The organism is Ornithinicoccus sp. (assembly GCF_057176825.1).
Genome location: NZ_CM169976.1, coordinates 1,856,408 through 2,080,619 on the forward strand (window position 1 = coordinate 1,856,408; position 224,212 = coordinate 2,080,619).

Annotated in this window: 219 protein-coding genes, 2 tRNA genes, 1 other RNA gene and 8 pseudogenes (2 of these 230 cut by a window edge); 144 read left to right on the plus strand and 86 right to left on the minus strand. The window is 71.4% G+C overall.

Annotation, left to right across the window (positions count from 1 at the left end; genetic code table 11):
- The 4 genes from AC1QRC_RS09285 to AC1QRC_RS09300 all read left to right on the plus strand — a co-directional run.
- Positions 1-721 carry the 3' end of a serine/threonine-protein kinase gene (locus AC1QRC_RS09285; RefSeq protein ID WP_484206602.1) on the plus strand. 854 nt of this gene lie to the left of the window's left edge, so 721 of the gene's 1,575 nt are visible here — the last part of the coding sequence; the start codon falls outside the window, past its left edge; the stop codon is at positions 719-721.
- 148 nt (positions 722-869) lie between these two features.
- Positions 870-1,781: a 3-hydroxyisobutyrate dehydrogenase gene (mmsB, locus tag AC1QRC_RS09290; protein ID WP_484206482.1), complete on the plus strand. Its 912-nt coding sequence runs from the start codon at positions 870-872 to the stop codon at positions 1,779-1,781.
- A 77-nt stretch (positions 1,782-1,858) separates the two neighbouring features.
- Positions 1,859-3,208, plus strand: a complete 1,350-nt coding sequence (locus tag AC1QRC_RS09295; protein WP_484206603.1) for an MFS transporter — start codon at positions 1,859-1,861, stop codon at positions 3,206-3,208.
- A 13-nt stretch (positions 3,209-3,221) separates the two neighbouring features.
- Positions 3,222-4,646 (plus strand): L-lactate permease, encoded by a 1,425-nt coding sequence (locus AC1QRC_RS09300; RefSeq protein ID WP_484206604.1) that lies wholly within the window; start codon positions 3,222-3,224, stop codon positions 4,644-4,646.
- Positions 4,647-4,667: 21 nt separating this feature from the next.
- On the opposite strand, the gene AC1QRC_RS09305 is transcribed toward AC1QRC_RS09300, so the two are convergent.
- The 4 genes and pseudogenes from AC1QRC_RS09305 to lpdA all read right to left on the minus strand — a co-directional run bounded on the left by AC1QRC_RS09305 (position 4,668) and on the right by lpdA (position 9,566).
- Positions 4,668-5,153 carry a hypothetical protein gene (locus tag AC1QRC_RS09305; RefSeq protein WP_484206483.1) on the minus strand — a complete coding sequence of 162 codons (486 nt, stop codon included), beginning with the start codon at positions 5,151-5,153 and terminating at the stop codon, positions 4,668-4,670.
- Between the two features lie 43 nt (positions 5,154-5,196).
- Entirely contained in the window at positions 5,197-6,141 is a 945-nt protein-coding gene (locus AC1QRC_RS09310; RefSeq protein WP_484206484.1) for a TIGR01777 family oxidoreductase, read from the minus strand.
- Between the two features lie 27 nt (positions 6,142-6,168).
- Positions 6,169-8,106 (minus strand): annotated as a pseudogene (sucB, locus tag AC1QRC_RS09315) (2-oxoglutarate dehydrogenase, E2 component, dihydrolipoamide succinyltransferase).
- Positions 8,107-8,180: 74 nt separating this feature from the next.
- A complete protein-coding gene (gene lpdA / locus AC1QRC_RS09320) occupies positions 8,181-9,566 on the minus strand; it encodes a dihydrolipoyl dehydrogenase (RefSeq protein ID WP_484206485.1) in 1,386 nt (461 codons plus the stop codon).
- A gap of 148 nt (positions 9,567-9,714) precedes the next feature.
- On the opposite strand from lpdA, the gene AC1QRC_RS09325 reads away from it, so the two are divergent.
- A complete protein-coding gene (locus AC1QRC_RS09325) occupies positions 9,715-9,999 on the plus strand; it encodes a hypothetical protein (protein ID WP_484206486.1) in 285 nt (94 codons plus the stop codon).
- A 74-nt stretch (positions 10,000-10,073) separates the two neighbouring features.
- Complete coding sequence (locus AC1QRC_RS09330) at positions 10,074-10,283, plus strand: DUF5302 domain-containing protein (protein WP_484206487.1); 210 nt, start codon at positions 10,074-10,076, stop codon at positions 10,281-10,283.
- 92 nt (positions 10,284-10,375) lie between these two features.
- Here AC1QRC_RS09330 and AC1QRC_RS09335 read toward each other — a convergent pair whose 3' ends face one another.
- On the minus strand, positions 10,376-11,899 hold the full coding sequence (locus AC1QRC_RS09335; RefSeq protein WP_484206488.1) for a leucyl aminopeptidase: 1,524 nt from the start codon (positions 11,897-11,899) through the stop codon (positions 10,376-10,378).
- Between the two features lie 146 nt (positions 11,900-12,045).
- On the opposite strand from AC1QRC_RS09335, the gene gcvT reads away from it, so the two are divergent.
- On the plus strand, positions 12,046-13,152 hold the full coding sequence (gene gcvT / locus AC1QRC_RS09340; RefSeq protein ID WP_484206489.1) for a glycine cleavage system aminomethyltransferase GcvT: 1,107 nt from the start codon (positions 12,046-12,048) through the stop codon (positions 13,150-13,152).
- Between the two features lie 33 nt (positions 13,153-13,185).
- Here the strand turns inward: gcvT and AC1QRC_RS09345 are convergent, their stop codons facing one another.
- Positions 13,186-13,749, minus strand: a complete 564-nt coding sequence (locus AC1QRC_RS09345; protein ID WP_484206490.1) for a bifunctional adenosylcobinamide kinase/adenosylcobinamide-phosphate guanylyltransferase — start codon at positions 13,747-13,749, stop codon at positions 13,186-13,188.
- Positions 13,750-13,824: 75 nt separating this feature from the next.
- A complete protein-coding gene (locus tag AC1QRC_RS09350; protein ID WP_484206491.1) occupies positions 13,825-14,805 on the minus strand; it encodes an SCO2322 family protein in 981 nt (326 codons plus the stop codon).
- A 126-nt stretch (positions 14,806-14,931) separates the two neighbouring features.
- Here AC1QRC_RS09350 and AC1QRC_RS09355 point away from each other — a divergent pair, with 126 nt between their 5' ends.
- On the plus strand, positions 14,932-15,144 hold the full coding sequence (locus AC1QRC_RS09355) for a hypothetical protein (protein ID WP_484206492.1): 213 nt from the start codon (positions 14,932-14,934) through the stop codon (positions 15,142-15,144).
- A 16-nt stretch (positions 15,145-15,160) separates the two neighbouring features.
- Here AC1QRC_RS09355 and AC1QRC_RS09360 read toward each other — a convergent pair whose 3' ends face one another.
- Positions 15,161-15,745 carry a DUF3043 domain-containing protein gene (locus AC1QRC_RS09360; protein WP_484206493.1) on the minus strand — a complete coding sequence of 195 codons (585 nt, stop codon included), beginning with the start codon at positions 15,743-15,745 and terminating at the stop codon, positions 15,161-15,163.
- A 149-nt stretch (positions 15,746-15,894) separates the two neighbouring features.
- Here AC1QRC_RS09360 and AC1QRC_RS09365 point away from each other — a divergent pair, with 149 nt between their 5' ends.
- The 10 genes from AC1QRC_RS09365 (at position 15,895) to AC1QRC_RS09410 (ending at position 26,072) form a co-directional block, all read left to right on the plus strand.
- The gene (locus tag AC1QRC_RS09365) at positions 15,895-17,193 is read left to right on the plus strand and encodes a M20/M25/M40 family metallo-hydrolase (protein WP_484206605.1); all 1,299 of its coding nucleotides are present in this window, start codon (positions 15,895-15,897) and stop codon (positions 17,191-17,193) included.
- A complete protein-coding gene (locus AC1QRC_RS09370) occupies positions 17,193-18,206 on the plus strand; it encodes a glutathione S-transferase family protein (RefSeq protein WP_484206494.1) in 1,014 nt (337 codons plus the stop codon). The genes AC1QRC_RS09365 and AC1QRC_RS09370 overlap by 1 nt, the downstream gene beginning before the upstream one ends.
- A 126-nt stretch (positions 18,207-18,332) precedes the next feature.
- Positions 18,333-19,466: a tryptophan--tRNA ligase gene (gene trpS / locus AC1QRC_RS09375; protein WP_484206495.1), complete on the plus strand. Its 1,134-nt coding sequence runs from the start codon at positions 18,333-18,335 to the stop codon at positions 19,464-19,466.
- 13 nt (positions 19,467-19,479) lie between these two features.
- Positions 19,480-20,592, plus strand: a complete 1,113-nt coding sequence (locus AC1QRC_RS09380; protein WP_484206496.1) for a glycerate kinase — start codon at positions 19,480-19,482, stop codon at positions 20,590-20,592.
- 84 nt (positions 20,593-20,676) lie between these two features.
- Positions 20,677-21,057: a HesB/IscA family protein gene (locus AC1QRC_RS09385; protein ID WP_484206497.1), complete on the plus strand. Its 381-nt coding sequence runs from the start codon at positions 20,677-20,679 to the stop codon at positions 21,055-21,057.
- Positions 21,058-21,184: 127 nt separating this feature from the next.
- Entirely contained in the window at positions 21,185-22,168 is a 984-nt protein-coding gene (locus tag AC1QRC_RS09390; protein ID WP_484206498.1) for a carbohydrate kinase family protein, read from the plus strand.
- Positions 22,169-22,203: 35 nt separating this feature from the next.
- Entirely contained in the window at positions 22,204-22,881 is a 678-nt protein-coding gene (gene aat / locus AC1QRC_RS09395; RefSeq protein WP_484206499.1) for a leucyl/phenylalanyl-tRNA--protein transferase, read from the plus strand.
- Positions 22,882-22,963: 82 nt separating this feature from the next.
- On the plus strand, positions 22,964-23,863 hold the full coding sequence (ctaC, locus tag AC1QRC_RS09400) for an aa3-type cytochrome oxidase subunit II (protein ID WP_484206500.1): 900 nt from the start codon (positions 22,964-22,966) through the stop codon (positions 23,861-23,863).
- On the plus strand, positions 23,863-25,656 hold the full coding sequence (gene ctaD / locus AC1QRC_RS09405) for an aa3-type cytochrome oxidase subunit I (protein ID WP_484206501.1): 1,794 nt from the start codon (positions 23,863-23,865) through the stop codon (positions 25,654-25,656). Before ctaC ends, ctaD begins: the two co-directional genes overlap by 1 nt.
- The gene (locus AC1QRC_RS09410; RefSeq protein WP_484206502.1) at positions 25,653-26,072 is read left to right on the plus strand and encodes a cytochrome c oxidase subunit 4; all 420 of its coding nucleotides are present in this window, start codon (positions 25,653-25,655) and stop codon (positions 26,070-26,072) included. The genes ctaD and AC1QRC_RS09410 overlap by 4 nt, the downstream gene beginning before the upstream one ends.
- Positions 26,073-26,164: 92 nt before the next feature.
- Here the strand turns inward: AC1QRC_RS09410 and AC1QRC_RS09415 are convergent, their stop codons facing one another.
- Positions 26,165-27,130 carry a helix-turn-helix transcriptional regulator gene (locus tag AC1QRC_RS09415; RefSeq protein ID WP_484206503.1) on the minus strand — a complete coding sequence of 322 codons (966 nt, stop codon included), beginning with the start codon at positions 27,128-27,130 and terminating at the stop codon, positions 26,165-26,167.
- Between the two features lie 124 nt (positions 27,131-27,254).
- On the opposite strand from AC1QRC_RS09415, the gene AC1QRC_RS09420 reads away from it, so the two are divergent.
- On the plus strand, positions 27,255-27,650 hold the full coding sequence (locus AC1QRC_RS09420) for a RidA family protein (RefSeq protein WP_484206504.1): 396 nt from the start codon (positions 27,255-27,257) through the stop codon (positions 27,648-27,650).
- A gap of 157 nt (positions 27,651-27,807) precedes the next feature.
- On the opposite strand, the gene AC1QRC_RS09425 is transcribed toward AC1QRC_RS09420, so the two are convergent.
- From AC1QRC_RS09425 to ctaE, 5 genes are all read right to left on the minus strand, one after another.
- The gene (locus AC1QRC_RS09425; protein ID WP_484206606.1) at positions 27,808-28,149 is read right to left on the minus strand and encodes a metallopeptidase family protein; all 342 of its coding nucleotides are present in this window, start codon (positions 28,147-28,149) and stop codon (positions 27,808-27,810) included.
- A gap of 124 nt (positions 28,150-28,273) precedes the next feature.
- On the minus strand, positions 28,274-30,037 hold the full coding sequence (gene qcrB / locus AC1QRC_RS09430; protein WP_484206505.1) for a cytochrome bc1 complex cytochrome b subunit: 1,764 nt from the start codon (positions 30,035-30,037) through the stop codon (positions 28,274-28,276).
- Positions 30,037-31,095 (minus strand): cytochrome bc1 complex Rieske iron-sulfur subunit, encoded by a 1,059-nt coding sequence (qcrA, locus tag AC1QRC_RS09435; RefSeq protein WP_484206506.1) that lies wholly within the window; start codon positions 31,093-31,095, stop codon positions 30,037-30,039. The genes qcrB and qcrA overlap by 1 nt, the downstream gene beginning before the upstream one ends.
- Before the next feature lies 1 nt (position 31,096).
- Positions 31,097-31,894 (minus strand): cytochrome bc1 complex diheme cytochrome c subunit, encoded by a 798-nt coding sequence (gene qcrC / locus AC1QRC_RS09440; RefSeq protein WP_484206507.1) that lies wholly within the window; start codon positions 31,892-31,894, stop codon positions 31,097-31,099.
- Positions 31,895-31,905: 11 nt separating this feature from the next.
- Positions 31,906-32,574, minus strand: coding sequence for an aa3-type cytochrome oxidase subunit III (ctaE, locus tag AC1QRC_RS09445; RefSeq protein WP_484206508.1), 669 nt, complete (start codon positions 32,572-32,574; stop codon positions 31,906-31,908).
- Between the two features lie 79 nt (positions 32,575-32,653).
- On the opposite strand from ctaE, the gene AC1QRC_RS09450 reads away from it, so the two are divergent.
- On the plus strand, positions 32,654-33,070 hold the full coding sequence (locus AC1QRC_RS09450) for a response regulator (protein ID WP_484206509.1): 417 nt from the start codon (positions 32,654-32,656) through the stop codon (positions 33,068-33,070).
- Positions 33,067-34,134, plus strand: a complete 1,068-nt coding sequence (gene trpD, locus AC1QRC_RS09455) for an anthranilate phosphoribosyltransferase (protein WP_484206510.1) — start codon at positions 33,067-33,069, stop codon at positions 34,132-34,134. Before AC1QRC_RS09450 ends, trpD begins: the two co-directional genes overlap by 4 nt.
- 65 nt (positions 34,135-34,199) lie before the next feature.
- Here trpD and AC1QRC_RS09460 read toward each other — a convergent pair whose 3' ends face one another.
- Both AC1QRC_RS09460 and AC1QRC_RS09465 read right to left on the minus strand, forming a co-directional pair.
- Positions 34,200-34,487: an Lrp/AsnC family transcriptional regulator gene (locus tag AC1QRC_RS09460; protein ID WP_484206511.1), complete on the minus strand. Its 288-nt coding sequence runs from the start codon at positions 34,485-34,487 to the stop codon at positions 34,200-34,202.
- A complete protein-coding gene (locus AC1QRC_RS09465; protein WP_484206512.1) occupies positions 34,484-36,289 on the minus strand; it encodes a DEDD exonuclease domain-containing protein in 1,806 nt (601 codons plus the stop codon). Before AC1QRC_RS09465 ends, AC1QRC_RS09460 begins: the two co-directional genes overlap by 4 nt.
- 163 nt (positions 36,290-36,452) lie before the next feature.
- Between AC1QRC_RS09465 and AC1QRC_RS09470 the strand changes: the two genes are divergently transcribed.
- A complete protein-coding gene (locus AC1QRC_RS09470) occupies positions 36,453-36,731 on the plus strand; it encodes a hypothetical protein (RefSeq protein WP_484206513.1) in 279 nt (92 codons plus the stop codon).
- A 35-nt stretch (positions 36,732-36,766) separates the two neighbouring features.
- Positions 36,767-37,648 carry a peptidase MA family metallohydrolase gene (locus AC1QRC_RS09475; RefSeq protein ID WP_484206514.1) on the plus strand — a complete coding sequence of 294 codons (882 nt, stop codon included), beginning with the start codon at positions 36,767-36,769 and terminating at the stop codon, positions 37,646-37,648.
- Between the two features lie 45 nt (positions 37,649-37,693).
- Here AC1QRC_RS09475 and AC1QRC_RS09480 read toward each other — a convergent pair whose 3' ends face one another.
- Positions 37,694-39,496, minus strand: coding sequence for an AMP-dependent synthetase/ligase (locus tag AC1QRC_RS09480; protein ID WP_484206515.1), 1,803 nt, complete (start codon positions 39,494-39,496; stop codon positions 37,694-37,696).
- Between the two features lie 103 nt (positions 39,497-39,599).
- Here AC1QRC_RS09480 and AC1QRC_RS09485 point away from each other — a divergent pair, with 103 nt between their 5' ends.
- The 6 genes and pseudogenes from AC1QRC_RS09485 to AC1QRC_RS09510 all read left to right on the plus strand — a co-directional run bounded on the left by AC1QRC_RS09485 (position 39,600) and on the right by AC1QRC_RS09510 (position 43,915).
- Positions 39,600-40,205: a hypothetical protein gene (locus AC1QRC_RS09485; protein ID WP_484206516.1), complete on the plus strand. Its 606-nt coding sequence runs from the start codon at positions 39,600-39,602 to the stop codon at positions 40,203-40,205.
- 54 nt (positions 40,206-40,259) lie between these two features.
- A complete protein-coding gene (locus AC1QRC_RS09490; RefSeq protein WP_484206517.1) occupies positions 40,260-40,715 on the plus strand; it encodes an SRPBCC family protein in 456 nt (151 codons plus the stop codon).
- The gene (locus tag AC1QRC_RS09495) at positions 40,708-41,157 is read left to right on the plus strand and encodes a hypothetical protein (RefSeq protein ID WP_484206518.1); all 450 of its coding nucleotides are present in this window, start codon (positions 40,708-40,710) and stop codon (positions 41,155-41,157) included. The genes AC1QRC_RS09490 and AC1QRC_RS09495 overlap by 8 nt, the downstream gene beginning before the upstream one ends.
- Positions 41,154-42,119, plus strand: coding sequence for an ROK family glucokinase (locus AC1QRC_RS09500; protein ID WP_484206519.1), 966 nt, complete (start codon positions 41,154-41,156; stop codon positions 42,117-42,119). Before AC1QRC_RS09495 ends, AC1QRC_RS09500 begins: the two co-directional genes overlap by 4 nt.
- Positions 42,116-43,110: pseudogene (locus AC1QRC_RS09505) on the plus strand (ROK family glucokinase). The gene AC1QRC_RS09500 and the pseudogene AC1QRC_RS09505 overlap by 4 nt, the downstream one beginning before the upstream one ends.
- Before the next feature lies 1 nt (position 43,111).
- Positions 43,112-43,915, plus strand: a complete 804-nt coding sequence (locus AC1QRC_RS09510; protein WP_484206520.1) for an endonuclease/exonuclease/phosphatase family protein — start codon at positions 43,112-43,114, stop codon at positions 43,913-43,915.
- Between the two features lie 14 nt (positions 43,916-43,929).
- Here the strand turns inward: AC1QRC_RS09510 and AC1QRC_RS09515 are convergent, their stop codons facing one another.
- The 5 genes from AC1QRC_RS09515 to AC1QRC_RS09535 all read right to left on the minus strand — a co-directional run bounded on the left by AC1QRC_RS09515 (position 43,930) and on the right by AC1QRC_RS09535 (position 48,368).
- Positions 43,930-44,544: a hypothetical protein gene (locus AC1QRC_RS09515; protein ID WP_484206521.1), complete on the minus strand. Its 615-nt coding sequence runs from the start codon at positions 44,542-44,544 to the stop codon at positions 43,930-43,932.
- Positions 44,538-45,764, minus strand: a complete 1,227-nt coding sequence (locus AC1QRC_RS09520; RefSeq protein ID WP_484206522.1) for a hypothetical protein — start codon at positions 45,762-45,764, stop codon at positions 44,538-44,540. Before AC1QRC_RS09520 ends, AC1QRC_RS09515 begins: the two co-directional genes overlap by 7 nt.
- Entirely contained in the window at positions 45,754-46,458 is a 705-nt protein-coding gene (locus AC1QRC_RS09525) for an ATP-binding cassette domain-containing protein (RefSeq protein ID WP_484206523.1), read from the minus strand. The genes AC1QRC_RS09520 and AC1QRC_RS09525 overlap by 11 nt, the downstream gene beginning before the upstream one ends.
- Positions 46,459-46,935: 477 nt before the next feature.
- The gene (locus tag AC1QRC_RS09530; protein ID WP_484206524.1) at positions 46,936-47,604 is read right to left on the minus strand and encodes a hypothetical protein; all 669 of its coding nucleotides are present in this window, start codon (positions 47,602-47,604) and stop codon (positions 46,936-46,938) included.
- Complete coding sequence (locus tag AC1QRC_RS09535) at positions 47,601-48,368, minus strand: alpha/beta hydrolase (protein WP_484206607.1); 768 nt, start codon at positions 48,366-48,368, stop codon at positions 47,601-47,603. The genes AC1QRC_RS09530 and AC1QRC_RS09535 overlap by 4 nt, the downstream gene beginning before the upstream one ends.
- Before the next feature lie 74 nt (positions 48,369-48,442).
- Here AC1QRC_RS09535 and AC1QRC_RS09540 point away from each other — a divergent pair, with 74 nt between their 5' ends.
- From AC1QRC_RS09540 to ppk2, 5 genes are all read left to right on the plus strand, one after another.
- Positions 48,443-48,748 (plus strand): lysophospholipid acyltransferase family protein, encoded by a 306-nt coding sequence (locus tag AC1QRC_RS09540; protein ID WP_484206525.1) that lies wholly within the window; start codon positions 48,443-48,445, stop codon positions 48,746-48,748.
- A 15-nt stretch (positions 48,749-48,763) separates the two neighbouring features.
- Entirely contained in the window at positions 48,764-49,513 is a 750-nt protein-coding gene (locus tag AC1QRC_RS09545; RefSeq protein WP_484206526.1) for a lysophospholipid acyltransferase family protein, read from the plus strand.
- Positions 49,514-49,550: 37 nt separating this feature from the next.
- Positions 49,551-50,921 (plus strand): class II 3-deoxy-7-phosphoheptulonate synthase, encoded by a 1,371-nt coding sequence (locus AC1QRC_RS09550; protein WP_484206527.1) that lies wholly within the window; start codon positions 49,551-49,553, stop codon positions 50,919-50,921.
- Positions 50,918-51,982: a threonine aldolase family protein gene (locus tag AC1QRC_RS09555; protein ID WP_484206528.1), complete on the plus strand. Its 1,065-nt coding sequence runs from the start codon at positions 50,918-50,920 to the stop codon at positions 51,980-51,982. The genes AC1QRC_RS09550 and AC1QRC_RS09555 overlap by 4 nt, the downstream gene beginning before the upstream one ends.
- A gap of 64 nt (positions 51,983-52,046) precedes the next feature.
- The gene (gene ppk2 / locus AC1QRC_RS09560) at positions 52,047-52,907 is read left to right on the plus strand and encodes a polyphosphate kinase 2 (RefSeq protein ID WP_484206529.1); all 861 of its coding nucleotides are present in this window, start codon (positions 52,047-52,049) and stop codon (positions 52,905-52,907) included.
- A 12-nt stretch (positions 52,908-52,919) separates the two neighbouring features.
- Here ppk2 and AC1QRC_RS09565 read toward each other — a convergent pair whose 3' ends face one another.
- Together AC1QRC_RS09565 and AC1QRC_RS09570 are read right to left on the minus strand one after the other, a co-directional pair.
- Positions 52,920-53,138, minus strand: a complete 219-nt coding sequence (locus AC1QRC_RS09565; protein ID WP_484206608.1) for a helix-turn-helix domain-containing protein — start codon at positions 53,136-53,138, stop codon at positions 52,920-52,922.
- The gene (locus tag AC1QRC_RS09570) at positions 53,135-54,400 is read right to left on the minus strand and encodes an ATP-binding response regulator (RefSeq protein ID WP_484206530.1); all 1,266 of its coding nucleotides are present in this window, start codon (positions 54,398-54,400) and stop codon (positions 53,135-53,137) included. The genes AC1QRC_RS09565 and AC1QRC_RS09570 overlap by 4 nt, the downstream gene beginning before the upstream one ends.
- A gap of 518 nt (positions 54,401-54,918) precedes the next feature.
- On the opposite strand from AC1QRC_RS09570, the gene AC1QRC_RS09575 reads away from it, so the two are divergent.
- Positions 54,919-55,836 carry an ABC transporter ATP-binding protein gene (locus AC1QRC_RS09575; protein ID WP_484206531.1) on the plus strand — a complete coding sequence of 306 codons (918 nt, stop codon included), beginning with the start codon at positions 54,919-54,921 and terminating at the stop codon, positions 55,834-55,836.
- Positions 55,833-56,642, plus strand: coding sequence for an ABC transporter permease (locus tag AC1QRC_RS09580; protein WP_484206532.1), 810 nt, complete (start codon positions 55,833-55,835; stop codon positions 56,640-56,642). The genes AC1QRC_RS09575 and AC1QRC_RS09580 overlap by 4 nt, the downstream gene beginning before the upstream one ends.
- A gap of 481 nt (positions 56,643-57,123) precedes the next feature.
- Here the strand turns inward: AC1QRC_RS09580 and pknB are convergent, their stop codons facing one another.
- The 3 genes from pknB to AC1QRC_RS09595 form a co-directional block, all read right to left on the minus strand.
- Positions 57,124-59,094, minus strand: a complete 1,971-nt coding sequence (pknB, locus tag AC1QRC_RS09585) for a Stk1 family PASTA domain-containing Ser/Thr kinase (RefSeq protein ID WP_484206533.1) — start codon at positions 59,092-59,094, stop codon at positions 57,124-57,126.
- A gap of 71 nt (positions 59,095-59,165) precedes the next feature.
- Positions 59,166-59,612, minus strand: coding sequence for a hypothetical protein (locus AC1QRC_RS09590; RefSeq protein WP_484206534.1), 447 nt, complete (start codon positions 59,610-59,612; stop codon positions 59,166-59,168).
- 165 nt (positions 59,613-59,777) lie between these two features.
- Complete coding sequence (locus tag AC1QRC_RS09595) at positions 59,778-61,049, minus strand: LysM peptidoglycan-binding domain-containing protein (RefSeq protein WP_484206535.1); 1,272 nt, start codon at positions 61,047-61,049, stop codon at positions 59,778-59,780.
- Between the two features lie 168 nt (positions 61,050-61,217).
- On the opposite strand from AC1QRC_RS09595, the gene AC1QRC_RS09600 reads away from it, so the two are divergent.
- On the plus strand, positions 61,218-61,583 hold the full coding sequence (locus tag AC1QRC_RS09600) for an Rv2175c family DNA-binding protein (RefSeq protein WP_484206536.1): 366 nt from the start codon (positions 61,218-61,220) through the stop codon (positions 61,581-61,583).
- Between the two features lie 12 nt (positions 61,584-61,595).
- On the opposite strand, the gene AC1QRC_RS09605 is transcribed toward AC1QRC_RS09600, so the two are convergent.
- Complete coding sequence (locus tag AC1QRC_RS09605; RefSeq protein WP_484206537.1) at positions 61,596-62,732, minus strand: hypothetical protein; 1,137 nt, start codon at positions 62,730-62,732, stop codon at positions 61,596-61,598.
- A gap of 71 nt (positions 62,733-62,803) precedes the next feature.
- On the opposite strand from AC1QRC_RS09605, the gene AC1QRC_RS09610 reads away from it, so the two are divergent.
- The 3 genes from AC1QRC_RS09610 to AC1QRC_RS09620 are packed head-to-tail and all read left to right on the plus strand — an operon-like array spanning position 62,804 to position 65,403.
- Positions 62,804-63,745, plus strand: coding sequence for an ABC transporter ATP-binding protein (locus AC1QRC_RS09610; RefSeq protein WP_484206538.1), 942 nt, complete (start codon positions 62,804-62,806; stop codon positions 63,743-63,745).
- Positions 63,738-64,601 (plus strand): ABC transporter permease, encoded by an 864-nt coding sequence (locus AC1QRC_RS09615; protein WP_484206539.1) that lies wholly within the window; start codon positions 63,738-63,740, stop codon positions 64,599-64,601. The genes AC1QRC_RS09610 and AC1QRC_RS09615 overlap by 8 nt, the downstream gene beginning before the upstream one ends.
- A gap of 1 nt (position 64,602) precedes the next feature.
- Positions 64,603-65,403, plus strand: a complete 801-nt coding sequence (locus AC1QRC_RS09620) for an ABC transporter permease (RefSeq protein ID WP_484206540.1) — start codon at positions 64,603-64,605, stop codon at positions 65,401-65,403.
- Positions 65,404-65,437: 34 nt separating this feature from the next.
- On the opposite strand, the gene AC1QRC_RS09625 is transcribed toward AC1QRC_RS09620, so the two are convergent.
- A complete protein-coding gene (locus AC1QRC_RS09625) occupies positions 65,438-66,526 on the minus strand; it encodes a polyprenyl synthetase family protein (RefSeq protein ID WP_484206541.1) in 1,089 nt (362 codons plus the stop codon).
- 321 nt (positions 66,527-66,847) lie between these two features.
- Here AC1QRC_RS09625 and AC1QRC_RS09630 point away from each other — a divergent pair, with 321 nt between their 5' ends.
- The 5 genes from AC1QRC_RS09630 to AC1QRC_RS09650 all read left to right on the plus strand — a co-directional run bounded on the left by AC1QRC_RS09630 (position 66,848) and on the right by AC1QRC_RS09650 (position 73,526).
- The gene (locus AC1QRC_RS09630) at positions 66,848-67,192 is read left to right on the plus strand and encodes a DUF6504 family protein (protein ID WP_484206542.1); all 345 of its coding nucleotides are present in this window, start codon (positions 66,848-66,850) and stop codon (positions 67,190-67,192) included.
- A 31-nt stretch (positions 67,193-67,223) separates the two neighbouring features.
- Positions 67,224-67,748, plus strand: a complete 525-nt coding sequence (locus AC1QRC_RS09635) for an SAV_6107 family HEPN domain-containing protein (protein WP_484206543.1) — start codon at positions 67,224-67,226, stop codon at positions 67,746-67,748.
- A gap of 10 nt (positions 67,749-67,758) precedes the next feature.
- Positions 67,759-71,637 carry a DNA polymerase III subunit alpha gene (locus AC1QRC_RS09640; protein WP_484206544.1) on the plus strand — a complete coding sequence of 1,293 codons (3,879 nt, stop codon included), beginning with the start codon at positions 67,759-67,761 and terminating at the stop codon, positions 71,635-71,637.
- Entirely contained in the window at positions 71,631-72,941 is a 1,311-nt protein-coding gene (gene dinB / locus AC1QRC_RS09645; RefSeq protein WP_484206545.1) for a DNA polymerase IV, read from the plus strand. The genes AC1QRC_RS09640 and dinB overlap by 7 nt, the downstream gene beginning before the upstream one ends.
- 138 nt (positions 72,942-73,079) lie before the next feature.
- The gene (locus tag AC1QRC_RS09650) at positions 73,080-73,526 is read left to right on the plus strand and encodes a DUF3040 domain-containing protein (RefSeq protein WP_484206546.1); all 447 of its coding nucleotides are present in this window, start codon (positions 73,080-73,082) and stop codon (positions 73,524-73,526) included.
- Positions 73,527-73,586: 60 nt separating this feature from the next.
- On the opposite strand, the gene AC1QRC_RS09655 is transcribed toward AC1QRC_RS09650, so the two are convergent.
- Positions 73,587-74,327, minus strand: a complete 741-nt coding sequence (locus AC1QRC_RS09655; protein WP_484206547.1) for a MerR family transcriptional regulator — start codon at positions 74,325-74,327, stop codon at positions 73,587-73,589.
- A 243-nt stretch (positions 74,328-74,570) separates the two neighbouring features.
- On the opposite strand from AC1QRC_RS09655, the gene AC1QRC_RS09660 reads away from it, so the two are divergent.
- On the plus strand, positions 74,571-76,961 hold the full coding sequence (locus tag AC1QRC_RS09660) for a hypothetical protein (protein ID WP_484206548.1): 2,391 nt from the start codon (positions 74,571-74,573) through the stop codon (positions 76,959-76,961).
- A gap of 69 nt (positions 76,962-77,030) precedes the next feature.
- Here the strand turns inward: AC1QRC_RS09660 and AC1QRC_RS09665 are convergent, their stop codons facing one another.
- Genes AC1QRC_RS09665 through AC1QRC_RS09675 form a run of 3 tightly spaced genes read right to left on the minus strand, consistent with a single transcriptional unit; the run spans position 77,031 to position 81,060 of the window.
- A complete protein-coding gene (locus AC1QRC_RS09665; RefSeq protein WP_484206549.1) occupies positions 77,031-78,140 on the minus strand; it encodes an aspartate-semialdehyde dehydrogenase in 1,110 nt (369 codons plus the stop codon).
- Entirely contained in the window at positions 78,137-79,495 is a 1,359-nt protein-coding gene (locus tag AC1QRC_RS09670; protein ID WP_484206550.1) for an aspartate kinase, read from the minus strand. Before AC1QRC_RS09670 ends, AC1QRC_RS09665 begins: the two co-directional genes overlap by 4 nt.
- A gap of 56 nt (positions 79,496-79,551) precedes the next feature.
- Complete coding sequence (locus AC1QRC_RS09675) at positions 79,552-81,060, minus strand: sialidase family protein (RefSeq protein WP_484206551.1); 1,509 nt, start codon at positions 81,058-81,060, stop codon at positions 79,552-79,554.
- A gap of 15 nt (positions 81,061-81,075) precedes the next feature.
- Here AC1QRC_RS09675 and AC1QRC_RS09680 point away from each other — a divergent pair, with 15 nt between their 5' ends.
- The 3 genes from AC1QRC_RS09680 (at position 81,076) to AC1QRC_RS09690 (ending at position 83,388) form a co-directional block, all read left to right on the plus strand.
- Complete coding sequence (locus tag AC1QRC_RS09680; RefSeq protein ID WP_484206552.1) at positions 81,076-81,378, plus strand: hypothetical protein; 303 nt, start codon at positions 81,076-81,078, stop codon at positions 81,376-81,378.
- Between the two features lie 289 nt (positions 81,379-81,667).
- On the plus strand, positions 81,668-82,741 hold the full coding sequence (gene recA / locus AC1QRC_RS09685) for a recombinase RecA (protein ID WP_484206609.1): 1,074 nt from the start codon (positions 81,668-81,670) through the stop codon (positions 82,739-82,741).
- Positions 82,742-82,746: 5 nt separating this feature from the next.
- Complete coding sequence (locus AC1QRC_RS09690; RefSeq protein WP_484206553.1) at positions 82,747-83,388, plus strand: regulatory protein RecX; 642 nt, start codon at positions 82,747-82,749, stop codon at positions 83,386-83,388.
- An 18-nt stretch (positions 83,389-83,406) separates the two neighbouring features.
- Here AC1QRC_RS09690 and AC1QRC_RS09695 read toward each other — a convergent pair whose 3' ends face one another.
- From AC1QRC_RS09695 to AC1QRC_RS09705, 3 genes are all read right to left on the minus strand, one after another.
- The gene (locus AC1QRC_RS09695) at positions 83,407-83,910 is read right to left on the minus strand and encodes a DUF5709 domain-containing protein (RefSeq protein ID WP_484206554.1); all 504 of its coding nucleotides are present in this window, start codon (positions 83,908-83,910) and stop codon (positions 83,407-83,409) included.
- Positions 83,911-83,997: 87 nt separating this feature from the next.
- The gene (locus AC1QRC_RS09700; protein ID WP_484206555.1) at positions 83,998-85,608 is read right to left on the minus strand and encodes a polysaccharide deacetylase family protein; all 1,611 of its coding nucleotides are present in this window, start codon (positions 85,606-85,608) and stop codon (positions 83,998-84,000) included.
- Between the two features lie 85 nt (positions 85,609-85,693).
- Positions 85,694-87,136 (minus strand): glycosyltransferase family 2 protein, encoded by a 1,443-nt coding sequence (locus AC1QRC_RS09705; protein ID WP_484206556.1) that lies wholly within the window; start codon positions 87,134-87,136, stop codon positions 85,694-85,696.
- 158 nt (positions 87,137-87,294) lie between these two features.
- On the opposite strand from AC1QRC_RS09705, the gene miaB reads away from it, so the two are divergent.
- Positions 87,295-88,827 (plus strand): tRNA (N6-isopentenyl adenosine(37)-C2)-methylthiotransferase MiaB, encoded by a 1,533-nt coding sequence (gene miaB / locus AC1QRC_RS09710; protein ID WP_484206557.1) that lies wholly within the window; start codon positions 87,295-87,297, stop codon positions 88,825-88,827.
- Between the two features lie 44 nt (positions 88,828-88,871).
- Here miaB and AC1QRC_RS09715 read toward each other — a convergent pair whose 3' ends face one another.
- The 3 genes from AC1QRC_RS09715 to AC1QRC_RS09725 are packed head-to-tail and all read right to left on the minus strand — an operon-like array spanning position 88,872 to position 91,051.
- A complete protein-coding gene (locus tag AC1QRC_RS09715) occupies positions 88,872-89,672 on the minus strand; it encodes a DUF4111 domain-containing protein (protein ID WP_484203137.1) in 801 nt (266 codons plus the stop codon).
- A 27-nt stretch (positions 89,673-89,699) separates the two neighbouring features.
- On the minus strand, positions 89,700-89,990 hold the full coding sequence (locus tag AC1QRC_RS09720) for a hypothetical protein (protein ID WP_484203138.1): 291 nt from the start codon (positions 89,988-89,990) through the stop codon (positions 89,700-89,702).
- Positions 89,987-91,051 (minus strand): MerR family DNA-binding transcriptional regulator, encoded by a 1,065-nt coding sequence (locus AC1QRC_RS09725; protein WP_484203139.1) that lies wholly within the window; start codon positions 91,049-91,051, stop codon positions 89,987-89,989. The genes AC1QRC_RS09720 and AC1QRC_RS09725 overlap by 4 nt, the downstream gene beginning before the upstream one ends.
- Positions 91,052-91,114: 63 nt before the next feature.
- Here AC1QRC_RS09725 and AC1QRC_RS09730 point away from each other — a divergent pair, with 63 nt between their 5' ends.
- Positions 91,115-91,498: a hypothetical protein gene (locus AC1QRC_RS09730; protein WP_484203140.1), complete on the plus strand. Its 384-nt coding sequence runs from the start codon at positions 91,115-91,117 to the stop codon at positions 91,496-91,498.
- Positions 91,499-91,840: 342 nt separating this feature from the next.
- Entirely contained in the window at positions 91,841-92,602 is a 762-nt protein-coding gene (locus tag AC1QRC_RS09735) for an NgoMIV family type II restriction endonuclease (protein ID WP_484203141.1), read from the plus strand.
- A 4-nt stretch (positions 92,603-92,606) separates the two neighbouring features.
- Here the strand turns inward: AC1QRC_RS09735 and AC1QRC_RS09740 are convergent, their stop codons facing one another.
- Positions 92,607-93,746 carry a DNA cytosine methyltransferase gene (locus tag AC1QRC_RS09740; RefSeq protein ID WP_484203142.1) on the minus strand — a complete coding sequence of 380 codons (1,140 nt, stop codon included), beginning with the start codon at positions 93,744-93,746 and terminating at the stop codon, positions 92,607-92,609.
- Between the two features lie 112 nt (positions 93,747-93,858).
- On the opposite strand from AC1QRC_RS09740, the gene AC1QRC_RS09745 reads away from it, so the two are divergent.
- The 6 genes from AC1QRC_RS09745 (at position 93,859) to AC1QRC_RS09770 (ending at position 97,694) form a co-directional block, all read left to right on the plus strand.
- Positions 93,859-94,740, plus strand: a complete 882-nt coding sequence (locus tag AC1QRC_RS09745) for an NgoMIV family type II restriction endonuclease (RefSeq protein WP_484203143.1) — start codon at positions 93,859-93,861, stop codon at positions 94,738-94,740.
- 9 nt (positions 94,741-94,749) lie between these two features.
- Positions 94,750-95,178, plus strand: a complete 429-nt coding sequence (locus tag AC1QRC_RS09750; RefSeq protein ID WP_484203144.1) for a very short patch repair endonuclease — start codon at positions 94,750-94,752, stop codon at positions 95,176-95,178.
- Between the two features lie 363 nt (positions 95,179-95,541).
- Positions 95,542-95,685 (plus strand): hypothetical protein, encoded by a 144-nt coding sequence (locus AC1QRC_RS09755; RefSeq protein WP_484203145.1) that lies wholly within the window; start codon positions 95,542-95,544, stop codon positions 95,683-95,685.
- A 439-nt stretch (positions 95,686-96,124) separates the two neighbouring features.
- Positions 96,125-96,385 carry a hypothetical protein gene (locus AC1QRC_RS09760; RefSeq protein WP_484203146.1) on the plus strand — a complete coding sequence of 87 codons (261 nt, stop codon included), beginning with the start codon at positions 96,125-96,127 and terminating at the stop codon, positions 96,383-96,385.
- An 8-nt stretch (positions 96,386-96,393) separates the two neighbouring features.
- Complete coding sequence (locus AC1QRC_RS09765) at positions 96,394-96,630, plus strand: hypothetical protein (protein ID WP_484203147.1); 237 nt, start codon at positions 96,394-96,396, stop codon at positions 96,628-96,630.
- 122 nt (positions 96,631-96,752) lie between these two features.
- A complete protein-coding gene (locus AC1QRC_RS09770) occupies positions 96,753-97,694 on the plus strand; it encodes a hypothetical protein (protein WP_484203148.1) in 942 nt (313 codons plus the stop codon).
- Positions 97,695-98,916: 1,222 nt separating this feature from the next.
- Here AC1QRC_RS09770 and AC1QRC_RS09775 read toward each other — a convergent pair.
- Both AC1QRC_RS09775 and AC1QRC_RS09780 read right to left on the minus strand, forming a co-directional pair.
- A complete protein-coding gene (locus AC1QRC_RS09775; protein ID WP_484203149.1) occupies positions 98,917-101,100 on the minus strand; it encodes an AAA family ATPase in 2,184 nt (727 codons plus the stop codon).
- Between the two features lie 910 nt (positions 101,101-102,010).
- Positions 102,011-103,300 carry a TrpB-like pyridoxal phosphate-dependent enzyme gene (locus AC1QRC_RS09780; protein WP_484203150.1) on the minus strand — a complete coding sequence of 430 codons (1,290 nt, stop codon included), beginning with the start codon at positions 103,298-103,300 and terminating at the stop codon, positions 102,011-102,013.
- 147 nt (positions 103,301-103,447) lie between these two features.
- On the opposite strand from AC1QRC_RS09780, the gene AC1QRC_RS09785 reads away from it, so the two are divergent.
- Both AC1QRC_RS09785 and prfB read left to right on the plus strand, forming a co-directional pair.
- Complete coding sequence (locus tag AC1QRC_RS09785; protein WP_484203151.1) at positions 103,448-104,905, plus strand: nitronate monooxygenase; 1,458 nt, start codon at positions 103,448-103,450, stop codon at positions 104,903-104,905.
- 84 nt (positions 104,906-104,989) lie between these two features.
- Positions 104,990-106,111 (plus strand): peptide chain release factor 2, encoded by a 1,122-nt coding sequence (gene prfB / locus AC1QRC_RS09790; RefSeq protein ID WP_484203152.1) that lies wholly within the window; start codon positions 104,990-104,992, stop codon positions 106,109-106,111.
- 40 nt (positions 106,112-106,151) lie between these two features.
- Here the strand turns inward: prfB and AC1QRC_RS09795 are convergent, their stop codons facing one another.
- The gene (locus AC1QRC_RS09795; protein ID WP_484203153.1) at positions 106,152-106,937 is read right to left on the minus strand and encodes a L,D-transpeptidase family protein; all 786 of its coding nucleotides are present in this window, start codon (positions 106,935-106,937) and stop codon (positions 106,152-106,154) included.
- Between the two features lie 240 nt (positions 106,938-107,177).
- On the opposite strand from AC1QRC_RS09795, the gene ftsE reads away from it, so the two are divergent.
- From ftsE to smpB, 4 genes are all read left to right on the plus strand, one after another.
- A complete protein-coding gene (ftsE, locus tag AC1QRC_RS09800; protein WP_484203154.1) occupies positions 107,178-107,879 on the plus strand; it encodes a cell division ATP-binding protein FtsE in 702 nt (233 codons plus the stop codon).
- Positions 107,876-108,799 carry a permease-like cell division protein FtsX gene (gene ftsX, locus AC1QRC_RS09805; protein ID WP_484203155.1) on the plus strand — a complete coding sequence of 308 codons (924 nt, stop codon included), beginning with the start codon at positions 107,876-107,878 and terminating at the stop codon, positions 108,797-108,799. The genes ftsE and ftsX overlap by 4 nt, the downstream gene beginning before the upstream one ends.
- 15 nt (positions 108,800-108,814) lie before the next feature.
- Entirely contained in the window at positions 108,815-110,287 is a 1,473-nt protein-coding gene (locus tag AC1QRC_RS09810) for a peptidoglycan DD-metalloendopeptidase family protein (protein WP_484203156.1), read from the plus strand.
- 96 nt (positions 110,288-110,383) lie between these two features.
- Entirely contained in the window at positions 110,384-110,863 is a 480-nt protein-coding gene (gene smpB / locus AC1QRC_RS09815) for an SsrA-binding protein SmpB (protein ID WP_484203157.1), read from the plus strand.
- A gap of 37 nt (positions 110,864-110,900) precedes the next feature.
- Here the strand turns inward: smpB and AC1QRC_RS09820 are convergent, their stop codons facing one another.
- Positions 110,901-111,413, minus strand: a complete 513-nt coding sequence (locus AC1QRC_RS09820) for a hypothetical protein (RefSeq protein ID WP_484203158.1) — start codon at positions 111,411-111,413, stop codon at positions 110,901-110,903.
- Positions 111,414-111,567: 154 nt separating this feature from the next.
- On the opposite strand from AC1QRC_RS09820, the gene ssrA reads away from it, so the two are divergent.
- Positions 111,568-111,934, plus strand: a transfer-messenger RNA (tmRNA) gene (ssrA, locus tag AC1QRC_RS09825).
- 41 nt (positions 111,935-111,975) lie between these two features.
- On the opposite strand, the gene AC1QRC_RS09830 is transcribed toward ssrA, so the two are convergent.
- Together AC1QRC_RS09830 and trxA are read right to left on the minus strand one after the other, a co-directional pair.
- Positions 111,976-112,893 (minus strand): DMT family transporter, encoded by a 918-nt coding sequence (locus AC1QRC_RS09830; protein ID WP_484203159.1) that lies wholly within the window; start codon positions 112,891-112,893, stop codon positions 111,976-111,978.
- The gene (trxA, locus tag AC1QRC_RS09835) at positions 112,883-113,248 is read right to left on the minus strand and encodes a thioredoxin (protein WP_484203160.1); all 366 of its coding nucleotides are present in this window, start codon (positions 113,246-113,248) and stop codon (positions 112,883-112,885) included. The genes AC1QRC_RS09830 and trxA overlap by 11 nt, the downstream gene beginning before the upstream one ends.
- Positions 113,249-113,350: 102 nt before the next feature.
- Here trxA and AC1QRC_RS09840 point away from each other — a divergent pair, with 102 nt between their 5' ends.
- The 8 genes from AC1QRC_RS09840 to AC1QRC_RS09875 all read left to right on the plus strand — a co-directional run bounded on the left by AC1QRC_RS09840 (position 113,351) and on the right by AC1QRC_RS09875 (position 120,330).
- Entirely contained in the window at positions 113,351-114,874 is a 1,524-nt protein-coding gene (locus tag AC1QRC_RS09840; protein ID WP_484203161.1) for an NAD-dependent malic enzyme, read from the plus strand.
- Positions 114,858-115,304: a VanZ family protein gene (locus AC1QRC_RS09845; protein WP_484203162.1), complete on the plus strand. Its 447-nt coding sequence runs from the start codon at positions 114,858-114,860 to the stop codon at positions 115,302-115,304. The genes AC1QRC_RS09840 and AC1QRC_RS09845 overlap by 17 nt, the downstream gene beginning before the upstream one ends.
- Complete coding sequence (locus AC1QRC_RS09850; protein WP_484203163.1) at positions 115,301-115,864, plus strand: YqgE/AlgH family protein; 564 nt, start codon at positions 115,301-115,303, stop codon at positions 115,862-115,864. Before AC1QRC_RS09845 ends, AC1QRC_RS09850 begins: the two co-directional genes overlap by 4 nt.
- A gap of 92 nt (positions 115,865-115,956) precedes the next feature.
- Complete coding sequence (locus tag AC1QRC_RS09855; protein WP_484206610.1) at positions 115,957-116,262, plus strand: DUF3039 domain-containing protein; 306 nt, start codon at positions 115,957-115,959, stop codon at positions 116,260-116,262.
- Between the two features lie 83 nt (positions 116,263-116,345).
- Positions 116,346-118,100, plus strand: a complete 1,755-nt coding sequence (locus AC1QRC_RS09860) for a DEAD/DEAH box helicase (protein ID WP_484203164.1) — start codon at positions 116,346-116,348, stop codon at positions 118,098-118,100.
- A 63-nt stretch (positions 118,101-118,163) separates the two neighbouring features.
- Entirely contained in the window at positions 118,164-118,859 is a 696-nt protein-coding gene (locus AC1QRC_RS09865; RefSeq protein ID WP_484203165.1) for an IclR family transcriptional regulator, read from the plus strand.
- A 98-nt stretch (positions 118,860-118,957) separates the two neighbouring features.
- A complete protein-coding gene (locus AC1QRC_RS09870; RefSeq protein ID WP_484203166.1) occupies positions 118,958-119,896 on the plus strand; it encodes an RDD family protein in 939 nt (312 codons plus the stop codon).
- Positions 119,897-119,898: 2 nt separating this feature from the next.
- On the plus strand, positions 119,899-120,330 hold the full coding sequence (locus tag AC1QRC_RS09875) for a hypothetical protein (RefSeq protein WP_484203167.1): 432 nt from the start codon (positions 119,899-119,901) through the stop codon (positions 120,328-120,330).
- Between the two features lie 9 nt (positions 120,331-120,339).
- On the opposite strand, the pseudogene fahA reads toward AC1QRC_RS09875, so the two are convergent.
- Together fahA and AC1QRC_RS09885 are read right to left on the minus strand one after the other, a co-directional pair.
- Positions 120,340-121,561: pseudogene (fahA, locus tag AC1QRC_RS09880) on the minus strand (fumarylacetoacetase).
- 31 nt (positions 121,562-121,592) lie between these two features.
- The gene (locus AC1QRC_RS09885) at positions 121,593-122,474 is read right to left on the minus strand and encodes a hypothetical protein (protein ID WP_484203168.1); all 882 of its coding nucleotides are present in this window, start codon (positions 122,472-122,474) and stop codon (positions 121,593-121,595) included.
- A gap of 82 nt (positions 122,475-122,556) precedes the next feature.
- Here AC1QRC_RS09885 and AC1QRC_RS09890 point away from each other — a divergent pair, with 82 nt between their 5' ends.
- The gene (locus tag AC1QRC_RS09890; protein WP_484203169.1) at positions 122,557-123,861 is read left to right on the plus strand and encodes a homogentisate 1,2-dioxygenase domain-containing protein; all 1,305 of its coding nucleotides are present in this window, start codon (positions 122,557-122,559) and stop codon (positions 123,859-123,861) included.
- A gap of 26 nt (positions 123,862-123,887) precedes the next feature.
- Here AC1QRC_RS09890 and AC1QRC_RS09895 read toward each other — a convergent pair whose 3' ends face one another.
- Positions 123,888-124,463 (minus strand): isochorismatase family protein, encoded by a 576-nt coding sequence (locus tag AC1QRC_RS09895; RefSeq protein WP_484203170.1) that lies wholly within the window; start codon positions 124,461-124,463, stop codon positions 123,888-123,890.
- Between the two features lie 27 nt (positions 124,464-124,490).
- Positions 124,491-125,769, minus strand: a pseudogene (locus AC1QRC_RS09900) (nicotinate phosphoribosyltransferase).
- Between the two features lie 80 nt (positions 125,770-125,849).
- On the opposite strand from AC1QRC_RS09900, the gene AC1QRC_RS09905 reads away from it, so the two are divergent.
- The 7 genes from AC1QRC_RS09905 to AC1QRC_RS09935 all read left to right on the plus strand — a co-directional run bounded on the left by AC1QRC_RS09905 (position 125,850) and on the right by AC1QRC_RS09935 (position 129,981).
- Complete coding sequence (locus AC1QRC_RS09905) at positions 125,850-126,581, plus strand: sulfite exporter TauE/SafE family protein (RefSeq protein WP_484203171.1); 732 nt, start codon at positions 125,850-125,852, stop codon at positions 126,579-126,581.
- Between the two features lie 42 nt (positions 126,582-126,623).
- Positions 126,624-126,950 carry an ATP-dependent Clp protease adapter ClpS gene (gene clpS, locus AC1QRC_RS09910; RefSeq protein ID WP_484203172.1) on the plus strand — a complete coding sequence of 109 codons (327 nt, stop codon included), beginning with the start codon at positions 126,624-126,626 and terminating at the stop codon, positions 126,948-126,950.
- On the plus strand, positions 126,951-127,535 hold the full coding sequence (locus tag AC1QRC_RS09915; RefSeq protein WP_484203173.1) for a DUF2017 family protein: 585 nt from the start codon (positions 126,951-126,953) through the stop codon (positions 127,533-127,535). It begins immediately after the preceding gene.
- Positions 127,536-127,577: 42 nt separating this feature from the next.
- Positions 127,578-129,146, plus strand: a complete 1,569-nt coding sequence (gene gltX / locus AC1QRC_RS09920) for a glutamate--tRNA ligase (RefSeq protein ID WP_484203174.1) — start codon at positions 127,578-127,580, stop codon at positions 129,144-129,146.
- 78 nt (positions 129,147-129,224) lie between these two features.
- Positions 129,225-129,296 (plus strand) — tRNA-Gln (locus AC1QRC_RS09925).
- Between the two features lie 90 nt (positions 129,297-129,386).
- A tRNA-Glu gene (locus tag AC1QRC_RS09930) sits at positions 129,387-129,462 on the plus strand.
- A gap of 183 nt (positions 129,463-129,645) precedes the next feature.
- Complete coding sequence (locus AC1QRC_RS09935; RefSeq protein ID WP_484203175.1) at positions 129,646-129,981, plus strand: HU family DNA-binding protein; 336 nt, start codon at positions 129,646-129,648, stop codon at positions 129,979-129,981.
- Between the two features lie 29 nt (positions 129,982-130,010).
- Here the strand turns inward: AC1QRC_RS09935 and AC1QRC_RS09940 are convergent, their stop codons facing one another.
- Entirely contained in the window at positions 130,011-130,241 is a 231-nt protein-coding gene (locus AC1QRC_RS09940) for a hypothetical protein (RefSeq protein WP_484203176.1), read from the minus strand.
- 5 nt (positions 130,242-130,246) lie between these two features.
- Complete coding sequence (cofC, locus tag AC1QRC_RS09945; protein ID WP_484203177.1) at positions 130,247-130,897, minus strand: 2-phospho-L-lactate guanylyltransferase; 651 nt, start codon at positions 130,895-130,897, stop codon at positions 130,247-130,249.
- A 67-nt stretch (positions 130,898-130,964) separates the two neighbouring features.
- Here cofC and AC1QRC_RS09950 point away from each other — a divergent pair, with 67 nt between their 5' ends.
- The 3 genes from AC1QRC_RS09950 to AC1QRC_RS09960 all read left to right on the plus strand — a co-directional run bounded on the left by AC1QRC_RS09950 (position 130,965) and on the right by AC1QRC_RS09960 (position 133,912).
- On the plus strand, positions 130,965-131,702 hold the full coding sequence (locus tag AC1QRC_RS09950; RefSeq protein ID WP_484203178.1) for a lysophospholipid acyltransferase family protein: 738 nt from the start codon (positions 130,965-130,967) through the stop codon (positions 131,700-131,702).
- Positions 131,699-132,700 (plus strand): NAD(P)H-dependent glycerol-3-phosphate dehydrogenase, encoded by a 1,002-nt coding sequence (locus AC1QRC_RS09955; protein WP_484203179.1) that lies wholly within the window; start codon positions 131,699-131,701, stop codon positions 132,698-132,700. The genes AC1QRC_RS09950 and AC1QRC_RS09955 overlap by 4 nt, the downstream gene beginning before the upstream one ends.
- 69 nt (positions 132,701-132,769) lie before the next feature.
- Positions 132,770-133,912: a D-alanine--D-alanine ligase family protein gene (locus tag AC1QRC_RS09960; protein ID WP_484203180.1), complete on the plus strand. Its 1,143-nt coding sequence runs from the start codon at positions 132,770-132,772 to the stop codon at positions 133,910-133,912.
- 4 nt (positions 133,913-133,916) lie between these two features.
- Here AC1QRC_RS09960 and AC1QRC_RS09965 read toward each other — a convergent pair whose 3' ends face one another.
- Complete coding sequence (locus AC1QRC_RS09965) at positions 133,917-134,375, minus strand: DUF3515 family protein (protein ID WP_484203181.1); 459 nt, start codon at positions 134,373-134,375, stop codon at positions 133,917-133,919.
- On the minus strand, positions 134,351-134,587 hold the full coding sequence (locus AC1QRC_RS09970; RefSeq protein ID WP_484203182.1) for an Lrp/AsnC family transcriptional regulator: 237 nt from the start codon (positions 134,585-134,587) through the stop codon (positions 134,351-134,353). Before AC1QRC_RS09970 ends, AC1QRC_RS09965 begins: the two co-directional genes overlap by 25 nt.
- Before the next feature lie 75 nt (positions 134,588-134,662).
- On the opposite strand from AC1QRC_RS09970, the gene thiL reads away from it, so the two are divergent.
- A complete protein-coding gene (gene thiL, locus AC1QRC_RS09975; RefSeq protein WP_484203183.1) occupies positions 134,663-135,679 on the plus strand; it encodes a thiamine-phosphate kinase in 1,017 nt (338 codons plus the stop codon).
- 75 nt (positions 135,680-135,754) lie between these two features.
- On the opposite strand, the gene rpmB is transcribed toward thiL, so the two are convergent.
- A complete protein-coding gene (gene rpmB, locus AC1QRC_RS09980; protein WP_484203184.1) occupies positions 135,755-135,952 on the minus strand; it encodes a 50S ribosomal protein L28 in 198 nt (65 codons plus the stop codon).
- 238 nt (positions 135,953-136,190) lie between these two features.
- Here rpmB and AC1QRC_RS09985 point away from each other — a divergent pair, with 238 nt between their 5' ends.
- From AC1QRC_RS09985 to rsmD, 3 genes are read left to right on the plus strand one after another with little or no spacing between them, the layout of a single operon-like run.
- The gene (locus AC1QRC_RS09985; RefSeq protein WP_484203185.1) at positions 136,191-137,957 is read left to right on the plus strand and encodes a DAK2 domain-containing protein; all 1,767 of its coding nucleotides are present in this window, start codon (positions 136,191-136,193) and stop codon (positions 137,955-137,957) included.
- Positions 137,957-140,227: an ATP-dependent DNA helicase RecG gene (locus AC1QRC_RS09990; protein ID WP_484203186.1), complete on the plus strand. Its 2,271-nt coding sequence runs from the start codon at positions 137,957-137,959 to the stop codon at positions 140,225-140,227. The genes AC1QRC_RS09985 and AC1QRC_RS09990 overlap by 1 nt, the downstream gene beginning before the upstream one ends.
- A gap of 4 nt (positions 140,228-140,231) precedes the next feature.
- Positions 140,232-140,831: a 16S rRNA (guanine(966)-N(2))-methyltransferase RsmD gene (gene rsmD / locus AC1QRC_RS09995; protein ID WP_484203187.1), complete on the plus strand. Its 600-nt coding sequence runs from the start codon at positions 140,232-140,234 to the stop codon at positions 140,829-140,831.
- Positions 140,832-140,866: 35 nt separating this feature from the next.
- Here the strand turns inward: rsmD and AC1QRC_RS10000 are convergent, their stop codons facing one another.
- Complete coding sequence (locus AC1QRC_RS10000) at positions 140,867-141,544, minus strand: HAD family hydrolase (protein WP_484203188.1); 678 nt, start codon at positions 141,542-141,544, stop codon at positions 140,867-140,869.
- Positions 141,544-142,017: a pantetheine-phosphate adenylyltransferase gene (gene coaD, locus AC1QRC_RS10005; protein WP_484203189.1), complete on the minus strand. Its 474-nt coding sequence runs from the start codon at positions 142,015-142,017 to the stop codon at positions 141,544-141,546. The genes AC1QRC_RS10000 and coaD overlap by 1 nt, the downstream gene beginning before the upstream one ends.
- Positions 142,018-142,140: 123 nt before the next feature.
- Here coaD and AC1QRC_RS10010 point away from each other — a divergent pair, with 123 nt between their 5' ends.
- The 15 genes from AC1QRC_RS10010 to AC1QRC_RS10080 all read left to right on the plus strand — a co-directional run bounded on the left by AC1QRC_RS10010 (position 142,141) and on the right by AC1QRC_RS10080 (position 157,114).
- On the plus strand, positions 142,141-142,722 hold the full coding sequence (locus AC1QRC_RS10010) for a YceD family protein (protein WP_484203190.1): 582 nt from the start codon (positions 142,141-142,143) through the stop codon (positions 142,720-142,722).
- A gap of 1 nt (position 142,723) precedes the next feature.
- Positions 142,724-142,918, plus strand: a complete 195-nt coding sequence (gene rpmF / locus AC1QRC_RS10015; RefSeq protein ID WP_484203191.1) for a 50S ribosomal protein L32 — start codon at positions 142,724-142,726, stop codon at positions 142,916-142,918.
- A gap of 20 nt (positions 142,919-142,938) precedes the next feature.
- Positions 142,939-143,766 carry a ribonuclease III gene (gene rnc / locus AC1QRC_RS10020; RefSeq protein WP_484203192.1) on the plus strand — a complete coding sequence of 276 codons (828 nt, stop codon included), beginning with the start codon at positions 142,939-142,941 and terminating at the stop codon, positions 143,764-143,766.
- A 5-nt stretch (positions 143,767-143,771) separates the two neighbouring features.
- A complete protein-coding gene (gene mutM, locus AC1QRC_RS10025) occupies positions 143,772-144,677 on the plus strand; it encodes a bifunctional DNA-formamidopyrimidine glycosylase/DNA-(apurinic or apyrimidinic site) lyase (RefSeq protein ID WP_484203193.1) in 906 nt (301 codons plus the stop codon).
- 82 nt (positions 144,678-144,759) lie between these two features.
- The gene (locus AC1QRC_RS10030; protein WP_484203194.1) at positions 144,760-145,047 is read left to right on the plus strand and encodes a helix-turn-helix domain-containing protein; all 288 of its coding nucleotides are present in this window, start codon (positions 144,760-144,762) and stop codon (positions 145,045-145,047) included.
- A complete protein-coding gene (locus AC1QRC_RS10035) occupies positions 145,044-146,291 on the plus strand; it encodes a type II toxin-antitoxin system HipA family toxin (protein ID WP_484203195.1) in 1,248 nt (415 codons plus the stop codon). The genes AC1QRC_RS10030 and AC1QRC_RS10035 overlap by 4 nt, the downstream gene beginning before the upstream one ends.
- Before the next feature lie 63 nt (positions 146,292-146,354).
- Positions 146,355-146,663, plus strand: coding sequence for an acylphosphatase (locus AC1QRC_RS10040; protein WP_484203196.1), 309 nt, complete (start codon positions 146,355-146,357; stop codon positions 146,661-146,663).
- Positions 146,664-146,778: 115 nt separating this feature from the next.
- The gene (gene smc / locus AC1QRC_RS10045; protein WP_484203197.1) at positions 146,779-150,369 is read left to right on the plus strand and encodes a chromosome segregation protein SMC; all 3,591 of its coding nucleotides are present in this window, start codon (positions 146,779-146,781) and stop codon (positions 150,367-150,369) included.
- A 117-nt stretch (positions 150,370-150,486) separates the two neighbouring features.
- Complete coding sequence (locus tag AC1QRC_RS10050; protein WP_484203198.1) at positions 150,487-150,696, plus strand: hypothetical protein; 210 nt, start codon at positions 150,487-150,489, stop codon at positions 150,694-150,696.
- Positions 150,611-151,954 (plus strand): MFS transporter, encoded by a 1,344-nt coding sequence (locus AC1QRC_RS10055; protein ID WP_484203199.1) that lies wholly within the window; start codon positions 150,611-150,613, stop codon positions 151,952-151,954. The genes AC1QRC_RS10050 and AC1QRC_RS10055 overlap by 86 nt, the downstream gene beginning before the upstream one ends.
- Before the next feature lie 69 nt (positions 151,955-152,023).
- Positions 152,024-152,236, plus strand: a complete 213-nt coding sequence (locus AC1QRC_RS10060; protein ID WP_484203200.1) for a hypothetical protein — start codon at positions 152,024-152,026, stop codon at positions 152,234-152,236.
- Between the two features lie 89 nt (positions 152,237-152,325).
- Positions 152,326-153,537, plus strand: a complete 1,212-nt coding sequence (gene ftsY / locus AC1QRC_RS10065) for a signal recognition particle-docking protein FtsY (RefSeq protein ID WP_484203201.1) — start codon at positions 152,326-152,328, stop codon at positions 153,535-153,537.
- 21 nt (positions 153,538-153,558) lie between these two features.
- Positions 153,559-155,193, plus strand: coding sequence for a signal recognition particle protein (gene ffh / locus AC1QRC_RS10070; RefSeq protein ID WP_484203202.1), 1,635 nt, complete (start codon positions 153,559-153,561; stop codon positions 155,191-155,193).
- 56 nt (positions 155,194-155,249) lie between these two features.
- Positions 155,250-156,338, plus strand: a complete 1,089-nt coding sequence (locus AC1QRC_RS10075) for a tartrate dehydrogenase (protein ID WP_484203203.1) — start codon at positions 155,250-155,252, stop codon at positions 156,336-156,338.
- On the plus strand, positions 156,335-157,114 hold the full coding sequence (locus AC1QRC_RS10080; RefSeq protein WP_484203204.1) for a PIG-L family deacetylase: 780 nt from the start codon (positions 156,335-156,337) through the stop codon (positions 157,112-157,114). Before AC1QRC_RS10075 ends, AC1QRC_RS10080 begins: the two co-directional genes overlap by 4 nt.
- A 49-nt stretch (positions 157,115-157,163) precedes the next feature.
- Here the strand turns inward: AC1QRC_RS10080 and AC1QRC_RS10085 are convergent, their stop codons facing one another.
- Positions 157,164-158,675, minus strand: a complete 1,512-nt coding sequence (locus AC1QRC_RS10085; RefSeq protein ID WP_484203205.1) for a phytoene desaturase family protein — start codon at positions 158,673-158,675, stop codon at positions 157,164-157,166.
- A gap of 75 nt (positions 158,676-158,750) precedes the next feature.
- Here AC1QRC_RS10085 and AC1QRC_RS10090 point away from each other — a divergent pair, with 75 nt between their 5' ends.
- Entirely contained in the window at positions 158,751-159,869 is a 1,119-nt protein-coding gene (locus tag AC1QRC_RS10090; RefSeq protein ID WP_484203206.1) for an amidohydrolase family protein, read from the plus strand.
- Positions 159,870-159,876: 7 nt separating this feature from the next.
- On the opposite strand, the gene AC1QRC_RS10095 is transcribed toward AC1QRC_RS10090, so the two are convergent.
- Together AC1QRC_RS10095 and aceA are read right to left on the minus strand one after the other, a co-directional pair.
- Complete coding sequence (locus AC1QRC_RS10095) at positions 159,877-161,457, minus strand: malate synthase A (RefSeq protein ID WP_484203207.1); 1,581 nt, start codon at positions 161,455-161,457, stop codon at positions 159,877-159,879.
- A gap of 93 nt (positions 161,458-161,550) precedes the next feature.
- Positions 161,551-162,885, minus strand: a complete 1,335-nt coding sequence (aceA, locus tag AC1QRC_RS10100) for an isocitrate lyase (RefSeq protein WP_484203208.1) — start codon at positions 162,883-162,885, stop codon at positions 161,551-161,553.
- 137 nt (positions 162,886-163,022) lie between these two features.
- On the opposite strand from aceA, the gene AC1QRC_RS10105 reads away from it, so the two are divergent.
- From AC1QRC_RS10105 to trmD, 6 genes and pseudogenes are all read left to right on the plus strand, one after another.
- Positions 163,023-164,534: a helix-turn-helix domain-containing protein gene (locus tag AC1QRC_RS10105; RefSeq protein ID WP_484203209.1), complete on the plus strand. Its 1,512-nt coding sequence runs from the start codon at positions 163,023-163,025 to the stop codon at positions 164,532-164,534.
- Between the two features lie 161 nt (positions 164,535-164,695).
- Positions 164,696-165,214 (plus strand): annotated as a pseudogene (rpsP, locus tag AC1QRC_RS10110) (30S ribosomal protein S16); the annotation flags it as partial.
- 18 nt (positions 165,215-165,232) lie between these two features.
- On the plus strand, positions 165,233-165,544 hold the full coding sequence (locus tag AC1QRC_RS10115) for a sunset domain-containing protein (protein ID WP_484206611.1): 312 nt from the start codon (positions 165,233-165,235) through the stop codon (positions 165,542-165,544).
- Between the two features lie 3 nt (positions 165,545-165,547).
- Positions 165,548-165,790 (plus strand): RNA-binding protein, encoded by a 243-nt coding sequence (locus AC1QRC_RS10120; protein WP_484203210.1) that lies wholly within the window; start codon positions 165,548-165,550, stop codon positions 165,788-165,790.
- Positions 165,791-165,875: 85 nt separating this feature from the next.
- Complete coding sequence (gene rimM, locus AC1QRC_RS10125) at positions 165,876-166,409, plus strand: ribosome maturation factor RimM (RefSeq protein ID WP_484203211.1); 534 nt, start codon at positions 165,876-165,878, stop codon at positions 166,407-166,409.
- 2 nt (positions 166,410-166,411) lie between these two features.
- Positions 166,412-167,617 carry a tRNA (guanosine(37)-N1)-methyltransferase TrmD gene (gene trmD / locus AC1QRC_RS10130; RefSeq protein WP_484203212.1) on the plus strand — a complete coding sequence of 402 codons (1,206 nt, stop codon included), beginning with the start codon at positions 166,412-166,414 and terminating at the stop codon, positions 167,615-167,617.
- 23 nt (positions 167,618-167,640) lie between these two features.
- On the opposite strand, the gene AC1QRC_RS10135 is transcribed toward trmD, so the two are convergent.
- Positions 167,641-168,846, minus strand: coding sequence for a CapA family protein (locus tag AC1QRC_RS10135; RefSeq protein ID WP_484203213.1), 1,206 nt, complete (start codon positions 168,844-168,846; stop codon positions 167,641-167,643).
- 205 nt (positions 168,847-169,051) lie between these two features.
- Here AC1QRC_RS10135 and rplS point away from each other — a divergent pair, with 205 nt between their 5' ends.
- From rplS to AC1QRC_RS10180, 9 genes are all read left to right on the plus strand, one after another.
- Positions 169,052-169,408, plus strand: coding sequence for a 50S ribosomal protein L19 (gene rplS / locus AC1QRC_RS10140; protein WP_484203214.1), 357 nt, complete (start codon positions 169,052-169,054; stop codon positions 169,406-169,408).
- 209 nt (positions 169,409-169,617) lie between these two features.
- Positions 169,618-170,523, plus strand: coding sequence for a signal peptidase I (gene lepB / locus AC1QRC_RS10145; protein ID WP_484203215.1), 906 nt, complete (start codon positions 169,618-169,620; stop codon positions 170,521-170,523).
- Positions 170,520-171,257 carry a ribonuclease HII gene (locus AC1QRC_RS10150; RefSeq protein WP_484203216.1) on the plus strand — a complete coding sequence of 246 codons (738 nt, stop codon included), beginning with the start codon at positions 170,520-170,522 and terminating at the stop codon, positions 171,255-171,257. Before lepB ends, AC1QRC_RS10150 begins: the two co-directional genes overlap by 4 nt.
- Entirely contained in the window at positions 171,254-171,577 is a 324-nt protein-coding gene (locus tag AC1QRC_RS10155; protein WP_484203217.1) for a DUF2469 domain-containing protein, read from the plus strand. Before AC1QRC_RS10150 ends, AC1QRC_RS10155 begins: the two co-directional genes overlap by 4 nt.
- Positions 171,578-171,737: 160 nt before the next feature.
- Positions 171,738-172,088: a YraN family protein gene (locus AC1QRC_RS10160; protein WP_484203218.1), complete on the plus strand. Its 351-nt coding sequence runs from the start codon at positions 171,738-171,740 to the stop codon at positions 172,086-172,088.
- A 1-nt stretch (position 172,089) separates the two neighbouring features.
- Complete coding sequence (locus AC1QRC_RS10165) at positions 172,090-173,625, plus strand: YifB family Mg chelatase-like AAA ATPase (protein ID WP_484203219.1); 1,536 nt, start codon at positions 172,090-172,092, stop codon at positions 173,623-173,625.
- Positions 173,622-174,731, plus strand: a complete 1,110-nt coding sequence (gene dprA / locus AC1QRC_RS10170) for a DNA-processing protein DprA (RefSeq protein ID WP_484203220.1) — start codon at positions 173,622-173,624, stop codon at positions 174,729-174,731. Before AC1QRC_RS10165 ends, dprA begins: the two co-directional genes overlap by 4 nt.
- Positions 174,728-175,372: a peptidoglycan DD-metalloendopeptidase family protein gene (locus AC1QRC_RS10175; RefSeq protein WP_484203221.1), complete on the plus strand. Its 645-nt coding sequence runs from the start codon at positions 174,728-174,730 to the stop codon at positions 175,370-175,372. Before dprA ends, AC1QRC_RS10175 begins: the two co-directional genes overlap by 4 nt.
- Positions 175,373-175,423: 51 nt before the next feature.
- Complete coding sequence (locus AC1QRC_RS10180) at positions 175,424-176,389, plus strand: tyrosine recombinase XerC (RefSeq protein WP_484203222.1); 966 nt, start codon at positions 175,424-175,426, stop codon at positions 176,387-176,389.
- 21 nt (positions 176,390-176,410) lie between these two features.
- On the opposite strand, the gene AC1QRC_RS10185 is transcribed toward AC1QRC_RS10180, so the two are convergent.
- Positions 176,411-177,523: a pyridoxal phosphate-dependent aminotransferase gene (locus AC1QRC_RS10185; RefSeq protein WP_484206612.1), complete on the minus strand. Its 1,113-nt coding sequence runs from the start codon at positions 177,521-177,523 to the stop codon at positions 176,411-176,413.
- A gap of 334 nt (positions 177,524-177,857) precedes the next feature.
- Here AC1QRC_RS10185 and rpsB point away from each other — a divergent pair, with 334 nt between their 5' ends.
- Both rpsB and tsf read left to right on the plus strand, forming a co-directional pair.
- Positions 177,858-178,841, plus strand: coding sequence for a 30S ribosomal protein S2 (gene rpsB, locus AC1QRC_RS10190; protein ID WP_484203223.1), 984 nt, complete (start codon positions 177,858-177,860; stop codon positions 178,839-178,841).
- Positions 178,842-178,895: 54 nt separating this feature from the next.
- Complete coding sequence (gene tsf, locus AC1QRC_RS10195) at positions 178,896-179,723, plus strand: translation elongation factor Ts (protein ID WP_484203224.1); 828 nt, start codon at positions 178,896-178,898, stop codon at positions 179,721-179,723.
- 79 nt (positions 179,724-179,802) lie between these two features.
- Here the strand turns inward: tsf and nadC are convergent, their stop codons facing one another.
- From nadC to AC1QRC_RS10220, 5 genes and pseudogenes are all read right to left on the minus strand, one after another.
- On the minus strand, positions 179,803-180,660 hold the full coding sequence (gene nadC / locus AC1QRC_RS10200) for a carboxylating nicotinate-nucleotide diphosphorylase (RefSeq protein ID WP_484203225.1): 858 nt from the start codon (positions 180,658-180,660) through the stop codon (positions 179,803-179,805).
- Positions 180,660-181,808, minus strand: a complete 1,149-nt coding sequence (locus tag AC1QRC_RS10205) for an FAD-binding protein (protein ID WP_484203226.1) — start codon at positions 181,806-181,808, stop codon at positions 180,660-180,662. Before AC1QRC_RS10205 ends, nadC begins: the two co-directional genes overlap by 1 nt.
- A gap of 25 nt (positions 181,809-181,833) precedes the next feature.
- Positions 181,834-182,217, minus strand: a pseudogene (locus tag AC1QRC_RS10210) (FAD-binding protein); the annotation flags it as partial.
- Positions 182,214-183,224: a quinolinate synthase NadA gene (nadA, locus tag AC1QRC_RS10215; RefSeq protein WP_484203227.1), complete on the minus strand. Its 1,011-nt coding sequence runs from the start codon at positions 183,222-183,224 to the stop codon at positions 182,214-182,216. The gene nadA and the pseudogene AC1QRC_RS10210, both read right to left, overlap by 4 nt.
- A 129-nt stretch (positions 183,225-183,353) precedes the next feature.
- Positions 183,354-184,268, minus strand: a complete 915-nt coding sequence (locus AC1QRC_RS10220) for an NUDIX hydrolase (RefSeq protein WP_484203228.1) — start codon at positions 184,266-184,268, stop codon at positions 183,354-183,356.
- Between the two features lie 183 nt (positions 184,269-184,451).
- Here AC1QRC_RS10220 and pyrH point away from each other — a divergent pair, with 183 nt between their 5' ends.
- The 3 genes from pyrH (at position 184,452) to AC1QRC_RS10235 (ending at position 186,747) form a co-directional block, all read left to right on the plus strand.
- The gene (pyrH, locus tag AC1QRC_RS10225) at positions 184,452-185,192 is read left to right on the plus strand and encodes a UMP kinase (RefSeq protein ID WP_484206613.1); all 741 of its coding nucleotides are present in this window, start codon (positions 184,452-184,454) and stop codon (positions 185,190-185,192) included.
- A gap of 88 nt (positions 185,193-185,280) precedes the next feature.
- Positions 185,281-185,838 (plus strand): ribosome recycling factor, encoded by a 558-nt coding sequence (gene frr / locus AC1QRC_RS10230; RefSeq protein ID WP_484206614.1) that lies wholly within the window; start codon positions 185,281-185,283, stop codon positions 185,836-185,838.
- A 27-nt stretch (positions 185,839-185,865) separates the two neighbouring features.
- Positions 185,866-186,747, plus strand: a complete 882-nt coding sequence (locus AC1QRC_RS10235; protein ID WP_484203229.1) for a phosphatidate cytidylyltransferase — start codon at positions 185,866-185,868, stop codon at positions 186,745-186,747.
- A 22-nt stretch (positions 186,748-186,769) separates the two neighbouring features.
- Here the strand turns inward: AC1QRC_RS10235 and AC1QRC_RS10240 are convergent, their stop codons facing one another.
- Positions 186,770-187,153, minus strand: a complete 384-nt coding sequence (locus AC1QRC_RS10240; protein WP_484203230.1) for a hypothetical protein — start codon at positions 187,151-187,153, stop codon at positions 186,770-186,772.
- 44 nt (positions 187,154-187,197) lie between these two features.
- Positions 187,198-187,683, minus strand: coding sequence for a Dps family protein (locus AC1QRC_RS10245; protein WP_484203231.1), 486 nt, complete (start codon positions 187,681-187,683; stop codon positions 187,198-187,200).
- Positions 187,684-187,826: 143 nt separating this feature from the next.
- Between AC1QRC_RS10245 and AC1QRC_RS10250 the strand changes: the two genes are divergently transcribed.
- A complete protein-coding gene (locus AC1QRC_RS10250) occupies positions 187,827-189,218 on the plus strand; it encodes an MFS transporter (protein WP_484203232.1) in 1,392 nt (463 codons plus the stop codon).
- Between the two features lie 14 nt (positions 189,219-189,232).
- Positions 189,233-190,405 carry a dual-specificity RNA methyltransferase RlmN gene (gene rlmN, locus AC1QRC_RS10255; RefSeq protein WP_484203233.1) on the plus strand — a complete coding sequence of 391 codons (1,173 nt, stop codon included), beginning with the start codon at positions 189,233-189,235 and terminating at the stop codon, positions 190,403-190,405.
- A 2-nt stretch (positions 190,406-190,407) separates the two neighbouring features.
- On the opposite strand, the gene AC1QRC_RS10260 is transcribed toward rlmN, so the two are convergent.
- Entirely contained in the window at positions 190,408-191,580 is a 1,173-nt protein-coding gene (locus AC1QRC_RS10260) for an LOG family protein (RefSeq protein ID WP_484203234.1), read from the minus strand.
- A gap of 122 nt (positions 191,581-191,702) precedes the next feature.
- Here AC1QRC_RS10260 and AC1QRC_RS10265 point away from each other — a divergent pair, with 122 nt between their 5' ends.
- The 8 genes from AC1QRC_RS10265 (at position 191,703) to AC1QRC_RS10300 (ending at position 200,635) form a co-directional block, all read left to right on the plus strand.
- Complete coding sequence (locus AC1QRC_RS10265; RefSeq protein WP_484206615.1) at positions 191,703-193,613, plus strand: propionyl-CoA synthetase; 1,911 nt, start codon at positions 191,703-191,705, stop codon at positions 193,611-193,613.
- An 80-nt stretch (positions 193,614-193,693) separates the two neighbouring features.
- The gene (locus tag AC1QRC_RS10270; protein WP_484203235.1) at positions 193,694-194,002 is read left to right on the plus strand and encodes a hypothetical protein; all 309 of its coding nucleotides are present in this window, start codon (positions 193,694-193,696) and stop codon (positions 194,000-194,002) included.
- Positions 194,002-195,366 carry a hypothetical protein gene (locus tag AC1QRC_RS10275; protein WP_484203236.1) on the plus strand — a complete coding sequence of 455 codons (1,365 nt, stop codon included), beginning with the start codon at positions 194,002-194,004 and terminating at the stop codon, positions 195,364-195,366. The genes AC1QRC_RS10270 and AC1QRC_RS10275 overlap by 1 nt, the downstream gene beginning before the upstream one ends.
- Positions 195,363-196,130 carry a hypothetical protein gene (locus AC1QRC_RS10280; protein WP_484203237.1) on the plus strand — a complete coding sequence of 256 codons (768 nt, stop codon included), beginning with the start codon at positions 195,363-195,365 and terminating at the stop codon, positions 196,128-196,130. The genes AC1QRC_RS10275 and AC1QRC_RS10280 overlap by 4 nt, the downstream gene beginning before the upstream one ends.
- A gap of 10 nt (positions 196,131-196,140) precedes the next feature.
- Positions 196,141-197,355 (plus strand): 1-deoxy-D-xylulose-5-phosphate reductoisomerase, encoded by a 1,215-nt coding sequence (gene dxr, locus AC1QRC_RS10285; protein WP_484203238.1) that lies wholly within the window; start codon positions 196,141-196,143, stop codon positions 197,353-197,355.
- Entirely contained in the window at positions 197,352-198,677 is a 1,326-nt protein-coding gene (locus tag AC1QRC_RS10290) for a M50 family metallopeptidase (protein WP_484203239.1), read from the plus strand. Before dxr ends, AC1QRC_RS10290 begins: the two co-directional genes overlap by 4 nt.
- Positions 198,678-198,720: 43 nt before the next feature.
- Positions 198,721-199,893 (plus strand): flavodoxin-dependent (E)-4-hydroxy-3-methylbut-2-enyl-diphosphate synthase, encoded by a 1,173-nt coding sequence (gene ispG, locus AC1QRC_RS10295; RefSeq protein WP_484203240.1) that lies wholly within the window; start codon positions 198,721-198,723, stop codon positions 199,891-199,893.
- Between the two features lie 37 nt (positions 199,894-199,930).
- Positions 199,931-200,635 (plus strand): nucleoside/nucleotide kinase family protein, encoded by a 705-nt coding sequence (locus AC1QRC_RS10300; protein ID WP_484203241.1) that lies wholly within the window; start codon positions 199,931-199,933, stop codon positions 200,633-200,635.
- A gap of 33 nt (positions 200,636-200,668) precedes the next feature.
- Here the strand turns inward: AC1QRC_RS10300 and AC1QRC_RS10305 are convergent, their stop codons facing one another.
- The 7 genes and pseudogenes from AC1QRC_RS10305 to AC1QRC_RS10335 form a co-directional block, all read right to left on the minus strand.
- Entirely contained in the window at positions 200,669-201,088 is a 420-nt protein-coding gene (locus tag AC1QRC_RS10305) for an FGGY-family carbohydrate kinase (RefSeq protein WP_484206616.1), read from the minus strand.
- Positions 201,045-201,440: an FGGY-family carbohydrate kinase gene (locus AC1QRC_RS10310; protein ID WP_484203242.1), complete on the minus strand. Its 396-nt coding sequence runs from the start codon at positions 201,438-201,440 to the stop codon at positions 201,045-201,047. The genes AC1QRC_RS10305 and AC1QRC_RS10310 overlap by 44 nt, the downstream gene beginning before the upstream one ends.
- Before the next feature lie 200 nt (positions 201,441-201,640).
- Complete coding sequence (locus tag AC1QRC_RS10315) at positions 201,641-202,228, minus strand: FGGY family carbohydrate kinase (RefSeq protein ID WP_484203243.1); 588 nt, start codon at positions 202,226-202,228, stop codon at positions 201,641-201,643.
- Positions 202,229-202,322: 94 nt separating this feature from the next.
- Positions 202,323-203,072: pseudogene (locus AC1QRC_RS10320) on the minus strand (MIP/aquaporin family protein).
- A 77-nt stretch (positions 203,073-203,149) separates the two neighbouring features.
- The gene (locus AC1QRC_RS10325) at positions 203,150-203,506 is read right to left on the minus strand and encodes a hypothetical protein (protein ID WP_484206617.1); all 357 of its coding nucleotides are present in this window, start codon (positions 203,504-203,506) and stop codon (positions 203,150-203,152) included.
- A 48-nt stretch (positions 203,507-203,554) separates the two neighbouring features.
- A complete protein-coding gene (locus AC1QRC_RS10330; RefSeq protein ID WP_484203244.1) occupies positions 203,555-203,902 on the minus strand; it encodes a hypothetical protein in 348 nt (115 codons plus the stop codon).
- 11 nt (positions 203,903-203,913) lie between these two features.
- Entirely contained in the window at positions 203,914-204,918 is a 1,005-nt protein-coding gene (locus AC1QRC_RS10335; RefSeq protein ID WP_484203245.1) for an FAD-dependent oxidoreductase, read from the minus strand.
- A gap of 183 nt (positions 204,919-205,101) precedes the next feature.
- Here AC1QRC_RS10335 and AC1QRC_RS10340 point away from each other — a divergent pair, with 183 nt between their 5' ends.
- From AC1QRC_RS10340 to AC1QRC_RS10355, 4 genes are read left to right on the plus strand one after another with little or no spacing between them, the layout of a single operon-like run.
- Positions 205,102-205,782, plus strand: coding sequence for a DUF4081 domain-containing protein (locus AC1QRC_RS10340; RefSeq protein ID WP_484203246.1), 681 nt, complete (start codon positions 205,102-205,104; stop codon positions 205,780-205,782).
- A complete protein-coding gene (locus tag AC1QRC_RS10345) occupies positions 205,700-205,945 on the plus strand; it encodes a GNAT family N-acetyltransferase (protein ID WP_484203247.1) in 246 nt (81 codons plus the stop codon). The genes AC1QRC_RS10340 and AC1QRC_RS10345 overlap by 83 nt, the downstream gene beginning before the upstream one ends.
- A gap of 13 nt (positions 205,946-205,958) precedes the next feature.
- Positions 205,959-206,876 (plus strand): NYN domain-containing protein, encoded by a 918-nt coding sequence (locus AC1QRC_RS10350; protein ID WP_484203248.1) that lies wholly within the window; start codon positions 205,959-205,961, stop codon positions 206,874-206,876.
- A gap of 7 nt (positions 206,877-206,883) precedes the next feature.
- Positions 206,884-207,150, plus strand: coding sequence for an OST-HTH/LOTUS domain-containing protein (locus tag AC1QRC_RS10355; RefSeq protein ID WP_484203249.1), 267 nt, complete (start codon positions 206,884-206,886; stop codon positions 207,148-207,150).
- Here AC1QRC_RS10355 and AC1QRC_RS10360 read toward each other — a convergent pair.
- Together AC1QRC_RS10360 and AC1QRC_RS10365 are read right to left on the minus strand one after the other, a co-directional pair.
- Positions 207,120-208,607, minus strand: a complete 1,488-nt coding sequence (locus AC1QRC_RS10360; RefSeq protein WP_484203250.1) for a prolyl oligopeptidase family serine peptidase — start codon at positions 208,605-208,607, stop codon at positions 207,120-207,122. The genes AC1QRC_RS10355 and AC1QRC_RS10360 overlap by 31 nt on opposite strands.
- 151 nt (positions 208,608-208,758) lie before the next feature.
- Positions 208,759-209,226: pseudogene (locus tag AC1QRC_RS10365) on the minus strand (prolyl oligopeptidase family serine peptidase); the annotation flags it as partial.
- A gap of 154 nt (positions 209,227-209,380) precedes the next feature.
- Between AC1QRC_RS10365 and AC1QRC_RS10370 the strand changes: the two are divergent.
- From AC1QRC_RS10370 to AC1QRC_RS10380, 3 genes are read left to right on the plus strand one after another with little or no spacing between them, the layout of a single operon-like run.
- Positions 209,381-211,147, plus strand: a complete 1,767-nt coding sequence (locus AC1QRC_RS10370; RefSeq protein WP_484206618.1) for a proline--tRNA ligase — start codon at positions 209,381-209,383, stop codon at positions 211,145-211,147.
- Positions 211,144-211,911, plus strand: a complete 768-nt coding sequence (locus tag AC1QRC_RS10375) for an HAD family hydrolase (protein WP_484203251.1) — start codon at positions 211,144-211,146, stop codon at positions 211,909-211,911. The genes AC1QRC_RS10370 and AC1QRC_RS10375 overlap by 4 nt, the downstream gene beginning before the upstream one ends.
- 32 nt (positions 211,912-211,943) lie before the next feature.
- Positions 211,944-212,699 carry a TSUP family transporter gene (locus AC1QRC_RS10380; RefSeq protein ID WP_484206619.1) on the plus strand — a complete coding sequence of 252 codons (756 nt, stop codon included), beginning with the start codon at positions 211,944-211,946 and terminating at the stop codon, positions 212,697-212,699.
- A 90-nt stretch (positions 212,700-212,789) separates the two neighbouring features.
- On the opposite strand, the gene AC1QRC_RS10385 is transcribed toward AC1QRC_RS10380, so the two are convergent.
- From AC1QRC_RS10385 to AC1QRC_RS10395, 3 genes are read right to left on the minus strand one after another with little or no spacing between them, the layout of a single operon-like run.
- Positions 212,790-213,518 (minus strand): hypothetical protein, encoded by a 729-nt coding sequence (locus AC1QRC_RS10385; protein WP_484203252.1) that lies wholly within the window; start codon positions 213,516-213,518, stop codon positions 212,790-212,792.
- Positions 213,515-214,477: an ATP-binding cassette domain-containing protein gene (locus AC1QRC_RS10390; RefSeq protein WP_484203253.1), complete on the minus strand. Its 963-nt coding sequence runs from the start codon at positions 214,475-214,477 to the stop codon at positions 213,515-213,517. The genes AC1QRC_RS10385 and AC1QRC_RS10390 overlap by 4 nt, the downstream gene beginning before the upstream one ends.
- The gene (locus tag AC1QRC_RS10395) at positions 214,470-214,706 is read right to left on the minus strand and encodes a response regulator transcription factor (protein ID WP_484203254.1); all 237 of its coding nucleotides are present in this window, start codon (positions 214,704-214,706) and stop codon (positions 214,470-214,472) included. The genes AC1QRC_RS10390 and AC1QRC_RS10395 overlap by 8 nt, the downstream gene beginning before the upstream one ends.
- Before the next feature lie 219 nt (positions 214,707-214,925).
- Here AC1QRC_RS10395 and AC1QRC_RS10400 point away from each other — a divergent pair, with 219 nt between their 5' ends.
- The 3 genes from AC1QRC_RS10400 to AC1QRC_RS10410 all read left to right on the plus strand — a co-directional run bounded on the left by AC1QRC_RS10400 (position 214,926) and on the right by AC1QRC_RS10410 (position 219,664).
- A complete protein-coding gene (locus AC1QRC_RS10400) occupies positions 214,926-217,478 on the plus strand; it encodes a class III lanthionine synthetase LanKC N-terminal domain-containing protein (RefSeq protein WP_484203255.1) in 2,553 nt (850 codons plus the stop codon).
- Between the two features lie 369 nt (positions 217,479-217,847).
- Positions 217,848-219,059 (plus strand): sensor histidine kinase, encoded by a 1,212-nt coding sequence (locus AC1QRC_RS10405; protein ID WP_484203256.1) that lies wholly within the window; start codon positions 217,848-217,850, stop codon positions 219,057-219,059.
- Between the two features lie 2 nt (positions 219,060-219,061).
- Complete coding sequence (locus AC1QRC_RS10410) at positions 219,062-219,664, plus strand: response regulator transcription factor (RefSeq protein WP_484203257.1); 603 nt, start codon at positions 219,062-219,064, stop codon at positions 219,662-219,664.
- A gap of 43 nt (positions 219,665-219,707) precedes the next feature.
- Here the strand turns inward: AC1QRC_RS10410 and AC1QRC_RS10415 are convergent, their stop codons facing one another.
- The 4 genes in view from AC1QRC_RS10415 to AC1QRC_RS10430 are tightly spaced (at most 34 nt apart) and all read right to left on the minus strand, a layout consistent with a single transcriptional unit that may run on beyond the window.
- A complete protein-coding gene (locus AC1QRC_RS10415; RefSeq protein ID WP_484203258.1) occupies positions 219,708-219,881 on the minus strand; it encodes a hypothetical protein in 174 nt (57 codons plus the stop codon).
- Between the two features lie 34 nt (positions 219,882-219,915).
- Positions 219,916-220,089 (minus strand): hypothetical protein, encoded by a 174-nt coding sequence (locus AC1QRC_RS10420; protein WP_484203259.1) that lies wholly within the window; start codon positions 220,087-220,089, stop codon positions 219,916-219,918.
- Positions 220,086-222,527 (minus strand): peptidase domain-containing ABC transporter, encoded by a 2,442-nt coding sequence (locus AC1QRC_RS10425; RefSeq protein WP_484203260.1) that lies wholly within the window; start codon positions 222,525-222,527, stop codon positions 220,086-220,088. Before AC1QRC_RS10425 ends, AC1QRC_RS10420 begins: the two co-directional genes overlap by 4 nt.
- Positions 222,528-222,532: 5 nt before the next feature.
- Positions 222,533-224,212, minus strand: the 3' portion of a protein-coding gene (locus AC1QRC_RS10430) for a type 2 lanthipeptide synthetase LanM family protein (protein WP_484203261.1). It continues 1,323 nt past the right edge of the window; the window shows 1,680 of its 3,003 coding nt (coding positions 1,324-3,003); its start codon lies beyond the right edge, outside the window — the gene reads right to left on this strand; its stop codon occupies positions 222,533-222,535.

Genomic DNA, 224,212 nt, shown 5'->3' on the forward strand with positions numbered 1-224,212 from the left:
GTTCGCCCTCGGGGCCGGAGAGGGAGAGGAGGAGCCCGACGACTCCCGGGCGGCGCGGCGGGCACGCCGCAGGCCCGCCCGTTCGGCGGCCCGACGCAGGGTGCTGGTGGGCGGACTGGTAGCCCTCGTGCTGCTGCCGCTCCTGGTGCTCGGCGTCCGGTGGGCCACGGGCTGGGTGTTGGAGGCGCCCACCAGTGTCGCCGGGACCACCGCGACCCAGGACCCCGTGACGACACCCCACCCCGCAACGACAGGCACGCCCACGACAGGCACTGCGCCGACGGGCAGCACCCCGGGGAGCGCCGCCGCGCCGGAGGGCACCGGCAACCCCGGGTCGACGACCGGTCCCGAGGGCGAGGTGGCGGAGGACCTGCAGGACCTGCTCGACGCCCGCGCGGCGGCCTGGCATGCGGGCGACCCGGACCTGCTCGGCGCGGTGCACGTCCCGGACTCGGCCGCGTGGGAGGCCGACAGCAGCGACCTCGGCGAGGCGCAGGGTCGTGGTCTGGCCTACCGGGGCCTGACGTTCACCGCGACGGACGTCGACATCGTCGAGTCGGATGAGGACCACCGGGTGGTCACCACCCGGGTCCAGCGATCGGCATACACCGTCGTCGGGGAGGGTCAGGAGTGGGCGCACCCGGGCACCGAGGACGAGGTCACGTTCGAGCTCGGGCGCACCGACCAGGGGTGGCGCATCGTCTCCTGGACCCTCCCGTGACCCTCCCCTGACCCCGCGTTGACCCTCCGGTGGCGTGGGTGCCGACTCAGGCGTCGCGGACACGGCGGGATGGTTATAGTCGCCGGTGGTCCGACACCTTGCCGGAGCCAGCTTGAGTGAGTGCGGGCACGCACTAAGGAGGATTCCCATGGCCACCATCGCGTGGATCGGGCTCGGAAACATGGGGGCGCCGATGACGGCGAACCTGGTCCGGGCCGGCCACACCGTGCAGGGCTTCGACGTCTCCCCGCCCGCCCTCGAGGCGGCGCGGGAGGGCGGGGTCAGTACGTCCGACAGCATCGCCGAGGCCGTCGCCGGGGCGGACGCCGTGTTCACGATGCTGCCGAAGGGGGAGCATGCGCGGGAGGTGTTTGAGGGCCCGGGCGGCGTCCTGGCGCAGGCCGCACCCGGCACGTTGCTCGTGGACAGCTCCACCATCGACATCGAGTCCGCGCAGCACCTGCACGAGGCCGCGGGACGTGCCGGCTTCCGGTTCGTCGATGCGCCCGTCTCCGGCGGGATCAGCGGGGCGGCCGCCGGCACGCTGACCTTCATGGTGGGCGGATCCGAGGACGACGTCGCGGCCGCGGCGCAGCTGATCGAGCCGATGGCGGCCAACATCATCCCCACGGGCGGTCCCACCACGGGGCAGGCAGCGAAGATCTGCAACAACCTGATGCTGTTCATCAATCTGGTCTCCACCAGTGAGGGGGCCGTCCTGGCAGACCGCCTGGGCCTTGACCCGCAGGTGTTCTGGAACATCGCCTCGGTGTCCTCCGGCGACTCCTGGGCGCTGCGGACGTGGTACCCGGTGCCCGGAATCGTCGACACGGCAGCCTCCAACCAGGACTTCACCGCCACCTTCGCCGCCGAGCTCGCGGTCAAGGACATCGGTCTGGCGGTCTCGGCGGCCGACCAGACGGGCACCACGTTGGAACTGGGCAGGCACGCCGCCCGGATGTACCAGCGGTTGCGCGACGCAGGATTCGCCGACAAGGACTGCAGTGCGGTCATCAAGGTTGCCGACGGCACCATCGAGCAGGACGGAGAACACGCATGAGTGACACCCCCAACAATCCGGCCAGCCCGGACGCTCCGGACGGGAGCGTCGAGGAGCACCAGCAGGACCAGGTCCGGATGGAGCACGAGCACACGGCCGACAAGCCCTACCTCAAGAAGGTCGTCGGCGCCTCGATGGCCGGCACGGTCGTCGAGTGGTATGAGTTCTTCCTCTACGGCACCGCCGCGACCCTGGTGTTCGGTGAGCTCTTCTTCCCGGACAGCGACAACCCGCTGGACAACATCATCCTGGCCTTCGGCACCTACGCCGTCGGATTCGTGGCGCGCCCCCTGGGCGGCATCGTCTTCGGCCACATCGGTGACCGGATCGGCCGCAAGGCGTTGTTGCAGTTCAGTCTGATCCTGATCGGGACCTCGACCTTCCTGATGGGTTGTCTGCCCGGGTTCGACACGATCGGCTACTGGGCGCCGGCGCTGCTGGTGTCACTGCGGTTCATCCAGGGCTTCGCGCTGGGTGGCGAGTGGGGCGGGGCCGTCCTGTTGGTGACCGAGCACAGCCCGAACTCCAGCCGCGGATTCTGGGGATCCTTCCCGCAGGCGGGGGTGCCGCTGGGCAACCTGCTGGCCACCGTCGTGCTGCTGGTCCTGTCGGCCTCCCTGTCCGACGAGGCGTTCCTGTCCTGGGGCTGGCGCATCGGCTTCTGGCTGTCCGTGGTCATCGTCGCCATCGGCTACTACATCCGCACCCAGGTCAGCGACTCCCCGATCTTCAAGGCCGCCAAGGAGCAGGTCGAGAAGGAGGCCGCCGCCGGGTATGGCTTGGTCGAGGTGTTCAAGCGCTACCCGCGTGGCGTCTTCACCGCGATGGGTCTGCGGTTCGGGGAGAACATCCTCTACTACATGGTGGTGACGTTCTCGATCACCTACCTGAACCACATCGACGTCGGGACCTCACGCATCCTGACCCTGCTGATGTTCGCCCACATCCTGCACGCGTTCGTGGTCCCCGCCATCGGGCACCTGTCGGACCGGATGGGCCGCCGGCCCGTCTACCTGCTCGGCGCGGCCACCGCGATGGTCTGGCCGTTCGTCGCGTTCCCGATGTTCGACACGGAGTCCACCGGGATGATCCTGGCCGCCATCATGCTCGGGCTGGTCGTGCACGGTCTGATGTACTCGCCGCAGCCGGCGATCATGGCCGAGATGTTCCCCACCCGGATGCGCTACTCCGGGGTGTCCCTCGGCTACCAGGTCACCGCCATCGTGGCAGGCTCCTGGGCACCGCTGATCGGGACCTGGCTGCTGCGCGAGTTCGACAACTGGACGGCCATCGCCGGCTACATCGCGGTCGCCGCGGGCGTCAGCCTGGTCGCGGCCCTGGTGATGCGCGAGACCAAGGGCACCTCCCTGCTGGCCATCGACCAGGAGGACATGCGCCGGGTGGCCGAGGAGAAGGCATCCGCCTGACCACTGCACCGTGATGCAGGCTCTCCTCGCGGGTCTGCCGCTGCTCGTGGCGTGCGGGGCGCTCGCGCTCCGCACGCCCGCGCTGCGTGCCGCGGTGCTGGGGATCCTCACCGCCGTGGCGGTGGTGGCCCTCGCCTTCCGGGACCACCTGTCCGGGCTCGGCTCCGGGATGGTGGTCTGGCTGCCGACCCTCGTCGAGGTCCTGCTCATCATCGGGGGCGGCATCGCGCTGAGCCGCCTGATGGACCGCTCCGGGGCCCAGCAGGTCCTGGCCGGGTGGATCGGTGGCCTGGCGGGTGGGCCGGTGCCGACGGCCCTGCTCGTCGTGCACGGGGTCACTCCCTTCGCGGAGTCCGTCACCGGCTTCGGCGTCGGGGTCATGGTGGGGGTGCCGCTGCTGGTCGCGGCGGGGTTCACCCCGCACCGCGCCGCGGTCCTCGGCCTGCTCGGGCTGTGCGCCGTCCCGTGGGGATCGCTCGGGCCGGGCACGATCATCGCCGGGCGGCTCATCGGGGCCAGCGCGGACCAGGTCGGGGTGGCCACGGCCTGGCCCAACCTCGTGGTCTTCGTGGGCGTCGGGCTGGCCGCAGTCGTCCTGGCCTCGCCCGGCCGGCTCCGGGCAGCCCACCTCGCGGGCGGTGTCCTGTCCGGCCTGCTGGTGGGCGCCGGCGTGCTGCTCTCCAGCGTCTTCATCGGGATGGCGCCCTCCGGCGCCCTCGGGGCGCTCGGGGCCCTCGCCGGCCACGTGCTCTGGCGCCGCGTGCAGGGGGCGCGGGTGCGGATGTCGCGCCCGGTCCTGCGTGCCCTCGTGCCGTATGCCGTGCTCCTGCTCGGCATCCTGGGGTCGGCGTGGGTGGTGCCCACCTCCTCGGGCTGGCCCGCGGCGGTCCTCACCTCACCGGCGACCTGGCTCGTCGTGTCCTGCGCCGTGGCCCTCGTCTGGCTGCCCCTGGTGGCCGTGCAGCGGCCGGTCCTGGTGCGCGAGGTGGGCTCGATGTGGCGCGGCGTGGCGTTGCCGACCGCCGCGTTCCTGGCCCTGGGGGTGGTGATGGTGCTGGGTGGTCTCACCGAGCCGCTCGCGCAGGCGCTGGGGCGGACGGGACCGTTGGCACTGGTGCTGACCCCGGTGATCGGCGCGCTGGGCGGCTATGTCACCGGGTCGGGTGCCGGTGCCAACTCGATGTTCGCCGCCGGGACCGGGGCGGTTGCACCCGGACTGGGCGTCGCCCCGGTGGTGCTGGTGGGGGTGCAGAACGCCGCGGCCTGCCTCCTCACCATGGCCGCACCATCCCGGGTGCTGCTGGCGGTCGCCTCCTGCCCCCGCGAGGGCGTCCCCGAGGCGGATCGGGCGACACTGCCGCGGGTGACCCGGGCGGTGCTCGTGGTGGACCTCGTGCTGGTCGCGGCGCTGGCTGTGTGGAACCTCGTGGTCCTGTGAGCCGGCTCCGACCGGGACCCCTCAGCCTCGGGTGGTGCCGTACTCGGCCAACCGCTGCTCGGCGGCGCCGATGATCGACTCGGTCGCCCGGGACATCAGGTAGGCACCGAGGAGGGCGGGAACGGCCACCACCACGAGGCTGCGTACCGCCGACGGTGGGGGAGTCCCCAGGCTGGCGATCAACGGGTAACAAGCCATCGCGATCGCCAGCGTTGTCCAGAACGCCCGGCGCCGCGCCCGTGCCCGGTCCAACAGGCCACCGACGGTGAGCCCGGTGGCCGCGCCGGCCAGGAGGCCCAGGACGCCGCCGGCGAGCCCGCCGATAAATGCGCCGTACAGGGGGACGAGGATCAGGAACATGACCGTGTTGTAGACCCCGGCGCCGGAGCCGGACATGGCGTCCACTGCCAGCCACCCGCCGATCACCAGCCCGGTCAGCACGCCCATGGCGGTGCCCCCGAAGAGCCCGGCTGCGGCATACCGCCAGTCGAACCTCCAGCCGTCCACGGCGCGCTCCCTCCCGAAGGACTGATCTGCCCTCCTCCGCGCATTATGCCTCCGGTGCCGGCTCCTCCAACAGCCAGGACATGGCCTGCGCCAGTTCCGGGTGGTCGAACGTGAAACCGGCCTCCTGCAACACGGCGGGGAGCATCCGGATGCTGCCCAGGATGTCGGAGGCCATCTCACCGAGCGCCAGCCGCAGGGCGATGGTGGGCGCGGGCAGGCGCGCCGGCCGGTGCAACTGCCGACCCAGGGCCTGCACCACGTCGCGCTGGGTGTCGGGGTGCGGCCCGGACAGGTTGACGGGGCCGGTGATATCGGGACGGTCCAGCAGGAACTGCACGGCGCGGAGGTGGTCGTGCAGGGTGATCCACGACCAGTACTGCGTGCCGCTGCCCAACGGCCCCGCGAGCCCGAAGCGCGCCAGCGGGAGCAGCCGCCCCATGGCGCCGCCCTCGCGGGACAGCACGAGACCGGTGCGGATGTGCGCGACCGGCGCCCCGGCCTCCTCGGCGCTCCGGGTCGCTGCCTCCCAGTCCCGGCATACCTGAGCCAGGAAGTCCTCACCGAGCGCGGACTCCTCGGTGAGGACGTCGGCGCCGCGGTGACCGTAGATGCCCATGGCCGACGCGGAGACGAGGCGGGGGAGAGGGTCCAGGGACGCCACGGCCCGGGCGATGGTCGTCGTCCCGTCCACCCGGGAGGACCGGATGGTGCGCTTGTAGGAGTCGTTCCACCGACGGTCGCCCAGCCCGGCACCGGCCAGGTGGACCACCGCGTCCACTCCTGACAGCGAGGCCGGGTCCAGCCGTCCCTCCCCGGGCCACCACTGCACCTCGGTGACGCCGTCGGTGACGGGTGCGGGGTCGCGGCGGACCAGGTGGATCACCTGGTCACCACGACCCCGCAACGCCTGCGACAGCGCGGACCCGATCAGCCCGGACGCCCCCGTGATCGCCACCAGGCGTGGTGCTCGATCATCGGGCTGCGTCACGTGCGTCACCTCATCCTCGGGACCGGGTCAGACCTCGAACGAACCGTCCTCCAGCCGTGCCTTCATCGTGCCCAGGAAGCGGGCCGCGTCGGCGCCGTCGACGATCCGGTGGTCGTAGCTGAGGGCCAGGTAGACCATCGAGCGGATCGCGATCGTCTCGCCGCCGTCCTCGTCGATCACCACGACCGGCCGCTTGACGACCGAGCCGGTCCCCAGGATCGCCACCTGCGGCTGGTTGATGATCGGGGTGTCGAACAGCGCACCGCGGCTGCCGGTGTTGGTCAGCGTGAACGTGCCGCCCGCCGCGTCGTCCGGCAGCAGCTTGTTGGTGCGGGTGCGCTCGGCGAGGTCGGCGATCTTGCGGGCCAGCCCGGCGATGTTGAGGTCGCCGGCGTCCTTGATGACCGGGACGAACAGGCCCTTCTCGGTGTCGACCGCGATGCCGAGGTTCTCCTGGGCGTGGTAGACGACCTCCTCACCCTCGATGCTGGCGTTGACGTTGGGGTGCTGCTTGAGCGCCTCCACCGCGGCCAGGGCGAAGAAGGGCATGAAGGACAACTTGGTGCCCTCACGCTTCTCGAAGTCGGCCTTGGCCTTGTTGCGCAGCCGGGCGATCTTGGTGACGTCCACCTCGATGACCGTGGTCAGCTGGGCGCTGACCTGCAGGGACTCCACCATCCGGGTGGCGATGAGCTTGCGCAGCCGCGACATCTTCTCGCGGGACCCACGCTTGGCCTGGAGCGCCTGCGCGGCCTCGGGCGTGCGGCCCGCCGCGGGGGCGGCCGCCGGGGCCTTGCTCTCGGCGGCAGCGGCAGGCTGCTCGGCCGCGGGCGCCGCGGGCTGGGCCTTCGCCGCCTCCTCGGCCGCGCGGGCCGCCTCCAGCACGTCCTGCTTGCGGATCCGGCCACCGACGCCGGTGCCCTTCACCTCGGCCAGGTCGACGCCGTGCTGGGCGGCGATCTTGCGCACCAGCGGGGTCACGTAGGAGCTCACGTCTCCGGCGGCGGACTCGCTGCCGACACCGGTGGCCTGGCCGTCGCCCGCGGAGGCCTTCGCCGGCTCGGACTTCGGCTTGGCCTGCTGCGCGGACTCCTCGGCGGCGGCCTCCTGCCGCTCCTGCTCGTCGGCGAGGTCACCCTCGCCCTGCTTCTCCGGCTCCTCGGCCGGCTCGGGCTCGTCGGCCTTCGCGGTCTCGTCGGCCTCGGCGGTCTCGTCCGGCTCGTCAGCCTCCTCCGGCTCGTCGGCGGCCTCGGGCTCGGACTCCGCCGCGCCGTCGGCGTCACCCACCGGAGCCGCCGCCGATCACTGGCGAGCGCGCCGCCCACCTCGACGGTCTCGTCCTCGCCGGCCACGATCTTGGTCAGCACGCCGGCGACGGGGGACGGGATCTCGGTGTCGACCTTGTCGGTGGAGACCTCCAGCAGCGGCTCGTCGACCTCGACCTCGTCGCCCTCGGCCTTCAGCCACCGGGTCACGGTGCCCTCGGTGACGGACTCACCCAGCGCCGGCATGGTGACGGTCTCACCCTCGCCGCCGTCGCCCCCGGAGGACTTCCCGGACGGGGCTGGTGCGGACTCCTCCGCGGGCTCGTCGTCGGCGGGCTCCTCGGCGGGCTCCTCGTCGGTCGGCGGCGTCCTCGGCGGGCTCCTCGTCGTCGGTGGAGTCGTCCTCGGCAGGCGCCTCGTCCTCGGCGTCGTCGCCGCCGGAGTCCTCCGCAGGAGCGGCGTCACCGTCGCCGATCACGGCGAGGTCGCCGCCGACCTCGACGGTGTCGTCCTCCTCCACCAGGATCTCCTGGAGGGTCCCCGCGACCGGGGAGGGGATCTCCGTGTCGACCTTGTCGGTCGACACCTCCAGCAGCGGCTCGTCGACCTCGACCGTGTCGCCGACGCTCTTGAGCCAGCGGGTCACAGTGCCCTCGGTGACGGACTCACCCAGGGCCGGCATGGTCACACGTTCAGACATTCTCGACGTCTCCTCGTCCGGGGGTTGGCAGTCTACGGGTGAGGCTGCCGGAATGGCAGCCGGGACTCGTGGGGTCAGGCATGGGCGTGCAGCGGCTTGCCGGCCAGGGCCAGGTGCGCCTCGCCGAGCGCCTCGTTCTGGGTGGGGTGGGCATGGACCAGGGACGCCACGTCGTCGGGCAGCGCCTCCCAGTTGTAGATCAGTTGGGCCTCGCCCACCTGCTCGCCCATCCGGGCGCCGACCATGTGCACCCCGACGACGGGTCCCTCGGGGGAGCGGACCAGCTTGACGAAGCCGGTCGTGCCCAGGATCTGGGACTTGCCATTGCCGCCGAGGTTGTACTCGTAGGTGGTGACCTCGCCGTACTTCTCGCGGGCGGCGGCCTCGGTGAGACCGACGGAGGCGATTTCGGGGTCGCAGTAGGTGACCCGGGGGATGCCGGTCTCGTCGAGGGGACGGGGCTCCAGTCCGGCGACCTCCTCGGCGACGAAGATGCCCTGGGCGAAGCCGCGGTGCGCCAGCTGCAGCCCGGGCACGATGTCTCCCACGGCATACACCGACGGCACGGAGGTCCGCAGCCGGGAGTCCGTCGTGACGAAGCCACGGTCCAGGGCCACCCCCGCCTCCTCGTAGCCCAGACCCTCGGTGGCCGGGCCTCGTCCCACGGCCACCAGGAGCAGGTCCGCCTCGATCGGGTCCCCGGACTCCAGGTGCACCGTGACGGCGTCGTCGGTCTGGGTGGCGCTGGTGAAGCGCACGCCGGTGCGCGACGCGATCTTGCGCTTGCGGAAGGCCCGCTCCAGGACCTTGGAGACGGCCTCGTCCTCGGCGGCCACCAGCCGCGGCAGGGCCTCCACGACGGTCACCTCGGCGCCGAAGGAGCGGAATACGGAGGCGAACTCCACGCCGATCACGCCGCCGCCGAGCACGACCACGCGCTCAGGCAGGGACTCGAGGGTCATCGCCTGGTCACTGGTGATCACCCGGCCACCGATCTCCAGCCCCGGCAGCGACCGCGCGTAGGAGCCGGTCGCCAGCACCACGGCGCGGCCGGTGAAGACCCGGTCGCCGACGGCGACGCTGTGCGGCCCGGTCAGGCGCCCCTCGCCCTCCACGTAGTCGATCGCCGCGGACTTCACCAGGCCCTGCAGACCTTTGTGGAGCCGGCCGATGACGCCGTCCTTGTAGCTGTGGACCTTGGCGAGGTCGATGGAGTCCACGGTCGCGTTCACACCGAACGCGGCACCCTCGCGGGCCGAGTCGGCCACCTCGGCCGCGTGCAGCATGGCCTTGGTCGGGATGCAGCCGCGGTGCAGGCAGGTGCCCCCCAGCTTGTCCTTCTCCACGAGCGCGACACTCAGACCGAGTTGCGCCGCACGCAGTGCGCACGAGTAGCCGCCGCTGCCGCCGCCGAGGATGACGATGTCGTGGGTGTGGTCGGGCGTCGACGAATCCTGCATACGGAGCATCTTGTCATTGCACCCGGATCACGACCACCGAGGGTTTACGCTCACCCCTATGGCTTGGTGGAATCGCAGGCGCAGGGAGCGGCGCTCCGGTGGGGGGAGCTTCTCCGGGGGGCCCGCCCAGCGGACCGACGGTCCGCAGATGAGCATCGACCTCGATGCGGTCCGCAGCCGCGCCCAGGAGTTCGTGGACTCCCGCCGCGGCGTCGAGGGGTATGTCGAGCCCGCCACCAACGTGACCACCACCACGCTGGTCCTCATCGCCCACGACGGGGAGTGGACTCGCCGCGCGGTGGGCAGTCCCAAGGCCGGGTTCCAACTGTGCCGTGATCTGGGCATCCCGGTCTACGACGTCAACCAGACCGGGTATCCCTCCCGGATGCGCGAGTGGAACCGGCGGCAGAAGGGGACGGGCCGGGGCGCCTGAGCCGGCAAACCGGTGGCCGGGTCCGTCGGGCCGTGACAGGCTGGGGCCCCAGCACCAGCGACAGGAGAGGCCCGATGGCTGAGCAGCACGGATCTGACGGGGCGGCACAGGACGGGGCCGAGGCGCCCGAGGACGTCAAGGCCAAGTTCCGCGAGGCGCTCGAGAAGAAGCACGCGCACGGGGGCAAGGACGTCTCGGACCACTCCGAGCACGGCAAGGTCGACAGGTCCAGCCGCGCCAAGACCTCGGGTGCGCAGCAGATGTTCCGACGCAAGAGCGGCTGAGCAGCGAGCAGTCGTCGACTGCACCGGGTATTGCCGGTATCCGGCCCGAGAGCGCGAACAACCGGTCCATTCGGCGCCCCGCGGGCGACCTCTCAGACGTAGGACTCGGCGAGGGCGACCAGCGCCCGGACCCCGGAACCCGTGCCGCCCTTGGGGGTGTAACCCCAAGCGGACTTGTCGTTGAACGCGGTGCCGGCGATGTCCATGTGCGCCCACGGGATCTGCTCGCCGGCGTCGTTCTTGCCGACGAACTCCTTCAGGAAGGTGCCGGCCACCATGGCGCCGGCCGACCGCTCCCCGGTGTGCTTGATGTCCGCCACGGGGGAGTCCATCGTGGCCCGGATCTCCTCGGGCATCGGCAGCGGCCACGAGGTGTCGCCGGCGTTGGAGGAGGCCTGGTGGACCCGGTCGGTCAACGCCTCGTCGTTGCCCATGACGCCCAGCGTGCGGTCGCCCAGGGCGATGACGCAGGCGCCGGTCAGCGTGGCGATGTCGACGATCGCGTCGGGGGACTGCTCGGTGGCCAGGGCGAGGCCGTCGGCCATCACCAGCCGCCCCTCGGCGTCGGTGTTGATGATCTCGACGGTCTTGCCGCCGCGCATCGTGACCACGTCGCCCGGGCGCTGGGCCAGGTCGCCGGTCATGTTCTCGGCCAGGCACAGGTAACCGGTGACGGCGACGGGGACCTCCATCTCGGCCAGCGCCAGGACGGCGCCAGCGACGGCCGCGGCCCCGGCCATGTCGCACTTCATCGTCACCATGGAGGCTCCCGGCTTGATGCAGAGCCCGCCGGAGTCGAAGGTGATGCCCTTGCCCACGAAGGCCAGGTGCGCCTTGGCCTTGGACGGACGGTAGGACATGGTGACCAGGCGCGGAGCCCGGCCCGAGCCCTGGCCGACGCCCAGGATGCCGCCGCACCCCTCGGCCTCCAGCCGGTCGGTGTCCCACACCTCGAGCGACACCGTGCTGCCGGCTGCGCGGCGGGTCACCGACTCGGCGAAGGACTCCGGGTAGAGCACGTTGGGCGGGGTGTTCACGAGGTCGCGGGCGTAGCCGACCGCGCCGGTGATGGCGGTCAGGCGCGCGGTGAGAGCCTTGGCCTCGCGGCTGCGGGTCTTCAGCGACCCGAGCACGACCGCCGCGCCCAGCGGGGCCTTGGCCTTGGCGCTCTTGCCGACGCCGTGGAAGGTCTGGAAGGAATAGCTGCCCAGGATCGCCCCCTCGGCCACGGCCGCGGTCTGCTCGGCGGAGCCGTCGCCCATGGCGAAAGCAGCCTTGTCCTTGCCGGACAGCGCGCGTGCCGCGGCACCGGCCGCCCGGCGCAACCGCTCCTCGGTGCGCGCCAGTCCCTCGGCCTCCGGCGCCCCCGGGCCGGTGCCCACCACGAGCAGCAGGACAGCGGTCACGTCCGGCACGCCGGTCATCCTGATGACCTCGTCGGCGCCACCCTCGGCTCCGATCCCGGCGAGCGTGGTCTCGATGTGGGCCCTGGCGGCCTTGGGCAGGCGGGTCTCCGGGGCCAGGATCGCGCCCTTCTCCCCCTTCACCGAGGCGACGACCAGGGCGTCGGCCTTGGCGGAGGCGGGTGCAGTGTCGGCGAGGGTCAGTTCGGTCATGGGTGTCCTTTGCGTCGTCTCGTGCAGCGTGGTCCGACGGTGTCGCACCCCCGTTACTGCGCCTGTACGCCACCGAGGGTAACCCCATCGACACCATGGGGACACGGCCTGTCTGCGCCGGGGGCTGCGGCGCTAAGGTTCGGGACATGAGCGACTCGCCGCTGAAGACGTCCCCGCTGCACGACACCCACCTCGCGCTGGGCGCGAAGATGGCCGACTTCAGCGGGTGGTCGATGCCCATCGAGTATCCGGGGGGAGGGGTGCGCCGCGAGCACGCTGCAGTGCGCGAGGCCGTCGCACTGTTCGACGTGTCCCACCTGGGCAAGGCCAGGGTCAGCGGACCGGGTGCCGCCGAGTTCGTCAACGCCTGCCTGACCAACGACCTGGCCAAGATCGAGCCGGGCAAGGCGCAGTACACGATGTGCTGCTCCGAGGACGGTGGCGTCGTCGACGACCTGATCACCTACTTGCGCAGCGCCGAGGACGTGTTCCTCATCCCGAACGCCGCCAACACGGCCCGGGTGGTCGAGCTCCTGGCTGCCGCGGCCCCGGACGGCGTCGAGGTGGAGAACCAGCACGACCGCTTCGGCGTGATCGCCGTGCAGGGCCCCCGCAGCCCGGAGGTGCTCCGCGAGATCGGCCTGGAGGTGGAGCTGGACTACATGACGTTCACCGAGGTCGACTGGAACGGTCGGCCGGTGATCGTCTGCCGCACCGGCTACACGGGGGAGACCGGCTTCGAGGTGGTGCCGCACTGGGAGGACGCCGCCGAGGTGTGGGACGCGCTGATGGCGGCGGCCGAGCCGCTGGGCGGGCTCCCTGCCGGGCTCGGCGCGAGGGACACCCTGCGCACCGAGATGGGCTACCCGCTGCACGGCAACGACCTGGGCCCGGAGATCACCCCCGTGATGGCCCGGGCGGTCTGGGCCGTGGGCTGGGACAAGGAGACCTTCTGGGGCAAGGAGGCCCTCACCGCGCAGCGGGCTGCCAAGGAGTCGCGACTGTCGTGGGGCTTGCGGGTCACGGGCCGGGGCATCCCGCGGGCCGGCTGCGAGGTCCGGGACGAGTCGGGCGCCACCATCGGGGTGGTCACCTCCGGCACCTTCTCGCCGACCCTCGCCCAGGGCATCGCACTGGCCCTGCTGGACCGCGGCCAGTCCGTGGGCAACCCCGTGGTCGTCGACGTCCGCGGCCGGGACGTCACCGCCGAGGTGGTCAAGCCCCCGTTCGTGGAGGCCGGCGTCCGGGGCTGACGCGCCGGGCCCCTGACGCGCCCGGGCCCGCGCTCAGCGCAGCGCCGCGCCCTGGACGCGCAGCGAGGACCCCAGGTCCAGCAGCCGCCCGGCGATGACCAGATCCACCGACGTGCACGTGGCCCCCACGCGCCGCACGACGGCACCCAGCAGATCGTGCACGACCTGCTCGGTGGGCGAGGAGGCGGGAGCCAGCAGCCCGGGGTCACACCCGAGCACAACGACGTCGACCGGGACGGCCATGAGCGCCACCTGGAACTGATCGACCAGGTCGTGCACGCGGGCCTCGGCGGCCTGGGGGTCCGTCCAGCCGTCGGTTTCCTCCAGCACGGCTCCCAGCCAGCGCTCCAGGTCGTCGATCAGCACCGGGTGGCGCGAATGGACCAGGGCGCGGCCGAGGTCGGTGGACTCCACCCGGGTCCAGCCCTCGGGGGCGGGCACTGGCGGTGTCTCCGGGTGGGCGGCGTCCTTTGCTGTCGTCCCTCGCGGTGGCTTGGGCGGGCAGACCCAGGTCACCTCCCGGTGACGGGACAACAGGGACAGCGCGTGGTGTGAGCGTCCCCCCGCAGCGGGGCCGAGGACGAACGTCGAGGACATGCAGCATCCTCCGGGCTGGTCGTGACGGAACGGTCGTCCCAGAGTAGGTGACGCCGGGCTGCGGGGGAGATCCGCTCAGATGTCCTGGTCGATCCCGGCGTCGCGCTCCTGGTCCCGACGGCGGGTCGCGCCGACCACGGCACCCAGGAGTGCCCCGATCACGACCAGGCCGATCAGCAGCCAGCCCCAGATCGGCATACCGCCGCCGTCCTCGTCGGCGACGTCCTGGGTCGGGCCGTCCACGTCCTCGCCGGGATCACCCGCCGTGTCCGCCGTCTCCGTGGAGTCCTCGGCCGCGGCGTCCTCGCCTGCGTCCTCGCCGGCGTCCTCGGACTCCTCCGTCCCCGTCGTCTCCTCGGCAGCGCCGTCGGTGCCGGTGTCCTCCGCGTCGGTCTCCTCCGCGGCACCGTCCTCCTCGTCCTCGGTGGCCGGGTCGGTCTCCTCGGCACCGTCGTCGGACCCGCCTACGGGGTCCGCCACGGCGATCTCGACCGGCTCGTCGGCGGCGAGCTGCTCCTCGCTCGGCTCGGCGACCTCGTCACCACAGCCCTGGGTCGGGTACCCACCGAGCCCGCAGATCAGTCCGGACGCGGGGTCGGTGCGGACGTCCTCGACCAGCAGGGTGACCAGTTGCTGGCCGGAGAGGTTCTCCGCCCCCGTGACGCAGGCGGCGGTGGGCTCAGGGGGAGTCTCGCCCTCGGGGGCGTCCACGTCGCGGCCGAAGTCCACGACGACCGCCACGCGCTTGTCGCCGTCACCTGCTTCGGGGGCCTCCCCGCAGACGTCGTCGAAGGACGGCGCCGCGCGGGGGAACCTCGTGTCGTCGTCCGCGGCCACCGCGAACCGCCACCCCTCGACGGAGCCGTCCTCGGGCACGGCGGTCCCCGCACCCTCGGAGGCGAAGGCCCACTCGCCGTCGGTCAGCTGGTAGTAGCCCCAGAACTGGTAGCCGGCGGCATGGGCCGCGACGGGGGCCACGATGGCTGTGACCAGGCCGATGAAGGCTGCGGCCAGGAAGGCCGCGGGGCCGCGGCGGCGGGTGGAGGGAGTCGACACGGGTTCTCCTCGGGGTCGGTCCGGGCGGGGCCGGAGGCGTCGGTCCTCGTGTGAGACCGACCCTAGGGCACCGGGCCTGCCCCGGTCGGTCGGCGGCAGGGCGTGCCCGGCGCTACCGTGGGCGTCATGAGCCGTGTCTTCACCTGGACCTACTGTGACGCGACGGGTCAGCCGATCCCTGACCTGGGGTTGAGCGGGGCGGCGTTCCCCACCCGGGCCGAGGCCGAGGCCTGGCTGGCCGAGGAGTGGAGCACCCTCGCCGACGCGGGCGTGGGGGCGGTGTCGCTGATGGAGCGAGACGAGGTCGTCTACGGCCCGATGAGCCTCAGCGCCGAGTAGGGACTGGAGGAGGGGCTCAGGAGCGGCGGGTGACCGGTTCGCCGCGCTTGACCTGGGGGCGGGGGACCCGGGACATCCGCATCTGGAAGGCGCGGAGCACCACGTAGGAGGCCGACCCCTTGGGCGGCTCCTCCCCGAACACCTCGTGCACCCGCTTCTTGGTCCGCTTCCACAGCAGGACCGAGTCCAGGATGCCGATGAGGATCATCCCGTAGGCGGCGCCGAACACCCCGAGCCGGGCCCAGGGCTGGTTGATCAGCGACAGCGCCAGGATGATCAGCATCAGCGGGAGCAGGAACTCCCCGATGTTCCACCGGGTGTCGACGGAGTCGCGCAGGAACCGCTTGATCGGGCCGCGGTCGCGGGAGCCCAGGTAGCGCTCGTCCCCCCGGAGCATGCCCTCGCGGGCGCGGGCCCTGGCCTCCCGGGCCTTGGCCTTCTGCTCGGCGGTGTTGGCCTTCGCGCCCCCCACCAACGGCCGTCGGTTGGCCGCCTCCTGCTCCCGCCGTTTCGGGGTCGGGCGGTTCTTGGCCCCGGGGCGTGGGGCCTCCTCCGGCTGGGGGTCGGCGGGGACGGTGGCGGGCTTCTTGCGCGAGAACACGGACCCACTGTATGACGAGAGACGGGCTGCTCCTTCCCTCCGGCCCCGAGGTGCTGGGTAGGGTCGGTGGGGTGACCCCGCCGAACCCAGCCGACCCTGCCGCACTCGCGGATCGCCACGCCCAGCTCACCGCGCGGGTCCGTGACCTGATGCCCGCCGTCCGCGACGACCTGGAGACCCTGACCCGGATCCCGTCGGTGTCTCTGGACTCCTTCGACCAGCGGCACGTCGACGACAGCGCCGCCGCGGTCGCCGACCTCCTCGCCGCCGAGGGGATGCAGGTCCGTGTCGTGCGGGAGGGCGGCAGGCCGGCGGTGATCGGCCATCTGCCCGGCCCCGAGGGTGCCCCCACCGTGCTGCTCTACGCACACCACGACGTCCAGCCTCCCGGCGACGACGCGGACTGGGACACCGCGCCGTTCGAGCCGACCGAGCGAGACGGCCGGGTCTACGCGCGCGGCATCGCCGACGACAAGGCCGGAGTGATGGCTCACGTCGCCGCGCTGCGGGCCCACGGCGGCCGCCCGCCGGTGGGCGTCACCGTCTTCGTCGAGGGTGAGGAGGAGGTCGGGTCCGCCAGCCTGGCCACCATCCTGGACCGGCACGGCGCGGACCTGCGGGCCGACGCCATCGTGCTGGCCGACTCCCACAACTGGAAGATCGGGATCCCCTCGCTGACGACCACGCTGCGGGGCCTGGTCCGGGTGGTCGTCGAGGTCAAGGCGCTGGAGCACGGGGTGCACTCCGGGATGTACGGCGGTGCCGTCCCCGACGGCCTGACTGCCCTGGCCCGGCTGCTGGCCACCCTGCACGACGAGGACGGCAACGTGGCGGTCGAGGGGCTGCAGACGTCTGAGGCCGCCGACCTCGACTACTCCGAGGAGGACCTGCGGGCCGACTCCGGCCTCGCCGAGGGCGTCCAGCCGATCGGCAGCGGCTCCCTGTTGTCCCGGCTGTGGACCCGCCCGTCGATGACCGTGATCGGGATCGACGCCCCGTCGGTCGCCAAGGCGGCCAACCTGCTGACGCCGGTCGGCCGGGCCAAGCTGTCGATGCGGATCCACCCCGCGGAGGTGCCGGACACGGCATACGCGCTGTTGAAGCAGCACCTCGAGGACCACGCCCCGTGGGGCTGTCAGGTGACCGTCACCCTGGATGACGACGGCGCCGGCTTCGCCGCCGACGCCCGGGGGCCGGTCTACGAGCAGGCGCGGGCCGCCTTCGAGGACGCCTGGGGGGTGCCGCCGGTCGACATCGGGGTGGGCGGCTCCATCCCGTTCGTGGCGGCGTTCGCCGAGAAGTTCCCCGACGCGGCGATCCTGGTGACCGGCGTGGAGGACCCGGACACGCGGGCGCACGCGGCCAACGAGAGTCTGCACCTGGGTGAGTTCGAGCGGGTCTGCGTCGCCGAGACCCTGCTGCTGGAGCGACTCGGGACGGAGCAGTGATGGCCGAGAAGAAGCAGGGCGCCTACGTGGAGGACGACTTCCGGCGCGACACCCGCTACATCCCCACCCGGATCACCGCAGACGGGCAGCCGGACGGGTTCGCGGTCGAGGCGGGGCGCTACCGCCTCGTGGTGAGCCGTGCCTGCCCCTGGGCCAACCGCACCGTGATCTCGCGTCGGCTGTTGGGGCTCGAGGGCGTGATCTCGATGGGGATCTGCGGCCCCATCCACGACGCCGACAGCTGGACCTTCGACCTGGACCCCGGCGGAGTGGACCCGGTCCTGGGCATACCGCGGCTGAAGGACGCCTACGAGGCGCGGCCGGACGGCTACAAGCCGGGGGTGACGGTGCCCGCCATCGTGGACACCACCACCGGCCAGGTGGTGACCAACGACTTCCGCCAGATCACCGAGGACTTCGCCACCCAGTGGCGCGCCCACCACCGGGAGGGTGCGCCGGACCTCTACCCCGAGCACCTGCGGGCGGAGATCGACGAGGTGCAGCAACTGGTCTACGACGACGTCAACAATGGGGTCTATCGCTGCGGCTTTGCGGGCAAGCAGGAGTCCTACGAGCGGGCCTACGACCGGCTGTTCGCCCGATTGGACTGGTTGGCGGAGCGGCTCGCCGGGCAGCGCTACCTGGTGGGCGACACGATCACCGAGGCGGACATCCGGCTGTTCACCACGCTGGCCCGGTTCGACGCCGTCTACCACGGCCACTTCAAGTGCAACCGCTCCAAGCTCTCCGAGATGCCGGTCCTGTGGGCCTATGCCCGCGACCTGTTCCAGACGCCGGGCTTCGGCGACACCACGGACTTCGACCAGATCAAGGCGCACTACTACGGCACGCACCTGGACATCAACCCGACCGGGGTGATCCCGAAGGGCCCCGACGTCGCCAACTGGCTGACGCCGCACGGTCGGGAGGAGCTGGGAGGTCGGCCGTTCGGTGACGGCACCCCGCCCGGCCCGCCGCCGGAGGCCGAGCGGGTATTACCATCGGTGCCATGACTTCGGTGTGCAGCTGGTGGCCGTCGACCCGACGGCACTGACGCACACCCCGCACAAGGCCGTCCCGTGGGCGGCCTTGACCTGTGTCCGGGCACCGCGCAGACCTCGGGCGGCAGAAAGGCAGAGATGACCACTGACACCGACCTGACCGCCGGCGCCGAGTCGGCCGAGGACGCGCTCGCCGGGTCGACCTCCGGCGCCTCCCTGGCGCGCACGGCCGCACGCTCGGCGGAGATCGAGCGCGAGATCGACACCGACCCGTCCGGGTTCCGCGTGCTGACGGGGGACCGCCCCACCGGCCACCTGCACCTGGGCCACTACTTCGGCACGCTGCGCAACCGGGTGCTGCTGCAACGCAAGGGAGTCGAGACCTTCATCCTGGTGGCCGACTACCAGGTCATCACCGACCGGGACGGGGTCGGACCCCTCCGGGAGCGGGTGCTCTCCCTGGTCGCGGACTACCTGGCCGTCGGCCTGGATCCGGAGGCCACGACGATCTTCACCCACTCCTCCGTGCCGGCGCTGAACCAGCTGATGCTGCCGTTCCTGTCCCTGGTGACCGACTCCGAGCTCCGGCGCAATCCCACCGTCAAGGCCGAGTTCGACGCGACGGGGGGCCGCCCGATGTCGGGGTTGCTGCTCACCTACCCGGTGCACCAGGCGGCGGACATCCTGTTCTGCAAGGCCAACCTGGTCCCGGTCGGCAAGGACCAGCTGCCCCACCTGGAGCAGGCCCGGGTCATCGCCCGCCGGTTCGACGAGCGCTACGGCCGGGCCGTCGCCGACACTCCCGTCTTCCGGGCGCCCGAGGCCCTGCTGTCCGGGGCCGCGAACCTGCTCGGCACCGACGGCCAGAAGATGAGCAAGTCCAAGGGCAACACCATCGAGCTGGGCATGGATGCCGACACCACGGCGCGCATCCTGAAGAAGGCCGTCACCGACGCCGACCGCCACATCACCTACGACCCTGACACCCGGCCCGAGGTCTCCAACCTCGTGCTGCTGGCCGCCCTGGCCGTCGACCGGGACCCGGTGGAGGTCGCCGCCGAGGTGGGCGACGGTGGTGGCGGGACGCTGAAGAAGGTCGTCACCGAGGCCGTCAACGAGCATTTCGCCCCGATCCGTGCCCGGCGCGCCGAGCTGGTCGCGGACGAGGCCTACCTGCGTGAGGTGCTGGCCCGCGGCAACGCCCGGGCGCAGCAGATCGCCGAGGAGACGCTCGACGAGGTCCGCACGGCCATGCAGATGCAGTACGCCTGAGGGGAGCGAACCGATGCGGGTGGTCCTGGCCACCGGTCCGTATGCCGAGGTGCCGGGGGTCGCGCAGGCCGCGCAGCGGCTCGCGTCCGGCTGGCGGGCGCAGGCCCCGCACGACCAGGTGCTGACCTGTCCGCTGTCGGACGGTGGCACCGGGTTCCTCGACGCGCTCGCCCACGGCCTGGACCTGGAGCCGGCACCGCTGGTGGTCACCGGTCCCGCGGGGGAGCCCGTCCCGGCCCAGCTGCTGGTCGCCGAGCTGGACGGGCGGCGCACCGCCTACCTGGAGGCCGGGCAGGCCGCCGGACGGCACCTCGTGGGGGAGCAGGCGCTTGCCGACCCCTCGGCGCTGACCAGCCGCGGCGTGGGGGAGGTGGTCGCCGCGGCGCTGGAGGCGGGCGCCGGGCGGATCGTGCTGGGCGTGGGGGACCTGGCCAGCCACGACGGCGGCCGCGGCATGCTGGAGGCGCTCGGTGCGGGCGAGGACCTCGCCGGGCTGCCGGCCCTCCGGGACCGGCTCGCCGCCACCACGCTGGTGCTCGCCGCCGCGGTCGACCTCCCGCTGCTCGGGTTCCACGGGGCCAGTGCGGCGCTGGGTGCCGAGCACGGCGTGGCCGCGCCGGTGAGCCAGTCCCTGGAGGAGCGGATGGGCCGACTGACCGACCTGGTCGGCCGGGTGCTCCCGCAGCGGCGCGAGCTCCTCTCCGGCACCCGGATCAGGCCGGAGCGGGCCTCCGGGTCCGGCAGCGGCGGGGGAGTCGGCTGGGCGGCGCTCCTGCTCGGGGCCACCCACGTGCCGGGCGCCCGGTTCGTGATGGAGGAGCTCGGCCTGCCCGACCACCTCCCCGGTGCCCTCGTCGTCACCGGGGGCACGGCATACGACTGGCGCAGCGTGCGGGACGGCGTCATCCCCGAGGTCGCCAGGGCAGCCCTGGAGGTGGCGTCCCCGACCGTCGTCCTCGCCGAACGGGTCCACGTCGGTCGCCGCGAGGGGATGGCGTTGGGCGTGTCGGGCAGTTACGCGCCGGCCGAGGGGGAGGACCTGGCCGCCCTGGCGAGGCGGGTGGCCCGCACCTGGTCCCCGCCACCCGCACCACCGGGTCCCCGCGGGACCACGCCGGAGGCGTAGCCTGGAGACCAGAGACGGAACAAACGCCGCCGTACCCGGCGTTTGACCCCCCGAGAGCAGCACCACCGACAGGAAGAGACAGCGATGAGCCTCCAGGACACGCAGGGCACCAGCCCGGCCGGCACCGAGACCACGCCGGCGCACGGTGTCGTCCTCACCGACGTCGCCGCCGACAAGGTCAAGAGCCTGCTGGAGCAGGAGGGCCGGGACGACCTGCGGCTGCGCATCGGCGTGCAGCCCGGCGGGTGTTCCGGCTTGATCTACCAGCTCTACTTCGACGAGCGCACCCTCGACGGTGACCTGGTCGAGGAGTTCGGTGGCGTCGAGGTCGTCGTCGACCGGATGAGCGCCCCCTACCTGGACGGCGCCACCATCGACTTCGCCGACACCATCGAGAAGCAGGGCTTCACCATCGACAACCCGAACGCCGGCAGTTCCTGCGCCTGCGGCGACAGCTTCAGCTGAGCAACCCCGGCCGCCCAGCCCAGCGCGGCCCCACCGGACACCCCGACGGTGACCGGTCCGGACCTCACCGGACCGTGACCACGGTCGGGGTGTTCGTCGTCTCCGGCCGGCGCGATAGGTTGCGGGCGTGAAGATCGCTGTCTGCGGGTCCATTGCGACCGACCACCTGATGACCTACCAGGGTCGGTTCACCGACTCCCTGGTCCCCGAGGCGCTGGACAAGATCTCGCTGTCCTTCCTGGTCGAGGACCTGGAAGTGCGACGCGGGGGCATCGGCGCCAACATCAGCTTCGGGATGGCCAAGCTCGGCCACCGGCCCCTGCTCGTGGGCTCCGTCGGAGAGGACTTCGGCGGCTACCGGTCGTGGCTGGAACGCCACGGCGTCGACTGCCAGCACGTCCACGTCTCGGAGACCCGGCACACGGCACGCTTCGTGTGCACCACCGACACGGAGATGGCGCAGATCGCCACTTTCTACGCCGGCGCGATGAGCGAGGCGCGCGAGATCGAGCTCGGGCCCATCGTGGAGGCCGAGGGCGGTCTGGACCTGGTGGTCGTCAGCCCCGACGACCCGGACGCGATGCTCCGGCACGCCGCAGAGTGCCGGACCCGGGGGCTGCCGTTCGTGTCCGACCCCTCCCAGCAGCTGGCGTTCATGAGCGGTGAGCCGATCCGCCGGCTGATCGAGGGCGCCCGCTATCTGGTCACCAACGAGTACGAGGCCGCCCTCACTGAGCAGAAGACCGGGTGGTCGGCGGAGGACATCCTCGACCGGGTCACCTACCGGGTCATCACCCACGGCAAGGACGGTGCGTCCATCCACGCCAAGGGGCAGGAGCCGGTGCACGTCCCGATCGCCAAGCCGGTCCAGCGGGTCGACCCCACGGGGGTCGGCGACGCCTTCCGCGCCGGGTTCCTCGCCGGTCTGGCGTGGGATCTCGGGCACGAGCGCTGCGCCCAGATCGGGTCGATGCTCGCCGGCTGCGTGCTGGAGACCGTCGGCACCCAGGAGTACGACTTCACCCGCGCCGAGTTCCTTGACAGGTTCGCCACCGCCTACGGGGGAGACGCGGCCGACGAGGTCGCCCCACACCTCGGCGTCACCGGCTGACCGGGCGCGACCCCGACCCTGCGAGAGCCGCCCGTATGCCGATCGAGCCGCCGCCGACCCCGTGGCAGCTGAGCGTCGCCGACATGACACCGGGGGAGGACCTGGCCGGGGTCGGGGCGGACCTGGAGCCGGGCACGATCCTCGCGGCGTACCGGGTCGGGCTGTTCCCGATGGGCCTGGGGGAGGGTGGGGGCGCCCCCATGGGCTGGTGGTCGCCGGACCCCAGGGGGATCCTGCTGCCGGGCGACCTGCACGTCAGCAGGTCCCTCCGGCGCTCGCTGCGACGATTCGAGGTCCGCGTCGACACCGCGTTCGACCGCGTCGTGGAGGCCTGCGCGGACCCGACCCGGGACGGGCGGTGGATCACGCCCGCGATCGCCACGGCATACGGACGCCTGCACCGTCTGGGGTGGGCGCACTCGGTCGAGACGTGGCGTGACGGGGAACTGGTCGGGGGGCTCTACGGGTTGTCGGTGAACGGCCTCTTCGCGGGGGAGTCGATGTTCCACGCGGTGTCCGACGCCTCGAAGGCGGCGCTGGTGGGCCTGGTGGACCTGCTCGGCGAGCCCGGCGGGCCCGGGAAGCCCCGGTGGATGGTCGACGTCCAGTGGCGGACCGACCACCTGGCCACGCTCGGGGTGCGGGCGGTCACGCGCGAGCGCTATCTGGAGCTCCTGGAAGGTGTGCTGCAAGAGCCCGGCCCCCGGCTCTGAACGGTCCACGACGCGGTGCCACCCTGGCCACACGGGGCACACCGGACGGGGTAGAGTTCCCGTGTGATGACCAGGCTTGACTGTGAGGTGCGCGTTGCGACGTCGAATTGAGCCCAGACCACGCGCGGGAGCGCGTAGGAGCACGCTGGCCCTCACGGCGCTGGCCGCAACCCTGCTGTTGTCCGGGTGTGGTGCCGAGTTCCAGCGCGGCTACATGCCTGAGCCGGTCACCGAGATGGGCCCGAGGATCATCAGCTTCTGGAACTGGACCTGGATCGCCGCCCTCGCTGTCGGCGTGCTCGTGTGGGGTCTGACGCTCTGGTGCATCGTGGCCTACCGCCGCCGCAAGGACGACGACGGCGAGCTGCCCACCCAGATCCGGTACAACGTGCCGCTGGAGATCCTCTACACCGTGGTCCCCGTGATCATGGTGGGCGTGCTGTTCGGCAAGACCGTCGAGCTGCAGAACGACATGTTGGACACCGACCAGCCCGCCGACGTCACCGTGAACGTGGTCGGCAAGAAGTGGTCCTGGGACTTCAACTACGTGGAGGAGAACGTCTACGTCGCGGGCACCCAGGCGATCGACCTGCGCAAGGGCGAGGAGGGGCTCCCGGACACGCTGCCCCGCCTGGTGCTGCCGGTGGACGCCCGGGTGGAATTCGTGCTCACCTCGCGCGACGTCATCCACTCCTTCTGGGTGCCGCAGTTCCTGACCAAGATGGACATGCTGCCCGGCCAGGTCAACACCTTCCAGGTGGTGACCAGCGAGGAGGGCGAGTTCATGGGCAAGTGCGCCGAGCTCTGCGGCGCCTACCACTCCGAGATGCTGTTCATGGTCGACGTGGTCTCCCAGTCGGAGTATGAGCAGCACATCGCTGACCTGGCCGCCGCCGGCAACACCGGGCAGCTCGACAACACGCTCAACCAGTACGACTTCCACCACGGCCAGGAGCTCGACTACGAGGAGGGCACGGACTGATGGCGATCGTCACCGGCGACCGTCCGGACACACGCCCGGCGGGCCAGTCCGCCGCCCCCCGACGCAACCTCGGGCAGTTGTTCGTCAAGGTCATCACGACCACCGACCACAAGGTGATCGGCAACCTCTACTTCGTCACCTCGGTCATCTTCTTCATGCTCGGCGGCCTGATGGCCCTGGTCATCCGGGCCGAGCTGTTCACGCCGGGGCTCTCCGTCGTGGACAACCCCGAGCAGTTCAACCAGATGTTCACCATGCACGGCACGATCATGCTGTTGCTGTTCGCGACCCCGCTGTTCGCCGGGTTCGCCAACGCGCTGATGCCGCTGCAGATCGGTGCCCCGGACGTGTCGTTCCCGCGGCTGAACATGTTCGCCTACTGGCTCTACCTGTTCGGCGGGCTCATCGTGATGGGGAGCTTCCTGACTCCCGGCGGTGCCGCCTCCTTCGGCTGGTTCGCCTACCAGCCGCTGGCCGGTGCGCTGCACAGCCCGGGACTCGGCGGTGACCTGTGGGTGATGGGTCTGGCGCTCAGCGGGTTCGGCACCATCCTCGGTGCTGTGAACTTCGTGACCACGATCGTGTGCATGCGCGCCCCGGGCATGACGATGTTCCGGATGCCGATGTTCACCTGGACCGTCCTGATTACCTCGATCCTGGTGATCATGGTCTTCCCGGTCTTGGCCGCCGCCCTGTTCGGGATGGCCGCCGACCGCATCGTGGGGGCGCACATCTTCGACCCGGAGCACGCCGGGGCGATGCTGTGGCAGCACCTGTTCTGGTTCTTCGGGCACCCCGAGGTCTACATCATCGCCCTGCCGTTCTTCGGCCTGATCTCCGAGATCATCCCGGCGTTCAGCCGCAAGCCGCTGTTCGGCTACAAGACGATGGTCTTCGCCGTGGTCGCGATCGCGGCCCTGTCGGTGTCGGTCTGGGCGCACCACATGTATGCCACCGGTGCGGTGCTGCTGGAGTTCTTCGCGATCATGACGATGCTCATTGCCGTCCCGACCGGGCTGAAGTTCTTCAACTGGGTCGGCACCATGTGGCGGGGCAAGTTGACCTTCGAGACGCCGATGCTGTGGTCGTTGGGCTTCCTGGTCACGTTCCTGTTCGGCGGACTCACCGGCGTCATCCTGGCCAGCCCCGTCCTGGACTTCCACGTCACCGACTCCTACTTCGTCGTGGCGCACTTCCACTACGTGGTGTTCGGCACCGTGGTGTTCGCGATGTTCGCCGGCTTCTACTTCTGGTGGCCCAAGTTCACCGGGCACATGCTCAGCGAGACCTGGGGCAAGCTGCACTTCTGGATGCTCTTCTTCGGCTTCCACGGCACCTTCCTGATCCAGCACTGGCTGGGTGTCATCGGCATGCCGCGGCGCTACCCGGACTACATGCCGGAGGACGGGTTCACCTGGATGAACCAGGTGTCCACCGTGTCCGCGTTCCTGCTGGCCGCCTCGATGCTGCCCTTCCTGTATGCCGTGTGGCTGAGCTTCCGCACACCCAAGGTCGAGGTGGATGACCCCTGGGGCTACGGGGGCTCCCTGGAGTGGGCCACCTCGTGCCCACCGCCGCGCCACAACTTCGACCACATCCCGCGGATCCGTTCCGAACGGCCCGCCTTCGACCTGCACCACCCTGCGGTCGCCACGATGGAGTCCCCGGAGCCGGACAAGGGCGTGCTGGAGGGCCTCCTCGGCGGCCCCGACACCGACCCCCGGGGACGGGTGGGCACGACTGGAGGCGACGCCTCGGACACGCGCGACGAGACGGAGGGTGAGCAGCGGTGAAGACCAAGACCCTGTCAGCCGAGTTCAAGACCTTCGCCTACCTGATCCCGTTCTTCATCGTCGTCGCGATCATCTACGGCTACTTCACCAACCCGATGGAGTGGGTGGGGGTCGTGGGGCTGGCCCTGACGGCCTGCCTGTGCGCGTTCATCGCGGGGTTCATCCTGCTGGTCGCCCGCAAGATCGACGACCGCCCGGAGGACAACGAGCTCGGAGAGATCTCCGACGCTGCCACCGACAACTACGGCTTCTTCAGCCCGCACTCGTGGTGGCCGCTGTGGCTCGCCCTCTCTGGTGCGCTGCTCTTCCTCGGGGTTGCCGTCGGGTGGTGGCTCGTCATCATCGCCTCCCCGTTCGCGGCCTGGGCGACCGTGGGCTGGGTCTTCGAGTACTTCCGGGGCGAGAAGGCCGTCTGAGTCCCTACGCCTCCTCTGACCCCCCGGGCCGGTGGACCAGTAACAAGGACCTACTCGGTGGACTGACCGAAGGCGTTAGGCAGGACGGCTAGTCAGGATCGATATCGCGCCGTCAATGTCTCGGCACGCTCGTACATCGCATCGCGGACGGATTCTGGCGCTAGGACTTCGGCGTCCGCATCAAGCCGCCAAACCGCCCACACCGCGTGGCGCAGGTCTTCGAACGTCACGTCGAGGCGGATCCAATCATCCGGCTCCGGTTCCTCGGCCCGGACAGCTCTGGCATTCTCCAGCAGTTCCTCACGACGTGACGCCTTAATGCGGATGACGACGGGGAGGTGGTTCTCGGAGAGGAACTGTGCGGTGCGCTCGGCCCAGATGTGGTCGAGATCGACCTGCGCGGGGCGTTGCGCCGGTTCGGGGAGCGCTTCGGCGCTGAGCATCCGAGACAGACGGTAAGTCCGGTCGTCTCCGGACCTCGTCGCCAGCAGGTAGGTGCGCCCGCGGACGGTGACCAGGCCAATTGGATCGACGGTTCGACGACTCGGTTCTTGACCAGGTGCCGCGTAGTTGCATCGCAGCCGGCGGCCGGTGAGCACCGCGGCTCGGACCTCGTTCATGACGCCGTCGGCCAGGTCTTCGGTGGGGGCGTTGCGAGAGAGTAGGTCGGTCTCCGGCTCCACCAGGAACCGCTTGGCCGCATCGCCGAGGCTCATCTGGTGCCCCTCGGGCAGCGCGTCGACGACCTTGCGCATCGCCGAGGCTAGCGGTGCGCTGAGGCCGAAGACCTTCTCGCCGCGGTCTGATCCGGCGGTGAGCAGCGCGAGTGCCTCGTCGTGGTTCAGCCCGGTCAGTTCGGTGCGGAAGCCTGGAAGGAGCGAGTAGCCGCCGTGTCGACCACGGTCCGCGTAAACGGGGACGCCCGCAGTCGAGAGGGCGTCGATGTCGCGCAGCACGGTGCGCGTGGACACGTCGAGGTGACTGGCCAGCTGGTCGGCGGTCATTTGGCCTCGCTGGCGCAGCAGCAGCACCAGCGAGACCAGTCGGTCTGCTCGCATTCACCCATCTTTACCAGAAATCACGACACAAGGTGTCGTGATTCGTCGGCAGGCTAGTAGTGCAGCGTCGAGGACGGCGGCCACGGGGCGGCCGGGCGCTGCGGAACGAATGAACGGAGCCGCAATGGAACGCACGGCAGTAAATCCGGTGACGTGGTCACAGGAGATGGGCTTCAACCAGGGCGAGGTCATCTCAGGGGAGACACGGACGCTGTACATCTCGGGACAGACAGCTATGAGCAAAGATGGTCGGCCCCAGCACGACGGGGACGTCGAGGCCCAACTGGCGCTGGCCGTGGCGAACCTCGAGGCCGTACTCGCCGAGGCCGGCATGTCGCTGGCGAACCTGGTCCGCCTCAACGTCTACACCACTGACGTGGACGCGATGTTCCCGCACTACGGCGTGCTCGCCGGGAAGCTCGGGGCGGCAGGCGTCGCCCCGACTACCACGATGCTCGGCGTCACCCGCCTGGCGATCCCCGGCCAGATGGTCGAGCTCGAAGGAACCGCCGTCGCATAACGCATCCCCCTGTTACAACTCATCTCGGACGGTCAGCAGGGTAGCCCTGCTGGCCAGTGCGTGAGCCTGAGTCTGGAGTTCGGTGGCGTCGCGCGCCCTTGCGTGGTGTGCCCGGCGACGCTGAGCCCGTGCTGAGCCACGGCGGTCAGTGCCGGGGTCAGCCCCAGCCGAGGGCGTGCAAGCGGTCTTCCTCGATGCCGAAGTGGTGGGCGATCTCGTGAACCACGGTGACGGCCACCTCGTCGATGACCTCCTGACGGTCCTGGCACATCCGCAGTGTGGGGCCACGGAAGATCGTGATCCGGTCCGGCATGGTCCCGCCCCAGGAGAGATCACGCTCGGTCAGGGGAGTGCCGTCATACACCCCGAGCAGTTCGGGGTCGTCCTCCGGCGGCTCGTCCTCGACGAAGAACACGACGTTGTCGAGCAGGTCCATCAGGACGGGCGGGACCTGGTCGAGCGCGTCGCCGACGGCCTCCTCGAACTCCTCCCGCGTCATGGTCAGCGGGTCGTCCGGGTCGTGCCCCTCGGCGCTCCCGTGGCGATGCTCCTCGGGGGGCACCGGTGCAGCAGGGAGCCCGGGGTCGCCACCGTCAGCGGGGACCCCGGGCTCGCCGGACTGCTCAGTGATGCGGACCCGACTCCAGGGCCTCGGCGCGCTCCTGCTCGGTGCTGCCCTCGGTCAGCGCCTCGCTCTCGCCATGGTGGTGCGCCGCGGCGACCTCGGCCGGGGTGGGGGGCTCGACCCGGTCCTTGAAGTAGAAGTCCGACAGGGCGCGCCGCGCCTTGTAGAGGACGCTGCGCGGCTGGCGGACGCCACGCTCGTCCGCGTCGGCGCCCTCGGTCTCCGACAGCGGCCGCAGCGCCTCGTGCTGCACCAGGTGCCAGCGGTCGTAGTCGGGCAGCGGCTCCTCCGCCTCGTAGAACTTGCCGTCGGCGGTCCGCACGATGCGGCCCGTCTCCACGCCGTGGGTGACCAGGTCGCGGTCGGCCCGCTGCAGTGACAGGCACAGCCGCTTGGTGACCATGAAGACCACGATCGGCAGCAGGAAGAAGGCGATCCGGAACGCGATCGTGATGTCGTTGATCGACAGCCCGAGCTTGATCGCCAGGATGTCGTTGATCGTGGCCAGAGCCAGGACCATGTACACCGAGATGGCGGCGGCGCCGATCGCGGTCCGCACCGGGGCGTTGCGGGGCCGGTCCAGCAGGTGGTGCTCCCGCTTGTCGCCGGTAACCCACGCCTCCAGGAACGGGTAGGCGCCCAGGATGATCCACACCAACGGGAGCAGGAGCAGGGAGCCCAGGAAGATGTTGAAGCTCCAGGTGAAGCCCCACAGCTCGAACTCCAGCCAGCCCGGCAGCAGGCGCAGCGCGCCGTCGGAGAACCACATGTAGAAGTCGGGCTGCGACCCTGCGGTGACCTGTGTCGGGTCGTACGGACCGTAGACCCAGACGGCGTTGATGGTGACCAGCGCCGAGATGAGCGCCACGACACCGAAGACGATGAAGAAGAAGCCTCCGGCCTTGGCCAGGTACACCGGCATGAAGGGGAACCCGACGACGTTGTCGTTGGTCCGGCCCGGTCCGGGGAACTGGGTGTGCTTGTGCACCATCACCAGAATGATGTGGGCGGTGAACAGCCCCACCAGCAGCGCGGGGAGCAGCAGCACGTGGACGATGAAGAGGCGGGGGATGATCAGCTCACCCGGGAACTCGCCGCCGAACACGAAGAACGTCATGTAGGACCCGATGACCGGGGCCGACTGCATGAAGCCGTTCATCGCCCGGATGCCGGTGCCGGAGAGCAGGTCGTCCGGCAGGGAGTAGCCGGCGAAACCCTCGATGCAGGCCAGCAGCGAGAGCACGGCGCCGATCACCCAGTTGATCTCGCGCGGCTTGCGGAAGGCGCCGGTGAAGAACACCCGGGCGACGTGCAGCGCGATGCCCACGATGAACAGCAACGCCGCCCAGTGGTGCATCTGGCGGATCAGCAGGCCGCCCTTGACCTCGAAGGAGATGTCCAGCGTCGACTTGTACGCCTCGCTCATCCCCACGCCCTGCAACGGCACGAAGGAGCCCTCGTAGGTGACGTGACCCATGCTCGGGATGAACCAGAAGGTCAGGAACGTCCCGGTGATCAGGCAGATGATCAGGGAGTACATGGCGATCTCGCCCAGGAGGAAGGACCAGTGGTCCGGGAAGACCTTGCGCATCATGTAGCGCATGCCCTTGGCGGCACCGAGCCGTTCGTCCGCCCAGACCAGCGGCGGCGGGAACTTCGCGTCGGCGGCGTACTCGCTGGTGGTGTCGGTGTGCTCAGAGGCGGCCGGAGCGTCGTCCCCGCGCAGCCCCGATGCGCCCTGCGGCACGTGTGTGGTGCTCATCAGCCACGCTCCCAGAAGCTCGGGCCGACCGGCTCGTCGAATCCGTCGGCGGCGACGAGGTAGCCCTCGTCGTCGATGGTGATCGGCAACTGCGGCAGCGGCCGCTTGGCCGGACCGAAGATCACCTTGCAGTCATCCGTCATGTCGAAGGTCGACTGGTGGCACGGGCACAGCAGGTGGTGGGTCTGCTGTTCGTAGAGCGCAACCGGGCAGCCGACGTGGGTGCAGATCTTGGAGTAGGCCACGATGCCCTCGTAGCCCCAGTCACGCTGCTTGGTGCTCTTGATGTCGCTGGGGTTGAGGCGGACCAGGATGACCGAGTCCTTCGCCTTGGCCGTCATCAGCACGTCGGGGGCCAGGTCGTGCTCGGCCTCACCGACAAAGCCCTCCGGCATTACGTGGAAGACCGAGCCCTGGGTGACGTGCTCGGGGCGGATGGGGGTGCCCGACGGGTCGATCATCAGGCGTAGCCCCCGCTGCCAGTTGGTGATGGACAGCTTGTTGCCGGGCAACGGGCCGAGCCCGCCGGCGACCTGCAACGCCAGGGGGAGTGCGAACAGGCTCAGCGCACCGCCGGCGCTCAGCAGCAGCAGCGGTCGCCGGTTCAGCTGGGCGCTGCGGAAGCCGCGGGACAGCTCCTGGGCGGTCTCCAGCCGGGTCTGCTCGTCGGAGGCCTGGACGTGGCGCTCCTCGACCACCTCGACGTCGGACATCAGCACCTTGGCCCAGTGGCCGGCGCCGAGGCCGATCCCGAGCAGGGAGACCGCCAGGGTGAGACCGAGCCCGAGGTGGTAGACGTCCATCTCGCCGATGCCGACGACCCAGCCGCGCTGGCCCGCGGGCACGAAGAAGTAGACGACGATGAAGCCCAGGGTGCCCAGCATGGACAGGCCGAACAGCGTGGCCACCTGCCGCTCAGCGCGCTTGGCGGCCTTCGGGTCCGTGTCGGCACGGCGCGGGATGTGTGGGGGGAGCCCGGGGTTCTCAAACCGCTCCGGGAGGGCCGAGGCCTCGTCTGCGCCGCCGTGTGGGCGCAGTTCCTGTGACGTGTCGCTCACGTTAGGCAGCCTTCCGTCCGAGCCAGACCGCCAGGCCGATCATCAGACCGGCGCCGATCGTCCAGATGAACAAGGCATCCCCGGCCGGGCCCAGCGAACCGAGGCTGTGGCCCCCGAAGGAGGTGCCGCCCTCCTCGATGTCCTTCAGGAAGGCGATCACGTGCTCCTTCTCCTGCGGGGTGATGTTGTAGTCGTTGAAGACCGGCATCGACTGGGGGCCGGTCAGCATGGCTTCGTAGATGTGGGTCGGCTCGATCCCCATCAGGCTCGGGGCGTACTTGCCCCGGGTCAGGGCGCCGCCGGCGCCGGAGGAGTTGTGGCACATCGCGCAGTTGGTCCGGAAGATGCGCCCACCCTCGGCGATGTCGGCGTTCTCCAGGTCGAGGTACTCCTCGTCCGGCAGGCCCGGGCCGGGGCCCAGGGAGGCGACGAAGGCCACCAACTGGGCGGTCTCCTCGTCGGTGAAGTGGTTCCTCTTGGGCGGCGCCTGCACTCCGGGGGCCGCCATCGGCATACGGCCGGTGCCGACCTGGAAGTTCACGGCGGCGGCGCCCACGCCCACCAGCGACGGACCCGCGGGGGGCTTGCCCTCACCGTTGGTGCCGTGGCAGGAGGCACAGTTGGCCAGGAAGAGTGCCTTGCCGGCCTCGACGTCATCCTGCGCGGTGGTCGCACTGGGCACGGGCTCGGGGGCGCTCGGCCGCACCACGGCATACGCGGTCCCGGTCATCGTCAGCCCCAGCAGGAGCAGCACCAGCACGGCGAGCGGGCTGCGGCGGCGGGCGGTGATCTTCTTCACGGTCCGAGTCCTCACTTCACCACGTAGATCGTCAGGAACAGGGCGATCCACACGACATCGACGAAGTGCCAGTAGTAGGACACCACGATCGCGCCGGTCTCCTGTGCATGGGTGTACCGCTTCGCCGTGAAGCTGCGCCCGATGATCAGCAGGAATGCCAGCAGCCCGCCGGTCACGTGGAGTCCGTGGAAGCCGGTGGTCATGTAGAAGACAGAGCCGTAGGCGTCGGAGGCGAGGGTGACACCCTCACGCACCAGCTCGGCGTACTCCCAGACCTGGCCGGCGACGAAGACCGCGCCGAAGATGTAGGTGAGCACGAACCACTCGCGCATCCCCCAGGTGCCGATCTGCCACAGCCGACCGGTGCGGGCGGGCTTGCGCTCCTCGGCCTTGAAGACTCCCATCTGGCACCACACCGAGGAGATCACCAGGATCGAGGTGTTGGTGAGCGCGAACGGGAAGTTCAGCATCTCCGTCCGCTCCGCCCACAGGTCGGGGGAGACCGCGCGGATCGTGAAGTACATCGCGAAGAGGCCAGCGAAGAACATGATCTCGCTGCCCAACCACACGATGGTGCCCACCGCGGTCATGTTCGGACGTGAGACCGGTCCGTGCCCGAGGTGCGCACCCGCGGTCGCGGGCTCTGCTGTCGCTGCTGGAGTACTCGCCACGTCGGCCATTATGTCCTAAAGCCAAGTCCGGCGGGCACCGACCCTCCGGATGATTCGGCTGGCCACCGGGCCTGGGTACGATCGGGGCATGACCGCCTCCACGACGGCCGACCAGGCCTCCGGTGTTCGCCGGATCTCCGTGCTGCTGTACAGCGACGACCGCGCCACGCGCGACGCCGTCCGGCTGGGTGTCGGAAGCACCCCGAGCAAGGAGGTGTATGTCGAGCGCTGGCTCGAGTGCGCCACCGCTCCCGCCGTCCAGCAGGCGGTCCGGGAGGGCGACTTCGACGTGCTCGTGCTGGACGGTGAGGCGCGGCCGTACGGGGGGCTCGGGCTGTGCCGCGAGCTGAAGAACGAGGTGTACGACTGCCCGCCGGTGCTCGTGCTCACCGGCCGCCCCGATGATGGGTGGCTGGCCGCGTGGTCCCAGGCCGAGGCCGTGGTCCCGCACCCGCTGGACCCGGCGGCCCTGGCCGCTGCCGTCGCCCGGCTCGCACCCCGGTGAGCGGGCAGCCGGCCACGACCTGGCCGGACGTGCTGACCCGCCTGCTGGACGGGGCCGACCTCTCCACGGCGGACGCGTCGTGGGCGATGGATCAGGTGATGCGTGGCGAGGCCTCACCCACGCAGTTGTCGGCGCTCCTGGTGGCGCTGCGTGCCAAGGGGGAGTCGGTCGCAGAGATGCGCGGCCTGGCGGACATGATGCTGGCCCACGCGCTGCGTTTCGAGGTGGATGGTCCGGCGCTCGACATCGTCGGCACCGGCGGGGACCGTGCCCACACCGTGAACATCTCCACCATGTCCTCGATCGTGGCGGCGGGGGCAGACGTGCCCGTGGTCAAGCACGGCAACCGGGCGGCGTCGTCCAAGTCGGGCTCCGCCGACGTGCTGGAGGCTCTCGGGGTGCGCCTGGACCTGTCGGCCGAGGCGGTGGAGGCCGTGTTCGCCGACTGCGGCATCACCTTCTGCTTCGCGCAGACCTTCCACCCGTCCATGCGGCACGCCGGTGTGGTCCGCCGCGAGCTCGGGATCGCGACCGCCTTCAACTTCCTGGGCCCGCTCACCAACCCGGCCCAGCCCCGCTATGCCGCGATCGGCGTCGCCCACGCCCGGATGGCCCCGTTGCTGGCCGGGGTGCTGGCAGACCGGGGGCAGACGGCGGTGGTCTTCCGGGGGGATGACGGGTTGGACGAGATCACCACGGCGACGACCACCACCCTCTGGTGGGTCGAGGGCGGTCAGGTCGCAGAGTTCACCCTCGAGCCCGAACGGCTGGGTCTGGCCCACCACCCGGTCGAGGACCTGAGGGGTGCCGACGCCGAGCACAACGCCGGCGTCGCACGTGCCCTCCTGTCCGGCGAGACCGGTGCGGTCCGTGACGCGGTGCTGCTCAACGCCGGGACCGCGCTGGCCGTGGTGCAGGCGGGGGAGTCCGGCGGCACCCCGACATCAGGGGAGGAGCTGCACGCCGTCGTGCGCGCCGGGATGGACCGTGCCGCCGCGTCGATCGACAGCGGCGCCGCCTCCCGCGCGCTGCAGGCGTGGGTGGCCGCCAGCAGCAACCACTGACCCCGCGTCGCCGGCCACGGTCGTCGCCGGGCCACGGGCGTCGCCGGCCCACGGTCGGGTCGCGATCAGTCGCCGTCCTCCAGGCCGAGCGCGAAGCCGGCCTCCAGGTCCTCGCTGGAGTAGGTGCGGAACGCGATGTGGGTGCTCGTCTCGAGCACGCCGGGCACCTTGTTGAGCTGGTCGGCGATGACCTCGTGGAAGTCCTCGTGTCGGGACACGCGGGCGACGGCGATCAGGTCGATCTCACCGGTGACCGAGTACACCTCGCTGATCCCGTCGATGGCCACGATCTGCGCGGCGACCTCGGGGATGCGGGCGACGTCGGCCTTGATCATCACGATGGCGGAAATCACGGGCCCACCCTAGCGGGGCGGTCGACGGCGCCCTCGCGCAGCGCACCCGGTGGACGTTCCAGCGGGCGCCCTCCGGCGAGAGCCGCCTGCTCGCCCTCCCGGTCGAACCCGCCCCAGGTGCGGGCCACCGGCTCCAGCTCGGCTCGGGTGCGTCCGGCACCGCCGACCGGGCAGGTCCAGCAACCACCCTGGAGGTCGACCAGCCGGGTGCCCGGGGTCTCCAGCCAGCGCAGGATCTGCTCGGTCTCCTCCGGGAAGGCGGCGGGGGCGGGGCCCAGCGGCGCCGGGACCACCTCGGCGGTCTCCCGCAGCGCGGCGATGAACGGCATCGGGTCGGCGCCGCGGGGGGTGATGGTCGTGCCGGCCAGCCGGCCGTAGCGCACGCACACGATCTCCCACCCGCCGGCCTCGCTGCGCCGGGCGGCCACGAGCTCCGGGGTGGCAGCCAGCGGCGCCATGCGCTGGCTGCGGGCCGCGGCCCGGACCAGGGCGAGCATCCGGTCGCGCAGCGCCCGGGCGTCCTCGTAGCGCTCCTGCTCCGAGAGGACCTCCAGGCGCTTGCGGAGCGCCGTGAGGACCTCGCTGCCGTCGCCGACCAGGACCTGGGCGGCCCGACGCGCCACCTCGGCGTAGTCGGAGACGTCCTGGTCGCCGGTGCAGGGCGCCCCGCAGCGCCCCATCTCGGCCAGGACGCAGGCGCTGGCGCCCGGTGTCGTCGACAGGCGCTGGGTGCACTGGCGCAGCGGCACCACCTCGTGGACGGCGGTGATCGCCTGCTCGGCGGCCTTGCGGGACCCAAACGGCCCGGCGTACTGGGCGCCGTCGTCCTTGACCTGGCGCACGATGCTGAGCCGGGGGAACGGCTCCACCGTCAGCTTGACCCACTGGGCCCTCTCAGGCTGCCGGGACCGCCGGTTGTAGCGCGGCTTGTGCTCGGCGATCAGTCGCAGCTCCCGCACCTGGGCCTCCAGCCGGGTGGCGCAGACGATCGGGGTGATCGACTCGGCGATGCCGACCATCTCGGCCATCCGGCGGCGGGTCTCCGAGGCGGTGAAGTAGCTGCGGGTGCGGCGGCGGATGTCGGTGGCGGTGCCGACGTAGAGCGGCTCACCGCGCCGGTCCTTGAAGACGTAGACGCCGGGGGCCGACGGCATGGCGTCGGCCAGGAACCGCTTGCGCCGCTGTGCCGGGGTCACCCGGCTGGAGTAGCTCTGCAACTCCTCCAGGGTGTGCACCCCCAGGTTGCCCACCCGCTCGATGAGCCCGTGCAGCACGTCCACCGTGGCCCGGGCGTCCTGCAGGGCGCGGTGGTTGGGCACCGTCTGCGCGCCGAACAGGGTCGCCAGGCTGGACAACTTGTGGTTGGGCGCCTCGTCGCGGTGCACCAGTTGGCGGGCCAGACGGACCGTGTCGATGACCGGGAAGCCGGGCCAGGGGTGGCCGGTGCGGGCGGCAGCCCCCTTGAGGAAGGAGACGTCGAACCCGGCGTTGTGGGCCACCAGGACCGACCCCGCGGCGAACTCCAGGAAGGAGGGGAGCACCGACTCGATCCGCGGTGCTCCGGCGACCATCTGGTTGCTGATGCCGGTGAGCACGGTGATGAACGGGGGAATCGGGGCGCTGGGTCGCACCAGGGTCTGGAACTCGCCCAGGACCTCGCCCCCGCGCACCTTCACCGCGCCCACCTCGGTGATGTCGCACTCGGCCGAGGAACCCCCCGTGGTCTCCAGGTCGACGACGACGAAGGTGACGTCGGACAGGGCCAGCCCCAGGTCCTCGAACGTCTCCTGCACCATCTGCATGCCCCGACCGTAGGACGAGGCTCTGACAGAGCCGCGCCGACAGGCCGCGCCCGCCAGGATCGAGGGGCATCGCCGGTCTCCCTAGAACAGGTGTGTCAGACCCCGTCCCTACCGTCGGTCCCGCAAGGTCAGAGGACGTCAGGACCACGGAGGTGAGGATCAGATGACGACGATCGACTGCGACACCTGCCCGGTGCGCGGGCGGCACTGCGGTGACTGCTTCGTGCCGGTGCTGGGCAGGATCTGGATGGCGGAGGAGGTGACGCACCGCGGTGCGCCGGCCGGACGACCCCCGACCGTCCCGGACGGGCCCGTTCCCCTGGACCGCGCCGAGATGGTGGCCGTGGGTGCCTTCGTCCGGTCCGGGCTGCTCTCGCCCCGGGCCGCGGAGAAGCTGCGGGCGGTGCCGGACGGGGAGGGTGCGCTGGCCCGGATCGGCTGACCGGCTCGCCGCCCGGCGGCGCGTAGGCTCGGTCTATGGCCGCCGGTCCTCGTGCTCATGGCCGCAACTCCGGTGTCGTGCTCGCGGGTGTGGTGCTCGCGGGTGTGGTGCTCGGCGGCTGTATGCCGGATGGCGGCACCGTGGGTGAGCGCACCCAGACCGACCAGTCGGACACTGGCCCCTCCCGGGCCGACCACTCCAGTTCCGCCCACACCAGTTCCAACAGGTCCCCGGACCAGGTGGTGGTGCTCAGTGGAGCGGGGGCGGACCGGGCCGAGGAGTACCAGGCCCTGACCCGGGAGGCCTTGGCCCGGGTGGAGGACCTCTGGGGCGCCGACGCCGTCGCACGCCCGGTGCGGCTCGTGCTCCCGGCCGATGGTGCGGCCTTCGCCGCCCTGACTGGGCACGACCCCGCGGAGGCCGAGGTGCCGGCCAGCACCGTCGGCTCGGGGGCGGCGGCCCGGGTGGTGGTGCATCCGGACGCATGGGACCGGCTGACCGCCGACGGGCGCCTGGCCGTGATCACCCACGAGGTCACCCACCTGGCGATGCAGGGGGACGGGCCGGTCCCGCAGTGGCTGGGGGAGGGACTGGCCGAGTACACCGCCCACCGTGCGACCGCGATGTCCCCGGTGGAGATCGCGGGATCGGCGCTGGACGGGGTGCGGGACGGTGACCTCCCCACGACATGGCCGGGTCCCGCGGCCGCCGGACCGGGACGGTGGGACGACTACGCCCTGGCCTGGTTGGCGTGCCTGTTCATCGCCGAGACGTACTCCGAGGAGGACCTCCTCGCGCTCTACCACGCGGTGGCCGACGGGCAGCCCTGGGACGAGGCGGTCGTGACCGTCCTCGGGGAGGAGGATGCGGCGCTGCGTGCGGACTGGAGGTCGTGGCTGACCGAGCTCGTGTCCTAACGTGCCTCGTGTCCTGCCGAGCCTGACCGGTCCGGTGCCCGGCCCTCAGCCGCCCTGGGTGTAGAGCTCCTCGATCTGCTCGGCGAAGTCCTCGGTCACCGCCCCGCGGCGCAGCTTCTGCGACGGGGTGAGGTAGCCGTTCGCCTCGGTGAAGTCGACCGGGAGCACGCTGAAGCGGCGGATCGACTCGGCCCGGCTGACCGACTGGTTCGCGGAGTCGACGGCCTCCTGGATGGCCGCGAGCACCGTCTCGTGGCTGCGGGCCTGCTCCACGGAGACGTCCTCCAGCCCGTGGTTCGCCGCCCAGATGGGCCACATCTCCTCATCCAGAGTGACCAGGGCCCCCACGAACGGGCGGGCCTCGCCGACCACCATGCACTGCCCCACCAGGGCGTGCGCCCGGAGGCGGTCCTCCAGCGGCGCGGGGGAGACGTTCTTGCCCGCGGCCGTGACCAGCAACTCCTTGCTGCGCCCCGTGATGCGCAGGAAGCCGTCGTCGTCCAACTCGCCCAGGTCACCGGTGCGGAACCATCCGTCCTGGAAGGCCGCGTCGGTGGCCTCGGGGTTGTTGACGTAGCCCGAGAAGACGTTGCAGCCCCGGATCAGGATCTCGCCCTCGTCGGAGATGCGCACGTCGACGCCCGGCAGCGGCCTCCCGACGGTGCCGATCTTGACCTGCTCGGGGGTGTTCACCCCCACGGGCGCCGTCGTCTCGGTGAGCCCGTAGCCCTCCAGGATGGTCAGGCCGATGCCGCGGAAGAAGTGCCCGAGGCGTTCGCCCAGGGCGGCACCGCCGGAAATGGCGTACTGCACCTGCCCGCCCATGGCCTCACGCAACTTGCCGTAGACCAGCTTGTCGAGGGCGGCGTGCTGGAGCCTGAGCGCCACGCCGGGCCCCCCGGTGTCCTGGGCGCGGCTCCACTCCTGGGCCACGACGGCGGCCCGGGCAAAGATCCTGGCCTTGGCGGCCCCGCCGGCCGTGGCCTTCTGCTCTGCGGAGTTGTACACCTTCTCGAAGACGCGGGGGACCGCCAGCAGGAAGGTCGGCCGGAACGAGGCGAGGTCCTCCAGGAGGGTCTTCACATCCGGGCTGTGACCCATGCGGGCGCCCGCGGCCACGACGGCCACCTGGATGAACCGGGCGAAGACGTGCGCGAGCGGCAGGAAGAGGAGGGTGGTGGCGCCCTCGCGGTTGAGCACCTGGTCCAGCCGCTCGATGGCGTTCTCGGCCAGGGCCATGAAGTTGTCGTGGGTCAGGGAGCACCCCTTGGGGCGCCCGGTGGTGCCCGAGGTGTAGATGATCGTGGCAACGGCGGTCCGGTCGACCTGGCCCCGGCGGGCGTCGAGGTCCTCGTCACCCACCTCGGAGCCCGCTGCGGAGATCTCGTCCAGGGCGCCACCGTCGATCTGCCACACGTCCCGCAGGTCCGGCAGGCCCTCCCGGATGCCGGACACCAGGGCCATGTGGTCGGCGTTCTCGACCACGACGGCGACGGCGCCGGAGTCCTGGAGGATCCACGCGACCTGCTCGGCGGAGGAGGTTTCGTAGATGGGGACCGGCACCGCCCCGGCGGTCCACAGGGCGAAGTCGGTGAGTGTCCACTCATAGCGCGTGCGGGACATCACCCCGACGCGGTCACCGACCTCGACGCCGGCGGCCACCAGCCCCTTGGCCAGCCGCCGCACCTGCTCGGTGAACTCGGTGGCGGTCACGTCCTGCCACGCGCCGCCCTCGTTCCGGGCGAACAGCACGCGGGAGGGCTCCCGCTCGGCCCACCCGTGGGGCAGGTCGGACAGGTTCCCGTGGGTGGTCGGCTGGACCAACGGCGGGACAGAGATCTCCTGCATGAACGGTTCCTCCTGGCGGCGACGCTGGCGGGGCACACTGGCGAGCAACTCTAACCATGGGTGCGACCGGTGCCCCGGGGCGGTCGGCCCCTACGATCGGCGGATGGTGTCCTCTGGCCCGGAGTGGACAGTGTTGCTGCTCGGCGGCGCCAGCGGCGTCGGCAAGTCGCGGCTTGCCCAGCCGCTCGCTGCCCGGCTGGGGGTCCCGTTGACCGCGGTCGACGACATCCAACTGGCGCTGGAGAGCGTGACGACGCCGGAGCAGCACCCTCTGCTGCACTATTGGCGGACCCACTTCGGGGAGTGGGAGTCCTGGAGCGAGAAGCAGCGCGTCGCGCACCAGGCGCGCGTCTGCCGCGAGGTGTACCACCCGGTGCTGCGGGCGGTGATCGCCGACCACCTGGAGACACACAACCGGCTGATCCTGGAAGGCGACCACTTCCTCCCGGAACTGGCCACGTGCACGACATACGGGGATCAGCCCCAGGGCGGTCGGGTGAGGAGTCTGTTCGTGTCCGAGCCCGAGGAGGGTCAGTTGGTGGCCAACTACGGCTCGCGGGAAGGAAGCACACAGGAGGGCCGCGCCCGCCTCAGCGCACGCTACGACGCGTTCCTGCGCGATGAGTGCGCCCGGCACGGTGTGCCGGTCGTCCGGGCGCGGCCGTGGCACACCGTCGTGGATCGGGCGCTCGTCACGCTGGCTGAGTGACCGGCGGCCCGCACGCGGCATTGCCACCGGGCCGCGGCGGTATAGATTTCGGGCATGGCTGACCGCACCGAATCCAGCATCGTCATCGCCGCACCCCCCGCCAACGTCCTGGAGGTGATCGCCGACTTTGCCAGCTACCCGGACTGGGCCAAGGAGGTGCGTCACGTCGAGGTGCTCACCGCGGAGGTCGACGGGCGGGCCGACCAGGTCGAGTTCACCCTGGACGCGGGAGTCATCAAGGACACCTACGTGCTGGCCTACGACTGGGAGGTCGCCAAGGACGGGACGGGCGTCGTCTCGTGGGAACTCGTGCGCGCCGACGTCCTCAAGGCGATGACCGGGTCCTACACCCTCGCCGCCCAGGACGGGGGCGCCGCCACCGAGCTCACCTACCGGCTCGCCGTCGACGTGAAGATCCCCATGCTCGGCATGCTGCGCCGCAAGGCCGAGCGGATGATCGTGGACACCGCCCTGAAGTCGCTCAAGGAGCGGGTCGAAGCCCGTGCCTGACCCCACCCCCGACGCGGAGCCCACCGGCCCGCCCCACGGGTCGGTCGAGGAGGAGGCGCACAAACTGGTCCGGGCCGCGGCGGCCTGGCTCGGCACGGCCGGCAGCGGTGCAGCGCAGGACGCCCCCGGGGCCGGACGCGAGCCGGGGCACAGCTCCGCAGACGGCAGCACCGGGGACGGCTCCGCAGACAACAGCACCGGGGAGGAGGGCCAGGGTCAGCGACGCTCGTATGCCGGGGGGAGCCACGAGGAGGCCCTGTGCACCGGGTGCCCGTGGTGTCGCGCCAAGGCCGCGGCCGGCCCGGTCGGCGCGGACACCCTGGACAGCCTGGCCGATCTGCTCGCCAGTGCCGCCGTGAGCCTGCGGCACTTCGCCGACTCCCGTCGGGCAGGCCACGAGGGCGACGACGCCGCCACGCCACCACAGGGGGATGGATCGTGACCCTCAGCGTCGGCGTCGACATCGGCGGGACGAAGATCGCGGCCTGCGCGGTGGACCGTGCGGGCGCCGTGGCCCACCGCGCCCTGCGGGACACCCCGGCCCAGGACCCTGAGGCCATCACCGAGGCAGTCGCCGGCGTCGTCCGAGACCTTTCCGACCAGGCCGGCAGCGCGGGCGAGACGGTCGGCACCCTCGGCGTCGCCTGTGCCGGATTCGTGGATGTCGAGGGCAGCACGATCCTGTTCGCGGCGAACCTGGCCTGGCGCCACGAACCGATGCAGGCGCGGTTGGAGCAGGCGACCGGCCTTCCCGTCGTGCTGGAGAACGACGCCAACGCGGCGGCCTGGGGCGAGTACCGGTTCGGGGCAGCGGCAGAGGTCGACGACATGCTGCTGGTCACGGTGGGCACCGGTGTCGGTGGCGGGGTGATCATCGGGGACCGGGTGCTGCGGGGCGCCCATGGGGTGGCCGCGGAGATTGGGCACCTGCAACTCGTGCCGGACGGCCACCGGTGCGGGTGCGGCAAGTCCGGCTGCTTCGAGCAGTACGCCAGCGGCAACGCACTGGTCCGCGAGGCCCGGGAACTGGTCCGCCGCGGCGGACCCCACGCTGCTGGCCTGGTCGCCCGGTGCGGCGGGAACCCGGAGACGCTGGAAGGAGCCATGGTGACGGAGGCGGCACTCGGGGGAGACCTGGCAGCGACCGAGCTGTTCCAGGACCTCGGGCGCTGGCTCGGCGTGGGCATCGCCGACCTCGTCGAGGTCCTGGACCCGGCCCGCATCGTGATCGGTGGCGGGGTGGCCGCCGCCGGGGAGTTGCTCGTGGCGCCGGCGCGGGAGTCGTTCATGGCACACCTCAGCGGCCGGAGCCACCGTCCGGTGGCACCGGTGGTCCTGGCGAGCCTGGGCAACGATGCCGGCATGATCGGGGCCGCAGACCTGGCCCTGGCCCGGCGCGGATGATGTCGGCTCCGCCCCTGGCCATCGGCGTCGACGTCGGTGGCACCAAGGTCGCGGCGGGCCTGGTCGATCGAGACCGGCCGGGTGCTGGTCGGCACGCGGCGCGACACCCCGGACCGGACCACGACGCCGGACGCGGTCGAGGACATCATCGTCGACGCCGTCACCGAGCTGCTCGGTGAGGCCCGGGAGCGCGGGGCCACCGTCCTCGGCGTCGGTGTCGGCGCGGCCGGCTTCGTGTCCGCCGACCGCGCCACCGTGGTGTTCGCCCCGCACCTGTCCTGGCGCGACGAGCCGCTGCGCGACCACCTCGCCGCACGCCTCGGCATACCCGTCGTCGTGGACAACGACGCCAACGCGGCCGCCTGGGCCGAGCACCGGTTCGGTGCGGCCCAGGGGGAGCGGTCGGCTGCTCATGGTGACCCTCGGGACCGGCATCGGCGGGGCGTTGCTGCTCGACGGGCGGGTGGAGCGCGGGCGGCACGGGCTCGCGGGGGAGTTCGGGCACATGCAGGTCGTGCCGGACGGACTGCTCTGCGAGTGCGGCAACCGGGGCTGCTGGGAGCAGTACGCCAGCGGCAAGGCCATGCAGCGGGTCGCCCGGGAGCTGCTGGTCGCGGACAGCCCGTATGCCGCGGGGCTGGCGCCGTTCTGCGACGGCGACCCCGCACGGGTCGAGGGGCGGCACGTCACCGAGGCCGCGCGGGCCGGCGACCAGGCGGCCCAGGACCTCGTGCGAGACATCGCCCGCTGGTTGGGGACGGGCCTGGCCAACCTGGCGGCGGCGCTCGACCCGGGGACGATCGTGGTCGGAGGCGGGGTCAGCGAGGCGGGGGACCTGTTGCTGGGGCCGACCCGGGAGGCCTTCGCGCGCCAGCTCACCGGGCGTGGGCACCGCCCGTTGGCGCCGATCCTGCCGGCGCAGCTGGGGACCGGCGCGGGGCTGATCGGGGCGGCCGACCTGCTGCGTGCGGAGGTGGTGCAGAGTGAGTGAGGTGAGCGAGGGACGACACGACACCGGCACCGCGGGGACAGGCGACGAGGCGGACGCCGAGCTCCCGGGCACACCCGCGGCCGACTCGCCCCGCGAGGACGCGGCCCCCACGCTGCGGGTGGCCAGCTACAACCTCCGGGGCCTGCAGGACGACGTCGAGGCGGCTGCGGCCGTGGTCCGCACCATCGACCCCGACGTGCTGCTCCTGCAGGAGGTGCCCCGCTACCCCGGGTCCTCCTACCGCATCGCCGATTTCGCGCGGCGGTGCGACCTGCTGTGGTCGGGGCGGACCCGGCTGGTGTCCGGGACGGCGATCATGACCAGCCTGCGCGTCATCGCCACCGACTCGACCGACCGGCGGCTGCCGGTGAAGCGGGGCCGTGGCAAGCGCAGTTTCAATCCGCGCTGTTACACGGTGGCGCAGGTCAAGCGTCCGGGCGGCAGGGACGCCACGGTCGTGTCCGTGCACCTGCCGCTGTTTCCCGACGAACGGGTCATCCACACCCAGCTCGTGCTGACCTCGCTCGCGGAGAACCCCCGCCTGGCCGACGGGCCGTTCGTGGTCGGCGGTGACTTCAACGAGTCGACGGACGGAGAGGCCTGGCACCTGCTGGGGGAGCGGCTGCGGCTGGTGACCCCCGAGGAGCCGACCTTCCCCTCGGCCCGGCCGCGGAACTTCATCGACGCGGTCTTCGCCAGCACCGAGATCGCGGAGGACTGGGAGCACCGCCCCCTGGAGTTGGATCCGGCGGTTCTCGCGGCAGCCACCGACCACCGCCCGGTCTGGGCGGACCTGCGGATCTGAGGGCAGCCAGCCCGTCACCCATCGGGCCGCGGCACGGCGGGCGACTGGAGCATCAGTCGCCCCACGCCGAGCACAAGCACGGCTCCGGACAACGTGAGGTCCAGGCCGGAGCCGGTCTGGTGCAGCGGGAGCGCCCACCATTCTGGCTGCCCGGTGTCCTGGATCCCCGCAAAGAGGCAGACGCTCACGAAGCAGGCGTACGACGCTATCGTCGTGGCTGCTGAGAGTGTGCGCGACAGGAGCAGGACCCATCCGAGTGAGAGCGCGACATTCCTGGCCATAGGCACCCAGTCGACCGTGTCCTGGTCACCCACGGCCAGGGAGGCGGCACACAGGACCCCGAGAAAGGCGATCACTATGCTGGCGATCGTGAGTCGCAGGCCACGGAGGTCTCGAGTGGCTCGCGACTCGTACTCCGCCGCGGTCGAATGGGGGAGGGGGAGGAAGGTGATCCCGAGGACGGCCGCTAGCAGGAGCTTTGCCGGGACCTGAGCCTCCCCACCCCGGAACGAGGGAACGTCGACTACGTGCGGGAGCACCATCCACGCAGCGCACAGCAGGGCGGCCGCGAGCGCAGAATGCGGCACCCCCCTCACCTTCAGGGCGGCCCAGAGGATGCTGGCTAGCACGTCGCGAGAAGGCGGACGGCGTCGCCGCGGTTGCCGTCGGGGTCCGCAAAGACTTCCAGCAGGACCTCCTCTACGGAGAGTTCGTTGGGCGAGTGCACGGTCCCACCTCCGCAGCGGTCGGCCTCGCGGCGCACGACGCGGGACACGATGCCCCAGTAGATGTCGTTCGGACTGGGATTGTCGGTCAGGGGGACCACGAGCTGCTCGTCCGTGGGCTCAGACCCGGCAGGCAACACCGTGATGGGGCCGATCTCGAGCTCTCCAGCCGTGGCCGCGACGCGTGAAGCTGCCTCAGCCCAGGCGCCTCGTTGCCATTCCTGACTCGGCCACAGGCACATGATGACCCTGGCAGACACACGCTCGCACTGGACACCCCGGGCGTCGATTCGCTCGTAACGTTCACTCGTCCATAAACCCACGAGGGAGGTGCCGCTGGCCAGGAGTCCGGCTACCAGCACCAAGGGGACCCAGCGCGGGGCTGCCCCGCTCCCGCTGGTCCGGTTTCGAGTTCGGGAGACGGTCAGCAGGAGCACCGCGGAGAGGAAGACGATGTAGGTGACAAGGTGTGCCAGCGGCCACCAGGACCCCACCATCGCCGGATACCACCCCGGGCCGATGTAGAACCCGAACAGTTGGGACCAACGCCCAAGATTCGCGAGTTGCAGCGAGTCAGAGGCGAAGTACATCGCGTAGGGGGCGAGGCTGGCGATCAGCAACGCCGGCATTTTGCCAGCAAAGACTGCCGCAAGGGTGAATCCGACGCAGGCATGAAACACGATGGCCATCAACGACAGCGCCATGACGGGCACGATGTTCATGGGATCCGGATTCAACAGGTAGGTGCGGACCACGGCCGACCCGGAAACGACCAGGTGCGAGGTGCCCAGCCACACAAGTACTGGGGTCACCGCAAAGATGGACACTGCCAGACTCGACTTCGACACCCCGGAGAGGACATCGCGACGACGGATCCAGGTGTCGCGGTACGCCATCGCCCCACCGATACTGGCCAGTGTTCCGGAAATGACGAAGCCATACACGGTGAGGTAGAGCCCCGTGTCTTGCCACTGGCCGAGCCACAGAGAGTTGGGCGCCGACTCCAGTGTGACGAGGATTGAGCCGGCGGCGACATTGAGCAGTGCCAGTGGACGGGCAGACGAGGCGGCAAGCTCGCGCAGGAGTAAGGGCCCGCGACCGGGAGGGTGACGTTCAGCCGCCATGGCGATCTCGCCGTCTGGCCAGGTAGGTGTCCACATCGGTCCGGACAAGGGGTTTGCCGAACTCCAGTTCGTACACGGTTCCGCCCAGGCGAGCGACGTCTTCTGGGTCGTGCGTGGCAACGAGGACGATCAATTCCTGGGCGAGTTCCCTGACAGTTCGGTGCAGGGCGTCTCTGGACTCGACGTCAAGGGACGCGGTGGGCTCGTCGAGCAGGAGGAAGGAGAAGTCTGGTTTGACCAACTGGGCGGCCAGTGCCGCTCGTCTCCGCATGCCCGAAGAGAGGTCTTTCAGTCTCAGGTGAGCATGCGAGGCAAGGCCCACCGATGAGAGCGCGTCCCGGGCGCACGTCCGGGCTTGTGGCCCCTTGAGACCGTGGAGCCATGCGGCGTAGTCAAGGAAGCCTTCGGTGCTGAGGGTGAGGGGGAGGGTCGGCTCCTGGCGCAGATAGGCGCTCTGACGGATCCGCTCGTGACGTGACAGGCGCCGGTGGTGATGGAGCACCTCTCCTGCCTGGAGGTCCAGTTCGCCCGCCAGGAGGTTCAGCAGTGTGGTCTTGCCGCTCCCGTTAGGACCGGTGAGCAGGCTGATGCCCCTGGGAAAACGCAGCGACTGTTCGGGTATAACGACCCTCCCGCGGAACTTACAACTCAGGCCGTGAGCCTCCAGGGTGGCGTGATGTTCGCTAGACGACACGCCGTCAATCGAAGGCCAGGTAGGTCATCACTCCAGTTCCCGACCGCACCGCCCCGTCGCCGTGGATCGTCACGGTCCCCAGGTCGTGATAGGCGCCGGGCGAGTATCTGTACCCACACAGGTCTCCAGTCGTGAATCCGACTGAGGCGAGGACCGGGTCCGGTCGGAGGGGGCGAACCCACCGCAGGGACGAGCGATGAGATCTACAGTTGTTTACGCTTGAGCCTTGATATTGGGTGCCCTGAATCGTCTGACTCTCGTTCGGAAACGTGTGCTGATTGGTCCCGACTCCTGCACTGTAGGGACCGTACTCATAGGCACCGACCGGGGCCCCGGCCCCCAGCAGCGTGATTGCGACGGGGATGGCAACCATCCCCGCCAAGGCACGGATGTTCCTTGAACCCACCAGACTCGCCTCCCAGGCACCGTCCCCTCAGCACAGCACCACCGGGACCTGTTGTCAACCAAATGGCGCAGTCAGACCTGGGCACCGCCAGAGGGGTCATCGTGGCGGTCGGTGGGGCTGCGCAGGACCAGGAGTACGAAGCCCCCGAGGGCCAGCAGGAGCCCCAACCACGTCCAGACCGAACCGTGCAGGACCTGGATGCCGTGGGCCAGCAGCAGGATGAGCGGCCCGCCGAGCAGGCCGACCAGGATCCCCCAGAAGTGCAGGTCGCCCGCGGGCAGGGGTGGGGGGTCCGGAGGGACGAAGTGCTCCTCGATCTCCGGGTCCTCCCACTCCCGCCATGGCGAGGGCTGACCCCTCTCAGGGTCGTCCTCACCCGTCGCCGACCCGTCCCCGGGCGGCTCCCCCTCGTCGGGTCCTCCGGACGACTCACGCGGCGGCGGGTCGAAGCCGGGTGGCGGAGGGTTGGGCGGGTCGGTCGGGGACGATCCGGTGCCGGGCCAGCGGGCCCGTCGCTGCCCCGGGGCCGGCCCCTGCGGAGTGGCCCGCAGGTGCCGGACGATCTCGGCGAACTGGGCGTCGATGTCCTCATCGGACGTGGTGGGCACCTCGGGCGCGGACTCCTCCGCAGCCGGCCCCTCGTCCGCTGCTCTGGAGTCCTCCTCGGACCGTTCCTCCGCGGGCTGATGCTCCTCGGGCCGTTCCTCGTCGTCGCGGTGTCCGTGGGGGCCGGCGCTCATGACGGGGACTCCCCGGCCGTGACCCGCTCGACGAACTCGGCCGTGGCGCCCAGGAGCAGGTCGGCGTCGTGGTCCAGGGTGGCCACGTGCGCCGAGTTCGGCAGGAGCAACTGGGTGACGTCACGGCTGCCGACACGGTCCAGGAAACGTTCCCCGGACAGCGGCGGGACGACCGCGTCGTGGGCCGACCGGGCCAGCAGCACGGGCACGGTCAGCTGTGGCAGCCGGCTGAGCAGTTGGGGCCACTGCTGCACGAAGGAGTGGAACGCCTTCAGCGGCAGGCGGTCGTAGGCCAGCTCGCGTGGACCCTCGGAGCGCCGGATGTCGTTGGCCAGCCCGGCGAGGCTGGGCACCAGGTGCTTGACGACGGGCAGCGTCACCAGACGGGGATCGGTCGCGGCGAAGGCAGGGTTCACCAGGACCAGCCCGTCGACCAGCCCCGGGTGGGTCAGGGCCAGGTCCGTCACCAGGGCACCCCCCAGGCTCACTCCGACGGCGACCACGGCCCGCTTCCCCTCCTGCAGTTCGTAGGCGGACTGCTCCACCACCCCCAGCCAGTCGGCATACCGGGTGCGGTTCATCAGCTGCCACGTGGTGCCGTGGCCGGGCAGCAGAGGCGCGCGGACGGCATACCCCAGCCCGGCCAGGTGCTCGGCGACCGGGCGGATCATCTGGGGCGTGGAGGTGAGCCCGTGGACGCAGAGCACCCCGACCTGTCCGCGCTCGCCAGAACCGTCGGCCCGGAAGGGCTCGGCGCCCGCCATCGTCTGCACACCACGATCTTGTCACGCCGGGTCGGCGATGCCGTAACCTTGCCCCGCGAGGTGAGGAGGCCCCGGTGATCTATTGGTTCCTGAAGACGATCCTGTTGGGTCCCGTCATCCGGGTCGTCTTCAAGCCCTGGGTCGAGGGGGAGGAGAACATCCCCGAGCACGGGGGCGCCATCTTCGCCAGCAACCACCTCTCCTTCTCCGACTCCATCTTCCTGCCGCTGGTCGTGCCGCGACGGATCACCTTCCTCGCCAAGACGGAGTACTTCACCGGCACCGGCATCAAGGGCAGGCTGACCAAGGCGCTTCTTCAAGGGCGTGGGCCAGATCCCGATCGACCGTTCGGGCGGGGAGGCGCTCGAGGTCCGCCCTGAACTCCGGGCTGAGCGGTGCTCGGGAAGGGCGAACTGTTCGGCATCTACCCCGAGGGCACCCGCAGCCCCGACGGCAAGCTCTACACGCGGCAAGACGGGGGTCGCGCGGATGGCGCTGGACGCTGGGGTCCCGGTGATCCCCGTCGCCATGATCGGCACCGACAACGGCACAGCCGACCGGGCAAGAAGATCCCCAACGTGCAGCGCGGCCAGGTCGGCGTCCGGATCGGCAAGCCCCTGGACTTCTCGCGGTACGAGGGGATGCAGGGCGACCGCTACGTGCTGCGCTCGATCACCGACGAGATCATGTACGAGCTGATGAAGCTGTCCGGCCAGGAGTACGTCGACGTCTACGCCTCGACCGTCAAGGACCGCATCGCCGCCCGCGCCAAGGCCACCGTCGAGCAGGCCCGGGCCGGCCTCGAGACCGGGCTGGAGCAGACCCGGGTCGGCATCGAGACCGCCCGTGAGCAGGCCAAGGTCAACATCGAGCGCGCCGGCGAGCAGGCCCGCGCGAACCTGGTCACGGCGCGGGAGCAGATCGAGCACGCCGCCGAGCAGGTGCGGGGGCAGGTCGAGCAGACCCGGGGCCGGATCGCCAGCGGCCGGGGCGACGACGAGGCCGAGGGGCCCGAGGCGGGCGAGGCGCCCGAGGCGGGCGAGGCGCCCGAGGGCGGGGCTGCCGAGGAGTCGCTGACCGAGGAGTCGCTGACCGAGGAACTCCCCGAGGCCGAGGCGGCGCAGGACCCGACGGGCGGGCGCTGACCGACCGGTGCCCCACGGGGCGGCCGACCCTCCTACCATGGGCCGGGTGACTACCGATGTGACCGGGGTGCCGGTGCCGCACCACATGGACTGGCCGGACCTACCGGCCCAGCAGCAACCGTCCTGGGGCGACCCGTCCGCGCTCGCGGAGGTCCTGGCCACCATCGCGCACTACCCGCCGCTGGTCTTCGCCGGCGAGGCGGACATCCTGCGCGAACGTCTCGGCGCGGCCGCGCAGGGGCGGGCCTTCGTGCTGCAGGGCGGCGACTGCGCCGAGACGCTCTCCGGGGTGACCGGGCCCAATATCCGGGACCGGATCAAGACCATCCTGCAGATGGCGGTCGTCCTGACCTACGGCGCCGGGATGCCGATCGTGAAGATCGGCCGGATGGCCGGACAGTTCGCCAAGCCGCGCTCCTCCGACACCGAGACCCGCGACGGGGTCACCCTGCCCGCCTACCGCGGTGACATGGTCAACGGCTTCGAGTTCACCGAGGAGTCCCGCAGGCACGACCCGGGTCGACTGCTGCGGGCCTACCACGCCAGCTCGGCCACGCTGAACCTGGTCCGCGGGTTCACGACCGGCGGGTTCGCCGACCTGCGCAGCGTGCACCTGTGGAACAAGGGGTTCCTGTCCGGACCGGCGCAGTCACGGTACGAGCAGATGGCCCGGGAGATCGACCGGGCGATGCGCTTCCTGGACGCCTCGGGTGTCGCCGAGGCGGAGGAGCTGCGGCGGGTGGAGTTCTACTCCGCCCACGAGGCGCTGGTGCTGGACTACGAGCGGGCCATGGTCCGCCGCGACTCCCGCACCGGCAAGCCCTACGACACCTCGGCGCACTTCGTGTGGGTCGGGGAGCGCACCCGCGAACTGGACGGTGCGCACATCGACTTCGTCTCCCGTGTGCACAACCCGGTGGGGGTCAAACTCGGCCCGACGGCGACCCGCGACGACGTGCTCGCCCTGCTGGACCGGCTGGACCCAGAGCGTGAGCCCGGTCGGCTGACCTTCATCACCCGGATGGGCGCCGAGCGCATCCACGACGTGCTCCCGGCCCTGCTGGAGTCGGTCAAGGACGAGGCCGGCACGGTGACCTGGGTGTGCGACCCGATGCACGGCAACACCTTCACCTCCCCGAGCGGCTACAAGACCCGACGGTTCGAGGACGTCGTGGAGGAGGTGCGAGGCTTCTTCGCCGCGCACCAGCAGGTCGGCACCTGGGCCGGCGGGATCCACGTCGAGCTCACCGGCAACGACGTCACCGAGTGCGTCGGTGGGGTCAGCCCAGTCGACCTGGAGGACCTCGGCCTGCGCTACGAGACGTTGTGCGACCCGCGGTTGAACCACCAGCAGAGCCTGGAGCTGGCGTTCCAGGTCGCCGAGATGCTCGAGCAGGGCGCGCGGTGACCGTCGGCGCCACCGACGGGATCGTCGCCGACCTCCGGTCCGACACGCTGACCCGCCCCACCGCCCCGATGCGCCGGGCGATGGCGGACGCCGAGGTCGGCGACGACGTCTACGGCGAGGACCCGACCGTCAACGCGCTCGAGGAGCGGGTGGCGGGCATGCTCGGGCACGAGGCCGGGCTGTTCACCCCGACCGGGTCCATGGCCAACCAGCTCGGCGTGCGCGCGCACGCCGGCCCGGGGCAGGAGATCATCGGCGACCACCTGGCGCACGTGCTGCGCGCCGAGATGGGTGCGGCGGCCCAGCTGTCCGGCATCACCTCGCGCACCTGGATCGCCGACCGGGGACTGCTCGACCTCGAGGCGGTGCGCACGGTGATGTCCGTCGGCGCCGGCACCTACCAGGTCGGCACGTCGTGCGTCGTGGTCGAGAACACCCACAACTTCGGTGGTGGCACCGTGCAGCCGCTGGACCGGATGCAGGCGCTGCGCGAGCTCACCCGCGACGCGGGCGTCGCCGTGCACCTGGACGGGGCGCGGCTGTGGAACGCCCACGTGGCCACGGGGGTCCCGCTGACCGGGTATGCCGAACTGGCCGACACCGTGTCCGTGTGCCTCAGCAAGGGGCTGGGTGCCCCGGTCGGCTCGGTGCTCGTCGGTCCGGCACCGGTGATCGAGGAGTCGCGGGCCTGGCGCAAGCGCTTTGGCGGTGGCATGCGCCAGGTCGGCATCCTGGCGGCGGCCTGCACGTATGCGCTGGACCACCACCTGGAGCGGCTCGCCGAGGACCACGCCCGCACCCAGCAGGTCGCCCGTGCGGTCGCCGACACGGCACCGGCCGTCGTCGACCCGGAGCGGGTGCACACCAACATCCTGGTGCTCGACGTCGGGGCGACCGGGTGGACGGCCGCCGACTTCAGCGCCGCCGCACGAGAGGCCGGGGTGCTGGGCTATCCCACGGACGCCACCCACGTCCGGTTCGTGTGGCATCTGGACGTCGACGACGCGATGACCCGGCACGCCGAGCAGGTCCTCGTCGAGCTGGTGGGTCGCCCCCGCTGATCTCTCCATTGACCCAGGAGGTGCCCGGGCCTAGGTTCACCGGTAGGACGACCGAGGAGCCACGATGAGCAGAGCCCACGCCGTGCCCGCCGGTGCCGACGACGCCCCGGTGACCCGCGCCGACCGCGACCTCTCGACCTACACCAAGAGCGGCCGGGTGAAACGGGCGGTCTACGACGCCGAGCTGGCCCGGCTCCAGGAGCAGCTGGTGCTGCTGCAGTACTGGATCCAGTCGCAGGGACTGAAGGTGCTCGTCATCTTCGAGGGGCGCGGGTCGGCCGGCAAGGGCGGGGTGATCAAACGGATCACGGAGCGGACCAGCCCGCGCATCGTCCGGGTCGTCGCCCTGCCCAAGCCGACCGAGCGGGAGCGCTCGCAGTGGTACTTCCAGCGGTATGTCGAGCACCTGCCGGCCGCGGGGGAGATGGCGCTGTTCGACCGGTCCTGGTACAACCGCCCCAACGTGGAGCGGGTGATGGGGTTCTGCACCGACGAGGAGTACCAGGAGTTCCTGCGCAGCTGCCCGGAGTTCGAGCGGATGCTGGTGCGGTCGGGCATCGTGGTGCTGAAGTACTGGTTCTCGGTGAGCTATGAGGAGCAGCGCAAACGGTTCGAGTCGCGCAACGCCGAGCCGCTCAAGCGCTGGAAGCTCTCGGACATGGACCTGGCCGAGCACGAGCTCTATGTGCAGTACTCGATGGCCAAGGACGCGACGTTCCAGTTCACCGACACCAAGCAGGCGCCCTGGTATGTCGTGCCCTCCGACGACAAGCGGGCCGCGCAGCTCAACTGCATCAGCCACCTGCTGGGCCAGTTCGACTACGAGGACGTGGCCCCGGACGCCGTCACCCTGCCGGAGATGAAGGACGTCCCCTACGTCCGCCCCCCGATGCAGGAGCAGACGTTCGTGCCGGCCCTCTGGTGAGGGGCCCGGCCGCTACCGCTCGGCCCTGGGCGCCCGGTCCTCGCCGCCGAGCAGCCCGAGGTGCAGCGCGCGCAGCACGGCCCGGGTCCGGTCCCGCACGCCGAGCTTGAGCAGCAGGCTGGACACGTGGTTCTTCACGGTGCCCTCGGCCAGGTGGAGGGCGGCGGCGATCTCCCGGTTGGCATAGCCCCCGGCCAGGAGCCGCAGGATCTCCAGCTCCCGCGGGGTCAGGTCCTGCGCCGGGACGGCGGGGTCGGACGCCGTCGGCCCCGCGCGGTGCCGACCGGTCCGCCGGGTGCGGCGCGCACCGCCCGGAGCAGCCGGTCCGTGATCGCCGGCTGGACCAGTGAGCCGCCCGCTGCGAGCGTGCGCACCGCCTCGACGAGCTGCTCCAGCGTGACGTCCTTGAGCAGGTAGCCGCGCGCACCGGCGCGCAGCGCCTGCAGGACCAGCTCGTCGTCGTCGAACGTGGTGAGCACCAGGACGGGGACGTCGGTGCCGCGCTCGGCCAGCTCGCGGAGCGTGGAGATGCCGTCCCGTCCGGGCATCCGCAGGTCGAGCAGGACCACGTCGGGGCGGTGCGTCTCGGATGGCGGCCAGGGCGCTCGTCGCCGTCCTCGGCCTCGACGGCGACCTCGATGCCGTCGGCCAGCTCCAGCAGGCTGCGGATCCCCTGGCGCACCAGGGTCTGGTCGTCGACCAGGCACACCCGGATCGTGCTCACGGCGCCGGCACCAGGACGTCGACCTGGAAGCCCCCGCCGACCCGGCGCGGACCGAAGCCGGCGGTCGCCCCCGAGTTCCTCCGACCCGTTCCCGGATGCCCTGCAGCCCGTTGCCGGGCACCACGTCGCGCACGACGTGACCGTCGTCGTGCGCCGTCAGCACCGTCTCGCCGGCGGGACCGGGGGTGACCGTGATCCACAGTTCCCGGGCGTCGGCGTGCCGGATCGCGTTGGTCACCACCTCCTGCACGCAGCGCACCAGGGTGAGGGTGCGCGGTCCGTCCAGCACCAGCCCGTCCGCCACGTCCAGGTGCACCCGGGGCCGGGGCAGGTCCTCGACCACCGACGCCAGGATCTGCCCCAGGTCGGGCGGGGCCTCCCGCAGGTCGTCGACGGCCGACCGGACATCGGTCAGCAGGTCCTTGGCGATGGCCCGGGCGCGGGTGACGTGCTCGGCGGCCGGGGGGCTGCTCTGGTGGCTGGCCACCTCGAGCTCCAGGGCGAGCGCCGTCAGCTGGTGCCCGACGAGGTCGTGCAGGTCGCGGGCGATCCGCAGCCGCTCGGTCGACCGGCTCGTCTCCGCCAGGAGGGCGTTCGCCGTGCGCACCTCCGCGTGGGCCCGGGCGAGCTCCCTGCGGGCCGCGTCCTCCCGGCGCCGGGACAGCACGACGAGGACGCTCACCGCCTGCACGACCAGGTAGAGGAAGGCCGTCATGCCCACCTCGAGCGCCCCGGCGTCCCGCCACCACGTCGCGACCCCGATCGCCACCGTGTGCACCGAGCACGATCAGCCAGGCGACGGCATACGGCACGATGTAGACGGCGATGGCCGCGGAGAACACGAGCAGGATCGCGGTCCACCCCGTGCTCTGCACGAGCAGCACCACGATCACGCCGAGGACGACCTGGGCGGCCACCGACCACCGGCCCTTCCGGTGTCCCTCCGGCTCGCTCCAGACCGCCGAGAGCATCAGGCACAGCACGAAGAGCACGAAGAGGACCCACCACAGCCAGGGCGGTCCCACGGTGGGGTCCTGGCCCGCCCGTTGGGCGACGAACACCGGGATGCCCGCTCCCACGCACAGCAGCAGGAGCAGGCTGGCCGCCGCGGTGTCCGGGTCGATGCGTCGCACCCCACGAGCCTACGGGGCAGGCCGGGGCACTGGCCCGTGCCGGAAGTCACGGGTCCAGGTCATGACCTCCGGCACGCGCGGTCGCGGTGCCACCGCGCCTAGCGTCGAGGGCGACGCGGACCCGTCCGGGGACGCGCCGGATTGAGGAGCGGTGATGGGCACGGCGATCGAGGTCGAAGGGCTGCACAAGCGGTACGGCCCCGTGGTGGCGGTCGAGGAGGTGGACCTGCAGGTGCAGGAGGGCGAGGTGCTGGGCATCCTCGGGCGCAACGGCGCCGGCAAGACGACGACGGTCGAGTGCGTCGCCGGGCTGCGCCGTCCTGACCGGGGGCGGGTCAGCGTCCTCGGGATGGATCCGGTGCGGGACCGGGCACGGGTGCGCCAGGTGCTCGGCGTGCAGTTGCAGACGGCCGCCCTGCACTTCTCGCTGACGGTGCGCGAGCTGGTCGGCCTGTTCGCCTCGTTCTACCCCGCCCCGCGGGACCCGGACCGTCTCCTGGAGTCGCTCGGCCTGGCGGAGAGCCGGGGCACCCGGTTCGAGCACCTCTCGGGCGGTCAGCAGCAGCGCTTGTCGATCGCGCTGGCGCTCGTCGGTCGGCCCCGGGTGGTCGTCCTCGACGAGCTGACCGGCGGGCTCGACCCGCAGATGCGCCGGGAGATCTGGGAGCTCGTCGAGGGCATCCGGTCCGACGGCGTCACCGTCCTGCTGGTCAGCCACACCATGGAGGAGGTGGAGCGGCTGTGCGACCGGGTCGCCGTGCTGGATCGTGGTCGGGTCCTGGCGGTGGACACGCCGACGGGCCTGGTGCGCTCGACCGGGGTCGTCGAGCGGGTGATGTTCCGCACGGACACCCCCGACCGGGTCGGGGCACTGCGGCACCTGCCCGGGGTGGAGTCCGTCGCCGTCGAGGGCACGCAGGTAACCGTCGGAGGGAGCGGGGACCTGCTCGGGGTGGTGAGCGCCGCACTGGTGGACCTGGGGATCGTGGCCACCGGCACGCGGCGCGAGGGCGGTGGTCTCGAGGGGGCCTTCCTGGCTCTCACGGGGAGCCCCCTGGAGACGGTCCGATGACGACGGGCGAGGTCATCCGCGGACCCGGCGACTCGGCATACGGGCAGTCCGCTGCTCGCCCCGGCGCCGCGGCCTTCCGTCAGTTGGTGCTGGCGGAGATCCGGATGGTGGTGCGGGACACCGCCGGGTTGGTGGTGCCGCTGGGCATGCCGGTGCTCATCCTGGTCATGTTCGGGCTCAGCGCGGCCGACCAGGCGATCCCCGAGCTGGCGGGCCTGACGGCGCTGGAGGTGTATGTCGTGCCCCTGGCGCTGGTGATGGTGATGGCCATGGTCGGCGTGGTCAACATGCCCTCCTTCCTCGCGTCCTACCGGAAGGCCGGGGTCCTGCGCCGGCTGTCGGTGACGCCGGTGAACCCGGTCATGGTGCTGGTGGCCCAGGTGGTCACGAGCGTGCTGCAGACGGCCGTGGGCATCGGGCTCGCCCTGGGCACCGCGCACCTGATGTTCGGCCTGGCCGCGCCGCGGGACCCCTGGGCCGTGGCCGGGGTGGTGCTCCTCGTGGCTGCCGCGATGTATGCCGTCGGGATGCTGATCGCGTCGGTCTCACCCACCCCGAACGCCTCCGTGGCACTGGGGCTGGTCGCCTTCCTCGGGATCGGCGCGGTGGGCGGCATGTTCGGCCCGGTGCAGAACCTGCCGGAGCCGGTCGCGCGGGTGGGGGAGCTGCTGCCGTTCGGGGCGGGCGTGCAGGCGCTCCAGGCGGGATGGGCCGGGACCGGGGCGGGGACCCAGCACCTGCTGGCCCTGGCCGCGGCGACGGTGCTGTGCGCCGTGGCGTCCGCGGTGTGGTTCCGCTGGGACTGAGCCTCCTGCGCCCTCGCCCCGTGCCGGGGTCGGTCCCTTCTGCTTGGCTGGGGCGATGGACCCCAGGATCAGCTTCGTCACCCTCGCCGTCCACGACCTGGACGCCACGCGCGCGTTCTACGTCCACGGCCTCGGCTGGGAGCCGCACCTCGATGTCCCCGGCGAGGTGATCATGATCCGCACCGGCGAGCACCTGGTGCTGTCCCTGTGGGACGAGGGCGCCTTCGAGGCCGAGGTGGGCCCGATCGTGCGGGGTGCCGGTGTCGCGCCGATCACGTTGGCGCACAACGTGGCCGACCGGGCGGGACGTGGACCGGGTCCTCGAGGCCGCGCGGGGCTGCGGGTGCGGATCCGGTGTCCGCCGCCCGGGCGCGGGAGTGGGGCGGTTACACCGGCTACTTCGCGGACCCTGACGGGTTCCGCTGGGAGGTCGCCTGGAACCCCGGGGAGATCGGTCAGATCGTGCTGCCCTGACGGGGGGTCAGAGGACGGAGAGGGTGATCTCCGAGCCGCGCTCGACCTCCTCGCCGGGGTCGATGGACTGGTAGCGGACGGTGCCGAAGTAGGCGCCGGCGATGTCCTCGCGCTTGACGTCGAAGCCGAGGTCGGAGAGCTCCTGCTCGGCGTCCTCCCACTGCTTGCCGATCACGCCGGGGACCTCCACCAGGTCGGGGCCCTTGGAGATGGTCACGGTCACCTCGTCCCCGCGGAAGAGGGTGCCGTCGTCGGGCGACTGGGAGACCACCGAGCCCTCGGGCACCTCGTCGTCGAAGACCTGCTCGGGCTCGACGGTGACGGTGAGGCCGGCACCGGTGAGCTCGGCCTGCGCCTCCTGCTGGGTCTTGCCGGTGACGTCGGGGACCTCGATCGGCTCCCGCCCCGCGCTGACCACGACCTCCACGGTGGTGCCGGGCCGCACCTGCTCGCCGCCCGCCGGGTCGGTCCGGATGATCTGCCCCTCGGGCACCTGCTCGTCGTGCTCCTGGGTCGGCTCGCCGAGGACCAGGTGCGCCTCCTCGGCGAGGGGCTGCGCCTCCTCGACGGTCCGGCCGACCAGGGAGGGGACGGCATAGCGCTCCGGCCCCTGTGACACCGCGAGGGTGATGTCGGTGCCGTGGCGCACGGACTCCCCGGGCTGGTGCGAGGCGGAGATCACCACGCCCGCCGTGACCGTCTCGGAGTAGGTCGGGTCCACCACGGCGTCCAGCTCCCGCGCATCGAGTGCGTCGCGCGCGTCCTGCTCGGTCAGGCCCTCCAGCGTGGGCACGGCGGAGTGCACGCCGGGACCCTCGGTGTAGTACCAGCCGGCATAGGCGCCACCCGCCCCGAGGACGACGAGGAGTATGCCGAGGAGCCAGGGCAGCGCGCGTCGGCGCCGCCGCTGCGGGGCCGGCGCCGGGGTGGTCGCCCGCGGCGGCGGGCTCGCCTTCGGCTTGGTCTTGCGCGGCGGCCGGTTGCCGGTGGTCCGGGCGTAGTGCCCCTCGCTGCCCAACGGGGGGACCGCGGTGGTGTGGTCGGCCCGGAGTGGTCGGGTGGCGTCGAAGGACTGGGTCGCGTCCGGGTCCGGCAGCAGCGGGCCACCGGGGACGGCGTCGAGCTGGGCGTCGGAGAGCTCGCGCACCACGTGCTGCAGCTCCTCGCGGAACTCGCCCGCGTCGGCCGGTCGGTGCTCGGGGTCCTGGGCGGCCGCCCACTGGATCAGCGCGTCGATCTCCGGCGGGACGGTCTCGACCTGCTCCGAGGCGCGGGGGACGCTGCCGTGCACGTGCTGGTAGGCCACCTGGATCGGGCTGGTGCCCGGGAAGGCCTTGCCGCCGGTCAGCAGCTCGAAGAGCAGCAGGGCCGCCGCGTAGACGTCGCTGCGCTCATCGGCCTTGCCGCGCTCCACCTCCTCCGGCGACAGGTAGGCGGCGGTGCCCCACGTCAGACCGGTGCTGCGGCTGTGGGTGCCCGCCGTGATCGCGCGGGCCAGCCCGAAGTCGGCGACCTTGACCCGTCCGTGGCTGTCGATGAGCACGTTCTCCGGCTTGACGTCGCGGTGCACCAGGCCGGCGTGGTGGGCCGCGGTCAGTGCCTGGAGGACGGGGTCGAGGTAGCCGACGGCGTCGCGCACCGACATCGGGGCCTGGGCCGCGATGACCTCGCGCAGCGTGCGACCCGGCACCAGCTCCATGGCCAGGAAGACCAGGTCCTCGTCCTCGCCCTGGTCGTAGACCCCCACGACGTGCGGGTGGGAGAGCCGGGCCGCACTGCGCGCCTCGCTGCGGAACCGCTCGACGAAGTCGTGGTCCCGGGCCAGGTCCGGGTGCATCACCTTCAGCGCGACCCGGCGCTCCAACCGCAGGTCGGTGGCCTCGTAGACCGAGGCCATCCCGCCGCGCGCCAGCAGGGACTCCACGCGGTATCGACCGTCGACGACGCGGTCGATCCCGGAGGAAGCCGTAGTACTCACCCCTCGAGTTTACGAAGGGAACATGAGAATCCTGTGGAGGCCGCCTGCCTCGGCGCCGGCTGCGGGGTGCGTCAGCTGGGACAGATCAGGGTGACCGGCTTGGAGTAGGCCCACTCGTAGTCGGTGCCGGCCCGCTTCCAGTCGAACCGCGCCTTGGCGCGGACCGTCACCGGACTGCCCGGGCTGCAGGCCAGCGAGTGGCCGAGCGCCAGGTCCTCCGTGTCGTGCCACCCGTCGTGGTCCGGCACGGGCTGCTTCGCGTTGACCCACGACCCGTCGCTCTTGCGCTGCAGCACGACGTCCGTGGTCTTGACCTGGAAGTCGACGCCGTCCGGCATGTCGGTGATCCGGGCCGCCGGCGTCGCCGTCCCGCCGCTGATCCGGACGTTGATGCACGTCCTGACCTGGGTGCCGTCGCAGACCGAGCCCGCGGCGTTGGCGGGCGCCGCAGCCAGCAGCGTGGATCCGCCGATGACGGCGGCGGCCGTGGTGGCCAGGGCGCTCTTGATGAACCTCATGATGTGTTTCCCCTCTGCATACCGCCCCCTGCGGCATGCCCCCCCGGACGACCCCCTGCCGTCCGGGTTGCCGGGAGTCCCCGGCGGCCATCGACTATGCCCCACCCGGGTCGGGAGCGCAACCCCCCCGTGCCCGGTGAGTGCGCCGGACACCGGGGGGCCAGGTCACATCTGCGAGCGCAGCGCCTGGATCGTCGTCACGTAGTGCCGGGTGTCGGCATACATGCCGTGGGCCTGCACCCCGGCGAGGCCCTGGTAGTAGCCCGCGATGGCCTGGTCCTCGCTGTCCGCGGAGCGCAACAGGGCCCGCATGATCACGGTGCCGGCGGTGATGTTGTCCTGCGGGTCCAGCAGGTTCAGCTCGCGCCCGACCAGGCCGGAGGCCCAGTCCCCGGAGCTCGGGATCACCTGCATCACGCCGATGGCGTTGGCGGGGGAGACCGAGCGGTGGTTCCAGCCCGACTCCATGCTGGACAGCGCCAGCATCAGGTCGGGGTCCACGCCGTGGCGGCGCGCGGTGTCGGCCACCATCTGCCGCACCTGGTCCCGGGAGGGCACGTCGACGGCGGCCAGGTGGTCCCGGTTGGCCGCGGCGGAGCGCGCCACGTCGTTCGGGTAGGTGTAGTGCAGGAAGGTGTTGTCGACCGACTCACCCTTCTTGGCGTCTCCGATGTTCTCCGGGCGCGCGGCGGTGCTCCGCGACTCCGAGGTGGTGGCCGCGCTCCCGCCGGGGAGCTTCACGGTCTGACCGACCCACAGGCGCTGGGGGTTCAGGTCCGGGTTGGCCTTGACCAGCGCCGGCAGCGAGACCCCCTCCCGCTGCGCGATGTGCGTCAGGGTGTCGCCCGACCGCACCTGGACCGATCCGCCCCCGCCACCACCGGACCGGGAGGCGGCGGTGGATCCGGAGCGACTCTGCCCGCTCGACTCCGTGGACTTCGTGCTGTCCCCGCCGGAGCCGGACGTGCCCGGGATCGTCAGGGTCTGGCCCGCATGGATCATCCGTGGGTTGTCCAGGCCGTTGGCCTTCACGATCGCCGAGACGGACACGTCGTGCCGCAGCGCGATGTGCGACAGCGTGTCCCCGGGCTTCACCGTGACCTTCGTGCCACCGGATGCGGCGCCCGAGCTCTTCGACGAGGAGCCCTTCGAGGACGAGCCGTTCGACGAGCCTTTCGACGATGAACCCTTGGACGAGGAGCCCTTGTCGGCCGAGGAGCCGGGCACGTCCAGCACCGTCCCCGGGGTCAGCCAGCGGCCGCCGTGGGGGAGGTCGTTGGCGGCCACCAGGGCGGATACCGAGGTGCCGTAGCGCGCGGCCAGGTCGTAGAGCGTGTCGCCCGGGACCACCTCGTGGGAGTTGGTCCGCTTGTCGGTCAGCACGGTGGCGTGCAACTCGGTGGGCAGGGTGGGGGGCAGGTCGGCCAGCGGGCTCATGGGGCGGTGGGCCTTTCGGTGGGCGGGTGCTGCGGGAGCGTGCCGCACCGTGCCCCGAGATGGTGCAGATGGTGTGGCTGGGGTCGGTGTGACCCGTGGGAAACTACCCCAATCCGCCCGGGCATGCCAGATCGACGGCGTGTCGCTCGGTGTGAAAGACTGGATGATGTGGTAAACGACAGCGATGTAATTCTGCCGGACGATGCCTGGCTCGCAGTGCCGGACATGATGGAACTCACCGGGGCCTCCTTGCCCACGGTCAAGGGGTGGTTGCAGGACCGCGAGGTGGTCGCCACCCGGCGTGGGCCGAACAACGCGGTCATGGTCCCGGCCAGTTTCCTGACTCCCGAGGGCCCGCTGAAGACCCTGCGGGGGACCATCACGGTGCTGGCCGACGGTGGGTTCTCCGACGAGGAGATCATCGACTGGCTGCACCGTGGGGACGACTCCCTGCAGGGTGGCAGTGCCATCGAGGCGTTGCGTCAGGGCAACAAGACCGAGGTGCGCCGCCGGGCCCAGGAGCTTGCGTTCTGAGCCCAGAGTCCGTCACCCGGGGTCGGTGAACGCGACCGGCTTCCCGGTCGACTCGGCATACGCGATCTCCCTGCGGGTGGACTCGCCGACGTAGCCACCGGGGTTGACGACCAGCACCCGGTCGGCCAGGTCGATCTTGTGCCGGTGGAGTGCGTCCAGCGCGACCTTCTGCTCGGGCGTGACCACGTCGTCCGCCTCACCGGGTGCGACGACGATGACCCCGGCAAACGTCAGGTCGCGGTGCACCACCCGCATCCGGTCCGCGAAGCGGGCCGAGCCGCAGAGACAGACGATCTCGGGTCGGTCGCGGTCGGCACTGTCGCGATCGGGTCCGTGCCGGGCGGCTCCGTCGCGGGCGGCTCCGTCGAGCTCAAGCAGGTGCAACCCTGCTCCGCCGCGGTGCGGGACCTCCAGCAGCGCTGGATACAGGTGCGGATCCACGGTGTGACCGTCGACCAGCACCCCCGGGAAGCCCGCCTCGGCCGCGCCCTGGACCGCAGCGCGCAGGCAGGCGGCGACGTCCTGCCGCGCTGTCGCCGCGTCGGGGTCGACCGCCTCGCACACCACGAGCAGGTCCTCGCCCTCGGGGAAGGCGAAGGCCACCGCGCTGACGACGCCGTCCCGCTGCGCCAGGACGCTCCGGTCCCGCAGCAGGCCCTCGCCCAGCATCGGGGCGAAGACGCGCCGCGCCGCCTCCTGGTCCTGCACCGGCGACCAGTCGGCGTGCAGCCAGGTGTAGATCGTCAGCCAGTGCCGCAGGACGATCTCCTCGGGGACCTCGGTGAGGTCGGAGAGCATCGGCGCGTCGGTCATCCCCGACTGTGCCCAGGCGAGGTTGTCGGGGTCGGCGCAGTCGATGTGTGAGGGCGGCACCACCTGGTATGTCGTGGCGCCGGCCCGGGTGAGCAGGGCGTGGCGGGCCGTCCCGGGCACGGCCTTGGCGGCCAGCGGCCGCCCGGTCGCCTCGACGAGCGCGGTCACCAGGTCGCGCAGCGTGTCCGGCGCAGGGTCCTCCGAGAGCTCCAGCCAGGCGCGCGAGGGGTGGAGCTCGCCGACCCGTGCCTGCGCCCCGACCTCCGTGCCGTCGGCCCCCACGGACCGGGCGCGCCAGCGCCGTCCCGCGTCGACTTCCTCCACCTGGATCCCCACGGCACCATGGTAGGCGGGCCGGCTGGCAAACCGTTTGGTGAGTGTCGGTGGTCCGGTCCAAGATGCTCGGTGTGACTGAACCAGGGGCGGGCGAGCCGATCGTCGTCGCGCAGGACCTGACCAAGACCTACGGGGACACCCGGGCGGTGGACGGGATCTCCTTCGAGATCACCACCGGAGAGTCGTTCGGCCTGCTGGGCCCCAACGGTGCGGGCAAGTCCACCACCATGCGCATGATCGGCGGGACCCTCACCCGGACCGGCGGGTCGATGCTCGTGGCCGGCCTGGACCCGGACGCCCAGGGGCCGGAGGTGCGGGCCCACCTCGGGGTGGTGCCGCAGCAGGACAACCTCGACGAGGAGCTGTCGGTGCGTGACAACCTCATCGTCTACGGCCGCTACTTCGGGCTGCCGCACTCCTACCTGCGGACCAAGGCGGACGAGCTGCTGGAGTTCGCCCAGCTCACGGAGAAGGCCAAGGCCAAGACGATCTCGCTGTCCGGCGGGATGAAGCGGCGGCTCACGATCGCCCGGTCCCTCATCAACGAGCCGCGGCTGCTGCTGCTCGACGAGCCGACCACCGGGCTGGACCCGCAGGCCCGGCACGTCCTGTGGGACCGGTTGTTCCGCCTCAAGGAGGTGGGGGTGACCCTGGTCGTCACGACCCACTTCATGGACGAGGCGGAGCAGTTGTGCGACCGGCTCATCGTGGTCGACCGGGGCAGCATCATGGCCCACGGCAGTCCCCGGTCGCTGATCCGGGAGTACGCGACGCGCGAGGTGCTCGAGGTCAGGTTCGGCGCCGAGCGCAACGCGGCGGTGGTCTCCCGCCTGGAGGACGTGGGGGCGCGCATGGAGGTGCTGCCGGACCGGATCCTGATCTATGCCGACGACGGGGAGGCGGCGCTGGAGGAGATCTCCGCCCGCGGCCTCTCGCCGATCACCTCCCTGGTGCGCCGCGCCTCGCTGGAGGACGTCTTCCTCCGGCTGACCGGTCGGAGTCTCGTTGACTGACTCCGCCCAGGACCTGCGCCGGCTCGCCGCCTCCGGCCGGGTGCCGCCCCCGGAGGTGTTGGCGGCCCGTGCCCGCCGCTGGGGGTGGTGGTACTACGTGGAGTACTGGCTGCGCACCGCCAAGGCGTGGGCGTTGTCGATCGTCGGTTACATGGTCGGCGAGCCGCTGCTCTATCTGGTCGCGCTAGGGCTGGGCCTGGGATCGCTGGTGGACAGCGGGGTCGGCACCGTCGACGGCGTGCCCTACCTGGTCTTCGTCGCACCCGCGCTGCTCATCGCCACGGTCGTGATGTCGACCGGGGCGGAGTTGACCTACCCGGTGATGGCCGGCTTCAAGTGGAACCGTCTCTACTACGGGCCGCACGCGACCCCGGTGACCCCCGCCCAGATCGCGGTCGGCCAGTTCGCCGGGGTGATGCTGCGCTTCGTGGTGCAGGCCCTGATCTTCTGGGGCTTCCTGGTGGCCTTCGACGCCGTGCCCCGCGGCTGGCTGCCCTCCCTGTTGGTCGTCCCGATCGCCGTGCTCTCGGCGGCGGCGTTCGGTGCCCTGCTCCAGGCGTACGCGGCCACGCTGCGGGACGAGGGCTACCAGTTCGCCTTCATCCAGCGGTTCGTGATCATGCCGATGTTCCTGTTCGCCGGCACCTTCTTCCCGCTGGGAACCATGCCGGTCTACCTGCAGTGGATCGGCTGGATCTCCCCGGTCTGGCACGGCACCGAGCTGGCCCGCCTGGTCACCTACGGCGCGAGCGAACCGGTCTGGCTCACCGTCCTGCACGTGCTCGTGCTCACCGGTATGACGTGTGCCGGCCTGGTCTGGGCGCGGCGGGTCTACACGAACCGGCTCGGGAGCTGAGATGAGCAGCCAACCCCGCGTCCTCGCCGGCCTCTACGGCCGCAACGCCCGTGCGGTGATCGAGCGCGGCTTCCGCGTCATTGCCCGCCAGAACTGGATGATCCTGGTGTCCGGCTTCTTCGAGCCGGTGCTCTACCTGTTGGCGATGGGCCTCGGGCTGGGGGCCCTGGTGGGGGAGGTAGCCGGCCCCGGTGGCACCCAGGTGCCGTACACGGCATACATCGCCCCGGCACTGCTGGCCACCTCGGCGATGAACGGCGCCATCTACGACTCCACCTGGAACGTCTTCTTCAAGCTGCGCTTCGCCCGTCTCTACGAGGCGATGCTGCAGACCTCACTGGGGCCGATGGACGTGGCCCTCGGCGAGATCTTCATGGCGCTCTTCCGCGGGTTCCTCTACGCGTGCGGGTTCATGGGCGTGATGGTGCTGATGGGCCTGGTCACCTCGCCCTATGCGGTGTTGATGATCCCGGTGGCGCTGCTCATCGCGCTCGGCTTCGCCAGCTTCGGGATGGCGGTGACGTCCTACCTGAAGTCGTTCCAGCAGATGGATGTCGTCAACTTCGTGATGCTGCCGATGTTCCTGTTCTCGGCGACGCTCTACCCGATCGAGGTGTTCCCGGACCCGCTGCAGTGGTTCATCAAGGCGATGCCGTTGTGGCACGGGGTGGAACTGATGCGGCACCTGGCCTTCGGCTTCGTCTCCTGGCCCACCGCCGGACACGCCCTGTACTTCCTGGTGATGACCGTGGTCGGCGTCTGGTTCACCACCACCCGGCTCCGGGCGCTGTTCCTGCGCTGACCGCGGCGCGGAAGGCTCAGGTCGCGCGGGAGGCTCAGGTCGCGCGGGAGGTGCAGGCGGCGACGAGGTCGTCCAGGGCCGAGCGGTTGCTCAGCGCCAGATCCGGTATGCCGTGCAGCGCCTCGGTGGCACGCGTGGCACCCGCGGTGATCATCTGTTCGGTGAGTTCGACGGCGCCGCTGCGGACCAGGATGTCGCGTGCCTCCTGCACCCGTGCCGCGTCCAGGTCGGGGTTGCCCAGGGTGGCGAGCAGGGTCGTGGCGTCCGCCGGCTCCGCGTGCTCCAGCGCGTGGGCGATGAGCACGGTGCGCTTGCCCTCACGTAGGTCGTCGCCGGCGGGCTTGCCGGTCTCCTCGGGGTCGCCGAAGACGCCGAGGACGTCGTCGCGCAGTTGGAACGCCTCACCGAGGGCCCTGCCGTACTCGCTCAGGCCCGCGGCGGCGCACTCGTCCCAGCCCGCGGCATACGCTCCGATGAGCAGGGGCTGGCGCACGGAGTAGTTGCCGCTCTTGTAGTGGATGACCCGGCGGCACTGCTCGACCCGCTCGGGGTAGGTGAGTCCGTCCCAGTCGCGGACCGACTCCAGCACGTCGAGGAACTGACCGCCCATCAGCTGGGTCCGCATGTCGTCGAACTCGGGCCGCGCGCCGGCCAGTTGCTCCGCGGGGAGGCCGGACCCGGCAAACATCCGGTCGCACCAGGTCAGGCACAGGTTGCCGGCCAGGATGGCGCCTGCCTCGCCGAACCGGGCGGAGTCTCCGGCCCAGCCTGCCCCGGCGTGCCGTTCGGCGAAGGCGCGGTGGGCAGTCGGTCGCCCCCGGCGCAGGTCGGAGTCGTCCATCACGTCGTCGTGCAGCAGCGCTGCGGCCTGGAACATCTCCATGGAGGCGGCGGCGCGGACCAGCGCCTCGGAGTCCGCGCCCCCGGCGGCCCGGTAGCCCCAGTAGAGGAAGGCGGCGCGCAGCCTCTTGCCGCCGGACAGCAGACCGGCGACGGCGTCGACGAGGGAACCCATCGGCTCGCCGAGTTCGGCCAGCACGGACCGCTGGTGGGCGATCTCGGTATCGAGGGCGGCCTGCACGCGATCGCGCAGCGCGGCACCCGACGGGGCGGGGTGGGGCACGGGCTCCTCCTGGTCGGGGCACGGGTGGTGCCGACGGGACCGAGCCTACGTGGTCCCGGGCCGGGAGCGGCATCGGGCTGTGGGGCGCCGGGCCGGGCCATCCCCTCCGTGGCCCGGACCGGTGCCGCCGTGCTGTGCCGCACTGGTGGTGCCGCACTGGTGGTGCCGCACTGTCGGTGCCGTGGTGTCCGATGGTGTCGTGGTGGCGCGCTCTCGCGTGGAGTTGTCCACAGGAGGGGACGGGGGTTGACACACTGTCGGTCCTTTGTCGTACATTCGTTCTATCGAACACAGGTCGGAATAAAAGATCGGGAGGTCAGGATGAGCCGTCGCTACACCGAGCCGGTCGAGGTGCGTCTGGGGGAGCCGCTGGTCGGTCCGCTGGAAGGGGCGGTGGAGCAGTTCGGGACGGTGCCGACGGCCTTCATCTGGCGCGGCCGACTGCATGTAGTCCGGGCCGTGCTGGGGCACTGGACCCAGCGGCTGCCCTGGTGGCGGGAGGCCTGGTCCGAAAGTGCCGGGGACGAGAGCGCAAGGAACGAAGGGCCGCCCGAGCTGGAGCAGGACGTGTGGCGGGTGGAGGCCAGTGCCGGACGACTGCTCGGCACCGGTGTCTACGACCTGGCCAAGGACGAGCAGTGGCGGCTGCTCCGGGTGGCTGACTGAGCGACGTGAGACGAGAGAAGAGGAGAGGACGATGACCACGACGACGATGACGACGACGAGCAGGGCTGCGACGAACGGGGCTGCGACGAGCAGGGCTGCGACGAACACGGCTGCGACGAGCGGGGCGGTCGCAGCCCCGACGGCCACGGCCCCGGCGGCGACGGTGCTGGACCTGTTGGAGCGCTCCCGGGGCGGGCTGGTGCAGGCCTGCCACAGCAGGTCGGCCGCCGAGCGATACACCGAGGCGCACCTGGCGGCGTTGCGCGCTGCGGCGGCCCTGCTGGCTGCCCGCAGCGCTCCCACGGGCCGGGCCCGCCCACGCAGTGTCTGGGAGGTGCTGCCCACGGTGGCGCCCGAGCTGGGCGAGTGGGCAGTGTTCTTCGCGGGCACCGGGCGGCGCCGGCTCTCCCTGGAGCGGTCCATGACCGGCGTCAACCCCCGGGAGGCCGACGACCTGGTGCGCCAGGCCGAGACCTTCCTGGAGTTGGTCCGCGCCGCACTGCACCTGCCGCTGGCAGCACCACTGCCCGGCGAGTTGGCACCGACGACCCGCTGAGGCCCCGCCCGTGACCACGACCGACCTTGACTTCGCCCACCTGCACGTGGCCTCGAGCTTCTCGATGCGCTACGGCGCCTCGACGCCGGAGGCACTGGTGGAGCGTGCGGTGCAGCTGGGGCAGTCCACCCTGGCGCTCACCGACCGGGACGGCACCTACGGGGCGGTCCGGTTCGTGCAGGCGTGCGAGCGGGCCGGGGTGTCCGCGGTGCTCGGGGTGGACCTGGCGCTGGGATCGCCGGGCGCCGTGGGGCTGCCGAATGCCGTAGGGGTGCCACGTCCCGGACGGGCCCAGCCCGTCAAGGGTGGTGCCCTGGTCGACGACCAGCACCCGCGGGTCACGGTGCTGGCCCGGGGACAGCACGGAGGCCTCGCGCCCGGCGTCGGCTGGTCCCGGTTGTGCCGGCTGGTCACGCACACCCATCTGGCCGGGGAGCGGGGTAGCCCGCGGACTACGCCGGAACTGTTGGCCCGGGCTGCCGCGCCGGTGGACGGGGTCGCCCCGGTGGTGGTGCTGCTCGGCCCGGACTCCGACGTCGGCCGGGCGGTCCGCCACCGCAGGAGCGCCCGGGCCGCTGAACTGCTGCGGGCCTGGACCCACCGGCTCCCCGCCGGGGCGGTCGTCATCGAGGTGGTCTGCCACGACGGTCCGGCGGGGAGCCCGGCCAGCCTGGCCCACGCTGCCCGGATGTGGGGGCTGGCGCTGGAGCACGGCCTGCCGGCGGTCCTGACGACCGCGGCCCGGCACGCCACCGCCGACCAGGCCAGGATCGTCGACGTGCTCGACGCGGCCCGGAGGATGGTCGCCCTGGACGAGCGGCACCTGGATCGCGTCAGCACCGCCGGCCACCTGGCCGGGACCGGTCACATGGTGGCCCTGGCGGGTCGGCTGGCCGACGCCGTCGGCCCGGCCGGTGACGCGGGCAGGCTGCTGGGCGAGACCGCGCACCTGGCGGCCGACTGCGTGCAGCAGGCTCGCAGTGACCTGGGGATCGGCGAGGTCCATCTGCCCGAGCCCGAGGTGCTGGGCGTCACCGGTATCGGCGGGGCGCAGCAGGTGCTCACCCAGCGGACCAGGGCAGCAGTGCACGAGCGGTATCCGGGCCGGCCCACGGCATACCTGGATCTGGTGCACGCCCGGTTGGAGGACGAGCTGGGCGTGATCGCGGGACTGGGCTACCCCACCTACTTCCTCACCGTGGCGCAGGTGTGCGACCTGATCCGGGACATGGGGGTGCGCGTCGCCGCGCGTGGTTCCGGGGCGGGCAGCCTGGTCAACTACCTGCTCGGGATCAGCGGGGTCGACCCGATGCGACACGACCTGCTGATGGAGCGGTTCTGCTCCCCGTTGCGGGCCCAGCTGCCCGACATCGACGTCGACGTGGAGTCCGCCCGGCGCACCGAGATCTACGAGCGGATCCTGGAGCGGTTCGGCTCCGAGCGGGTGACCTGCGTGTCGATGATGGAGACCTACCGGGTGCGGCACGCCATCCGGGACGTCGCAGCCACGCTGGGGATGCCGCCGGGGGAGATCGACGTCATCGCCAAGGCGTTCCCGCACATCCGGGCGCGCGACGCCCGCTCGGCGATCCGGGACCTGCCCGAGCTGCGGCGGCACGGATTCGACGCCCCCCGGATGCAGTTGCTGTTCGAGCTGGTCGAGGGGCTGGACGGGCTGCCGCGGCACATTGCGGTGCACCCCTGCGGGGTGATCCTGTCCAACACCACGCTGCTGGACCGCACCCCGGTCGAGGCGAGCTGGCTGGGCTTCCCGATGAGCCAGTTCGACAAGGACGACGTGGAGGACCTCGGGCTGCTCAAGCTCGACGTGCTCGGGGTCCGGATGCAGTCGGCGATGGCGCACGCGGTGGCCGAGGTGGAGCGGGTCGACGGGGTGGTGCTGGACCTCGACGACGGGGAGCAGATCTCGCTGGAGGACCCGGAGACCTATGCCCTGATCCAGTCCACCCGCACCCTGGGCTGCTTCCAGATCGAGTCCCCGGGTCAGCGGGAACTGGTCGGCAAGTTCGCCCCGGAGACGTTCGAGGACATCATCATCGATATCTCCCTGTTCCGGCCCGGGCCGGTCAAGTCCGACATGGTCCGCCCGTTCCTGCACGCCCGACAGGGGTGGGGTGAGCCGGAGTACCTGCATCCCACCCTGATCCCGTACCTCCGCAGCACCTGCGGTGTCGTGGTCTTCCACGAGCAGGTGCTGCAGATCGTTGCCGAGACGACCGGGGTCACCCTGGCCCAGGCCGACGAGGTGCGCCGGGCGATGGGCAGTCCCCAGGGGCAGGACCAGGTCGAGCAGTGGTGGCGCCCCGCCGCGGCCGCCCGGGGCTACACCCCCGAGGAGGTCGACCGGATCTGGGGGGTGCTGGCCTCGTTCGCCTCGTTCGGGTTCTGCAAGGCCCACGCCGCCGCGTTCGCGCTGCCCACCGTGCAGTCCGCCTGGCTGAAGACCCACCACACTGCCGCGTTCCTGGCCGGGGTGCTGACCCACGACCCAGGGATGTATCCCAAGCGGTTGCTGCTCGACGAGGCACGCACCATGGGCGTCCACGTGCTCGGCCTCGACGTCAATGCCTCGCGGGAGGAATACCGGGTGGAGCAGGTCCCCACCGATGAGCAGCCCTGGAGCGAGACGTGGGCCGACCTACCGCAGGAAGACCCGCCGGGAGGCCCGCCGCCGGGACGGACATCCTCCCGCGCCGGTCGCGCCGGTCGCGCCGGTCGCGCCGGTCGGGGTGACCGGGTCGACGCCGTGATGGCCACGGTGGAGCAACGTGCCAGCTCCTACGGCATCCGGTTGTCGCTGGCGGACGTGAAGGGGATCAGCGCCGCCGAGATCGACCGGGTCGTGGCGGGGCAGCCCTACCACTCGCTGGCCGACTTCTGGCAGCGTGCGCGGGTCAGCCGGCCGGTCGTGGAACGGCTGGTGGTGGCAGGCGGGTTCGACCAGGTGCACGGGGTCGGTGCCGCCCGTGGACAGCGCAGAGACGGGCCGACCCGGCGTGACCTGCTGCTGCACGTGGCCGAGCTGGACAGGTGGCACCGACCGGTCCGGTCGGCGGGGCGCCGCCGGGCCCGTGCTGCGGTCGCCCCGACGCTGGATCCGGCAGCCGCGACGGCGGTCGGAGAGGTCGGGAGCCGTACCACCGCGCAGGCGATGGGCGCCCGCACCTGGCACGCCCGCCAGGTCGATCCGACGCAGCTGACCCTGGATCTCGGGGACCAACCGGTGCTGACCAGCGGCAGCGGGCTGACCGAGATGACCCCCCAGGAGCAGATGCTGGCCGAGCTCGAGGTGCTCGGCCTGGATGTCAGCTCGCACGTGACCACGACCTACCGGCCGATGTTGCAGGCTCTCGGGGTGGTGCCCGCCGAGCGCATGCTGCACCAGAGGAACAGGTCCGAGGTCCTCGTCGCCGGGGCCAAGGTGGCCACCCAGACACCGCCGATCCGCAGCGGCAGGAGGGTGGTGTTCCTGACCCTCGACGACGGCACCGGGCCGACGGACGCCACCTTCTTCGAGGACGTCCAGGGGCCGTTCGCCGCCACGGTGTTCGGCTCCTGGCTGCTCGTGGTGCGGGGCGTGGTCCGGCGCACCGGGCCGCGTGGCATCTCGATCCGGGCCACGGGGGCCTGGGAGATGGCCGCGCTCGGCCAGGCCTTCGAGGCCGGTGGGGTCGAGGCGGTCCGGGACCTGATGGATTCGGCGGAGCGGCAGGCGGTTGCCGGCGCGGCGGGGGAGGCCGGGGAGCAGGCCGGCCGGCGGGTGTTGGTGCACGCCTCCGGGTTCCGCCAGTCGCCGTATGCCGACGTGAAGCCGGCCGAGCCCACCAGCAAGCTGTGGCACTCCTCCCCGGGAAGTTCCGGATGGTGACGTCGGACCAGGACGCGCTCACCGTCCGGGACTGCCCGATCCTGCACGTGGACATGGACGCCTTCTACGCCTCCGCGTCCCTGATCGACCGCCCCGAGCTGCAGGGCCGGCCCGTCGTCATCGGTGGGGGGCTGCGCAGCGTGGTGCTCTCGGCCACCTACCCGGCGCGGGCACACGGCATACGGTCCGGTATGCCGATGGCCAGGGCGAGGCGGCTGTGCCCCGAGGTCGAGGTGATCCGGCCCGACTACGACCGCTACGCCCGGATCTCCGATGCGGTGATGGCGGTCTTCAGCGAGGTCAGCCCCCTGGTGGAGCCGGTCTCGATGGAGGAGGCATTCCTGGACGTGTCCGGCGCACGGCGCACCTTCGGCGGGCCTGCCCGCATCGCCCGCTGGATCCGCGACACGGTGGCCGACGAACAGTGGATCACCTGCTCGGTGGGTGGTGCACCGACCAAGGTGGTCGCCAAGATGGCCTCCCGCGCGGCAAAACCGGACGGGATGCTGCTGGTGCCCGGAGATGCGGTCGTGCCCTTCCTGCACCCGATGCCGGTCGGGGCGTTGTGGGGGGTGGGGGAGAGCACCGAGGCGGCGCTGCACCGGCTCGGTCTGCGGACCGTGGGCGACATTGCTCACCTGCCCCGGGCCACCCTGGAGCGAGCGTTCGGCGCGACGACGGCAGCCCACCTGCAGGACCTTGCCTGGGGGCGAGACAACGGCCGGGTGGCGCCGCTGCCCGCGGAGCGCAGCGTCGGTCACTCCGAGACCTTCAGCCACGACATCGACGACCCGGAGGTGATCTACCGGCAGTTGCTCAGCCTGAGCGACCGGGTCGCCGCCCGGATGCGGCACGGCGGCATGGTGACGCGGACTGTGGTGCTCACGGTCAGGTTCTCCGACTTCACCACGATCACCCGCTCGCGCACCCTGCGTGAGAGCACCGACGTGGGCCGGGAGGTCTACGCCACGGCCAAGGGCCTGTATGACGCACTCGGGCTGCAGCGGGCCCGCATCCGGTTGCTCGGGGTGCGCGCCGAGAAACTGACCGAGGGGGAGCGGACCCCGGTCCAGGGGATGCTCGGCGAGCCGGAGCACGGCTGGCGCGACGCCGAACGAGCGGTGGACCGTGCCGCAGCCCGGTTCGGACACGGCGTCGTGCGCCCCGCCAGCCTCGTCGGGGACGGGACTCGGCGAGGAAGGCACCCCGACAGCGAACTCTCGGGTAGCCCGCTCAGCCGGATCGCGGTGCGCGGGCGGGGAAGGACGGCGGAGCCAACCTCTCCGGGGGCCCAGCGCGTCTAAGGGGTGTGGAACCCCGGCTAGTGCTTCGGACGTTCACGAACTATCCTGAGTAGGACATCGTCGTCATGTGACGAGGGTGTCGACACCGTCCCCACCAGACGGCGGTGCCGCCAACATAGAGGTCAATGGGAGGTCCCAGTGCCGCTCTCCGAGCATGAGCAGCGTGTTCTTGAGCAGATGGAGCAGGCGCTCTACGCCGAGGATCCCCGCTTTGCCAACCAGATGGTCGGCAGGGCCGAGGCCAAGGCCGCGCGCCGTCGGATGGGCATCGGGATTCTCGGGGCGATCCTCGGGCTTGGCCTGATCGTGCTGGGCGTGACCGTCCAGCAGATCTGGGTGGGTGGCATCGGGTTCGCGGCCATGATCCTCGGTGCCGCACTGGCATTCACTCCGCCCCGCAAGAGCGACGGTCCGACCCTGGGCACGGTCCAGGACGACGGCAACATCACCCTGCGCACCGGCCGCCCGAGCGCCGCTCAGGGTGGCAAGGCATCCCGGAACAAGAACCGACCCAAGACCAGCGGCACCTTCATGGACCGGCTCGAGCAGCGCTGGGACAAGCGCCGCGAGCAGGGGCCCTTCTGACCGAGGCCGGACTCACCCGGGCACGCGGATCGAGTTCTGCTGTCCTGGACGCCGAGCGGATCACTTCAGGTGGGCGTCGGCATACGCCACCATCGCGTCGCGCACATACTCGGCGATGTTGTGGCCGTCCACGTCGTAGTTCGCGCGGAAGCGGGGGTCATCGACATACATCTGCCCCAGCGTCGCGAACGCCTCGGCACCCGGTGCCCGACCGCCCCAGCCTGCCCTGACCCAGTCGTACTGCCGCTGCGCCAGTGCCTGCACGGTGTCGCTGCGCACGTCCAGACCGCGTGCTGAGGCCACCGCGAACTCCTCGATGAGGTGCCCGAGCTCCTCGGTGAACTTCTGCTTGCCTGCCGCGCCCAGGGCGCGCCACCAGCGGTCGGACGCGGCGTAGGCCTCCCGGCCCCAGCGCTGCTCCACCTCCTCCTTGAACTGCGTGTTGTCGAACCCGTCAAACACTTCAGTCGCCACGAGCTCCTCGCCTCCTTCCAGTTTGTCGATGGTTGACCGTACGGACCCGATGAGCCGGTCCACCCTGTCGCGCTCCGCGGCCAGGTGGGTGAGGTGCGTGCGCAGCGCTGCAACGGTGTCCTGCTCCCCGGCCAGGAGCTCGCCGATCGCGGGGAGCCCCAGGCCGAGGTCGCGGAGGAGCAGGATGCGCTGTAGCCGCACGAGAGCCGCCTGGTCGTAATAGCGGTACCCGTTGGCGCCGGTGCGGCTCGGACGCAGCACCCCGACCTGGTCGTAGTGCCGCAGCGTCCGACTCGTCGTCCCCGCAGCCTGGACGATCTCGTGCATCGACCACTCCATGACACCTCCCACTGGTCTCGTCCGGTCACTCACCGGTCCTGTCGAGCCGGTCGACTCAGCATGAAGGTTGACGCCACGTCAATGTCAATCGGGATCGCCCCTGTATGTCGTGTGCTGTGGAAACCCTGGCGCTGTGTCGGACGTGTGTTCTATAGTGGGGTATCGAATTGTTCGATCGTCCCAGCGGGTGGAGGGGGGCGGTCGTGGTGCGTCCGGAAGGGGGTGAGCGTGATGAGTGGTCCACAGCAGGTGGCCGGTGGCTTCGTGATCGAGGCGCCGACGCCGCCGGATGTCTCGGGACTCTCCGCCGACGAGGCGGCCCGGGTGTGGTGGGAGTGGGAGGCTGAGTTCGACGAGTGGATTCCCGACGCGCTGGACCTGCTTCCGTGGGACCTCTGGGCTGACGTCGGTTTGGCCGGTTGGCGCGAAAGCACGGACGGGCCGGCCTGCCCACCGGACTCGGCCACGGTGCAGGGGGAGCTGGCGGCGTCGCTGACTGCCGCCGGGTACCCGGAGCACGTGGTGGCGCACCTGGTGGCGCTCGCTCCGGTGCTGGCTGGGGGCACTGCCGCGACGTGCCCTGCCGCGACAGCCTTGCCGTCCGCCCCCGGGGCTGGGGCATCCGATGACAGCGAGGGCGCCGCCCGTGCTGACTCCGTTGGCGGCGCGGAAGCCACACGCGGGGATAGCCCCTCCAAGGGGGATCGTCCCTCCGACGGGGAGCTCGTCGCGGCGGCCGAGGCCGTGGTCGTGGTGCAGCGCTGGACCGACGCGCTCCTGGCCGGCGTCCTGGCCGACTTGGCTGCCGCCACGGGCGAGGTGTTCCTGGCGGAGAAGGGCGTGACGGATCCGGAGGAGTTGTCCCGGACGGCCCGGGAACGCTGGCGGGCCAAGACGAAGTCGGTGCTGGCCAACGAGCTGAAGGTCCTCACGGGCTGGGGGATCCAGGATTGTCATGACCGCATCGGATTCGCTCTGGGTCCGAGGCAGGCCACGGCCATCCCGTGGCGGGCGCTGGCGACGGGCGAGGTGCAGTGGAACCAGGTCCGGGCCTGGTGGTCGACCTGCCGCGGCATGCCCGTGGAAGTTGCGGCCCAGATGGCCGCGCGGGCGTTCGGGCCGGACTCCGACAGAGCGAAGTCGGCCCGCAGGAGCCAGGGCAGCAACAACCGCGGCGACGCCGCGCGCTCCTCGTTCGGTGAGACCAAGGACGACCTGGCCAGATTGGTCGCTGCCTTGCTGGGGGAGGACCCTGATGCGGCGCGCGAGGAGCGCCAGGCGGCGCTCGCCCGACGGGACGCTACGGCCCGCCTGGACGATGACGGGACCGGCGAGCTGACCGTCATGGGCCGCTCCTCGGCGGTGGTAGCCGCCATCGATCGGATCGACCAGATCGCCCGGGCGGTCCGCGCGGCGGGGGATCCGCGCACGCTCGCGCAGCTTCGCTCCGACATCGCGATGTCCCTGCTCATCCACGGGTCGGTCACCCCGGCTACCGGTCACCCGGATCCCGGACCGGGCGCCGCCCCAGGCAAGGGGACGCGTGCTGCAGGCGAGGCAGGCTGTGTCGCAGGTGAGGGACCGCCTGCTGCAAGCGAGGGAGCGTGCGACGAGACGCGTGATTCACGGGAAGGGGCAAAGGCTGCCAGCCCGACGCAGCCACCAGATCCCCCAGGATCCGTGATTGACACATCCGCGGCGGACTCCGGGGGAGGGGTGGTCGGGGCACCCGACGAGGCCCTGGCAAGGGTCCTCGCCGGATGGCCCACGGCCAACCTGGAGGTCGTCGTGCCCCTTGAGGTGCTGCTCAGTGACGAGTCGGTCGGGGTCGGGATGCTGCCCGGCAGGGGGTACCTGTCGGCGGAGGAAGTCCGCGAGCTCGCGCTGCAGGCCGGTGGCATGCTGCACCGGCTGGTGACCGACGAGATGGACGGCCGGGTCATCGAGCGTTCGAGGGCGGCATACGCGCCCGACCAGGAGATGCGCGTCCAGGTCGCCGCTGCAGATCGGATCTGCCGGGCGCCGGGCTGCCTCGTGCCGGCGGCGAAGTGCCAGTTCGACCACGTGGAGAACTATGGCGATGGGGAGTCGGGCGGCCCGACCAGCGAGACAAACGGGCAGTCCCTGCACGGGGTCCACCACCAGCTCAAGACCTGGGGTGCCTGGAAGGCGGTCATGGACGACTATCGCAACGTCACCTGGACCACGTTGTTCGGCAGGATCTATCCCACGCGGGCCTTCGACTACCGGGCTCTGACGCACCCCTGGACCCCGGGGTCGACCGGGACCGAGAAGCACGACTCGGGGTGGCGGGCCGCGCTGGCGGGCGACAGGCACCTGCAGGACGACGTCGTGTATGCGGCGCTCGCGCATCGCGATCGGGACACGGCGACGTTGGCGGGCCATGACGACCGGCCCGACCCGGAGTTCCTCGACCTCGGCCGCGGCTGGTTACACCACCGGGCCCCGATCCAACTGCGCCACCTCACCCGCACCGGCAGACGGCGCAACGGTCCACCTCCCGGGCAGCCCACGCCGGAGGATCTCCTCGCAGATCGCACCGAGAGCTCGGGGCCACCCGACGCGGTGACCGACCCTGCGGCGGAGCCCCCTCCCTTCTGACCAGGCCCGGGCGGTGTGGCTGGTGGTGGGAGGGCAGGCCGAGATGTCAGGCGGCGGCAGGTGACGGCGTCACGCCTCGGGCTGACTCCCCACCAGGCCACGCTCGAGGAGCACCTCGGCGATCTGGATCGTGTTGAGTGCAGCGCCCTTGCGCAGGTTGTCGCCGACGACGAACATGACCAGTCCGCGGCCGCCCGGCACCGACTGGTCGGTGCGAATCCGCCCCACGTATGACGGGTCCGTGCCAGCAGCAGCAAGCGGGGTGGGCACGTCGGCAAGGGCGACCCCGGGCGCACCCGCGAGAGCGGACCGTGCCTCCTCGGGTGTGATCGCCCGGTCGAACTCGGCGTGGATGGCCAGGCTGTGGCCCGTGAAGACGGGAACCCGCACGCACGTGCCCGCCACCGGCAGGTCCGGAAGCCCGAGGATCTTGCGCGACTCGTTGCGCAGCTTCTGCTCCTCGTTGGTCTCCTCGGAGCCGTCGTCAACGATGTCGCCGGCGAGGGGGACGACGTCGAACGCGATCGGCGCCACGTACGCCGCGGGGTCCGGGAGGTCGACGGCGCGGCCGTCGTGGGTGAGCGCCTCGAGCTCCTGCTCCGCACCGGCGCGGACCTGTCCCGCGAGCTCGGCGACACCGGCCAGGCCGCTGCCGGAGACCGCCTGGTAGCTGGACACGATCAGCCGGGACAGACCGGCGACGTCGTGCAGCGCCTTGAGGACCGGCATCGCCGCCATCGTCGTGCAGTTGGGGTTCGCCACGATGCGCGCGCCACCGTCGGCCACGGACTGGTCGAGCGCCTCCGGGTTCACCTCGCTGACCACGAGGGGGATCCGGTCGTCCATGCGCCAGGCGGAGGAGTTGTCGACCACGACGGCGCCGGCCTCGGCGAACCGCGGGGCCTGGGCACGGGAGGCCGTGGCGCCGGCGGAGAACAGTGCCACGTCGATGCCCGCGAGGTCGGCGGTGGCGACGTCCTCCACCACGATCTGGCGCGGTTGTCCGGCATACGGCTCGCCCGCCCAGCGCCCTTCCCAGGGCAACGTGCTGCCGGCGGAGCGCGCGGAGGCGAAGTACCGCACGGTGGCGACCGGGAAGTCCCGCTCGGCCAGCAGGCGGCGCATCACCTCACCGACCTGTCCCGTCGCGCCGACCAGTGCGAGGTTGATGGCGCTCATCGGCCCGTCCCTCCGTACACGACAGCCTCGTCGTCGGCGTCCAGGTGGAAGGCCGTGTGGACCGCGCGCACTGCCTCTTCCAGGTCCCGCTGGTCGGTGATCACCGAAATCCGGATCTCCGAGGTGGAGATCATCTCGATGTTGACCCCGGCCTCGGCCAGGGCGCCGAACATGCGGTGTGCGACCTGCGGGTTGGACCGCAGCCCCGCACCGACGAGCGAGAGCTTGCCGATGTGGGAGGTGTAGATGACGTCGGCGAAGCCCAGTTCGTGCTGCAGCTCGCGGATCGCCGCGACCGCCGCGGTGCCATCGGCTTCGGGGAGGGTCAGCGAGATGTCGGTCATGCCCCGCGCAGACGTCGAGATGTTCTGCACGATCATGTCGATGCTGACGCCGACGCTGGCCACGGCGCCGATCACCAGGGCCGCGGCGCCGGGACGGTCGGGCACACCGACGGCGGTGACCTTGCCGAGGGTCTTGTCGTGCGCGATGCCGGAGATGATCGGGTCTTCCATGGGGTCCTCACCGGGGTGGGTCTGATCGGTGGTCGGGTCGGTCGTATGCGGATCTGTCCCCTCTGCTCGCAGCGTGCCGTCGCGGCGCAGGGCCGCCGTGAGTGGACGATCGACGAGGATCCAGGTGCCCTCCTTGTCGGAGAAGCTGGACCGGACGTGGAGGGGAACGGCGAAGCGGCGCGCGTACTCCACGGCGCGCAGGTGCAGGATCTTAGCCCCGTGCGCGGCCATCTCCAGGGTTTCCTCGATGGTGATCCGGGTGATCCGGCTCGCGCTCGGCACGATCCGCGGATCGGCGGAGTAGAGGCCGTCGACGTCGGTGTAGATCTCGCACACGTCGGCGTCCAGCGCGGCCGCGAGAGCGACGGCGGTGGTGTCGGAACCGCCGCGCCCCAGGGTGGTGACGTCCTCGTCCTCCGAGACGCCCTGGAATCCGGCCACGATCGCGACGGTTCCCTCCCGCAGGGTCGAGGCGACCCGCTCGGGTGTGACGTCGAGCAGGCGGGCCCGGCCGAACCGGTTGTCGGTCCGCAGCCCGGCCTGCTGGCCGGTGAAGGAGCGGGCCGGCACCCCGAGCTCCTGGATCGCCATGGCCAGCAGCGCCATCGAAATGCGTTCGCCGGCGGTGAGCAGCATGTCCAGCTCTCGCTCGGGAGGCTCCTGGGGGCTCACCTGCTGGGCGAGATCAAGGAGCTCGTCCGTGGTGTCCCCCATGGCAGAGACGACAACGGCCACGTCGTTGCCGCGACGCTGGGTCGCAACGACGCGTTGGGCGACGCGGCGGATCGCGTCGACATCGGCGACGGAGGAGCCGCCGAACTTCTGGACGAGCAGAGCCATGGGAGCTTTCGGACGAGGACTTGGGGAGGGGGCTGACGAAGGGGCTGACGCCGTCGTCAGTTCGGCTCAGTGTATGCCGTGAGGTCACCCGTCTCGGTGTCCGCATCCAGGAGCACCGGCACCGAAGCCTCCCCCTCGACGATGATGCGGGCGCAGCCGGCCGCGACGTCCTCGTCGGTGATCCGGTAGTGCTGGCGCCGGAGGTGGGAACTGCCGTCGGCCGGGTCGGTCTCCCGGACGTCGAAGGTGAGGACGTCGCCCGCGCGGTACCCCGGCACCGGTGGCCCATAGTTCAGGTCCTGGGACGCTCGGTCGGACAGGACCTGGGGCTGCTCGGGGGTGTAGCCGTGGCCGAGCTCCTTCCAGACCCCCGGACCCCAGCCGTGGTCGGCCGGGGTGAGCGTGTGGGTCGGCCCGGTGCTGCGCCATACCTCCGGACGGGCGGGGGTGACCGACCGGAGCACGACGTCCAGGGTGGGGCGGGTTGGGGCCTCGGGCGCTGGGGGAGCGCCGGTCAGGGCCTCCGGGTCGACGGTGGCGAAGACGATCTCCCGGTAACCCTCACGTTCGTAGAGCACGCCGATGCGTCCGTCCGCAAGACGGGCGACCGTGGAGTAGGCCGAGCTGCCGGCGCAGAGCACCATCGCGTGCGGCCAGGTGGCACCGTCGTCGCGGGACAGCTTGAGCACGGTGTTGCGGCGCAGTTGCGGGTCGTGGTTGTGCGTGGCCAACAACCAGTGCTCACTCTCTGGGCGGGCCAGGTGCGTGAGCGTGGGCAGGCCGTCGAACCTGGTCAGCGAGCCGTTGTCGCCGGGGTCCGGCAGGTCGGTGTGGGGGACGGTTCGGGAGTAGCTGTGCCCGCCGTCGGTCGAGGTCGCGGCGAGGCGGTGACCGGGTGCGCGGGAGTGCAGGAGCACGGTGCCGTCGGCCAGACCGACGGTCTTGTTCTCGTTGGTGCCCGTGCCCACCGGGTCACCGAGGGTCCAGGTCTCGCCGTGGTCGTCGCTGTAGGCGCTCGCGGCCGTGATCTCCCCGTCCAGCAACAGCACGAACTGCTGCAGCAGCCGACCGGCGTGCGGGCCCGCGTGGAGTTGGGTGCCCGCACCCGCAGCGGCGAAGAGCCCGGTGATGCCCTCCCGCTTGAGCATGCCGGTGATCCGGCGATGCGACCAAGTGAGTCCGTCGTCGTCGGAGAAGCTCAGGGCGACGTGCTGGACCTCCTCGTCGGGCTCGAGCCCCTCGACCGCCTCGAAGAACCCGGCGTGCGTGCCGCTCGCGTGGAACAGGAAGATCCGCCCGGTCTGCGCGTCGACCAGCAGCGACGGGTCACCATAGCCGTCGAGGCCGGACCCGGTGCGGACCACCTGCTGCGGACCCCAGGTGCGTCCGTGGTCAGTGCTGCGGCGCAGCAACAGGTCGATGGGGCTGGGCAGGTCGTCCAGGTTGGGGCGCCCGTCGTATGCCGCCAGGACGGTCCCGCGGGTCGTCACCGCGAGTGCGGGAATGCGGTACTGCCGGTAGCCGACGCCGCGGCGGGCGAGCACCTGCTCGGTGATGGTGGACACCGCGTCATCGTAGGGATGCGTCTCGGGATCGTGGGGATGCTCTCGGGGTGGCCCGGCGTGTGGCTCACCCCGTTGCTCACCCGGCCCGAGGTGAGCGCACCGTTGCGCGCGGCGGCGCGGGACGGCATACCCGGTCTCCTGGTCGGCGGCACCGCGGACCACAGTTGGGACGGTGGCCTCGCCCGGTCGCTCGGCCTCACGGTGCACGAGGCCGCAGGGGCGGACCACAGCCTCGAGGTCGCCACCGGGTGGGCCGACTCGGTCGACTCGGTGCGGGCTGCGGTGGGCGCCGTCGCCGAGTTCGCGGCGACACTCTGATCCTGTTCGCGGCGACGCTCTGATCCGTTGCGGCGTGTCGCACCACCTCCTCCACATCTCGTACAGACTTGCGATTAGTGTGATCCACAGGTGCTGCTGCGCACCGTGGTTGTCCACAGGCTCCGGCTCAGGACCCCACAGTGTCGGTGGTGGCATCTAGCGTCTGACAGGACACGGATCACCGCAGCGGCCCAGGGGGTCGCGGGCGTGCCGCAGTCGGTCGAAGGTAGGCGCGCCCGCCCACGAAGTGAAGGAGCAGGAGATGGCACAACCGAGCAAGGTCACGCCCATGCACCAGGACAAGTCCAAGGCCCTGGACACGGTCATGGCCCAGATCGAGAAGCAGCACGGCAAGGGCGCGGTGATGCGCCTGGGGGACGACGTCCGCCCACCGATCGCGGTGATCCCCACCGGGGCGATCGCCCTCGATGTGGCCCTCGGGATCGGCGGTCTGCCGCGTGGCCGGGTGGTGGAGGTCTACGGGCCGGAGAGCAGCGGTAAGACGACCGTCGCGCTGCACGCGGTCGCCAACGCCCAGAAGGCCGGCGGGATCGCGGCCTTCATCGACGCCGAGCACGCGCTCGACCCGGAGTACGCCAAGAAGCTCGGGGTGGACACGGACGCGCTGCTGGTCAGCCAGCCGGACACCGGCGAGCAGGCGCTGGAGATCGCCGACATGCTGATCCGCTCCGGCGCGCTGGACATCATCGTCGTCGACTCGGTCGCCGCCCTGGTGCCGCGCGCGGAGATCGAGGGCGAGATGGGCGACAGCCACGTTGGTCTGCAGGCGCGGCTGATGTCCCAGGCGCTGCGCAAGATCACCGGCGCCCTGAACTCCACCGGCACGACGGCGATCTTCATCAACCAGCTCCGCGAGAAGATCGGCGTGATGTTTGGGAGTCCCGAGACGACCACGGGTGGCAAGGCGCTGAAGTTCTACGCCTCCGTCCGTCTGGACGTGCGCCGGATCGAGACACTCAAGGACGGCACCGACGCGGTCGGCAACCGAACCCGCGTCAAGGTCGTGAAGAACAAGGTGTCCCCGCCCTTCAAGCAGGCCGAGTTCGACATCCTCTACGGGCAGGGCATCTCCCTCGAGGGCGGTCTGATCGACATGGGCGTGGAGCACGGCTTCGTCCGCAAGGCCGGTGCCTGGTACACCTACGAGGGCGAGCAGCTGGGGCAGGGCAAGGAGAACGCCCGCCAGTTCCTCAAGGACAACCCGGACATCGCGCAGGAGATCGAGCGCAAGGTCAAGGACAAGCTGGGCGTGGGCCCGCGCTCGGACGCAGGTGTCGATGGTCCCGACGGGGTGCCCGAGGGTGTCAACCCGGAGACCGGTGAGGTCTCCGTCAACTTCTGAGACCGATGCCCGACCCCGACGCCACCGTCGAGACCGATCGACTGGCGCGTGCCCGGGCCGCACTGGCCGCCGCGGAGCAGTCCGCGGCGGCCAGTGCCGCTGACGCCTCTGCCGGTCACGACCCTGGCGAGCAGGACCCTGGCGGGACGGATACGGACGCCGAGCCTGATCCGCACGACGTGGCCCGACGGATCGTGCTGCGCCAGCTCACGATGGCGCCGCGCAGCCGCAAGCAGCTCGAGGACAAGCTGCGTCAGAAGGGGTGCGATGACGACGTCGCCCGGAGCGTCCTGGACCGGATGACCGAGGTGGGACTGGTCGACGACGAGGCCTACGCGCGGACTCTGGCCCGCAGCCGGCAGGAGACCAAGGGGCTTGCGGCGCGCGCCATCGGCCACGAACTGCGCCGCAAGGGCGTCGCCGAAGAACACATCGAGCAGGTCCTCGACGACGTCGACCCGGCGGCCGAGAAGGACCAGGCACGCGACCTGGTCCGCAAACGACTCCGCTCGATGCACGGGCTCGAGCGGGAGGTACAGACCCGTCGGCTGGCCGGCTTCCTGGCCCGCAAGGGCTACTCGGGCGCGGTCGCCTACGAGGTGATCAGGGACGCCCTGGACGAGCTACCCGAGCACCGGCGCGACTAGCGGCTGGTCCCGATGGGCTCAGTCCTCGAGGTCGTCCTCGGGGTCGCGCACGTAGTGCATGGCCGACTCCTCGGGGGAGTCCTCACCAGTGGGTCGGCTCTCACGGGCGATCTCCTCACGCTCGATGTCCTCACCCTGTCCCTGGTCGGGGGCGATGAGTCGACCCACGCGTTCTCCCTCACTGCCCAGGAAGTCCCGGTCGGCGGGGATGGCGTCGGGGTCGTCCCCGCCGACCCGCTCCGGTTCGTCCAGGCCGCTCTCGTTGTCGGGAGCCCCGTAGGCCGAGTCGGGATCGGAGACTTCCTGGCGGATCCGCTGCTCGATGGTCTCGTCGGTGCGCTGCTCCTCCGGGGTCGTGCCCCAGGACGTCGTGCCATGCAGCCGGTCCGGAGGCTCGTACCCACGGTCCAGCGGGTCCTCCGTGCCGTCGAGGGTGTCCTCCGGCTGCAACTGGTCCTCGTCGTCGAGACTGTATGTGCCGAACTCGCCGTCCAGGTTCTCCCGGTCAGGCTGGTCGCTCATCGCAGACTGCTCCCTTCGTGAGGATCCTCGTCAGGCACCGAGCCTAGTCCTGCATGCCCGCTCGGGCTCAGCCCGGCCCGAGCGGTCTCATTCCGGCGCGACGGTGAGTGCGGTCACGAGGGCATAGTCGTCCGGTGCCGACCCCGGGCCCCAGTCCAGGGCGAACCCGCCGGTGCTCGTGACGTCCGGCTGCACCGGCAGCTCCAGCGCGACGACTCCGTCGACCTCCACCGTGGTCGATGTCGCAGACACCCGCATCCGCAGTTCGCGCTGCGCTGCCGGATCCAGGTCGGTGACCGAGAGCACCCGCCCCTCGTGGTCGAGCACCTGTGCCTGCCGGTCCGATACCCGGACGCGCACCGGCTGCTCGCTGCCGACCCGGGCCGAGAGCGCCACGGTGCCGCCCTGTTGGCTCAGCCCACTCACGGTGGCGGTCACGGTGTAGCCAGTCCAGTCCCCGGTGCGCGCGGGCGCCCACTCGGCAGCGACGAAGCCGGTGGTCCCCGGGGCCGGGCGAAGGCCCGGGCCACCGGTGCGCACCGGCGCGGCAGCCCGCGACGGGGTGAGCCAGTGGGACGGGTCACCGAGCTCGCTGCTGTCGGCGTCCTGAGGGGGCAGGGACTGTGCGGTGACCGGAAGCGAGGTCATGGCGAGCACACCGTCGAAGACGTCCCGGTCGGTGTCGCCGGTGAAGACCTCGAAGCGCTCCACGATGGGTGCGTCGATGTCTCGCAGGGACAGGGGGCGTGGGGCCGCGGCGTTGACGAAGGCCACCTGGAAGCGTTCGGCAATGAGGGAGGCCGCGCCCTCCTGGTCGTCGTTGTCGAGCTCGGAGAACGGATAGGCGAAGGCCGTGGGGGCGGGCAGCCCGTGGTCGGTCATCGACTCGATCGACCGGTCCAGGTCGTCGGCGACCCGCCGGGCGTGGGCCTCCGGGGTCTCCGGGCCCGCGGTGGACCCGTCCTCGGTCGCGTCGTCCCACACCTGGTGGGTGAGTGCCCCGCCAACGGTGCCGTGCTCGTCGACGGTGGTCCGGTAGTGCAGCGCGTCGGTGTGGGAGCCGAATTCCCAGCGCCCGGACTCGGCCATGGCCCCGACCTCGGGCCAGGTGAGGTAGTACGGCTGGCGGGTGCCCACGGATCCGGTGATCAGGAACGAGACGGCGTTCATCCCATAGCGCTCCAGGATCGGGTCGGCATAGCGCCACAGGCCGGACGTGCCGTCGTCGAAGGTGAGCAGGAAGGACCGCGCCGGCGGGGTGAACCGGCCGTCCCGGTAGGCGAGGAACTCTTCGAGGGTCAGCGACTCGTATCCCGCGCGGTCCAGCATCTGCAGGTGCGACTCGAAGTCGGCCGGCGTCACGACATACTCGCCGTCACCGGTCTCGGGGGCGATGTCGTGGTAGGACAGCACCACGGGCGCTGCGGGCACGCCCGGCTCCGCGGCCAGCAGCCGTGCGGACTCGTATGCCGAGAGATCGGCCTCGTCGAGCACCACCGGGGCGGTCTCGTGCTGCTCGGAGATCCCGGTGTCCCGTGCGAGGGCGAGGGGGACCGCGAGGGTCAGCAACATCACAGCGGTCGCCAGTGCGGCCAACGTCGCCTGGAGGAGGCGGTGTCGCGGGCGGCGGGCCGGGACGGGGCGGGCCGTCAGCTCGGGGAGCAGGGCCAGGGCTGCGGCCTTCGAGCCGTGGGTCACAGCAGTTGTCCCTTCGTGAGGATGAAGAGGTAGAGGAACACCAGGGCAAGGACCAGCAGGGCGCCGGTGAGACGCGTTCGGATGCTCATGAGGACCTCGACCAGATCCCGCGACGGACGGTGAGGAGCGAGTAGGGAAGGAGCCAGGACAGGCCGATCGAGGAGATGAGGCTCATCAGCGGGCGGTACCTCCACCGCGGGTCACCGGGGTTGTCGATGGCGTAGGCGGCGCCCCAGACACCGCCCTTGACCAGCACGCCGGCCAGGTAGAGACCGGTGAGCAGCCACAGCCCGCCCAGCGGCGCGAGCACCAGGTGGCGGACCGCCATGAGGGGGGCGGCGATGACCCAGATCGCGTGGCCGTAATAGAGGACGCTGGGTCCCAGCCCGCGGCGCCACATGAACCGGCCGGTGAAGCACAGGTTGCGGATGAAGCTCTTCTTCCAGCGGACCTGCTGCTTGAGGAACGCCCGGGTGGTCTCGGGCACGACCGTCCAGACCAGCGCCGAGCGCACGTAGCCGACGGCCCACTCGCGCTCCGGATGGTCGATCGCCAGGAACGGCGACCCGGCGTGCTGCGCCTTGAGGTGGGCGCCGACCCACTTCTGACCCAGGACGTAGCCGGTGAGCTGGCGATCGGTCGCGAACTTGAACTCCGCCCCGAGGAAACGGTCCTCCGCCCAGGCGGGCAGGTAGTTCCAGATGGCGTCCCGACGGAACACCGCCAGAGGCCCCGACACGCAGGTGACCGATCCGAAGGTCGACTCGGCGGCCTTGCTGACCCGGAAGCTGCCTTCGTACCAGGTGTCCTGGACCCGACTCAGGAGGCTGGCCTCCGCGTTGAGCGCGCGGGCGTGACCGGACACGCCACCCAGGCCGGGGTGGGCCACGAGGGCGGCGACGCACCGGCGGAGGGCGTCCGGGGCCAGCACGCAGTCCGAGTCGGTGAAGGCGATGACATCGCCGACGGCGTGGCGCAGTCCGGCGACCAGGGCCCTCTTCTTGCCGGACCGCTCGGGCATCTCCACGAGCGTGAAGTCGTAGTCGACGGTGAGCTCGCGCAACCGCTCGCGGGTGCCGTCGTCCGACCCGTCGTCCACCACGATGACCTGCAGCGTGGGGTAGTCCGAGCCGGTCATCGAGGCCACGCACTGGTCGATCACGTCGATCTCGTTCATCGCCGCCACGATGAGCGTGACGCTCGGGGTGGCCGGGAGCGGGGGAGCCCCCGCGCGGTCCCTGACCCGGGAGATCAACGGGTTCGAAAGGTCCTCGTAGGAGGCGTAGGCGCGGTAGAAGATGAAGGTGGTGGAACCGAGGACCCCCATGCCGTAGGCCAGGACCAGCGGGTCGCGGAGGAAGTCGGGCACCCGGGTGGCCAGCAGCACGAGCAGCGGCACCATGCACAGCACCACGACGAGGCGGAACAGCTGGCGGCGGACGCCGACCTCCTGCCGTCCCACCCAGTCGATGAGGGGCCGGGGACGCGCGGTGCCGACCTGGGGACGGGCAGGCGTGACGAGGCTCATGGTGCTTCTTTCGGCAGCAGAGGGGTTGCGCCGGGAGCCCGGACGCCTCTCAGGTGTGCAACGAAACAGTAAAGTACCAGTAAGTAATAGAAGTCGCAACTACCAATCCGAGCAGCCTGCGGGCGGTGGGTTCGGGCGCGGTTACCCTTGTGGGTGCGATGGACACAGCACAGAAGACCTACGACGTGCGCACCCACGGGTGCCAGATGAACGTGCACGACAGTGAGCGGCTGTCCGGACTCCTGGAGACGGCCGGGTACGTCGACCTGTCCAGCCTGCCCGAGGGGGAGCGACCGGACACCGCAGACGTGGTGGTCTTCAACACCTGCGCGGTGCGGGAGAACGCCGCCAACAAGCTCTACGGCAACCTCGGTCAGTTGCGCCCCGCCAAGCAGCGCAACCCCGACATGCAGATCGCGGTCGGTGGCTGCCTCGCCCAGAAGGACCGCAGCACGATCGTCGAGCGCGCGCCCTGGGTCGATGTCGTGTTCGGCACGCACAACATCGGCTCGCTCCCGGCGCTGCTGGACCGGGCCCGGCACAACAAGGCCGCCGAGGTGGAGATCCTCGAGGCGCTCGACGTCTTCCCCTCCACCCTGCCGACCCGGCGGGACTCGGCATACAGCGCCTGGGTGTCCATCTCGGTGGGGTGCAACAACACGTGCACCTTCTGCATCGTCCCCAGCCTGCGCGGCAAGGAGCGGGACCGCCGACCGGGTGAGATCCTCGCCGAGATCAAGGCGCTGGTGGAGCAGGGGGTCGTCGAGATCACCCTGCTGGGTCAGAACGTCAACACCTACGGCGTGGAGTTCGGCGACCGGGGTGCGTTCGCCAAACTGTTGCGGGCCTGCGGCGAGATCGAGGGGCTGGAGCGGGTCCGGTTCACCAGCCCGCACCCGGCCGCCTTCACCGACGACGTGATCACGGCGATGGCGCAGACCCCCAATGTCATGCCGAGCCTGCACATGCCGCTGCAGTCAGGATCCGACGACGTCCTCAAGCGGATGCGGCGGTCCTACCGGTCGACCAGGTTCCTGGGGATCCTGGACCGCGTACGCGAGCAGATCCCGCACGCCGCGATCACGACCGACATCATCGTCGGATTCCCCGGCGAGACCGAGGAGGACTTCCAGGGGACCCTCGACGTCGTGCGGGCCAGCCGGTTCTCCAGCGCCTTCACCTTCCAGTACTCCATCCGCCCCGGGACCCCCGCCGCCGAGATGGACGGGCAGCTGCCCAAGGCGGTCGTCCAGGAGCGCTTCGACCGGTTGATCGCCGTGCAGGAGGAGGTCTCCTGGGCGGAGAACCGGACCCAGGAGGGCCGGGAGGTCCAGGTGCTGGTCGCGCCGGGGGAGGGCCGCAAGGACTCCGAAACGCAGCGCCTGTCAGGGCGCGCGGAGGACAACCGGCTGGTGCACTTCGCGGTGCCGGGGGGCGCCGAGGTGCCACGGCCGGGGGACGTGGTCACGGTGGCGGTCACCTACGGTGCGCCGCACCACCTGGTGGCCGACTCGGGCATCCAGGGCGGGACGTATGCCGTGCGCCGCACCCGGGGCGGTGACGCCTGGGCCGCCCTGCAGGCCCAGCCGGACGCGGGTCGTCCGAAGGTCACCCTGGGGATGCCCTCGGTCGGCAAGCCGGCGACGCCGCCGGTGGCGGCCGCACCCTGCGGGGTCGTCGCCCCGTCCTGACCCGTGCTGCGCCTGCTCAGCCGTGACCGATCAGGTGTGGCGGTTCAGCCGTGCCCGTGCACGATCGTGGCGACCAGGTCGGCTGCCTCCCGGCCGTCGCCGACGGTGAACCCGACCTGCTTGCCGGCCCTGGCCTGCAGCGCGCGCCTGGCGAGCCCGGCGTGCTGCGGGAAGGCCTCGATCACCCACCGGCCTGCCTCGGACTTCGACGGGATCGGACCCTTGGTCCGCATCCCCGCGAGGAACGCGGCGAGGCGGGGCGCCCCCAACACCACCCAGGTCAGGGTGTCCGGGTCATCCAGCGGGTCGGCCGGATTCCGCGTGCCGAGCTGGAGCCGGAGTCCCTCCGCGACCGCGGCCCAGTAGGTCTGCAGGTTGCCGCGGCAGTAGCGCTCGGCGGCCACCCGGTCCACCGGCACGTTGACCGCAGTCGGGGCCACGCCTGCTGCCGGGTGGGCGTGGGGGAGGGTGAGCCAGGTGACCGGGTGCACCTCGCCGGCAGGCTCACCGACGCGGAGCCGGCCCTCCAGGGTGAACGGGGTGACCAGGCCGGGGGTGGCCGGCTCGGCGAGCGCGGCGATCGACAGGTAGGTGGTGTCGTAGGCCACCCCGGGGTGCTCCCGGGTCAACTGGTCGTGGACCCGGTGCAGGGCCGGTGCGGTCAGCTCGTCGAAGGGGCGGCTGGTCACCGTGAGGGTGTCGATGTCGGAGCGCACCGTGAGGTCGCCGAGGATGGCCGAGCCGATCAGCCAGACCCCCATCACCTCACTGCCGAGCTCGTCCCGGAGCAGGTCGTAGTGGGTGGTGGCCACGGTGGACGCACGGTCCAGCAGCGCGACAGGCATGAGGGACACCATAGACCGAGGGACGGGTCAGCCGGTGGCACTTTCCCCGTTCACTGACAGCTCGGCATACCGCTCCTCGCAGGCGGCACAGGCACAGAGCGGCAGCGCGTGCATCGTGCCGGCGTTCCAGACGGACCCCGGGCGGTGCAGCGGCTCCGGGCGCGATCCGGGCATGCTGAAGGTGGCGACCAGCGTCGGCGACCGATCGATGTCGCCCGGCCCGCGGCAGCACCGGCATGCGGCGTAGCCCCGGTCGCCGCCGTCGTGCGAGGTCGCCCGGTGGTGGCAGCTGCGACACAAGTGCAGCAGGACGCTCACGGGTCCTCCCGCACCGGCATGACCAGGCCGAGGCGCGACTCGTCGGCGCTGCGGACCAGCAGCGGGGCGATGGCCCCGCCGAGGGGCAGCACCAGGTGACCGTCCCGCACCGTCTCGAGGGCGTCCCAGAGCAGGCCCCGGTCGACCAGGACGGTGTCCTTCCCGGATCCACCAGAGCCCGCCCCGTCGGGGGACAGGTGCACCCGGTCGGGGCCGGGTCCGGCGTCCTCAAGCGCGGCACGCAGCCCGGCCACGGGCAGCTCGGCGGTGCGGTCCACCGACAGGTCCAGGACCCGGTGCACGTCGGGGTAGTCCCCGTCCGGCTCGACACCCGAGCGCTCCCGACGACCCGGGGCAGCCTCGACCGGGCGGACCGTCACCCGGCCGCCGCGCGCCGCGACCTCGACCTCGCCGTCGGGTTGGGTGTCGTCCGGTAGGTCTTCGTCCTGCAGCAACTCGTCGACGAGGGGCAGCGGCAGCAGGATCCGCACCGGGTCCCCACCGGGAGCGGCCTGCACCACCGCGACGGCCAGGCGGTAACGGTCGGTGGCGACGACGCGCACCCCGGCGGCGTCACGGTCCAGCAGCACGGCGGACAGGACGGGGAACTGCGGATCCCGCCCCACGGCATACCGGACCGCGGCGAGGGCCGTGCGCAGGGCCGCCCCGTCGGCGACCAGCGCCCGGTGCCGCGTCCGGCCGGCGTCCAGCAGGTCCTTCAGGTGGTCCACCTCGCGCCGCGCATCGGCGAGCCCCTGCTCGAGGCGCCCCAGGTGCAGCTCGAGGAGCTCGGTGACCGCGTCGTCGTCGCCCAGGGACTCCAGCACCGCGACCATCTCCGACACGGGCACCTGGATGCGGCGCATGCCGGCGAGGAGACGCGCGGGACGGACCTGACCCGGGTGGTAGCGGCGGTAGCCGGTCGCGCCGTCGACGTCCGCGGGCACCAGCACCCCCTCGCGGTCGTAGTAGCGCAACGCGCTCACGCTCAGGCCACTGGCCCGGGAGAGCGCGCCGATGCCGAGCAGGCGCGGCTCGGGGGCGTCGTGGTCGGGGTGCACGCGACCACTGTGGGGTCTGCACCTGGTTGAGGGTCAACCCGGGCCCTCGACTACCCTGCAGCGGTGACCAGCGCGAGCGAGCCCACCCCCCGGCAACTGACCCGCGGGAGGGTCGCCGCCGGCCTGGTCGCGCTGGAGGCGCTGGTGCTCGCCGGGTTCGCCGTGTTCTATCTCGTCGAGCTGCTGTTGGGCGAGGGTCAGGACCCGATGATCGTGATCATGTCGATCGTGACCATGCTCGTCTTCGTGGTCGGGCTGGGCTACGTCGCCGTGGGGTTGCACCGCAGGCACCCGCGGGCGCAGGCCCCGGCCATCGCGTTCAACGGGCTGCTGGTGCCGCTGGGCATCGCGATGTTCCAGTTCGCCCCCGGGTGGCTCGCCGCGGCGGTCCTGGTCGCGGCCGTGGTCACCATCGCCGCCGTGATCGGGATGGGGCGTTTGGATTAGGCGAGACCGCTGCGGGCGGTGCGGGCCCTTACGGATCCGGGCCGGGGAGGGCGACCTGCAGGCTGGTGGCCCGTCCCCGGGCCACCAGCAGACCACGCCCCGGGGAGCTGTGCCCTCCGGGACCGGGGGAGATGCCCAACGGGGCGCCGTCGGCGGGGCCGGATGGCTGGAGCAGGATCCCGGTTCTCCCGCGGGCGGCCAGCGGCACCAGGCCCCGGTAGCTGCCCCCGAGTCTGTCTTGCTCGGCGAGGTCAATCAGCCGCGATCGGCCCGTGGGTCATGGCTGACCGTGGGCACAGCCCCTGCGACAGCCGGAACACGGGCCGCGGTACGGTCCGATGTATGACCGCTCCGTTCGCTGACCGACTGCTCGGCTGGAAGGAGACGCGCGGAAGGCTCGTGCCGAACACCGCCGACATTGCGAGTGTCACCTCTATCGCGCTGGCATCGGCTGTCCTTGACAATTTGGGAGTCTCGCGCGACGAAGCCTCCGACGTCCCCCGGGATCCCGGTGCCGCTCTTGAGCAGATGACGCGCGAAGATCTCGAGACGAGCCTCACCCGGCTCACAGCGGAGCGGATCTGGCAGGTTGAGTGCGGGGCCCTCATCTCGAGATTCCAGCAGTACCGACACCTCGATGCGCTTGATGCGCTAGTCAGGTCCCAGCCCGAGTTGCGTGTCACCATCGGCATGGACTATCTGATCAGGCCCGACGTCACGATCGGCATCGCCCCACCGATCGAACTCATGACGGAGGATCCTGATGCTGTGGCGTTCTTGCACGCCGTCGTTTCGTGCAAGTGGACCATCCGGTCTGACAGAGTCCAGAACATCCGGCATGAGTTCGGTCAAATGATCCGCCACCGGCGTGGTCGTCAGCCCCACCTGATAACCCTGACCGCTGAGCCGCTGCCGACTCGACTGGCCTCCATCGCCCGGGGCACCGGGGAGGTGGACGCGACCTATCATGTCGCCTTCGACGCACTGGACCAGGCGGTCGCCGAGATTGGCAACAGCGAACAGGCTGCGGCCTGGAGCGAGTGCGTGGATCAGGGACGACTGAAGTCGTATGCCGAGCTGGCACCGACCCTCGCGGAGTGGTGAGCGCTCAGGAGATGTGAGGCCTGACCTGCCGGGCGATCGCCCGGGCGAGACCAGCGGGCACGGCATTGCCTATCTGCTTCGCTATCGAAATCTTCGACCCGACCCACAGGTACTCCGCCGGGAAGTCCTGGATGAGGCTGGCCTCGTAGTGCGTCACGACCCTGTCGACCGACTTTGTCGGATCGCCTTTGACGAAGCGAGGATCAGATCCCGGCTGCTGCGGGCCCGGTGCCCACTGCGGGTGCAGATACGAGCCTTTCTCAGGCTTGAAGAACTCCGTGCGGATGGTGTGGGAGGGGAAGTCCCAGCGCATACGCCCCATGACGTCCGTCGTCCCTGTGGGCTTCTCGCGCCAGCAGCGCGGAAGGAGAGTGTCCGGCACGTCGAACCGACCGCCCCCTGGAGGAACGTACGAGTAGCGCTCTAGAGAGAGCGGCCGCGGCTCCCGTCGGAAGTGGATGTCGAGTCCCTTGAAGACTCCGGGCATCGGCTCGCCGAAGAAGGCGGTGACCGAGTCTGGGAGCGTCGTTGGGTCCGGTCGCTCGGGCAGGCCGCCGATCCGGTCGCGGACGGTGCTCCAATGCCTGAGACCGGAGTCCGCCTGAGGGGTCTTCGCGTGTGTCGGCCGGGGCAGGTCGATCCGGCCGACGCGGGAGCCGATGACTATGGTTCGACGTCGTCGCTGCGCCACTCCGTAGTCGGCGGCGTTGAGCACGCCGTGGGAGATCTCATACTCTTTGAGCACGCCGCCCCTGACCTCGCCCAACAGCATCTGGAACTCCGGGCTCTTGCTGAACCGGTCGACGTTCTCGATCACGAACACCTGAGGCCTCGCGCGCGTGATGAAGCGCATGTACTCCCGCCACAGCTGGTTCCTGGGATCCTCCAGCAGCTTGAGCCCCAGGTTCGAGAACCCTTGGCAAGGTGGTCCGCCGATCATGAGGTCTGCCGATGGGATGTCAGCGTTACTGACCTCGGCGATGTCGCCGGGTATGACGTGCTCCTCGCCGAAGTTGGCGGCGTAGGTCGCAGCGGCCTGTCGGTCCCACTCGACCGCGAGGATCGGCTTAAAGCCCTCGGCAGCGAAGCCCAAGGTCATCCCGCCGCAGCCAGCAAACAGGTCGATCATGGTGGGCTTCGTCATGCCCTGATCGTACGATCAACCGCCGACATCCGCGGTATCCACGCCGACACCCTGCAAAGCGAGGACCTTTGACATCCCGCACGCTCCTGACCCAGCCGGTAATGTCGCGACCGTGCCAGCTGCGTTCGCGATAGACCTGTGCAAGTACCGCGCCAGGAATGGCAAGCCCAACACGTCCGACGCGCACGACAAGTGGAGCGTCGCACTGGGGGAGGCGCTGTTCGAGCGGCTCGGTGTCCCGGCCGACGCGAAAGGTGACGAGCCAACCGGGTCGCCTTTCGCGAACAGGGTCGCGGTCGACCTTGAAACTCGCGTGAGCCAGGCCGCGCGGGGTGTCGCCGTGTCACCCGAGAGACACCTGAACTCGTTCCAGCAATACCGACACGTCGGCGCCTTGGCTGATATCCGGGCGGAACCCTCTCGGGCATACGCGAGGGAATGGCGGCGGCTGCGGACCGAGATCCGGAAAAGGGTAGTCGCCCCGCCGGCCACAGTCCGCAGGGTTGAGAGGCTCATTGAGTCGGTGGAGAACGCTCTCGACTCGGAGGTCGAGGCTCGACGCAAGACTCTCGCCGAGGTGGGCCGTGAGTCGCTGCTCAAGCTCGATGTGACTGCGTGGAGGCCGCCGGACGAGCGGCTGCCGGAGCTGGTGATCGGACTCTCTCTGAAGTGGTCCCTGAGAACCGACAGAGCGCAGGACTGCAGATCGCAGGGAGCGAAGCTGTCGGCGCTCCGTCGAGGCCGCATGCCGCACTTTGCCGCTGTCACGATGGAGCCGCGCCCTTACATGCTCAATCTGCTCGGAGGAGGGTCCGGCGATGTCGACTGCGTCTACCATCTGGACCTCCCGGCCCTCATCGCCGCTGTTGATGACGTCTATGGGGGACGAACCGACAAGGCCTCGCGCACCACCCTCGACACCTTCAGTCGCCTAGTCGAGCAGCGTCGGGTGCGAGACTACGAAGAACTGGTGGACTACGCGATTTCGTTGTGAACTAGACGTGTGAGCAGCGAGTCGTGGGCCTCATCTTTAGCCGTCCGGCGCGGGATGCAGGCCAACAGGGGACGTGACACCAAGCCAGAGATGGCGGTTCGTCGCGCCGTGCATGCTCTGGGACTCCGCTATCGAGTCGATGTGCGCCCGCTGCCGGAGGTGAACCGTCGCGCCGATCTCGTCTTCACCCGCCAGAGAATCGCGGTCTTTGTGGACGGCTGCTACTGGCACGGGTGCCCGGAGCACGGAACCGCAGCGCGCACGAATGCCGCGTACTGGGCACAGAAGATCCAGGGGAACCGTGTTCGCGACGCTGACACAGATCGCAGGCTAGGGGAGGCGGGGTGGACTGTCGTCCGCTTCTGGGAGCACGAGGACCCTCGTGCTGTGGCTGACCGCGTGCTGCTGTTGGTTCGCGAGAGGATCAACCCGCAGTGACGTGGCTTGCAGATGATGATGACTCCCACTCGTGTCAGCGGGAGGCGCATCGGCAGTCCACGGCTCAGCAGGCGCGAAACTGTTCACTTGGTTACTCAGTGCTGGATTCAGGGGCGCTGCCCGACGGGCGTTGATCCTCATCGGATGGTGGTATGAAGTCAGTGTGACGCGGCAGCTCACCCGCCTCGCCCATGATGTCGGGGTGAAAGCTGAACCTGCCCCGTCGCATGCTCTCCTCGGTGCCGTCCCAGGTCTGATCCTTCGCAGCCATTTCGATCCTCCGGTGTGAAGTGGTCCTAACACACTGCCATCGACCGCCGACACCGTCGAGAGACGCTGTGGGTATATGGCGCAATCGGCGCTATGGCCAGCGTCTTGCGCGCCTCGGTCGGGCACCCGATCGAGGGCGGCCCCGCCGACGTCCTGCGCCCATATGTCGGCGATGTCGAGGCCTTCGAGGACCCCGAGCCATGGCGGTTGGGCGGGATCACCAGCTGGTTGAGCTAGTGGGTGGTGGGGCACGGCGTCGGAGACGCCGGAGACCGGATCAGCCCCCTCCTGCAGATGATCGGAAGCACTGTCGGCGAGGGCCTCCCGGGCACGTCGCGGACACCGCCCGCTACGGCGATCAGCTGTACCTCGCGGAAACCCTAGTGCGGCAGCTCGCCTACCGGAGATCGTCAGCGACCGCCTGCAGTTCCTGAGCCTGGAGTGACGATTCTGGAGACCGCTCCGGGGCGCTGCAGCCGGACGGCCCTGAGTGCCCGGCTCCCCCCGGCCAGGCTCCGTCCCGTGCTCCAAGAGACGCGACTCAGCCCTGTCGCAGCCTTGAGACCGAGACGGTGTCTAGTGGAAGCCGGGGCTCAGTGGCGGGACGCTCCGCCCTTGGTCCGGCTGGGCCGGGATCTTCGGGTCTGATCTACTGAGAGCGCTGCGAGGAGGGCAGATGAGCACTGAGCACGAGAAGCCGAAACCCGTCGCGACCGACATCGTGGCCTTCTACGACAGGGTGCGCGACCTGGAGACACAGGTCGAGGCCCAGCCCTTCGTGCTCCAGGACAAGGCGCAGGAGCATACGGAGAAGAACCGTCTCTCCCAGGCTCGGATCGACGTGCGTGAGCACGTCGCCGTAGTGGATGCCGACGATTCCGTCTCGACCCAGGAGATGACCGACTGCCTCCGAGCCCAGCACGAGTCCCTGGGCTAAGGGCCGAGATGGGACTGTCCGAGATGGGTGCGTCGGCCGCGCACGAGCGCCGACTGCTGGAGCGGCTGGAAGACGCCGCGGTCGAGCTTGTCCGGGCCGAGGCCGCAGCAGCACGCGCGAGGGAGGCCAGGGACGCCGCGGTCCGGGCAGCCCGCAGCGCAGGGATCTCAGGTGCCGCGGTGGCCAAGGCCGCGGGCATCACCGAGGGCATGGTCTCCCGGATCCGCTCGACCCGGCGGCGCTGACCAGCGCGGGAATCGGCGAACGCCATGTTCGGCAGGTTGTCGGTGCTGTCTACTACTTTGTCGTTTAAGGACGAGATTCTGACGAAATTTTGACTTCGTCAGTGCAAGGAGAGGAACGACAGATGGACAAGAGTGCGCTGAAGGCATGGCTGAGGGATCACGAGGCAGCTGGCGGCATCCTGCTCGCGGTAGTCGAGGCAGTCGCCGACGAGCCCGACCAGTGGGTCAGCCTTAAGACTGTCGCGGACTTGGTCGGACACTCGGAGGAGGACGTGCGCGAGTACCTGACGGCCATGGAGGATCGCGGACTGATTCGTGCCAGCGGCACCTTGAGCGGAGGGCATCAAGCGACGGCTATCGGACGGCAGATCGCACGGGAGCACCAGGAGTCTCGAGTATCTGGCGAGGCGCGATACGAGCACACCGCGCGAGAGATCATGATTCGGATGGCCGCGGACGAGCATGGCGTCACGTGGGAAGAGGTCGATGCCTGGCCACTTCACGAGGAGGGACTGCCGGAGGTCTCGGAACAGGAGAGGGAGATCGTGCTGCGCGCCCTCGAGTCGCAGGAGTTCGTCAAGGGGTTCCACGCGCTCGGCCGCTCCTTCGTACGGGTCGAAGTTACGCCAAAGGGTCGTCTCGCGTTGGCCAGGTCCGGTGCCCAGCTCCTCGACAGCTCCGTCGGTGCACCCTCAGTTACGACCTATGACAACCGGGTCGGCGTCCAGGCCCAGAACGTCAGCACCCAGGGAGGACCGCTTCAGATTGGTGACCACTCAGTGCAGAACGTGACCATCAACAACGACCAACGCCAGTTGATCCTGTCGCAAGTCGAGATGCTCAGGGAGCTGATCGCGGACCCGGCCTACGATGATCGCGCCCGAGGCGAAATCGCAGAGGTGCTCGACCAGGTCCAGGCCGAGACGAGCAGGAGCGGTGACCCGGCCGTCATCCGGCCGATGATTAGCAAAGCCCTCGCAGCCGCCGCGGTTTCTGTCGGCAGCACGGGCGGCGCGGCGATCGTGGAGGCCCTGGGCAACCTCGCGCAGATGCTGCCAATGTAGGCGCGGCAGCGACGACGACCCGCGACCGAGCTGGACGTCCCGCAGGGCGTGATCGAGTGCCACGTCAAAGACGATCGGTGCTGGGACAAGGGGTGGCTGGGACCGGCGTCGAGTACGAGGTCTCCCAGTTGGTCCGCGGTCTCACGTACAAGCGGCTCCTCTATCGCGGCGCACGACTACCCGCGCACGCACCTTCCTGCGTCTGTCCGTGTTCCCCGGACTTGTGGGAAGACGCGGCGTGAGTGCCGGAGGAGCGCAATCCGAGGTGAGGGCGGTCATCGCCACCTCCAGGCGACCGGATGCCGCGTGGTGCTCAGGCGTGCCGGCAAGCGGGACATCGACGGGCTAGCCAGGGCAGGTGAGCCATGCTGGACGAATGGGTCTGATGGCAGCTCAGCACAGCCAAATGAGCACCCATAGGCCCACGGCGGCGAGGACACCCCACATGAGATATCTGCTTTCCCCTGAGTGGCTAGCGGGCACTTCTGGAGTGTGTCGGCTGTCGGTCTCGGAGTCCTCCCAATGCTGCATCCCCAGCCCCGTTCGGATCGTGGTGAAGGCACCTGTCTACACCCGGTTCGCCGGGAGAGCGTTCGACATGGAGAATTGTTGGTGAACTATTGGTTCGATGCGGAGGCGGGACTGGCGACTAAAATAGGTTCGTGCATCGGCGGGCGTTTGCCGGATCTTCCACTGTCACGGTGGTGATGGGGTATTGCGTCGCCTGGGGCGACGTCGTGGCCAGCTCGGCTAGCCGGGTGGGTTGCGCGGCCATATCGAGCGCGGCCAAGGGCACGCTGAGACGAAGGGGTTCAGTCGTGGCCATTGGCTGGCACAGGTGTCACGTCAGTCCATGCCACACCACGCACCGAGTTGAGGAGGCATCCTCCGCCAGGGCCTCGTCGTCGACGCCGGTGGGCCCGCTGCTCCACTGGCTGCATACGCGCTGACCCAAGCTTGCGGTAGGTGGCCTCTTCGACGGGCCCGGGCACCTAGAGCCTGTGCGATGGCCCACAGCCGAGAGTGAGGGCGCCGTCCTCACCACTGTCGGCGTACGTTACGGTCACCACATCGTTACAACCGACGGCATTTCGCTCGCTACGAGCCGACCGCGGTCGAGCGGATCAACGAGGCTACCTCGAGTTTCCGGGTCTCCCTCAGCGGTGCCACGCCCGCCCTCTAAGGTTCGATCGAGCTTAGGCTGGAGTTGCCCGTGACCGGATCATTCTGTCTGGACGGCGTTGGTGATCCAGTAGCTAAGGGCGTAGAGGCGATCCCGGAGAGCCTGCGGATCGGTGAGCATCGAGCGAGGCTCGTCAGCCAGTTCGAAGTCGCGCTGGATCTTGCGAATATCGTCGAATACCTGGTCCGCTTCAGCGGCGTCTCGCGGAAGCTGAGCCGCTAGGTTCTCCAGCAACACGGTTACTTCGTTTTTTCGGATGTTATTTGGATGATCCGCAACGAAGTTCTTGCGGAGACGCTTTATGATCGTGGAGATCTTGATGTGGGCATGGTCACGCATCGCTTCACGTTGTTTGGCCTCAATCAGGGCGAGCGTCGGCCGGAAGTTATCATAGAGCTCTTGCTGAACGCTGAGTGGGGTCTTGCTGTCGAGGGCGAGATCGATAACTGACCGGGCAAAAGGAACCTTCTCGACTTCCAGCGACCGCGTGAGAGCTCCCTTCTGACTGGCCTCGACTGCCGCCTTCTGTAGGATCTTGAAAGTGTTCTCTCCCTGGATAGGCTTGACATCCGACCAGTTCTCGAGGAAGGCCTCCGCCTGATCCCGAGGAAGGACAGTCCGAGCAAGCCTCTTGATGGCATCGTTGGCGAGCGAAATGGGAACGAGGTCCTCCAGTTCCACGACGCCCTCTCGGTCTCCGTCGATCGTGGCGGCGACCGTGAACATCAGGGACTCTGACAGGAGGCCCTTCATTGCCTTGATGCCTTCGATGGCTTTCAGGCCGTCTGCATCGTTGTCGACGATCACGAGCACCGCTGGCTTGTCCTCGTCGCGACCGCGGGCCAGGTGGACCATGTAGGCGACGTTCCCGGCCCCTCCGCAAGGCACAAGCGTAAGAGTGTTTAAGTCGAGCGCGTCACCATCGGGGGCGACCTTGCGGGCGATGGTGCTGGCGCCAGCGAGGAGTATCGGGTCTGCCTGACCCTCGACCATGAGGTTGCAGGAACTAATGAAGGTGGTCTCGGCCACGAAACCGCCAAGAGACGACCTTAGCGGCTCGTAGTGGTTGCGTCCCGCGTTGTTGACGACGCGGGTCCCTTCCTCGCCGTCGCCCTTCTCTAGAACCCGGATGCGCTCAGCGTGATTCTTGTCGATCAGGAACGGCGAGTGTGTCACGTACACAACTTGAACCGGTGCCGCTTGATCGTCCTCGGGGTGGGCGAAGGCCCTGAAGATCCGCAGCAGATCCTGCTGCCCAGAGTTCGAGAGGAAGGCATCAGGCTCATCCATGAGAAGGATATCGCCATCGTTCTCCGTGTGCGACAGATACTGTACGAAGTAACTGAGGAAGTACTTGAGACCTTGGCTTCGCTCCTTGAAGGTGTAGTCACTGCCGGTGCGGTCACGGATGGTGAACACTAGGTCAAAATCGCGGAGCCGAAGTCGAAGGGCGAAATCTCTGTCCTGGGTCCACCAGCGCCTGAAGTTGAGGGAGTCTGCGAGCTTGCGGTTCATCTTGTCTACGAGCGCCTCGGCATACCCCTCGGACGTGTGAACAGCGTCCTTCAACTCGGCGAACTCGGCTGGCGTGATGCCCGCGACGTCGATCAGCAGCCGACGGGCTAGATCCCACTGCTCGATCAGAGCCTTGTCGGGCCTCTCATCCTTGCCGTCGTAGGCTGGGCGGGTTCTTCCGCTCGGCGGCTCCTCAAGCGACTCGGGATTGTCTCGGACGAACAGTATGCGAGAGAGCCAGTCTTGCCTGGTTCGGTTCGTCCGTGACTCGTCACCGGCCAGGTACGCAATCTCAACGCTGTCAGGCAGAGGTTTGCTAGCGTCGATCCTGAATGACGTGGGTAGTTCCAGTGCGGCCGGGACGTCAGCCAGCTCGACCGATTCATCGCCGAGATAAATCACCACTCGGTCGTGGAAGCGGAACAGGTGGAAGGAGACGACCTCTGTGGCGTCCCAGTCGTGGAGGCCGAGGATCAACTCGCTCTGCTCCGGCGCCACATCGGTGAACTCCCCTCCGAACTCTGGTAACTCCGGTGCACTGTCCTCGTTGAACTCTGTGGAGTATCGGCAGAAGTCGCGCTTTACGTAGCCAGAGCCGGTTAGTAGCGCCTCGATGGCGCTCAGCAGCTGGCTCTTTCCGGCTTCGTTCGCGCCGACCACCGTCGTCACGTCGGGTTCCAGCGGGACCCGCACGAACGGGAAGAACAACTCGTCCGGACCGAGGTGATCCCAGGGGTCTGGATGAGCCGTGTCGTCCTCTCGGCTCTTCCGCAGGTAGTCGAAGTTGAATGACCGGAAGAACCGGATATATATAAAGGGTCGTCAGCCTCATGGTCGCTCCTTCCAGCCGCCGCGCACGGCCCTGCCGACCGTCTGCTCAGGGTATCGACAGGCGCCGACATCGGCGCCGCGGCTGAGTCATGCGCTGGTGGCGTTTAGCAGTCGACAGCGCCCATCGTTGTTGAGGGCGGTCGAGGCGCCAATAGGTCACGCGCGTCACCCGAGCCATCTGCGTTCCATTCGAGGAACCGACTGCCAATGCGCAGATTCAGGCTGCACGCGGAGCTGTGCCCTACCGAGGTGCTGGACGCCATCGGGGCTGCCGATGTCTGCTGGAGGTCACACGCTCACATTTCGGGCAACCGTCCGCCTCGCGACGTGGTTGGCGACAGCGGTACACCTACCCATTGCATCGTCTCCGGTTCGACTTGAAATCGCCGACCGATTGACCGAGGCCGAGGTCATATCGCGACTCAACCGCGCAGCCGAGCACGGCGAAGAGCCCTCGCGTGCTGCCCGCTCGTGGGGATAGGGCAGCCGCTGGCTGATCGGCCCCACCCAGCGCGACCCGAGCTCGCTCCAGACAGACATCTGGGAGGGCTCGGGGCATGATCTCGGGGCCTGCGGCGTGGTCGGCATCTACCCAATTGGTGGATGGCGGAAGCCAAACACCCGAGAGGACTGACTCAACTGGCCTGTCCGCTCGCCTTCCGCACGAGCCGGGGCCGATGACCCGAGCAGGCGAACATCCCGGTGATCAGCCGGATCCTGGACCCGTTTGGCGGGAGCGTGACGATCACCGTGCAGACCCGGGCGCGCTCAGACCTGGAGTAGTGCGCTAGCCGGGGAAGGTCGCCACGAAGTCGCCGTAGGCCGGCAGGTCCAGGTTGCCGTGCCCGGAGAGCCCGATCACCACGGTCTCCTCCGCGTCGCTGTCCTGCACGTGACGGAAGGCCGCGGCGAGTGCGTGGGTCGACTCCGGGGCCGCGACCAGCCCCTCGGTGCGGGCCAGCAGCACCCCGGCGTGGAAGGCGGTCTCCTGCTCGACGGCCACCGCGTCGATCAGCCCGAGGTGGACCGCATGGCTCAGCGCCGGGGCCATCCCGTGATAGCGCAGGCCGCCGGCGTGGATCGGGTCGGGGACGAAGTCCTGGCCGAGGGTGTACATCTTCAGCAGGGGCGTCATCCCGGAGAAGTCGCCGTGGTCGTATCGGTACTCACCCTCGGTGAGGGAGGGGCAGGCGGCCGGCTCGGCCGCCACCACCCGCAGGGAGGCGTCGCCGGCCAGCACCGACCGGAGGAACGGGAAGGACAGGCCGCCCAGGTTGGACCCGCCGCCGGCACAGCCGAAGACGACGTCGGCGCCGTCCTCCCCGCAGGCCGCGAGCTGGGCGATCGCCTCCTGGCCGATCACGGTCTGGTGCAGGACCACGTGGTTCAGCACGCTGCCGAGGGCGTAGCGGGCCGCCGGGTCGCCGACGGCGACCTCCACCGCCTCGCTCACCGCCATCCCGAGGCTCCCGGTGGTGTCCGGGGAGCTCGCCAGGATGGCCTTGCCGGACTCGGTCAGCTCCGAGGGGCTGGAGTGCACCACGCCGCCGTAGAGCTCCATCAGGTGGCGCCGGTACGGCTTGGACTCGTAGGAGGCGCGGACCTGCCAGATCTCCACGTCGAGGCCGAACAGTGCGCCGGCGAAGGCCAGGGAGCTGCCCCACTGGCCGGCGCCCGTCTCCGTGGTGAGCTTGGTGATGCCCTCCTGCTGGTTGTAGTAGGCCTGGGCGACCGCGGAGTTCGGCTTGTGGCTGCCGACCGGGCTGGCACCCTCGTACTTCAGATAGATCCGCGAGCGGGTTCCCAGAGCCCGCTCCAGACGGCGGGCCCGCAGCAGCGGGGTGCTGCGCCAGGACCCGTAGACCTCCCGCACCTCCTCCGGGATCTCGATCCACCGCTCGGTGCTCAGCTCCTGCTCCGCCAGGGCCTTCGGGAATAGGCCGAGCAGGTCCTCGACCACGACCGGGTCCTTGGTGCCGGGGTGCAGGTGCGGCGGGATCGGCTCGGGAAGATCTGCGGCGATGTTGTACCAGGACGTGGGCACCGGGACGGCGGTGGGGGAGGCGGGCTCGCTCATGGCCCGAGATGCTACTCCCGACCCCCGGGGACAGGGGTGACCTGCAGGGGTGGCCCCTGGACGGCTTCCTACGATACCGTAACCTACGGAAGCGGAACCTACGGAGTCGTAAGTTCTGACACCCGCAAGTTTTGAGGAGGCCATCACGTGGCTCCCACCACCAAGCCCGTCGTGATCCAGGGCGGCATGGGCGTGGCCGTCTCGTCCTGGCAGCTCGCCCGGCAGGTCGCCATGACCGGTCAGATGGGCGTCGTGTCCGGCACGGCCATGGACGCCGTGCTTTCCCGCAGGCTGCAGGACGGCGACCCCGGCGGCCACATGCGCCGCGCCCTCGCGGCATTCCCCTGCGCGGAGATGGCCGCCCGTGTCATGGACAAGTACTACGTCGAGGGCGGCCGGGCGCCCGGCACCCCCTACAAGCCCATCCCCAAGCTCACCCTGGAGACGGCCCGCGCCGGCCAGGAGCTGGCCGTCGTCGGCAACTTCGCCGAGGTCTGGCTGGCCAAGGAGGGGCACGACGGCGTGGTCGGCATCAACTGCCTGGAGAAGGTGCAGATGGCGACGCCCACCGCGCTGTTCGGCGCGATGCTCGCCGGCGTGGACTACGTCCTCATGGGCGCGGGCATCCCGCGCGAAATCCCCAAGCTCCTCACCGACCTGGCCCACGGACGGGTGGGTCGGATCACGGCCGACGTCCTGGGCGGCCGGATCACCCGGCACATCGAGGTCGACCCGGTCGACCTGCTCGGCGACGCACTGCCCCCGGTCCGCCGCCCCGACTTCCTGGCGATCGTCTCGGCCGATGCCCTGGCCAACTACCTCTACCGGGACCCCGAGATCCGTCCGGACGGCTTCGTCGTCGAGGGCCCGCCCGCCGGCGGCCACAGTGCCCCGCCCCGGGGCCGGATGCAGTTGGACGAGCGTGGCGAGCCCGTCTACGGGCCGCGCGATGACGCCAACCTGGCCAAGATGGTCGAGCTCGGCCTGCCCTTCTGGCTCGCCGGCGCCTACGGCACGCCGGAGCGGGTGGCCGAGGCCCTGGACGCCGGGGCCGCGGGGGTCCAGGTGGGCACCCTGTTCGCCCTGTCCCGCGACTCGGGGATCACCGACGCCACGCGCGACAGCATGCTCGAGGAGCTGCGGGCCGGCCGGCTCGAGGTCAAGAACGACCCGCTGGCCAGCCCGACCGGCTTCCCGTTCAAGGTGGCCAGCCTGGAGCACACCGCCAGCGAGGAGGAGACCTACGAGGCCCGGCCCCGGCTCTGCGACCTCTCCTACCTGCGCACCCCGTATGAGAAGGAGGACGGCGAGGTCGGCTACCGCTGCCCCTCCGAGCCGGTCCACATGTACCTCAAGAAGGGCGGCGACGAGGAGGCCACCGTCGGGCGCAAGTGCCTCTGCAACGGCCTGATGGCCAACATCGGCCTGGGCCAGGAGCGCAAGGACGGCTACAAGGAGGCCCGCCTGGTCACCCTGGGGCAGGACCTCGCCGGGGCCAGGGAGTTGATCACCCGGTATGTCGAGGGCTGGTCCGCGCGGGAGGCCGTCGAGTGGCTGCTCACCCGGGTCCCCTCTGGCCTGGTCCGCCAGGTGCAGTTTGCCTGAGGGCGTCCCCCCGGGGCGGAGCGGGCCCGTCGGCCGACGCCCGCCGGGCGGCCCGGCCCCGCGGCTCGCGTAGGCTGTCTCCTCGTGGCAGTGGACTTCGAGAGCGAGATCAAGGCACTACGGTCGACCGTCCGGTCCATCGCGGAGGTGAGCGACCTCGACAAGCTCGAGGCGCAGATCGGCGAGTTGGAGACCAAGGCGTCCGCGCCGGACCTGTGGGACGACGTCGAGGCGGCCCAGCAGGTCACCAGCCAGTTGTCCCGGCTGAAGGCCGAGCATGACCGGGTGACCTCCATGGAGGCCCGGGTCGAGGACCTCGAGGCCCTCGTCGAGTTGGGTGTCGAGGAGGGCGGGGAGGAGGGCCGCAGCGCCCTGGCCGAGGCCGAGAAGGAGCTGGCCGCCCTGCAGAAGGCTGTCAGCGAGCTCGAGGTCCGCACCCTGCTCAACGGGGAGTACGACGAGCGCGACGCCGTGGTGACGGTCCGGGCCGGGGCCGGTGGCGTCGACGCCGCCGACTTCGCCGAGATGCTGATGCGGATGTATCTGCGCTGGGCCGAGCGCCGCGGCTACCAGACCTCGGTGCTGGACACCTCCTATGCCGAGGAGGCCGGGCTGAAGTCCGCGACCTTCGAGGTCAAGGCGCCCTACGCCTTCGGCACCCTGGCCGTGGAGGCCGGCACCCACCGGCTGGTCCGGATCAGCCCCTTCGACAACCAGGGCCGCCGCCAGACCAGCTTCGCCGCCGTCGAGGTGATCCCGCTGATCGAGAGCACCGACAGCATCGAGATCCCCGAGTCCGACCTGAAGATCGACGTCTTCCGGTCCTCTGGCCCCGGTGGTCAGTCGGTCAACACCACCGACTCCGCGGTCCGGATGACTCACCTGCCGACCGGCACGGTCGTCTCGATGCAGAACGAGAAGAGCCAGATCCAGAACCGCGCCGCCGCACTGCGGGTGATGCAGTCGCGCCTGCTGCTGCTGAAGAAGCAGGAGGAGGAGGCGGCGAAGAAGGAGCTGGCCGGCGACATCAAGGCCTCGTGGGGGGACCAGATGCGCTCCTACGTGCTGCACCCTTACCAGATGGTCAAGGACCTGCGCACCGAGCACGAGGTCGGCAGCACCGGCGCGGTGCTCGACGGCGACATCGACGCCTTCCTGGAGGCCGGGATCCGCTGGAAGCGCGCGCTGGAGCGGAACGCCGAGTAGCCGGTCACGCCGCGGAGCCGGCCGTCGGGGGAGGGACCCCTCAGACGACGGCGACAGGGGTGTCGATGGCCATGATCCGGGACTCCCAGAACATGTCCATCGCGGCCACCGAGACGCGGGCGCAGCCGTGGGAGTCCGGCCACGGCGGGATGAACTCGGAGCCGTGCACCGCGATGCCGCCGTTGAAGTACTGCGGGCGGTAGAGATCGCCCAGCGGGCCGGGCTGCCAGCCCGGGGCGTAGGTGTTGAACACGGTGAACGTGCCGGTGGGGGTGGTGGCCGCCAGGGTGCGGCCGTACCAGTCGTAGGGCTCGCCGTTGCCGGTCGAGGTGTTGAAGACCATCGTGGTGACCCCGCCCTGGACCACCTTCAGGAGCTGGGCGGCCAGGTCGATCTCGATGCGGGCGCCGCGCTGGATCCGTGACCCGGGCAGACGGGGCTCGGGAGAGCGCGGGGCCGGCAGGCTCCCGCCGAGCGCCGTGAGCGACCGCAGCCCGAAGCGGCCGTCCGGGGTCAGGCCGTGCGCCTTCTGCACGGCATACACGGCCTGCTCGGTGAGGTGGCCGAAGTAGCCGTCCAGGTCCCCGAGCCAGTAGCCCTTGCGGGTCAGCGCCTGCTGGAGCGCGTGGACGTGGTCGCCGATGACGCCCAGTGCCAGGGTCGGCTGGGTCGTGCCCCGGCCCGCGTATGCCGCATGGCCGGGGGCGGCGGCCGCCGTCGTCAGGGCCAGCGCGCCGGCCACGCCGAGGGCGCCGGCGAGCAGACCACGGCGGGAGGGCGTGGTCGGGCCGTGGAGGGCGCGCGGGAGGGCCGCGGAATCCGTCATGTCGGTGAAGGTCCCTGCAGGAGTGCCGGTGGGGTGCGGCGGCCATTCTACCGGCTGTCGTAGCGGTGTGGGTGCATCCGCGCCCCCGCGGGGTGGCGGGGCACGCCGAGAACACCAGTATCCCCGTTTCACTCCTGTCACGGACGTAACCTGCTGGTGCCTGTGGTCGAGACGTGGCCACGGGTGGCCGGTCCGCGATGCCCCCTCGTGCCCGGTCGACCCGACCGACGAGGCCCACTCATGATCACGTTCGAGAACGTCACCATGCGGTATGCCAAGGGCGACCCCTTGGCGCTGCAGGACGTCAGCGTGGACATCGGCAGGGGCGAGTTCGTCTTCGTCGTGGGTGCCTCCGGGTCGGGCAAGTCGACGCTGATGCGGCTGATCATCCTGGAGCAGGAGGCGACCAGAGGCCGGGTGCTGGTGGCCGGGCACGACCTGTCCACCCTGCCCAACCGCAAGATCCCCCAGCTGCGGCGCCAGGTCGGCATCGTGTTCCAGGACTTCCGGCTGCTGAGCGGCAAGACCGTCGCCCAGAACATCGCCTACGTGCCCCAGGTGCTCGGCACCAAGCGCCACGCGGTCCGACAGCAGGTGTCGGAGACGCTGGAGCTGGTGGGTCTGGCAGACAAGGCCCGCCGGATGCCGCACGAGCTGTCCGGTGGGGAGCAGCAGCGGGTGGCGATCGCGCGCGCCATGGTCAACAAGCCGGCGATCCTGCTGGCCGACGAGCCGACCGGCAACCTGGACCCGACGATCAGCCAGGAGATCGTGGCCATCCTGGACCGGATCAACCGGGCCGGCACCACCGTGGTCATGGCCACGCACGACACCACCATCGTCAACGAGTTCCGCAAGCGGGTCATCCAGCTGCGGGACGGCCAGGTGGTCCGTGACCAGGCCGAGGGGGAGTACGAGGCGGTCGAGGTGGAACTGGCATGAGGCTGGGGTTCCTGGCCGGGGAGGTCGCCAACGGGCTGCGGCGCAACACCTCCATGTTCGTCTCCGTCGTGCTGGTCACGATGGTGTCGCTCTTCTTCCTCGGCAGCGGGCTCCTCGCCCAGCGCCAGGTCGACACGCTGAAGGGGTACTGGTACGACCGGGTGCAGGTCTCCATCTACCTGTGCACCCCCGACAACACCGACGTCGCCTCCTGCGCCGGGGGCGGCGTGACCGAGGCGCAGCGGGACCAGCTGGCCCGGGACCTCGACGGGCTCGAACCGCTGGTGGAGCAGTACTGGTATGAGTCCAACGAGGACGCCTACGAGCGGTTCCGCGAGCAGTTCCGCAACTCCCCGGTGCTGGACAACATCCCCCAGGAGTCCATCCCCGAGAGCTTCCGCGTGCAGTTGTCCGACCCCACGAAATACGACGTGGTCGCCAGCGCCTTCCAGGGGGCGCCGGGGGTCGAGAGCGTGGAGGACCAGAGCGAGGTGGTGGACAAGCTCTTCACCTTCCTCAACGCGGTGAGCATCAGCGCGGTGGCCCTGGCCGGGGCGATGGTCATCTGCTCGGTGCTGCTGATCAGCACGACGATCCGGCTCACGGCATACAGTCGGCGCCGGGAGACCACGATCATGCGTCTGGTGGGCGCCTCCGCGTTCACCATCCACACCCCCTTCATCATCGAGACGGTGCTGGCCACCCTGCTCGGTGCCGTCCTGGCGGTGGGGTTGCTCTACGCGATGGTCCACTACGGCATCGCGGGATTCCTGACCGAACTACTCGCGGGGGAGGGCGGCATCGTGGGGCTGATCGGCACCGGCGACCTGTGGGCCGTCGCCCCGCTCCTCGTCGCTGGCGCCGCGGTGCTGGCGATCGTGACCTCCTGGCTGGCCCTGATCCGACACGTCCGTGTGTGACGAGGTGAGGACGACATGATGACCCGACCCACGACATACCGCCGCTTCGGCGCGGCCACCGCGCTGGCCCTCAGCGGGCTCCTGGCGATGGGGACCCCCGCGCTGGCGCTGGACGACATCCGGGACCGGATGGCCGAGGTCGAACGGCAGCAGCGCGAGGCGCAGCAGGACCGGGAGGCCGTCGACGGGCAGATCAGCGAGCTGGAGCACGACCTGGAGCACACCTCCAAGGAACTGGTGACGGCGCAGGAGAAGCTCGCGGCCACCACCGTCAAGGTCGACCAGGCCCGCACCGACCTGGCCGAGGCGGAGCAGGAGCTGGCCGACGCCGAGGCCGAGGCGGAGCGCATCGACGGCGAGCTGACCCTGGCCTACGCCAACGAGGAGAAGATCCAGCAGAGCCTGGACGACGTGGCCAGCCAGCGGGCCCGCACCCAGGCGGCCGCCGGGTCGATCGCCCGGGAGAGCTACAAGACCGGCGGACTGGGCAACCTGACGCGGACCCTGGAGGTGCTCGCCGGCAGCGACGACGTGCTCGGGGACATGTCCAGGGCGCGCAATGTGCTGCGGGTGCAGGACAACACGCTGCAGCAGCTCAGCACCCAGCAGGCGCAGGAGGTCGCCGAGCAGGACCGTCTCGCCGGGGTGCGGCGGGACATCGCCCTGCTGCTGGCCGAGGCCGAGGCCAACGTGATCCGGTCTGCGGAGGCCCGCGACGAGGCCGAGCAGGCCAAGATCGACCTGGAGGCGCTGGAGGCCCAGCAGGAGCAGGACCGCCTCGCGCTGGAGAAGGAGAAGGAGAAGCTGGAGGCCGACCTCGCGGTGGCCGAGGCCGAGTCCGCCGACCTGCAGAAGGAGCTGTCGCGCCTCGCCGAGGAGAAGTACGGCCTGGAGGTCGAGGAGGAGGCCGAGAAGCAGCGGATCGCCGACGAGGAGGCCCGCAAGCGCGCCGAGGCGGAGCAGCGCGAGCGCGAGGCCGAGGAGCGGCGGCAGCGGGAGGAGCGGGCCCGGGAGACCACCCCGGCGCCCTCACCCCCCGCGGCGACCACGCCGGCACCGGCCCCGCAGCCCAAGCCCGCACCCCCGGCAAACCGGGGCGGCCCGTTGACGTCGCCGGTGAACGCGCCGACCTCGAGCGAGTTCGGCTACCGCCTCCACCCGGTGCTCGGCTACCCGAGGTTGCACGCCGGGCTGGACTTCGCCGCGAACTGCGGGCTGCCGGTGCGGGCCGCGGCCTCGGGGACGATCATCTTCTCCGGCTTCACCAGCGGGGGCGGCAACAAGTTGATCGTCGACCACGGGGTGATGCGCGACATCAACCTGACGACCTCCTACCTGCACCTGAGCGGATTCGAGCGGACCTCGGGGACGGTCTCGGCGGGGGAGGTCATCGGCTACGTGGGCACCACCGGGGTCTCCACCGGGTGCCACCTGCACTTCGAGACCCGCGAGAACGGCGTGCCCGTCAACCCGCGCAACTGGTTGTGAGGGCCCCGGCGGCCCGCGCCCGCTAACGGTTGGCCGAGCGGCCCTGCCGCCGGATAGCCTGGGTCGTTCGGTGCGACACACGACGAGGACGGACGGATGACCAGGGAGACGGGGCGCAAGCTCATTGCCAGCAACAAGAAGGCGCGCCACGAGTACCTGATCGAGGACACCGTGGAGGCGGGCCTGGTGCTGACCGGGACCGAGGTGAAGTCACTGCGGATGGGGCGGGCCACCATCGTCGACGGGTATGCCGTGCACTACGGCGGCGAGCTGTACCTCGAGGGGGTGCACATCCCCGAGTACACCCAGGGGACCTGGACCAACCACTCCGCGCGGCGCCGCCGCAAGCTGCTGATGCACCGTGCGGAAATCGAGAAGTTCATCGCCAAGTCCGAGCAGGCCGGGCACACGATCGTGCCGCTGGCCCTCTACTTCAAGGACGGCCGGGCGAAGGTCGAGCTGGGCCTGGGCAAGGGCAAGAAGCTGCACGACAAGCGGCAGACACTGCGGGAGCGCCAAGACCGGATGGAGGCCCAGCGGGCCATGTCGGCGCACCTGCGCCAGCACGGCGGCTGACGCTCAGCGGCGGCTGACGCTCAGTGTCGGCGGACGCTCAGCGCGGCTCGCCCGTCAGGTAGGCGACCAGCCCGGACCGTGCGCCGCGCCGGTCCAGCGCCTGCTCGTAGCGCTCCAGCGTCATCCGGTGCGGCACCACCAGAATCGTCATCGCGATGAGCGCGGGCACCGCCCCGATGAGGTAGGTGACGAACGACTGCTCGGGCAGCACGAACATGACCACCAGCGCGACGATGGCAGGGGCCTCCAGCAGCGCCATCCGGGTGATGTGCACGGGCTGGACGGCGGCGAACGCCTCCGCCCCGGTGGCGTCCGGCAGCAGCGGGCCGACGCCACGCAGCAGCACCTCCGACATGCCGACCGTGGCAACGACCAGGACCAGCAGGCCCAGGCTCACCCAGACGGGCGGCAGCACCACGGCGGGGGCGATGAGCACGGCGACGATGCCGAGCATCACCAGCGCGCCCATGAAGGTCAGGGTCAGCGTGAAGAGCACGCGGAGGGCACCAGGGCCCGTGGAAGCCGGATTGCCGGCAGGAGAGTGGGTCACGATCGTTCACTGTAGACGACCGCCCCGGTGCCCCGGGCGCGCGGAATGCGTTGGTGGCTCTGCGCGTTGACGGGGTAGGCTGGATCCTCCCAGCGGGGCCGTCAGGTCCTGCGGGCTTCTTGACAACTGCACAGTGCGACGTGCCCCCGACCATGGGGGTGATCGGTTTCGACGTTGTTCGGCCAATGCGGAGAAGCGGGTCGAGAAGGCAAGGTCATCTCGTTAACGTTCCTTGCAAACCAATAGGTGCCGATTCCAAGCGCACCGACTTCGCCCTCGCCGCCTGAGCGAGCCCCGAAGTCCGTCAGCCTGAGCTCGTTCCCGACTCAGTGACTGGCGTCAGCTAGGGAACTTGCTGCGTGATCATGTTGGGGGATCACGCGGGACTCTCACTCAACTGGGCCTGTCAGGGAACGTGTGCGCGCGAGCCCTGGGGCCGAGAAACTCCATAGCGCACTGCACCCGGAGAAGTCCTCATTCCCCGGCAGCGGACGCGGGTTCGATTCCCGCCACCTCCACCACCTGCGGGTGGCACGTCGCACTGTGCGGTTGCCCGGCCCTGTCAACGGGTCGCCGCGACGACCGCCGGGCGCTTGGCGCTGCCCTCGTGCAGCGCCAGCCCCGTCACGCTGGCCACGACCACGGCGGCCCCGAACCACTGGCTCGCGGTGAGGCTCGCGTCCAGCAGGGTCACCCCCACGATGGCGGCGGTCACGGGGAACATCAGCTCCGCCAGGGTCGCCCGGGACGCACGGGTGCGACGCAGCCCGACGTAGTAGAGGGTCAGCGCGGCGGCGCCGGGGATGAGCGCCAACAGCACCAGCCGCGGCACCAGCTCCACCGGCATGGTGAGCTGGGCCCCGGTCAGCAGCACGATGAGGACAGCAGCCGGCAGGCCGAAGGCGAACCGCAGCACCAGGGTGTTGCGGGGCCCCAGCTCGGTGTCGACCAGCCGGCCGAACACGGTGCCGCCCGCCCACAGCGTGGCCGCGCCCAGCGCCAGCAGGGCGGCCTGCAGGTCGGTCACCCGCACGGAGAGCGGGTCCGGGAAGCTCATCAGCCAGGCGCCGACCAGGGCGGGCACGGCGAACAGTGCGAACCGCGGCCGCACCCGCTCCTGCAACACGGCGGCAGCCAGCAGGATCGCCACCACCGGCTGGAGCTTCTGCAACACCTGCGGGGTGATCGGGTCACCCAGTCGGAAGGCGGCGGTGAACAGGGTGGTGGCCAGTGCGGACGACCCGGCGCCGATGACGACGGCGGATACCCGCACGCGCGCTGGCGCAGCCGCCCACCTGCGCAGTGCCTGCACCAACCAGGGGCTCACCAACAGCACGAGCACCAGGTGCTCGTAGGCCACGATCGTCGGGGCGTCCAGGACCTGCGAGAGCGGCTCGCGGAGCAGGCCGGACAGGCCCCAGAAGCACGCGGCGAGCGCGACGACCCAGGTCAGGTCGCGCGAACCCCTCTCAGGACTCACCCTGAGCCGCCAACTGGGCACGCACCTGCTCCATGTCGACGTCACGCACCTGCTGGATGAGCTCCTCCAGCGAGGCCTTGGGCAAGGCGCCCGGCTGGGCGAACAGGAGCACCCCGTCGCGGAAGGCCATCACGGTCGGGATCGAGGAGATCTGGGCGCCGGCCGCCAGCTCCGGCTGGGCCTCGGTGTCCACCTTGCCGAAGACGACGTCGGTGTGTCGCTCGGACGCCTCCTCATAGACGGGGGCGAAGGCGCGGCACGGTCCGCACCAGGAGGCCCACCAGTCGACCAGGACGATCGAGTTCTCGTCGAGGGTCTGGTCGAGGTTCTCGGAGGTCAGTTCCACGGTGCTCATGGGGGGTGCAACCACCAGACCCCGCCCGGAGATTCCCGGCCTCTCGCGACGCGCCACGACCGGCGTCCCCGGAGGGCGGCCGGGTGGGACAGAATGGGGGCCATGTCTCCAGCGGCTCCCTCTGTGTCCAATTCGATCACCGTCCGCCTCGAACTGCCTGCCAGGGCCACCGTGGTCAGTGAGATCTCCGGGGCGGTGGAGGAGGCCGGGGGGATGGTGACCGCGGTCGACATCACCGAGTCCGGCACCCAGCGCTTGCGCGCGGACCTCACCGTCTCCACCCGCGGCGCCGAGCACGTGCCCCAGGTGGTGGAGGCGATGCGTTCGGTCGAGGGCGTCGAGATCGGCAAGGTCAGCGACCGGACCTTCCTGGTGCACCTGGGCGGGAAGCTGAGCGTGGAGTCCAAGCTGCCGATCCGCAACCGCGACGACCTGTCGCTGGTCTACACCCCGGGCGTGGCCAGGGTGTGCCAGGCCATCGTCGACAACCCCGAGGACGCGCGCCGGCTGACCATCAAGCGCAACACCGTGGCCGTGGTCACCGACGGCACCGCGGTGCTGGGGATGGGGGACATCGGCCCGCTGGCGGCGATGCCGGTGATGGAGGGCAAGGCTGCCCTGTTCAAGCGGTTCGCCGACATCGACGCCTTCCCGATCTGTCTGGACACCCAGGATGCCGACGAGATCGTGCGGATCGTCAAGGCCATCGCGCCCGGATTCGCGGGGATCAACCTGGAGGACATCTCCGCCCCCCGGTGCTTCCACATCGAGGCGAGGTTGCGGGAGGAGCTGGACATCCCGGTCTTCCACGACGACCAGCACGGGACGGCCATCGTGACGGTCGCGGCCCTCCGCAACGCCCTGCGGGTCGTCGAGAAGGACCTGTCCGAGGTCCGGATCGTGCTCTCCGGCGCGGGGGCCGCGGGCACCGCCATCCTGCGCCTGCTGCTGCGGGCGGGGGCCCGTCACGTCGTCGTCAGCGACTTCCACGGCATCCTGCACCCGCAGCGGGACGACATCGCGCGCGGGGACAACAGCACGATGGCCTGGATCGCCTCGCAGACCAACCCCGACGGGCAGACCGGCACCGTCCGCGACGCCGTCGTGGGCGCGGACGTGTTCATCGGGGTGTCGGCGGGCGACATCCTGACCGGTGAGGACATCGCCGCGATGGCCGACGACGCGATCGTCTTCGCGATGGCCAACCCGGTGCCCGAGGTCGACCCGGGGGCCGCGGCCCAGCACGCCACGGTGGTGGCGACCGGTCGCAGCGACTTCGCCAACCAGATCAACAACGTGCTGGTGTTCCCCGGGGTGTTCCGCGGCCTGCTGGACGCCCGGACGGACAAGATCACCGACGAGATGCTGCTCGCCGCCGCGATCGCCCTCGGCGACGTCGTCAGCGACGACGAGCGCAACCCCACCTACATCATCCCCAGCGTCTTCAACCCGCGTGTCACCAAGGCGGTCGCCCGTGCCGTGGCCGACGTGGCGAGGGCCGAGGACGAGGCCCGCGAGGCGGAGGTGAAGGTCGGTGAGGTCGAGGTCGTCGGGCCGCTGTCGCTGGGGGAGTCCCTGAACAACGGGGCCGGCCGCCCCGGGACCGAGCATGCCGAGTCGGACTGAGCAACGCTCGTCCTGGTCCCCGCAGCGGCGGGGCGCACCGGCCGTGCCGGCACCCGAGTCCGGGGGCAGCTCCGCGCGTCGCATCGGCTGGTGCCTCTTCGCGGCGTTGCTCGTGGCCCAGGTCTACCTGCTCTACCTGTCGACCGGATCGGGCACGCCCTACTTCCCGCACGACGACAAGGTGGGCCACCTGCTGATCTTCGGCGCACCGGCGGCGCTCGCCGTGCTCCTCCGGCGGCCATGGGCCGTGGGGCTCGTGGTGGCGCACGCGGTGGTCTCCGAGCCGCTCCAGGCCTGGCTGACCACCACGCGGGTCGCCGACCCGTGGGACCTTGCCGCGGACCTCGTCGGGATCGCGCTCGGGGTGGCCGCAGCGGTGCTCGTGCTCCGCGTCCTGCGGAGCAGGAGGCAGACCGGGGGCGAGCCGTGAGCGGCCACGGCTCCACGGCCGGGCAACTCCTGGTCGCGACGCCGCTGACCGGCGACTTCTTCCGGCGCTCCGTCGTCTTGGTGCTGCACCACGACGAGGACGGGGCGCACGGGCTGGTGCTCAACGCGCCGCTGGAGGCCGACGTCGCGGCCGTGCTGCCCGAGTGGCAACCGCACGTGACGCCGCCCGGCCACCTGTTCCAGGGCGGCCCCGTCGGGATGGACACCGCCATGGGCCTGGTCAGCGTGCCGGGGGACCACGCGGACGACCGGCTGGGGATCTCCCTGCTCTTCGGGGGTCTGGGCCTGGTCGACCTCGACGCACCCCCGCCGGTGGTGATCCCCGAGCTCGCCGGGCTGCGGATCTTCGTCGGGTATGCCGGATGGGGCCCCGGGCAGCTGGACGGGGAGCTCCGTGAGGGAGCGTGGTACGTCGTGCCGTGCGAGGCGCGCGACCCCTTCCAGGCCGATGCTGCCGGGCTGTGGCGTGAGGTGCTCGTCCGACAGCGCAACACCCTGTCGCTGGTCGCGACGCACACCGACCACCCGGAGCGGAACTGAGCCACCACCCTGCCGCCGGGGTCCCGGCAGGCCGGGCACACGGCATACGACGGCTCTAGACTGACCCCATGGACGAGCCCACCACCATCGCCATGTCCGAGCCGCCCCAGCCGCTGGACGCGCCGGAGGAACCGACCGGTCCGTCGACCCGGACCGCGCTGTTGGAGCGGGAGGACACCAGCACCGACCCGCGGCTGAGCGAGCCGGGTGACCACGAACGGTTCGCCCACTACGTGCGCAAGGAGAAGATCCTGGAGAGCGCGATGAGCGGCGACCCGGTGGTGGCGCTGTGCGGCAAGGTGTGGGTGCCGGGGCGGGACCCCAAGAAGTTCCCGGTATGTCCAGCCTGCAAGGAGATCTACGACGGCATACGAGCGCCGCAGGACGGCGGCGAGTGAGGCTATAACACGCGCCGGGGGCCGCGCGGCCGCAACGGCCCCCCGGGCATGTCGTCGCCGGAAGTTTCTTATCCTGAGCGGCGATGTCCACTTCCGCCGCCTCCCACCTTCCTCCTGCCTACCCGGGCCGTGCCGCCTGGGGCACCGCGCCCAAGCTGCGGGCCTGGCAGGCCGCTGCGCTCGAGACCTACCTGACCGAGCAGCCGCGGGACTACCTCGCCGTCGCGACGCCGGGCGCGGGCAAGACGACCTTCGCCCTCCGGGTGGCCACCGAGCTGCTCGACCGCGGCGAGGTGGACCGGGTCACCGTGGTGGCGCCCACCGAGCACCTGAAGACGCAGTGGGCCGAGGCGGCGGCCAAGGTGGGCATCGCGATCGACCCCCGGTTCGCCAACTCCCAGGGGCGGCACGGCGGGGACTTCCGGGGGGTGGCCGTCACCTACGCCGGGGTGGCCAGCAAGCCGATGCTGCACCGGGCCCGGACCGAGGCGGCCCGCACCCTGGTGATCCTGGATGAGATCCACCACGGGGGTGACGCGCTGAGCTGGGGCGAGGCGATCCGGGAGGCGTTCGAGCCCGCGACCAGGCGGTTGGCGCTCACCGGCACGCCGTTCCGGTCTGACACCGCGGCCATCCCGTTCGTGCGCTACGAGCTCGACGAGCAGGCGGTGCTGCGCTCCAGCGCGGACTACACCTACGGGTATGCCGAGGCGCTGCGGGACGGGGTGGTGCGCCCGGTCCTGTTCCTGGCCTACGGCGGCAACATGCGGTGGAAGACCAAGGCGGGCGACGAGGTCGCGGCCCGGCTGGGGGAGCCGCTGACCAAGGACGTGACGGCCCAGGCCTGGCGCACCGCGCTGGACCCCGCGGGGGAGTGGATCCCGTCGGTGCTCGCCGCCGCCGACCGCAGGCTCAGCGAGGTGCGGCACCACGTGCCCGATGCCGGGGGGCTGGTGATCGCCTCGGACCAGTCCTCGGCGCGGGCCTATGCCAGGCGGCTGGAGTCGATCTGCGGGGAGAAGCCCGCGGTCGTGCTCTCCGACGACGCGGGGGCCTCCGCCCGGATCGAGGAGTTCGCCGAGGGCGACGCACGCTGGATGGTGGCCGTCCGCATGGTGTCGGAGGGGGTCGACGTGCCCCGCCTCTGCGTCGGCGTCTACGCCACCTCCACCTCGACACCGCTGTTCTTCGCCCAGGCGATCGGTCGCTTCGTGCGGGCCCGTCGCCGCGGGGAGACGGCCTCGGTGTTCCTGCCCAGCGTCCCGCTCATCCTGCAGCACGCCGCGAACCTGGAGCTCGAGCGGGACCACGCGCTGGACCGCACGGCCGACGCCGGTGCCGGCGAGGAGGACCTGTGGTCCCCCGAGGAGGACCTCCTGGCCCGTGCCCAGCAGCAGGAGCAGGTGCTGGACCCGGACGGCACCTTCGAGGCGCTGGAGTCCGACGCCGAGTTCGACCACGTGCTCTTCGACGCCCAGCAGTTCGGGATGGGCGCGCTGCCCGGCAGCGAGGAGGAGCAGGACTACCTGGGGCTGCCCGGACTGCTCGAGCCGGACCAGGTCAGCCACCTGTTGCGGGAGCGCCAGCGCAAGCAGCAGCGCAGCGGCGGCGGGCAGCAGGCTGCGGACCGGCTCTCGGCGCACCGGGCGCTGGCCCAGCAGCGCAAGGAGCTGAATAGCCTCGTGTCGGCCTATGCCCGCAAGTCGGGCCAGCCCCACGCGGTCGTGCACGCCGAGCTGCGGCGCACCTGTGGCGGCCCCGACCTGGCGACGGCCACGGGGGAGCAGGTCGGCGCCCGGGTCGAGGTGATCCGGCGCTGGATCGTCGGGCGGCGCTGAGCCGCTGATTCGGCGCTCGGGCAGGGACTGTCGCCCTCCGCCCGGCGTTGCTACCGTGCGGGGATGAACGATCCGGCGCCGAGGGGCGCGACCGGGCCGGAGACCGCCCAGACCCTGGATCGGGGCCTACGCATCCTGGAGTTGCTCGGGGGGCCGTCCGCCCACGGGGGCCTGACGATCAGTGACCTGGCAACCCGTCTCGGGGTGGGTCGGGCCGTCGTGTATCGCCTCGTGGCCACCCTCCTGGCCCGGGACTTCGTAACTCGCGGCAGCGACGGGCGGGTGCGGCTGGGCGTCGGGCTGACCCGGCTGTCGGTCGCGGTCCGGCCGATGTTGGTCGGGGCGGCACGGCCGGTGCTGCGCGACCTCGCCGACACCGCGGGGGCGACGGCGCACCTGACCCTGGTCGAGGGGACCGAGGCGGTGGCCCTGGTCGTGGTGGAGCCGAGCTGGACCGACTTCCACGTGGCCTACCGGGTCGGGACCCGCCACGCGCTGACGCAGGGAGCGGCCGGCCGTGCCGTGCTAGCCGGCCGTGAGGGCCGGGACGGCCCGGTCCTCACCCACGGGGAGCTGCAGTCCGGTGCCCACGGTGTGGCCGCGCCCGTCCTCGGGGTGCCCGGACTGGAGGCCTCGGTGGGCTTGGTGTCGATGCAGCCCCTGGACGGGTCGCAGGTCGCCGACGCCGTCCTCGCAGCGGCCTGGCGCGTGGCCGAGGCCGTCGGGGGCTCGCCGGACGACGGTGCAGCGACGCACTGACCGCAAGGACGCCCTGACCCGCAAGGACGGCCGCCCGAACCGGATCCCTCGCGCGAGGCGGTGCCGGTCCTGGGACCGTGACGTGTCACCCTTGGAGCATGACACGTGAGGCAGGGTGGTACGACGACCCCCAGGATTCGAATGTGATGCGCTACTGGGACGGGGTGCAGTGGACCAACCACACCAGCCCCAAGCACCAGCCGGGGCTGGGTGACTCCTCGATCGGATCCCCGCAGCGGGGGCAGTACGGGCAGGCACCGGGGCAGGGGCAGGGGCAGGGCCAGCAGCCCGCGCAGGGTCAGGGACAGGGCCAGTACGGCCAGTACGGACAGGGCCAGTACGGACAGGGCCAGTACGGCCAGGGGCAGTACGGCCAGGGCCAGCAGTTTGGCCAGGGCCAGCCTGGGGCGCAGGGAGGGCCGAGCCCCTACGGGCAACAGGGCGGGTGGGCCGAGCCCATGCCCGGCGGCGCCTACACGGGGATGGCGGCGGGGCCGAGCACCCCGGACGGCCAGCCGCTGGCCGGGTGGTGGCTGCGGCTGCTGGCCAGGATCCTGGACGCGATCCTGCTCTCCGCCTTGGTCGGCGTGCTCTCGGTCACCGTGATCGCCCCCGACCTGATGGACAACTTCGGGCGCTGGTTTGACGCCGTGATCGAGGCCTCCGAGCAGGGGTCCTCCACGATGCCCGTTGTCCCCTCGAGCATCGAGTCCGACCTGCTGCGGATAGGTCTGGTCAGCGGCGTGGTGTCCATCGCCTACGAGGCGCTGATGCTCAAGCAGTTCGGCGCGACCCTGGGCAAGCTGATCACCGGGCTGCGGGTGCGGCTGCGCGACCAGCCGGGCCCGTTGCCGTGGTCCGCAGTGGGGATCCGGACGGCCATCTGGTCCGGTCCCTCCCTGATCAGCGGGCAGAACTTCCTCGGCACCCTGGCCGGGCTGTTCACCATCCTCAACGGCCTGTGGCCGCTGTGGGACCCGAACAAGCAGGCCATCCACGACAAGGTCGCGAAGACGAACGTCGTCCGCAAGCGCTGACCGTGCAGTTCACCGAGCAGGAGCTGACGACCGCGGTCGAGGCAGCCGCCCGGCTGACCATGGCGGCCGCCGGTCCGCCCTGGCGGCGGCGGGACCCCGACGAGGCGTGGCAGCAGGCGAGCGCGCTGCAGCAGTACCAGCACCGGGCCGCGGCCGGCGAGCTCGTGCTCCCCGTCCTCGGTGGGCTGCCGGAGCGACCGACCACCGGCGCGCACCCGGAGTTCTCCGAGCAGGAGTGGCACCGGGCAGCCTCCGACGTCGTCCGCCGTCAGGTGGACAAGCGCCGGGAGGGTGCCTGGGAGCGGTTGTCCGAGCGCAAGCGCTCCGCCCTGGTGGCGTCAGCGGTGCAGTTCACCCGCGCCGCCCTGGCGGCGATGCCGGTGCGACGGGACCCCGAGGACCCCGAGAACTTCGTGGTGCCCGACCACCTGTGACCCGCGGGTTCAGACCGCGGGCCGGATGGTGCCGGTGACCTCGCCGAGCCCGATGCGGGACCCCTCCGGGCCCGGTGCGGTCGCCGTGATCGTCACGGTGTCCCCGTCCTGCAGGAAGGTGCGCGTCGACCCGTCGTCCAGGGTGATCGGCTCGGCGCCGTTCCAGGTCAGCTCCAGCAGCGAACCCCGGGTGTCCGGGTCGGGCCCGGAGACGGTGCCGGAGGCGAAGAGGTCCCCGTCGGAGAGTGCGGCGCCGTTGACCGTCAGGTGCGCCAGCATTTGCGTGGGCGACCAGTACAGGCGTGCGGTAGGGCGGCCGGGACACGAGCGTGCCGTTGAGCCGGACCTCCAGCTCGAGGTCCAGCCCGTATGCGGAGTCCTCGGCCCCGCGCAGGTAGTCCAGGGGGGTGGGGTTCTGGGTGGGCAGCGGGACCCGGGCCGCGGCGAGTGCCTCCAGGGGCGTGATCCACGCCGCGATCGAGGACGCGAACGACTTGCCCAGGAAGGGCCCGAGCGGGACGTACTCCCAGGCCTGGATGTCCCGGGCCGACCAGTCGTTGAACAGCGCGATCCCGAACAGGTGGTCGGAGGCCTCCTCGACACTCACCCGGGAGCCGACGGTGGTGGCCCCGGCGACCACGTAGGCGACCTCGGCCTCGATGTCGAGCTTCACGCTGGGGCCGAACACCGGGGCCGGGTCGTCCGGGCCCTTGCGCTGACCCGTCGGGCGGACGATGTCGGTGCCGCTGACGACGACCGTGGACGAGCGGCCGTGGTATCCGATCGGCAGGTGCTTCCAGTTCGGCGTGAGCGCCGCCCCGTCGGGGCGGAAGATGCTGCCGACGTTGGTGGCGTGCTGCTCGCTGGCATAGAAGTCGACGTAGTCGGCCACCCGGAGCGGCAGGTGCAGGGTGAGGCTATCGACCGGATGCAGGTGCGGCTCCACGGTCTCCCGTGCCGCGGGGTCGGCCAGCAGCTGCTGCACCCGGGAGCGCACCGCGCTCCATGTCGCCGGCCCCGCCGCCAACAGCGGGTTGAGGCTGCCGGAGGCGACGACCTCGGCCCACGGCGCACCGACGGACCCGGCCACCCCGGCGAGGTCGAGTGCCTGGTCGCCGATCCGGACCCCGAGGCGCCTGGTGTCGTCGGCGCCGGTGGTGAACACCCCGTAGGGGAGGTGGTGGGGGCCATACGGGTGGTCGGGGGGCAGGTCGAGCCAGGTGGTGCTCATAGGGTGTCGGGCTCCTTGGTCCGGTGGGCGGTCAGGCGCTGATCAGGCCGAGGTCGTGCAGCTCCCCGATCGGGTCGAGGACACCACAACAACCGTAGGAGGTGAAGCGACTGCGCACCGCACCGACCTCCTCGTCGGTGAGCGCGGCGAGGGCCTCCACGAGCGAGTCCGGATCGCGGACCAGGAGTGTCTCGACGAGATCGTCGGCCTCGTGACCGGTCATCGCGCGGTGCGTGGCCAGGAGCACGTTGAGGACGCCGTGCTGGTCCTCGGACCCGCCGTCCGGGAGGTCGACGGTCCGGGCGACGGCGTGGTGCAGGCCTCCGGTCAACTTGAACGGCAACTCGCGGCGCAGGCAGCCCAGCAGGAACGCGGCCAGCTCCTCGGCGGTCGGCAGCGGGTCGTCCCCGACCGACTGGGTGCGCAGCTTGGCCCGCAGCTCCACCGCCTGGTCCCTCGCCTGCGCCAGCGAGGCGAGCGCCGCACGTTGGGCCTGCGGGTCCCTGCCCACCTCCACCGCGAGCGGCAGGTCGTGGCGCAGCGCGGCCGACCAGTCGGGCTGGTGCGCGATCTCGAGCCCGGCGAGGGTGATCCCGCCCGTGCCCCGCAGGATGCTGAGCGCGATCTCCGCCTGGTCCAGGGAGGTGCCGGGTCGCGCGATCAGCACCACGGGGACGGGCCGGCGCACGGGGACCTGGGCCATCGTCTCGTGCAGCCGCGCGGCGCCCGAGGCGGGGATGAGCAGCGGACCCACCAGATCGGCATACGGGCCCCGGCGGCGGGCCAGGTAGTCGGCCACGGCCGTCTCCACGGGGGCCAGTCCCGGCGGGAACACCGCGGCGTCGTCGAGCAGCCGGGCGAAGAGCGAGCGCTCGGAGTGGTGGCTGGCCTCGGTTGCCGTCCTCGTTGACACGATCGGCAGGCTACTGCATGGTGAAAGAGCCCGAGACAGAGCCGTCCGTTAATCGGACGCACGGTTGATCCAGGAGTTCGCCATGGCCCACTACCGCAGCGCGGGGAACGTGCCCCCGAAGCGGCACACCCAGCACCGCGACGCCGACGGGAACCTCTACTACGAGGAGCTGATGGGCGAGGAGGGCTTCTCCTCGGACTCCTCGCTGCTGTATCACCGCAACATCCCCTCGGCGATCGCCGACGCGGCGGTGTGGGACCTCGGCGACATGGCGACCGTGCCGAACCACCCGATCACCCCGCGGCACCTGAAGCTGCACGACCTGTTCGCCACCGACGACGAGCGCCGCGGGGTCGACGTGGTCACCGGGCGCCGGCTGGTGCTCGGCAACGGGGACGTCCGGCTGCTGTACGTCGTGGCCGACACCGTGAGCCCGTGGTACCGCAACGGCATCGGTGACGAGTGCGTCTACATCGAGCGTGGGGGAGCGCGGGTGGAGACGATCTTCGGCGCCTTCGAGGTGGCGCAGGGCGACTACATGATGATCCCGCGGGCCACGACCCACCGCTGGATCCCGCGGGTGGAGGGGGACGAGGGGTACGTCGAGCCGCTGCGGGCCTATGCGATCGAGGCGAACAGCCACATCACCCCGCCCAAGCGCTACCTGAGCCGGTTCGGTCAGCTGCTTGAGCACGCGCCGTACTGCGAGCGGGACCTGCGGGGCCCGGAGGGACCGCTGCTGGCCGAGGACGTCGGGGAGGACGCCGCCGCGCACACCGAGGTGCTGATCAAGCACCGCGGGGGTGGCGAGCACTCGACCGGCGGCCTGGTCGGCACCGCCTACACCTACCCCTACCACCCCCTCGACGTGGTGGGGTGGGACGGCTGCCTGTACCCGTACGTGTTCAACGTCGCTGACTTCGAGCCGATCACCGGCCGGGTCCACCAGCCGCCGCCCGTGCACCAGGTCTTCGAGGGCCACAACTTCGTGATCTGCAACTTCGTGCCGCGCAAGGTGGACTACCACCCGCTGTCGATCCCGGTGCCCTACTACCACTCCAACGTCGACTCCGACGAGATCATGTTCTACGTCGACGGCGACTATGAGGCGCGCAAGGGATCCGGCATCGGCAAGGGCTCGATCTCGGTGCATCCCGGCGGCCACGCGCACGGCCCGCAGCCCGGCGCCACCGAGAAGTCGATCGGCGTCGACTACTTCGACGAGCTGGCCGTGATGGTCGACACGTTCCGCCCCCTCGAGCTCGGCGAGGCCGGCCGGGCGGTCGACGACGGCCTCTACGCCCGGTCGTGGGTCAAGGGCCTGGACCCCCGGGGCAAGGGCGGCGAGGAGAGCCCGGGCAGCGGCGAGGTGTTCAGCACCAGCTGAGGGCTTCGCCTGCGCCCGCAGGGGGGTCAGGGGCGGACGGTGACGCCCGCCGCGCGCATCTCCTCCACGGCGGCCTCGGTGGACTCGGGTGCGACGCCGGCGGTCAGGTCGAGCAGGACGGTCGTCGCGAAGCCCTCCCGCGCCGCGTCGAGTGCCGTGGCCCGCACGCAGTGGTCGGTCGCGATGCCGACGACGGCGACCTCCTCGACCGATCGTGCCCGGAGCCAGTCCGCCAGGCCGACCTCGCGTCCGTCGACCTCCGCCGCCCCCTCGAAGCCGCTGTAGGCCGCCTCGTAGCGTCCCTTGCGGAACACTGCCTCGACCCGCTCCAGGGCGGGCGCCACCTCCGGTCGGAAGTCGGCCCCCGGCGTGCCCACCTCGCAGTGCGCCGGCCAACTGTCCACGAAGTCCGGGGTGTCCGACCAGTGGTCACCGGGGTCGATATGCCAGTCCGCGGTCGCCACGACGTGGTCGTATGCCGTGTCGCTGCCAGTGGCGTGGGCGGCGATGGCGCCGGCGACCGCGACGCCACCGGTCACGGCCAGCGAGCCGCCCTCACAGAAGTCGTTCTGGACGTCGACGATGATCAGTGCCGTGCTCATCTGCCCACCGTAGACGGGACCGGAGGCTCAGCGCCCCTCGACCTCCACGCGGGAGACCTCGTCCTGGTAGAGGGTGCGGATCGCCGGGTCGCCGGGGGAGAGGCGGTGCGCGCGGGTGGGCAGCTCGGCGCGGGACATGGCGTGGTGCTCGCGGGCCGACGCGGCGTCGGTGCGGGCGATGACCTCTCCGCCCCGGACCAGCTCCACCAGGAGCGCGCGGTCGTCGCCATCGTCCTCCGGTGCCTGGCCGATCCCGAGCACCTCGGCCTCGGCCACCCCCGTGGCGTTGCGCCTGCGGAGCGCGAACTTGCGACCGCCGACGGAGGTCTTGTCCTTGCTGGCCTTGGCCACCGCCTCCATCTGACCCGAGGAGTTCTCGCGCGAGACGAGCTTGTAGACCATGCCGGCTGCCGGGGCGCCGGAGCCGGTGACGACGTTGGTGCCCACGCCGTAGGCGTCCACGGGTGCCGACCGCGAGGGCGGCGATCGCGTGCTCGTCCAGGTCTGAGGTGACCACGATCCGCGTGTCCGTCGCGCCCATCCCATCCAGCTGGCGACGCACCTCGTGCGCCTGCTCCAGCAGATCGCCGGAGTCCAGCCGGACCCCGCCCAGTGCGGGGCCGGCCAACTCGACGGCGAGCTCGACCGCGGCAGTGACGTCGTAGGTGTCGACCAGCAGGGTGGTCTGCAATCCCAGGCTGTCCAGCTGCGCCGCAAACGCCTCCCGCTCCTCGTCGTGCAGCAACGTGAAGGAGTGCGCGGCGGTCCCCATCGTGGGGACCCCGTGGGAGCGCCCGGCCTCCAGGTTGGACGTGGCGGTGAACCCGGCGACGTACGCGGCCCGGGCCGCGCTCACCGCGGACCACTCCTGGGTGCGGCGCGACCCCATCTCGATGCAGGGACGGTCCCCGGCGGCGGCGGTCATCCGGGACGCCGCGCCGGCCACCGCGGAGTCGTGGTTCAGGATCGACAGCGCCAGGGTCTCCAGGACGACCCCCTCGGCGAAGGTGGACTCGACCACCAGCACGGGGGACCCGGGGAAGTAGCACTCGCCCTCGGCATACCCCCAGATGTCGCCGGAGAAGCGGTAGTCCGCGAGGAACTCCAGGGTCGGCTCGTCCACGACCCCCGTCCGCTGCAGGAAGTCCAGCTCCTCCTGGCCGAACGTGAAGCGGGCCAGCTCCTCCAGGAAGCGACCCGTCCCGGCGACCACGCCGTACCGGCGCCCGTGCGGCAACCGCCGGGCAAAGGTCTCGAAGACGCAGCGTCGATGCGCGGTGCCACCGGCCAGGGCGGCCTGGATCATGGTCAGCTCGTAGTGGTCGGTGAGCAGGGACGTCCGGAGGCGGGTCTGATCGGTCACCCGCAGCACTCTAGGGTGAGTCGGTGATTCTCGGGGTGTCCGCGTGGGCCTTGGCGGTGATCGCGCTCGCCCTCTTCACCGGTGCCACCGTCCAGGGACTGGTCGGGCTGGGGCTCGGGCTGGTGGGCGCCCCGGTCGCCATGCTGGTCGCCCCGGAGCTGATGCCGGGGCTGTTGCTCTGGACTGCGGCCCTGCTGCCCCTGCTGCAACTGGCCGGCAACCGGGAACAGATCGACTGGCCTGGCCTGGCCTGGTCGCTGCCGGCGCGCGTGCCGGGCACCGTGCTGGGTGTCTGGCTGGTGGCGCTGTTCACCGAGCGGGCCCTGGCCGTGGCCGTGGGGGTGATGGTGCTGCTCGCCGTGCTGCTCACCTGGCGCACCGTCACCGTGCCGATCGGCCGCAGCTCCCTGGTCGGCGCCGGACTCATCTCCGGGGTGACCTCGACGGCCACCTCCATCGGCGGGCCCCCGATGGCGATCCTCTATCAACACCGTCCTCCGGCGCAGATCCGCAGCACCCTCGCGGTCTACTTCGTCCTCGGCGCCGTCTTCAGCCTCGTCGGCCTGGGGGTGAGCGGGCAGCTGCACGCCCGGGAGTTCTGGCTCGCGGGCGGGTTCGCCCCCTTCCTGCTCGCGGGGCTCTGGGTGTCCCGCCGCGTGGGCCGCAGGGTCTCGCCGCTGCGCATCCGCTCCACCATGCTGCTGGTCTGCGCGGCCTCGGCGCTGACGCTCCTGGTGCGCAGCGTCGCCGGGTGAGGGCCCGTCGGCACGGCTTGGCGTCGCCGTAGAGTGGGGCCCGTGTCAACCGAGCCCCCCGCGCCCCCGAGCGGACCCGACGCTCCCGGCCCGCAGGAGGCCGGGCAGGTCGCGGTCCTGGACCGACCCGAGGCCGACACGCCGTGGGTGACCTTGGTCTGGAACGACCCCGTCAACCTGATGTCCTACGTCACCTGGGTGTTCCAGACCCACTTCGGCTACTCCCGTGCCAAGGCCGAGACGCTGATGATGCAGGTGCACCAGGAAGGGCGGGCGGCCGTCTCCCACGGCACCCGGGAGAAAGTCGAGGCCGACACCGAGGCGATGCACTCCTACGGCCTGTGGGCCACCTTCCAGAAGGACGACTGAGTGGCCAGGGCCTTCCGCCGCAAGGGTCAGCGCGTCACGGGCAGGATGGACGCCGAGGAGATCCTCGTCGTCACCCACCTGCTGACGCTCACCCGTGACTTCGTCGCCCCCGAGCGGGAGGGCACCGGCGACCCGTTCCTGGACCTGATCGCCGGGCTGGGGGAGTCCGACCCCGACCCGACCGAGCCCAGCGACCCGGCGCTGCGCCGGCTCCTGCCACCGGCGCACCGCACCGACCAGGAGCAGGCTGCCGAGTTCCGGCGGCTCACCGAGCACAACCTGCGGTCCCGGAAGGCCGCCAACCTGGCGACCGCGCTGGCGGCCCTGGAGGCCGCCCAGCCTCCGAAGGTCGACCTCGACCTGGACCAGGCCCGGGCCCTGTCCGTGGCCCTGACCGACGTCCGACTCATCCTGGGTGAGCGTCTCGGACTGCGCACCGACGAGGACTCCGAGCGGCTGCACAGCCAGCTCGAGCGTGCCCTGTCCGGGGAGGAGGACCTGGACCCGGCGACCGCCCAGCAGATGGCCTACTACGACTTCCTGACCTGGCTCCAGGAGACCGTCACCCTCGCCCTGATGGACTGAGGGTCAACCGTCTGGCGACCCGGGCCTAGACTCGGCAGCACCATGAGCGACTCCACGACCTCTCGTCCCGTCCGCCTGCGCGTCGCGCCCTCGCCCACGGGGGACCCGCACGTCGGCACGGCCTACATGTCCATGTTCGACCTCGCCTTCGCCCGCCAACAGGGCGGCCAGTTCGTGCTCCGCATCGAGGACACCGACCGGGCCCGCTACCAGGCGGACAGCGAGCAGCAGATCTTCGACACCCTGCACTGGCTGGGCCTGGGCTGGGACGAGGGGCCGGACATCGGGGGGCCCTACGCGCCCTACCGCCAGTCCGAGCGGTTGGACACCTACCGCCCGTATGTCGAGAGGCTGCTGGAGGAGGGGAAGGCGTACCACTGCTGGTGCTCGGGTGAGCGGTTGAAGGAGATGCGGGAGCGGCAGCAGGCCCTCAAGCAGCCGACCGGCTACGACCGGCTGTGCCTGGGCAAGACCGAGCAGGAGCGGGCGCAGTTGCCCGGCTTCAGCGAGACCCCGGTCGTGCGGATGCTGATCCCCGACGACGCCCCGACGACGTTCACCGACCTGATCCGGGGCCAGGTCTCCGCGCCGCGCCCCGACGACCAGGTCATCCTGAAGGCCGACGGCTTCCCGACCTACCACCTGGCCGTCGTGGTGGATGACCACGAGATGGGGATCACCCATGTGGTGCGCGGGGAGGAGTGGATCTCCAGCACCCCCAAGCACGTGCTGCTCTACCAGTGGCTCGGGCTGCCCGAGCCGGCCTTTGCCCACATGCCGCTGCTGCGGGATGAGAAGAAGGCCAAGATCTCCAAGCGCAAGAGCCCGTGGGCCCGGCTCACCTGGTTCCGCGAGCAGGGCTACCTGCCCGAGGCGCTCCTGAACTTCCTGGCGCTCCTCGGCTACCCGCCGGTGATCAAGCAGGGCGAGGACGGCCAGCAGGTGGAGCGTGAGGTGTTCGACTTCGCCGAGTTCACCGAGCGGTTCGACTGGACCAAGGTCAACACGGTGGGCCCGATCTTCAACCTGGAGAAGCTGAACTGGCTCAACGGGCACTACATCCGCGAGCTCGACCCCGGGGAGCTGGCCACCCGGCTGCTGCCCTTCCTGCAGGACGCCGGCGTGCTCGGCCCGCAGCCGACCCTGCCGGAGCTGGGCCGCCTCAAGGCCGTCACCGAGCTGGTCCAGACCCGGATCGTGACCCTGCTGGACGCGGTGCCGCTCATCGCACCGTTCTATGTCGCAGACGCCGACCTGGTGATCGCCGACGACGCCCGGGGCCAGCTCAAGCCCGATGCGCCCGAGGTGCTCCGGGCCGCGCTGGGGGCGCTCGAGCCGATCGACGGCACGCTCGGGACCCCACTCGGCGAGGGCGTGGAGTGGACCGCCGAGCGCATCGAGACGGCCCTGCGCGAGGCCCTCGTCGAGGGATTGGGGATCAAGCCCAGGTTCGCCTTCGGACCGCTGCGGACCGCGGTCTCCGGCGCCCGGGTCTCCCCGCCGCTGTTCGAGTCGATGGAGATCCTGGGCAAGGCCTCGGTGACGGCCCGGTTGCAGCGTCTGCTGGGCGAGGTGGAGGCGCCCGGCGAGGAGTCTGGCGATTTGGGGTAGGTGCCGGGGGCGGGTAGAGTATCGCCTCGGTTCCCCGCCCTCACGGAAGTTCCTTCCAGCCCGGCGTGGATACCCCCTTGGGGTATGGTGTAATTGGCAGCACGACTGATTCTGGTTCAGTTAGTCTAGGTTCGAGTCCTGGTACCCCAGCGCCGCGACATCACCCGCACTTTCCGGATTCGGACTTCCCGAACCGGTGCGGTAAAGTGTCGCCCCGGCTGCCAGGCAGCCGGACGCTAGGGCCCCGTTGTGTAGCGGCCTAGCACGCCGCCCTCTCAAGGCGGTAGCGCGGGTTCGAATCCCGTCGGGGCTACCACGCAAGACCCCCGGTCGACACACGTCGGCCGGGGGTCTTCTCGTCGGGTGGTGCGGGGAGTCAACGAAACCCGGCGAACTTTCCGGCTCCGGGAGTGGCCCAGGAGGCCCGGTTACCTCTACCTTTGGGGGAAGTCGGTCACCCACCGTGACGGGTGCTCGGCACCACCCAGGTAGGAGCATCATGAACAAGGCGGATCTCATCGAGAGGCTGTCCGAGGAACTCGGCGGTAGGACCCTGGCCACCACCGCTATCGAGGCCACGGTCGACCTGATCATCCGGCAGGTGGCCGCCGGTGGGCGGGTCACCATCACCGGCTTCGGCACCTTCGAGCGCGTCGACCGGGCACCCCGCACCGGACGCAACCCCCGGACGGGCGAGCTGGTCCCGATCGAGGGGACCAGCAGCCCCCGGTTCCGGCCGGGCACCTACTTCAAGGAGGTCGTCGCCGAGCCCGAGCAGTTGCCCACCGAGGGGTTCGTCGGGGGCCGCGCCCCCAGCGGGAGCCGACAGGCCTGAGCAGGACCGTGGGAGCGGCCCCGGCGGCGTCAGCCGATGACCTCGCCGGGGCCGATCCCGACGATCCACAGACGGGTGACCAGAGTGGTCTCGTCCTCCGCGTCCCCGTCGAGCTCCAGGCTCAGTCGTTGCCCCAGGCGCAGATGCCGCAGGCCGCTGGCGGCGAACACGTCGGCGTCGAAGGCGAGCTCCCGGCCGGTGTCCAGCAGCACGCTGCCGCCCCCGGTCGCCGGGTCGAAGGAGTGGACGCTGCCCTGCATGCCGGTCACCCTAACCGCTCGACAGGTGCCCCGGTGGTCGCCAGCCGCTGCGCCGTGTGCCGCCCCACGCCGAGTCCCACGGCCAGGTCGAGTGCGCCGGCGTCGTCGACGTCCCGCCGCAGGTGAGGCAGGTCCAGGGGCAGGAGGGTGGCCCCGGGCAGGGCCGCGTGGCGGGCGGCCGAGCCGGGCCCGAAGCGAGGCGCAAGGGTGTGTCCGGCCGCGGCGGTCAGGAGCACCGTGCCGGACTCCTCCGCGTCCGGCACCACGGCGACCGGGTGCCCGGCACACGCGGCGAGGGCTGCGATCAGGTCCTCCGGCCGCAGCGCCGGCAGGTCACCGAGGAGGACCCCGACCGGGTCCGGACCTCCCGCCCCCGCCTTGAGCAGGCCGACGGCGACGGCACCGTTCAGACCGGTCCCCGGGTCCGGCACGACCGTGGCGCCGAGCCGGCGGGCGACGGTGTCGGCGGACGGGTCGGAGGTCACCACGACGACGTCGGCGGCCGGCAGCGCGGAGCAGACGGCCTCCAGGGTGTCCCTGGCCAGGGCCCGGGCCAGCTCGGTGCGGGTCAGCGGCGGGGGAGGTTCCAAGCGTGACTTGGCCAGTCGCGCGTCCTTGACCGGGACCACGAGACGCCAGGGGCAGGGGAGGGACACCACGCCAGTATCGTCGCAGGTGGGTGCCCTCCCGCGCCCACGGTGACAAGATGTGGCCGTGCGCCGTATGCCGAAGCGAACCAAAGTCCCCACCTCCTACGCCGCTGCCATCGCCACGCTGCGGCCCCCGCTGATGGCGTTGACCACGCGCGAGTGGTCCGGTGGTGAGAACCTGCCCGACCGCGGCGGCTTCGTGGTCGCGTCCAACCATGTCTCGGAGATCGACCCGCTCATGGTCGCCCACTTCCTGGTCGACCACGGCTGTCCGCCGCTGTTCCTGGCCAAGTCGACGCTGTTCGACATACCTGTCGTGGGCCAGGCCCTCAAGGGGCTCGGGCAGGTGCCGGTCTATCGCGGGACCAGCCGGGCCGTCGACGCGCTGGCCGACGCTGAACAGGCGGTGCGCGACGGCAGTTGCGTGGCGATCATGCCCGAGGGGACGTTGACCCGCGACCCCGGTCTGTGGCCGATGCGGGCCCGGGTCGGGGTGGGTCGACTGGCCCTGGTCACGCGCGCCCCCGTCATCCCGGTGGCACAGTGGGGCGCCCAACAACTGCTGGCGCCGTACGCGCGCCGACCCACCAACCTGCTGTCCCGCCCCACCATGCAGGTCGCCGCCGGCCCCGCCGTGCCCCTGGACGACCTGCACGGACGCGAGGACGACCCGGGGGCACTGCGTGAGGCCACCGACCGGGTGATGGCGGCCATCACCGCCCAGCTCGCCCAGCTCCGGGGCGAGATCCCGCCGGACGAGCCGTTCGTCTACCGGCCGGGAAACGACAAGAAGCAGGAGGGCGGCCAGTGACGCGCGCCGCGGTCTTCGGCAGCGGGTCCTGGGGCACCGCGTTCGGCGCCATCCTGGCGGATGCCGGGGGCACGGTGCGCCTGCACGGGCGTCGACAGGAACTGGCGGACCGGATCAACCGGGACCGGGTGAACGCCGACTACCTGCCCGAGCTGACCCTGCCGGAGTCCCTCAGCGCGACGACCGACCCGGCCGAGGCGGCCGAGGGGGCCGACCTGGTGGTGCTGGCGATCCCGTCCCAGACGCTGCGCCAGAACCTCACCACCTGGGGCGAGGTGATCCCGGCCGGCGTCCCGGTCGTCTCACTCATGAAGGGCATCGAGCTGGGCACCGGGGCGCGGATGAGCGAGGTGATCTGCGAGGTGGCCGGGGTCGAACAGGACCGGGTCGTCGTCGTGTCCGGCCCGAACCTCGCCCGGGAGATCGCCGCCCGGCAGCCCGCGGCCAGCGTGGTGGCGTGCGCCGACATCGCGACCGCGGAGGTCGTGTCCGCGGCCTGCGCCACCCCCTACTTCCGCCCCTACACCCAGACCGACGTCGTCGGCACGGAGATCGGCGGGGCGGTCAAGAACGTCGTGGCCCTGGCGGCCGGGATGGCCGAGGGACTCGGCTTCGGTGACAACACCAAGTCGACGATCATCACCCGTGGCCTCGCCGAGACCGCCCGGCTCTCCGCGGCCCTCGGCGCGGACCCCGCGACGCTGATGGGGCTGGCAGGAGTCGGCGACCTCATCGCCACCTGCATGTCCCCGTTGTCCCGCAACCACTCCTTCGGGCTCAACCTCGGGCGCGGCATGTCGGTCGAGGAGGTCATCGCCGTGACCAAGCAGACGGCCGAGGGCGTCAAGTCCTGCCACTCGGTGCTGGAGCTGGCCGCGCGGCACGACGTCGACATGCCCCTGGCCGCAGGGGTCACGGCCGTCGTCGAGCAGGGCATGCACCCACGCGAGGTCGCCGAGGCCCTGATGGGGCGTCCCCGCAAGCACGAACGGCACTGACCCGACCGGCGCGTGCGGCCGCCGTGTCCCTCCGGGTCCGGCCGCACCCGACGGTTAGGCTCGTGCGCGATGGACACCACGCCTGAGCCCCGCAGCAATCCCCGGTCCGCGACCCGGCCCCGGGTGGCCGTCGTCTTCGGAGGCCGGTCGCAGGAGCACGCGATCTCCTGCGCGACCGCGGCCAGCGTGCTGCGCGCCATCGACCGCGACGCCTATGAGGTCGTGCCGGTCGGGATCACCCGGGAGGGGTACTGGGTGCAGGTCGCCGACGATCCCGCCGCGCTCGAGATCTCGCAGGGCCGGCTCCCGGAGGTGACCGATACCGGCCACCAGGTGTCGCTGCCGCTCGGGGCGCACGACCGGATGCTGACGGTCGCTCGCCCCGGTGAGGTCCCCACGGCGCTCGGCGAGGTCGACGTGGTCTTCCCGCTGCTACACGGTCCGTTCGGTGAGGACGGGACCATCCAGGGCCTCCTGGAGCTCGCCGACATCCGCTACGTCGGCTGCGGCGTGCTCGCGTCGGCCGCCATGATGGACAAGGCGATGATGAAGACGGTGTTCCGCAGCGCCGGGCTTCCCGTCGGCCCCTACACGGTCGTGACCGACACCCGGTGGCGCACCGACCGGGAGGGTGCGCTCGCCGAGGCGGCGGCCCTGGGGATGCCCGTCTTCGTCAAGCCGGCCCGGGCCGGCTCCTCGGTCGGGATCACCCGGGTCGACAACCCGGACGGCCTGGTCGCCGCCATCGAGGCGGCGCGGGAGCACGACCCCAAGGTGTTGGTCGAGGCGGGGATCGAGGGCCGCGAGCTGGAGGTCGGTGTGCTCCAGGGGCGGGGGACCGACCCCGCCCGGATCAGCGAGATCGGCGAGATCGTGGTCAGCGGCCACGACTTCTACGACTTCCAGGCCAAGTACCTCGACGAGGGCAACGTGCAGTTGTCCTGTCCCGCCGAGGTGCCTGCCGACGTCCGCACCGAGGTCCGGCGGGTCGCGGCGGTGGCGTTTGAGGCCGCCGGCTGCGAGGGCCTGTCCCGGGTGGACTGCTTCTACACCCACGACGGGCAGGTGCTCATCAACGAGATCAACACGCTGCCCGGATTCACCCCCTACTCCATGTATCCCCAGGTGTGGGCGGCCTCCGGGGTGAGTTACCCCGAGTTGATCGACGAGCTGATCCAGCTGGCGCTGAGCCGCCCCCTCGGCCTGCGCTGACAGCCTACGAGCACTGGGGGCCGTCCTGGGGGACCACCTCGGCGGCCGCGCGGAAGGCCGGCAGCAGCAGGGGTTCGGGGGAGTAGGTCCGGGGCACCAGGACCTCGATCGCCGGGTCGCGCCCGAAGGTGGTGAACGCATAGCCGTCGTCCAACTCGTGGGCGACCCAGTCGACGCCGTCCGCGTCGATGCATTGCTCCGTGGTCGGCCCCGGGGAGGTCGCGCCGCACCGGGCGATGATGGCGGGATCTCCCCAGGCGGCCACACCCTCGGACTGGACGGCGACCTCGCGCGGCTGCTGACCCCCGACCGTGGCCGGCCAGGCGGCGGCGACCTCGCGGCACCGGGCCGAGTCCGAGTCCTCGAAGGGCGTGACCTTGACGGCCGAACTGCACCCCGCGAGCACGAGGGCGGCGACGGCGAGTGTCGTGACGTGCCTCAGCGCAGGTGGACGACGGTGCATGTGGTGGTGCGGGTGATGTGCGGCACCTCCTGGATCTTGGCGATGACCTGGCGACCGAGGTCGTCGACCGACTCGGCCTCGATCAGGGCGATGACGTCGTACGGGCCGGTGACGTCCTCGGCGGAGCGGACGCCGGGCAGGCCGCCGATCTCGGCCGCGACCTGCGAGGACCTGCCGACCTCCGTCTGGACGAGGATGTACGCCTGGACCATGGGAGCCTCCTTGGGACGGGTGCGTTGGGCGAGACGCTACCGTGCCGGGAGCATCCGCCGGAGGAGAGGATCGGTATGTCGCAGCACGAGTCGGGTGCCGGGAGCAGCCCGGCAGGTCCGGGGCCGACGGGTCCGACGCTGGCCGAGCTGGGGGAGGAGGGCATCCTGCGGTCGGTCTTCGCCGCGTTCGCCGTCCAGGACAGTTCGGGGGTGCTGGTGGGACCCGGGGACGACACCGCGCTGCTTGCTGCCGCCAGGCCGGTGCTGGCCACGACCGACGCGGTCGTCGCGGGACGTGACTGGCGCGACGACTGGTCCTCCGCCGCGGACGTCGGGGCCAAGGTGGTGGTGCAGAACCTGGCCGACCTCGCCGCGATGGGCGGCACCGGCACGGGGCTGTTGGTCACCCTCGTGGCGCCCGGCAGCACGAGCGGGGCCTGGGTGGAGGACCTCACGGCCGGCATCGCCGCCGCGGCACAGGAGGCCGGCACACCGGTGATCGGTGGTGACCTGTCCTCCACCGAGGGACCGGTGGTGGTCTCGGTCACGGCGCTGGGCGAGCTGCCGGGCCCGGGCCCGGTGCTGCGGTCCGGGGCCACACCCGGGGAAGTGCTGGCCGTTCACGGGCGCCTCGGCAGGTCCGGCGCGGGGCTGGAACTGCTGCGCGGGGGCTGGGACGGCGTGACCCGACCCGACCTGGTGGGCTACCACCGGGTGCCGCGCCCCGACCTGACCGCCGGGCCCGCCGCGGCAGCGGCCGGAGCCACCGCGATGATCGACGTCTCCGACGGTCTCGTGCGAGACGCCGGCCGGGTCGCCCGGGCCAGCGGCGTCCTGATCGAGCTCGACGACGACGCGCTGGGTCGCCACGCGCGCCACCTGATGCCGGCGCTGCCGGAGGAGGCCGCCCTGGACTGCGTGCTGCGGGGCGGGGAGGAGCACGTCATGCTGGCGACGTTCCCGCAGGCGGCGGCCGTACTGGATGGTTGGTCGGTGATCGGTCAGTTGCTGCCGCCGGGGCAGGAGGGCCCCGGGGTGCGGCACCGGGGGAGGCAGCTCACCGGCGGTGGGTGGGACCACTTCGGCGGCTGAGCACGGGACACGGCAGAGCCGGCACCCGTGCAGGGTGCCGGCTCTCCTCGTCGCGGCCTCGGGAGACCGGGACGGTCAGCGGGTGGTGACCTTGCCGGCCTTCAGGCAGGAGGTGCAGACGTTGAGGCGCTTGGGGGTCGTCCCGTTCTTGCCGACCAGGGCGCGCACGCGCTGGATGTTCGGGTTCCAGCGGCGCTTGGTCCGGCGGTGGGAGTGCGAAATGCTGTGACCGAAGCTCGGTCCCTTGCCGCAGACATCGCAAGTGGCAGCCACGGTGTTCTCCTGAGGTCGTGTGTGAGCAAGTGCAGGCCCCGATCAGCGACGCGGCGTCGCACAGTCCGGGGAACCGGTCAAGCGTAGCCGACGCGGCGCCAGCAGACCAAAACTGCGCGGTGGCCCGGGACACCGGGCCCGCGGGGTCGGCGTCGGCCGCTACCCTGCGGGTGCGGACCCGCGGCACGACGCGGGTCACGACGGCACGCTACTGCAGCAGCCTGGACGAGGGAGCGAGGTGAGCGCGGTGACCGACGGGAGCACGGTCTCCGACGGCGCCCTGACGGCGCCCCCGACGCCGCTGGACCTGGCGGCCGCCCGCCGGTGGGCGCTGAGCGCGCGGTCCATGCTGGCCGACGCCCGCGAGGCGATCAACGCCCTCAACGTGTTCCCGGTCCCCGACGGCGACACCGGCACCAACATGTTCCTGACCATGGACGGCTCGCTGGAAGTGCTGCGCGGGCACCACGAGGCGCGCACCGGCCGGATCAGCCTGACCGACGGGCTCGCCCTGCTCGCCCGGGGGATGTTGCTGTCGGCCCGTGGGAACTCCGGGGTCATCCTGAGCCAACTGGTGCGCGGCCTGCACGACGCCGTGGCCGCCGCCGGTGACGGGCTGGACGAGGTCTCGCCGGAGGTCCTGGCCGACGCCTTCGCCCGCGCCGACCGGTTTGCCTGGGACGGGGTCAGCACGCCGGTCGAGGGCACCATCCTGTCGGTCTCCCGCGCCGCTGCGCACGGGACCGCCGCCGCCGTGGCGGACGGCTCCGCCGACACCGTGTATGCCGTGGCGCGCGCCGCCCTGGACGCCGCCCGCGCCGCCCTCACCAAGACGCCCCAACAGTTGCCCGTACTTGCCCGGTCGGGCGTGGTCGACGCCGGCGGGGCCGGCCTGGTCGTCGTGCTCGAGGCGCTGGAGCGGGTGCTGGGGGACCCCGCCGCGGACGAGGAGTCCGCGCTGACCGCCGACCGTCCCTGGGGTGATGGCCTGAGCGGAGCCGCGGGCAGGGCCCTCGGCGCGGAGCTGCCCGGTGGGGGCGGTGCCGACTGCGCCCTGGGGGGCGGAGGACACGAGGTGATGTATCTGCTCACCGGCTCGGACCCCGAGCGCGCCCAGCACCTGCGGGCCCACCTGGCCCACGTCGGGGACTCGGTGCTGGTGGTCGGGGGCCCCGCCGAGTGGCGGGTGCACGTCCACCTGGCCCAGCCCGACGTCGCGCTGGAGGCTGGCGCGATGGCCGGGAGGGTCGCCCAGGTCACCGTCACCGCCCTGCCGCAGCCGCTCGGGGACGCCGCCGAGGACGGGCCCGACGGGACGGCCGACGAGGCCCGCGCGGCCCCCGAGGTCGCCGTCGTCGCCTGCGCCGCCGGTGAGGGTCTGCTGTCGGTCCTCGCCGGTGCCGGTGCCGAGGTGGTGCGCTCTGCGCCGGGGGACCGTGCCTCGACCGGTGAACTCCTCAGCGCCATCTGGGCCACCGGCTCCGCAGGGGTGATCCTGCTGCCGAACGACCCGGACACCCGGTTGGCCGCCGACGCCGCCGCGAGGGCCGCCGCCGAGGACGACCTGGCGGTGCGGGTGCTGCCGTCGCGGGCCAGCGTGCAGGGCCTGGCTGCGCTCGCCGTCTTCGACCCCGCGGCCGACCTGGAGACCAACGTGACCGCGATGACCGAGGCGGTCCGGGGCACGCGGTACGCCTCGGTCACCGTGGCCAGCAAGGACGGGCACACCCCGGTCGGGCCGTGTCGCAAGGGTCAGTCCCTGGGTCTGGTGGACGGCGACATCGCCGTGGTCGCCGCCACCCCGGACCTGGCCGTCAGCGGAGTCCTCGACGCGCTCCTGTCCGAGCGGGACCCGGAGCTGGTCACCGCGGTCGTCGGGGTCGACGCCGACCGGTCCTCGGGACTCGCCGTGGTGCAGGAGGTCTGCGACCGGCACGGCGGGCCGGAGATCGTGGTCGTCGACGGCCTGCAGCGCACCTACTCCTGGGTGTTCGGGGTCGAGTGATGGCCGGCCCCGGCACCGGCCTGCAGGGGCCGCTGCGCCCGGTGCTCGGCAAACTCGCCGAGACCCTGGCCAAGCAGCGCGACATCCGCACCATCGGAGCGCTGCTGGACTTCCTGCCCCGCAGCTACCTGGACCCCTCGCGCCCCACCGACTTCACCCAGCTTCACGACGGCGAATACGTCGTGCTCCTCGCCGTGGTCAGGCAGTCCACCACCCGGCGGATGAAGGCCCGGCGCGGCACCATGCTCACGGTGGTCGTGGCCGACGAGCAGGGTGGAGAGCTGGACCTGACGTTCTTCCGCCCCTACGGGCACGAGCAGGCCCTGGTCCCGGGCCGGAGGGTGGTCTGCTCCGGCACGGTGAGCCGGTACGGCCGGCGACTGCAGCTCACCCACCCCGAGTATCAGGTGATCGGCGCCGACAGCGGCCAGCCCACGGCATACGGGGAAGGTCCGATCCCGGTGTACACGGCTGTCAAGGGCACCACCTCGATGAAGATCTCGGGGGCCGTCGACCTGGCTCTGCACGCCCTCGGCGAGATCCCGGACCCGATCCCGGCGTCGGTGCGGCTGCGGCACCGCCTGCCGACGCTGCCCGAGGCCTACCGGCTGGTGCACCAGCCGGCCGAGGAGGGAGACCACCGGAGGGGGCGCTGGCGGTTGAAGTGGCAGGAGGCGTTCGTGCTCCAGGCCGCCCTGGCCCAGCGGCGCCGCTCCGCGCAGGCGGTGCCGGCCACGCCGCGTCCGGCCGTGGCCGACGGGATCGCCGCCGAGTTCCGGGAACGGCTGCCGTTCGATCTCACGCCCGGGCAGGAGCGGGTGCTGGCCGAGGTGTCCGCCGACCTGGACCGCGACGTCCCGATGCACCGGCTGCTGCAGGGCGAGGTCGGGTCCGGCAAGACGGTGATCGCGCTGTTGGCGATGCTCCGCGTGGTCGACGCGGGAGGCCAGGCCGCACTGCTGGCCCCCACCGAGGTGCTGGCGGTGCAGCACCACCGCTCGATCACCGCGATGCTCGGATCCCTGGCCGAGGCGGGGCTGCTCGGCGGAGCCGAGCACGCCACCCGCGTGGCCCTGCTCACCGGCAGCCAGTCGGCGGCCGAGCGTCGCGGCAACCTGCTCCAGGCAGCCTCGGGCGAGGCCGGCATCGTGATCGGCACCCACGCCCTCATCCAGGAGCACGTGCAGTTCGCCGAACTGGGCCTGGTCGTCGTGGACGAGCAGCACCGCTTCGGGGTGGAGCAGCGCGACGCCCTGCGGGCGAAGGCCGACACCGCCCCGCACGTCCTGGTGATGACGGCCACGCCGATCCCGCGCACCGTCGCCATGACCGTCTACGGCGACATGGAGACCTCCACCCTGTCCGAGCTGCCGCGTGGTCGGCAGCCGATCAGCACGCACGTGGTCACCTCCGACCGGCCGACGTGGGTGGCCCGCGCCTGGGAGCGGGTCGCCGAGGAGGTGGCCGCCGGCGGCCAGGTGTATGTCGTGTGCCCCCGGATCGGCGACGTGGACGATCCCGACCTGCCGCACGGGGCGACGGTCGGGCCCGGCGGCCCCGTGGGGGAGGCGGGGGGCGCCGTGGACGACGAGGGGATGGACCAGGTGCTCGACCTCCCCGAGGACGCCCAGGATGCGGAGGGCAGCGCGGCCGCGGCCCCGACCCTGCACGGGGTGCACCAGGTGGAGCGGGCCCTGCGCCAGCTCCCGGCGACCCGCGACCTGAGGATCGCGGTGGTGCACGGCCGGCAGGCGGCGGAGGAGAAGGACGCCGTGATGCGGGCCTTCTCGGCGGGCGAGGTCGACGTGCTCGTGGCCACGACCGTCATCGAGGTCGGCGTCGACGTGCCGAACGCCACCCAGATGGTCATCCTGGACGCCGACCGGTTCGGCGTCTCCCAGCTGCACCAGCTGCGCGGCCGGGTCGGCCGGGGCAGCAAACCCGGTCTGTGCCTGCTGGTCACCCAGGGCACCGCGGAGCAGGCGCCGGAGCGACTCACGGCCGTCGCCGGCACCACCGACGGCTTCGAGCTGGCCCGGTTGGACGTGGAGCTGCGGCGGGAGGGCGACGTCCTCGGGGCCTCCCAGTCCGGCCGGCGCAGCACGATCCGGTTCCTGCAGCTGGTCCGGGACGAGGAGCTCATCGTCGCCGCGCACGACGCCGCGTGGGAGGTGGTCGAGGACGACCCCGAGCTGGCCCGGCACGCGGCACTGCGGGACGAGCTGGCCCGGATCGACGCCGAGCGGGCCGCGTTCCTGGAGCGGGGGTGAACCCGTGACCCGCATCATCGCCGGATCGCTGGGTGGCCGCCGGATCGAGGCGCCCAGGGGCAGCGCCACCAGGCCTACGACCGACCGGGTCCGCGAGGCGTTGTTCGCCCGGCTGGAGGCCTGGGCCGACCTGGAGGGCGCCCACGTGCTCGACCTCTATGCCGGCTCCGGCGCCCTCGGGTTGGAGGCCGCCAGCCGCGGCGCCGGGTCGGTGCTGCTGGTGGAGTCCGACCGGGCCACCGCCCTCCTGATCCAGCGCAACGTCGCCGCGCTGGGGGTCGCCGACCGGTGCGCGGTCCGCCGGGACCGGGTGGAGCGGGTGGTGGCCGCCGGCCCGGGCGGCGTCACGGGGGGCCCCGGCGCCACGGCATACGACGTGGTGCTGCTGGACCCGCCGTACCCGCTCGGGGAGGAGGCCCTGGCCGGGGTGCTGTACGGGCTGGTCGAGCACGGCTGGCTGGCCCCCGGAGCCCTGGTCGTCGTGGAACGCTCGGCCCGCTCACCCGAGCCGGAGTGGCCCGGGGGGCTGGCGGCGCTGGGTGCCAAGACCTACGGGGAGACCGCGCTGCACTACGCGGAGCCGGTCGGCCCGGCCGCCGACTGAACGGAGCCCGGTGCGGCAGGTCAGCAGACGGCGGGTCAGCAGCCGGCCAGGCGGAGCACGGCCTCGAGCCCGTGGACCGGGCCGTCGGTGCGGGGGAGCAGGAGGGTGCGCACCCCCAGGCCCGCCGCGCCCCCGTCGTCGCGCCAGCTGTCCCCGACCATCAGGGCGTCCTCCGGCACCGCGTCCAACTGGTCCAGGGCGCGGGCGAAGATGCCAGGGTCCGGTTTGATGCTGCCCACCGCGTAGGACATCAGGACTGCGTCGACCAGCGGGGCGAGCCCGGTCCGTTCCAGGACGGGGGTCAGGTCGAACCCGATGTTGGAGACCACGGCGGTCCGCACGCCCCGGTCCCGCAGCTGCGTGAGCACCGGCGCCGCGTCCTCGTAGGCGGTCCAGCGGTCGGCCATGGTGCGGTAGAGGCCGTCGGCCAGCGCCGGATCCACCCCCGCGCAGCGGTCGACCGTCGTGGCAAACACCGCGCGGTGGCGCCGCGCGTCGCCGTCCCGCTCGCTGTGCGGGTCGATCTCGCGGGCGTGCTCCCAGATCCGGTCCAGGAACGTGCTGACCGCAGCGGCGGTCTCCGGCCCGAGACCGTCCGCCGGCTCGCCCCCGCGCCCGGCAGCGGCCCAGCCGGCCGCCAGCCAGTGGGCCGCGTCCCCGGAGTGGACCAGGGTGGAGTGGAAGTCGAACAGGACCGCCGTGACCGGGCGCATCACCGGTCGGCCAGCGCCTCGCGGACGGCGTCCGGGACCAGCCCGGTGACGTCACCGCCGTAGGCGGCCACCTGGCTGACCAGGGAACTGGAGACGTGCTCGAGGGCCGGGTCACCGGGCAGGAAGACCGTCTCGATGCCGGTCAGGTGCCGGTTCATCAGGGCCATCGGCAGCTCGTAGGCGAAGTCGGTGCCGCCCCTGAGGCCCTTGACGATGGCGTCGGCGCCCACCTGGGCGGCCACGTCCACGAGCAGGCGGCCGTGGAACTCCTCGACCCGCACCGCCAGCCCCTCGGGCAGCGAGCGCCGGATCAGGTCCAGGCGCTGCGCCACCGGGAACCGGCCGGGCTTGTCGGGGTTGTGCAGCACGGCGACGACCACCTCGTCATAGAGTGCGGCGGCGCGCACGATCACGTCTACGTGGCCGTTCGTCACCGGGTCGAAGGAGCCGGGGCAGATGCAGCGGCGGGTCATGACGCCCAACCTACCGGCAGGGGCCGGCGAGGATTTGAGGCATTGCCTCCCGCTCCGGTACCGTTGTCCCTCGGCCTGCGCCTCGTGGCTCGGGCCGATCCACACGACCGTACGAGGGGTCTCATGCACGCGCAGGACGCCGCCGGGCCCTGGGTCTTCGACACCCGGGAGCTGATCAGGCGGCCGGGCACCATGAAGTCCCTCTCCCGGGTCGTGTCGGCTCCGGACCGGATCGGGACGGACGTCATCGCCATCGAGGCCGGGCAACCGGTGGAGCTCGAGGTGCGGTTGGAGTCTGTCGTCGAGGGTGTCCTGGCCAGCGGATCGGCCGGTGCCACCGCCACCGGGGTGTGCGTGCGGTGCCTGGACCCGGTCGAGGAGGACCTCGCCGTGACGTTCCAGGAGCTGTTCGCCTATCCCGACCGGGCGGCCCACCACCGCGAGGTGGGGGACGTCGAGGACGAGGACGAGAGCTACCAGCTCGACGGTGACCTGATGGACCTGGAGAGCGTGGTACGGGACGCGGTGGTGACCGCCCTGCCGTTCCAACCGGTGTGCCGGGACGACTGTCCGGGACTGTGCTCCGAGTGCGGAGCACGCCTGGTCGAGGACCCGGAGCACCAGCACGACCTGATTGACCCCCGGTGGTCGGTCCTGAGCGAACTCGCCCAGGGTGCCGGCGCCGACGACGAGAAGAGGAACTGACGTGGCTGTCCCGAAGCGGAAGATGTCCCGCTCCAACACCCGCGCCCGCCGCTCGCAGTGGAAGGCGACGCCGGTCGCCCTGTCCAGCTGCCCGCAGTGCAAGGCCCCGAAGCAGCCGCACATGGCCTGCCCGTCCTGCGGCAGCTACGCCGGTCGCCACTACGGCAGCGCCGAGCGCACCGAGCACCAGGGCTGACGAACGGACCTGGCCGCGCGATGACTTCCGGAGCCACACCACCGGCCGGTCATGTGCATGAGCTGGAGCAGCGTCCCGTCGCGGACCTGTCGGACTACCTCACCGGGGTGGTCGGACAGGCCTGTGACGAGGCGCTGCTTCGTCGTGCCCTGACGCACCGGTCCTACGCCTACGAGAACGGCAACCTGCCGCACAACGAACGCCTGGAGTTCCTCGGGGACGCCGTCCTCGGGCTCGTGGTCACGGACACGCTGTTCCGTGAGCACCCCGACCTGCCCGAGGGGCAGCTGGCCAAGCTGCGCGCCGCCGTGGTCAACTCCCGCGCCCTGGCCGACGTCGCCCGCACCATCGGGCTGGGCGAGTACGTCCTGCTCGGTCGGGGCGAGGAGACCACGGGGGGCCGGGACAAGGCCTCGATCCTGGCCGACACCACCGAGGCGGTGATCGGCGCCGTCTACATCTCCGTGGGGCTGGCCGCCGCGGACACCTTCGTGCACCACCTGCTCGACCCCTTGATGCAGCGCACCGCGCAACTGGGGGCCGCACTGGACTGGAAGACGAGCCTGCAGGAGCTGGCGGCCAACGGCTCGCTGGGCTCGCCGGAGTACCAGGTGGAGGACGACGGGCCGGACCACGACAAGGTCTTCACCGCCCGCGCCGTCGTGGCCGAGGAGGTGCTGGGCACCGGCACCGGCCGGTCCAAGAAGGAGGCCGAGCAGAAGGCCGCCGCCAGCGCCTTCACCGTGCTCACCGACCGGGCCGCGGACATGGTCCAGACCGAGCCGACGGCGGATCCTGCCGATGGTGCGCCGGCCCCGTCCGGCGACGCCCCACCCCCGGGCGACTGAGGTCCGTGCCGGAGCTGCCCGAGGTCGAGGTGGTGCGCCGGGGGCTGAGCGACCACGTCCTGGGTCGCACCCTGGGGCGGGTGACCCTGACCGGGGCACGGGTGGCCCGCCGGCACGTGGCCGGTCCGGGTGACCTGGCCGACCGGCTGGCCGGGGCCTGCATCCTGGCCGCGGACCGGCGCGGCAAGTACCTCTGGCTGGTGGTCGCGCCCCCCGCCGACGACCCGCACGCGCTGGTCGTGCACCTGGGGATGAGCGGCCAGCTGCTGGTCGAGCAGCCGGACGCGCCGCGGGAGAAGCACCTGCACGCCACCTTCGACTTCGCCGACGAGGGTCCGCAGCTGCGGTTCGTGGACCAGCGCACCTTCGGCGGGCTCGCGCTGACCCCGCTCGTGCCCGACCCGTATGCCGTGGAGCCGGCCGGTGGGCCCGCCCCCCACGCGCACGGCGTGCCCGAGCCCGTGGCGCACCTCGCCCCCGACCCGCTCGAGCCGGGCTACGACCGGGCCGCGGTGGTGCGCCGGCTCAAGACACGGCATACCGCCCTGAAACGTGCCCTCCTCGACCAGGGGCTGGTCAGCGGCATCGGCAACATCTACGCCGACGAGGCGCTGTGGCAGGCCGGGGTGCACGGCCTGCGGGAGACCTCCGCGCTGACCAAGCCGGTGCTCGGCAGGGTCCTCGACGAGGCGGCGGCGGTGATGCGTGCCGCCCTCGCCCAGGGCGGCACGAGCTTCGACGCGCTCTACGTCAACGTCAACGGCGCCAGCGGATACTTCGACCGCTCGCTCAACGCCTACGGTCAGACCGGCCGGCCGTGCCCACGGTGCGGCACCCCCATCAGGCGCGAGGTGTTCATGAACCGCTCGTCGCATTTCTGCCCCCGCTGCCAGCCTCGCCCGCGACGATGAAGAGAGCCGTTGTTATGGCGAACAGAGTCGCCATAATAACTGTATCCGGCTGATACTCTCGTCGTAGTGAAGGGAGTGCGTCATGGTCGGTTACCGGATTGACCGCGAGCTCGCCGAGTTCGGCGAGCACGTGCGGGGCTGGCGGATGGTGTTGGGCCTGACAGCGCAGCAGGTGTCCGAGCGCGCCGGCATCACCCGCGACACGCTGCGCAAGGTCGAGGCCGGTGACCCTGGCGTCGGGTTCGGCAATGTCGCCCAGGTGGTGCGTGCTCTCGGCGTGCTGGACCAGGTCGTCAATGCTGTGGACCCGCTGAACAGCGACGTCGGTCGCCTCCGCGCGGGCAGGCTCACGAAACGGCGTGCGCGATGACCACCCTCGAGGTTTTCGTCGACAGGACGGGGGAGCCGATCCTGGTCGGGCAGGCGCACGTCACCAGGGCGCGCAGCCAGATCTCCACGACCTTCCTCTACGACCCGGGCTACCTTGCCGGCGACGGGACGAGCATCGACCCGGCCCTGCCGCTGGTCTCGGGAGCACAGCACCAGCAGGGTCTGGTGCGGGCCTTCGCCGACAGTGCTCCCGATCGTTGGGGCCGCAACCTTATTGAGAAGGCGGAGCGGGTCCGGGCTCGGGAGGAGGGCGGCGCCCCGCGCCGGCTGGACGACGTCGACTTCCTCCTGGGTGTGAGCGACGACACCCGTCAGGGAGCACTGCGATACCGGCTCGCAGGGGGCACGGCGTTCCTCGGGAAGCCCGCGACCGTCCCCCGGCTGGTGTCGCTGCCGGAATTGCTGCGTGCCTCGGACGAGCTGGCCTCGGACGAGGACCCGAGTCGGGCCGTCAAGCAGCTACTGGACACGGGCACGACCGGTCTGGGAGGCGCGCGCCCGAAAGCCTCCGTGCGCCTCGAGGACGGCGCGCTGGCGATCGCGAAGTTCCCGCACAGCAGCGACCGGTGGGACGTCATGGCCTGGGAGGCGACGGCGCTGGATCTGCTGGAAGCCGCGGGGATCAGGACTCCGCAGCGCCGCCTCGCCAGGGTCGGGGAGCGCAGCGTGCTCATCCTGCGCAGGTTCGACCGCGCCGAGGGAGAGCGCAGGATCGGCTACATCAGCGCCATGACTGCGCTGGGTGCCATCGACGGCGACCACCGCGACTACGCCGAGATCGCCCAAGCCATGCGTGACCTCTCCCGCTCGCCCAGGGCGGACCACCACGAACTCTTCGACCGCGTCGTCGCAAGTGTCGTTCTCGGCAATACGGATGATCATCTCCGCAACCACGGCTTCCTCGCCGACCGCGGCTCCTGGACGCTAAGCCCCGTGTTCGACGTCAACCCGAACCCCGATCCGTGGGGGGCGCGCTCGACGTCGATCATGGGGGCCGACGCGCTGCGCGAAGAGGCCGGGGCCCTACTTGCCCTCGCAGCACAGTGCAGCCTCACACCCGACCAGGCTCGGCAGCGGATGGGGCGCGTGGCGGGAGCGGTCGCCGAGTGGCGCGACGCCGCACGGAGGAACGGCGTCCGAGAGCAGGAGATCACGCTGATGGCCGAGTCGATCGACGTTCGGTTGGGCGAGGTCCTCGGGGCCGCGGGCACGGCGGGAACGTAGCCTCGACCCTGTGAACAGCACGACCCACGGACAGCGGGCCGGGGCGACCACGGGAGGGCCGCGGTGACCGGCCCCACCCCCAGGGATCAGGTGCGCCGCGCCCTGGTCTTCGTGCGGGGGCGGGTGCAGGGTGTCGGGTTCCGCTGGTGGACCCGGGCCCGCGCCCTGGAGCTCGGGCTGGTCGGGCACGCCCGCAACATGCCCGACGGACGGGTCGAGGTCTGTGCCCAGGGAGACGCCGACCAGATCGAGGCCCTGGTCGGGCTGCTGCAGGAGAAGCCGAGCAGCCACCGGCGCCCCGGCCGGGTGGACAGCGTCGTCGTCCAGTGGCACGACCCGCGGGAGGACCTGACGGGGTTCGCCGAACGGTGAGCACGGGGGGCGCCTCCCGGGGGTGTCGGCAGTCGGTGGCCCAGCCTGACCGGAAAGCCGGCTCGCCGCCGGTACAGTGACGCAAAGCCCGCCACACCAGGAGACGCTGCCCCACGTGTATGTCAAGAGCCTGACCCTCAAGGGATTCAAGTCGTTCGCGTCGGCAACCTCGCTGCGGCTGGAGCCCGGCATCACCTGCATCGTCGGCCCGAACGGCTCGGGCAAGTCCAACGTCGTCGACGCCCTGGCCTGGGTGATGGGTGAGCAGGGGGCCAAGTCGCTGCGCGGCGGGAAGATGGAGGACGTCATCTTCGCCGGCACCTCCGGGCGGGCACCGCTGGGCCGTGCCGAGGTGACGATGACGATCGACAACACCGACGGTGCGCTGCCGATCGACTACACCGAGGTCACCATCTCCCGGACGATGTTCCGCAACGGCGGCTCGGAGTATGCGATCAACGGCACCTCGTGCCGGCTGCTGGACGTGCAGGAGCTGCTGTCCGACTCCGGCATCGGCCGGGAGATGCACGTCATCGTCGGTCAGGGCCAGCTCGACGCGGTGCTGCGGGCCACCCCGGAGGAGCGCCGCGGCTTCATCGAGGAGGCCGCCGGGGTCCTGAAGCACCGCAAGCGCAAGGAGAAGGCGCTGCGCAAGCTGGAGACGATGGAGGGCAACCTCACCCGGCTGGGGGACCTGACCTCGGAGATCCGGCGCCAGCTCGGCCCGCTGGGTCGACAGGCCGAGACCGCGCGACGGGCCGCGACGATCCAGGCTGAGGTCCGCGACGCGCGGTTGCGGATCCTGGCCGATGACCTGGTACAGCTCACCGCGAACCTCGAGCAGGAGCTCGCCGACGAGACGGCCCTGCTGCAGCGCCGCGAGCAGGTCGAGACCGACCTGGGGGCTGCCCGGGAGGCGGTGCGCGAGCTGGAGCAGGTCCTGGAGCAGCAGCGCCCCCGGCTCAACGAGGCACAGGACCAGTGGTACGCCCTGTCGGCGCTGGTGGAGCGGCTCAGCGCCACCACCGACCTGGCCGCCGAGCGGGTCCGGCTGCTGACCAGTGAGGAGCAGGAGGAGGACGCCGAGGGGGGCACCGGGCGCGACCCCGAGCAGTTGCGGGCGGAGGCCGCAGGGATGCGCGAGCAGGAGCAGGACCTGGTGGCCCGGATCGCCCGGGCGGCCCAGGATCTGGCGACGGCCGAGCAGGAGCGCCAGGAGGCCGAGCAGGCGCACGCCGCGGAGCAGCAGCGGCTGGCCCGCCTGGCACGGGCCGCTGCCGATCGCCGGGAGGGCCTGGCCAGGCTGGCCGGGCAGGTGGCCGCGGCACGCAGCCGGATCGAGGCCGGTGAGGCCGAGGTCGGCCGGTTGCAGGAGGGCCTGGGCGCCAGCTCCGCCCGCGCCAAGGAGGCCGAGCAGGAGTTCGCGGCGCTGGAGGCGACCGTGCTGGACGTCGAGGAGGGGGAGGAGGGCCTGGACCAGGAGTACGAGGCCGCCGAGGAGGCCCGCGCCCGGGCCGCCCAGGAGGTCGAGGACTGGCAGGAGCGGCTGCGCGCGGCCGAGGCGGGACGTGCCGGGCTCACCGCCCGGTGCGAGGCGCTGGAGCTGAGCCTGAGCCGCAAGGACGGGGCGGCGACGCTGCTGGCCGACGACTCGGTGCAGGGCGTGGTCGGCACGGTGCCGGGGCTGGTGACCGTCCGCGAGGGCTACGAGACGGCCGTCGCCGCCGCGCTGGGCTGGGCGGGGGACGCCCTGGTGATGCAGGACCTGGCCAGCGCCGGTGACGCCGTCGCGGTGCTCCGGGACGGCGACCACGGACGGGCCGCGCTGCTCGTGCCCGAGACCGCCGCTTCCGCTGCCGCGCCGCCCAGGGGCCCTGACCTGCCCGCCGGTGCCTGCTGGGCTGCAGAGGTCGTCGAGGTCGACGAGCGCGTCGGTGCGGCCGTCGCCGGGCTTTTGGGTGGCGTGGCCGTGGTCCCGGACCGGGAGGCCGCGACCGCGCTCGTGGCGGCCGCCCCGGGGCAGGTCACCGCGGTCACCACCGAGGGTGACGTCTACGGCCCCGGCTGGGTGCGGGGTGGCAGCAGCGCTGCCCCGAGCCTGATCGAGATCCAGTCGGCGCTCGACACCGCCCGGCAGGACCTGGCCGCGGTCGACGGCGACCGCGAACGCGCCACCTTCGAGCTGACCAGGGCCCGGGACGAGCTCGGGCAGCACGCGGCACAGGCCGAGACCGCCCTCTCCCGGCTGCACGAGTCGGACGCCCGGATGGCGGCCGTGAGCGAGAAGTTGGGCCAGCTGGGCAGCGTGATGCGCTCGTCCGCGGGGGAGCGGGAGCGCACCGAGGCAGCGATCGCGACGGCCGAGCAGGGGCTGGAGCAGCGACGCGCCGAGCTGGCGGCGCTGGAGGAGCGACTGGCCGACGCCGAGGCCGAGCCGGACAGCGACGAGCCCGCCACGGACGACCGGGAGCGCCTGGCGATGGAGGCGGCCCGGTCCCGCAGCAGGGAGACCGAGGTCCGGCTGTCGCTGCGCACCCAGGAGGAGCGGGTCCGCGCCATCACCGACCGCGCGGAGTCGCTGGAGGCGGCGGCGCGCGATGAGATCACCGCCCGGGAGCGGGCGGCCGCCCGGCGTGAACGCCGGCGCCAGGAGGCGGCCGTGGCCACCGCCGTGCGGGCGGGTGCGGCCCACCTGCTGGAGCAGGTCCGGTCGATGGTGGGGGAGGCCGCGGAGGTGCGCGACCGGGCACGCGCCGAGCAGGCCGAGCGCGAGTCCTCGCTCGCGCAGGCCCGGGGACGCGTGGGCGTCCTGGGTGAGGAACTGCGCGAGCTCACCGACTCGGTGCACAAGGACGAGGTGGCCCGTGCCGAGCAGCGGCTGCGGATCGAGGCGCTGCAGACACGGGCGGTGGAGGAACTGGGCATCGACCCCGAGGCGCTGGTGGAGGAGTTCGGGCCGCACCAGCTCATCCCGCCCGTCCCAACCTCCGAGGCCGCCGACGACCCCGATGCCGAGACCCCCGAGCCGGTGCCCTTCGTCCGCGAGGCGCAGGAGAAGCGGCTCCGCTCGGCCGAGCGCAAACTGTCGGCCCTGGGCAAGGTCAACCCCCTTGCGCTGGAGGAGTTCGCGGCGCTGGAGGAGCGGCACAAGTTCCTCACCGAACAGGTGGAGGACCTGCGCCGCTCCAAGGAGGACCTGCTGGCCATCGTCAAAGAGGTCGACGAGCGGGTCGAGCAGGTCTTCGCCGAGGCTTTCCGGGACACCGCCGAGCAGTTCGAGCGGGTGTTCTCCCGCCTCTTCCCCGGCGGCGAGGGGCGGCTCACGCTCACCGACCCCGAGGACATGCTGACCACCGGCATCGAGGTGGAAGCCCGCCCTCCGGGCAAGAAGATCAAGCGGCTCTCGCTGCTCTCCGGAGGGGAACGGTCGCTGACGGCGGTGGCCCTGCTGGTGTCGATCTTCAAGGCGCGACCGAGCCCGTTCTACATCATGGACGAGGTCGAGGCGGCCCTGGACGACACCAACCTCGGGCGGCTCATCGTGTTGTTCGAGGAGCTGCGCGACTCCAGCCAGCTCATCGTCATCACCCACCAAAAGCGCACCATGGAGGTGGCCGACGCCCTCTACGGGGTGTCGATGAAGGGCGACGGCGTCACCACCGTGGTGTCTCAGCGGCTCCGCGACGTCCAGCCGCAGCCGGCCTGAGGCCCCCGGCGGGGAGCTGCCGGCGACATCGGCGCGCAGCGTGCTGGTGCGGACTGCGGTGTCAGACACGCCGGGCCGGGTGCTGGCCGTCCGCCCACCCCTGCCTACCATGTGCACATGGTCGTTCTCGTGCTCGCGATGCTGATTTGCCTCGCGCTCGGCAGTGTGGTCGTGGGTTATGTCGCCGTCGAGGCGCACCGCGACGGTCGCGACGTGCTGACCCCGGAGGCGGACCACGTGCTTGCCGGGGTGCGTCGTCGCGGGGAGGACCTGCGCGAGCACGGCGACCAGCTGCGCCGCACCCTGCAGCCGGCCGGGCGTCGCTGACGACCGCGCCCTCACCCCCGCCCAGCAGCGGCGGGTCCTCGTCGTCCTCTGCATCACGCAGCTGACCAGCTGGGGGATCCTCTACTACGCCTACCCGGTCATGCTCGTCGCCGTCACGGCCGACACCGGGTGGTCGACCAGCACAGCCTTCGGCGCCTTCTCCGTCGGACTGCTGGCCTCGGCGGTCGCTGCGCCCTGGGTGGGTCGGCTGCTGGACCGGGTGGGGCCCCGCGCCGTAATGTCCTGGGGCTCGGTGCTAGCCGTGCTCTCCCTGCTCGGCGTGGCCGCCGCGCCGGGTCTGGTGTGGTTCGTCCTGGCGTGGGCGGCCGTGGGCCTGGCCCAGTCCGCGGTGCTCTACCCGCCGGCGTTCGCGGCGTTGACCCACTGGTTCGGCCCGGGACGAATCAAGGCCATCACCACGCTCACCCTCGTCGGTGGACTCGCCGGCACCGTCTTCGCCCCCATCACGGCCCTCCTGCTGCGCTCCCTGAGCTGGCAGCAGACGACGGTCCTGCTTGCCGTGGTCCTCGGGCTCGTCACCATCCCGCTGCACGCGTGGGCGCTCACCCCGCCCTGGTCCGGCACCGACAGGAGGGGGAGGTCCGCACGCTCGGAGCTGGCCGGTGATCGTGGGGACCGCTACGTGCGTACTCGGGCACGCTCACGCCCGTTCGTCCTCCTGCTGGTGATGCTGGCGCTGACCGGATTCGGGTTGTTCGGCGCCACCCTCAACCTGATCCCGTTCCTGGCGGAGCGGGGCGTCGGCCACGAGGCGGCGGCCGTCGTCTTCGGCATCGTCGGGGTGGGGCAGTTCGTGGGTCGCTTCGCCTACCCGGCACTGACGCGCCGGTGGCAGCCGGCGCCCCGCGCCGCCCTCGTCCTGGGCTGGGGGGCCGTGATGGTCCTGGTGCTGGCGGCGTTCCCGGGACCCCTGGCGCTACTCGTGGCCGCCGCCATCGGGGCCGGCGCGGCCCGCGGGATCTACACGTTGCTCCAGGCCACCAGCGTCAGCGAGCGGTGGGGTCCCTACCGGTTCGGCACGTTGAACGGGATCGCCACCGTGCCGACGTCTGCGGCGATGGTCGCGGCGCCCGCGGGCGCCGCATTCCTCGCGGAGTTCGTGGGCAGCTACACCACGGCGTTCTACCTGTTGGCGGGGTTGACCGCGCTGGGGGCGCTGGTGGCGTTGGGCACCGGGGTCCGGGGGCCGGGCCCGATCGCGGAGGTCTCCGGGAGTGACCCGGACCACACGGCGTGAGGCTTCTCACGTCCGCGACGCGCCGTGCGGATTTGGTGCGGCGCCGGTGCGGGAGCCACGCTGGGAGACATGGTGTTTCTGCTGACGGCCATCCTGCTCTGCTGCGCCGTGGGTGGCGCTGTGGTCGGATACGTGGCGGTGGGCGCCCGGCGCGACGGCCGCGACGTGCTCACCCCGGAGGGCGAGCAGCTCCTGGCCGACGTGCGACGCCGCGGAGACGAACTGCTGGACCGCGGAGAGCAGTGGCGCAAGAAGACCGTCGACACGGTGTCCCGGCACTGACCTGACCGCTGCCCCCGTGGCACCGGCTGCTGGGCTGCAGGGGAGGGACGCCGGCCACCGTGGCCGGGCCGGTCTGGGACAATGGGGGCGTGGACAACCTCTGGGAAATTCTGACCGTCGTCACGGTCGTCGCACTGGCCGGACTGGCCCTGCTGGTCGGCCTGGTGCGGGGCCGCGGGCGATCCGGTGCCAAGACGATCGAACGCCCCTCGGCACCGCCGAGCCACGCCGACGGCACGCCGGCAGGGGAGCCGCCGGAAGCCGGCGGGGAGGGTGAGCGCCCCGGTGGACCAGGCGTCGGCACCGACGTGTTGGAGCCGCCGGCGGACACCCTCGAGCCGGAGGCCGCCGAGACCGCCCCGACGCTGGAGCGGCCAGCGTCCGCCCGGGGCCGCCTGCAGCGGCTGCGGGCCCGCCTGGCGCGTTCGAACTCCGCCATCGGCTCCGCCCTGCTGGGGCTGCTCTCCCGGGGCGGCCTGGAGGAGCAGGACTGGGAGGACGTCGAGGACACCCTGCTCCAGGCCGACCTGGGCGTCGAGGCGTCGCAGGAGCTGGTGGAGGCACTGCGCACCCGGGTCAAGGTCGACGGCACGACCGACCCCGACACGGTCCGCGGCTGGCTGCGTGAGGACCTGCTGCAGTTGGTCGACCCGACCATGGACCGCCGGATCGCCGCCTCCCGGGTGGGGGACCGCCCCGCCGTGGTGCTGGTCGTCGGGGTGAACGGCACCGGCAAGACGACGACCGTCGGCAAGCTGGCCCGGGTGCTCGTGGCCGAGGACAAGGACGTCGTCCTCGGGGCGGCCGACACCTTCCGTGCCGCCGCGGCCGACCAGCTGCAGACGTGGGGGGAGCGGGTGGGCGTGCCGACCGTGCGCTCGGACCGCGAGGGGGCCGACCCGGCCTCGGTCGCCTTCGACGCGGTGAGCGGCGCCCAGGAGATGGAGGCCGACGTGGTCCTCATCGACACCGCAGGGCGGTTGCACAACAAGGTCGGACTGATGGACGAGCTCGGCAAGGTCAAGAGGGTCATCGAGAAGCGCAGCCCCATCGACGAGGTGCTCCTGGTGCTGGACGCCACGACGGGTCAGAACGGGATGCGCCAGGCCGAGGTCTTCGGTGAGGCGGTGGCCGTCACCGGGATCGTGCTCACCAAGCTCGACGGCACCGCCAAGGGCGGCATCGTGGTCAACGTGCAACGCAAGCTGGGCGTGCCCGTCAAGCTGGTCGGGCTCGGCGAGGGCCCGGACGACCTGGCCCCGTTCGACCCGCAGGCCTTCGTCGAGGCCATCGTCGACTGAGACAACAGTTAGCCTTGGGGCGTGTTCAATAGTCTCTCCGACCGCCTGGCCAATACCTTCCGCAACCTCAAGCGGAGGGGGACTCTCTCAGAGTCCGACGTCAACGCGACGATCCGTGACATCCGGGTCGCGCTGCTCGAGGCCGATGTGGCGCTGCCCGTCGTCAAGCAGTTCACCGGGCGGATCAGGGAGCGCGCCCTGGGGGCGGAGGTCTCCCAGGCGCTGAACCCCGCCCAGCAGGTCGTCAAGATCGTCAACGAGGAGCTCGTCGGCATCCTCGGCGGGTCCACCCGCCGGCTGAACCTGGCCAAGAACCCCCCGACGGTCATCATGCTGGCGGGTCTGCAGGGTTCGGGTAAGACCACCCTGGCTGGCAAGCTGGGCTACTGGCTCAAGGACCAGGGCCACACCCCGCTCCTCGTGGCAGCCGACCTGCAGCGGCCCAACGCTGTCACCCAGCTGGAGGTCGTGGGCGAGCGGGCCGGGGTGCCGGTCTTCGCGCCCGAGCGCGGCAACGTCTTCGGTCACGACGCCGCGCTGGAGACGGGCGAGGGGACCCGCTCCTTCGGTGACCCGATCGACGTGTCGGTCGACGGTGTCGCGTTCGCCCGCGACAAGGGCCACGACGTCGTGATCATCGACACCGCGGGCCGGCTCGCCGTCGACGTCGACCTGATGCGCCAGGCGCACGACATCCGCGTGGAGACCCAGGCGCACGAGGTGCTGTTCGTCATCGACGCGATGATCGGCCAGGCCGCCGTGGAGACGGCCAAGGCGTTCGCCGACGGGGTCGGGATCACCGGCACAGTGCTCACCAAGCTGGATGGTGACGCCCGTGGTGGTGCCGCCCTGTCGGTGGCCACGGTGACCGGGCAGCCGATCCTGTTCGCCTCCACCGGGGAGCAGGTCAAGGACTTCGAGATCTTCCACCCCGATCGGATGGCCGGGCGGATCCTGGACATGGGTGACGTGCTCACCCTGATCGAGCAGGCCGAGAAGGCCTTCGACCAGGTGCAGGCCAAGGAGATGGCCCGCAAGTTCATGGCCGCGGAGGACTTCACCTTCGAGGACTTCCTGCAGCAGATGCAGGCCATCAAGAAGATGGGCTCGCTCAAGCAGATGCTCGGGATGATGCCCGGCATGCAACAGATGCGAGCCCAGCTGGACTCCCTCGATGACCGGGAGTTCGACCGGGTCGAGGCCATGGTCCACTCGATGACGCCGTTCGAGCGCAACCACCCCAAGCAGATCAACGGCTCCCGCCGGGCACGGATCGCCAAGGGGTCCGGCGTCACCGTCTCGGAGGTCAACCAGCTCCTCGAGCGGTTCGGCCAGGCCCAGAAGATGATGAAGCAGATGAGCAAGGGCGGCGGGATGCCGGGGATGCCCGGGATGCCGGGCGGCGGTGTCGGCAAGGGCAAGGGGAAGGGCAAGAAGCAGCAGCAGCGCAAGAAGTCGCGCAGCGGCAACCCCGCCAAGCGGGCCGCCGAGGAGAAGGCGGCCCGGGAGAAGGCCGAGGCCGCCCGGGGCAACGCGGCCACGAGTGCCTTCGGCCTCGGTGCCCAGGGCGGCGCGGGGGCGGGCCAGGAGCCCGACCTGTCCAACCTGCAGCTGCCCAAGGGCTTCGAGAAGTACCTGGGGAACCAGGGCAAGTAGCACCCGGGTGCGGTGCACGGCATACGGTGGGAGCCCACGCTCTCGAGGAGGACCGCATGCCCAGCAGGACCCACCGCATCGCCGTGATCGCCGGGGACGGTATCGGCACCGAGGTAATGCCCGAGGGCATTAAGGTGCTGCGCCGGGTCGCCGAGGCGTACGACGTCGGCCTGGAGTTCGAGGAGTTCGACTGGTCCAGCGCCGAGTACTACGAGCGGACCGGGGCGATGCTGCCGGAGGGGTGGAAGGACACCCTCTCCGGCTTCGACGCCATCTACTTTGGTGCCGTCGGCTGGCCGGCGGCGATGCCCGACCACGTGTCGCTGTGGGGGAGCCTCCTGCAGTTCCGGCGCGAGTTCGACCAGTACGTAAATCTGCGGCCGGTGCGGCTCATGCCGGGCGTGCGGTCGCCGCTGGCCGGCAAGGAGCCGGGTGATATCGACATGCTCATCGTGCGGGAGAACACCGAGGGGGAGTACTCCAGCGTCGGCGGTCACATGTTCCCCGGGACCGAGCGCGAGGTCGTCCTCCAGGAGACCGTGATGACCCGCACCGGGGTGGACCGGGTGCTGCGCTACGCCTATGAGCTCGCAGCGACCCGACCGCGCAAGAAGCTCACGTCGGCGACCAAGAGCAACGGGATCTCGATCACCATGCCGTTCTGGGACGAGCGGGTCCGGGCCGTCGGGCAGGACTACCCAGGCATCGAGGTCGACAGCTACCACATCGACATCCTGACCGCCCGGTTCGTGCTGAGCCCCGAACGGTTCGACGTCGTGGTCGCCAGCAACCTCTTCGGCGACATCCTGTCCGACCTGGGTCCCGCCTGCACGGGCACCATCGGGATCGCGCCCAGCGCCAACATCAACCCGACTCGGGAGCACCCCAGCCTGTTCGAGCCGGTCCACGGCTCGGCCCCGGACATCGCCGGGCAGGGCATCGCCAACCCCGTCGGGCAGGTCTGGTGCGGGGCGATGATGCTGGATCACCTCGGCGAGGAGGAGGCCGCGGCGGCCACCGTGCGGGCTGTCGAGGCGGCCCTGGCCCGAGGAGTCGAGGAGGGCAGCGCCACCCCGGACCTGGGCGGCACCGGCACGACGCAGTCCTTCGGTGACCTGCTGCTGCAGGAGGTGACCGGGCGGTGACGGACGGACCGACGCGTATGCCGGGTGCGGACGGCGGTGCGGCAGGCGCCGACGGCGCGGGGGTCCTCGGGTTCTTCTTCGCCCACCAGGACGACGAGACGCTGCAGGCCGCCGCGGCGGTGCGCAACGCGGTCGTGGCCGGTCTCCAGGTGCACCTGTGCTGCCTCAGCGACGGTGCAGCGGCCGGGGTCCGGACGCGACGGCTTGCCGAGATCCTGGGATACACCCCCGGGAGGGCGGAGTTCGCCGAGGTGCGGTGGGCCGAGTTCGACGAGGCGGGATCCCGGCTCGGGGTCCCCCGGACCCGACGGTCGACCGCGGGGCTTCCCGACGGGCAGGTCACCGTTGCGGGTGCCCGCGCCGCCATGGAGGACTTCCTCGAGCGGCACCCCGGAGCCCGGCTCGGGGCCCACTCCTTCATCGACGCCCACCAGGACCACCGCAACATCGGCAAGGCGCTGGAGGATCTGCGCGCCGAGGAGAAGGTCGACGCGACGTTCTACTTCTCCCGGCGCTACGAGGAGCTGGTGCCGACCCCGCGCCGCTGGCAGGAGTGGTCCGAGGTGCTGGACCCGGCCGCGGTGGCCGAGCGCTACCTCGAGCTGGACCTGGCTCGGCGCTGGTGGTCGGTGGGGCAGTTGGCCTCCGGGGACTACTTCGAGTCCTGGCTGGCCGACCCCTACGCCTGGGTGCACCGGGGCGCCGACACCTTCGAGTCCGAGGAGGACCGGGCCGCCGCGTTCGACTGGGTGGACAAGCTCGGCGGCTATACCTGAGGCGCCCGGGACGGGGGGCGAGTGTCGCGCCAGCCCAGGAGTTGCCCGGTTAGCCGCCCAGGGCGGCCTCTCCCAGCGCCGCGGCGACCGCATTGCGGCCCGGCACCCCGCTGACCCCGCCGCCACGGCGGGCGCCGGACCCGCACACGAACACGTTGGGGTGCGCCGTCTCCACGCCCCACCGGCCGACGTCCCCGGGATCCTCGGCGAAGGGCCACTGCAGGTCGCCGTGGAAGATGTGCCCGCCCGGCATCCCCACCGATGACTCGATGTCCAGCGGCGTGCGCACCTCGATCGTGGTCGGGTCGAGCAGGCAGTCCTCGATCGGCTCGGCCAGCACGCTGTTGATCGAGGCCAGGGTCGCCTCCCGGGCCCGTTCGCGGGCCCCCTCCGGGTCGTCGCGGAACAGGCGGGCCGGCATGTGCAGCCCGAACAGGGTCAGGGTCTGGGCACCCGCGGCGATCAGGTCCGCTCCGAGGATCGAGTCGTCGGACAGGCTGTGGCAGTAGACCTCGCAGGGGGGCACGGTCGGGATCTGCCCGGTAGCCGCCTGGGCGTGCGCGACCTCCAGCTCCTGGTAGCCCTCGTTGATGTGGAAGGTACCGGCGAAGGCCTGCTCGGGCGTGACGGACGGGTCCTTCAGCGCGGGCAGTCGGGACAACAGCATGTTGACCTTCAGTTGAGCACCCTCGGGCTCCGGCCGGGCCGGGGCGCCACCCAGCAGACGGTGCAGCACCGACGGAGCCGCGTTGACGAACACCATCCCGGCGTCGATCTGTTGCCCGTCCGCAGTGCGCACCACGGCCGCCGAGCCGTCCGTGGCCAGGCCCGTGACGGTGGTCGAGGTGCGGACCTGGGCCCCGGCCCGCTCGGCGGCCGCGAGCAACCCGTCGGTGACAGCCCCCATGCCGCCCACCGGGACGTCCCAGTCACCGGTGCCGCGGCCGATGACGTGGTAGAGGAAGCAGCGGTTGGCCAGGAGGTCGGCACCCCGGGCGCGGGCGAACGTGCCGATCAGCCCGTCGGTGAGGGCGATACCGCGCACCGTGTCGGAGACGAAGCGACGCTCCAGCGCCTCGCCGAGCGGCCGCTCGAACACCTCGCCCCAGGCAGGATCGCCCACCAGGGAGCGCACCTCCTCGCGCGAGCGCAACGGCTGCGTGACCGTCGGGAAGAGCCGCTGCGCCAGCTCACCGGTCATCCCGTAGAAGTCCTCCCACGCCTGGGCATCCGCCCCGAGGTCGCTCGCGGTCCGGGCCGGGTCGCCGTTGTCCACCAGGATGCCGCCGTCACCCACGGGGGTGTAGGAGGAGATCCGCCGTCGGCGCAGCTCCAGCCGGAGCCCCAGCTCGTCGATGATCTGGTCCGGCATCAGGCTCACCAGGTAGCTGTAGGCCGACAGCCGTGCCTCGTGGGGCGGGAACACGCGGTCCGAACGCGCCGCGCCGCCGATGTGGTCGGCGCGCTCCAGGACGAGCACGGACCGGCCTGCCCTCGCCAGGTACGCCGCGCTGGTCAACCCGTTGTGTCCGGCTCCGATGACGACTGCATCCACTCGCATGGACCCACGCTATCGCCGGCGGATGCCCGATAACCTGCCCACACGGCATACCGATCGACGATGCGGAGGAATCCGATGGGCACACCCGCGCTGCACATCCGGGGCCAGGTCCTGGTGGGGCCGGAGGAGACGCTCGGCGAGGTGTGGGCGATCGACGGCCGGATCAGCCTGACCCCGCCCGTGTCGGGGGAGGTCGAGACCGTCGAGGGGTGGGCTCTTCCCGGGCTGGTCGACGCGCACTGCCACGTCGGGCTGGAGATCGAGGGGGCGGTCAGCCGGGAGCGGGCCGAGGAGCATGCCCTGGCCGACCGGGACGCGGGGGCGCTGCTGCTGCGCTCGCCCGGGTCACCGGCCGACACCTCGTGGATGGCCGCGCGCGAGGACATGCCGGTCATGTTGCACGGCGGTCGGCACCTGGCCCGGCCGAAGCGCTACCTGCGGGGCTTCGGGCACGAGATCGAGCCCGAGGACCTGGTGGAGTACGCCCGGGCGGAGGCACGGGCGGGAGACGGGTGGGTGAAGTTCGTCGGTGACTGGATCGACCGGGAGGTCGGCGACCTGGCGCCGCTGTGGCCGGCGGACGTGCTCGCCGAGGCGGTGGCGGCCGTCCACGAGGAGGGGGCGCGGACCACGGCCCACTGCTTCGGGGAGCAGTCCCTGCGCGACTTCGCCGCCGCCGGCACCGACTGCATCGAGCACGCCACCGGGCTGCAGGAGGACACGGTCGCAGCGTTCGCGGAGCAGCAGATCGCGATCGTGCCCACCCTGGTCAACATCGCGAACTTTCCTCACTTCGCCGCCGCCGGGGAGGCCAAGTTCCCGACCTACGCGGCGCACATGCGCGACCTGCACGCCCGGCGCTACGAGACCATCGCGATGGCCCGTGAGGCCGGCGTGCCGGTCTATGTCGGCACGGACGCCGGCGGCCAGTTGCCGCACGGGTTGATCGCGCGGGAGATCGTCGAACTCACCCACGCCGGGTTCGACCCCGTCGCGGCCATCGGGGCGGCCACCTGGGCAGCCCGCCGCTGGCTGGGCCGCCCAGGCATCGAGGAAGGGGCCCCGGCCGACCTGGTGGTGTATGCCGAGGATCCCCGGGAGGACCTGCGGGCCCTCGCCTCGCCGCACCGCGTCGTGCTGAACGGGCAGGCCCACGAGTCCCTGGGGCGGCACCACCACCCTGCGTCGGCGTAGCGGCCTCTCAGGCCGCCGACCCGTTGGCCGGGGCCGGTGCACCCGCCAGCAGCACGGCATACGCCTGCTGGGACAGGAAGGCCAGCGGTGGCACGATCTCGAAGGCCTCGGTGAGCAGCGCGGCGGCCCGGTCGATCCGGTCGTCCGCCGTCGCCAGCCGGCGGCGCAGTGTCGCGACCTCCTCGCTGACCACCCGGGACAGCAGGAGCGGGCCGACGGTGGGTCCCTCGGCCAGGCGCACGCCGTGGTGGGCCCACTGCCACACCTGCATGCGTGCCAGCTCGACGGTGCCGAAGTCCTCCAGGTGCCCGTCGATGACGCAGGTGCCCTGACCGGCCAGCCACCCGGTGAGGTAGGTCAGCGACGCCCGGATGTTGTAGCGCAGCCCGCTCAGGGTCGCCGTGCCGGGGAGGGTGCTGATGTCTCGCAGCGCCTCGCCGTCCACCTCGCTGGGAGCGGTGACGTCGGGCAGCGGGTCCGGCTCGGCCGACTCGAAGGCCTCGCGGGCGACCGGCACCAGCGCGGGGTGCAGCACCCACGCGCCGGAGAACCCCTGGCGGGCCTCGCGCAGCTTGTCCCGGCGCACCCGGGCCTGGGCCCGCAGCGTCGTGTCGTCGAAGGGTCCGCCGGGGACGTCGGCCACCGGTCCGCCGATCGCCAGCGCACCGCGCCGTCGGCAGGTGCGCACGATGAGATCGGTGTAGGTGCGCAGGAAGCGGGTGTTCATGGTGAAGGAGTCGCGGTCCGGCACCACCTGGTCGGGGCGGGGGGCGTAGGTGCGCAGGTGGGAGAACACGTAGTCCCAGCGGCCGGCCGCCAGGGCCGTGACCCGGTGCCGGAGGGCGTGCACGATCTCCTCCAGTTGATAGGCCGCCTGGACCGTCTCCACGAGCACGCTGACCCGCACGCTGTGGGCCGGCAGGTCGAGCAGCTCCTCGGCGTGCCCCAACAGGGCGTCCCACCAGAGGGCCTCGGCGTGGGACTCCAGCTTGGGCAGGTAGAGGTGCGGGGTGCGCCCGTGGTCCAGCAATGGCCTGGCCCGGTGGGCCAGGAACAGGCCGACGTCGGCGACGGCCGCGCTGAGCGGGGCACCGTCGTGCTCCAGGTGGGCCTCGTCCAGGTGCAGACCTCGCGGTCGCACGATGAGGGCGGGGCCGGGCTGCGCGCCGTCGCGGGGGGCGAGGTTGCTGCCCAGCACGCGGTGGGCCGCGGTCAGCCGTTCCCAGGTCGGCACGAGGCCGTCCTCCAGGTCCGCCACCCAGGTGTCCGCTCCGCTGGCCAGCGCGGCCCGCGCGTCGGCCTCGGTGACCGGGGAGCACAGCTCCACCTGACGGGTGGCCTGGTCCTCAGGCGCGGGGGCGACCTGCCAGGTGCCGTCCTCGCGGATCGCCGTCGTGCTGTCGTCCACCGCGAGCTCGCCGCCCCCGAGGACCCGGCGGGCCAGATCCCTGCGGTCCTGCAGGAGGGAGGCCCTCCCGGGGCGGGAGGTGGCCTCGAGGTCGGCGAGCACTGCGCGGGTGCGGTCGTCGAGCAGGTCGTCGGCCCGGTCGGTGGCGGGACCGACGAGGCTCAGGTCCGGCTGGTCCATGGGATCTCCTCACGGGGGTGGGTGCGGTCCTGCCGGCAGATCCGCTACGAAATCGTGGGACCGGCCGGCAGGACCGCTATGAAAATTGGGGGCTCAGTGGAACTGCTCGGTCTCGGTGGAGCCGGTCAGTGCCAGGGTGCCGCTGTCGGGGTTGATCACCTTGCTCACCTCGTCGAAGTAGCCGGTGCCGACCTCGGCCTGGTGCTTCACCGCGGTGTAGCCCTGCGTGGCGGCGGCGAACTCCCGCTCCTGGAGCTCCACGTATGCCGACATGCCGGTCCGCGCGTAACCGTGGGCCAGGTCGAACATCGAGTGGTTCAGCGCGTGGAAGCCCGCGAGGGTGATGAACTGGAACCGGTAGCCCAGCGCACCCAGCTCGTCCTGGAACGCCGCGATCTCCCGGTCGTCCAGCGCTGCCTTCCAGTTGAACGACGGCGAGCAGTTGTAGGCCAGCATCTGGTCCGGGAAGTCCTTGTGCAGCTCCTCGGCGAACTCCCGGGCCAGGCCCAGGTCGGGGGTGCCGGTCTCCACCCAGATCAGGTCCGCGTAGGGGGCGTAGGCCTTGGCGCGGGCCAGCACCGGCTCGATGCCGTTGCGCACCCGGAAGAAGCCCTCAGCGGTGCGCTCGCCGGTGATGAACTCCTGGTCGATCGGGTCGACGTCGCTGGTGAGCAGGTCCGCGGCGAGGGCGTCCGTGCGGGCGATCACCAGGCTCGGCACGCCGAGGACGTCGGCGGCGAGCCGGGCCGAGGTCAGGGTCCGGACGTGCTGCTGGGTCGGCACCAGCACCTTGCCGCCCAGGTGGCCGCACTTCTTCTCCGAGGCCAGCTGGTCCTCCCAGTGGACCCCGGCAGCGCCGGCGGCAATCATCGACTTCATCAGCTCGAAGGCGTTCAGCGGCCCACCGAAGCCCGCCTCGGCGTCCGCCACGATCGGCGCGAAGTAGTCCGTGTCGGTCTCGCCGTTGGACCAGGCGATCTGGTCCGCGCGCTGCAACGCGTTGTTGATGCGACGGACGACGGCCGGGACGGAGTTGGCCGGGTAGAGACTCTGGTCGGGGTAGGTCTGCCCCGCCAGGTTGGCGTCGGCGGCGACCTGCCAGCCGGACAGGTAGATGGCCTCCAGCCCCGCCCGCACCTGCTGGACCGCCTGGTTGCCGGTCAGGGCGCCCAGGGAGCGCACGAAGGGCTTGGTGCGCAGCGCCTCCCAGAGCCGCTCCGCACCGCGGCGGGCCAGGGTGTGCTCCTCGACCACGGACCCGCGCAGCCGCACCACGTCCTCGGCGGAGTAGCCGCGGTCGATGCCGGCCCACCGGGCGTCGCTGATCCACTGCTGGCGCAGCTCCTCCGCCTGCTGGGCGAACGGCTCCTGCCCCGGGCGGGTGGCACCGTCCTGCGTCCGTTCCGGTGTCTGCTCGGTGATCGTCATCGTGGTCCTTCCGGTCGTCCCTGCCCCGTGGACAGGTCGGGTGAATCGCTCTGTTCTCCACACCCTGCGGCACGTCTCAGGCCGGAAGAGCGGCCTCGTGGTGTAAAGATCGGCGTTTCTTGCGCTAACGTGACGGAATGAGCCTCAAGGTCGAGACCGGTCGTCTGCTCCCGTTCGCCCCGGGTGGGCCGGTGGGGGAGGAGGCGGCCCCTCCGGACGGGGCGCCGGACCCCCTGGCGCTGGGGCGCAGACTGCGACACTTCCGCCAGGGCCGGGGGATGACCCTGGCGGACCTCGCTGCCGCCGTCGACCTGTCCCCCTCGGCGCTGTCCCTCATCGAGAACGGCAAGCGGGAGGCCCGACTCTCGGTCCTGGGCAGGGCCGCGACCGCCCTCGGGGTCGAGCTGGCGGACTTGCTGTCCGGCGGCGCCCCCACCCGCAGGGCCTCGCTGGAGATGAAGTGGGAGCGGGCCCAGCGCTCCCCGGGGTTCGAGACGCTGGGGATCCCCAGCGTCAAGGCGGGTCCCGGCCTGCCCACCGAGGCGCTCGAGGCCCTGGTGGGGCTGCACGAGACCGTGCAGTCCCTGCAGGAGCAGCGGGTCGCCACCCCGGAATACGCCCGGCTGGCCAACGCCGAGCTGCGCCGGCGGATGCGTCAGGCGGACAACTACTTCCCCGAGATCGAGACGCAGGCCGGCCGGCTGCTCACCGCGATCGACTACACGGGCGGACCCGTGACCCGGTCCGCGGTGGACCGCATCGCCGCCCACGTCGGGTTCACCGTGGTGCCCACCGACGGGCTGCCCCCGTCCACCAGGACCGTGACCGACCTGGCGAACAAGCGGATCTACCTGCCGCACCCCAAGCCCGGGGGCCGGGACGGGCGCGGGCTGGCGCTGCAGGCGGTCGGGCACCTGGTGCTGGGGCATGAGCCCCCGAGGGACTACGCCGAGTTCCTGGCCCAGCGCGTCGAGATCAACTACTTCGCCGCGGCCGTGCTGATGCCCGAGTCCAGCACCGTCCCGATGCTGCAGCGGGCCAAGGCCGACCGGGACATCGCCATCGAGGACCTGCGGGATGCGTATGCCGTGTCCTACGAGACGGCAGCCCACCGCTTCACCAACCTGGCCACCCGCCACCTGGGTCTGCCCGTCCACTTCATGCGGATCAGCAGCGACGGGGTGATCTACAAGGCCTACGAGAACGACGGGGTGAGATTCCCCTCGGACGCGACCGGCGCGATCGAGGGTGCCCGTGTCTGTCGGCACTGGACCGCACGGGTGGTCTTCGAGCAGCCCGGTGGGGACGCCTACCAGCAGTACACCGACACCGGCCACGGCAGTACCTACTGGTGCACCGCGATCGTCGAGCAGACGAGCGCCGGCAGGTTCTCGGTCAGCGTCGGGGTGCCCTACGCCCACGTGAAGTGGATGCGGGGCCGGGACACCAGCGCCCGAGGCGCCTCGCGGTGCCCGGACCCCTCCTGCTGCGCCACGCCGCCAGAGGCACTGTCCCGGCAGTGGTCGGGGCAGGTGTGGCCCAGTGCCCGCGCCCACTCCCACCTGCTCGCGGTGATGCCGCCGGGGGTGTTCCCCGGCGTCGACGAGACCGAGGTCCTGCAGTTCGTCGCCGACCACGCCGCGGAATAGGAGCCGGCGGGGGGATCTGGCACAATACCGGGGTACCCATCTGCCGCGGCCCCTCTCACCGCGGTCCGATGTGTCCATCTGCAGCGGTCGCACCACGCGTGTTTTCCCCACGTGGACCTGTGCCCGCTCACCCTGACCAAGAATGAGGAGACACCGCACACGTGGCTGTCAAGATCCGCCTGAAGCGCATGGGCAAGATCCGTGCACCGTTCTACCGCGTCGTCGTGGCCGACTCGCGCACCAAGCGTGACGGCCGGGCCATCGAGGAGATCGGCAAGTACCACCCCACCGCCGAGCCCTCGCTCATCGAGATCGACTCCGAGCGGGCCCAGCACTGGCTGTCCGTCGGCGCCCAGCCCACCGAGCAGGTTCTGGCCCTGCTCAAGGTCACCGGCGACTGGCAGAAGTTCAAGGGCGAGCCGGGTGCCGAGGGCACTCTGAAGGTCGCCGAGCCCCGCCCCGACAAGAAGGCGCTCTACGAGGCCGCGCTGGCCGCTGCCGGCGGCGACGACTCCGGTTCGTCCGCCACCACGCCGCGCAAGGCCCGCAAGACCGAGGAGCCGAAGGCCGAGGACACCAAGGCCGCCGAGCCCAAGGCCGAGGACACCAAGGCCGCCGAGCCCAAGGCCGAGGAGCCGAAGGCTAAGGAGTCCAAGGCAGACGCCGCCGAGGCTCCCGAGGCTGCTGCTGCCGCCGCCGTGGCCGAGACCCCGGCCGAGACCGCCGAGGAGACCCCGGCCGCCGAGGCGACCGACGGTGGCTTCGGCCCGGACTCCGCCCCGGCCAACGAGGACGGCTCGGCCCCCGAGGGCTTCACCGTCAAGGGCAACAAGGACTCGATGAAGTTCCACGTCGAAGGCTCGCAGTGGTACGACGCCACCGTGGCCGAGGTGTGGTTCCGCACCGCCGAGGCCGCCGAGGCCGCCGGGTTCGAGCCGGCCGGTGGGGCCGCCGCCCAGCAGGGCGCCGACGCCGGTGCCGACCTGGGCGCCGCGAAGTCCGAGGACTGATCCGTGCTCGAGGAGGCCCTGGAGCACCTGGTCAAGGGCATCGTCGACCACGACGGTGACGTCGTCGTCCGCCGCAAGAACGTGCGGTACGGCGACGTCCTGGAAGTCCGGGTCCACCCGGAGGATCTCGGCCGGGTCATCGGCCGCCGCGGCCGGACGGCCAGCGCCCTGCGCACCGTGATGGGTGCCCTGGCCGGCGGCGACACCGTGCGGGTCGACATCGTCGACACCGACCGACTCCGCTGAGGCCCACGCAACAACCACCCGGGAGGGGTATGTCGCAGCGCCAGCTGACGACATACCCCTCCCGGCTTGTGTGTCAGGAGGACCAGTGCACGTGGTAGCCCGGATCGGGAAGGCGCACGGCCTGCGCGGGGAGGTCACCGTCCAGGTGCACACCGACGCGCCGGAGCAACGGTTCGTCGTGGGTGCCGAGTTCGCGACGGAGTCGCCGCAGGGGGCCGCAGCCGCCCCACTGGTGCTGCGCAGCGTGCGCGTGCACCAGGGCACCTACCTATTGGGGTTCCACGGGGTCCCGGACCGGACGGCGGCCGAGACGTTGCGCAACACCAGGCTGCTGCTCGCCGAGGAGGAGTCCGTCGAGGAGTCGGACGAGGGGTGGTACGAGGAGGACCTGCTCGGCTTCGCCGTGGTGCGGCCCGACGGGGCCGCAGTCGGGGAGGTCACCGCACTGCACGTGCGGGAGGTGCAGGACCTGCTGGAGGTGCGCCTGGCCGGGGGCGGGACCGCACTGGTGCCGTTCGTGGAGGAGTTGGTGCCCGAGGTCGACGAGGAGGCGCGCCGCGTCGTCGTCGACCCGCCGGCAGGGCTCCTGGACCTCACGGCGACCGACGGGGAGCAGTAAGCGTGCAGATCGACGTCGTCACCATCTTTCCCGACTACCTGGCGCCGCTGGACCTGTCGCTGATCGGCAAGGCCCGCAGGGACGGGCTGCTCGACGTGGCGGTGCACGACCTGCGGGACTGGACCCGCGACCGGCACCGCACCGTGGACGACACTCCGTACGGCGGGGGCGCCGGGATGGTGCTCAAGCCCGAACCCTGGGGCGAGGCGCTGGACGCCCTGGTCGCCCGGGGCGGCGGTGCCGTGCCGCACCTCATCGTCCCCGGTCCGGGTGGTGTGCCGTTCACCCAGGCGATGGCCCGCGACCTGGCGGCCGAGCCCTGGCTCGCCTTCGCCTGCGGCCGGTACGAGGGCATCGACGAACGGGTCTATGAGTACGCCGCCGAGCGGATGCCGGTCACCGTCGTCTCCCTGGGCGACTACGTGCTCAACGGCGGGGAGGTGGCCGTCCTCGCGATCGTCGAGGCGGTCGCCCGGTTGCTGCCCGGCGTGATCGGCAACGAGGAGTCGCTGGTCGAGGAGAGTCACGAGGACGGGCTGCTGGAGTATCCCGTCTACACCAAGCCGGCGGCCTGGCGGGGGCGGGACGTGCCGCCCGTGCTGCTCTCGGGGGACCACGGTGCCATCGCCCGGTGGCGCCACGAGCAGCGACTGCAGCGCACCGCCGACCGCCGCCCCGACCTGCTGGCGGCCCCCGCCACCCTGGCCGGTCTGGACGGGGTCCAGGTGCAGCGGGCCGTCCCCGCGGACGCGGGGGAGATCCTCACCCTGGCCCGTGCCTGCTGGCTGGACGAGGCGCAGGAGAACGACACCTTCCAGATCCCCGCGCTGACCGAGGACGTCGCCGACGTCCGAGCCTGGACCGGGCAGTGGCACAGCTGGGTGGTGCGCTCGGAGGGTCGCCTGGTCGGCGGCGTCCGGGCCCGCCGGGAGGAGGGTCCGGGCGGGGAGCCGCTCTGGGACATCGGCCGGCTGATGGTGGCACCCGACCTGCGCGGGCGCGGACTGGGGCGCGCGCTGCTGGAGCTCGCCGAGGCGGCAGCACCGGCCGACACCGCGGCCTACGTGCTGCTCACGGGGGCCCGGTCGCGGGCCAACATCCGGCGGTACCGCCGCGCGGGGTACCGCCCGGTGCCCGGCGAACCGGTCCCGGGCGCCGTGCAGCTGCGCAAGGACGTCAGGCAGGGAGGGCGGGCGGGCCCCGTCTGACCCCACCCGGCGCCCCCGGTGGGCTAGCGGTCCCAGATCCCGGGGGCCGGGAGGTCGGCGAGCCGCTGGAGCACATCCGCGCCGGCGCCCTCCGGGTCCAGCGGCTGCGGGTACCCATCGACCAGCCGGACCGGGGCGGCGTCCCACTCGGTGACCCCGTCGGCGTCCAGGGTGAGTTGGAGCACGACCGACTCCACGCCCCGGTCGCCGTAGTAGCCGTCGAACCCGTCGAAGACGAAGTTGCCCAGGCTCCACGCCACGAGCCTGCCGTCCTGCTCCTCGATGGCCTGCAGCACGTGCGGGTGCGACCCCAGCACCAGCGTCGCCCCGCCCTCCAGGGCCGCGGCCGCCACCGCGCGTTGGGTGTCGTTCACCTCGTCCGAGCCCTCGGTGCCGCTGTGCAGCAGCACCACGACGTGGTCCACGTCCTCGTCCAGGGCCGCGACGTCCGAGGCCACCTGGTCCGGCTCGGCCCAGGCCACGCCGGGGGAGTCGTCGCCCGCTGCCCAGCCGCCCATGGGGTAGCCGCCGGACTCGTCCGTCACGTCGACGTAGGAGAGGAAACCCAGGGACAGCCCACCCTCCTCCAGGACCACCGGGGTCCGGGCGGCGGCCTCGTCGGCACCGGCGCCGGCGTGCGCGATGCCGGCCTCGTCGAGCAGGTCGACCGTCTCGGCCAGACCCTCGGGCCCGTAGTCGAGGATGTGGTTGTTGGCGAGCGCGACCAGGTCGAACCCGCCGTCCAGCAGGGTCTGGACGCTTTCCGGGGGAGCCTGGAAGGTGTAGGTCTTCGGCTCCGGCTCCCCGCCGGTGCCGATCGAGGTCTCCAGTGTGCCGACGGTGAGGTCGGCGTCGGTCAGCAGCGGCAGGACCTCCGCCAACGGGGCCTCCGGGCCGTCGGACAGGATGCGCTCGCCGACGCTGCGCTCCAACATCACGTCACCCACCACCGCCAGGGTGACCTCGCGTTGCGGGTCGGGGGCCACGGTGGACGGGGCTGCGGTGGTCGGGGCTGCCTCGGTCGAGGGGACGGTGTCCTCCGAGGGGCTCCCGCTGCTCGACGTGGCACCGGACCCGTCCTCCTCGGTGGTCGGGCCACCGGCGGCGGAGGGCGTGCCGGTGTCGGCGGGACCCGCCGACCCGGTCGTGCACCCCGCCAGGATCAGGACCCCGGCGACCATCATCGCGTGCGCCGCCCCCCGGCATACCCGCATGCGTTGCTGACTCAACACCTACCTCCCGTGACGATTTAGCCCCACGCACCCTGCTGTGGCAAACTTGATCCTTGCGTCCACGTCGGACCGACCCATCGCGCCCCTGCCACAGGGGGAAGTGTGCGACTGACCGGTGTGACGCGCCCTTACCGTAACCATCCGATGCCGGATGACCGACAGCCGTGGGTGACCTGTGGCACTTGCGAGAAAGCGAACGACCATGCACAAGCTCGACGATCTGAACGCCGCCAGCCTCCGGGACGACGTCCCCGACTTCCGCGCCGGTGACACGGTCAAGGTCCACGTCAAGGTCATCGAGGGTTCGCGCTCGCGTATCCAGGTCTTCCAGGGCGTCGTGATCCGTCGCCACGGCGGCGGCATCGGCGAGACCTACACGGTCCGCAAGGTCAGCTTCGGTGTGGGGGTGGAGCGCACCTTCCCGCTGCACTCCCCGAACGTCGACAAGATCGAGGTCGTCACCCGCGGTGACGTCCGGCGCGCCAAGCTCTACTACCTGCGCGACCTGCGCGGCAAGGCCGCCAAGATCCGCGAGAAGCGCGAGACCCCCAGCGCCTGAGAACCGCCGCCGGCACCTCCGGCGACGTACCACCGATGTCCACCCACCGGCCCCGGCCGGGGTGGACATCGTCGTTTCGGGCCGGGGTGGCCCGACCACGGTGGGGGGTGCGGGCTCACGCAGGCTGCGGTATTAGGGTCACTGCCAGCGGGACCGGGAGCCCACGGCCGGGCGCGACCCGACCCGGACAGACAGACAGGACGTGACAGGTGCCACCTGAGCAGCACGAGAACCCCGGCGGGGCCGAGGGCGCGGCCGAGCCCGCACGGGCCGGCGATGCCGGACCGGCCGGGGACGCCGGACGGGCGGCCGATGCCGCTCGCCCGTCGGGATCCGAGGGCGCGGCCGGTCCTGCTGCCGACCGGGAGGAATCCGCCCCGGCCGACGAGGCCCCGGCGCGGCGGGGACGGCGCAAGTCCGGGTTGGGGCACGTCCTGCGCGAGGTGCTCATCGTGGGTGGCACCGCGCTGCTGATCAGCTTCCTGATCAAGACCTTCCTGCTCCAGGCCTTCTGGATCCCGTCCGGCTCGATGGAGAACACCCTGGTCTACGGTGACCGGGTCATGGTGTCCAAGATCCAGGCTGGCCCCACCACGATCGAGCGCGGCGACGTCGCGGTGTTCGTCGACCCCGGCGGCTGGCTCATGCACCAGGAGATAGACACCGACCGCGGCCCCGTCCTCAACGCCCTGATGGGAGGGCTGGAGTTCGTCGGGCTCGCGCCGGCGAGCGAGAGCAACCACCTGATCAAACGGGTCATCGGCGTCGGCGGGGACCACCTGGTGTGCTGCGACGAGCAGGGCCGCATCACCGTGAACGGCGAACCGCTGGACGAGACCTACCTCTACCCGGGCGACGAGCCGAGCATCGAGGCCTTCGACGTCGTCGTCCCCGAGGACCACTACTGGATGATGGGGGACCACCGGTCGAACTCCCGCGACTCGCGGGCCAACGACGACGGCACTGGCGCCGCAGGCTCGGTCCCGGCCGACAACATGGTCGGCCAGGCGATGGCGCTGGTCTGGCCCCTGGACCGGTGGGACTGGTTCGGGGGAGGCGCGGGGGACGTCTTCGCCGACGTGCCCGAGTCGACCGGAGGGGGCGACCGGCAGTGACCGGTCCCGCCCGCCGCCCCGCCCGTCGCCCGGCGCGCCGTCCGAGCGGCCGTCCCAACCTGCGCCTGGAGCGGTCCCTGCAACGGGAGGGCTACCCGGTCCTGGTCGGCATGGACGAGGTGGGTCGGGGTGCGCTGGCCGGGCCCGTGTCGGTCGGTGTCGTGGCGATCGACGAGGGCTGCCGCAGCGCCCCGCAGGGGGTCAAGGACTCCAAGTTGCTCACCCGCCCCGCACGCGAGGCCCTGGTCCCGCGGATCCAGCGGTGGTGCCTGGGCTGGGGGGTCGGCCACGCCACCCCCGAGGAGATCGACCGGATCGGCATCATGGCCTCGCTCCGGCTGGCGGGGCAGCGCGCCCTGGCCGAGCTCGCGATCACCCCCGACCTGGTGATCCTGGACGGCAACCACGACTGGCTCACCGACCCCGCCCGCGAGGGGCTGTTGGGGCTGGCCGACCCGACCCTGCCGCCACCCCTGCCGGTGCGCACCCTGATCAAGGCGGACATGACCTGCTCCTCGGTCGCCGCCGCCAGCGTCCTGGCCAAGGTGACCCGCGACACCCGGATGGTCGAGGCGGCCCCCGAGCATCCGGCATACCGCTGGGAGCTGAACAAGGGGTACGCCGCCCCCGAGCACCAGGAGGCGCTGCGCACCCTGGGCCCCACCCCCTATCACCGCCGCAGTTGGAACATCACCGGCAACATCGTCGACCCGAGGGAGCTGAGTCAGGCATGAGCGCCGAGGACCTGGAGAAGTACGAGACCGACATGGAGCTCGCGCTCTACCGCGAGTACCGCGACGTCGTCGGCCTCTTCACCCACGTCGTGGAGACCGAGCGACGGTTCTACCTGGCCAACGAGGTGGACGTGCAGGTGCGGACCGGTGGCGGGGAGACCTGGTTCGAGGTGACGATGAGCGACGCCTGGGTGTGGGACGTCTACCGGCCCGCGCGCTTCGTCAAGAACGTGCGGGTGATCACCTTCAAGGACGTCAACGTGGAGGAGCTTTCCAAGAGCGACCTGGAGATCCCCAAGGGCGGAGGTTTCCCCGCCTGAGGTCCGGGCGCCGGGCTGCGGAGGAGACCACCGTCCACAGCGCGGGGTGACCGGCCGGGTTGTCCACAGCCTCGGATGAGGGCCTTCTGCGGGGTTGCCGGGGACGGCACGCTCGGCCCAGGAGGTGGTCGAGGTGGCCGATGGGGGTATGCCGTACCGCGTGGCGAAATCGGTGGGGGACTATGGCGAGCAGGTGGCGTGCGGGTTCCTGGAGCAGCAGGGCTATGTCGTGGTGGACCGCAACTGGCGGTGTCAGCAGGGCGAGTTGGACATCGTCGCGGCGGACCGCGACACGCTGGTCTTCTGTGAGGTGAAGACCCGCCGGTCCGGCCGCTACGGCTCGCCGGCGGAGGCGGTCGGGCCGGCCAAGGTGGCTCGGCTGCGGCGGCTGGCCCTGCGGTGGCTGCAGGAGCACGACCTGCACCGCACCAGCATCCGGATTGACGTGGTGGGCGTGCGGGTGCAGCGGTCGGGCAAGGCGCACATCGACCACCTCAAGGCGGTGGGCTGAGATGGGCCTGGGGGTGACCCGCGCCGTGGCCCTGACCGGTGTGGAGGGCCACCCGGTGCGGGTGGAGGCCAACGTGGCCGACGGACTGCCCACGTTTGCCATCGGCGGCCTGCCGGACGCCGCGTGCGCCCAGGCGCCGGACCGGGTCAAGGCGGCTGCCGGCAACTCGGGCCACAGCATCCCGGCCCGGCGCTGGACCGTGAACCTGTCGCCCGCGGCGCTGCCCAAACACGGATCGGGCTTCGACGTGGCCATCGCGGTCGCGGCACTGGCCGCCCTGGAGGTGCTGCCGGCGCGACTGGTCGGCCACGTCACCCACATCGGGGAGTTGGGACTGGACGGGTCGGTGCGCCCCGTCCCGGGCGTGCTGCCCATGGTCCTGGCAGCCGCGGCCGCAGGGGCCCGGGAGCTCGTCGTGGCCGAGGGGAACGCGCGGGAGGCCTCCCTCGTCCCGGGTGTGCGGGTGCGGCCGGTCGCCACGCTGCGCGACCTCATCGAGATGTACCAGCAGCTCGCCGCCGGGGCCGAGCCGGCCCTGCGTCCCGTGGCGCCGGTACCGGACGCTGATCCGGTCGCACCGGACATGCGGGACGTGGTGGGCCAGGCGGAGGCGCGTGCCGCCCTGGAGGTCGCTGCGGCCGGACGCCACCACATGCTCCTGGTGGGGCCGCCGGGGGCAGGCAAGACGATGCTTGCCGAGCGCCTGCCCGGTCTGCTGCCCGTCCTGGACGCAGCGGAGGCACTGGAGGTCACCTCGGTGCACTCGGTGCTCGGCGAACTGACCGCGACCGGGTCCCTGGTGAGCCGGGCGCCGTTCGTCGCCCCGCACCACGGCGCGTCGATGGCCTCGGTCATCGGTGGGGGTAGCGGCCGGGTCCGGCCGGGTGCCGTGTCGCGCGCTCACCGGGGCGTGCTCTTCTTGGACGAGACGCCCGAGTTCCGGCGGGACGTGCTGGACGGCATGCGGCAGCCGCTGGAGTCCGGGGAGGTGACCATCGCCCGGGCCGACCGGCATGTCCGGCTGCCGGCGAGGTTCCAGCTGATCGCGGCGGCCAACCCGTGTCCGTGCGGCCGCGGCTACGGCAAGGGGCTGGCCTGCACGTGCACCCCGCAGGCGCGGCGCGCCTACTTCGGCAAGCTCTCGGGCCCGCTGCTGGACCGGATCGACGTGCGGGTCGGAATGCTTCCGGTCACCCGGTCCTCGTTGTCCGGGGGCAGGGGCGAGGCCAGTGCTCCCGTCGCCGCGCGGGTGCTGGAAGCGCGGGACCGGCAGCGGCGACGGTGGGAGGGCACCCCCTGGTCGGTGAACGCCGAGGTGCCCGGCAGCCAGCTGCGCAACGGGACGTGGAGGCTGGGCCCGGAGGTGACGCGAGACCTCGACACTGCGATGGATCACGGCCGGTTGACCCTGCGCGGCTACGACCGCTGCCTCCGGATCGCCTGGACGGTGGGAGACCTGGCCGGTGTCGACCGGCCGGGCCGCGAGCACATGGCCCAGGCCCTCCTGCTGCGCAGCAGCGCGGGGGTGGCCGCATGAGCAGCGCGACCGACGCCGTGCAGGACGAGAGGACCGCGCGGGTCGCCTGGTCCCGCCTCGCCGAGCCGGGCGACACGGTGGCGCGCGAGCTCATCGACCGGTTCGGCCTGGTCGACGGGTTGGCCGTCGCGCTGCGTGGTGGTTCGACCAAGAGCGCCCGGTTCGCCGCCCGTGCCGCAGGGCTGGACCCGGAGCGGGACCTGGAGATCGCCGACCGCATTGGCGCACGGGTCATCGTCCCCGGTGACGCAGAGTGGCCCGCAGGGTTGGACGATCTGCCGGTGCCGCCGTTCTGCCTGTTCGCCCGCGGCCCACTGGATCCTGCCGAGGCCAGCACCGGGGTCTCGGTTGTCGGCTCCCGTGCTAGCACGGCCTACGGCGAGTACATGGCCGCCGACCTGAGCACGGGGCTGTCCTCCCGAGGGTTCGTCATCGTGTCGGGCGCCGCGTTCGGCATTGACGGCGCGGCGCACCGGGCGACGCTGGCCGTCGAGGGCCGGACGATCGCGGTGCTGGCCGGTGGGGTCGACAAGCCCTATCCGGCCGCGCACAGCTCGCTCCTGGCGCAGATCGTCGAGTGCGGGGTGGTCGTCAGCGAGGTGCCCCCGGCCTCCGCGCCCACCCGCACGCGGTTCCTGGAGCGCAACAGGATCATCGCGGCGATGACCGCCGGGACCCTCGTGGTCGAGGCAGGGCTGAGGTCCGGGGCGCGGACTACGGCCCAACGTGCCAGCGCGATCGGTCGTCCCGTCGGGGCGGTGCCCGGGCCAGTGACCTCGATGGCCTCCGCGGGCTGTCACCAGATGATCCGGGATCTGCAGGCCGTGCTGGTGACCGATGCCGCGGAGGCGGCCGAGCACATCGGGCGGATCGGTGAGCACCTGGCACCGGTCAAACGGGGCCCGACGATGCCGACGGACGACCTCGACGCCGAGGCCCGTCAGGTCGTCGCGGTGTTGCCGCAGTACCGCTCCGCCAGCGTGGAGCGCCTGGCCCGCCTCGCCGGCCTGGCGACGGCCGAGGTGATGTCCGGCTTGGGGCAGCTCGAGGCCGCGGGGCTGGTCGAGCGGCGCCTGGACGGGTGGGGAAGGACGCGGGCCCGATGACCCCCCGGCTCGCGGTGCTGGGGCTGCTGGCCGCCCTCTGCCTGGCCGCCGCCTCCGCGGCACCGGCAGTGGGGGAGGGCCGGGCGCAGGTGACCGCACCCACGGGTGACGACGTCGTCTCGGAGCCGGCCCGGGGCAGCGCGCTGATCGAGGGGTGGTTGCTCGGACACCGCGGCCCGCCGACGCCCCCGACCGCACCGATAGTTCCGGGGGCAGGCACTGCCGCGGTGACACGGTGGAGCGTGCCGGTGAGTGGCCCCCTCGTGGTGGTGAACCCGTTCCGGCCGCCCCCGAAGAAGTGGCTGCCCGGGCACCGCGGCGTGGACCTGCTCGGCGCCGACCAGGGTCCGGTGACGGCGGTCGCGGACGGCACCGTCTCCTACAGCGGCGTCATCGACGGGGTAGGGATCGTCGCGGTCCGGCACGGCCCGCACCTGCGCAGCACCTACCAGCCGGTGGGGGACCGGGTCCCGGCCGGGACCCAGGTGTCGGCCGGGGACCGGCTCGGTGCCCTCGAGGACGGGGGTCACTGCCTCCTGGTCACGTGTTTGCACCTGGGGGCGGTCCGCGGCAAGGACACCTACCTGGACCCGATGCTGTTCCTGCGTGGATGGGAGCTCGCCCTGTTGCCGTTGGATTAACATCGGCGAGCCGGGCGACGGGGAGGGCCACGCGCGTGTCACGGTAGGCAGGTGAGCCACGCTCCCCGCGACGCCACGGTCGACCGGCAGGACGAGCCGGCCGGGACCCTGGTCGTGCCCCCGGACGTGCTGGAGGCCTTCGCCAGCCACCTGCACGCGGAGAAGAACCGGTCCGACCACACGGTCCGCGCCTACCTGGGCGACGTGGGGGCCATGGCCGACGCGCTCGCCGTCGCAGGCGTTGAGGACCTGGCCGACGTCACCCTGTCCGACCTGCGCGGTTGGCTCGGCGGGCTGGCAGCTGCGGGCGCCGCACCGTCGACCATCGCCCGTCGCTCGGCAGCCGCCAAGACCTTCCTGAGGTGGGCCCACCGCAGCGGGCGCATCCCCAGCGACCCGTCGGTGCGGCTCGGGTCACCCCGCAAGGGCAGGCACCTGCCGGGCGTGTTGAAGGAGTCGGAGGCCAAGGGCCTGCTCGACCTCGCAGCGGTGTCGGCGGACGATGAGGACCCGGTCCGGCTCCGGGACCGGGCGGCACTCGAGTTGCTCTATGCCAGCGGGGTCCGCGTCGGGGAGCTGGTCGGTCTCGACCTGGACGACCTGGACCTGACCGGCCGGGTGATCCGGGTCCTCGGGAAGGGCAACAAGGAACGCACCGTGCCGTTCGGCGCCCCGGCCGGGCGGGCGCTCGGAGACTGGCTGAGTCGGGGGCGGCCGCTGCTGCTCACCGGGGAGTCGGGGCCGGCACTCTTCCTGGGCCGGCGGGGGCGCCGGGTCGACCAGCGGCAGGTCCGCAGCGCCGTCCACGATCTGCTGGCGCACCTGCCGGACGCCCCCGACCTGGGGCCGCACGGCCTGCGGCACAGCGCCGCCACCCACCTGCTCGAGGGCGGCGCCGACCTGCGGACGGTCCAGGAGATGCTGGGCCACGCGAGCCTGGCCACCACCCAGATCTACACGCACGTGTCCGTGGAGCGGCTGCGGTCGGCATACCGGCAGGCGCACCCCCGGGCCTGACCTCCGGGCCGAGTTGCCCTGTCAGTCGGCGGTTACTGCGAGGCGGCCCAGGCGCCTGGCGGCCTCCTGGAGGACCTCTTCCTGCTTGCAGAAGGCGAAGCGCACGAGCGTGGCGACCGACTCCTTGTCGTCGCAGAACACCGACACCGGCACCCCCACCACCCCGATCTCCTCGGGCATCCGGCGACAGAAGTCGACCGCATCGGTCACGCCGAGCGGAGCCACGTCGGCGATGACGAAGTAGGTGCCCTGGCAGGGCGCCACCGGCAGGCCGACCCCCTCGAGTGCCGTCACCAGGACGTCCCGCTTGTGCGCCATCGTGGCTGCCAGGTCGGTGAAGAAGGCGTCCGGCAGGCCCAGGCCGAGCGCGATGGCCGGCTGGAACGGGCCGCTGCCCACGAAGGTGAGGAACTGCTTGACCGCCTTGACCGCGCTGACCACCTGCGCCGGCCCGTGCAGCCACCCGACCTTCCACCCCGTGGTGGAGAACGTCTTGCCGCCCGAGGAGATCGTGATGGTCCGCTCGGCCAGGCCGGGCAGGGTTGCCGGCGGGATGTGGCGCAGCCCGTCGAAGGCCAGGTGCTCATAGACCTCGTCACTGACCACCCACGCACCGTGCTCGGTGGCCAGCCGCCCCACGAGCTCGATCTCCTCGCGGGAGAACACCTTCCCCGTCGGGTTGTGCGGGGTGTTGAGCAGCACCATCCGGGTCCGGTCGGTGAAGGCCGCACGCAGCTCGGCCTCGTCGATGGACAGGTCGGGGAAGCGCAGCGGCACGGTGCGCCTGACCCCGCCGGCCAGGGCGATGGAGGCGGCATAGGAGTCGAAGTAGGGCTCGAAGGTGACGACCTCGTCGCCTGGCTCACACAGCGCCAGGATGGTGGCGGCGATCGCCTCCGTGGCGCCCACCGTCACCAGCACCTCGGTGTCCGGGTCGACCGACAGGCCGTAGAAGCGCCGTTGGTGATCGGCGATCGCCTGCCGGAGCACCGGCATGCCGATCGCCGGGGGGTACTGGTTGAGGCCACTGTCGATGGCGTCCTTGGCGGCCTGCAGGATCTCGGGCGGTCCGTCGCTGTCGGGGAATCCCTGGCCCAGGTTGACGGCGTCGAACTGCAGGGCCCGTTGGGTCATCTCGGAGAAGATGGTCTCCCCGAATCCATCGAGTCGGGAGATGAGGTGCGGGTTCTGTGAGGTGGCCACCCAGCCGAGGGTATCGGGGCGGTGGACCGGTCCCGTGACCGGTGGGGCCGCCGTGATTTCGCGGACGCTGCCCGGGGTCGTAGAATGGGTCGCACGTGTGGTGTGCCCGGACTCCGGTCCGGACCCGCCAGGCGAATTCGCGCACGAGCCCACCGTCACTCCGGTGACGGGGCGTGCCCCGCGGTCCCGGTCCTGTTCGCAGGCCGGGTGGGGCCGTCGCCCGTGCCAGGACCAAACCGTCACCCATAGAAAGCGAGACCTCGGCATGGCCGTCGTCACCATGCGCCAGCTCCTGGAGAGCGGCGTCCACTTCGGGCACCAGACCCGTCGTTGGAACCCCAAGATGAAGCGCTTCATCATGACCGAGCGCAACGGCATCTACATCATCGACCTGCAGCAGTCGCTCAACTACCTGAACGAGGCCTACGACTTCGTCAAGCAGACCGTCGCGCACGGCGGGACGATCCTGTTCGTCGGCACCAAGAAGCAGGCGCAGGAGTCCATCGCCGAGCAGGCGACCCGCGTCGGGATGCCCTACGTGAACCACCGCTGGCTCGGTGGCATGCTCACCAACTTCCAGACCGTGTCCAAGCGGCTGACCCGTCTGAAGGAGCTCGAGGAGATCGACTTCGACGACGTGGCCGGTTCCTCGCACACGAAGAAGGAACTGCTCATGATGCGCCGCGAGATGGAGAAGCTCGAGCGCGCCCTGGGCGGTATCCGGGACATGTCCAAGGTCCCCTCGGCCGTGTGGGTCGTGGACACCAAGAAGGAGCACCTGGCCGTCACCGAGGCCCGCAAGCTCGGCGTCCCGGTCATCGCCATCCTGGACACCAACTGCGACCCGGACGAGGTCGACTACAAGGTCCCCGGCAACGACGACGCGATCCGCTCCGTCGCGCTGCTCACCCGCGTGGTCGCCGACGCCGTGGCCGAGGGCCTGATCGCCCGTTCCTCCGGCGGCTCCGCCGACGGTGACGACGCGGCCTCCGAGCCGATGGCCGAGTGGGAGCGCGAGCTGCTCGCCGGCGCCGAGGAGACCCCGGCCGCTGCCGAGACCCCGGCCGCTGCCGAGACCACGGCCGCTGCCGAGACCACGGCTGCCGCCGAGGAGACCCCCGCCGTCGAGGCCGCCGCTGCTGAGACCCCGGCCGCGGAGGAGACCCCGGCTGCCGAGGAGACCCCGGCCGTCGAGGAGCCGGCTGCTGCCGAGGCTCCCGCCGCCGAGGCTCCGGCCGAGCAGGCCTGAGCACACCGCACTCCCTGTTCCTCTCCGCACACCACAAAGGAGCATTTCCGCACCATGGCGAACTACACCGCCGCCGACATCAAGGCCCTGCGCGAGCAGACCGGTGCCGGCATGATGGATGTCAAGAAGGCCCTCGACGAGGCCGAGGGCGACAGCGCCAAGGCCGCCGAGATCCTGCGCGTCAAGGGCCTCAAGGGCGTCACCAAGCGTGAGGGCCGCTCGGCCTCCAACGGCCTGGTCCGGGCCCACGTCGACGGTGGCGCCGGCACGCTGCTCGAGATCAACTGCGAGACCGACTTCGTCGCCAAGGGCGAGAAGTTCGGCGAGCTCGCCGACCGGGTGCTGGCCCAGGCGGTCGCCGTCGGCGCCACCGACGCCGACGCCCTGCTCGCCTCCGACCTGGACGGCGAGAAGGTCAGCGACGTGCTCGACGCGGCCAACGCCGCGATCGGCGAGAAGATCGAGATCCGTCGGGTCGCCCGCCTCGAGGGCCCCAACGTCGTGTCCTACCTGCACAAGACCAGCCCCGACCTGCCCGCGCAGATCGGCGTCCTGGTGGCCACCGACGGTGGCGACGAGCAGTTGGCCCGCGACATCGCGATGCACGTCGCGGCGTTCAGCCCCACCGTGCTGACCCGGGACGAGGTCGACACCGCGACGGTGGAGAACGAGCGGCGCATCGCCGAGGAGACCGCCCGTGAGGAGGGCAAGCCCGAGCAGGCGCTGCCCAAGATCATCGAGGGCCGCGTCAACGGGTTCTTCAAGGAGAACGTGCTGCTGGACCAGCCGTTCGCCAAGGACGCGAAGAAGTCGGTCGCCCAGGTCGCCCAGGACGGTGGCGCGGAGGTCAAGGCCTTCGCCCGCTTCAAGGTCGGCGTCTGAGCCACACCCGCACGCGTATGCCGTGAGGCCGGGTCCCGCAGTGGGGCCCGGCCTCTGGCATGTCCGCCTCCCGCGTCGGTCAGGTCACCAGCGGGTGGTCCAGGCCCAGGTCCAGGACCGGCGCACTGTGGGTGATCCACCCGGCTGACACCAGGTCGACCCCCGCCTCGGCGAGGGCGGGTGCCGTCTGCGCGGTGATCGTGCCCGACGCCTCGGTCACCATGGCCCCGTCGACCATCCGGACCGCCTCTGCGGTCGTCGCCGGATCCATGTTGTCGAGCAGCACGGCGTCCACCGGGTCGGTGAGCAGCTCGGCCAGCTGGTCCAGCGAGTCGACCTCGACCTCGACGGCCACGAGATGGCCCACGTGCCGGCGCACCCGGCGGACCGCCTCGGTCACGGACCCGGCGACGGCGATGTGGTTGTCCTTGACCAACACGGCGTCGTCCAGACCGAACCGATGGTTCACACCGCCACCGGCACGGACGGCATACTTCTCCAGCGCGCGCAGACCCGGGGTGGTCTTGCGGGTGCAGCACACCCGTGTGCTGGTGTGGGCGATCGCGTCGGCGATCTGCGCGGTCGCAGTGGCCACACCGCTGAGGTGCCCCAGGAAGTTGAGTGCGACGCGCTCCCCGGTCAGGATGCCCCGTGCCGGCCCCGACAGCCGGGCGACCACGTCCCCGGCGGCCACCCGGTGACCGTCGCGGGCCTCCGGGACGAACCCGATCCCCGGGTCGGTGAGGGTGAGGGCGAGCCGCGCGAGGTCCAGGCCGGCCAGGACCCCCGGTGCCCGGGCGACGAGCAGCAGGTCGGCCACCTCGTCCGGGGGCACGACGGCGCTGGTCGTCAGGTCGCCGGCGCCACCGAGGTCCTCCTCGAGGGCGCGGCGGACGACGGGCTCCAGGAGCAGGTCGGGCAGCGGGGTCAGGCTCATCAGGCACTCCTTCGCAGAGCGGGGCGCTCCGCCGGCAGCACGTCCGCGAGACAGAGGGTGGTGGACACGGCCTGCGCCGCCGCGCCGGGGTGGTCGGTGCGGGTGTGCCCGCCACGGCTCTCTGCCCGGGCCAGGGCGGAGGCGCAGACCAGCAGCCCCGAGATCGCCGCGTCCCGGACCTGGCCCGGCGGGGCCGAGTCCACGGCGTCCCGCAGCTGCTCCACGGCGCGCAAGAGTGCTGGACCCTCACGGAGCACCCCGGCCGCCTCCTCCAGCACGGCCCGGATGCGGGGGAGGGCCTCGTGGGTGTCTCCCCACGGGTCCGCGGGGGTCGGCGCCGGGGCGGTTGGTTCGGGGGCGGTTAGTGCGGGGGCGACCCGGGTCGGGGCCGTCCCGGCGAGGTCCTCGGCCACCGCCCGACCCAGCACGACGGCTTCCAACAGGGAGTTGCTCGCCAGCCGGTTGGCGCCGTGCAGCCCGGTGCTGGCCACCTCGCCGCAGGCCCACAGCCCCGGCACCGTCGTCCGGCCGTGGCCGTCCACGGCGACGCCGCCGCAGTGGTAGTGGGCAGCGGCGCGGACCGGGACCAGCGCGCTCGAGGGGTCGATGCCGGCCCGTGTGCAGGCCTCCCCGAAGGCGGGGAACTTCCGGACGATCCGATTGCCGAGCACACCGCGGGCGTCGAGATAGACCCGGAGGCCGTCCCGGGTGTGCGCGTGCACGGCGCGCGCCACGACGTCCCGTGTCGCCAGGCTGTCCGCGAGCAGTGGGCCCCCGGCGGCATTGACCAGGACCGCCCCCGCGCCCCGGACCGCCTCGCTGACCAGCGGCATCGGGTCCAGACCCACGTCGAGGGCGGTGGGATGGAACTGCACCATCTCCAGGTCGCGCACCAGCGCCCCGGCCCGTGCGGCCAGGGCGAGGCCCTGGCCGAGGGCACCGGTCGGGTTCGTGGTGTGCTGCCACAGTCCGCCCGCGCCACCGGTCGCCAGCACGACCCGGCCCGTCGGGAGCGTGCGCCGCCCCTCGGGAGAGTCGACCACCAGACCGGTGACTCCGTCGGGACCGACCAGGACATCGTGGGCGCGGGTGTGCTCCAGCACGGTCACGGAGGGAGTCGCGCGGACCGCCTGCACCACGGCGCGCATGATCTCGGCGCCGCTGCCGTCGCCTCGCGGCGTGCACGATCCGGTGCCTGCCGTGCGCGCCCTCGAGGCCGAGCAGGTAGGCGCCGCCGGCGTCACGGTCGAACTGCGCACCGAGGGCGGACAGGTAGGCCACCACCTCCGGGGCGGCGCCGGTGACCCGGCCCACCACCTCCGGGTCGCACAGCCCGGCGCCTGCCGCCAGGGTGTCGGCGGCATGCAGCGCGGGGGAGTCCCCCGGTCCGACGGCCGCGGCGAGCCCACCCAGTGCGCGGCTGCTGGCCGCGAGGGAGCCGAGGGTGCCCGTGGTGACCACGGTGCACGGTGCCGGAGCGAGGTGGAGCGCGGTGATGAGTCCGGCCAGGCCCGCCCCGACAACGACGGGTGTGCCCGGGGGAGCCACGGTCGTCATACGGCCAGCATCCTCTCCACCGCGCGACGGGCCCGTCCGGCCACGTCCGGCTCGATGGTGACCTCGTGGGTCAATGTTTCCAGGCTCCTGCGGATCTTGGCCAGGCTGTTGCGCTTCATGTGCGGGCACAGGTTGCACGGCCGGACGAAGTCGATCTCGGGGTGCTGGGCGGCGATGTTGTCGCTCATCGAGCACTCGGTGATGAGCGCCACCTGACGGGGACGGCGTTGCACGACGAAGTCCAGCATCTGGGCGGTCGAGCCCGAGAGGTCGGCCTCGTCGACCACCGAGGGTGGGCACTCGGGGTGTGCCAGCACCACCGCCTCCGGGTGGTCGGACCGCACCTGCCGGATGTCCTCGGCGGTGAACCGTTCGTGGACCTCGCAGCGGCCCGCCCAGGTGATCACCTCGACGCCGGTCTGCCGGGCGATGTTCCGGGCGAGGTACTCGTCGGGGATCATGATGACCCGGTCCACCCCCAGGGACTCGATCACCCTCACCGCGTTGCCGGACGTGCAACAGATGTCGCTCTCGGCCTTGACCGCCGCGGAGGTGTTGACGTAAGTGACGACGGGGACCCCGGGGTGGGCGTCCCGCAGCGACCGCACGTCGGCGGCGGTGATCGACTCGGCGAGCGAGCAGCCGGCTCGCAGGTCGGGCACGAGGACGGTCTTGGCAGGGTTGAGCAGCTTGGCCGTCTCGGCCATGAAGTGGACGCCGGCCAGCACGATCACGTCGGCGTCGACGGTCTGCGCCTCACGCGCCAGGGCCAGGGAGTCGCCGACGATGTCGGAGACGCAGTGGAAGATCTCGGGGGTCTGGTAGTTGTGCGCCAGGATGACCGCGTTGCGCTCCTGCTTCAGGCGCAGGATCTCCTCCGCGTCCCCGGCGAAGCTTGCCCACTCCACCTCCGGGATGACGTGTCGCACCTTCTCGTAGAGGTGGGCGGTGCGACCCACCAGGCTCTCGGTGGTAGTGCTCCTCGGCTGGTTCAGGACCTCGGTCATGGGCGTCTCCTCGCCTTATGCTGTAGTTGAGCATATTGGACGAAGTCACTCTAATGCTGCATGTGAGCATTAGGCAAATCAGCGCGCGGCACGTGGGGGAGTCAGCGGGTGAGGGTGAGCGGGTGAGGATCAGCGGGTGGGGCGGGGCTCGGGGAGCTTGGTGCCCGCGACGTGCCGCTCGTCCAGGATGGCCCGGCGGAAACGGTACAGGCGAGCCGGGCGTCCGCCGGTGTCGCTGTCGGTGCCTCCGGTCTCCTCCACGAGGTCCTGGTGCATGACCAGGCGCCGGAAGTTCTGCTTGTGCAGCGGCTGGCCCGCCAGCGCCTCCACGGTGGCCTGCAGCCGCCCCAGGGTGAAGGTGTCGGGCATCAGCTCGAAGACGACGGGGTGGTACTGGATCTTGGCCCGCAGGCGGGCCACGCCGGTCGCCAGGATCCGCCGGTGGTCCAGGGCCATCGGCTCACCGGTCCCCGGTGCGCCCTCCGGGTGACCACTCTCGGGGATCAGGCCGGCCTCGTAGAGCAGCTCGTACCGCTGCAGGGTGAGCTCCGGACGCCAGGGCCTGCCCTCGGTCCCGAAGCAGACGGCGCAGCGCAGGCTGCGGCGCTCTGCCTCGGGGCCGCCGGCCTGGGCCCAGTCCCGGAGGGCGGCCACCAGGTCCGCGTGGTGGTTGAGGTGCGCCTGGCCTCCCGTCCCGGCGGGGCGCCGGTCCTCCCAGGGAAAGTGCTCGTACCACCCGCGCCACTCCGCCCCCGGGGCGGTCGGCGAGGTCAGGCCCAGGTAGGACACTGAGATCACCCGACCGGCCGCGCCGGACCGGTCGGGGTCGGCGAAGGTGTAGAGCTGCTCGACGTAGCCCAGCCGGTGCCCCGTCTGCTGCTCCACCCAGGCGCTCAGGCCGGCCTGCATCGACCGGTGGTCCGAGCGCAGCGGACCCGCCGGGAGGCGGTCGCGGTCTCCGCCGGTCGTGAGGACGACGGGGGAGCCGTTCACGACGGCGGCCACCACGGCCACCAGTTCGGCTCCCAGGCGCTCGCTGCTCACCGGGACATCATGCCGGACGTGCCGAAGGTCGCGTACCGCGCGTCCACCTGCCACGATGCGCGACGCGGTCGGCGGTATGGCAGGATCTATCGACCGCCACGTCCGCGCACCACCCGCCCGGGAGGCCTCGTGACCGCCAGAACCACCATTCCCGAGGAGACCCTCATCGCCACCCCCGCAGAACTGCCGATCCAGCCCGACGAGGGCACCCACCCCGGCGCCCGCCGTGTCCTCCTCAAGCTCTCCGGCGAGGCCTTCGGCGGTGGCAAGGTGGGCCTGGACCCTGACGTCGTGCGGGGCATCGCCCGACAGATCGCGGCCGTCTCGCGGGAAGGGGTCGAGATCGCGGTGGTCGTCGGCGGGGGCAACTTCTTCCGCGGGGCGCAGCTGCAGCAGCGCGGCATGGAGCGCTCCCGCGCTGACTACATGGGGATGCTCGGCACGGTCATGAACTGCCTGGCCCTGCAGGACTTCCTGGAGCACGAGGGTGTGGAGACCCGGGTGCAGACCGCCATCACGATGGGGCAGGTGGCCGAGCCCTACATCCCGCGCCGTGCCATCAGGCACATGGAGAAGGGGCGCGTCGTCATCTTCGGCGCAGGGGCGGGTATGCCGTACTTCTCCACCGACACGGTCTCGGCGCAGCGGGCACTGGAGATCAAGTGCGACGCGGTCCTGATGAGCAAGCACGGCGTGGATGGTGTCTACACCGCCGACCCCAGGACCGACCCCGCGGCCCGCAAGCTCGACACGCTGACGTATGCCGACGCCCTGACCCGGAACCTGAAGGTGGTCGACGCGGCCGCGTTCAGCCTCTGCATGGAGAACGACCTGCCGATGCTGGTCTTCGGCATGGACGGGGAGGACAGCATCGCCCGCGCCGTCCGGGGTGAGAAGATCGGGACACTGGTCACCGCAGGGTGACCGCAGCCGGTCCGCCCACGCCGCGGCACGACATACCGAGCACCGCAACCGGAGCACGCACACCCAAGGAGCACCGCTGATGTCCGAAGTGATCGAGATGGCCCTGCTGGAGGGTGAGGAGAAGATGGGCAAGGCCCTCGAGGTGGCCCGGGAGGACATGTCCAGCATCCGCACCGGGCGGGCCCACCCCAGCATGTTCAGCAAGCTGCTCGTCGACTACTACGGGGCCCCCACCCCGCTGCAGCAGCTCGCCTCCTTCCAGGTGCAGGACGCCCGCACCGTCCTGATCCAGCCTTTCGACCGCGGTGCCATGGCCGAGATCGAGAAGGCGCTGCGCGACTCCGACCTGGGCGTCAATCCCGGCAACGACGGCAACGTGATCCGGGTGGTGATGCCGCAGCTGACCGAGGAGCGGCGCCGCGACTACATCAAGCTCGCCCGCACCAAGGGGGAGGACGCGAAGGTGGCGGTCCGCAACGTGCGCCGGCACACCAAGGACACCGTCGACAAGGCGGTCAAGGACGGCGACATCGGCGAGGACGAGGGCACCAGGGCGGAGAAGGAGCTCGAGGCGCTCACCAAGAAGCACGTGGACGCCATCGACGAGCTGTTGAAGAACAAGGAATCCGAGCTGCTGGAGGTCTGAGCGAGCCGACCGGGAAGGGACAGGAGCGTGACCCCGCCTGCCGCGTCGTCGCGGCGTGCCTACCGGGCCCAGCGCAAGGCGTCCGGGTCTCCGGGGACCCCGTCGCGCGCGGGGCGCAATCTCCCCGCCGCCATCGGCGTGGGCGTCCTGCTCGGCGCCCTGGTGATCGCCAGCCTCATTGTCTGGAAGCCTGTCTTCGTGGTGCTGGTGACGGCCGCGGTCCTGGTCGGGGCCTTCGAGCTGATCGGCGCGTTGGGGGAGGGGCGGATTCATGCGCCGGCGGTGCCCACGCTCCTGGGCACGCTGCTCATCGTCCCCATTGCCTACTACGCCGGCCCCGACGCGTTGGCGCTCGGCGTGGGCCTGGCCTGTCTGGGAATCCTGCTCTGGCGCGCCCTCGACGGGCTGCAGGGTGCGGTCAAGGACATTGCTGGCGGCGTCTTCGTCATCGCCTACCTGCCCCTCATGGCAGGCATCGTGATGCTGATGCTGGCCGAGGACGACGGCGTGGGGCGGATCCTGACGTTCGCCATCGTGACGGTCGCCAGTGACATCGGGGGGTATGCCGTGGGGGTCCTTGCCGGTCGGCACCCGATGGCACCCTCGATCAGTCCCAAGAAGTCCTGGGAGGGCTTTGCCGGGTCGGTGGCCAGTTGTGTGCTGGCCGGCGGGCTGACCGTGCCCCTGCTGCTCGACGGGCCCGTGTGGGGCGGACTGCTGCTGGGGCTGGCCGTGGCCTTCTTCGCCACGGCGGGGGACCTGTCGGAGTCCACGATCAAACGAGACCTGGGCATCAAGGACATGGGGTCCCTGCTGCCGGGTCACGGTGGCGTGATGGACCGGTTGGACTCCCTGGTGATCACGGTGCCGGTGTGCTGGCTGTTGCTGGGGGTGCTCGTCCCCACCTGACCGAGGTCGGTCGCGGGGGAGGTTAGCCGTGGATCAACTGGTCGCTGGGCAGCGCGGTAATCAGCCGGGTGACGCACTCGTGGTCGGCGGCGGCCAAGGCCGCGGTGGCGCCGGGGAGCACCCACACCGTGGGGCCGTCCGCACCGAGCGGGCCGCCCTCCGGCAGCCACTCGGCAGCCCAGCCCTTGAGCGCCTCCGTCAGGGGACAGCGCCCGGCGCAGCGGCGCAGGGCGTTCACCTGGACCCGCTCGGGGGCCACCTGACGGACCGGGGCGGCGTCCGCGGTGGTGTAGACCTGCCCGTAGGCGTCCGCCGGCAGCCCCAGCAGGACCTGCTGGGTGGCTGCCAGATCGCAGGCGTCAGCGAAGATGCACACCCGCACGGAAGGGCCTCGCCGACGACTCACACAGGCGATTGTAGGTTAGCCTAACCAAATTTGGAAATGGGTCCTCAGCCGGCGATGTGGGCCTGCAGGAACCACCGGTCCTTGACCAGGCCGCGCTCGATCTCGATCGCCACGTCCTGGCTGGACAGGTCAACCTCGTCCAGGCCCTTGACGGCAGCGCGCACGGTCTCCAGGGCGGCGTCGATCTGCGCGATCACCTGGGGAATCAGCTCCGCAGAGGAGGTGAAGCCCTCGCTCAGCGGGGGAAGTGTGTGCTTGGCCGCGACGGTGCCGATTCGCGAGTCCAGCGGCAGGCCGAGGGCCACGACCCGCTCGGCTGCGGTGTCGGCGAACTCCTGGGCGTGCGCCACGATCTCGTCGAGGAGCTCGTGGACACCCACGAAGTTGGCGCCGCGCACGTGCCAGTGGGCCTGCTTGCCGTCCACGACCAGGGCCTCCAGGTCGATGACGACCGGGGTCAGGAGCTGGGCAGCGCCGGCGGCGACCTCGGAGGAGGTGGACAGGGCGTCGGAGGTGCGAGTGGTGGGCATGTGTCCTCCCTGGGAACGTAGTCTGGCGGCCGCTCGGTTGGGGCGACCTGACATCCAATATGCCGCGCTGCGGGGGTGCCCACAAGGCAGCGGAGGCTGGCCTTAGTCCCATTTGACGGGTGCTCGTATGCTAGCATGCGGTCGTGACTGCAGGAGGTGACCGCGCCGCTACCGGGACGCACCAGCGCTCGGCCGCGGTGCTTGCTGTCGCCATGCTCGCGGTCGAGTTGATCGCGGCGATGCAGTCCTACGTCACCGGCACCATCACCCCCCTGATGGCCGCGGACCTGGGCGCCCAGGAGCACTACGGCCTGCTGGTCGCTGCGGTCCAGGCCGCGCTCTTCCTCACCATGCCTTTGGGCGCCGCACTGCTCTCGCGCTGGTCGGCGGCGACCATGCTGTCCTGGTTGACGCCGGTGGTGGTGCTCGGCGGGGTGGTCAGCGCACTGGCGCCGACCTTCCCCGTCTTCCTCGCCGGCCGGGTCCTGGCCGCGCTGGCCAGCGGGGCGCTGATGACGGTCGGGATGTCGGCGCTGGTGACCGCGCTGCCCGAGGCCTGGCGGCGCGGGGTCCTGGCGGGCTATGCGATGGTCTGGCTGGTCGCCTCCCTCGTCGGGCCCCTGTATGCCGGGTGGACGGCAGCGGCGATCGGGTGGCGGTGGGCGCTGGTCGTCTATCTGCCCCTCCTTCTGCTGGCCCGTGCGGTCGTCATCTCCCGCCTCCGGCGGTTGGACCGGGCGGAGCAGGACGGCGACCGGGCGCTCGGGGTGCGGCCCGCGGTCTCCCTCGCGGTGGGGATCACGCTGGTCTCCCTCGCCGGGCCCTCTGGGCTCGCCCTCCTGGCCGCCGCGGTCGGCGCCCTGGTGGTGGTCGCGGCGGCTGGCCGCATCCTGCCGCCCGGCGTGCTCACGGCGCGACGGGGACGGCCGAGCGGGATCCTGCTGCTGGCCGTCCTGTGCGCCAGCTTCTTCGGCGCCCAGGCGATCGTGGCCATCACCGCCCACGACCTGCTCGGGCGCGGCGCTGCCTCGATCGCCCTCCTGCTGGGGGCGGGTGGCGTCGGCTGGTCGGTGATGGGTGCGGTGTGCAGCCGCTGGCCGGCCCGTGGGCGGGCATTCGCGAGGCGGGTCACCTGCGGCGCGGTCTGCCTGGCGGCGGGCACCACCGTGCTGGCCGTGTCCGTGCTGCCCGCGGCGCTGCTGCCCGGGTCCCTGGAGCCGGGCGCGGACGCGGGCTGGACCTTGCACCTGCTCGGGTGGACGCTGTGCGGACTCGGCATGGGGACCTGCTACGTGGACACCCTCAACCGCGTGCTGGACGAGCCGGCCGTGCCCGACGGCGTCGGCGCCAGCGAGGCGGCGCAGTCGCTGGTGATGTCGGAGGTGATCGGTACTGCCCTGCTCACCACCGCCACGGCCACCGCCCTGGCCTGGATCGTGGTCCTCCCGGGCGAGCGCACGGCATACACCGCCGTCGTCTTCGCGGTGTTGGGGGCGCTGGCACTGCTCCTGGTCCCGCTGGCGCGCCGAGCCTGAGACACTGGGGTGCAATGAGCACCGAACTGCCAACGCCCAGCACCCAGCGGCCCGTCCCGGGCAAGCTGACTTTCAGCGCGCCCAGGCGGGGCAAGCCACCGACGCACCTGACGGACCTGGACTCGGCCCAGCGTCGTGCCTGGGCGACCGAGCTGGGGCACCGGCCGTTCCGGGCCGACCAGGTGGCCAGGCACTACTTCGAGCGCCTGGTCACCGACCCCGCGGAGATGACCGACCTGCCCAAGGAGTCCCGCCAGGACCTCGTCGGCGCCCTGCTGCCCCCGCTGCTGACCCCCGTGCGGGAGCTGTCCACCGACGACGGGGCGACCGTCAAGCAGGTGCACCGCCTGCACGACGGCGCGCTGGTCGAGTCCGTGCTGATGCGCTACACCGGGCGGGTCACGATGTGCATCTCCAGCCAGGCCGGCTGCGGGATGAACTGCCCGTTCTGCGCCACCGGGCAGGCCGGGCTGACCCGCAACCTGTCCACCGCCGAGATCGTCGAGCAGGTGGTCGCGGCAGCCCGGTTCCTGCGGCACGGCGACCTCGCCGGCGGCGACGAGGGCGCCGGCAGCACCGAGGACGCCTTACGGGTCAGCAACGTGGTGTTCATGGGGATGGGTGAGGCCCTGGCCAACTACCGGTCGGCGGTGAACGCGATCCGCCGCCTGGTCGACCCGGCACCGGACGGCCTGGGCATGTCGGCGCGCGGCGTCACGATGTCGACGGTGGGGCTGGTCCCGGCCATCGACAAGCTGGCCGGTGAGGGCATCCCGGTCACCCTGGCGCTGTCGTTGCACGCCCCCGACGACGAGCTCCGGGACGAGCTGGTCCCCATCAACACGCGGTGGAAGGTGGATGAGGCCCTCGACGCGGCCCGGCGCTACTTCGACACGACCGGGCGGCGGGTGAGCATCGAGTACGCCCTGATCCGGGACATCAACGACCACGGCTGGCGGGCCGACCTGCTCGGTGAGAAGCTCAACGCCCGCGGGCGCGGCTGGGTGCACGTCAACCCGATCCCGCTCAACCCCACGCCCGGATCGAAGTGGACCGCGTCCCGCCCCGGGGTGGAGCAGAACTTCGTCGAGCGGCTGCGCGCGCACGGGATCCCGACGACCGTCCGGGACACCCGCGGCTCGGAGATCGACGGGGCCTGCGGGCAGCTCGCGGCCACCACCGCCTGACCCTACCCCGTGAGGAGGTCGGCGGCCTCCTCGGTGCTGTCCACCAGGTGCGTCGATCCGGCCATCGGGCGGCCCGCGGCCAGGGCCTGCAGCAACGGCCACACCGGCAACCGGTCGGACCAGTGCTCGCGCCCCACGAGGACGAGCGGCGGCATCCTGCCGTCGACCTCGTAGTAGAGCCGGGTCGCCATCTGGAACACCTCCTGGACCGTGCCGGCCGCGCCGGGCAGTACGACCAGGCCCGAGGTGCTGTGGTGCAGCAGGAGGTCCTCGCGCAGGGCGTTGGAGAAGAACTTGGCGATCCGGTCGCCGAACACGTTCGGGGGTTCGTGGCCGTAGTGCCAGGTCGGGATCCCGACCCCACGCACCTGCGCAGGGTCGTCACGATCCGGGACGCGCCCGGCCTGCCGGGCCGCCAGCGCGGCCAGGGCCCACGCCCCGGCATCGGGGTCGAAGGACGGGACGGCGGCGACCGCCTCCAGGGTGCGTGTCAGCACCTCGGGGTCGGGGCTCCACGCGCCGAGGTTGGCGGCCTCCATGGCGCCCGGACCGCCGCCCGTGGCGACCAGGAACCCGTGCTCGGCCAGGGCATGACCCAGGCGCGCGGCCTGCTCGAAGCCGGGGCTGTCGCGCAGCAGGCCATGACCGCCCATCACCCCAACGACGTCGCGTCCGGCGACCAGGCCGGCCAGCGCGTCGGCCATCGCGTCGTCGTGGACGGCCCGCAGCACACTGACGTAGGCGTCGTGCCGGAGCGCGGCGTCCTCGGCCCAGGCGTAGGCCCGTGCGTCTGGGGTGTGGCGGTAGCCGTGCTGGTCGAGACCGTGGTACAGCTCCTCGGCCGTGTAGAGCGTCCCCCGGTAGGGACGCACCGGCGCCGCGGGGTCGGTCGGGAAGATGATGGCGCCGTGGGTCCGCAGGTGCTCGTCCAGCTCGGGGGTCAGGCGCCCGCCCAGGACCACGAGCCCCTGCAGGTCGTCGCGGGCCAGGAGCTGCGGTGCCGCATGCCTCAGGTCCAGCCCCTGGAAGCGGAGCCCGGCCAGTGACCTGCCGGCCCGCAGGACCTCCTCCAGCTGGTCCAGGTCCTCGACCTCCCGGTCGTGGTCGCGCGGGCTCAGGCCCGGCAGCACCCGTCCGTAGCTCCGGGTGGTTCCTGCGGCAGGCGTCGCTGGCATGTCCTGACCCTAACGGCCGGCGGCACGACGGCTCGGCGACCGGGTCCGACCGTTCGTCGCGCCGGTGCCGACGTGTGGTGGCCGAGGGCTGCGTCCTCTAGCAGGATGTGGGGATGACTGCGATGACGGAGGCGGAGTACCGGGACCTGGTGGCGGGCAGCGTGACGGACCCGGAGGGGTTCTGGGGTGGCGCGGCCGCGGACATCGACTGGTTCCATCCCCCGCGGCAGGTCCTCGACGACAGCACACCCCCCTTCTACCGGTGGTTCCCCGACGGCACGCTCAACGTCTGCTACAACGCGCTGGACCGCCACGTCATCCGGGGGAGGGCGGACCAGACTGCCCTGGTCTACGACTCCCCGGTGACGGGCACCACCCAACGGTTCACCTATGCCGAGCTGCTGGACCTGGTGGCCCGGTTCGCGGGGGTGCTGCGCGACCTGGGCGTCGACAGGGGCGATCGCGTGGTCATCTACCTGCCGATGATCCCCGAGGCCGTGATCGCCATGCTGGCCTGCGCCCGCATCGGGGCGGTCCACTCGGTGGTCTTCGGCGGGTTCGCCCCGGCCGAGCTGGCCGCACGGATCGAGGACGCCCAGCCGGTCGTGGTGGTCTCCGCGTCCTGCGGGATCGAGCCCACCCGGGTGGTGCCCTACAAGCCGATGCTGGACGAGGCGCTGCGTCGCTCGGCGCACCGACCCGACCACGTCGTCATCGTGCAGCGTGCGGAACTGGCGGCCGAGATGGGGGAGGGCGACCTGGACTGGAAGCAGCTGATGAACCCGGACGCGGTCGCGCCGGCCGGGTGCGTCCCCGTGGCCGCGACGGACCCCCTCTACGTGTTGTACACGTCGGGGACGACCGGGAAACCGAAGGGGATCGTGCGGGACAGCGGGGGGTATGCCGTGGCGCTGCGGTGGTCGATGACCCACCTGTATGGCGTGCAGCCGGGGGAGACCTGGTTCTGCGGCTCCGACGTGGGCTGGGTGGTGGGCCACTCCTACATCGTCTACGCACCCCTGCTGACCGGCGCGACAACCGTGCTCTACGAGGGCAAACCGGTTGGCACACCCGACGCCGGGGCGTTCTGGCGGCTGCTGTCCGAGCATGCCGCGGTGGCCATGTTCACCGCGCCGACGGCGATCCGCGCGATCAAGAAGATGGACCCGGAGGGTGAACTGGTCGGGGAGCACGACCTGTCCTCCCTGCGCACCCTGTTCCTGGCCGGTGAACGTCTCGACCCGGACACCTGGCAGTGGGCCACCGACGCCCTGGGAGTGCCCGTGATCGACAACTGGTGGCAGACCGAGACCGGGTGGCCGATCGCGATGAACCCCGTGGGGCTGGTGCAGTTGCCCATCAAACCCGGCTCGGCCGCACTGCCCGTGCCCGGCTACGACGTCCGGGTCCTCGACGAGCACGGCCAGGAGGTCGGGGCCGACACGGAGGGGGCGATCTGCATCCGGCTGCCGATGCCGCCCGGGACGTTGCCCACGCTGTGGCAGGACGACGACCGGTACGTCAGTTCGTACCTGTCGACCTTCGAGGGCTACTACCTGACGGGTGACGGTGGCTACACCGACCCCGACGGGTACCTCTTCGTGATGGGCCGCACCGACGACGTGCTCAACGTCGCCGGGCACCGACTCTCGACCGGGTCCCTGGAGGCCGCGCTCGCCGGCCACCCGTCGGTCGCCGAGTGCGCGGTCATCGGGGTCGCTGACGCGCTCAAGGGGCAGGTACCGCGTGCCCTGGTGGTGCTCAAGGCCGGGGTGAGCACGGAGGCCGACGGAGCCGCCGAGGCGTTGCGGGCCGAGCTGGTCGAGCGGGTCCGGTCCGAGGTGGGCGCCGTGGCGGCCCTGCGGCGGGTCGATCTCGTGGAGGCCCTCCCGAAGACCCGCTCGGGCAAGATCCTGCGCAAGACCATGCGCGAACTGGCCGACGGGCGCGACCCGCAGGTGCCGAGCACCATCGAGGACGCCGGTGTGCTCGATGCCCTGACGGGGGTCCTGCGCGCGGAGGCTGTGGATTAACGACCCAGCGGGTCCCCGTCCCGCCCTACCCTGACCGTGACGGCCGTCGACCGCGGCGGCCGGGACGCGAGGGGGCGTGGATGAGTTCGCTACGGGTGGACCCGGACCGGGTGTGGGCGGCGGCCCAGCAGCTGCACACCGTGACCGGTCAGATCGAGGATGTCGCCGAGACGTTGCGGCGTGCCCTGCAGCGGGTGGCTGCGGGCGCCGGCCCCGGTGCCCTGGCCCACGCGGCGGGTCAGGCCGGTGCCCGCTGGGAGGATGCCCTGCGCGAGGTCGCTGCTGCCGGCACGGCACTGGCCCGGACGACCGACGTGGCCGCGGAGGGCTACCAGCTGGCCGAGTCCCTGGCCCGGCAGGGGACGACCGCCGTCCGGAGGACGCACTGATGGCCGCGCTCGACACCTCGCCCGAGGAGCTGCGGGTCGCGGCGGCGCTCCTGACGGACTCCGCAGACCGGCTGGGGCTGCTGGCCCGACGGGTGGGCGCGCTGGAGAGCGGCACCGCCGAGTTCTGGCACGGACCGGCCAGCCTCGGTCACCGGGCCCGGATGCACTCCCTGCGCCTGGTGCTGCACCACCACGTTGCGCCCCTGCAGGAGCTGTCGCAGTCGGCGGCCCGGGCAGCCGACCGTGCCCAGGATGCCCGGGAGCGGGTGTGCTCCCTCGGCGTGCGCCGCCGGGAGGCGCTGCGGGAGCTGGACGTCCTGCGGGGCACCCCCTCGGACCCCGCCGACCCGGGCGTCGCGGAGCGCGCCCGCCGGATCGCCGAGTTGGAGACGGTGGTCGGCCTGCTCGAACGGGAGACGGCGCAGGAGGAGTCCGAGCTGGATGCCGTGCTGGACGCGGTCCGCGGCCGGGTGGAGACGCTGTGGCCGGAGACCCTCGCCAACGACCTGCAGGTGCTCATCCAGCTGGCGGCCGGGCTCGGCGGGGCCTGGACCGGGCTGAAGCGGCTGAGCCGGGGAGGGCTGCTGCTCTGGACGGTCGAACGGGCCCGGTGGGTGGACCTGAGCGTCCGGGTCGCGCTGCTCGAGCGCGGGCAGCGGCTGGCCCGGATGCTGGACCGGGCCCCGTGGTGGGCCCGCATGGTGGGGCGCCTCGGGGTCTGGGGGATCCCGCTGTCCATCTTCCCAACGGCGGTGCGGGACCTGGTCACCGGTGGCGGATACGACGGGACGCGCGGCGCGATCACCCGGGTCGGCGGGTTCGTGGCCATTCCCTCCTCCATCCTGCTCGTGGCGCCGGTGCCCTCTCCCCACATCAAGGCGGTCAGTGCGATCACGCTAGGCAGCTATGGGCTGTGGAAGGCCGGCAACGCCGTGTGGGACCACCGCGAGGTCGTCCCACCCCTGGCGGGCGCGGCCTGGGAGGAGGCGCAACGGCGGGCGCGGGAGCTGGCCGAGGGTCTGACGCCGGTCACCCTCGGGCCGCTCACCCCGTGGGCCCCGGAGCTCGGGGGAGAGATCCTGGACTGGGTCCGCGACAGGGCGGACGACCTGACCGAGCGCGTCGACGGGACGTCGACCTCCTGGCGGGAGTTGCTCCATGAGGTGTTCGAGAACAACTTCGACATCAGGTTGGACGACCTGCCTGACCTGCCCGACCCGGACGTGACCTGGGATGACCTGATCCGGGACCTCGGGCCGGGGATCGGCGTGCCCCGGATCCCGATCGACACCGGACCGCGGCTGCCGGTGATCCCGCCGTGGGTCGAGCCGTTCCTGCCGAGTCCGCCGGTGCTGGCGCCGTGAGCGCACTGGCCTGTCGGTTGACCGACGAGGAGCTGGCCGCACTGACGGACGGGGCGCCCACGCCGGTCGCCTCGCCCTACCTGGAGCTGCTGGACCCGGCCACGCGGGCGGTGGCGTGCCAGACGGCGCAGCGCTCGCTGATGGTCCGTCGGCTGCTGGAGCCGACGGGGGACCTGCGGTCCGACCTGGTCGCCGGGAACGCAGCCGACGACCAGGTGCCCGGCCAGGCCACGGGTTTGGCCGGGCTGGTCCTGGGGCTGCGCGCCGGGGCACCCGTGGTCGCCGTGCTGCACCGCCTACTGGGAGCCCCGCGCGATAGTTCGGACGAGTCCAGCAGCCAGTCCCGGTACCTCCACGTCGTCGCAGACACCATCGTCGTCGAGGACGTCACCCCGGCGGGCGTGCACAGCTTCGGGCTGACCGGGTGGGACCGGATGTCCCAGGTGGTGCGGGAGTTCCTCGTCCCCCCGGACGCGGATCGTGACGTCTCCCGCGACATCGCCGACCGCTCGTTCGCCGACCCCGGCGACCCTGCCCGGCTGATGGCGACGTTGGGACATCCCCCGGTGCTGGCCGAGTCGGTCGTGCTGCACGGGCGCCAGCAGGAGGCCCCGCCCTCGTGCACCCTGGCACTCGGGCCCGGGGGCTGCTTCGTCGGGACCCCGGGGTCGACCGGCACCCGGTTCCAACAGGTCGGCGCGAACGGGCTCGTGGAGGGCCTGGTCGCGCAGGTCGCTGCCGCGCGGGAGGCGGTCCAGAGGTGACAATGGCGCAGTGAGTTCTCCCCGCACCGTCACCCTGCTCGGCTCCACCGGGTCCATCGGGACCCAGGCGTTGGAGGTGATCGCGGCCCACCCCGGAGAATTCGAGGTCCGGGCGCTCAGCGCCGGTGGCAGTGACCCCGACCTCCTGGTGCGTCAGGCGGTGCAGGTGCGGGCCCCCCAGGTCGCGATGGCCGTGGGCGACCGGGAAGACCTGCTCGAGCGACTGGTCGCAGCCGCGCGCGAGGCCGGCGCCTCGACATACCGGCCCGAGGTCCTGGTCGGCGCACAGGCCGCCGAGACGGTGGCCGGCAACGGGGCGCAGGTGGTGTTGAACGGCATCACCGGGAGCATCGGGTTGCGACCCACCCTCGCGGCCCTGCGGGCCGGGAGCACCCTGGCCCTGGCCAACAAGGAGTCGCTGATCGTGGGCGGCCCCCTGGTGACGGCGGCCGCCGCGCACGGGCAGATCGTCCCCGTCGACTCCGAGCACAGCGCCATCGCCCAGTGCCTGCGGGGTGGCCGTGGCGGGGAGGTGCGCCGGCTCGTGGTGACCGCCAGCGGCGGTCCGTTCCGGGGCTGGTCGCGGTCGGAACTGGCCGGTGTCACCCCGCAGGAGGCGCTGCGCCACCCGAACTTCTCGATGGGACGTGTCATCACCACCAACTCGGCGACCCTGGTCAACAAGGGATTGGAGGTCATCGAGGCACACCTGCTCTTCGACATCCCCTACGACCGGATCGAGGTCGTGGTGCACCCGCAGCAGCTGATCCACTCCATGGTCGAGTTCCACGACGGGTCGACCCTGGCGCAGCTGGGTCCGCCGCGGATGCTCGTGCCGATCGCGCTGGGCCTGTCCTGGCCGGACCGGCTCCCCGACGTCGACGAGCCGGTCGACTGGACCGCGGCCAGCACCTGGGAGTTCCACCCGCTGGACGACGAGGCGTTCCCCGCCGTCCGGCTGGCCCGGCAGGTCGGCGCGGCGGGAGGCACCTGGCCCGCCGTCTACAACGCCGCGAACGAAGAGTGCGTGGCAGCCTTCCACGAGGGCCGGATCGGCTTCCTCGACATCGTCGACACCGTGGACCGGGTGGTCCAGGAGCACGCCGGGAACCCCACGGGGGCGCTGTCGGTTGAGGAGGTGTTGCGCGCCGACGATTGGGCCAGGCGGCACGCGAGGAGGATGATGGGTGCCGGGACGGGCACGACCGAGGAGAGCACACCATGATGTACCTGTTGGGGGTCCTGCTGATGCTGGTCGGCATCGGCGCCTCCATCGCGCTCCACGAGCTCGGGCACCTGCTCCCCGCCAAGCGGTTCGGCGTCAAGTGCACCCAGTACATGGTCGGCTTCGGGCCGACCCTGTGGTCCCGGCGCAAGGGGGAGACCGAGTACGGCGTCAAGGCGATCCCGCTGGGCGGCTACGTCCGGATGATTGGCATGTTTCCCCCGGCCCCGGGGCACGACGGGCGGCTGCGCCCCTCCTCGACCGGCCGCTTCAGCCAACTGGCCGACCAGGCCAGGGCCGAGTCTGCCGAGGAGATCGGCCCCGGTGACGAGGACCGCGTGTTCTACCGGCTGCCGGTGTGGAAGCGCGTGGTCATCATGCTGGGGGGACCGGTCACCAACCTGGTCATCGCTGCGGTGCTGCTCACCGGAATCATCACGGTCTACGGCCTGCCCGAGCTCACCTCCAAGGTCTCGACCGTGTCGGCCTGCGCGCCGGCCGACCCCGCCGCCACCGACTGCGAGGGCCAGCCGCCGTCCCCTGCGGCGGCGGCCGGCCTGCAGGAGGGCGATGTCATCACGTCGGTGGACGGCCGCGCCGTCACCGGGTGGGGCGAGGCCTCCTACGCGATCCAGAACGCCGGCGACGCTGCCCAGATCACGGTCCTGCGGGAGGGCACCGAGATCGCCCTGCAGGCCGACCTGGTCCAGGTGGAGCGGCAACTGCTGGAGCCGGACGGGGCCGGGCGGTTCGACGCCGCGGGCAACCCGGTCGTGGGGGAGGTCTCCTTCCTCGGCGCCAGCGGGTCGGTGGAGTACATCCCGCAACCCCTGGGCGAGGCACCCGCCTACGTCGGCACCGCATTGGTCGAGACCGGCAAGATCTTCCTGGCCCTCCCGGAGAAGATGGTGGGGGTGTGGCAGGCCGCCTTCGGGGGCGAGGAGCGGGACGGCAACGGACCGGTGTCGGTGGTCGGCGTGGGCCGGGTCGCGGGAGAGGTCACGGCGGGCGGTCTCGGGGCGCTCACCGACACCTTCGCCGCCAAGATGGTGCTGCTGCTGAACCTGCTGGCCTCCCTCAACATCGCCCTGTTCGTGTTCAACATGATCCCGCTGCTCCCCCTGGACGGCGGGCACGTGGCGGGCGCGCTGTGGGAGGGCCTGAAACGGACCTTCGCCCGCGTCTTCAGGCGTCCCGATCCGGGACCCGTGGACATCGCCAAGGCGCTGCCGGTGGCCTACACCGTGGCCATCTGTCTGATCGGGATGACCCTGCTCCTGGTCTACGCCGACCTGGTCAACCCGATCCGGCTCGGTGGCTGAGGCCGGGCCCGCCGACGGACTACCCCTGGGAGATACTGGAACCATGACTGCTGGCACCCCCATCGCGCTCGGCATGCCGTCCGCGCCGCCCCCCGTCCTCGCCCCCCGGCGGCAGAGCCGCAAGATCAGGGTGGGCAAGGTCGAGGTCGGCGGTGACGCCCCGGTCTCGGTGCAGTCGATGACCACCACGCCTACGACGGACATCAACGCGACGCTGCAGCAGATCGCCGAGCTGACCGCGACCGGCTGTGACATCGTGCGGGTGGCCTGCCCGACCTCCGACGACGCCGAGGCGCTGCCGGCGATCGCCCGCAAGTCCCAGATCCCGGTGATCGCCGACATCCACTTCCAGCCCAAGTACGTCTTCGCCGCGATCGACGCCGGCTGCGCGGCCGTCCGGGTCAACCCCGGCAATATCCGCAAGTTCGACGACCAGGTCAAGGAGATCTCGCGGGCGGCCAAGGACGCCGGGGTCTCCATCCGGATCGGGGTCAACGCGGGCTCCCTGGACAAGCGGCTGCTGGAGAAGTACGGCAAGCCGACCGCCGAGGCCCTGGTCGAGTCCGCGGTGTGGGAGGCCTCGCTGTTCGAGGAGCACGACTTCCACGACTTCAAGATCTCGGTCAAGCACAACGACCCCGTGGTCATGGTGCGCGCCTACGAGATGCTGGCCGAGCGCGGCGACTGGCCGCTGCACCTCGGTGTCACCGAGGCCGGGCCGGCCTTCCAGGGCACGATCAAGTCGTCGGTGGCCTTCGGCGCGTTGCTGGCCAAGGGGATCGGCGACACCATCCGGGTCTCCCTCTCGGCGCCCCCGGTGGAGGAGGTCAAGGTCGGCAACCAGATCCTGCAGAGCCTGAACCTCAAGCCCCGCAAGCTGGAGATCGTCTCCTGCCCCTCCTGCGGACGCGCCCAGGTCGACGTCTACACCCTGGCCGACGAGGTCACCGCGGGCCTGGAGGGGATGGAGGTTCCCCTGCGCGTGGCGGTCATGGGCTGCGTGGTCAACGGGCCGGGTGAGGCCCGGGAGGCGGACCTGGGCGTGGCGTCGGGCAACGGCAAGGGCCAGATCTTCGTCAAGGGGGAGGTCATCAAGACCGTGCCGGAGAGCCAGATCGTGGAGACCCTGATCGAGGAGGCGATGCGGATCGCCGAGGAGATGGGGGAGCCGGTCGACGGCGAGCCCGGTGGCGCACCGTCGGTCGTCGTCGGCTGAGCCGGCGCCTGCTGTCCGTCCGACCCGACGAGCCCGTATGTCGTATCCCGGCTTCCTACCGACCCGCCAACTGGTGCTGGTGGACCTGTTGGGCATGATGCTGGCCGTCCGCCCGGGGGAGCGGGGGGTGATTGCCGTGGACGGGGTCGACGGGGCAGGCAAGACCCACCTGGTCGGGGAGTTGCTCGCCCTCGCTGCCCAGGTCGCCGGCCGGGACTTGGTGGGTGTCTCCATCGACGGGTTCCACCGCCCCCGTGCGGAGCGGGTCGCTGCGGGCACCGGACCGGAGGGGTTCTACCACGGATCCTTCGACTACGACGCGTTCACGGCGAAGGTGCTGGACCCCTTCCGGTCAGGTCGGGAGATCGTCCCGGCGGTGCACGACGTGGTGCGGGACGAGCCGGTCTACCCCGACCCGGTCGAGCCCTCCGACGATGCGCTCCTGCTGGTGGACGGGATCTTCCTGCGTCGGCCCGAGCTGGTGCAGCGCTGGGATGCCACCCTCCTGGTCCTCGTGCCGTTCGAGGTCTCGGTGCCGCGGGGCAACGCCCGGTTCCCGGACCGTCGGCGGGAGGGGGACGAGGACCCGGACCACCCGGCGAACCAGCGGTACGTGGGCGGGCAGCGGCTCTACCGGCAGCAGTCCCGGGTCCACCCGCCGACCTGGATCCTGGACAACACCGACCTGCAGCGCCCGCAACTGTTGGAGCCGGACCCAGACGAGCCCCAGTGGTTCGGCTGAACCACCGGGGCCCGTACGGAACGGTGTGACGGATCAGGCGTCGGCTTCCTCGGCCGCCTTCTCCTCGACGGCCTCGGTGTCCTCGTCGACCCAGTCGAAGGTCTTGGTGACGGCCTTCTTCCAGTTGCGGTAGAGGCGCTCCCGCTCGGCGTCGCCCATCTGCGGGGACCAGCGGGCGCCCTCGGCCCAGTTGTCGATGACGTCCTGCTCGCCCGACCAGAAGCCGACGGCGATGCCCGCGGCGTAGGCGGCGCCCAGCGCGGTCGTCTCGGCCACCTTGGGACGGACCACGTCCACCCCGAGGATGTCGGCCTGGAACTGCATCAGCGTCTCGTTGGCGATCATCCCGCCGTCGACCCGCAGCTCGGAGAGGTTGACGCCGGAGTCGGCGTTCATCGCGTCCAGCACCTCACGGGTCTGGAACGCGGTGGCCTCCAGCGCAGCCCGGGCGATGTGGTGCTTGTTGACGTACCGGGTGAGGCCGACGACCGCACCGCGGGCGTCGGTCCTGCCAGTACGGCGCGAACAGCCCGGAGAAGGCCGGCACGATGTAGCACCCGCCGTTGTCGTCGACCTCCTTGGCCAGCGTCTCGACCTCCGGTGCGTCCTTGATCAGGCCCAGGTTGTCGCGCAGCCACTGCACCAGCGAGCCGGTGACCGCGATCGAGCCCTCGAGGGCGTAGACCGTGTCCTGCTCGCCGATCTTGTAGCAGACCGTCGTGAGCAGGCCGTTCTCGCTCGGCACGATCTCGGTGCCGGTGTTGAGCAGCATGAAGTTGCCGGTGCCGTAGGTGTTCTTCGACATGCCCTTCTCGAAGCACGCCTGGCCGAACGTCGCGGCCTGCTGGTCGCCGAGGATGCCGGCGATCGGGCACGCCCGCGAGCTTGCCGTGCTGCGTCCTGCCGTAGACCTCCGAGGAGGAGCTGGATCTCGGGCAGCATCGACAGCGGGATGCCCATGTCGCTGGCGATGCTCTCGTCCCAGCTCGAGGGTCGTCAGGTCCATCAGCATCGTGCGGGAGGCGTTGGTGACGTCGGTGACGTGCACGCCGCCGTCGGGGCCGCCGGTGAGGTTCCACAGCGTCCAGCGTGTCGGTGTTGCCGAACAGCAGGTCGCCGGCCTCGGCCTTCTCGCGGGCACCGTCGACGTTGTCGAGGATCCACTTGATCTTGGGGCCGGAGAAGTAGGTGGCCAGCGGCAGCCCGACAGATCGCCTTGTACTTGTCGGCGCCCTCGTCGCCCCCGAGCTCGGCGACGATCTTGTCGGTGCGGGTGTCCTGCCAGACGATCGCGTTGTAGACCGGCTCGCCGGTGTTCTTGTCCCACACCACCGCGGTCTCCCGCTGGTTGGTGATGCCGATCGCGGCGATGTCTGGGTGCTTGGCCAGGTCGCCGCTTGCGCCAGCGCCTGCCCGATCACCTCGCGGGTGTTGTCCCAGATCTCGGTCGGGGTCGTGCTCGACCCAGCCCGCCTTGGGGAAGATCTGCTCGTGCTCCTTCTGGCCGACGGAGTGGATCTCGCCGGACTTGGTGAACACGATCGCCCGGGTGCTGGTCGTGCCCTGGTCGATCGCGAGTACGTAGTCAGCCATCGTTGTGTGCTTCCTTCACCTCGTTGTGCGGGTTTCCTGGCAGGGCGAGGGAGGCGGTGCGGACGGCCAGGCGAGCGTCCGCACCGCCCGGGGATCAGAAGACGGCGGCCGCGAGGAGTCCGCCCAGCACGCCGCCGATGATCGGACCGACGACCGGGATCCAGGAGTAGCCCCAGTCGCTGCTGCCCTTGCCGCGGATCGGCAGGATCGCGTGGGCGATGCGGGGGCCGAGGTCACGGGCCGGGTTGATGGCGTAGCCGGTGGGTCCACCGAGGCTGGCGCCGATGCCGACGACCAGCAGGGCCACGGCCAGCGGGCCGAGCATGGCGTTGGCGGCCGCACCGTCCGGGCCGACGACGCCGAAGGAGATCACCACGAAGACCAGCACGAAGGTGCCGATGACCTCGGTGACGACGTTCCAGCCGGGGTGTTGCGGATCTCGGGGCCGGTGGAGAAGACGCGCGAGCTTCACGGCGGGGTCGGCGTCCTCGTCGAAGTGGTTGCTGGTGGGCCAGCCAGGCCAGGACGGCACCGATGAAGGCACCGATGAACTGGGCCGACGATGTACAGCACGGCGTTGCCGGCGTTCGCCTCGATGCCCGGCCCGAGTTCGTCCTGCCCGTTGGCCAGCAGGCCGAGGGTGACGGCGGGGTTGATGTGGGCACCGGACTTCAGGGCGACGAAGACGCCGGCGAAGACCGCAAAGCCCCAGCCGAAGTTGATCATGCAGCCAGCCGCCGCCGTTGCCCTTGGTCTTGGGCAGGATCGCGTTGGCCACGACGCCGCAACCCAGGAGGGTCAGCATCATCGTGCCGAGCACCTCTGGGAGGAAGATGTCCTCCATGGGGGTTCTCCGTTCTCTCCGTTGAGTGATTCAGACAGGGGCAGCGTCCCAGATCGCGAGACCTACCAGGGGGTCATTTAGGCGTCCTCGACTCGGAGTGTCGGCGGGGCCGAGCTTGACCATGGGCGCCAGGTCCGGCTGCCTGGAGCCGGGCCCGCTCGGCGGACTCGTCGTCGGTCTCCTGGGCGGCCAGCTCCTCGGCCCGGCGCCTGCGCCCGGTAGTCCTCCAGCTCCGCGCTCCTTGCGGGCGTCGTCCCACTCCAGCGCTGCCGCAGCGAGATCCGACGATCTCCGGCAGGGCGGCGAGCCCACGGTCGGCGACCTCGTAGTTGAGGCGGGTCCGCTGGTAGCATGATGTCGGCCAGGTGCACCACGCCCTCGTGGGTGCAGGCATAGACGATCTCGGCGCGCAGATAGGCCGGGGCATGCTCCAGCGGCTCGGCGAGCGAGCGGGTCCTGCTCGATCGAGTCCACCAGCTCGGTCAGCAGCGAGCCGTAGCGGTGCAGCAGGTGGTCCACGACCTGTGAGCTCCAGCCGTACGTGCTCCTGCCACGCGCCCGGCACTGCGCCGGATGGCCTTCTCGCCGACGGCACCCACCAGCGGGATCTCGTGGGTGATGCTCGGGGTCTCCACCGCCTGCCCGCCGAGGGCGAAGTCCACGGCGTCCTTGGCCATCACCCGGTAGGTCGTGAGCTTGCCGCCGGCGACGATGGTCAGGCCCGGCACGGGGCTGGCGACGGTGTGCTCCCGGCTGACCTTGGCCGAGTCCGTGCCCTCCTTGGTGCCGGGCTGCAGCAGCGGCCGCAGCCCTGCATACGAGCCGATCACGTCCTCCCTGGTCAGCGTGGTCGACGAGGACCGCGTTGGCGTGCTCCAGCACGTAGTCGATGTCGCCGGCCGTGGGGACCGGGTGCTGCGGGTCCAGCTTCCACGGGGTGTCGGTGGTGCCCAGGATCCAGTAGCGGGACCACGGGATGAAGAACAGCACGGACTTCTCGGTCTGGAGGAACAGGCCGGAGGTGCCGCTTGATCCGGTCGCGGGGGATCACCAGGTGGATGCCCTTGGACGCCAGGACCCGCAGCCCGCCGGAGGTGTCGGCCAGCGCCTCGGTGTCCTCGGTCCACACCCCGGTCGCGTTGATGACGTGCCGGGCGCGCGCGGTGAGCTGGCTCGCCGGTCTCCAGGTCCTGCAGGACGGCGCCGTTGACCCGGCCCGCGCGCGTCCTTGGTGAGCTCGACCACCTGGGTGCGGTTGGCGGCCCGTGCGCCGTAGGTGACCGCCGTGCGGACCAGGGTCGCGACCAGGCGGGCGTCGTCGACCGTCGCGTCCCAGTACTTCACCGCACCGATGGCCGTCTCGTGCCGCAGGTCGGGGAACTGCTTCTGCATGCCCTTGCGGGTGGCGTGCTGGTGGATCGGCAGGGCCCGGCGTCCCGGCATGAGGTTGGCCAGGACGTCGTACAGGCTCGACCCCGGCGCCGTAGTAGGCCCGCTGCCACACCCGGTGCTCCAGCGGGATGAGGAACGACATCGGCTTGACCAGGTGCGGGGCGATCCGGCTGAGCAGCAGGCCGCGCTCGGTGAGCGCCTCGTGCACCAGCTTGAAGTCGAGCATCTGCAGGTAGCGCAGCCCGCCGTGCACCAGCTTGGTCGACCGCGAGGAGGTGCCCGAGGCCCAGTCCTGGGCCTCCACGACCACCGTGGACAGCCCACGGGTGGCGGCGTCGAGGGCGACTCCTGCGCCGGTGACCCCGCCGCCGATCACCAGGACATCGAACTCCGGCCCGTCCGTCCCACTGCGGGCCAGCGCCTCCAGCGCCTCGTCGCGGGTCTGCGGGGTCATCGCCTTGGCGTGCATCCGTGCCTCTCGTCCGGGGACCGCCCACCCTCCCTATCACGGGGGCTTGGCCCTGCTCGATCTTTGTCCCGCGCCGCCCCGCTTGGCAAGGGGGGCGGGCGCGTCGTGTCCGAGGCTACGTGGGGTGCCGCCTCGACACCCGCTCAGGTCGTGGGGCAGGCTGGGGGGATGCTGCGCACCACCTCCCCGGTGCGGGCGCTGTCCCTGGGCGACTCCCAGGCGGCGCTCGCTGTCTGCGCGCAGGATCCGGTGGCCAATGTCTTCGTCGCCGCCCGGATCATGGAGGGGGGCCTGAACGGGAACCGGGGTGCGGTCCTGGGATACGAGCACCGCGAGGAGCGCGGGCTGATGTGGACCTCTGCCAACGTGGTCCCCGTCCAGTGCACCCCACCGATGGTGCAGGCATTCGCCGACAAGGTGGTGCGCCGGCGGCGCTGGGCGTCCTCGGTCTTCGGCCCGGCCGATCCGGTGCTGCACCTGTGGTCCCTCGTCGAGCGCGAGTGGGGCGGGGCCCGTGAGATCCGGGACAACCAGCCCCTGATGGTGATGCGGGAGCGGCCCTCGCGTCTGGGGGTGCCGATCGACCCGTGGGTCCGGCCGGCCACGGACGCCGAGGTGGACCGGGTGCTGCCGGCGGCCGAGTCCATGTTCACCGAGGAGATCGGCTACCCGCCCTACCGCGGCTCCTCCCGGGCCTACCGGCAGGGTCTGGAGCATCTGATCCGCGAGCGGGCGGACGCTGGTCCGGGTGGAGGACGGTCAGGTGGTGTTCAAGGCCGATCTGGGGTCGGTTGCGCTGGGGGTCACCCAGATCCAGGGGGTGTGGGTGCACCCGGATCGCCGCGGTGAGGGGCTGGCCGTGCCCGCGATGGCGGCCGTGGTGGAGCACGCCATGCGACACCACGCACCGACCGTCACCCTGTACGTCAACGACTTCAACCTGCCCGCCCTCGCCACCTACCGCCGGGTCGGCTTCGTGCAGGCCGGGGTCTGCGCCACGGTCCTGCTCTGACTAAGGTCGGGGCGTGGATCACGAAGAGCGCATCGCCCTGTTCCTCGACTATGAGAACCTCGCCCTCGGTGCCCGCGAGCACCTGGGCGGGATGACCTTCGACGTCCGCCCGATCGCCGACGCACTCGCCGAGCGGGGCCGGGTGGTGGTGCGCCGCGCCTACGCCGACTGGTCCTATTTCGACGAGGACCGACGCATGCTGACGCGTTCGCACGTGGAGCTGATCGAGATGCCGCAGCGGATGGGGGCCTCCCGCAAGAACGCCGCCGACATCAAGATGGCGGTGGACGCGATCGAGATGGCGTTCGAGCGCGACTACATCTCCACGTTCGTGGTCTGCACCGGCGACAGCGACTTCACCCCCCTGGTGCACAAGCTGCGGGAGCTCAACAAGCGGGTCGTCGGGTTCGGCGTGCGCAACTCCACCTCCCAGATGCTGCCGCCGGCCTGTGACGAGTTCCTGTACTACGACACGCTGGAGGGGGTCGAGCCCCCGGCCGAGAGCGGGGAGTCCCGACCGGCGTCCGAGGGGCGCAAGGGGGCCGCAAAGGGCGGCGCAAGGGCGCCGGCCCGCAAGAAGGCGACGGCAGGCTCGCCCGCAGGGTCCAAGGACCAGTGGGGCGGCCTCCGCGACGGAGGGGTCGGCGGGTGCCGGGACCGCAGCGGACGGGGCCTCCGAGGCGGACGGCGGGGACGCCGAGGACGGCGGCCGACCCACGGAGCCGCTGGCCGTGCTGGTGGCCCAGACCCTGGCCGGGCTGCAGCGCAGCGCCGGCGGCGCGGTGACGGCCTCGATCCTGAAGCGCACCCTGCTGCGCAAGGACCCGACCTTCAACGAGGCCGACCACGGGTTCCGGGCCTTCGGGGAGCTGTTGCGGCACCTGGCCGACCGCAACGTTCTCGAACTGTCCGACGGGCCGGCCAAGGGTGACCCGGAGGTGATGCTGCCCGAGCTGGGCGACCGGGACGAGGCGTTTGCGCTGCTGCGCACGGTGGTGGAGCAGGCCGCCTCGGCGGGGGAGACGGTCGCGCTGTCGGGCCTGAAGGACCAGTTGCGCCGGGAGCGTCCCGACTTCAGCGAGAAGGCCCTCGGGTTCGGCAGCTTCCTGCAGTTCTGCAAGGCGGCCGCCACGACGGGGGCGGTCGATGTGGAGTGGAGCGACCAGGACGGCGGCTACGTTCTCGACATCCCCGCCGACGACTGAGTGTCGCGCGTCCGGGGCGAGGAGCCGGTGAGCCTTCGGTGCAGGAAGGTCCACGGCAGGGCGTGCCAGACCGACCACTGGGCCGGCGTCGAGGCGCCTCCGTGCCCGCCCTCGGTGTTCTCCCAGTAGGTGACGTCCTTCCCGGCTGCGCGCAGGAGCTCGGCCATCTTGCGCGCGTGCGCGGGGTGCACCCGGTCGTCGCGGGTCGACGTCGCGAGGTACGTGGGTGGGTAGGTCCGGTCGGGGTCGAACAGGTGGTAGGGCGAGAAGGTCCGCAGGAACTCCCGGTCCACGGGATCGTCGGGGTCGCCGAACTCGGCCATCCACGACGCCCCCGCCAGCAGCCGGTGGTAGCGGAACATGTCCAGCAGGGGCACCTGGCAGACCACGGCACCGAAGTCGTCCGGGTAGGTGGTCAGCATGTTGCCCACCAGCAGGCCGCCGTTGGACCGGCCGGAGCAGCCCAGGCGCGATATGGAGGTGACACCCCTGGCCACCAGGTCACGGGCGACCGCCACGAAGTCCTCGTAGGCGCGGTGCCGCTCGGACCGTAGTGCTGCCTGGTGCCAGCGCGGACCGAACTCGCCGCCGCCCCGGATCCCGGCCACGACGTAGACCCCGCCCCGGGCCAACCAGGCCCGTCCGACGATGGGGTCGTATGCCGGGGTGAGGGCCTGCTCGAACCCCCCGTAGCCGTGCAGCACCGTGGGCGCGGTGCCGTCCATCGCCAGCCCCCGGGGAGCCACCTGGAAGTAGGGCACCTCCGTCCCGTCGGCCGACTGTGCCCAGTGCTGGGTGAGTTCGAGGGCCGAGGCGTCGAACCGTTCGGGCGCCGAGCGGACGGTCCGGACCTCCGCCTGCGCAGAGCCCACCCCGACCCGGACCAGGTCCAGCCGCATGGGATCCAGCCAGCTGGTGCTGATGACCCAGAGGTCGTCGCTGGCCTCGGCGTCGACCGCGGAGACGGTGACCGTGGCCAGGTCGGGGGCTCCGGTGTCCAGGGGAGCCACCGGCACCTCGGCGTCACCTCCGCTGCCGGGCGTGGCGACCAGCACCTCGTGACGGACGTCCCGGAGCACGGTGAGCACGAGGGTGGCGCGGGTCCAGAACCAGTCCGCCAGGGCGGAGCGCTCCTCGGGCGTGAAGACGGTCCGGAAGTCGCGCGCGCCCGCACGGAACCGGTCCAGCTCGATGACGAGCAGGGACCCCGCGCGGTGGGTCGTCCCGCCGTCGGTGGGCGTCCAGTCGTGGCGCAGTTGCACGGTGAGCCACTCCCGGTGCAGGTCGAGCCGGCAGGAGTCGGGCAGGTCCAGCAGTTCGGGCTCCCCGTCGGGTGAGAGGAGGTAGGTGTGCGAGCTGTAGAACCGGTGCGCGCACCACACGACGTCCCGCTCGAAGCCCGGGGTCGGGTCGTGCTCGGCAGCGACGAGCATGTCCTCGGGGCTGCCGGCGAACACCTCCCGGTGCCTGCGCCAGCGGCGTGCCCCGGGTCCACCGCCGGACGGTCAGCGGGTAGCCGGAGCCCGACATCGAGCCCGGCCCGACGTCGGTCGTGGCGTAGACGGTGTCGCGGTCCACCCAGGACAGCGAGCCCTTGGCCTCCTCCCGCACGAACCCGTCGGCGACGAAGGTGCCCGTGGTCAGGTCGAACTCGCGCGTCACGTCGGCGTCGGAGCCGCCCCGGCTCAGGGCGATCAGGGCGCGGTCCCGGTCAGGCCGCAGGATCTGGGCCCCGTGCCAGACCCACTGCTCGCCCTCGGTCCGCGACAACACATCGAGGTCGAGGAGCACCTCCCACTCGGTCGGCTCGTCCAGGTAGGAGTCCCACGTGGTGCGGCGCCACACCCCCCGCTCGTGCTCGGCGTCGGTCCAGAAGTTGTAGAGGTGATCGCCGACGACGGTCACCAGGGGGATCCGGTCGTCCGCCTGGAGCGCCTCCTGGATCCCGGCACGGAGGGGCTCGAACCGCTCGTCGGCGCGCAGTTCCTCCTCGGCCTCGGCGCTACGATCCCGCACCCAGGCCATGGCCCGGTCACCCTCGACGTCCTCCAACCAGCCCAGTGCGTCCTCAGTCATGGGTCCACCCCATCACGGTGCCCCGGCCCCGGCACAGCCGATTGACGGATATGGGGCGAAGAGTTGCTCCCCCGGCAGATATCCTGCACCCGTGAGGCGTCCGGTGATCGGACGACAGACCCCGAACCCGAGGAGTGCCCTGGTGGCCACGCGCATGTCGACCCTGTTCCTGCGAACCCTGCGCGAGGACCCGGCCGATGCGGAACTGCCGGGTCACCGGCTCCTCGTGCGTGCCGGGTACGTCCGGCGCGCGGCCCCCGGGATCTTCACCTGGCTGCCGCTGGGCCTGCGGGTGCTGCGCAAGGTGGAGGCCATCGTCCGCGAGGAGATGGACGCGATCGGCGGCCAGGAGCTCTCCTTCCCGGCGCTGCTGCCCAAGGAGCCCTATGAGGCCAGCGGACGGTGGGTCGATTACGGCGACAGCATCTTCCGGCTCCAGGATCGCAAGAGGGCGGACATGCTCCTCGGGCCGACCCACGAGGAGATGTTCACGCTGACCGTCAAGGACATGTTCAGCTCCTACAAGGAGCTCCCCCTGACGCTCTACCAGGTCCAGACCAAGTACCGCGACGAGGCCCGCCCCCGGGCCGGTCTGCTGCGCGGCCGCGAGTTCATCATGAAGGACTCCTACTCCTTCGATATCGACGACGCGGGGCTGGAGGCCGCCTACCAGCGGCATCGTGCGGCCTACGTGCGGATCTTCGACCGGCTCGGGTTCGACTACGTCGTGGTGTATGCCGACTCGGGAGCCATGGGTGGGTCCGCCAGCGAGGAGTTCCTGGCGGTCAGTCCCCACGGCGAGGACACCTTCGTGCGGTGTGCGGCCAGCGGCTACGCCGCGAACGTCGAGGCTGTCGAGGTGCCGCAGGCCCCGCCCGTCGATGCCTCGGATGTCCCCCCGGCCCACGTCGAGGACACCCCGGACACCCCCACCATCGAGACCCTCGTCGCGGCGGCCAACGCGCACCATGCGCGTCCGGACGGACGGGACTGGACCGCCGCGGACACGCTGAAGAACGTCGTCGTGATGCTGCAGCACCCTGACGGCACCAGGGAGCCCCTGGCGATCGGCGTGCCGGGTGACCGCGAGGTCGATGCCAAGCGTCTGGAGACCCAGGTCAGCCCGGCGGAGTTCGTCCCCTTCGAGGAGAAGGACTTCGCCCAGCACCCGAGCCTGGCCAAGGGGTACATCGGGCCGGGCGTGCTCGGGCTCGAGAAGGAGTCCGGCATCCGCTACCTGCTCGACCCCTCGATTGCGCAGGGTTCTGCCTGGGTCACCGGTGCCGACGAGCACGGCAAGCACGTCTTCGACCTGGTCTACGGCCGGGACTTCACCGCCGACGGCACGATCCAGGCCGCCGAGATCCGGGAGGGCGACCCCAGCCCCGACGGTGCCGGCCCGCTGACCCTGGACCGCGGCATCGAGATGGGCCACATCTTCCAGCTGGGACGCAAGTATGCCGAGGCGCTGGACCTGAAGGTCCTCGACGAGAACGGCAAGCTCGTCACGGTGACGATGGGGTCCTACGGTGTGGGTGTGAGCCGTGCGGTGGCTGCCATCGCCGAGGACACCCTGGACGAGGTCGGGCTGTGCTGGCCGCGACAGGTGGCCCCCTTCGACGTGCACGTGGTCGCCACCGGCAAGGAAGAGGCGGTGTTCACCGCGGCGGAGCAGCTCGTCTCCGACCTGGAGGCCCAGGGCCTTGACGTCCTCTATGACGACCGGCCGAAGGTGTCGCCGGGCGTGAAGTTCAAGGACTCGGAGCTGATCGGCGTGCCCACCATCGTCGTCGTCGGCAAGGGACTGGCCACCGGCGTCGTGGAGATCAAGGACCGGCGGACCGGCGAACGGCGCGAGGTCGCCGTCGCCGACGCTGCCGCGGAGGTGCTGGCCGAGGTGGCGCCCGGCACGACCCGGTGACCGGGCCGAGCGGGCGCCCGGTCCGCGCGGTCATCTTCGACTGGGGCGGCACCCTGACGCCCTGGCACCCGGTCGACCTCGCGGACCAGTGGCGGGGGTTCGCCTCGGCATACCACGGGGCAGGAGATCACGGGGCCGGCGACCGCTCGGCCGCCGAGGAGCTGGCGACGGCAATCCTGGCGGCCGAGGGCGCCGCCTGGGCCCGGGGACGCGACGCCCACACCAGCGCGCGGGTGGAAGAGATCCTGGTGGAGGCCGGGGTGGACCCCACCCACCCGACCTACGCGTCCGCCCGCGAGGAGTACCACCGGTTCTGGGAGCCGCACACCCACACCGACCCGCAGGTGCGACCGCTGTGGGAGGGACTGCGGGAGCAGGACATCCGCGTGGGTGTGCTGTCCAACACGATCTGGAGCAGGGAGTTCCACCGGTCGGTGTTCGACCGTGACGGGGTGTTGTCGCTCATCGACGGCGACGTCTACAGCAGCGAGATCGACTGGGCCAAGCCCCACCCCGAGGCGTTCCTGACCGCGGCCTCGGCGGTCGACGTCGACCCTGCCGAGTGCGTCTATGTCGGCGACCGGATCTTCGAGGACGTGCACGGACCTCAGCAGGTGGGCATGCGTGCCGTGTGGATCCCGCACAGCACCATCCCGGCAGACCAACTGGTGCCCGTGGACGCCGAGCCGGACGCGGTCGCCCACTCCTTGGCCGAGATCTCCGGCATCGTGCGGGGCTGGTCCGCCGGGTCCGGCCGGCGGTGATCGAGGACCCCTCGGTCTGGCTGTTCCTGCTGATGGGGCTGGCCGCCCTCGCGGCGGGATGGATCGACGCCGTCGTCGGCGGGGGAGGGCTGGTCCAGCTGCCGGCGCTGATGATCGGGTTCCCCGGTGCCTCCCCAGTGCAGATCCTGGCGACCAACAAGCTGAGCTCGGTCTGTGGCACGACCGTCAGTTCGGTCACCTACTACCGGCGGGTCCGCCCGGACCTGCGGACCGCGCTGCCGATGGCCGGTCTGGCGTTCGTGGGGAGTCTGGGTGGCGCCCTGCTGGCCAGCCAGATCCCCAAGGCCGCGTTCAACCCCATCATCCTGGTCGTGCTCCTCGCCGTGGGGGCCTACACGCTGGCCAAACCCTCGATGGGCACGATGTCGGCCCTGCGGTTCCACGGCCGCACCCGGCACGTCGGCCTGGCCGGCCTGGTCGGCCTCGTCGTCGGTGCCTACGACGGCTTGCTCGGGCCCGGCACCGGCTCGTTCCTGGTGTTCGCGCTCGTAGGACTCCTGGGGTACGGCTTCCTGCAGGCCAGCGCGAAGGCCAAGATCGCCAACCTGGCCACCAACATCGCGGCGCTGTGCATCTTCATCCCGCTGGGTGCCGTGATGTGGCAGGTCGGGCTGGTGATGGGCGTGTGCAACGTGGTCGGGGGATACCTCGGGGCACGGACCGCGGTGGCCCGCGGCAGCGGCTTCGTGCGCACCGTGTTCGTCCTCGTGGTGGGGGCGTTCGCGGTGAAGATCGGGTGGGACACCGTGCTCCAGTTCACCACCTGACGGGCCGCGCAAGCCCGGACACGGGAAGACCGGGGCCACCGCCTCGGCGGTAGCCCCGGTCCAGGTCATCCGGTGCGGTGCAGCCCGGGCTTAGAGGTCTCGACGGTTCACGACGGTCCCGCAGAGGGCGATCACCAGCACGCAGAACCCGGCGAAGTAGCCCAGGGCGAGCGTCGCAGGACGGGCGTCGGCGAAGTTCTCCGGCATGGTGAACATGAAGGCGTTCATAAACGGCAGCCACTCGCGCAGCTGCTCGCCGATGGAGGGGAGGCCGGGCAACAGCGTCTCGGCCAACTGGATCCACAGGATGATCGCGGCGACGGCCAGCCCGGCCTTGCCCATCAGCAGACCGACAGCAGCCGCCAGCGCGCAGCCCAGGGCGAACACGGGCACCTGGCCGAGGGAGGCCCGCAGGATCGTGCCGTCCACCGACTCGACGAGTCCGGTGGCCATCCCGAGACCGAGGACCGCGACGCCGCAGACCATCCCGACCAGGGCACCGCCGACGGCGGAGGTGATCACCTTGCCGTAGAAGCCGTGCCAGCGGTGCGGGTTCGCCCACCGGGTGAGGCGTGCCGTGCCGTACTGCAGGTCGGACGTGGCCAGGACGGCGAAGACGCTCATGATGATCATGAGTGCCAGACCTGAGCCCATGGCCAGGCCGCCGGCGTCGATCGAGCCCTGCACCATCACCAGCGCCGGCAGTCCGACGAAGGCGGCGAGGGTGACCAGCCCGCCCATCCAGGTGGAGGGGAGGGACACGGCCTTGGTGATCTCTCCGCGGGTGGCGCTCATCAGGTTCACGTTCATGGCGGTCATGACAGGGTCTCCTTCGCAGCGAATTCGACGTGGTGGCTCGTCACTCCCATGACGGCCTCCTCCAAGGTCCCGGTGCGGGTCCTCAGCTCCAGGGTGGTGAGTCCGGCCGAGGCGAGGGCCGGTCCGACGAGGTCGGCGGTGAGCCGTTCGGCCCCCGGGCCCTCGTCGCGCAGTTCGACGCTCCCGGGTGCGGACTGCCCGCTGCCGGTGCCGTCGCTGACGGGGTGGACGCTCCACCCGTGCCGGGCGGCGACCTCCTCGAGCGTGGCGACCGGCTCGGCAACCCGGACCACGACGCCCGCGCTCGACCCGTGCATCAGGTCGGCCACGGACTCGTGACCCAGCAGTTCACCGTGCCCGATCATGACGACCGAGTCGGCCACCATGGACAACTCGCCCAGCAGGTGACTGGACACGAGGGCCACGCCGCCCCGTTGGGCGAAGTCGCGGATGAAGCCGCGCACCCAACGCACGCCGTCGGGGTCGAGCCCGTTGAGCGGCTCGTCCAGGATCAGGTGGTCGGGGTCGCCGATGAGGGCGACGGCCAGGCCCAGGCGCTGGCGCATGCCGAGCGAGAAGTTGCCGACCCGGTCTCCGGCCACGTCGGTCAGCCCCACGCGGTCCAGGACGCTGTCGACCCGATCCACCGGCAGGCCAGCCGTGCGGCATACCCAGCGGACGTGGTTGCGGGCGCTACGACCAGGGTGGACCCAGGTGGGGTCCAGCATCGCGCCGACGCGTCCCGTGGGGTCGGGCAGGTCCTGGAAGCGAACGCCGTCGATCGTGGCCCGTCCGGAGTCGGGGGTGTCGAGACCGATGATGCAGCGCATGGTCGTGGACTTGCCGGCGCCGTTCGGGCCGACGAAACCCGTGACCTGGCCGTTCTCGGCCCGGAAGCTCAGGTCGGACACCGCGACGCGGTCTCCGAAGGTCTTGGTGAGGTGCTCCAGCTCAATCATGGTGCTTCTCCTTTCCTGCCAGCGAGACGTGTCGGACGGCGACCTCGACTCGCGTGCCGCAGTTCCACTTCCACATCACATGACGCAGGTGGTTGGTGACGGTCCACCGTGAGATGCCCAATCGCCGGGCGATCTGGTTGTTCGTGAGGCCGGCCGCCACGCCGCGGGTGACCTCGATCTCTCGGGGGGTGAGCCGGCGGACCCGGGAGGGGCCGGCGTGCACCGTCACCCCAGGCCCTGACTGTCCAACTAGGGAATGGTCGGCGGATCTCATGGGACGAGTCTTGCGGCTGGGAGGGGGTCGGCGGCAGTCCTGCACAACACCGGTTCCCGATGACTCCTGTCACCACCCCCAGGGCCGGAGCACGGCAGGTGCGGGGGCCAAACCTGCTGGGCCCGAGTGAAGTCACCCGGGTCGACGGACCCCGTCGTCGCTAGGCTGGCGGACGTGGACACCCAGTATCTTGCGCTGGCACATCCCGAGCATGACTTCTTGTCGCTGCCCGACGCCGGGTCGCAGGGGGACCTCGAGTGGGACCGGACTGCCCTGCCCCCGGGCTGGGGGCTGGTTCACCGGGCGGGGTGGGTGATCTACACCCCGCCCGAGGTCGACCTGCCCCCGACGGGCTGGAAGGTCCACGTGAGCTGTCGGCCGGAGCGGGCGGCGCAGGTGGTGGAGTCGGTCCTGGGCATTTGTGTCCGGCAGGGGGTCACGGTCAAGACCCTGCGCTCACGGTCGCTGGTGGCCGCCTCGCTGGCCAAGTACGCGCCGGCCGGCGCGGCGGGAAAGGTCGTGACGGTGTATCCGGGGAACGACCGGGAGCTGGCCGAGGTCGCGGGTGCCCTCGCCGAGGCACTGCGGGGGGAGCCGGGTATGCGGATCCGCGGGGAGATCCCCGCTCCGGACGCCCCGGTCTTCGTGCGCTATGGGGCCTTCCGGGCCGTGTGGCTCCAGACGGCCGCGGGCGAGATGGTCCCGGGCCGCAGGGAGGGCGACGGGGTCCGCACCGACCCGCGGGGGGCCCGGGCCGGGTCGCCACAGGACGGCCCCGGCGCCCGCCCGGACCTCCTCGATCGCTGGCATGCGGCTGCCGACGAGCACGACAGCGGGCTGATCCTGCCGCTGGCCGATGTGTCCGTCCTGCACCGTTCCACCGCCGGGGGTGTGTACCGGGGCCGGTGGACCGGACCCGTGGGTGCCACAGGGCCTCCGGACGACGGCGTGGTCGTGGCCAAGGAGGCGCGCCACCACTGCGGCTTCGACGAGGCCGGCTCGGATGCGGTGACCCGGCTCCAGCACGAGTGGGCCGTGCTGCGGAGGCTGAGCGGGACGGGGATCGCCCCCGAGCCGCTTGCCTACCTAACCGTGGGGGACAGCGACTTCCTCATCATGTCGCTCCTGTCGGGACCGACGGCGTCCGCGACCCTCGCCGGGTCGCACCCGGGGGTCGTTCCGGGGGTGCGGGGCACGGACGACTACCTGGGCTGGCGGGACCGCCTGCTCGGGTCGCTGTCGGACGGACTTGCCGAGGTGCACCGGGTCGGCGTGGTCCACGGGGACCTGCACGGGGGGAACGTGGTGGACCTCGGCGACCGGGTGGGCCTGCTGGACTGGGAGTCGGCCGCGCTGGACGGCGTCGCCGTCGCCGGTGGCGTCCGTGCCGTGGACGTCCCGCTGACACCCGAGGGCGACCGGCAGGCCATGGCGCACCTGTCCGACACACTGCTCGCCCCGCTCGCCGTCCTCGCGCTGCGGCGCCCCGACCTGCGCGGCCCGATCGTGGAGGCCGGGCAGCGCGAGGTCGACGGGGGCGGGGTGCTGACCGACCTCGACGGTGACCACCCCACGCCCCGGGAGGTGGCGGACTCGCTCGTGGCGGGGCTACACCTGCTTCCCGCCCGCGCACCCCGGGACCGCCCCTTCCCGGGGGACCTCGCGCAGTTCCGCGCCCCGTGGGCGAGCCTGGGCCTCCTGCACGGCACCGTCGGTGTGCTCCTGGGACTGGCAGCAGTCGCCGGCGCCGGGGGCCGTTCCACCGGCGGTGCCGACCTCGGCACCTGGGTCCAGGGGTGGCGGCAGCGGGTGACGGACGGAGCTCGAGCGGTGGGCACGCCCCGGGGACTCGCGGACGGACTGGACGGCGTGGCCCTGGCGGCACTCCGTCTGGGGTGGGACGACACGGCCTCGGAGATCGCGGACCGGCTCATCGAGGGTGCGGAGGAGGACCTGGAGCCTTGGTGGGGGGCAGGAGACGGTGGCCGGGGAGTCGTCCTGGCCGAGCTCTCCGTCGGTTTGGGCCGGCCCCGCCTCATGGAGCGTGCGGTGCGGCACCTGGACCGCGCCGCGGCTGCGGCCGGCGCGGCCGACTCGCTCCCCGGCTACCGCCCGGGGTTGCTCTCGGGCCTGGCCGGTGTCGGGCTGTCCCTGATCCGGGGCGCCGATCTGGTCCCCGAACGTGCCGACGAGTACCTGGCGGCGGCGGAGCTGGCGATCGAGCGCGAGTTGACGCACACCCGGGCGGTGGGGGACGGGCTGTTGACGGTGGACCGCGTCGCCGTCCTGCCCTACCTGGGGCACGGCAGCGCCGCGCTGGGGCTGGCCGTCCAGGCGTTCGGTGCACGCAGCGGCGCGCTCCGGCCCCCTCTGGCGGAGGCGCTCGGACGGATCGAGACGACGCTGCGGGTGCCCGTGGTGGCCCAGGCGGGCATCCTGCGGGGTCGGTCCGGTCTGCTGATGGCCCTGGACACGCTGTGTCCGGGCGATGCCGACGTGGACCGGCACCGGCAACGGCTGGCCTGGCACGTGGTACCGGGCCGGCAGACCTGCACCTTCGCCGACGACCCGCAGGTGTCGTTGTGCCTGGGCGAGCAGAACATCCGCTGCGCGGCGGACCTGGGCACCGGTGCCGCCGGGGCCGTCGCGGCACTGACGCCGAGCGTCGCGCTCCACCACCTCCTGCCGCTGCCCGACCCGGCGGTATCCGTCACACGGAAGAGTTGACACCTGCCACTAGCCGGACGGCGTCGGCCCCGGCAGTGTTGTCGACATACAGCAGAAGCCATCACGGCAGTCACATCCGGATCACTCAAAGGAGAGCGAATCATGACCCTCAATGAGCTGGAGCAGCTGGACACCGAGCCCGAGTCCTTCTTCCCCGATGTGTTCAGCTTCCTCTCCGTGTTGTGCCGCTGACCACCCCCTCGGCACAGACGCCCCCCTCCTGAGCGTGGCCCGACGACCGACCCGGTCGTCGGGCCACGCTGTTGTTGCGAGGGGTGGGCGCGTCACCCGCCCCCGCGCACTACAGTGGTGCCACCGCAGCGGACCAGGTCCGGGGCAGGGATGACACGCGAGGTCGAGGAGCACAGGATGGGGAGCTCGGTCCCGGTCGGGCGCGAGGCCCGCGCCGCGCTGTTCACGTCGTGGCTGGTGCTCGGCTACCTGGTGGTCCAGGTCGTCGCCTCGATGAGCTGGCAGTTCGGGCTCAGCTTCGACGGGATCCGGCACATTGTCGGGGTTCTGGCCACGGTCGCCTGCGCCATCGGATTCCTGCGCCTGCAACGGCTCATCCTCGCCCACCAGGCGCCGTCCTACCTGTCGACGCTGCGGTGGACTCTCATCGTGCTCGGGCCCGTCCTGCTGCCGGCCACCGATGCATGGGCCACGCTGGGCATCTCCTTCGCCGGGCTGCTGCTCGTGCCCTCGGTGCGACAGATCGAGGTCGTCGGCGGGACCATCAGCCTGTTGACCATGCTCTGGCTGTGGCACGACGGGGTGCAGGTCGTGCTGATCGTCGCCGTGCCCATGATCTGTTGGCTCGCCGGCGGCGTGATCGTGGTGCTGACCAGGATGGCGGTGGTGCTCGAGGAGCTGCGTCGGGCACGGGAGGAGCTGGCCAGGATGCAGGTCGACCAGGAGCGCCACCGCATCTCGCGCGAACTGCACGACATCCTGGGCCGCACCCTCGTGGCGGCCTCGCTGCGCACCCAGACGGCACTGCGGCTCATCGACACCGACCTCGAGGGGTGCCGTGGCCAGCTGCGGTCCCTGGGACGCGACCTGAGCGGGGGACAGGCGCAGTTGCGCGAGCTCGTGAGCGGCAAGACCTTCACCAACCTCACCTCCGAGATCCAGTCGGCCGTCGATCTGTTCGACAGGCTCGGTGTCTCAGCGGAGGTCGAGGAGGAGAGCGTTGCCGACCCCGACGCGCAGCTGCTAGGAGCCCGCGTGCTGCGGGAGGCGGTGACCAACCTGCTGCGACACAGCCGTCCCCGCGCCGTGCGGATGCTGGTGCGCAACCAGCCCGGTCACGTCCTGCTGCGGATCGAGAACGACGGTGCCCCCGAGGTCGATGCCGAGTCCGAGGACGCCACCACCGTCCGGGAGCGGGACTCCGGCGGGACAGGACTGGATGTGCTTGCCGAGGCCGTCAGCGAGGCCGGGGGACAGTTGCGGAGCGGCTCGATCGACCGCGGCCGGTTCGTCGTCGAGGCAGACATTCCCACGCGGCCTCCAGAGGCACGATCCTCCCGGGAATCCCGGCCGGAGCGCCGACCCACCGAACCATCGAAAGGGCCCTGAACATGCGCATCTTCATCGCCGAGGACGTCGACCTGGTCGCCGAGGCCTTCGAGGCACTGCTGAACTCCGAGCCCGACTTCGAGGTCGTGGGCCGGGTGAATCGGGGTGATCTCGTGGCCGATGCCATCGCAGAACTGCGCCCCGACGTCGCCGTGCTCGACGTTGACATGCCGGGGCGGACCGGGATCGAGGCGGCCGAGGACATCGCCGAGGTGGCCCCGGAGTGCCGCGTGCTGCTCCTCACCGCGTTGGAGGGCAGCGGGCACCTGCACAAGGCGCTGGCCGCGGGGGCCGATGGCTATGTGGTCAAGTCGACCACGGGGGAGCGGTTGATCGAGGCGATCCGGACGGTCGCCTCAGGCGGGACGGCGATCGACCCCGCCCTGGCCGCCGAGGCACTCCGCTCGGGGCCGTCGCCGCTGACCGACCAGGAGGGCAAGGTGCTCACCCTGGTGGGGGAGGGACTGTCCACCGAGCGGATCGCCGTGGAGACGTTCCTGTCGGTCGGGACGGTGCGCAACTACCTGTCCAACGCCATGTCCAAGCTCGGTGCCCAGACCAGAGCCGAGGCCTTCGTGGTTGCCCAGCGCAAGGGCTGGCTCTGATCTGGGCCGAGCTGGGATGACGATCCCGGGGGATCGCCGTGGCTCACTCCCGCTTGGAGCGCTGCACCGCAAGGGAGCCTCCGTGGGCGACGAGGAACGTCGCGAACGCGATCGCGATCGCCAGGATGTTGTTCGCCTCCAGGATGTTGGTCGCGACCAGGTAGGTTGCGAACGCGATGAGGAGGGCGACGATCAGGGACACTGTCTTCGAACTCATGGGTTCTTCCGCTCTGCGTGGTGCTGTGGCGTGGTCACTCCGGCGCGGAGCGCCGGGTGGCGAGGCTGCCACCGGTCGCGACGAGGAACGTCGCGAAGGCGATGGCGATCGCCATGATGGTGTTCAACTCCAGGATGCCCTGCGCGACCAGGTAGGTCGCGAAGGCGATCACCAGGGCGATCACCGGCGAGTCGGACTTCGGCATCATTGTTCTTTCCTTTCTGTGGGGGTTGGGTCAGTGGGGTTCGGGGGGTGGCCGCCCTCCGGCGCCTCCTTCAGGGAGGCGGCGAACAGGCGACGGTAGGGTCCGTCGACGGTGCTGAGGTCGGCGTGCGTGCCGGACTGGACGATCTGCCCGTCCTCCATGACGTGGATGACGTCAGCGTCGACCACGGTGGAGAGGCGGTGGGCGATCACGATCTGGGTGCAGGACGCCTCCTGGAGCACCTCGTTGATCCGGGCCTCGTTGCGGCTGTCGAGGGCGCTGGTCGCCTCGTCCAGGATGAGCACCTTGGGTGACTTGACCAGGGCGCGCGCCACGGCGAGGCGCTGGCGCTGGCCGCCGGAGAAGTTGGCACCCATCTCCGCGACGAGGGTGTGCAACCCCATCGGCAGGGCCTGGACGTCCGCGGTGAGCTGCGCCTGGTCCACCGCCTTGAGGACGGCATCGGTGTCGACCTCGGTGTTGCCCATCGTGATGTTCTCCAGGAGGGAGCGGTTGAGCAGGTGCACCTCCTGGGGGACGTAGCCCAGGTTCTGGTGGAAGTGGCGCCGGTCGAACTCGGTGATCGGGTGACCGTCGTAGGTCACCGTGCCGTCTGTTGAGTCCAGCAGACCGCACAGGATCTTGCCGAGGGTCGACTTGCCCGAGCCGGAGGCGCCGACGATCGCGACCCGCTGACCCGGTCGGACGGCCAGGTCGATGCCGGAGAGGGTCTCGGGGGCCTGCGCCGAGTACCGGAACCCGACGTCCTTGACCTCGACCTTGCCGGTCAGTGGCTCGCGACGGTCGCCTGCGGGGGGCGGCAGCTCCTCCTCGGTGATGTCGGACAACCGGTCCAGGTAGCTCCGCCCCTGGATCAGCTGGGACCAGCACCCGAACACGGAGGTGGCGAGGCCGAAGAACATGCTGGCCACGGCCTGGAAGGCCACCACGGAGCCGACGCTGATCGTGCCCTCGGACGCCGCGTTGATGCCGACCAGCAGGACCACGGTGGGAGCCACGATCTGCAGGGTGCTCACGCTGCTGGTGATGACGCCCTGGAAGTTGGCCCGGCGCTGGCTGGCGGCGAGCGCCTGGTCGTAGACGGTGCCCCAGGAACGGTGGAAGTTGTCCTCGTCCCCGGACATCCGCAGTGCTGCGGCACCGACGATGGACTCCAACTGGAGCGACTGGGAACGGCTGGTGTGGCTCATCTCCGAGTCGGTCAACTCACCGACCCGGCGCCTGGTGAGGACGAGAACGGCGACGATGAGCAGGTAGAAGCCGATCGCGACGAGTGTCAGCTGGGGCGACAGGTAGATCATGTAGCAGAGGATCGCCAGCGACATGCCCAGGTCGAGCACTCCCTGGGCCAGTTGGGTCGAGACGAGGTCGCGGACCGCGTTGACGGAGTTCAGCCGGAAGAGCAGCTCGCCCGGGGCGCGCGAGGCGAAGTAGCGGTAGGGAAGCCGGAGCAGGTGGCCGAAGACGCGGTGCATCGTGGCACGGCCGATGTGCCGGTTCAGCGCGTTGATGATCAGGGCCCGACCCGTACTCAGCGCGAGCAGTGAGACGGCGAAGCCGAAGAGGCCGCCGAGGACGATTACCGACAACGACGTGCCGCCGTCCCCCGCCACCTGTTGGTCGATCAGCCACCGCGTGACGGTGGGGGCAACCAGACTGCTGCCGAAGACCAGGACGGACAGCGCGGCGACGGCAAGAACCCGCCGCCACGCCGCACGGGCCGGCTTCAGGTAGTCCAGCCACGGATTCCGCTCCCGGGTCTGGACGGGGTGGAAGTCCGGGCCGGGGACTGCGGTGACCACCCGTTGGCTGTAGTCGGCGCTGAACTCCTCGATGCTCAGCCTGCGCCGACCGCCGCTGGGGTCCACGATCAGGGCGTGGGAGTCGGTGAGGCGCTCCAGGACGACGAAGTGCTCCGCCCGCCAGTAGACGATCACCGGCAGCCTGTCCCGCTCCATCAACCGGCGGAGGCCGGGGAGGGTCGCGGCGAACATCTTGCTGGTCAGGCCGCGGGAGCGCAGCAGATCGCGCACCTGTTGGAGGGACAGCCCGTCGCGGCCGACCTCGAAGTCGGTGCGCAGCGCCTTGATGGGCTCGCGGGACCCGTGGGCCCGCAGGAGCATCAGGGCACACACCAGGCCGCACTCGGTCTGGGTCAGCTGCACGATGGAGGGCACCCGCACCCGGCGCCGCCGACCCGGGGCCCGGTGGCGGGCCGAGGCGGCCCGGTCGGGGTAGGTCGTCTCCGGCAGGGTGAGCGCGGAGGCGTCGCGGGCCCCGGAGTGCCGGGTCGGCTCGCCTTCTCGGACTGTGAGCACCGCGTGCTGGCCGGTGTCGGCCGCTGCGTCAGCGCTCGGCCGGGCAGGGTCGGTGAGGCCGGGCCGGTGGCGACCCCGAGGGGTCTGCTGAGACGTACTCATCGTGGTCACCTCCTCGCCCTGGGGGCGGATTGGGGGTCGGGTGGGGTCAGGGGTGTGGGGCTGATCCAGAGCGGACTGCCCCAGTCGGGTTGCTCCAGGAGCAGCTCGGTGTGCGCGACACCCGAGAGCCCGAGCATGTAGCCGACGAAACCTTCACCGTGGGCCAGGCCGGCGCCGTACCCCTGCGTCGGGACGCGTGCGACTCGGTCGGCGAAGACCTCTCGGGCCCGCTCGTGCAGGTCCGGCCGATCCAGGATCCGTGCGGCACGGACCAGGGCCTGGACGAAGCCGCTCACGCCGTGGCACGGGGTGAGGTCGCGCCCGCGACCGAGGACCTGCGCGGTCCCGGTCTCGACGAGGGCATCCAGCAGCCATGCGTCAGCCCGCTCCACGAGGGGGTAGGCCTCGGCGAGGGCGACCAGTGCTCCGGCCGTGCCCTTGCACCAACTGGAGTCGGCGACCTCCGGCAGGCTCTCGGATGAGCCGTGCGCGGCCAGCTCGCGTGCCCGGCCGACGATCACATCGCCAGCCAGCTTGAGGGCCGTGACGTCGTCCAGGACGGCCGCACACCGGAGGGCGGACCAGGCTATGCCGAGGTCACCGTGCGCCAGTCCCGTGGCGGGCAGGACGCCGTGACGAAGCAGCCGCAGCATGTCGGTGAGGGCAAGGTCCAGGAAGTGTTGGGCCGCACCCGCATAGGAGAGGTCCGGCGCGGACTCCAGGACCGTGGCGAGGTAGGCGGCCGTGCCGGCCGGGCCACCCATCAGGTCCAGGTCCGTGGGCGCTTCGCCCACGGGGCGCGGACCGTGCTCGATGATCGAGGACAGGAACGCGTCCCTGCGTCGCAGCAGGTCAGGGTCGCCCAGGTGCACCCCGAGCTCGTGGGCCAGGAAGGCCGCGCCCCCCAACCCGGCGAAGAACGACATACCCCGTGGGGTGTCGGCCGCCGGAACGGTCACGGGGTCGGGTGCGCTGTCCAGCGCGAGCCCGGCCCACCGCCGCCGGGCAGTCCGGGACTCCTCGACCCGGGTCCGGTCGGACGGCTCGGCCTGCCGCAGGAGGGAGGCGACGGTCGCCAGTGCCAGCGGGGCGCCACCGCCCTCGTACAGCGAGAGCTCGCCCGGGCGGAAGACCAACCCCTCGCCCGCATCGGTGATGGTGAGCAGCGGGAGCAGCCACAGCGGCCGACCGCCGGCGCGATGGGCCGTGTCGGTCAGGAACCGGGCGACGGAGTCGGCGACGGGCTGGTCCCCGAACAGTTCGCTGGCGTATCCGGCGGGCGCCGGTCGGGCGTCGGCGGCCGAGAGGGCGAAGCGCTCGTGGGTGGTGGCCAGGCTCATTCGGATGGTGTGCTCGTGGCGGCGGTACGGCGAGCCGACCAGGTCCTCCAGCGAGGCCCTCACGTGGTCGAGCACGGAGGTGGGAAAGGCCTCCCGGACCGTCCCGTCGGCCGGGGTGTGCAGGTCGGTGGTGGTCAGGTCGACGGTGAAGTACGGGACATCGCCCCGCACCAGCGCGCGGTGCTCGCGGTCGGCCACCGCGCGGGCCGCGGAGGGCAGCACGCCGGTGGGTGCCGCCATCTTGCCCAGGAGTTCACCACGCGAGGCGGGGTCGGCGAGGTACCGGGGGTGCGTGGCCGCCAGGAGGAAGCGCGCGTAGATGTGCGTGGCGCGCACGACCTGACG

Coding starts and splice junctions, on each gene's coding strand:
- AC1QRC_RS09595 (WP_484206535.1), bottom strand. CDS start 61,049: ATGAGCCCGCTGGCCGACCTGCCCCCCACCCTGCCCACCGAGTTGCAC.
- AC1QRC_RS10405 (WP_484203256.1), top strand. CDS start 217,848: ATGGGGAGCTCGGTCCCGGTCGGGCGCGAGGCCCGCGCCGCGCTGTTC.
- nadA (WP_484203227.1), bottom strand. CDS start 183,224: ATGACCGAGGTCCTGAACCAGCCGAGGAGCACTACCACCGAGAGCCTG.
- AC1QRC_RS09535 (WP_484206607.1), bottom strand. CDS start 48,368: ATGGCGGGCGCCGAGCCCTTCCGGGCCGACGGTTCTGGCGAGCGCGGA.
- AC1QRC_RS10105 (WP_484203209.1), top strand. CDS start 163,023: ATGAGCCTCAAGGTCGAGACCGGTCGTCTGCTCCCGTTCGCCCCGGGT.
- AC1QRC_RS09855 (WP_484206610.1), top strand. CDS start 115,957: ATGTCCGAGCCGCCCCAGCCGCTGGACGCGCCGGAGGAACCGACCGGT.
- AC1QRC_RS09680 (WP_484206552.1), top strand. CDS start 81,076: ATGCGTCTCGGGATCGTGGGGATGCTCTCGGGGTGGCCCGGCGTGTGG.
- recA (WP_484206609.1), top strand. CDS start 81,668: ATGCACCAGGACAAGTCCAAGGCCCTGGACACGGTCATGGCCCAGATC.
- AC1QRC_RS09450 (WP_484206509.1), top strand. CDS start 32,654: ATGACCGCCTCCACGACGGCCGACCAGGCCTCCGGTGTTCGCCGGATC.
- qcrB (WP_484206505.1), bottom strand. CDS start 30,037: ATGAGCACCACACACGTGCCGCAGGGCGCATCGGGGCTGCGCGGGGAC.
- AC1QRC_RS10185 (WP_484206612.1), bottom strand. CDS start 177,523: ATGACCCAACGGGCCCTGCAGTTCGACGCCGTCAACCTGGGCCAGGGA.
- AC1QRC_RS09380 (WP_484206496.1), top strand. CDS start 19,480: ATGCGGGTGGTCCTGGCCACCGGTCCGTATGCCGAGGTGCCGGGGGTC.
- AC1QRC_RS09355 (WP_484206492.1), top strand. CDS start 14,932: ATGAGCCGTGTCTTCACCTGGACCTACTGTGACGCGACGGGTCAGCCG.
- AC1QRC_RS09735 (WP_484203141.1), top strand. CDS start 91,841: ATGACCGCTCCGTTCGCTGACCGACTGCTCGGCTGGAAGGAGACGCGC.
- AC1QRC_RS09960 (WP_484203180.1), top strand. CDS start 132,770: ATGGACACCACGCCTGAGCCCCGCAGCAATCCCCGGTCCGCGACCCGG.
- AC1QRC_RS09795 (WP_484203153.1), bottom strand. CDS start 106,937: ATGACGGATTCCGCGGCCCTCCCGCGCGCCCTCCACGGCCCGACCACG.
- ispG (WP_484203240.1), top strand. CDS start 198,721: ATGACTGCTGGCACCCCCATCGCGCTCGGCATGCCGTCCGCGCCGCCC.
- AC1QRC_RS09655 (WP_484206547.1), bottom strand. CDS start 74,327: ATGCACGAGATCGTCCAGGCTGCGGGGACGACGAGTCGGACGCTGCGG.
- AC1QRC_RS10340 (WP_484203246.1), top strand. CDS start 205,102: ATGCTGCGCACCACCTCCCCGGTGCGGGCGCTGTCCCTGGGCGACTCC.
- AC1QRC_RS09425 (WP_484206606.1), bottom strand. CDS start 28,149: ATGACGCGGGAGGAGTTCGAGGAGGCCGTCGGCGACGCGCTCGACCAG.
- AC1QRC_RS09385 (WP_484206497.1), top strand. CDS start 20,677: ATGAGCCTCCAGGACACGCAGGGCACCAGCCCGGCCGGCACCGAGACC.
- AC1QRC_RS09765 (WP_484203147.1), top strand. CDS start 96,394: ATGGGACTGTCCGAGATGGGTGCGTCGGCCGCGCACGAGCGCCGACTG.
- AC1QRC_RS09325 (WP_484206486.1), top strand. CDS start 9,715: ATGAGCATCGACCTCGATGCGGTCCGCAGCCGCGCCCAGGAGTTCGTG.
- AC1QRC_RS10205 (WP_484203226.1), bottom strand. CDS start 181,808: ATGCGCGCCGTGGTGCAGGCGGTCCGCGCGACTCCCTCCGTGACCGTG.
- AC1QRC_RS10385 (WP_484203252.1), bottom strand. CDS start 213,518: ATGACCGCCATGAACGTGAACCTGATGAGCGCCACCCGCGGAGAGATC.
- AC1QRC_RS10000 (WP_484203188.1), bottom strand. CDS start 141,544: ATGCGCCCGGTCACGGCGGTCCTGTTCGACTTCCACTCCACCCTGGTC.
- ctaD (WP_484206501.1), top strand. CDS start 23,863: ATGGCGATCGTCACCGGCGACCGTCCGGACACACGCCCGGCGGGCCAG.
- ppk2 (WP_484206529.1), top strand. CDS start 52,047: ATGAGCAGAGCCCACGCCGTGCCCGCCGGTGCCGACGACGCCCCGGTG.
- AC1QRC_RS10335 (WP_484203245.1), bottom strand. CDS start 204,918: ATGACCCCGCAGACCCGCGACGAGGCGCTGGAGGCGCTGGCCCGCAGT.
- AC1QRC_RS09330 (WP_484206487.1), top strand. CDS start 10,074: ATGGCTGAGCAGCACGGATCTGACGGGGCGGCACAGGACGGGGCCGAG.
- AC1QRC_RS09550 (WP_484206527.1), top strand. CDS start 49,551: ATGGGCCGGGTGACTACCGATGTGACCGGGGTGCCGGTGCCGCACCAC.
- AC1QRC_RS09935 (WP_484203175.1), top strand. CDS start 129,646: ATGAACAAGGCGGATCTCATCGAGAGGCTGTCCGAGGAACTCGGCGGT.
- AC1QRC_RS09780 (WP_484203150.1), bottom strand. CDS start 103,300: ATGAGCGAGCCCGCCTCCCCCACCGCCGTCCCGGTGCCCACGTCCTGG.
- AC1QRC_RS09635 (WP_484206543.1), top strand. CDS start 67,224: ATGACCACGACGACGATGACGACGACGAGCAGGGCTGCGACGAACGGG.
- AC1QRC_RS10035 (WP_484203195.1), top strand. CDS start 145,044: ATGACCACCCTCGAGGTTTTCGTCGACAGGACGGGGGAGCCGATCCTG.
- AC1QRC_RS09690 (WP_484206553.1), top strand. CDS start 82,747: ATGCCCGACCCCGACGCCACCGTCGAGACCGATCGACTGGCGCGTGCC.
- AC1QRC_RS09630 (WP_484206542.1), top strand. CDS start 66,848: ATGAGCCGTCGCTACACCGAGCCGGTCGAGGTGCGTCTGGGGGAGCCG.
- AC1QRC_RS09670 (WP_484206550.1), bottom strand. CDS start 79,495: ATGGCTCTGCTCGTCCAGAAGTTCGGCGGCTCCTCCGTCGCCGATGTC.
- AC1QRC_RS10260 (WP_484203234.1), bottom strand. CDS start 191,580: ATGCCAGCGACGCCTGCCGCAGGAACCACCCGGAGCTACGGACGGGTG.
- AC1QRC_RS09420 (WP_484206504.1), top strand. CDS start 27,255: ATGGAACGCACGGCAGTAAATCCGGTGACGTGGTCACAGGAGATGGGC.
- AC1QRC_RS10245 (WP_484203231.1), bottom strand. CDS start 187,683: ATGCCCACCACTCGCACCTCCGACGCCCTGTCCACCTCCTCCGAGGTC.
- AC1QRC_RS09890 (WP_484203169.1), top strand. CDS start 122,557: ATGGCCCACTACCGCAGCGCGGGGAACGTGCCCCCGAAGCGGCACACC.
- AC1QRC_RS09760 (WP_484203146.1), top strand. CDS start 96,125: ATGAGCACTGAGCACGAGAAGCCGAAACCCGTCGCGACCGACATCGTG.
- AC1QRC_RS10010 (WP_484203190.1), top strand. CDS start 142,141: ATGCACGCGCAGGACGCCGCCGGGCCCTGGGTCTTCGACACCCGGGAG.
- rnc (WP_484203192.1), top strand. CDS start 142,939: ATGACTTCCGGAGCCACACCACCGGCCGGTCATGTGCATGAGCTGGAG.
- AC1QRC_RS09480 (WP_484206515.1), bottom strand. CDS start 39,496: ATGCAGGAGATCTCTGTCCCGCCGTTGGTCCAGCCGACCACCCACGGG.
- AC1QRC_RS10315 (WP_484203243.1), bottom strand. CDS start 202,228: ATGGCTGACTACGTACTCGCGATCGACCAGGGCACGACCAGCACCCGG.
- AC1QRC_RS09575 (WP_484206531.1), top strand. CDS start 54,919: ATGGGCACGGCGATCGAGGTCGAAGGGCTGCACAAGCGGTACGGCCCC.
- AC1QRC_RS09465 (WP_484206512.1), bottom strand. CDS start 36,289: ATGCAGATGGTGCAGGAGACGTTCGAGGACCTGGGGCTGGCCCTGTCC.
- trxA (WP_484203160.1), bottom strand. CDS start 113,248: ATGAGCACCGTGGAACTGACCTCCGAGAACCTCGACCAGACCCTCGAC.
- AC1QRC_RS09755 (WP_484203145.1), top strand. CDS start 95,542: ATGGCCAGCGTCTTGCGCGCCTCGGTCGGGCACCCGATCGAGGGCGGC.
- mmsB (WP_484206482.1), top strand. CDS start 870: ATGGCCACCATCGCGTGGATCGGGCTCGGAAACATGGGGGCGCCGATG.
- rpsB (WP_484203223.1), top strand. CDS start 177,858: ATGGCCGTCGTCACCATGCGCCAGCTCCTGGAGAGCGGCGTCCACTTC.
- AC1QRC_RS10050 (WP_484203198.1), top strand. CDS start 150,487: ATGGTCGTTCTCGTGCTCGCGATGCTGATTTGCCTCGCGCTCGGCAGT.
- AC1QRC_RS09520 (WP_484206522.1), bottom strand. CDS start 45,764: ATGGCGGCTGAACGTCACCCTCCCGGTCGCGGGCCCTTACTCCTGCGC.
- lpdA (WP_484206485.1), bottom strand. CDS start 9,566: ATGCAGGATTCGTCGACGCCCGACCACACCCACGACATCGTCATCCTC.
- AC1QRC_RS09665 (WP_484206549.1), bottom strand. CDS start 78,140: ATGAGCGCCATCAACCTCGCACTGGTCGGCGCGACGGGACAGGTCGGT.
- AC1QRC_RS09580 (WP_484206532.1), top strand. CDS start 55,833: ATGACGACGGGCGAGGTCATCCGCGGACCCGGCGACTCGGCATACGGG.
- AC1QRC_RS10175 (WP_484203221.1), top strand. CDS start 174,728: ATGACCCCCCGGCTCGCGGTGCTGGGGCTGCTGGCCGCCCTCTGCCTG.
- AC1QRC_RS09715 (WP_484203137.1), bottom strand. CDS start 89,672: ATGCCTGTCGCGCTGCTGGACCGTGCGTCCACCGTGGCCACCACCCAC.
- AC1QRC_RS09810 (WP_484203156.1), top strand. CDS start 108,815: ATGATGACCCGACCCACGACATACCGCCGCTTCGGCGCGGCCACCGCG.
- AC1QRC_RS09870 (WP_484203166.1), top strand. CDS start 118,958: ATGACACGTGAGGCAGGGTGGTACGACGACCCCCAGGATTCGAATGTG.
- AC1QRC_RS09965 (WP_484203181.1), bottom strand. CDS start 134,375: ATGCACCGTCGTCCACCTGCGCTGAGGCACGTCACGACACTCGCCGTC.
- gltX (WP_484203174.1), top strand. CDS start 127,578: ATGAGCGACTCCACGACCTCTCGTCCCGTCCGCCTGCGCGTCGCGCCC.
- dprA (WP_484203220.1), top strand. CDS start 173,622: ATGAGCAGCGCGACCGACGCCGTGCAGGACGAGAGGACCGCGCGGGTC.
- ctaE (WP_484206508.1), bottom strand. CDS start 32,574: ATGGCCGACGTGGCGAGTACTCCAGCAGCGACAGCAGAGCCCGCGACC.
- AC1QRC_RS09970 (WP_484203182.1), bottom strand. CDS start 134,587: ATGGTCCAGGCGTACATCCTCGTCCAGACGGAGGTCGGCAGGTCCTCG.
- AC1QRC_RS09415 (WP_484206503.1), bottom strand. CDS start 27,130: ATGCGAGCAGACCGACTGGTCTCGCTGGTGCTGCTGCTGCGCCAGCGA.
- AC1QRC_RS10310 (WP_484203242.1), bottom strand. CDS start 201,440: ATGTCGAAGAACACCTACGGCACCGGCAACTTCATGCTGCTCAACACC.
- AC1QRC_RS10420 (WP_484203259.1), bottom strand. CDS start 220,089: ATGATGCCGAAGTCCGACTCGCCGGTGATCGCCCTGGTGATCGCCTTC.
- AC1QRC_RS09335 (WP_484206488.1), bottom strand. CDS start 11,899: ATGACCGAACTGACCCTCGCCGACACTGCACCCGCCTCCGCCAAGGCC.
- miaB (WP_484206557.1), top strand. CDS start 87,295: ATGGACACAGCACAGAAGACCTACGACGTGCGCACCCACGGGTGCCAG.
- rlmN (WP_484203233.1), top strand. CDS start 189,233: ATGAGCACCGAACTGCCAACGCCCAGCACCCAGCGGCCCGTCCCGGGC.
- AC1QRC_RS09530 (WP_484206524.1), bottom strand. CDS start 47,604: ATGAGCGCCGGCCCCCACGGACACCGCGACGACGAGGAACGGCCCGAG.
- AC1QRC_RS10265 (WP_484206615.1), top strand. CDS start 191,703: ATGACGGAGGCGGAGTACCGGGACCTGGTGGCGGGCAGCGTGACGGAC.
- AC1QRC_RS09485 (WP_484206516.1), top strand. CDS start 39,600: ATGGTGTCCTCTGGCCCGGAGTGGACAGTGTTGCTGCTCGGCGGCGCC.
- AC1QRC_RS09895 (WP_484203170.1), bottom strand. CDS start 124,463: ATGAGCACGGCACTGATCATCGTCGACGTCCAGAACGACTTCTGTGAG.
- AC1QRC_RS10270 (WP_484203235.1), top strand. CDS start 193,694: ATGAGTTCGCTACGGGTGGACCCGGACCGGGTGTGGGCGGCGGCCCAG.
- AC1QRC_RS09300 (WP_484206604.1), top strand. CDS start 3,222: ATGCAGGCTCTCCTCGCGGGTCTGCCGCTGCTCGTGGCGTGCGGGGCG.
- AC1QRC_RS10165 (WP_484203219.1), top strand. CDS start 172,090: ATGGGCCTGGGGGTGACCCGCGCCGTGGCCCTGACCGGTGTGGAGGGC.
- AC1QRC_RS10060 (WP_484203200.1), top strand. CDS start 152,024: ATGGTGTTTCTGCTGACGGCCATCCTGCTCTGCTGCGCCGTGGGTGGC.
- AC1QRC_RS09365 (WP_484206605.1), top strand. CDS start 15,895: ATGCCCGCCGTCCGCGACGACCTGGAGACCCTGACCCGGATCCCGTCG.
- AC1QRC_RS09695 (WP_484206554.1), bottom strand. CDS start 83,910: ATGAGCGACCAGCCTGACCGGGAGAACCTGGACGGCGAGTTCGGCACA.
- AC1QRC_RS10085 (WP_484203205.1), bottom strand. CDS start 158,675: ATGCGAGTGGATGCAGTCGTCATCGGAGCCGGACACAACGGGTTGACC.
- aceA (WP_484203208.1), bottom strand. CDS start 162,885: ATGACGATCACCGAGCAGACACCGGAACGGACGCAGGACGGTGCCACC.
- AC1QRC_RS10075 (WP_484203203.1), top strand. CDS start 155,250: ATGCCCAGCAGGACCCACCGCATCGCCGTGATCGCCGGGGACGGTATC.
- AC1QRC_RS10410 (WP_484203257.1), top strand. CDS start 219,062: ATGCGCATCTTCATCGCCGAGGACGTCGACCTGGTCGCCGAGGCCTTC.
- AC1QRC_RS10300 (WP_484203241.1), top strand. CDS start 199,931: ATGTCGTATCCCGGCTTCCTACCGACCCGCCAACTGGTGCTGGTGGAC.
- ftsX (WP_484203155.1), top strand. CDS start 107,876: ATGAGGCTGGGGTTCCTGGCCGGGGAGGTCGCCAACGGGCTGCGGCGC.
- AC1QRC_RS10415 (WP_484203258.1), bottom strand. CDS start 219,881: ATGAGTTCGAAGACAGTGTCCCTGATCGTCGCCCTCCTCATCGCGTTC.
- aat (WP_484206499.1), top strand. CDS start 22,204: ATGCCGATCGAGCCGCCGCCGACCCCGTGGCAGCTGAGCGTCGCCGAC.
- AC1QRC_RS10290 (WP_484203239.1), top strand. CDS start 197,352: ATGATGTACCTGTTGGGGGTCCTGCTGATGCTGGTCGGCATCGGCGCC.
- AC1QRC_RS09660 (WP_484206548.1), top strand. CDS start 74,571: ATGAGTGGTCCACAGCAGGTGGCCGGTGGCTTCGTGATCGAGGCGCCG.
- AC1QRC_RS09990 (WP_484203186.1), top strand. CDS start 137,957: ATGGCCGGCCCCGGCACCGGCCTGCAGGGGCCGCTGCGCCCGGTGCTC.
- AC1QRC_RS10390 (WP_484203253.1), bottom strand. CDS start 214,477: ATGATTGAGCTGGAGCACCTCACCAAGACCTTCGGAGACCGCGTCGCG.
- AC1QRC_RS09620 (WP_484206540.1), top strand. CDS start 64,603: ATGAGCAGCCAACCCCGCGTCCTCGCCGGCCTCTACGGCCGCAACGCC.
- trpS (WP_484206495.1), top strand. CDS start 18,333: ATGACCACTGACACCGACCTGACCGCCGGCGCCGAGTCGGCCGAGGAC.
- AC1QRC_RS10425 (WP_484203260.1), bottom strand. CDS start 222,527: ATGAGTACGTCTCAGCAGACCCCTCGGGGTCGCCACCGGCCCGGCCTC.
- AC1QRC_RS10155 (WP_484203217.1), top strand. CDS start 171,254: ATGAGCGCCGAGGACCTGGAGAAGTACGAGACCGACATGGAGCTCGCG.
- AC1QRC_RS09770 (WP_484203148.1), top strand. CDS start 96,753: ATGGACAAGAGTGCGCTGAAGGCATGGCTGAGGGATCACGAGGCAGCT.
- AC1QRC_RS09940 (WP_484203176.1), bottom strand. CDS start 130,241: ATGCAGGGCAGCGTCCACTCCTTCGACCCGGCGACCGGGGGCGGCAGC.
- AC1QRC_RS09295 (WP_484206603.1), top strand. CDS start 1,859: ATGGAGCACGAGCACACGGCCGACAAGCCCTACCTCAAGAAGGTCGTC.
- AC1QRC_RS09845 (WP_484203162.1), top strand. CDS start 114,858: ATGCCGAGTCGGACTGAGCAACGCTCGTCCTGGTCCCCGCAGCGGCGG.
- rplS (WP_484203214.1), top strand. CDS start 169,052: ATGCACAAGCTCGACGATCTGAACGCCGCCAGCCTCCGGGACGACGTC.
- AC1QRC_RS10275 (WP_484203236.1), top strand. CDS start 194,002: ATGGCCGCGCTCGACACCTCGCCCGAGGAGCTGCGGGTCGCGGCGGCG.
- thiL (WP_484203183.1), top strand. CDS start 134,663: ATGTCGCAGCACGAGTCGGGTGCCGGGAGCAGCCCGGCAGGTCCGGGG.
- AC1QRC_RS09860 (WP_484203164.1), top strand. CDS start 116,346: ATGTCCACTTCCGCCGCCTCCCACCTTCCTCCTGCCTACCCGGGCCGT.
- AC1QRC_RS09370 (WP_484206494.1), top strand. CDS start 17,193: ATGGCCGAGAAGAAGCAGGGCGCCTACGTGGAGGACGACTTCCGGCGC.
- AC1QRC_RS10370 (WP_484206618.1), top strand. CDS start 209,381: ATGTCGACCCTGTTCCTGCGAACCCTGCGCGAGGACCCGGCCGATGCG.
- nadC (WP_484203225.1), bottom strand. CDS start 180,660: ATGAGCCTGACCCCGCTGCCCGACCTGCTCCTGGAGCCCGTCGTCCGC.
- AC1QRC_RS10380 (WP_484206619.1), top strand. CDS start 211,944: ATGGGGCTGGCCGCCCTCGCGGCGGGATGGATCGACGCCGTCGTCGGC.
- AC1QRC_RS09490 (WP_484206517.1), top strand. CDS start 40,260: ATGGCTGACCGCACCGAATCCAGCATCGTCATCGCCGCACCCCCCGCC.
- AC1QRC_RS09590 (WP_484206534.1), bottom strand. CDS start 59,612: ATGAGGTTCATCAAGAGCGCCCTGGCCACCACGGCCGCCGCCGTCATC.
- AC1QRC_RS09865 (WP_484203165.1), top strand. CDS start 118,164: ATGAACGATCCGGCGCCGAGGGGCGCGACCGGGCCGGAGACCGCCCAG.
- AC1QRC_RS09475 (WP_484206514.1), top strand. CDS start 36,767: ATGGCCGCCGGTCCTCGTGCTCATGGCCGCAACTCCGGTGTCGTGCTC.
- AC1QRC_RS09470 (WP_484206513.1), top strand. CDS start 36,453: ATGACGACGATCGACTGCGACACCTGCCCGGTGCGCGGGCGGCACTGC.
- AC1QRC_RS10090 (WP_484203206.1), top strand. CDS start 158,751: ATGGGCACACCCGCGCTGCACATCCGGGGCCAGGTCCTGGTGGGGCCG.
- tsf (WP_484203224.1), top strand. CDS start 178,896: ATGGCGAACTACACCGCCGCCGACATCAAGGCCCTGCGCGAGCAGACC.
- AC1QRC_RS10030 (WP_484203194.1), top strand. CDS start 144,760: ATGGTCGGTTACCGGATTGACCGCGAGCTCGCCGAGTTCGGCGAGCAC.
- ftsE (WP_484203154.1), top strand. CDS start 107,178: ATGATCACGTTCGAGAACGTCACCATGCGGTATGCCAAGGGCGACCCC.
- AC1QRC_RS09840 (WP_484203161.1), top strand. CDS start 113,351: ATGTCTCCAGCGGCTCCCTCTGTGTCCAATTCGATCACCGTCCGCCTC.
- AC1QRC_RS09740 (WP_484203142.1), bottom strand. CDS start 93,746: ATGACGAAGCCCACCATGATCGACCTGTTTGCTGGCTGCGGCGGGATG.
- smpB (WP_484203157.1), top strand. CDS start 110,384: ATGACCAGGGAGACGGGGCGCAAGCTCATTGCCAGCAACAAGAAGGCG.
- AC1QRC_RS09950 (WP_484203178.1), top strand. CDS start 130,965: ATGCCGAAGCGAACCAAAGTCCCCACCTCCTACGCCGCTGCCATCGCC.
- gcvT (WP_484206489.1), top strand. CDS start 12,046: ATGAGCGACTCGCCGCTGAAGACGTCCCCGCTGCACGACACCCACCTC.
- dinB (WP_484206545.1), top strand. CDS start 71,631: ATGGTGACGTCGGACCAGGACGCGCTCACCGTCCGGGACTGCCCGATC.
- coaD (WP_484203189.1), bottom strand. CDS start 142,017: ATGACCCGCCGCTGCATCTGCCCCGGCTCCTTCGACCCGGTGACGAAC.
- AC1QRC_RS09345 (WP_484206490.1), bottom strand. CDS start 13,749: ATGTCCTCGACGTTCGTCCTCGGCCCCGCTGCGGGGGGACGCTCACAC.
- AC1QRC_RS09705 (WP_484206556.1), bottom strand. CDS start 87,136: ATGAGCCTCGTCACGCCTGCCCGTCCCCAGGTCGGCACCGCGCGTCCC.
- AC1QRC_RS10095 (WP_484203207.1), bottom strand. CDS start 161,457: ATGGACCAGCCGGACCTGAGCCTCGTCGGTCCCGCCACCGACCGGGCC.